The sequence below is a fragment of the Streptomyces sp. CA-135486 genome (assembly GCF_050936555.1).
Taxonomy (GTDB): domain Bacteria; phylum Actinomycetota; class Actinomycetes; order Streptomycetales; family Streptomycetaceae; genus Streptomyces.
On record NZ_JBNJMM010000002.1, the window covers coordinates 114,169 to 340,020 of the forward strand.

The 225,852-nt window shown below is 70.1% G+C and carries 206 protein-coding genes, 2 tRNA genes and 2 pseudogenes (2 of these 210 cut by a window edge); 124 read left to right on the top strand and 86 right to left on the bottom strand.

What is annotated here, in order from left to right:
• The 3 genes from ACQEVG_RS19580 to ACQEVG_RS19590 all read right to left on the bottom strand — a co-directional run.
• Positions 1–193 carry the start of a PP2C family protein-serine/threonine phosphatase gene (locus ACQEVG_RS19580; RefSeq protein WP_432985712.1) on the bottom strand. The gene continues 1,301 nt to the left of window position 1, outside the view, so the window shows 193 of its 1,494 coding nt (coding positions 1–193); its start codon is at positions 191–193; its stop codon lies beyond the left edge, outside the window.
• Between the two features lie 129 nt (positions 194–322).
• On the bottom strand, positions 323–835 hold the full coding sequence (locus ACQEVG_RS19585; RefSeq protein ID WP_432985714.1) for an FHA domain-containing protein FhaB/FipA: 513 nt from the start codon (positions 833–835) through the stop codon (positions 323–325).
• Between the two features lie 10 nt (positions 836–845).
• Positions 846–1,700, bottom strand: coding sequence for an FhaA domain-containing protein (locus ACQEVG_RS19590; RefSeq protein ID WP_405807340.1), 855 nt, complete (start codon positions 1,698–1,700; stop codon positions 846–848).
• 317 nt (positions 1,701–2,017) lie between these two features.
• On the opposite strand from ACQEVG_RS19590, the gene ACQEVG_RS19595 reads away from it, so the two are divergent.
• From ACQEVG_RS19595 to ACQEVG_RS19605, 3 genes are all read left to right on the top strand, one after another.
• Positions 2,018–2,101: transfer RNA gene (locus ACQEVG_RS19595), tRNA-Leu, on the top strand.
• A gap of 265 nt (positions 2,102–2,366) precedes the next feature.
• The gene (locus ACQEVG_RS19600) at positions 2,367–4,061 is read left to right on the top strand and encodes a sensor histidine kinase (RefSeq protein ID WP_432985716.1); all 1,695 of its coding nucleotides are present in this window, start codon (positions 2,367–2,369) and stop codon (positions 4,059–4,061) included.
• Positions 4,062–4,095: 34 nt separating this feature from the next.
• Entirely contained in the window at positions 4,096–4,767 is a 672-nt protein-coding gene (locus tag ACQEVG_RS19605; RefSeq protein ID WP_432985718.1) for a response regulator transcription factor, read from the top strand.
• 210 nt (positions 4,768–4,977) lie between these two features.
• On the opposite strand, the gene ACQEVG_RS19610 is transcribed toward ACQEVG_RS19605, so the two are convergent.
• Positions 4,978–5,589 carry an FMN-dependent NADH-azoreductase gene (locus ACQEVG_RS19610; protein ID WP_432985720.1) on the bottom strand — a complete coding sequence of 204 codons (612 nt, stop codon included), beginning with the start codon at positions 5,587–5,589 and terminating at the stop codon, positions 4,978–4,980.
• A gap of 110 nt (positions 5,590–5,699) precedes the next feature.
• On the opposite strand from ACQEVG_RS19610, the gene ACQEVG_RS19615 reads away from it, so the two are divergent.
• From ACQEVG_RS19615 to ACQEVG_RS19630, 4 genes are all read left to right on the top strand, one after another.
• Positions 5,700–6,059: a winged helix-turn-helix transcriptional regulator gene (locus ACQEVG_RS19615; RefSeq protein ID WP_432985722.1), complete on the top strand. Its 360-nt coding sequence runs from the start codon at positions 5,700–5,702 to the stop codon at positions 6,057–6,059.
• Positions 6,060–6,188: 129 nt separating this feature from the next.
• Positions 6,189–7,700: a DUF2252 domain-containing protein gene (locus tag ACQEVG_RS19620; RefSeq protein ID WP_432985724.1), complete on the top strand. Its 1,512-nt coding sequence runs from the start codon at positions 6,189–6,191 to the stop codon at positions 7,698–7,700.
• A 33-nt stretch (positions 7,701–7,733) separates the two neighbouring features.
• Complete coding sequence (locus ACQEVG_RS19625) at positions 7,734–8,567, top strand: hypothetical protein (RefSeq protein ID WP_432985726.1); 834 nt, start codon at positions 7,734–7,736, stop codon at positions 8,565–8,567.
• Between the two features lie 64 nt (positions 8,568–8,631).
• The gene (locus ACQEVG_RS19630) at positions 8,632–8,976 is read left to right on the top strand and encodes a rhodanese-like domain-containing protein (protein WP_432985728.1); all 345 of its coding nucleotides are present in this window, start codon (positions 8,632–8,634) and stop codon (positions 8,974–8,976) included.
• A 22-nt stretch (positions 8,977–8,998) separates the two neighbouring features.
• Here the strand turns inward: ACQEVG_RS19630 and ACQEVG_RS19635 are convergent, their stop codons facing one another.
• The 6 genes from ACQEVG_RS19635 to paaA all read right to left on the bottom strand — a co-directional run bounded on the left by ACQEVG_RS19635 (position 8,999) and on the right by paaA (position 13,841).
• Positions 8,999–10,153 carry an acyl-CoA dehydrogenase family protein gene (locus ACQEVG_RS19635; protein WP_432992746.1) on the bottom strand — a complete coding sequence of 385 codons (1,155 nt, stop codon included), beginning with the start codon at positions 10,151–10,153 and terminating at the stop codon, positions 8,999–9,001.
• A gap of 139 nt (positions 10,154–10,292) precedes the next feature.
• Positions 10,293–11,348 (bottom strand): 2Fe-2S iron-sulfur cluster-binding protein, encoded by a 1,056-nt coding sequence (locus ACQEVG_RS19640; protein ID WP_432985730.1) that lies wholly within the window; start codon positions 11,346–11,348, stop codon positions 10,293–10,295.
• Positions 11,349–11,861, bottom strand: coding sequence for a 1,2-phenylacetyl-CoA epoxidase subunit PaaD (gene paaD, locus ACQEVG_RS19645; RefSeq protein WP_432985732.1), 513 nt, complete (start codon positions 11,859–11,861; stop codon positions 11,349–11,351). It abuts the gene before it with no gap.
• Entirely contained in the window at positions 11,855–12,571 is a 717-nt protein-coding gene (paaC, locus tag ACQEVG_RS19650; RefSeq protein WP_432985734.1) for a 1,2-phenylacetyl-CoA epoxidase subunit PaaC, read from the bottom strand. Before paaC ends, paaD begins: the two co-directional genes overlap by 7 nt.
• A complete protein-coding gene (gene paaB / locus ACQEVG_RS19655; RefSeq protein WP_360866943.1) occupies positions 12,568–12,858 on the bottom strand; it encodes a 1,2-phenylacetyl-CoA epoxidase subunit PaaB in 291 nt (96 codons plus the stop codon). Before paaB ends, paaC begins: the two co-directional genes overlap by 4 nt.
• Positions 12,855–13,841 carry a 1,2-phenylacetyl-CoA epoxidase subunit PaaA gene (gene paaA, locus ACQEVG_RS19660; protein ID WP_432985737.1) on the bottom strand — a complete coding sequence of 329 codons (987 nt, stop codon included), beginning with the start codon at positions 13,839–13,841 and terminating at the stop codon, positions 12,855–12,857. Before paaA ends, paaB begins: the two co-directional genes overlap by 4 nt.
• 113 nt (positions 13,842–13,954) lie before the next feature.
• Between paaA and ACQEVG_RS19665 the strand changes: the two genes are divergently transcribed.
• The 4 genes and pseudogenes from ACQEVG_RS19665 to ACQEVG_RS19680 all read left to right on the top strand — a co-directional run bounded on the left by ACQEVG_RS19665 (position 13,955) and on the right by ACQEVG_RS19680 (position 17,363).
• Entirely contained in the window at positions 13,955–14,968 is a 1,014-nt protein-coding gene (locus tag ACQEVG_RS19665; protein WP_432985739.1) for a DUF5819 family protein, read from the top strand.
• Positions 14,965–16,197 (top strand): HTTM domain-containing protein, encoded by a 1,233-nt coding sequence (locus ACQEVG_RS19670; protein ID WP_432985741.1) that lies wholly within the window; start codon positions 14,965–14,967, stop codon positions 16,195–16,197. The genes ACQEVG_RS19665 and ACQEVG_RS19670 overlap by 4 nt, the downstream gene beginning before the upstream one ends.
• Positions 16,083–16,412 (top strand): annotated as a pseudogene (locus tag ACQEVG_RS19675) (hypothetical protein); the annotation flags it as partial. The gene ACQEVG_RS19670 and the pseudogene ACQEVG_RS19675, both read left to right, overlap by 115 nt.
• A 174-nt stretch (positions 16,413–16,586) precedes the next feature.
• A complete protein-coding gene (locus tag ACQEVG_RS19680) occupies positions 16,587–17,363 on the top strand; it encodes a TrmH family RNA methyltransferase (RefSeq protein ID WP_432985743.1) in 777 nt (258 codons plus the stop codon).
• Positions 17,364–17,550: 187 nt separating this feature from the next.
• On the opposite strand, the gene paaN is transcribed toward ACQEVG_RS19680, so the two are convergent.
• The gene (gene paaN, locus ACQEVG_RS19685) at positions 17,551–19,212 is read right to left on the bottom strand and encodes a phenylacetic acid degradation protein PaaN (RefSeq protein WP_432985745.1); all 1,662 of its coding nucleotides are present in this window, start codon (positions 19,210–19,212) and stop codon (positions 17,551–17,553) included.
• A 124-nt stretch (positions 19,213–19,336) separates the two neighbouring features.
• Here paaN and ACQEVG_RS19690 point away from each other — a divergent pair, with 124 nt between their 5' ends.
• Complete coding sequence (locus ACQEVG_RS19690) at positions 19,337–20,854, top strand: 3-hydroxyacyl-CoA dehydrogenase (RefSeq protein ID WP_432985747.1); 1,518 nt, start codon at positions 19,337–19,339, stop codon at positions 20,852–20,854.
• Positions 20,851–21,444, top strand: coding sequence for a TetR/AcrR family transcriptional regulator (locus tag ACQEVG_RS19695; protein ID WP_432985749.1), 594 nt, complete (start codon positions 20,851–20,853; stop codon positions 21,442–21,444). The genes ACQEVG_RS19690 and ACQEVG_RS19695 overlap by 4 nt, the downstream gene beginning before the upstream one ends.
• A gap of 32 nt (positions 21,445–21,476) precedes the next feature.
• Here the strand turns inward: ACQEVG_RS19695 and ACQEVG_RS19700 are convergent, their stop codons facing one another.
• The gene (locus ACQEVG_RS19700; protein ID WP_432992749.1) at positions 21,477–22,019 is read right to left on the bottom strand and encodes an Lrp/AsnC family transcriptional regulator; all 543 of its coding nucleotides are present in this window, start codon (positions 22,017–22,019) and stop codon (positions 21,477–21,479) included.
• A 204-nt stretch (positions 22,020–22,223) separates the two neighbouring features.
• On the opposite strand from ACQEVG_RS19700, the gene pdhA (ACQEVG_RS19705) reads away from it, so the two are divergent.
• The 7 genes from pdhA (ACQEVG_RS19705) (at position 22,224) to ACQEVG_RS19735 (ending at position 30,226) form a co-directional block, all read left to right on the top strand.
• Positions 22,224–23,363 (top strand): pyruvate dehydrogenase (acetyl-transferring) E1 component subunit alpha, encoded by a 1,140-nt coding sequence (gene pdhA / locus ACQEVG_RS19705; protein ID WP_432985751.1) that lies wholly within the window; start codon positions 22,224–22,226, stop codon positions 23,361–23,363.
• Complete coding sequence (locus tag ACQEVG_RS19710; protein WP_432985753.1) at positions 23,360–24,364, top strand: alpha-ketoacid dehydrogenase subunit beta; 1,005 nt, start codon at positions 23,360–23,362, stop codon at positions 24,362–24,364. Before pdhA (ACQEVG_RS19705) ends, ACQEVG_RS19710 begins: the two co-directional genes overlap by 4 nt.
• Positions 24,364–25,755 carry a dihydrolipoamide acetyltransferase family protein gene (locus tag ACQEVG_RS19715; RefSeq protein WP_432985755.1) on the top strand — a complete coding sequence of 464 codons (1,392 nt, stop codon included), beginning with the start codon at positions 24,364–24,366 and terminating at the stop codon, positions 25,753–25,755. The genes ACQEVG_RS19710 and ACQEVG_RS19715 overlap by 1 nt, the downstream gene beginning before the upstream one ends.
• A gap of 77 nt (positions 25,756–25,832) precedes the next feature.
• On the top strand, positions 25,833–26,765 hold the full coding sequence (locus tag ACQEVG_RS19720; protein ID WP_432985757.1) for an NTP transferase domain-containing protein: 933 nt from the start codon (positions 25,833–25,835) through the stop codon (positions 26,763–26,765).
• On the top strand, positions 26,762–28,135 hold the full coding sequence (locus tag ACQEVG_RS19725) for a molybdopterin molybdotransferase MoeA (protein WP_432985759.1): 1,374 nt from the start codon (positions 26,762–26,764) through the stop codon (positions 28,133–28,135). The genes ACQEVG_RS19720 and ACQEVG_RS19725 overlap by 4 nt, the downstream gene beginning before the upstream one ends.
• Before the next feature lie 20 nt (positions 28,136–28,155).
• Entirely contained in the window at positions 28,156–29,226 is a 1,071-nt protein-coding gene (locus ACQEVG_RS19730) for a potassium channel family protein (RefSeq protein WP_432992752.1), read from the top strand.
• A gap of 10 nt (positions 29,227–29,236) precedes the next feature.
• Positions 29,237–30,226: an NAD(P)H-quinone oxidoreductase gene (locus tag ACQEVG_RS19735; protein WP_432985761.1), complete on the top strand. Its 990-nt coding sequence runs from the start codon at positions 29,237–29,239 to the stop codon at positions 30,224–30,226.
• Positions 30,227–30,770: 544 nt separating this feature from the next.
• Here ACQEVG_RS19735 and ACQEVG_RS19740 read toward each other — a convergent pair.
• The 6 genes from ACQEVG_RS19740 to ACQEVG_RS19765 form a co-directional block, all read right to left on the bottom strand.
• Complete coding sequence (locus ACQEVG_RS19740) at positions 30,771–31,310, bottom strand: bacterial proteasome activator family protein (protein WP_360866901.1); 540 nt, start codon at positions 31,308–31,310, stop codon at positions 30,771–30,773.
• 108 nt (positions 31,311–31,418) lie between these two features.
• The gene (locus tag ACQEVG_RS19745; RefSeq protein ID WP_432985764.1) at positions 31,419–34,280 is read right to left on the bottom strand and encodes an FtsX-like permease family protein; all 2,862 of its coding nucleotides are present in this window, start codon (positions 34,278–34,280) and stop codon (positions 31,419–31,421) included.
• Positions 34,277–35,029: an ABC transporter ATP-binding protein gene (locus ACQEVG_RS19750; RefSeq protein WP_432985766.1), complete on the bottom strand. Its 753-nt coding sequence runs from the start codon at positions 35,027–35,029 to the stop codon at positions 34,277–34,279. The genes ACQEVG_RS19745 and ACQEVG_RS19750 overlap by 4 nt, the downstream gene beginning before the upstream one ends.
• A 133-nt stretch (positions 35,030–35,162) precedes the next feature.
• Entirely contained in the window at positions 35,163–35,798 is a 636-nt protein-coding gene (locus ACQEVG_RS19755) for a PadR family transcriptional regulator (protein WP_432985768.1), read from the bottom strand.
• Positions 35,799–35,882: 84 nt separating this feature from the next.
• Positions 35,883–36,476, bottom strand: coding sequence for a hypothetical protein (locus ACQEVG_RS19760; protein ID WP_432985770.1), 594 nt, complete (start codon positions 36,474–36,476; stop codon positions 35,883–35,885).
• A gap of 206 nt (positions 36,477–36,682) precedes the next feature.
• On the bottom strand, positions 36,683–38,296 hold the full coding sequence (locus ACQEVG_RS19765) for a protein kinase domain-containing protein (RefSeq protein WP_432985772.1): 1,614 nt from the start codon (positions 38,294–38,296) through the stop codon (positions 36,683–36,685).
• A gap of 358 nt (positions 38,297–38,654) precedes the next feature.
• On the opposite strand from ACQEVG_RS19765, the gene ACQEVG_RS19770 reads away from it, so the two are divergent.
• Positions 38,655–40,178 (top strand): protein kinase domain-containing protein, encoded by a 1,524-nt coding sequence (locus tag ACQEVG_RS19770; RefSeq protein WP_432985774.1) that lies wholly within the window; start codon positions 38,655–38,657, stop codon positions 40,176–40,178.
• A gap of 249 nt (positions 40,179–40,427) precedes the next feature.
• Here the strand turns inward: ACQEVG_RS19770 and ACQEVG_RS19775 are convergent, their stop codons facing one another.
• Positions 40,428–41,435 (bottom strand): phosphotransferase, encoded by a 1,008-nt coding sequence (locus ACQEVG_RS19775; protein WP_432985776.1) that lies wholly within the window; start codon positions 41,433–41,435, stop codon positions 40,428–40,430.
• Positions 41,436–41,906: 471 nt separating this feature from the next.
• Here ACQEVG_RS19775 and pdhA (ACQEVG_RS19780) point away from each other — a divergent pair, with 471 nt between their 5' ends.
• The 5 genes from pdhA (ACQEVG_RS19780) (at position 41,907) to ACQEVG_RS19800 (ending at position 47,345) form a co-directional block, all read left to right on the top strand.
• Positions 41,907–43,055, top strand: coding sequence for a pyruvate dehydrogenase (acetyl-transferring) E1 component subunit alpha (gene pdhA, locus ACQEVG_RS19780; protein WP_432985778.1), 1,149 nt, complete (start codon positions 41,907–41,909; stop codon positions 43,053–43,055).
• A 2-nt stretch (positions 43,056–43,057) separates the two neighbouring features.
• The gene (locus ACQEVG_RS19785; protein ID WP_432985780.1) at positions 43,058–44,038 is read left to right on the top strand and encodes an alpha-ketoacid dehydrogenase subunit beta; all 981 of its coding nucleotides are present in this window, start codon (positions 43,058–43,060) and stop codon (positions 44,036–44,038) included.
• A gap of 17 nt (positions 44,039–44,055) precedes the next feature.
• The gene (locus tag ACQEVG_RS19790; protein WP_432985782.1) at positions 44,056–45,453 is read left to right on the top strand and encodes a dihydrolipoamide acetyltransferase family protein; all 1,398 of its coding nucleotides are present in this window, start codon (positions 44,056–44,058) and stop codon (positions 45,451–45,453) included.
• A 216-nt stretch (positions 45,454–45,669) separates the two neighbouring features.
• Positions 45,670–46,368 carry an HAD family hydrolase gene (locus tag ACQEVG_RS19795; protein WP_432985784.1) on the top strand — a complete coding sequence of 233 codons (699 nt, stop codon included), beginning with the start codon at positions 45,670–45,672 and terminating at the stop codon, positions 46,366–46,368.
• A gap of 287 nt (positions 46,369–46,655) precedes the next feature.
• Positions 46,656–47,345, top strand: coding sequence for a response regulator transcription factor (locus ACQEVG_RS19800; RefSeq protein ID WP_432985786.1), 690 nt, complete (start codon positions 46,656–46,658; stop codon positions 47,343–47,345).
• Positions 47,346–47,381: 36 nt separating this feature from the next.
• Here ACQEVG_RS19800 and ACQEVG_RS19805 read toward each other — a convergent pair whose 3' ends face one another.
• The 3 genes from ACQEVG_RS19805 to ACQEVG_RS19815 form a co-directional block, all read right to left on the bottom strand.
• A complete protein-coding gene (locus ACQEVG_RS19805) occupies positions 47,382–48,287 on the bottom strand; it encodes a Vgb family protein (RefSeq protein ID WP_432985788.1) in 906 nt (301 codons plus the stop codon).
• A 95-nt stretch (positions 48,288–48,382) separates the two neighbouring features.
• Complete coding sequence (gene rfbH, locus ACQEVG_RS19810; RefSeq protein WP_432985790.1) at positions 48,383–49,720, bottom strand: lipopolysaccharide biosynthesis protein RfbH; 1,338 nt, start codon at positions 49,718–49,720, stop codon at positions 48,383–48,385.
• A gap of 47 nt (positions 49,721–49,767) precedes the next feature.
• Positions 49,768–50,910, bottom strand: a complete 1,143-nt coding sequence (locus ACQEVG_RS19815; RefSeq protein WP_432985792.1) for a nucleotide disphospho-sugar-binding domain-containing protein — start codon at positions 50,908–50,910, stop codon at positions 49,768–49,770.
• Between the two features lie 175 nt (positions 50,911–51,085).
• On the opposite strand from ACQEVG_RS19815, the gene rfbB reads away from it, so the two are divergent.
• Positions 51,086–52,060, top strand: a complete 975-nt coding sequence (gene rfbB / locus ACQEVG_RS19820) for a dTDP-glucose 4,6-dehydratase (protein ID WP_432985794.1) — start codon at positions 51,086–51,088, stop codon at positions 52,058–52,060.
• A 7-nt stretch (positions 52,061–52,067) separates the two neighbouring features.
• Complete coding sequence (rfbA, locus tag ACQEVG_RS19825; protein ID WP_432985796.1) at positions 52,068–52,934, top strand: glucose-1-phosphate thymidylyltransferase RfbA; 867 nt, start codon at positions 52,068–52,070, stop codon at positions 52,932–52,934.
• Positions 52,935–52,993: 59 nt separating this feature from the next.
• Here rfbA and ACQEVG_RS19830 read toward each other — a convergent pair whose 3' ends face one another.
• Complete coding sequence (locus ACQEVG_RS19830; protein WP_432985798.1) at positions 52,994–53,248, bottom strand: acyl carrier protein; 255 nt, start codon at positions 53,246–53,248, stop codon at positions 52,994–52,996.
• Positions 53,249–53,289: 41 nt separating this feature from the next.
• The gene (locus tag ACQEVG_RS19835; RefSeq protein ID WP_432985800.1) at positions 53,290–54,345 is read right to left on the bottom strand and encodes a beta-ketoacyl-ACP synthase III; all 1,056 of its coding nucleotides are present in this window, start codon (positions 54,343–54,345) and stop codon (positions 53,290–53,292) included.
• A 269-nt stretch (positions 54,346–54,614) separates the two neighbouring features.
• On the opposite strand from ACQEVG_RS19835, the gene ACQEVG_RS19840 reads away from it, so the two are divergent.
• From ACQEVG_RS19840 to ACQEVG_RS19870, 7 genes are read left to right on the top strand one after another with little or no spacing between them, the layout of a single operon-like run.
• Entirely contained in the window at positions 54,615–55,361 is a 747-nt protein-coding gene (locus ACQEVG_RS19840; RefSeq protein WP_432985802.1) for an AfsA-related hotdog domain-containing protein, read from the top strand.
• Between the two features lie 47 nt (positions 55,362–55,408).
• Positions 55,409–56,026, top strand: coding sequence for a hypothetical protein (locus tag ACQEVG_RS19845; protein WP_432985804.1), 618 nt, complete (start codon positions 55,409–55,411; stop codon positions 56,024–56,026).
• 12 nt (positions 56,027–56,038) lie between these two features.
• Complete coding sequence (locus tag ACQEVG_RS19850; RefSeq protein ID WP_432985806.1) at positions 56,039–56,851, top strand: SDR family NAD(P)-dependent oxidoreductase; 813 nt, start codon at positions 56,039–56,041, stop codon at positions 56,849–56,851.
• 15 nt (positions 56,852–56,866) lie between these two features.
• Complete coding sequence (locus ACQEVG_RS19855; RefSeq protein WP_432985808.1) at positions 56,867–58,099, top strand: MFS transporter; 1,233 nt, start codon at positions 56,867–56,869, stop codon at positions 58,097–58,099.
• A complete protein-coding gene (locus tag ACQEVG_RS19860; RefSeq protein WP_432985810.1) occupies positions 58,096–58,941 on the top strand; it encodes a hypothetical protein in 846 nt (281 codons plus the stop codon). Before ACQEVG_RS19855 ends, ACQEVG_RS19860 begins: the two co-directional genes overlap by 4 nt.
• A 16-nt stretch (positions 58,942–58,957) precedes the next feature.
• Positions 58,958–59,173 (top strand): tautomerase family protein, encoded by a 216-nt coding sequence (locus tag ACQEVG_RS19865; RefSeq protein ID WP_360866833.1) that lies wholly within the window; start codon positions 58,958–58,960, stop codon positions 59,171–59,173.
• Between the two features lie 41 nt (positions 59,174–59,214).
• On the top strand, positions 59,215–60,030 hold the full coding sequence (locus tag ACQEVG_RS19870) for a carboxymuconolactone decarboxylase family protein (RefSeq protein WP_432985813.1): 816 nt from the start codon (positions 59,215–59,217) through the stop codon (positions 60,028–60,030).
• A gap of 4 nt (positions 60,031–60,034) precedes the next feature.
• Here the strand turns inward: ACQEVG_RS19870 and ACQEVG_RS19875 are convergent, their stop codons facing one another.
• Both ACQEVG_RS19875 and ACQEVG_RS19880 read right to left on the bottom strand, forming a co-directional pair.
• The gene (locus ACQEVG_RS19875) at positions 60,035–61,096 is read right to left on the bottom strand and encodes a DUF7405 family protein (RefSeq protein ID WP_432985815.1); all 1,062 of its coding nucleotides are present in this window, start codon (positions 61,094–61,096) and stop codon (positions 60,035–60,037) included.
• A complete protein-coding gene (locus ACQEVG_RS19880; RefSeq protein ID WP_432985817.1) occupies positions 61,093–61,722 on the bottom strand; it encodes an NAD(P)-binding oxidoreductase in 630 nt (209 codons plus the stop codon). Before ACQEVG_RS19880 ends, ACQEVG_RS19875 begins: the two co-directional genes overlap by 4 nt.
• Positions 61,723–61,823: 101 nt before the next feature.
• On the opposite strand from ACQEVG_RS19880, the gene ACQEVG_RS19885 reads away from it, so the two are divergent.
• Positions 61,824–62,732: a LysR family transcriptional regulator gene (locus ACQEVG_RS19885; RefSeq protein WP_432985819.1), complete on the top strand. Its 909-nt coding sequence runs from the start codon at positions 61,824–61,826 to the stop codon at positions 62,730–62,732.
• A gap of 75 nt (positions 62,733–62,807) precedes the next feature.
• Here the strand turns inward: ACQEVG_RS19885 and ACQEVG_RS19890 are convergent, their stop codons facing one another.
• Positions 62,808–63,749 (bottom strand): D-alanyl-D-alanine carboxypeptidase family protein, encoded by a 942-nt coding sequence (locus ACQEVG_RS19890; protein WP_432985821.1) that lies wholly within the window; start codon positions 63,747–63,749, stop codon positions 62,808–62,810.
• Between the two features lie 202 nt (positions 63,750–63,951).
• Between ACQEVG_RS19890 and ACQEVG_RS19895 the strand changes: the two genes are divergently transcribed.
• Both ACQEVG_RS19895 and ACQEVG_RS19900 read left to right on the top strand, forming a co-directional pair.
• On the top strand, positions 63,952–64,593 hold the full coding sequence (locus ACQEVG_RS19895; RefSeq protein ID WP_432985823.1) for a GntR family transcriptional regulator: 642 nt from the start codon (positions 63,952–63,954) through the stop codon (positions 64,591–64,593).
• Positions 64,590–65,891 carry an MFS transporter gene (locus ACQEVG_RS19900; RefSeq protein ID WP_432985825.1) on the top strand — a complete coding sequence of 434 codons (1,302 nt, stop codon included), beginning with the start codon at positions 64,590–64,592 and terminating at the stop codon, positions 65,889–65,891. The genes ACQEVG_RS19895 and ACQEVG_RS19900 overlap by 4 nt, the downstream gene beginning before the upstream one ends.
• Positions 65,892–66,025: 134 nt before the next feature.
• On the opposite strand, the gene ACQEVG_RS19905 is transcribed toward ACQEVG_RS19900, so the two are convergent.
• The gene (locus tag ACQEVG_RS19905) at positions 66,026–66,850 is read right to left on the bottom strand and encodes a maleylpyruvate isomerase family mycothiol-dependent enzyme (protein ID WP_432985827.1); all 825 of its coding nucleotides are present in this window, start codon (positions 66,848–66,850) and stop codon (positions 66,026–66,028) included.
• A 164-nt stretch (positions 66,851–67,014) separates the two neighbouring features.
• Between ACQEVG_RS19905 and ACQEVG_RS19910 the strand changes: the two genes are divergently transcribed.
• Positions 67,015–67,812 carry a carbon-nitrogen family hydrolase gene (locus tag ACQEVG_RS19910; RefSeq protein ID WP_432985829.1) on the top strand — a complete coding sequence of 266 codons (798 nt, stop codon included), beginning with the start codon at positions 67,015–67,017 and terminating at the stop codon, positions 67,810–67,812.
• 45 nt (positions 67,813–67,857) lie between these two features.
• Here ACQEVG_RS19910 and ACQEVG_RS19915 read toward each other — a convergent pair whose 3' ends face one another.
• A complete protein-coding gene (locus tag ACQEVG_RS19915; protein ID WP_432985831.1) occupies positions 67,858–68,316 on the bottom strand; it encodes a MarR family winged helix-turn-helix transcriptional regulator in 459 nt (152 codons plus the stop codon).
• An 86-nt stretch (positions 68,317–68,402) separates the two neighbouring features.
• Here ACQEVG_RS19915 and ACQEVG_RS19920 point away from each other — a divergent pair, with 86 nt between their 5' ends.
• Both ACQEVG_RS19920 and ACQEVG_RS19925 read left to right on the top strand, forming a co-directional pair.
• On the top strand, positions 68,403–68,774 hold the full coding sequence (locus ACQEVG_RS19920) for a VOC family protein (RefSeq protein ID WP_432985833.1): 372 nt from the start codon (positions 68,403–68,405) through the stop codon (positions 68,772–68,774).
• Between the two features lie 2 nt (positions 68,775–68,776).
• Positions 68,777–69,748 carry a DNA-3-methyladenine glycosylase family protein gene (locus ACQEVG_RS19925; protein WP_432985835.1) on the top strand — a complete coding sequence of 324 codons (972 nt, stop codon included), beginning with the start codon at positions 68,777–68,779 and terminating at the stop codon, positions 69,746–69,748.
• 11 nt (positions 69,749–69,759) lie between these two features.
• On the opposite strand, the gene ACQEVG_RS19930 is transcribed toward ACQEVG_RS19925, so the two are convergent.
• The gene (locus tag ACQEVG_RS19930; RefSeq protein WP_432985837.1) at positions 69,760–70,260 is read right to left on the bottom strand and encodes an LURP-one-related/scramblase family protein; all 501 of its coding nucleotides are present in this window, start codon (positions 70,258–70,260) and stop codon (positions 69,760–69,762) included.
• A 41-nt stretch (positions 70,261–70,301) separates the two neighbouring features.
• Here ACQEVG_RS19930 and ACQEVG_RS19935 point away from each other — a divergent pair, with 41 nt between their 5' ends.
• Complete coding sequence (locus ACQEVG_RS19935) at positions 70,302–72,113, top strand: NHL domain-containing thioredoxin family protein (protein ID WP_432985839.1); 1,812 nt, start codon at positions 70,302–70,304, stop codon at positions 72,111–72,113.
• 13 nt (positions 72,114–72,126) lie between these two features.
• On the opposite strand, the gene ACQEVG_RS19940 is transcribed toward ACQEVG_RS19935, so the two are convergent.
• From ACQEVG_RS19940 to ACQEVG_RS19950, 3 genes are all read right to left on the bottom strand, one after another.
• Complete coding sequence (locus ACQEVG_RS19940; protein ID WP_432985841.1) at positions 72,127–72,498, bottom strand: hypothetical protein; 372 nt, start codon at positions 72,496–72,498, stop codon at positions 72,127–72,129.
• A 75-nt stretch (positions 72,499–72,573) separates the two neighbouring features.
• A complete protein-coding gene (locus ACQEVG_RS19945; RefSeq protein WP_432985843.1) occupies positions 72,574–73,896 on the bottom strand; it encodes a M18 family aminopeptidase in 1,323 nt (440 codons plus the stop codon).
• Positions 73,897–73,995: 99 nt separating this feature from the next.
• Positions 73,996–75,822, bottom strand: a complete 1,827-nt coding sequence (locus tag ACQEVG_RS19950; RefSeq protein WP_432985845.1) for an acyl-CoA dehydrogenase — start codon at positions 75,820–75,822, stop codon at positions 73,996–73,998.
• A gap of 175 nt (positions 75,823–75,997) precedes the next feature.
• Here ACQEVG_RS19950 and ACQEVG_RS19955 point away from each other — a divergent pair, with 175 nt between their 5' ends.
• From ACQEVG_RS19955 to ACQEVG_RS19965, 3 genes are all read left to right on the top strand, one after another.
• Positions 75,998–76,447 (top strand): SseB family protein, encoded by a 450-nt coding sequence (locus ACQEVG_RS19955; RefSeq protein ID WP_360866783.1) that lies wholly within the window; start codon positions 75,998–76,000, stop codon positions 76,445–76,447.
• Between the two features lie 138 nt (positions 76,448–76,585).
• Positions 76,586–77,545, top strand: coding sequence for a pirin family protein (locus ACQEVG_RS19960; protein WP_432985848.1), 960 nt, complete (start codon positions 76,586–76,588; stop codon positions 77,543–77,545).
• A gap of 79 nt (positions 77,546–77,624) precedes the next feature.
• A complete protein-coding gene (locus ACQEVG_RS19965) occupies positions 77,625–78,671 on the top strand; it encodes an AI-2E family transporter (protein ID WP_432985850.1) in 1,047 nt (348 codons plus the stop codon).
• Here the strand turns inward: ACQEVG_RS19965 and ACQEVG_RS19970 are convergent.
• On the bottom strand, positions 78,644–80,752 hold the full coding sequence (locus ACQEVG_RS19970) for an ATP-binding SpoIIE family protein phosphatase (protein WP_432985852.1): 2,109 nt from the start codon (positions 80,750–80,752) through the stop codon (positions 78,644–78,646). The genes ACQEVG_RS19965 and ACQEVG_RS19970 overlap by 28 nt on opposite strands.
• A gap of 137 nt (positions 80,753–80,889) precedes the next feature.
• Between ACQEVG_RS19970 and aspS the strand changes: the two genes are divergently transcribed.
• Complete coding sequence (gene aspS, locus ACQEVG_RS19975; RefSeq protein WP_432985854.1) at positions 80,890–82,662, top strand: aspartate--tRNA ligase; 1,773 nt, start codon at positions 80,890–80,892, stop codon at positions 82,660–82,662.
• A 218-nt stretch (positions 82,663–82,880) separates the two neighbouring features.
• Positions 82,881–83,660 (top strand): L,D-transpeptidase family protein, encoded by a 780-nt coding sequence (locus tag ACQEVG_RS19980; RefSeq protein WP_432985856.1) that lies wholly within the window; start codon positions 82,881–82,883, stop codon positions 83,658–83,660.
• A gap of 143 nt (positions 83,661–83,803) precedes the next feature.
• Here ACQEVG_RS19980 and metG read toward each other — a convergent pair whose 3' ends face one another.
• Entirely contained in the window at positions 83,804–85,420 is a 1,617-nt protein-coding gene (metG, locus tag ACQEVG_RS19985; protein WP_432985858.1) for a methionine--tRNA ligase, read from the bottom strand.
• Positions 85,421–85,571: 151 nt separating this feature from the next.
• On the opposite strand from metG, the gene ACQEVG_RS19990 reads away from it, so the two are divergent.
• Together ACQEVG_RS19990 and ACQEVG_RS19995 are read left to right on the top strand one after the other, a co-directional pair.
• Positions 85,572–86,225, top strand: a complete 654-nt coding sequence (locus ACQEVG_RS19990) for a response regulator transcription factor (protein WP_432985860.1) — start codon at positions 85,572–85,574, stop codon at positions 86,223–86,225.
• The gene (locus ACQEVG_RS19995) at positions 86,222–87,337 is read left to right on the top strand and encodes a sensor histidine kinase (protein ID WP_432985862.1); all 1,116 of its coding nucleotides are present in this window, start codon (positions 86,222–86,224) and stop codon (positions 87,335–87,337) included. The genes ACQEVG_RS19990 and ACQEVG_RS19995 overlap by 4 nt, the downstream gene beginning before the upstream one ends.
• On the opposite strand, the gene ACQEVG_RS20000 is transcribed toward ACQEVG_RS19995, so the two are convergent.
• Positions 87,334–89,049, bottom strand: coding sequence for a VWA domain-containing protein (locus tag ACQEVG_RS20000; RefSeq protein WP_432985864.1), 1,716 nt, complete (start codon positions 89,047–89,049; stop codon positions 87,334–87,336). The two genes, ACQEVG_RS19995 and ACQEVG_RS20000, sit on opposite strands and share 4 nt — an antisense overlap.
• Positions 89,050–89,357: 308 nt before the next feature.
• Here ACQEVG_RS20000 and ACQEVG_RS20005 point away from each other — a divergent pair, with 308 nt between their 5' ends.
• Positions 89,358–91,436, top strand: coding sequence for a PhoX family protein (locus ACQEVG_RS20005; RefSeq protein ID WP_432985866.1), 2,079 nt, complete (start codon positions 89,358–89,360; stop codon positions 91,434–91,436).
• 38 nt (positions 91,437–91,474) lie between these two features.
• Here ACQEVG_RS20005 and ACQEVG_RS20010 read toward each other — a convergent pair whose 3' ends face one another.
• Entirely contained in the window at positions 91,475–92,440 is a 966-nt protein-coding gene (locus ACQEVG_RS20010; RefSeq protein ID WP_432985868.1) for a hypothetical protein, read from the bottom strand.
• A 13-nt stretch (positions 92,441–92,453) separates the two neighbouring features.
• On the bottom strand, positions 92,454–93,929 hold the full coding sequence (locus ACQEVG_RS20015; protein WP_432985870.1) for an APC family permease: 1,476 nt from the start codon (positions 93,927–93,929) through the stop codon (positions 92,454–92,456).
• 129 nt (positions 93,930–94,058) lie between these two features.
• Between ACQEVG_RS20015 and ACQEVG_RS20020 the strand changes: the two genes are divergently transcribed.
• The gene (locus ACQEVG_RS20020) at positions 94,059–94,475 is read left to right on the top strand and encodes an RNA-binding S4 domain-containing protein (protein WP_360877465.1); all 417 of its coding nucleotides are present in this window, start codon (positions 94,059–94,061) and stop codon (positions 94,473–94,475) included.
• A 208-nt stretch (positions 94,476–94,683) separates the two neighbouring features.
• On the opposite strand, the gene ACQEVG_RS20025 is transcribed toward ACQEVG_RS20020, so the two are convergent.
• The 3 genes from ACQEVG_RS20025 to ACQEVG_RS20035 form a co-directional block, all read right to left on the bottom strand.
• Complete coding sequence (locus ACQEVG_RS20025; RefSeq protein WP_432985873.1) at positions 94,684–96,651, bottom strand: FUSC family protein; 1,968 nt, start codon at positions 96,649–96,651, stop codon at positions 94,684–94,686.
• Positions 96,652–96,692: 41 nt separating this feature from the next.
• Complete coding sequence (locus ACQEVG_RS20030; RefSeq protein WP_432985875.1) at positions 96,693–97,706, bottom strand: endonuclease/exonuclease/phosphatase family protein; 1,014 nt, start codon at positions 97,704–97,706, stop codon at positions 96,693–96,695.
• Between the two features lie 140 nt (positions 97,707–97,846).
• Positions 97,847–98,557, bottom strand: a complete 711-nt coding sequence (locus ACQEVG_RS20035; protein ID WP_432985877.1) for a TetR/AcrR family transcriptional regulator C-terminal domain-containing protein — start codon at positions 98,555–98,557, stop codon at positions 97,847–97,849.
• Positions 98,558–98,771: 214 nt separating this feature from the next.
• On the opposite strand from ACQEVG_RS20035, the gene ACQEVG_RS20040 reads away from it, so the two are divergent.
• The gene (locus tag ACQEVG_RS20040; protein WP_432985879.1) at positions 98,772–99,581 is read left to right on the top strand and encodes an MBL fold metallo-hydrolase; all 810 of its coding nucleotides are present in this window, start codon (positions 98,772–98,774) and stop codon (positions 99,579–99,581) included.
• Between the two features lie 52 nt (positions 99,582–99,633).
• On the opposite strand, the gene ACQEVG_RS20045 is transcribed toward ACQEVG_RS20040, so the two are convergent.
• The gene (locus ACQEVG_RS20045; protein WP_432985881.1) at positions 99,634–100,500 is read right to left on the bottom strand and encodes a hypothetical protein; all 867 of its coding nucleotides are present in this window, start codon (positions 100,498–100,500) and stop codon (positions 99,634–99,636) included.
• Between the two features lie 217 nt (positions 100,501–100,717).
• Between ACQEVG_RS20045 and ACQEVG_RS20050 the strand changes: the two genes are divergently transcribed.
• Together ACQEVG_RS20050 and ACQEVG_RS20055 are read left to right on the top strand one after the other, a co-directional pair.
• Complete coding sequence (locus ACQEVG_RS20050; RefSeq protein ID WP_432985883.1) at positions 100,718–101,095, top strand: hypothetical protein; 378 nt, start codon at positions 100,718–100,720, stop codon at positions 101,093–101,095.
• Between the two features lie 137 nt (positions 101,096–101,232).
• Positions 101,233–102,309 carry a MerR family transcriptional regulator gene (locus tag ACQEVG_RS20055; RefSeq protein ID WP_432985885.1) on the top strand — a complete coding sequence of 359 codons (1,077 nt, stop codon included), beginning with the start codon at positions 101,233–101,235 and terminating at the stop codon, positions 102,307–102,309.
• Positions 102,310–102,513: 204 nt separating this feature from the next.
• Here ACQEVG_RS20055 and ACQEVG_RS20060 read toward each other — a convergent pair whose 3' ends face one another.
• Positions 102,514–103,299 (bottom strand): DUF4239 domain-containing protein, encoded by a 786-nt coding sequence (locus ACQEVG_RS20060; protein ID WP_432985887.1) that lies wholly within the window; start codon positions 103,297–103,299, stop codon positions 102,514–102,516.
• Positions 103,300–103,452: 153 nt separating this feature from the next.
• Here ACQEVG_RS20060 and ACQEVG_RS20065 point away from each other — a divergent pair, with 153 nt between their 5' ends.
• The 6 genes from ACQEVG_RS20065 (at position 103,453) to ACQEVG_RS20090 (ending at position 108,617) form a co-directional block, all read left to right on the top strand.
• On the top strand, positions 103,453–103,746 hold the full coding sequence (locus tag ACQEVG_RS20065; RefSeq protein ID WP_432985889.1) for a hypothetical protein: 294 nt from the start codon (positions 103,453–103,455) through the stop codon (positions 103,744–103,746).
• A gap of 318 nt (positions 103,747–104,064) precedes the next feature.
• Positions 104,065–106,095: an FAD-dependent oxidoreductase gene (locus ACQEVG_RS20070; protein ID WP_432985891.1), complete on the top strand. Its 2,031-nt coding sequence runs from the start codon at positions 104,065–104,067 to the stop codon at positions 106,093–106,095.
• A 32-nt stretch (positions 106,096–106,127) separates the two neighbouring features.
• Entirely contained in the window at positions 106,128–106,661 is a 534-nt protein-coding gene (locus ACQEVG_RS20075; RefSeq protein WP_432985893.1) for a PadR family transcriptional regulator, read from the top strand.
• Between the two features lie 175 nt (positions 106,662–106,836).
• Positions 106,837–107,019 (top strand): hypothetical protein, encoded by a 183-nt coding sequence (locus ACQEVG_RS20080; RefSeq protein ID WP_432985895.1) that lies wholly within the window; start codon positions 106,837–106,839, stop codon positions 107,017–107,019.
• Between the two features lie 47 nt (positions 107,020–107,066).
• The gene (locus tag ACQEVG_RS20085; protein ID WP_432985897.1) at positions 107,067–107,723 is read left to right on the top strand and encodes a class I SAM-dependent methyltransferase; all 657 of its coding nucleotides are present in this window, start codon (positions 107,067–107,069) and stop codon (positions 107,721–107,723) included.
• Between the two features lie 75 nt (positions 107,724–107,798).
• The gene (locus ACQEVG_RS20090) at positions 107,799–108,617 is read left to right on the top strand and encodes an MOSC domain-containing protein (RefSeq protein ID WP_432985899.1); all 819 of its coding nucleotides are present in this window, start codon (positions 107,799–107,801) and stop codon (positions 108,615–108,617) included.
• A gap of 15 nt (positions 108,618–108,632) precedes the next feature.
• Here ACQEVG_RS20090 and ACQEVG_RS20095 read toward each other — a convergent pair whose 3' ends face one another.
• Positions 108,633–109,943 carry a phosphoribosyltransferase family protein gene (locus ACQEVG_RS20095; protein WP_432992755.1) on the bottom strand — a complete coding sequence of 437 codons (1,311 nt, stop codon included), beginning with the start codon at positions 109,941–109,943 and terminating at the stop codon, positions 108,633–108,635.
• Between the two features lies 1 nt (position 109,944).
• On the opposite strand from ACQEVG_RS20095, the gene ACQEVG_RS20100 reads away from it, so the two are divergent.
• A complete protein-coding gene (locus ACQEVG_RS20100; protein WP_432992758.1) occupies positions 109,945–110,811 on the top strand; it encodes an HAD-IIA family hydrolase in 867 nt (288 codons plus the stop codon).
• Here the strand turns inward: ACQEVG_RS20100 and ACQEVG_RS20105 are convergent.
• From ACQEVG_RS20105 to ACQEVG_RS20120, 4 genes are all read right to left on the bottom strand, one after another.
• The gene (locus tag ACQEVG_RS20105; protein ID WP_432992761.1) at positions 110,808–111,890 is read right to left on the bottom strand and encodes a magnesium and cobalt transport protein CorA; all 1,083 of its coding nucleotides are present in this window, start codon (positions 111,888–111,890) and stop codon (positions 110,808–110,810) included. The two genes, ACQEVG_RS20100 and ACQEVG_RS20105, sit on opposite strands and share 4 nt — an antisense overlap.
• Before the next feature lie 87 nt (positions 111,891–111,977).
• Positions 111,978–113,681, bottom strand: a complete 1,704-nt coding sequence (locus tag ACQEVG_RS20110) for an NPCBM/NEW2 domain-containing protein (protein WP_432985901.1) — start codon at positions 113,679–113,681, stop codon at positions 111,978–111,980.
• 132 nt (positions 113,682–113,813) lie between these two features.
• Positions 113,814–114,524, bottom strand: coding sequence for a flavodoxin family protein (locus tag ACQEVG_RS20115; protein ID WP_432985903.1), 711 nt, complete (start codon positions 114,522–114,524; stop codon positions 113,814–113,816).
• Positions 114,525–114,618: 94 nt separating this feature from the next.
• Positions 114,619–115,359 carry a PP2C family protein-serine/threonine phosphatase gene (locus ACQEVG_RS20120; protein WP_432985905.1) on the bottom strand — a complete coding sequence of 247 codons (741 nt, stop codon included), beginning with the start codon at positions 115,357–115,359 and terminating at the stop codon, positions 114,619–114,621.
• 222 nt (positions 115,360–115,581) lie between these two features.
• Here ACQEVG_RS20120 and ACQEVG_RS20125 point away from each other — a divergent pair, with 222 nt between their 5' ends.
• Entirely contained in the window at positions 115,582–117,552 is a 1,971-nt protein-coding gene (locus tag ACQEVG_RS20125) for a sensor histidine kinase (protein ID WP_432985907.1), read from the top strand.
• 326 nt (positions 117,553–117,878) lie between these two features.
• Here ACQEVG_RS20125 and ACQEVG_RS20130 read toward each other — a convergent pair whose 3' ends face one another.
• From ACQEVG_RS20130 to ACQEVG_RS20145, 4 genes are all read right to left on the bottom strand, one after another.
• Positions 117,879–118,319 carry an SRPBCC family protein gene (locus ACQEVG_RS20130; protein ID WP_432985909.1) on the bottom strand — a complete coding sequence of 147 codons (441 nt, stop codon included), beginning with the start codon at positions 118,317–118,319 and terminating at the stop codon, positions 117,879–117,881.
• Between the two features lie 161 nt (positions 118,320–118,480).
• A complete protein-coding gene (locus ACQEVG_RS20135) occupies positions 118,481–118,804 on the bottom strand; it encodes a GYD domain-containing protein (RefSeq protein ID WP_432985911.1) in 324 nt (107 codons plus the stop codon).
• Positions 118,805–118,849: 45 nt separating this feature from the next.
• Positions 118,850–119,560: a YoaK family protein gene (locus tag ACQEVG_RS20140; RefSeq protein ID WP_432985913.1), complete on the bottom strand. Its 711-nt coding sequence runs from the start codon at positions 119,558–119,560 to the stop codon at positions 118,850–118,852.
• Positions 119,561–119,668: 108 nt separating this feature from the next.
• Positions 119,669–121,024, bottom strand: coding sequence for a glutamine synthetase family protein (locus tag ACQEVG_RS20145; protein ID WP_432985915.1), 1,356 nt, complete (start codon positions 121,022–121,024; stop codon positions 119,669–119,671).
• A 263-nt stretch (positions 121,025–121,287) separates the two neighbouring features.
• On the opposite strand from ACQEVG_RS20145, the gene ACQEVG_RS20150 reads away from it, so the two are divergent.
• The gene (locus ACQEVG_RS20150) at positions 121,288–121,860 is read left to right on the top strand and encodes a MarR family winged helix-turn-helix transcriptional regulator (protein ID WP_432985917.1); all 573 of its coding nucleotides are present in this window, start codon (positions 121,288–121,290) and stop codon (positions 121,858–121,860) included.
• Positions 121,861–122,032: 172 nt separating this feature from the next.
• Positions 122,033–122,839: an acetoacetate decarboxylase family protein gene (locus ACQEVG_RS20155; protein ID WP_432985919.1), complete on the top strand. Its 807-nt coding sequence runs from the start codon at positions 122,033–122,035 to the stop codon at positions 122,837–122,839.
• Between the two features lie 84 nt (positions 122,840–122,923).
• Here ACQEVG_RS20155 and ACQEVG_RS20160 read toward each other — a convergent pair whose 3' ends face one another.
• The 3 genes from ACQEVG_RS20160 to ACQEVG_RS20170 all read right to left on the bottom strand — a co-directional run bounded on the left by ACQEVG_RS20160 (position 122,924) and on the right by ACQEVG_RS20170 (position 127,687).
• Entirely contained in the window at positions 122,924–125,380 is a 2,457-nt protein-coding gene (locus ACQEVG_RS20160) for a SpoIIE family protein phosphatase (protein ID WP_432985921.1), read from the bottom strand.
• Between the two features lie 103 nt (positions 125,381–125,483).
• Positions 125,484–126,203 (bottom strand): gamma-glutamyl-gamma-aminobutyrate hydrolase family protein, encoded by a 720-nt coding sequence (locus ACQEVG_RS20165; RefSeq protein WP_432985923.1) that lies wholly within the window; start codon positions 126,201–126,203, stop codon positions 125,484–125,486.
• Positions 126,200–127,687, bottom strand: coding sequence for an aldehyde dehydrogenase (locus ACQEVG_RS20170; RefSeq protein WP_432985925.1), 1,488 nt, complete (start codon positions 127,685–127,687; stop codon positions 126,200–126,202). The genes ACQEVG_RS20165 and ACQEVG_RS20170 overlap by 4 nt, the downstream gene beginning before the upstream one ends.
• 123 nt (positions 127,688–127,810) lie before the next feature.
• Between ACQEVG_RS20170 and ACQEVG_RS20175 the strand changes: the two genes are divergently transcribed.
• From ACQEVG_RS20175 to ACQEVG_RS20200, 6 genes are all read left to right on the top strand, one after another.
• Positions 127,811–129,295: an aldehyde dehydrogenase gene (locus ACQEVG_RS20175; RefSeq protein WP_432985927.1), complete on the top strand. Its 1,485-nt coding sequence runs from the start codon at positions 127,811–127,813 to the stop codon at positions 129,293–129,295.
• Positions 129,288–130,247 (top strand): catechol 1,2-dioxygenase, encoded by a 960-nt coding sequence (locus tag ACQEVG_RS20180; RefSeq protein WP_432985929.1) that lies wholly within the window; start codon positions 129,288–129,290, stop codon positions 130,245–130,247. Before ACQEVG_RS20175 ends, ACQEVG_RS20180 begins: the two co-directional genes overlap by 8 nt.
• Positions 130,240–131,088: a fumarylacetoacetate hydrolase family protein gene (locus ACQEVG_RS20185; protein ID WP_432985931.1), complete on the top strand. Its 849-nt coding sequence runs from the start codon at positions 130,240–130,242 to the stop codon at positions 131,086–131,088. The genes ACQEVG_RS20180 and ACQEVG_RS20185 overlap by 8 nt, the downstream gene beginning before the upstream one ends.
• A gap of 25 nt (positions 131,089–131,113) precedes the next feature.
• A complete protein-coding gene (locus tag ACQEVG_RS20190) occupies positions 131,114–132,478 on the top strand; it encodes a pyridoxal phosphate-dependent decarboxylase family protein (protein WP_432985933.1) in 1,365 nt (454 codons plus the stop codon).
• A gap of 35 nt (positions 132,479–132,513) precedes the next feature.
• Positions 132,514–133,215 (top strand): type 1 glutamine amidotransferase, encoded by a 702-nt coding sequence (locus tag ACQEVG_RS20195; RefSeq protein WP_432985935.1) that lies wholly within the window; start codon positions 132,514–132,516, stop codon positions 133,213–133,215.
• Between the two features lie 144 nt (positions 133,216–133,359).
• Positions 133,360–134,841: an APC family permease gene (locus ACQEVG_RS20200; protein ID WP_432985937.1), complete on the top strand. Its 1,482-nt coding sequence runs from the start codon at positions 133,360–133,362 to the stop codon at positions 134,839–134,841.
• An 11-nt stretch (positions 134,842–134,852) separates the two neighbouring features.
• Here the strand turns inward: ACQEVG_RS20200 and ACQEVG_RS20205 are convergent, their stop codons facing one another.
• A complete protein-coding gene (locus ACQEVG_RS20205; protein ID WP_432985939.1) occupies positions 134,853–135,638 on the bottom strand; it encodes a DUF72 domain-containing protein in 786 nt (261 codons plus the stop codon).
• Between the two features lie 382 nt (positions 135,639–136,020).
• Between ACQEVG_RS20205 and ACQEVG_RS20210 the strand changes: the two genes are divergently transcribed.
• The 3 genes from ACQEVG_RS20210 (at position 136,021) to ACQEVG_RS20220 (ending at position 138,557) form a co-directional block, all read left to right on the top strand.
• On the top strand, positions 136,021–136,305 hold the full coding sequence (locus ACQEVG_RS20210) for a hypothetical protein (RefSeq protein WP_432985941.1): 285 nt from the start codon (positions 136,021–136,023) through the stop codon (positions 136,303–136,305).
• Positions 136,298–137,068 (top strand): DUF2637 domain-containing protein, encoded by a 771-nt coding sequence (locus tag ACQEVG_RS20215; RefSeq protein ID WP_432985943.1) that lies wholly within the window; start codon positions 136,298–136,300, stop codon positions 137,066–137,068. The genes ACQEVG_RS20210 and ACQEVG_RS20215 overlap by 8 nt, the downstream gene beginning before the upstream one ends.
• A gap of 394 nt (positions 137,069–137,462) precedes the next feature.
• Complete coding sequence (locus tag ACQEVG_RS20220; protein WP_432985945.1) at positions 137,463–138,557, top strand: substrate-binding domain-containing protein; 1,095 nt, start codon at positions 137,463–137,465, stop codon at positions 138,555–138,557.
• A gap of 63 nt (positions 138,558–138,620) precedes the next feature.
• Here ACQEVG_RS20220 and ACQEVG_RS20225 read toward each other — a convergent pair whose 3' ends face one another.
• Positions 138,621–138,914, bottom strand: coding sequence for a hypothetical protein (locus ACQEVG_RS20225; RefSeq protein WP_432985947.1), 294 nt, complete (start codon positions 138,912–138,914; stop codon positions 138,621–138,623).
• 182 nt (positions 138,915–139,096) lie between these two features.
• On the opposite strand from ACQEVG_RS20225, the gene ACQEVG_RS20230 reads away from it, so the two are divergent.
• On the top strand, positions 139,097–140,227 hold the full coding sequence (locus tag ACQEVG_RS20230; RefSeq protein ID WP_432985949.1) for a site-2 protease family protein: 1,131 nt from the start codon (positions 139,097–139,099) through the stop codon (positions 140,225–140,227).
• A 250-nt stretch (positions 140,228–140,477) separates the two neighbouring features.
• Here the strand turns inward: ACQEVG_RS20230 and ACQEVG_RS20235 are convergent.
• Positions 140,478–140,835 (bottom strand): annotated as a pseudogene (locus tag ACQEVG_RS20235) (YciI family protein).
• Positions 140,836–141,072: 237 nt separating this feature from the next.
• Here ACQEVG_RS20235 and ACQEVG_RS20240 point away from each other — a divergent pair.
• Complete coding sequence (locus tag ACQEVG_RS20240; protein WP_432985951.1) at positions 141,073–143,583, top strand: SpoIIE family protein phosphatase; 2,511 nt, start codon at positions 141,073–141,075, stop codon at positions 143,581–143,583.
• Between the two features lie 10 nt (positions 143,584–143,593).
• On the opposite strand, the gene ACQEVG_RS20245 is transcribed toward ACQEVG_RS20240, so the two are convergent.
• From ACQEVG_RS20245 to ACQEVG_RS20255, 3 genes are all read right to left on the bottom strand, one after another.
• The gene (locus ACQEVG_RS20245) at positions 143,594–144,562 is read right to left on the bottom strand and encodes a magnesium transporter CorA family protein (RefSeq protein ID WP_432985953.1); all 969 of its coding nucleotides are present in this window, start codon (positions 144,560–144,562) and stop codon (positions 143,594–143,596) included.
• Positions 144,563–144,665: 103 nt separating this feature from the next.
• Positions 144,666–145,361, bottom strand: a complete 696-nt coding sequence (locus ACQEVG_RS20250; RefSeq protein ID WP_432985955.1) for a L,D-transpeptidase — start codon at positions 145,359–145,361, stop codon at positions 144,666–144,668.
• A gap of 133 nt (positions 145,362–145,494) precedes the next feature.
• Positions 145,495–145,965 (bottom strand): cupredoxin domain-containing protein, encoded by a 471-nt coding sequence (locus ACQEVG_RS20255; RefSeq protein ID WP_432985957.1) that lies wholly within the window; start codon positions 145,963–145,965, stop codon positions 145,495–145,497.
• A 151-nt stretch (positions 145,966–146,116) separates the two neighbouring features.
• Between ACQEVG_RS20255 and ACQEVG_RS20260 the strand changes: the two genes are divergently transcribed.
• Positions 146,117–147,643 (top strand): SDR family oxidoreductase, encoded by a 1,527-nt coding sequence (locus ACQEVG_RS20260; RefSeq protein ID WP_432985959.1) that lies wholly within the window; start codon positions 146,117–146,119, stop codon positions 147,641–147,643.
• Between the two features lie 98 nt (positions 147,644–147,741).
• Here the strand turns inward: ACQEVG_RS20260 and ACQEVG_RS20265 are convergent, their stop codons facing one another.
• The 3 genes from ACQEVG_RS20265 to ACQEVG_RS20275 all read right to left on the bottom strand — a co-directional run bounded on the left by ACQEVG_RS20265 (position 147,742) and on the right by ACQEVG_RS20275 (position 154,547).
• Positions 147,742–148,578 carry a helix-turn-helix transcriptional regulator gene (locus ACQEVG_RS20265; protein ID WP_432985961.1) on the bottom strand — a complete coding sequence of 279 codons (837 nt, stop codon included), beginning with the start codon at positions 148,576–148,578 and terminating at the stop codon, positions 147,742–147,744.
• An 83-nt stretch (positions 148,579–148,661) separates the two neighbouring features.
• Complete coding sequence (locus ACQEVG_RS20270) at positions 148,662–153,032, bottom strand: tetratricopeptide repeat protein (RefSeq protein WP_432985963.1); 4,371 nt, start codon at positions 153,030–153,032, stop codon at positions 148,662–148,664.
• A gap of 216 nt (positions 153,033–153,248) precedes the next feature.
• Complete coding sequence (locus ACQEVG_RS20275) at positions 153,249–154,547, bottom strand: SCO2400 family protein (protein WP_432985965.1); 1,299 nt, start codon at positions 154,545–154,547, stop codon at positions 153,249–153,251.
• Between the two features lie 213 nt (positions 154,548–154,760).
• On the opposite strand from ACQEVG_RS20275, the gene ACQEVG_RS20280 reads away from it, so the two are divergent.
• From ACQEVG_RS20280 to ACQEVG_RS20290, 3 genes are all read left to right on the top strand, one after another.
• The gene (locus ACQEVG_RS20280; RefSeq protein ID WP_432985967.1) at positions 154,761–155,363 is read left to right on the top strand and encodes a YcxB family protein; all 603 of its coding nucleotides are present in this window, start codon (positions 154,761–154,763) and stop codon (positions 155,361–155,363) included.
• Positions 155,364–155,757: 394 nt separating this feature from the next.
• A complete protein-coding gene (locus ACQEVG_RS20285) occupies positions 155,758–156,978 on the top strand; it encodes an FG-GAP-like repeat-containing protein (protein ID WP_432985969.1) in 1,221 nt (406 codons plus the stop codon).
• A gap of 255 nt (positions 156,979–157,233) precedes the next feature.
• Positions 157,234–157,590: a hypothetical protein gene (locus tag ACQEVG_RS20290; protein WP_432985971.1), complete on the top strand. Its 357-nt coding sequence runs from the start codon at positions 157,234–157,236 to the stop codon at positions 157,588–157,590.
• A gap of 8 nt (positions 157,591–157,598) precedes the next feature.
• On the opposite strand, the gene ACQEVG_RS20295 is transcribed toward ACQEVG_RS20290, so the two are convergent.
• The 3 genes from ACQEVG_RS20295 to ACQEVG_RS20305 all read right to left on the bottom strand — a co-directional run bounded on the left by ACQEVG_RS20295 (position 157,599) and on the right by ACQEVG_RS20305 (position 158,914).
• The gene (locus tag ACQEVG_RS20295; RefSeq protein WP_432984312.1) at positions 157,599–158,174 is read right to left on the bottom strand and encodes an IS630 family transposase; all 576 of its coding nucleotides are present in this window, start codon (positions 158,172–158,174) and stop codon (positions 157,599–157,601) included.
• Positions 158,171–158,722, bottom strand: coding sequence for a winged helix-turn-helix domain-containing protein (locus ACQEVG_RS20300; RefSeq protein ID WP_432984315.1), 552 nt, complete (start codon positions 158,720–158,722; stop codon positions 158,171–158,173). The genes ACQEVG_RS20295 and ACQEVG_RS20300 overlap by 4 nt, the downstream gene beginning before the upstream one ends.
• 118 nt (positions 158,723–158,840) lie before the next feature.
• Positions 158,841–158,914: transfer RNA gene (locus ACQEVG_RS20305), tRNA-Gly, on the bottom strand.
• A 517-nt stretch (positions 158,915–159,431) separates the two neighbouring features.
• Between ACQEVG_RS20305 and dcd the strand changes: the two genes are divergently transcribed.
• Both dcd and ACQEVG_RS20315 read left to right on the top strand, forming a co-directional pair.
• On the top strand, positions 159,432–160,007 hold the full coding sequence (dcd, locus tag ACQEVG_RS20310) for a dCTP deaminase (RefSeq protein WP_404725304.1): 576 nt from the start codon (positions 159,432–159,434) through the stop codon (positions 160,005–160,007).
• Between the two features lie 3 nt (positions 160,008–160,010).
• Entirely contained in the window at positions 160,011–160,520 is a 510-nt protein-coding gene (locus ACQEVG_RS20315; RefSeq protein ID WP_432985974.1) for a phosphoribosyltransferase, read from the top strand.
• Positions 160,521–160,596: 76 nt separating this feature from the next.
• On the opposite strand, the gene ACQEVG_RS20320 is transcribed toward ACQEVG_RS20315, so the two are convergent.
• From ACQEVG_RS20320 to ACQEVG_RS20335, 4 genes are all read right to left on the bottom strand, one after another.
• The gene (locus ACQEVG_RS20320; protein WP_432985976.1) at positions 160,597–161,499 is read right to left on the bottom strand and encodes a Yip1 family protein; all 903 of its coding nucleotides are present in this window, start codon (positions 161,497–161,499) and stop codon (positions 160,597–160,599) included.
• Positions 161,500–161,619: 120 nt separating this feature from the next.
• A complete protein-coding gene (locus tag ACQEVG_RS20325; protein ID WP_432985978.1) occupies positions 161,620–162,717 on the bottom strand; it encodes an FG-GAP repeat domain-containing protein in 1,098 nt (365 codons plus the stop codon).
• A gap of 284 nt (positions 162,718–163,001) precedes the next feature.
• A complete protein-coding gene (locus ACQEVG_RS20330) occupies positions 163,002–165,269 on the bottom strand; it encodes a heterodisulfide reductase-related iron-sulfur binding cluster (RefSeq protein WP_432985980.1) in 2,268 nt (755 codons plus the stop codon).
• A 129-nt stretch (positions 165,270–165,398) separates the two neighbouring features.
• Positions 165,399–165,926 carry a sugar transferase gene (locus ACQEVG_RS20335; RefSeq protein WP_432985982.1) on the bottom strand — a complete coding sequence of 176 codons (528 nt, stop codon included), beginning with the start codon at positions 165,924–165,926 and terminating at the stop codon, positions 165,399–165,401.
• Between the two features lie 273 nt (positions 165,927–166,199).
• Between ACQEVG_RS20335 and dnaK the strand changes: the two genes are divergently transcribed.
• The 4 genes from dnaK to ACQEVG_RS20355 all read left to right on the top strand — a co-directional run bounded on the left by dnaK (position 166,200) and on the right by ACQEVG_RS20355 (position 170,406).
• A complete protein-coding gene (gene dnaK, locus ACQEVG_RS20340; protein ID WP_432985984.1) occupies positions 166,200–168,050 on the top strand; it encodes a molecular chaperone DnaK in 1,851 nt (616 codons plus the stop codon).
• Entirely contained in the window at positions 168,047–168,691 is a 645-nt protein-coding gene (gene grpE, locus ACQEVG_RS20345; protein WP_432985986.1) for a nucleotide exchange factor GrpE, read from the top strand. The genes dnaK and grpE overlap by 4 nt, the downstream gene beginning before the upstream one ends.
• 76 nt (positions 168,692–168,767) lie before the next feature.
• Positions 168,768–169,952, top strand: coding sequence for a molecular chaperone DnaJ (gene dnaJ / locus ACQEVG_RS20350; RefSeq protein WP_432985988.1), 1,185 nt, complete (start codon positions 168,768–168,770; stop codon positions 169,950–169,952).
• 1 nt (position 169,953) lies between these two features.
• On the top strand, positions 169,954–170,406 hold the full coding sequence (locus ACQEVG_RS20355; protein WP_432985990.1) for a heat shock protein transcriptional repressor HspR: 453 nt from the start codon (positions 169,954–169,956) through the stop codon (positions 170,404–170,406).
• Between the two features lie 118 nt (positions 170,407–170,524).
• On the opposite strand, the gene ACQEVG_RS20360 is transcribed toward ACQEVG_RS20355, so the two are convergent.
• Both ACQEVG_RS20360 and ACQEVG_RS20365 read right to left on the bottom strand, forming a co-directional pair.
• Entirely contained in the window at positions 170,525–171,160 is a 636-nt protein-coding gene (locus tag ACQEVG_RS20360; protein WP_432985992.1) for a GAP family protein, read from the bottom strand.
• Positions 171,161–171,523: 363 nt separating this feature from the next.
• Positions 171,524–172,507, bottom strand: coding sequence for a helix-turn-helix transcriptional regulator (locus ACQEVG_RS20365; RefSeq protein WP_432985994.1), 984 nt, complete (start codon positions 172,505–172,507; stop codon positions 171,524–171,526).
• Between the two features lie 389 nt (positions 172,508–172,896).
• Between ACQEVG_RS20365 and ACQEVG_RS20370 the strand changes: the two genes are divergently transcribed.
• Positions 172,897–173,214 (top strand): (2Fe-2S)-binding protein, encoded by a 318-nt coding sequence (locus ACQEVG_RS20370; protein WP_327325022.1) that lies wholly within the window; start codon positions 172,897–172,899, stop codon positions 173,212–173,214.
• Between the two features lie 121 nt (positions 173,215–173,335).
• On the opposite strand, the gene ACQEVG_RS20375 is transcribed toward ACQEVG_RS20370, so the two are convergent.
• The gene (locus ACQEVG_RS20375) at positions 173,336–173,740 is read right to left on the bottom strand and encodes a pyridoxamine 5'-phosphate oxidase family protein (RefSeq protein ID WP_432985997.1); all 405 of its coding nucleotides are present in this window, start codon (positions 173,738–173,740) and stop codon (positions 173,336–173,338) included.
• A 119-nt stretch (positions 173,741–173,859) separates the two neighbouring features.
• Here ACQEVG_RS20375 and clpB point away from each other — a divergent pair, with 119 nt between their 5' ends.
• Complete coding sequence (gene clpB, locus ACQEVG_RS20380; protein WP_432985999.1) at positions 173,860–176,442, top strand: ATP-dependent chaperone ClpB; 2,583 nt, start codon at positions 173,860–173,862, stop codon at positions 176,440–176,442.
• A gap of 632 nt (positions 176,443–177,074) precedes the next feature.
• A complete protein-coding gene (locus ACQEVG_RS20385; protein ID WP_432986001.1) occupies positions 177,075–177,623 on the top strand; it encodes a YbjN domain-containing protein in 549 nt (182 codons plus the stop codon).
• Between the two features lie 8 nt (positions 177,624–177,631).
• On the opposite strand, the gene ACQEVG_RS20390 is transcribed toward ACQEVG_RS20385, so the two are convergent.
• Positions 177,632–178,852: a glycosyltransferase family 39 protein gene (locus ACQEVG_RS20390; protein ID WP_432986003.1), complete on the bottom strand. Its 1,221-nt coding sequence runs from the start codon at positions 178,850–178,852 to the stop codon at positions 177,632–177,634.
• A gap of 109 nt (positions 178,853–178,961) precedes the next feature.
• Entirely contained in the window at positions 178,962–180,161 is a 1,200-nt protein-coding gene (locus ACQEVG_RS20395; protein ID WP_432986005.1) for a pyridoxal phosphate-dependent aminotransferase, read from the bottom strand.
• A gap of 137 nt (positions 180,162–180,298) precedes the next feature.
• Here ACQEVG_RS20395 and ACQEVG_RS20400 point away from each other — a divergent pair, with 137 nt between their 5' ends.
• From ACQEVG_RS20400 to ACQEVG_RS20485, 18 genes are all read left to right on the top strand, one after another.
• Complete coding sequence (locus tag ACQEVG_RS20400; protein ID WP_432986007.1) at positions 180,299–180,565, top strand: hypothetical protein; 267 nt, start codon at positions 180,299–180,301, stop codon at positions 180,563–180,565.
• A gap of 329 nt (positions 180,566–180,894) precedes the next feature.
• Entirely contained in the window at positions 180,895–181,452 is a 558-nt protein-coding gene (locus tag ACQEVG_RS20405) for a DUF2617 family protein (RefSeq protein ID WP_432986009.1), read from the top strand.
• 50 nt (positions 181,453–181,502) lie between these two features.
• Entirely contained in the window at positions 181,503–183,095 is a 1,593-nt protein-coding gene (locus tag ACQEVG_RS20410; RefSeq protein WP_432986011.1) for a polyamine aminopropyltransferase, read from the top strand.
• A gap of 41 nt (positions 183,096–183,136) precedes the next feature.
• Positions 183,137–184,138, top strand: a complete 1,002-nt coding sequence (locus ACQEVG_RS20415) for an SRPBCC domain-containing protein (protein WP_432986013.1) — start codon at positions 183,137–183,139, stop codon at positions 184,136–184,138.
• A 22-nt stretch (positions 184,139–184,160) separates the two neighbouring features.
• A complete protein-coding gene (locus ACQEVG_RS20420; protein WP_432986016.1) occupies positions 184,161–184,955 on the top strand; it encodes an aldose 1-epimerase in 795 nt (264 codons plus the stop codon).
• Between the two features lie 10 nt (positions 184,956–184,965).
• Positions 184,966–185,514 carry an orotate phosphoribosyltransferase gene (gene pyrE / locus ACQEVG_RS20425; RefSeq protein WP_432986018.1) on the top strand — a complete coding sequence of 183 codons (549 nt, stop codon included), beginning with the start codon at positions 184,966–184,968 and terminating at the stop codon, positions 185,512–185,514.
• A gap of 190 nt (positions 185,515–185,704) precedes the next feature.
• Positions 185,705–186,727, top strand: a complete 1,023-nt coding sequence (gene fbaA, locus ACQEVG_RS20430) for a class II fructose-bisphosphate aldolase (protein ID WP_432986020.1) — start codon at positions 185,705–185,707, stop codon at positions 186,725–186,727.
• Positions 186,728–186,804: 77 nt separating this feature from the next.
• Entirely contained in the window at positions 186,805–187,965 is a 1,161-nt protein-coding gene (locus ACQEVG_RS20435; RefSeq protein WP_432986022.1) for a MalY/PatB family protein, read from the top strand.
• Between the two features lie 157 nt (positions 187,966–188,122).
• On the top strand, positions 188,123–189,613 hold the full coding sequence (locus ACQEVG_RS20440; protein WP_432992764.1) for an MFS transporter: 1,491 nt from the start codon (positions 188,123–188,125) through the stop codon (positions 189,611–189,613).
• A gap of 332 nt (positions 189,614–189,945) precedes the next feature.
• Positions 189,946–190,359 carry a DUF3151 domain-containing protein gene (locus ACQEVG_RS20445; protein WP_432986024.1) on the top strand — a complete coding sequence of 138 codons (414 nt, stop codon included), beginning with the start codon at positions 189,946–189,948 and terminating at the stop codon, positions 190,357–190,359.
• 194 nt (positions 190,360–190,553) lie between these two features.
• Positions 190,554–191,351 (top strand): DUF3152 domain-containing protein, encoded by a 798-nt coding sequence (locus ACQEVG_RS20450; protein WP_432986026.1) that lies wholly within the window; start codon positions 190,554–190,556, stop codon positions 191,349–191,351.
• A 100-nt stretch (positions 191,352–191,451) separates the two neighbouring features.
• Positions 191,452–192,273, top strand: a complete 822-nt coding sequence (locus ACQEVG_RS20455; RefSeq protein WP_432986028.1) for a tryptophan 2,3-dioxygenase family protein — start codon at positions 191,452–191,454, stop codon at positions 192,271–192,273.
• On the top strand, positions 192,266–193,456 hold the full coding sequence (gene kynU / locus ACQEVG_RS20460; RefSeq protein WP_432986030.1) for a kynureninase: 1,191 nt from the start codon (positions 192,266–192,268) through the stop codon (positions 193,454–193,456). The genes ACQEVG_RS20455 and kynU overlap by 8 nt, the downstream gene beginning before the upstream one ends.
• 543 nt (positions 193,457–193,999) lie before the next feature.
• A complete protein-coding gene (locus ACQEVG_RS20465; RefSeq protein ID WP_432986032.1) occupies positions 194,000–194,869 on the top strand; it encodes an alpha/beta hydrolase family protein in 870 nt (289 codons plus the stop codon).
• A 74-nt stretch (positions 194,870–194,943) separates the two neighbouring features.
• Positions 194,944–195,765 carry an NAD(P)H-binding protein gene (locus ACQEVG_RS20470; protein ID WP_432986034.1) on the top strand — a complete coding sequence of 274 codons (822 nt, stop codon included), beginning with the start codon at positions 194,944–194,946 and terminating at the stop codon, positions 195,763–195,765.
• A 54-nt stretch (positions 195,766–195,819) separates the two neighbouring features.
• The gene (locus tag ACQEVG_RS20475) at positions 195,820–197,175 is read left to right on the top strand and encodes a sensor histidine kinase (protein ID WP_432986036.1); all 1,356 of its coding nucleotides are present in this window, start codon (positions 195,820–195,822) and stop codon (positions 197,173–197,175) included.
• A complete protein-coding gene (locus ACQEVG_RS20480) occupies positions 197,172–197,831 on the top strand; it encodes a response regulator (protein WP_432986038.1) in 660 nt (219 codons plus the stop codon). The genes ACQEVG_RS20475 and ACQEVG_RS20480 overlap by 4 nt, the downstream gene beginning before the upstream one ends.
• Before the next feature lie 121 nt (positions 197,832–197,952).
• The gene (locus ACQEVG_RS20485) at positions 197,953–199,161 is read left to right on the top strand and encodes a cytochrome P450 (protein ID WP_432986040.1); all 1,209 of its coding nucleotides are present in this window, start codon (positions 197,953–197,955) and stop codon (positions 199,159–199,161) included.
• 7 nt (positions 199,162–199,168) lie between these two features.
• On the opposite strand, the gene ACQEVG_RS20490 is transcribed toward ACQEVG_RS20485, so the two are convergent.
• Positions 199,169–200,002 (bottom strand): diacylglycerol kinase, encoded by an 834-nt coding sequence (locus ACQEVG_RS20490; protein WP_432986042.1) that lies wholly within the window; start codon positions 200,000–200,002, stop codon positions 199,169–199,171.
• 153 nt (positions 200,003–200,155) lie between these two features.
• On the opposite strand from ACQEVG_RS20490, the gene ACQEVG_RS20495 reads away from it, so the two are divergent.
• From ACQEVG_RS20495 to ACQEVG_RS20515, 5 genes are all read left to right on the top strand, one after another.
• Positions 200,156–201,439, top strand: coding sequence for an adenylosuccinate synthase (locus tag ACQEVG_RS20495; RefSeq protein WP_432986044.1), 1,284 nt, complete (start codon positions 200,156–200,158; stop codon positions 201,437–201,439).
• 212 nt (positions 201,440–201,651) lie between these two features.
• Positions 201,652–201,918 carry a hypothetical protein gene (locus tag ACQEVG_RS20500; protein WP_432986046.1) on the top strand — a complete coding sequence of 89 codons (267 nt, stop codon included), beginning with the start codon at positions 201,652–201,654 and terminating at the stop codon, positions 201,916–201,918.
• Positions 201,915–202,352, top strand: coding sequence for a hypothetical protein (locus ACQEVG_RS20505; RefSeq protein ID WP_432986048.1), 438 nt, complete (start codon positions 201,915–201,917; stop codon positions 202,350–202,352). The genes ACQEVG_RS20500 and ACQEVG_RS20505 overlap by 4 nt, the downstream gene beginning before the upstream one ends.
• A gap of 190 nt (positions 202,353–202,542) precedes the next feature.
• Positions 202,543–202,950 carry a hypothetical protein gene (locus ACQEVG_RS20510; protein ID WP_432986050.1) on the top strand — a complete coding sequence of 136 codons (408 nt, stop codon included), beginning with the start codon at positions 202,543–202,545 and terminating at the stop codon, positions 202,948–202,950.
• Entirely contained in the window at positions 202,947–205,064 is a 2,118-nt protein-coding gene (locus ACQEVG_RS20515; protein WP_432986052.1) for a tetratricopeptide repeat protein, read from the top strand. The genes ACQEVG_RS20510 and ACQEVG_RS20515 overlap by 4 nt, the downstream gene beginning before the upstream one ends.
• Positions 205,065–205,113: 49 nt before the next feature.
• Here ACQEVG_RS20515 and ACQEVG_RS20520 read toward each other — a convergent pair whose 3' ends face one another.
• Genes ACQEVG_RS20520 through ACQEVG_RS20530 form a run of 3 tightly spaced genes read right to left on the bottom strand, consistent with a single transcriptional unit; the run spans position 205,114 to position 207,577 of the window.
• On the bottom strand, positions 205,114–206,487 hold the full coding sequence (locus ACQEVG_RS20520; protein WP_432986053.1) for a cytochrome P450: 1,374 nt from the start codon (positions 206,485–206,487) through the stop codon (positions 205,114–205,116).
• Between the two features lie 20 nt (positions 206,488–206,507).
• The gene (locus ACQEVG_RS20525) at positions 206,508–206,744 is read right to left on the bottom strand and encodes a DUF397 domain-containing protein (protein WP_432986055.1); all 237 of its coding nucleotides are present in this window, start codon (positions 206,742–206,744) and stop codon (positions 206,508–206,510) included.
• Positions 206,741–207,577 (bottom strand): helix-turn-helix domain-containing protein, encoded by an 837-nt coding sequence (locus ACQEVG_RS20530; protein ID WP_432986057.1) that lies wholly within the window; start codon positions 207,575–207,577, stop codon positions 206,741–206,743. Before ACQEVG_RS20530 ends, ACQEVG_RS20525 begins: the two co-directional genes overlap by 4 nt.
• A 157-nt stretch (positions 207,578–207,734) precedes the next feature.
• Here ACQEVG_RS20530 and ACQEVG_RS20535 point away from each other — a divergent pair, with 157 nt between their 5' ends.
• Both ACQEVG_RS20535 and ACQEVG_RS20540 read left to right on the top strand, forming a co-directional pair.
• Complete coding sequence (locus ACQEVG_RS20535) at positions 207,735–208,142, top strand: hypothetical protein (protein WP_432986059.1); 408 nt, start codon at positions 207,735–207,737, stop codon at positions 208,140–208,142.
• 200 nt (positions 208,143–208,342) lie between these two features.
• Positions 208,343–209,731: a S1 family peptidase gene (locus tag ACQEVG_RS20540; protein ID WP_432986061.1), complete on the top strand. Its 1,389-nt coding sequence runs from the start codon at positions 208,343–208,345 to the stop codon at positions 209,729–209,731.
• Between the two features lie 2 nt (positions 209,732–209,733).
• Here the strand turns inward: ACQEVG_RS20540 and ACQEVG_RS20545 are convergent, their stop codons facing one another.
• Positions 209,734–211,368, bottom strand: a complete 1,635-nt coding sequence (locus ACQEVG_RS20545) for a serine/threonine-protein kinase (protein WP_432986063.1) — start codon at positions 211,366–211,368, stop codon at positions 209,734–209,736.
• A 150-nt stretch (positions 211,369–211,518) separates the two neighbouring features.
• Here ACQEVG_RS20545 and ACQEVG_RS20550 point away from each other — a divergent pair, with 150 nt between their 5' ends.
• Positions 211,519–212,010 (top strand): VOC family protein, encoded by a 492-nt coding sequence (locus tag ACQEVG_RS20550; protein ID WP_432986065.1) that lies wholly within the window; start codon positions 211,519–211,521, stop codon positions 212,008–212,010.
• Here ACQEVG_RS20550 and ACQEVG_RS20555 read toward each other — a convergent pair.
• Both ACQEVG_RS20555 and ACQEVG_RS20560 read right to left on the bottom strand, forming a co-directional pair.
• A complete protein-coding gene (locus ACQEVG_RS20555) occupies positions 211,973–212,443 on the bottom strand; it encodes a MarR family winged helix-turn-helix transcriptional regulator (protein WP_432986067.1) in 471 nt (156 codons plus the stop codon). The two genes, ACQEVG_RS20550 and ACQEVG_RS20555, sit on opposite strands and share 38 nt — an antisense overlap.
• Complete coding sequence (locus tag ACQEVG_RS20560; protein WP_432986069.1) at positions 212,440–213,033, bottom strand: DJ-1/PfpI family protein; 594 nt, start codon at positions 213,031–213,033, stop codon at positions 212,440–212,442. Before ACQEVG_RS20560 ends, ACQEVG_RS20555 begins: the two co-directional genes overlap by 4 nt.
• A 237-nt stretch (positions 213,034–213,270) precedes the next feature.
• Between ACQEVG_RS20560 and ACQEVG_RS20565 the strand changes: the two genes are divergently transcribed.
• The gene (locus tag ACQEVG_RS20565; protein WP_432986071.1) at positions 213,271–214,626 is read left to right on the top strand and encodes an aspartate aminotransferase family protein; all 1,356 of its coding nucleotides are present in this window, start codon (positions 213,271–213,273) and stop codon (positions 214,624–214,626) included.
• Here the strand turns inward: ACQEVG_RS20565 and ACQEVG_RS20570 are convergent.
• Positions 214,550–215,086, bottom strand: a complete 537-nt coding sequence (locus tag ACQEVG_RS20570; protein ID WP_432986073.1) for a zinc-binding dehydrogenase — start codon at positions 215,084–215,086, stop codon at positions 214,550–214,552. The two genes, ACQEVG_RS20565 and ACQEVG_RS20570, sit on opposite strands and share 77 nt — an antisense overlap.
• Positions 214,990–215,421, bottom strand: coding sequence for a hypothetical protein (locus ACQEVG_RS20575; RefSeq protein ID WP_432986075.1), 432 nt, complete (start codon positions 215,419–215,421; stop codon positions 214,990–214,992). The genes ACQEVG_RS20570 and ACQEVG_RS20575 overlap by 97 nt, the downstream gene beginning before the upstream one ends.
• Positions 215,422–215,499: 78 nt before the next feature.
• Between ACQEVG_RS20575 and ACQEVG_RS20580 the strand changes: the two genes are divergently transcribed.
• From ACQEVG_RS20580 to ACQEVG_RS20595, 4 genes are all read left to right on the top strand, one after another.
• Positions 215,500–216,180 (top strand): GntR family transcriptional regulator, encoded by a 681-nt coding sequence (locus tag ACQEVG_RS20580; protein WP_432986077.1) that lies wholly within the window; start codon positions 215,500–215,502, stop codon positions 216,178–216,180.
• Positions 216,177–218,591, top strand: coding sequence for a dolichyl-phosphate beta-glucosyltransferase (locus tag ACQEVG_RS20585; RefSeq protein ID WP_432986079.1), 2,415 nt, complete (start codon positions 216,177–216,179; stop codon positions 218,589–218,591). The genes ACQEVG_RS20580 and ACQEVG_RS20585 overlap by 4 nt, the downstream gene beginning before the upstream one ends.
• 114 nt (positions 218,592–218,705) lie before the next feature.
• Entirely contained in the window at positions 218,706–219,356 is a 651-nt protein-coding gene (locus tag ACQEVG_RS20590; protein WP_360880455.1) for a hypothetical protein, read from the top strand.
• Between the two features lie 73 nt (positions 219,357–219,429).
• Positions 219,430–220,368, top strand: coding sequence for a class I SAM-dependent methyltransferase (locus tag ACQEVG_RS20595; protein WP_432986082.1), 939 nt, complete (start codon positions 219,430–219,432; stop codon positions 220,366–220,368).
• Between the two features lie 167 nt (positions 220,369–220,535).
• On the opposite strand, the gene ACQEVG_RS20600 is transcribed toward ACQEVG_RS20595, so the two are convergent.
• Complete coding sequence (locus ACQEVG_RS20600) at positions 220,536–221,285, bottom strand: SLATT domain-containing protein (RefSeq protein ID WP_432986084.1); 750 nt, start codon at positions 221,283–221,285, stop codon at positions 220,536–220,538.
• A gap of 307 nt (positions 221,286–221,592) precedes the next feature.
• Between ACQEVG_RS20600 and ACQEVG_RS20605 the strand changes: the two genes are divergently transcribed.
• The 5 genes from ACQEVG_RS20605 to ACQEVG_RS20625 form a co-directional block, all read left to right on the top strand.
• The gene (locus tag ACQEVG_RS20605) at positions 221,593–221,928 is read left to right on the top strand and encodes a YbaB/EbfC family nucleoid-associated protein (protein WP_432992767.1); all 336 of its coding nucleotides are present in this window, start codon (positions 221,593–221,595) and stop codon (positions 221,926–221,928) included.
• A gap of 78 nt (positions 221,929–222,006) precedes the next feature.
• Entirely contained in the window at positions 222,007–222,606 is a 600-nt protein-coding gene (gene recR / locus ACQEVG_RS20610; RefSeq protein WP_329280300.1) for a recombination mediator RecR, read from the top strand.
• A complete protein-coding gene (locus ACQEVG_RS20615) occupies positions 222,599–223,267 on the top strand; it encodes a DUF5063 domain-containing protein (protein WP_432986086.1) in 669 nt (222 codons plus the stop codon). The genes recR and ACQEVG_RS20615 overlap by 8 nt, the downstream gene beginning before the upstream one ends.
• A 219-nt stretch (positions 223,268–223,486) precedes the next feature.
• Entirely contained in the window at positions 223,487–224,758 is a 1,272-nt protein-coding gene (locus ACQEVG_RS20620) for an aspartate kinase (protein WP_432986088.1), read from the top strand.
• A protein-coding gene (locus ACQEVG_RS20625; RefSeq protein ID WP_432986090.1) for an aspartate-semialdehyde dehydrogenase crosses the window boundary here: on the top strand, positions 224,755–225,852 show its 5' portion. 30 nt of this gene lie beyond the right edge of the window; 1,098 of the gene's 1,128 nt are visible here — the first part of the coding sequence; its start codon is at positions 224,755–224,757; the stop codon falls past the right edge of the window. Before ACQEVG_RS20620 ends, ACQEVG_RS20625 begins: the two co-directional genes overlap by 4 nt.

Here is a 225,852-nt window from a genome sequence, read left to right on the forward strand (position 1 = left end):
CCGACCCGGGCACGTCGTCGTCGAGCGTGACGAGCGTGGAGATGACCTCCGAGGAGGCGACCTCGCCGGCGGCCTGGCCGCCCATGCCGTCGGCGATGGCCAGAAGGCGGGGGCCGGCGTAGCCGGAGTCCTCGTTGCCCTCCCGGATCATGCCCTTGTGTGATCCGGCGGCGAAGCGCAGAGACAGACTCATGCGCACCTCGCCCGTCGGATCGGGGTACAACCGGTCTCGAGCCACACTGCCCACCCTCCGGTCGGGAGCCCGTCCCGGTCCGCTGTAGGGACCGCTGCGGCTCGCTCGCTCCGCTCGCTCATTGTCGTACTACTTCCGCAGCTCGATGACGGTCTTGCCGATGCGGATCGGCGCGCCCAGCGGAATCGGTGTCGGGGTGGTGAGTCGGGTCCGGTCGAGATATGTGCCGTTGGTGGACCCGAGATCCTCGACGATCCACTGGCCGTCACGGTCCGGGTAGATCCTGGCATGCCTGCTGGACGCGTAGTCGTCGTCCAGCACGATCGTGGAGTCGTGCGCCCGGCCCAGGGTGATGGTCTGGCCCTGCAGCGCCACCGTGGTACCCGTGAGGGTGCCTTCGGAGACGACCAGTTTGGTGGGTGCTCCGCGGCGCTGGCGGCCGCTCGGCTGCTGCCGCTGCGGCGGCGGCGCGGCGGTCTGGCGCGCCTGCTGAGGACGCGCGTCGGCGTTGCGGCGTGAGCCGCGCTGCGTGACGCGCGTACCGAACAGGTCGCTGCGGATGACCTGGACGGCCACAATAACGAACAGCCACAGAACGGCCAGGAAACCTAGCCGCATGACCGTCAGGGTCAGCTCTGACATTGCCCCCGCTTCACCCTTCGGCTTGCCGGTAAACGATGGTGGTGCTGCCCACGACGATCCGCGAGCCGTCGCGGAGCGTAGCGCGGGTGGTGTGCTGCCCGTCTACCACGATGCCGTTGGTAGACCCGAGATCCTGGATCGTCGAGGGCGTTCCGGTCCGGATCTCACAGTGCCGGCGCGAGACGCCGGGGTCGTCGATCCGCACATCGGCGTCGGTGCTGCGACCCAGCACCAGCGTCGGGCGGGAGATCTGATGGCGGGTGCCGTTGATCTCGATCCAACGTCGTACTTGGGTGCTCGGCATCGGCCCGGGGCCGGGTGCCGGGCGGCGGTCCGCGACGGACGCGGGGCCGGGTCGGCCGGCGCCCGGAGGGGGCGCGGCCGGCATGGGAGGCGCTCCGGTGGGCGGGTAGCCGTAGCCGCCGCGTGCGCCGCCCTGGGGGGCGACGGGGCCGGGGCCGGCGGGAGCCCGCTCGGGCGACTGTGACGTACTCGACGCGAGGGTGCGGCTGCGCACCCGGTACAGGCCGGTGTCGAGGTCGTCCGCCTTCTCCAGGTGGACCTTGATGGGTCCCATGAAGGTGTAGCGCTGCTGCTTGGCGTAGTCGCGGACCAGGCCGGAGAGTTCGTCGCCCAGTTGGCCGGAGTACGGGCTCAGGCGTTCGAAGTCGGGCGCGCTGAGCTCCACGATGAAGTCGTTGGGGACGACCGTCCGCTCGCGGTTCCAGATCGTCGCGTTGTTGTCGCACTCCCGCTGGAGGGCGCCCGCGATCTCGACGGGCTGGACCTCGGACTTGAACACCTTGGCGAAGGTGCCGTTGACCAGACCTTCGAGGCGCTGCTCGAATCGCTTCATGACTCCCATGGGGCACCTCCTCCGTCGTTGCCGTCCTGGTACTGCTTACTGATCGTATCCACGCGTCGGGAAATCGGCTGGTTCCCCTTGTCTGCCCCGTCGATGAGTGTCACCTCTCACACGGATCGTAGAGGCGGCTTCCTGACAGTGTCCCGCACCCGGGAGGCTCCCAGGAGGAGTGGGGGGCGGCCGCCTTCCGTTCCCTGTTCCCCGCCGGGGTGTGCCAAACAAACTGATGTGAATCCACCCTGCCCAGCGTGCTAATCTTCTGGATGTCGCCAGGCGCTCGCACCGGACAGGTGGGGGCAGAGGCGGCAGCACCCAATGCGCGGGTGGCGGAATAGGCAGACGCGCTGGATTCAGGTTCCAGTGCCCGAAAGGGCGTGGGGGTTCAACTCCCCCCTCGCGCACAGAGAGAAACCGACGAAACGGGTTCTCACCAGAGACGAAAGTCCTGGTGGGGCCCGTTTCTCGTTGTCCGTACGGGCGTCGACCTCATCGGGGATGCCGCTGAGGGCGTTTTTACGTGAAAGTGCCCACACCGTGGCATTCGTCACGATGCGGGCCCCGGCTTTCGATGATCTTCAGTTGGTGCGGATGGAGGCGACGTTCGTCGCACCGGGGCAAGACGAAAGTGGGCCGTGGCGCGCGGGGTGTACTGCCTAGGGTGCTGGCGTGGACGCGTCATCGAAGATCCGGGCCGGCTGGGCATGGCTGGCCGCGCCAGAGCTGTGGTCACGGCGGAGGACCGCCGGTGAAGTGGTGCTCGCGCTGGTGCTCGGCCTCATGGCGGCCGGGACCGAGGAGCTGACGGGCAGCGAGGGATCGAGGCTGTTCGTCGTGGGGGCGTCGGCCGCGCTGCTGTCGCTGCTGCGGCGCAGGATGCCGACGCCGGTGCTGGCGGTCAGCGGGGTGCTCGCCCCGCTCGTGAGCGGGTTCGCGCCGCTGCTGCTGGTCGTGGGGTGGTCGGCCGGGCGCAGGATCGTGGGCGCCGGGCGGGCGCTGGCGGCGTTCACCGTGGCGTACTTCCTGTTCGTCGGCACCATGCTGCTGGACAACTGGACGCAGCAGGGGCCGATGACGCTCGTGCTGCTGGCCACCCTGTACTTCCTGGCGACGACCGTCGTACCGGGGCTGGCCAGTCGCTACCGGACGCAGCGGCGGACCCTGCTGCACGCGCTGCAGCAGCGCAACGCCCAACTGCTGTGGGAGCGCGCGATGGTGGCCGGGCAGGCGCGGCTGCGTGAGCGGCAGCGGATCGCCCAGGACATGCACGACAGCCTCGGTCACCAGTTGGCGCTGATCTCCGTGCATACGGGGGCGCTTGAGGTGGATCCCGAGCTGACGGGGCGGCAGCGGGAGGCGGTCGGAGTGCTGCGGGAGGCTTCGGTGACCGCGATGCACGAGCTGCGTGAGGTCGTCGGGATTCTCCGGGACGGGGTCGAGGGGCCGGCGCCGGTCGACGAGGCGGGGCGGGCCGCGCGCGGTACGGCAGGTATCGAAGGGCTCGTGGAGTCGGCCCGCTCGGCGGGCAATGCGGTGGAGCTGCGGTGTGCGGGCGAGGTGCGGCCGCTTGCCGCAGCGGCCGACCATGCCGCCTACCGCATCGCGCAGGAGGCGCTGACCAACGCTTTCAAGCACGCTCCCGGCGCTCCGATCGAGGTGGAGCTGCGGTACGAGCCGGACTCGTTCGTCGTCGAGATCGTCAGCGGGGCTGCGGCATCTGCGGCGCCGGGCGAGGTGGTCAGCGGCGGTCAGGGGCTGACCGGGCTGCGTGAGCGGGCACGGCTGGTCGGGGGCATCGTGCATGCGGGGCCCGCGGACGGCGGGGGGTTCCGGGTGGCGGGTGTGCTGCCGTACGGGGTCGTGGAGGCGGCGCCGTTCGTTGCGGCGGAGGACGACTTCCGCCAGCAGTCGCCGAGAGCCGCGCTCGGGAACGGCGGTCCGGTCATGGACTGGACCGTTTCGGAGCGGGAGCTGGCGATGGGCGGGAAGCGCAGGAGCAGGGGCGGGGGTGTGGCGCTGGGCTGCGGGATAGCCCTTGCGGCACTTCTGGTGCTGGGGGTGGCGGCAGTCTTCGGGATGTTCTTCCTCGTGGGGTCGGTGAGCGAGGGGATGATCGACCCGGCCGAGTACGAGAGTGTGCGGGTAGGGGCGGACGAGGGCGAGGTGCGCGACCGGCTGCCGAACGGGGACACGATCGCGACGGCCGGCTTGAGCGGCAAGGGCCCTCAGGAGCCTGCGGGCTCCGCGTGTCTGGTGCTGATGTCCTCGGAGGTGGGGGACGACATCGACACTGAGCCGGTGTTCCGGTTCTGCTTCAAGGGCGGCAAGCTGATCGAGAAGAAGTCCTACGAGGTCAGCCGGTGAGTGGCGGCGGCCGCCGGTAGCTGTGGGGGTGCATGTGACGGGGTCGCCGATCCGGGTTGTCATCGCTGATGACGAGCCGCTCATCAGGGCCGGGATCCGGATGATCCTCACCTCGGACCGGGGGATAGAGGTCGTGGCGGAGGCGGCGAACGGGCGTGAGGCGGTCGAACTGACCCGTTCGCACAGCGCCGATGTGGTGCTCCTCGACATTCAGATGCCGGTGATGGACGGGCTCACAGCGCTGGGGGAGCTGCGCAGGGCCGTACCGTCGGCGCGGGTGATCGTGCTGACGACCTTCGGCGAGCGGAAGAACGTACTGCGGGCGCTGGAGCAGGGCGGCGCGGGCTTTCTGCTGAAGGACACGGCGCCCGCGGAGCTGATCGGTGCGGTACGGGCGGCGGCCGCGGGGGATGCGTATCTCTCCCCCGGAGCGACGCGGCATGTGGTCGACCAGCTGGCCTCGGGGCGAGCGGCCGCGCGCGGCGAGGAGGCGCGGGCGCGGGTGGCCGGGCTGAGTGCGCGCGAGCGTGAGGTGCTGGCGCTGCTCGGGGAGGGGCTGTCCAATGCGGATGCGGGGCGGCGGCTGCACATGAGCGAGGCCACGGTGAAGACGTATGTGAGCCGGATCCTGTCGAAGCTGGAGTGTGAGAACCGGGTTCAGGCGGCGCTGCTGGCGCGGGACGCGGGGCTGGATGCCGGGTGGTGAGGGGTCGTTGAGGCGTTGCTCGGTGGGCGGGGCTGCGGGCTTGTTCCGCAGGGCCGGTTACGCGGGCCGGTGCTCCGCGGGCGCGGTCCCGCTGGGCCGGTTCGGTCGACGTTTCACATGGAACATCCGCGCTGCCTGTTTCACGTGAAACGCCCGCGGAGAGGGCTCCCTCCGCGGGCGTTCGCAGGTTCGGGGGTCATCAGGGAGTCGTCAAGCGGCGAGGCGGGCGGCCAGTGCCTTGCCCTTCTCGGCGGCTTCGTCCAGCGCCTTAGTACGGGACGCGTCGGCGAGCGGGATCAGCTCCGCCATCTCCGGCCTGGAACGGGCCATCGTCAGCTCGGGGACGATGAAGTCGACCTCGACGCCGAGCATGCCGGCGAACACCTTCTCCAGATAGGTCTGGACGAACTCGAAGTCCTCGCGCGGGGTACCGGGGGCGTACGAGCCACCGCGGCTGGCCACGACCGTGACAGGCGTGCCGGCCACCGGCCCGTCCGCACCCGCGTTGTGGCCGACGACAATCACCTGGTCCAGCCATGCCTTGAGGGTGGACGGGATCGTGAAGTTGTACATCGGCGCACCGATCAGAACGGCGTCCGCCGCTTCGAGCTCGGCGGCCAGCTCGGCACGCAGGGCGTCCTCGATCCCGGCGGAGACGGCGGCGAAGTCCAGGTGGGGCAGCGGCGTGGCGGCGAGATCCCGGTAGATGACGGTGCCGTCGGGGTGCTGCTCCTGCCAGGCATTGACGAACGCGGCTGTGATGTCGCGAGAGGCCGAGCCCTGAGGGAGGACGGCGGAGTCGAGATGCAGCAGCGTGGCCATGAGGTTCTCCATGGGGGCGGGAGGAGGAACTAAAATTCCGTATGCACCTATGGATAGCATAGTCACTTATTTTTTATAAGTCCCTAGTGGGGGCGCAGTACCCTGGAGCCATGGCGGAACACCCGGAACACAGCGAAGACGCGTGCAAGAAGGTCGACGGGGGCATCGCGCGTGTCTTCGAGCTGTTCGGCAAGCGCTGGACCGGGCCGATCGTCTCCGTACTGCTCCAGCGGGCGGTGCACTTCGCGGAGCTGCGGCGAGCCATCCCAGGCATCAGCGAGCGCATGCTCTCGGACCGGCTGACCGAGCTTGCGGCGGCGGGGCTGGTCGTGCGGGAGGTCGACGAGGGGCCGCCGCTGCGGGTCGCGTACCGGTTGACCGAGGCGGGCGCGGCGATGGAGCCCGCGCTCAAGGAGCTGGGGCTGTGGGCCGACAGGTACCTGGCCAAGGGTGGGTCGGGCGCCTGCTAGCGCGGGGATCTCCGCAGGCCGCCGAGTTGCGCAAGGTTATCCACAGGGGGAGACGGCTGTCGGGCGTCGGCGGTACCGTCGTTGGCAGTTGATGTTGAGGTGGTACGACGACGGGGGAGGCAGCGCGTCATGGGCGAGGCTCAGACGGTGGCGCCGGTTCAGCAGGCGGAGTTCGACGGCCCGGGGGCGGGCTGGGACGAGGGCTGCGGTTCCGAGGGCGGCGGGCGCATTCCAGTGGTGCCCGGCTTCGCGCGGCGCAAGGGCCAGGGGGCGGACGGCGCTCCGGGTGGCGCGCGATCGCCGAAGCAGGAGGGGAAGGCGCTGCGGGACCGGGTGCCGCGGTCCTCTCACGACTCGCTGGTGCAGGCAGTGGCGCGGCCCGACGCGGTCGAGGCAGTCGAGGAGTCCAGCCGCGGCCGGGTGCCCGAGCTGACGCCGATACGGGTGGGCAGGATGGCCGCCTCGCCCTTCGCCTTTCTGCGCGGCTCGGCCGCTCTGATGGCTCACGACCTGGTGGGCACTCCGGTTACCGGCGTGAGCGCGCAGATCTGCGGTGACGCGCACGCGGCGAACTTCGGTCTCTACGGCGATGCGCGCGGCCGCCTCGTCATCGACCTCAACGACTTCGACGAGACAGTTGTCGGCCCGTGGGAGTGGGATCTCAAGCGGCTCGCGGTCTCGCTGGCACTGGCGGGGCGCGTGGCGGGTGCGGACGAAAGCGTTTGCAGGGCGGCCGCGTTCGACGCCGTGGGCGCGTACCGGCGCACCATGCGTCTGCTGGCAAAGCTGCCTGCGCTGGACGCATGGAACGCCATCGCCGACGAGGAACTCGTGTCCCACGCGGACGCGCGTGATCTGCTCGGCACGCTGGAGCGGGTCTCGGAGAAGGCCCGTAACAACACGAGTGCGCGATTCGCCGCCAAGGCGACGGAGGCGCTGTCCGACAGTGTCGAAGAGGGACGGCGCTTCGTGGATGCGCCGCCGGTGCTGCGGCGGGTACCTGATGCGGAGGCGGCGGCCGTTGCCGCGTCGCTCGGGGAGTATCTGCGCACGGTGTCGGAGGACCGGCTGCCCCTGCTCGCGCGGTACGCCATCCACGATGTGGCGTTCCGGGTGGTCGGCACCGGGAGCGTCGGCACCCGGTCGTATGTGGTGCTGCTGCTCGACCACCGCGGAGATCCGCTGGTGCTGCAGGTGAAGGAGGCGCGTCCCTCGGCGTTGCTGCCCTATCTGCCGGCAGCCGGGTTTCCGACAGCGGAGGTGGCGCACGAGGGCCGCCGGGTGGTGCTCGGGCAGAAGCGGATGCAGGTGGTCAGCGACATCCTGCTCGGCTGGACGACGGTCGACGGACGGCCGTTCCAGGTGCGGCAGTTCAGGAACCGCAAGGGGAGCGTGGACCCGGCGGCGCTTACACCCGATGAGCTTGACGACTACGGACGGATGACCGGCGCGCTGCTCGCCCGGGCGCATGCGCACAGCGCCGACCCGAGGCTGATCGCCGGGTACTGCGGCAAGAACGAGGAGCTGGACGAGGCGGTGGCCGGCTTCGCCACGATCTACGCGGACCGCACGGAAGCGGATCATACGGAGCTGCTGACCGCGATCAAGAACGGACGGATAGCCGCTGAGCTGGGGGTGTGACGGGGTGCGTCGCCGCGCCCGTAGGCTGGACGGGTGACCCAGGATGCACCCGGGGGGCCGACGACCCGGAACCAGGAAGAGCAGGACGCGCAGACGCGGCCCGAGGCCCGGCTGGAAAAGGCGGTGCGCGCGGCAGAGCAGGCGCTGATCGAATTCGAGATCGCGCTGGAGACCTTCCGGGTGGAGGTGGAGAACTTCTCCCGGCTGCACCACCAGAAGCTTGGCCCGATGTATGCGCGCCTCGACGAGCTGGACGCGCAGATCGCGGAGGCCCGGGCTGCGCGTACCGGCGACCCGGAGGATGTGCGGAAGGCCCAGGAGGCGCGGGCAATGGTGATGCCGATGCCCGGTGTCGAGGAGCTGTTCCACGACTGGATGGACTCCGACGGCCTCTCCCCCGAGGCCACCGCGATGCTCAACGACCAGCCCGTGCGGGCGCCGAAGCGGGTGCGGCCGAGCGAGGAGGCACGCAAGCTCTACCGCGAGCTGGCGCGCAAGGCGCATCCGGACCTGGCGCAGGACGAGAAGGAGCGGGAACGGCGCGGCGAGTTCATCGCGCGGGTGAACGCCGCGTACGGGCTCGGCGACACGGACCTGCTCCGGGAGCTTGCCGAGGAGTGGGAGGCCGGGCCGGTCCCCGAGGAGCAGCGGCTCAGCGAGAGCGAAGAGCTCTACGCCCGGCTGGAGTGGCTCTCGCAGCGCAAGGAGCTGCTCACGGCCGTGGCCAAGGAGCTGGAGGAGAGCGCGATCGGTGCGATGCTGCGGATGGCGCCCGAGGACCCGGACCGGCTGCTGGAGGAGATCGCCGAGCAGCTGCTTGCGCAGGTCGCCGAGCGTGAGAATGAACTGGCCGGACTGGTGCAGTAGTTTTCCTGAGGCTTCCCGGGAAGCCGCAGAACCCTGCGGTGTCAGTACGAGAAAGGCATGACCCATGAATTTCGCCCCGCTGCCCTCGGTGGACGCCGCGGCGGTACCGTCCGACGGTCTGGTGCTGGACGTCCGGGAGGACGACGAGTGGGCGGCCGGGCATGTCGAGGGCGCTCTGCACGTCCCGATGAGTGACTTCGTGGCCCGTTTCGGTGAGGTGACCGAGGCGCTGGCCGACGGAGGCCGGGCGTATGTGATGTGCCGGGTCGGCGGGCGGTCCGCGCAGGTCACCCAGTATCTGGTGCAGCAGGGCATCGACGCGGTGAACATCGACGGCGGCATGCTCGCCTGGGACGGCGCCGGGCGCCCCATGGTCACCGACAACGGCACCTCGGCGTTCGTCCTCTGAGGCTCTGCCGCCGCACTCCGAATCAGCCGAGGGGGTGGGCGGCCAGCAGGTCGCCCAGTGCCTCCTCGTGAGCCGCGGCCGGGCCGAGCGAGAGCTCCAGCTGTTTGGCCCAGGCGTGGTAGCGGTGCAGCGGGTAGTCGGTGTCCGCGCCGAAGCCGCCGTGCAGATGCTGCGCGGTCTGGACTACGCGGCGTACGCCCTCCGAGGCCCAGATCTTGGCCACCGCGACATCGCCGGAGACCGGCAGCGGGCCGCCGGCCCCCGCACTACCCCGAGCCTGGCCCAGCCGCCAGGCCGCCTGCCAGAGGGTCGCTTCCATGGCACGCAGATCGATATAGCGGTCGGCGGCCTGCACTGCGACCGCCTGGAAGGTCGCGACCGGGAAGCCGAACTGCTCTCGTTTTCCGGTGTATTCACTGGTCATCGCGAGCACGCCCTCGCCGAGCCCGAGCGCGAGCGCGCAGGTTCCGGTGGCCAGGAGCTGGCGGAGCCACTCCCAGGCACCCTCGGCGTCGATCAGGTCCTGGCTGTCTATCCGTACGGAATCCAGGCCGACCTCGGCGAAACGCTCGCCGCTGGTGGAGACCTGATCGGCGAGCGTGAGGCCGGCCTGGTCCCGTGGGACCAGCGCGAGGACCCCGCGGCCGTCATCGGTGTGCGATGGCACGGCGATGCGGTCCGCGCACTGGGCCCAGGGCACGCCCGTCTGCACCCCGTCGAGCACCCAGCCGTTGCCTTCGGTGTCCCGGCGCGCGGCGACGGCGAGTTCGGCGGGATCGTGGCCGGTGCGGCCGTTGGCCCCGACGGTGAGCACCAGTTCCCCGCGCCCTACCCGGGGGAGGAGCTCTTGGCGCAACCGGGCACTGCCGTAACGCTCCACGGCCATGGCGACCGCGCTGGTCTCCAGCAGCGGCACCCGCGCCAGCACCTTCGCCGACTCGCGCAGCACCAGACAGAGCGCGATGGGGTCAAGGCCCGCCCCGCCGTGCTGCGGGGACAGGACCAGACTCAGCAGATCGGCTTCCGCCAGCCTGGCCCACAGCGGCCGGTCGAACTCATCGGCCACCGCGCCCGGAGTGAGAGCGGGGCTCGGCACTCCATCGGGCGCGACGCCCGAGAAGACCGCCCTTGCCGCTTCGACGGCCGCCTGCTGCTCCTCGGTGAAGGTGAAGTCCACTGCCTGTCCTCCCACGCACCGGCGCATCCTGAAGCGCTGCTCGAATCCGTATCCGACCCGTATCTGACGGACCGTCAAGATAGAGCACGTTCTTGAAAAAGAACACAGTGCGGGAGGGAACCGAGCCCGTTCGGCGAACTCAGCGGTCGAAGTCCAACTCCACTTCGGGGGTGGCCGGATGGGACTGGCAGGCAAGCACATAGCCCGCCTCGGTCTCTTCCTGCTCCAGTGCGAAGTTGCGGTCCATACGCACCTCGCCCGAGACCAGGAATGCCCTGCATGTGCCGCAGACCCCGCCCTTGCAGGCGTACGGCGCGTCCCCGCGGCTTCGCAGCACGGTCTCCAGCAGCGACTCACCCTCCCGCACCGGCCACTTGCCGGACCGGCCGTCGAGGGTCGCGGTCAGCTCGGCGTGAGCCGGCGCGCTCGCCGGAGCCGAGCTGGGCCCGGAGCCGTCGTCGACGTGGAAGATCTCCTCGTGGATACGGGTCCGGTCCACACCGAGCCCGCGCAGCGTGCGCTCGGCGCCCTGGACCAGACCGAAGGGTCCGCACAGGAACCAGCCGTCCACGTCCGACACCGGAAGCAGAGCCGGCAGCAGGCCGGTCAGCCGCTCCTGATCCAGCCGCCCGGACGGCAGTCCCGACTGCTGCTCCTCCCGCGAGAGCACGGTGACCAGCTGAAAACGATCGGGGTAGCGGTCCTTGAGGTCGGCAACCTCGTCCAGGAACATCGTGGAGGCCGCGGTGCGGTCGCTGCGTATCAGACAGAACCGGGCCTCCGGCTCCCGGGCCAGCAGCGTCGCAGCCATCGACAGCACCGGGGTGATTCCGCTGCCGCCGACGATCGCCGCGAAGTAGCCGGGGCGCGGGGCGAGCAGGAAGCGGCCCATCGGAGGCATCACCTCGACGGTGTCGCCGGCGGTCAGTTCCTTGAGCGCGTACGTCGAGAACTCGCCACCGTCGACCAGCCGGATGCCCACGCGCAGCACGGGATCAGCGTTCGGCGGGGCGGCCGGGGCGCAGATCGAGTACGTACGGCGGATTTCCTCGCCGTCCACCAGCCGGCGCAGTGCCAGGTGCTGACCGGGGGTGTGGCGGAAGGTCTCGCGCAGCTCGGGCGGCACCTGGAGGGTGACGGCCACCGAGTCGTCCGTGAGCTGTTCGACCTCGCTCACCCGGAGCGGATGGAACATCTACAACTCCTTGAAGAGGTCGAAGGGTTCACGGCAGCTGACGCAGCGGCGCAGCGCCTTGCAGGCGGTGGAGGAGAACCGGCTCAGCAACTCGGTGTCGGTGGAGCCGCAGTGCGGGCAGCGCACCGAGAGGGAGAGCGGCACCGGCCCCTCCGCCGCGTGCGGGCGCGGCGGGGCTATCCCGAACTCGGAGAGCTTGCGCCGCCCCTCAGCGCTGATGTCGTCCGTCGACCAGGCCGGGGAGAGAACCTTGACGACAGAAACGTCCGGTATCCCGTGATCGTGCAGCACTTGCTCGATGTCCGAGGTCATGGCCTCGATCGCCGGGCAGCCGGTGTACGTCGGGGTCAGCTCCACCTCGACCCTGCCAGGCCCGAGTATCTGCACCCCGCGCAGCACGCCGAGCTCTTCCAGCGTCAGCACCGGCAGCTCGGGGTCGGGCACCGAGCCGGCAAGCCTGCGCAGCTCCGCCTCGAGCCGTGTCTCGGTCCCATCAGTCAGGTCGGTCACCATGACGCCCCCGGGTGGCTGCGGTGCAGATGCTGCATCTCGGCCAGCATCCGCCCGAAGGACTCGGTGTGCAGACCCTGGCGTCCCGCTCCGGCGGCCCAGCCGTCGGCGCGCGGTCCGGCGGGCACGGTCAGCGTCGAGCGCTTCAGGACGGCGGTGACTGACTCGAGCCAGTCGGACTGCAGCGCCTGCCAGTCGACGTCCAGCCCCTCGACCGGCTCGAACATCTCGCCGGTGAATCGCCACAGCGCGTCGCACGCCCGCCGCATCCGCTCATGGCTCTCGGCCGTGCCGTCGCCGAGCCGCTCGGTCCAGTGCTCGGCGTGGTCCTGGTGGTACGCGACCTCCTTGACCGCCTTCGCTGCGAGCCCGGCGAACTCACCGCCGCCGGCCGCCAACTGCCCGTACAACAGCCGCTGGTAGACCGAGAAATAGAGCTGGCGGGCGATGGTGTGCGCGAAGTCGCCGTTCGGCTGCTCGACCAGCTGGAGATTGCGGAAGGCCCGCTCCTCACGAAGGTACGCCAGCTCGTCCTCGTCCCCGACGAGGGAGAGCAGCACTCGCGCCTGGCCCAGCAGATCCAGGGCGATATTCGCGAGGGCGACGTCCTCCTCCAGGACGGGCGCATGGCCTGCCCACTCCCCCAGCCGGTGCGACAGCACCAGCGCGTCGTCGCCGAGGGCGAGTGCTGCGGCGTTCGCCGTGGTGGTCACAGGTGCTTCACCCCTTCCGGGATCTCGTAGAAGGTCGGGTGCCGGTAGGGCTTGTCGGCAGCCGGTTCGAAGAACGGGTCCTTCTCGTCGGGCGACGACGCGGTGATCTCCGTTGAGGGCACCACCCAGATCGACACGCCCTCGTTCCGCCGGGTGTACAGATCGCGGGCGTTGCGCAGGGCCATCTCCGCGTCGGGGGCGTGCAGGCTCCCCGCGTGGGTGTGGGACAGCCCGCGGCGTGAGCGCACGAAGACCTCCCACAGCGGCCAGTCGGTCGAGCTGCTCATGCCGTCGCCTCCCCGGGCTTCGCGTGCTGCTGCGTTTGATGCGTCGCGTGTGTTTGATGCTTTGCGGCGTATGCCGCAGCCGCATCCCGGACCCAGGCGCCCTCTTCGTGGGCCTGGCGGCGCTGCGTGAGCCGTTGTTCGTTGCAGGGGCCGTTGCCCTTGAGGACCTCGTGGAACTCGGCCCAGTCGATCGCACCGAAGTCGTGGTGGCCCCGCTCCTCGTTCCACCGGATATCGGGGTCCGGGAGGCTGAGGCCAAGGGCCTCGGCCTGCGGGACGCAGATGTCCACGAAGCGCTGGCGCAGTTCGTCGTTGGAGTGCCGCTTGATCTTCCAGGCCATGGACTGCGCCGAATGGGACGACTCGTCGTCCGGCGGGCCGAACATCATCAGCGACGGCCACCACCAGCGGTTCACCGCGTCCTGCGCCATCTCGTGCTGTGCGGCGGTCCCGCGGGAGAGGGTGAGCAGCAGCTCGTAACCCTGGCGCTGGTGGAAGGACTCCTCCTTGCAGATCCGGACCATCGCGCGGGCATACGGGCCGTACGAGCAGCGACAGAGCGGCACCTGGTTGGTGATCGCCGCGCCGTCCACCAGCCAGCCGATCGCGCCGACGTCGGCCCAGGTCAGCGTGGGGTAGTTGAAGATCGAGGAGTAGCGCTGGCGGCCGGCGTGGAGCTTGTCGAGCAGTTCCTCACGGCTGGTGCCCAGGGTCTCGGCGGCGCTGTACAGATACAGCCCGTGGCCCGCCTCGTCCTGGACCTTGGCCATCAGGATCGCCTTGCGCCGCAGCGAGGGCGCCCGGGTGATCCAGTTCGCCTCGGGCTGCATGCCGATGATTTCGGAGTGGGCGTGCTGCGCCATCTGGCGGACGAGCGTCGCCCTGTACGCGTCAGGCATCCAGTCGCGCGGCTCGATGCGCTCGTCGGCGGCCACAGCGGCGTCGAAAACCGCCTCGTACGTATCCGCAGTCACTGCCGTCATCCGGGCCCCCTACCGACCGATCGTTCGGTTCATTGGCTTCAATGGTGAGTCGACGGCCCGTAGGGTGTCAACCCTGTGGATAACTGAGGTGGACCGATGGGGATCGGGGCGGGATGGACTCCTACGAGGACGAGGACGTCAAAGGCGCCAGGAGCCTGAGCTCCGAGCCGCCGCCCGACGGCGCCCCCGAGCCGCCTCCCGCAGCCCAGGGCGAGGTCCAGCCCCCGGCCCGGACGGAGCACGTCCCTGCCTCCCGGGCCGAGGATCAGCCGGGTGCGGTACCGGCCTCGAAGAGCCCGAGTGTTCTGTCGGCCCAGGGATCGGCCCTGAGGTCGGCTCCCGGCGCGCAGACAGGCCCGCAGGCCCCGAGCGCCCCGCCGATGCCGGGCACGGAGGCGTCGAGCGGCCCGTTCGCGGCGGGCACGCACACCCCGCCCGCCCCGCACCCTGGCGTCCCGGTCCCCCTACGGGGCATTGCCGCGCTCTCCCTCCCCTACCAGGTGGCCGCCGCGCTCTCCCTCGCTCTCATCGGCGTATTCGCCTGTGTCCACCTGGCCATGGTGTTTCTGCACGTGGCGCCGTCCAACACGGTGACCAAGGAGCACGGCGGGGCGGTCGACGGCTGGGTCTATCCCGAGTTCGAGCAGAACTGGAAGCTCTTCGCCCCGAACCCGCTGCAGCAGAACGTCGCGGTGGAGGTGAAGGCCGAGTACACGGCCGACGACGGCAGCCACAAGAACACCGACTGGATCGATCTCACCGCCGAGGACGGCGAGGCGATCCGCGGCAATCTTCTGCCGAGCCATGTGCAGCAGAACGAGCTCCGGCGGGCCTGGGACTTCTACGTGAACTCGCACGACAACGAAAACCGCGGGAACGGCCTGCGCGGCCAGCTTTCCGAGAGCTATGTGCGCCGCATCGTGATGCAGCGGCTCGACGCTCATGATCTTGGCGGCCCCGTCGAGCGCATCCGGCTCAGGTCCTCGACCCGCTCGGTCAAGGCCCCTGAGTGGAGCGACGAGAAGATCGACACCCGCGCCGCGTACCGGGTCCTGCCCTGGTGGACGGTCACCGCGGCCGATCTGCCCGGGGGAGTCCGCAACGACCGGACGGAGGCCGGGCAGTGAACGCCACTCCCGACCACAGGGTCGCCCGGGCCGTCCAGCGCGTCACGGCCACCGCCCTCGGCCCCTACCAGAGCGCCGTCGTCCGGATCGGCTTCGCCGCCACCTGGCTGCTCTTCCTGCTCCGAGAGCTGCCCAACCGCCATGAAATGTATGGGCCCCACGGCCCATGGAGCTGGGACATGGCGCGCCAGCTTATTTCGGGCAATGACGCCTTCACCGCGCTCATGTGGGCGGACAACACCCTCTGGTTCGAGATCGTCTACGCCGTCGCCATGCTGTCCAGCGCGTTGCTGATGCTCGGCTGGCGGACCCGCACCATGTCGGTGCTCTTCATGATCGGTGTGCTGTCTCTGCAGAATCGCTCGATATTCATGGGCGACGGCGGCGACAACGTCATCCATCTGATGGCGATCTATCTGGTCCTGACGCGCTGCGGGCAGGTCTGGTCGCTGGACGCAAGACGGCTCGCACGGGCGGTGCCGGGCGTCCCGTCGGCTCCGGACGGGCCGGTGGTGCCCGGGAGGCCGGGTGGTCAGCCTCCCGACCGGGTCGGCCCCGCCCTCTGGGTCGTGCTGGGATGCGCCCTGGTCGTTGGAACATTCCTGAACCAGACCGGCTGGTTCGTGCTGCTCCTGCTCTGGGTGCTCTGGGTGGCACAGGCGCTGTGGTGGATGGTGAACCGGTACGCCCCCCACAGCGAGCCCCGCGCCCTGCTGGACGTACTCGCCAACCTGGCGCACAACGCGGCGCTCCTCGTGATCATGGCCGAGGTCTGTCTGATCTATGCCACCGCCGGCTGGTACAAGATCCAGGGCTCGCGCTGGCAGGACGGTACAGCGCTCTACTACCCGCTCAAGCTCGACTACTTCACGCCCTGGCCGGCACTCTCCGACATCCTCGCATCCGGCGGCGTGATGGTGATGGTCCTGACGTACGGCACGGTGATCGTGCAGGTCGCCTTCCCCTTCACGCTCTTCAATCGGCGCGTCAAGAACGTCCTGCTGGGCGCCATGATGCTGGAGCACGCGGCCATCGCGGTGCTGCTCGGGCTGCCCTTCTTCTCGCTCGCGATGATCGCCGCGGACGCGGTGTTCCTGCCGACCGCCTTTCTGGTCTGGCTCGGCGTTCGGGTGGCCCGGGGGCGGGACCGGCTGTTCTCGCGCGCGGACGCTGCCGGGGCGGAGCAGCGGCGGGGGACCCAGGACGAGCCCCGTACGCTCGTCGGGTAAGCGCCACCGTAGAACCGATTCAGTACGACGATGTCTTCAGCCCCGAGGCCGGCGTCGGGCCGCATCCGCTGCCGTGGCCCCAGGACGAGCGGTACGACCCCCGGCTGCTGGCCGATGGCGACCCGCGCAATGTTGTCGACCCCTACCGGTACTGGACGCGCGAGGCGATCGTCGCCGACCTCGATACACGACGGCACGGGTTTCATGTGGCCGTGGGAGAAGCAACCGCCACGGTCACGGGTGATCGCCATCCACCACCAGCGGCCGACTGACCAGTCGAGCAGACCTCAGCTGACGCGATGCAGGCCGGACATGGGCCACGAAAGGCGGGCCCTACAGGGTGGAATGCGATGCGTGAGAGCGGCTGTTCGACACCGTAGCCTGTGGCGATGAGCGACGACGATGCCACGAGGGCCGTACGGCAATGGAGCGAGGCCGCGCCTGATGCTGTGCTGCTTGACGGCTTCCACGCGCTGAAGCATGCGCTCCGTTTCGGAGCGGACGTACGAGTCGCAGTCACCAGCAACAAGGAGACTGCCCTGGCGCTGGCTGCTTCACTTGCCGACGACGTGACGGACCGCATCAGGGATCTTGTTGTCGAGGTACCAGGACAGACCCTGCGGGAACTGGTGCCGAGGATTCACCCCACGCAGGTGGCCGCTCTGGCCACCAGGCGCAGCCGTCAGACGAACTTGGCGGGATTGGGCCGGCTGCCACGGACGTCACCGATCGTCGTGCTGGACAACCCGCGCAATCTCGGGAATGTCGGAGCCGTGGTTCGCCTTGCTGCCGGTTTTGGGGCCACAGGCGTGGTCACTACCGGCGACGTGGACCCGTGGCACCCCAACGCGGTGAGGGCGGGCGCGGGTCTCCATTTCGCCACCGCCGTGGAACGGCTCCCCTTCAGTGATCTTCCGCCAGGCCCGCTGTACGTCCTTGACCCGGAAGGGGAGGACATCAGGTCTGTCAGCATCCCTGGTGACGCGCTGCTTGTATTCGGCTCTGAGCGGCATGGGGTCTCGCCCGAGCTCCGGAGCCAGGCAACCAAGCTGCTGGCCCTCCCGATGCGGCCCCAGGTGTCGAGCTACAACCTTGCGACCAGCGTGGCCATGGCTCTGTTCCACTGGGGCGGTCCGCTACAGGGACCAGACGCCCAGGACCGCTGAGAGCTCTCCAGACCTGTTTCAACATCGGGTCGGTGGTGCGTACCGATCAACACGGGCGCCGCGGCGGCGATCGCGAGGCATGCGTGGGTTCAGCGGTACGCGGAGATCCAGTCCTCGTAGGGGGTTCGCGTCGTGCCGCGGGCCGTGACCCCGGAGGACATCCTCCCGGGTCACGGCCTGTCGGGACTCAGGCCTGGCGGCGGACCTCCACCACGCGGAAGCGGTTCGAGACGAACGCCCCGTCGCACAGGGCCGCGTTCGCCGCCGGGTTGCCGCCCGAGCCGTGGAAGTCGGAGAACGCCGCCGTCTGGTTGACGTACACCCCGCCCGTCAGATTCAGGGAGAGCTGCGCCGACTCGTCCAGGCAGACGTCCTCGATCGCGCGCTCCGTCTCCTCGGACGTGGTGTACGCGCCCACCGTCATCGCGCCCTTGTCGCGGACCGTGCGCCGCAGCAGCTCCACCGCGTCTGCCGTCGAGTCGACCGCGACCGCGAAGGAGACCGGGCCGAAGCACTCCGACATGTAGACCGCTTCGGCGTCGGGCTTGGCGCCGTCGAGCTTGACGATCACTGGCGTACGGACGACGGCGTCCGGGAATTCCGGGTTGGCGATCTTCCGAGAGGGCAGGGCCACCTCGCCCAGTTCGGCCGCTGCGTCCAGGCGGGACTTGACGTCAGGGTTGACCAGCGCGCCGAGTAGGGCGTTCGCCCGCGCGTCGTCGCCGAGCAGGCCGCCCACCGAGGCCGCGAGGTCGGTGACCACGTCGTCGTACGACTTGGGTCCGGCGTCCGTCGAGATGCCGTCCCTCGGGATCAGGAGGTTCTGCGGGGTGGTGCACATCTGGCCGCTGTACAGGGACAGCGAGAAGGCCAGGTTGGACAGCATCCCCTTGTAGTTGGCGGTGGAGTCGATGACGACGGTGTTGACGCCGGCCTTCTCGGTGTAGACCTGCGCCTGGCGGGCGTTGGCCTCGAGCCAGTCACCGAAGGCGGTGGACCCCGTGTAGTCGATGATCTTGATCTCGGGCCGCACCGCGAGGGTCTTGGCGATTCCCTCGCCCGGCTGCTCGACGGCCAGAGCGACCAGGTTCGGATCGAAGCCCGCCTCGGACAGCACCTCGCGGGCCACGCGCACCGTGAGCGCGAGCGGCAGGACCGCGCGGGGGTGCGGCTTGACCAGCACCGGGTTGCCCGTGGCCAGGGAGGCGAACAGCCCCGGGTAGCCGTTCCACGTGGGGAAGGTGTTGCATCCGATCAGCAGGGAGATGCCGCGGGCCGCGGTGGTGAAGGTCTTCCGCAGCTCCAGCGGGTCGCGCTTGCCCTGCGGCTTTGACCAGTCGGCGGCGTCGGGGGTGCGGGTCTGCTCCTGGTAGGCGTACGCGACGGCCTCGAGGCCGCGGTCCTGGGCGTGCGGGCCGCCCGCCTGGAACGCCATCATGAAGGCCTGCCCGCTGGTGTGCATCACCGCGTGCGCGAACTCATGGGTGCGTGCGCTGATCCGCGAGAGGATCTCCAGACAGACCAGGGCACGGGTCTCGGGCCCCGCCTCGCGCCAGGCGGCCACGCCCGCGCGCATGGCGGGCAGCAGGACGTCGATGTCCGGGTGGGGGTACTCGATGCCCAACTCCGGGCCGTACGGCGAGACTTCGCCACCCGTCCAGCCGTCCGTACCTGGCTGGTCCAGCTCGAAGCGGGTATTGCGCAGGGCCTCGAACGCCGCGAGTCCGTCGGCCGGCGCGCTCTCGCCGTATGCCTTGGGGTGCTCGGGGTGCGGGGACCAGTAGGCGCGGGTGCGGATGGCTTCGAGGGCCTGGTCGAGCGTGGGCCGGTGGGTCTCGGTCAGCTGCATGGAAGGACCAACTCCTCGTCGAGCTGGGCAGGGAAGGATTGACAGAGTTAGAGTAACCGAACGATCGGTCGGTACAAGGGGGCCTGTCAAACCTGTGGACAACTCATCGGGGAGGATCGCTTCCATGACCGCCATCGATCAGAGCCGTACCGTCGCCGTGGTCGGCACCGGCACCATGGGTCAGGGCATTGCCCAGGTCGCCCTTGCCGCAGGCCATCCCGTACGTCTCTACGACGCCGTACCCGGACGGGCGGCCGAGGCCGCGAAGACCATCGGCGCCCGCCTCGACCGGCTGGTCGAGAAGGGGCGCATGGACTCCGCCGAACGGGACGCCGCACGCGCGCGCCTGCACCCGGCCGCGGACCTCGCCGAGCTGGCCGACGCCGCACTCGTCGTCGAGGCGGTCCTCGAGCAGCTGAAGATCAAGCAGGAGCTGTTCACGGCGCTGGAGGAGCTCGTTGCCGACGACTGCCTGCTCGCCACCAACACCTCCTCCCTCTCCGTCACGGCCATCGCGGGCGCACTCAAGCACCCGGGACGCTGCGTCGGACTGCACTTCTTCAATCCGGCGCCCCTGCTCCCGCTCGTCGAGGTCGTCAGCGGCTTCGCCACGGACGAGGCGGCGGCCACGCGCGCGTGGGCGACGGCAGCGGCCTGGGGCAAGACCCCGGTGCGCTGCGCCGACCAGCCCGGTTTCATCGTCAACCGCATAGCCAGGCCCTTCTATGCGGAGGCCTTCGCCGTGTACGAGGAGCGGGGCGCCGACCCCGCCACGATCGACGCGGTGCTGCGTGAGTCGGGCGGCTTCAGGATGGGCCCCTTCGAGCTCACCGACCTGATCGGCCAGGACGTCAACGAGGCCGTCACCCGGTCCGTGTGGGAGTCCTTCTTCCAGAACGTGAAGTTCACCCCTTCCCTGCCGCAGCGGCGGCTCGTCGAGGCGGGCCTGCTGGGCCGTAAGTCGGGCCGTGGCTGGTACGACTACGCGGAAGGTGCTGTCCGCCCGGAGCCGCACACCGCGGAGCCCGCCGGCGCCCCGGAGTACGTCATCGCCGAGGGCGGCCTGGGCGCCGCCGCCGAGCTGCTCGACCTGATCCGCGAGTGCGGTATCACGGTGCGCAAGGGGGGCGGCGAGGACACCGGTACCCGGCTGGTGCTGCCCAGCGGCGGCCAGCTGGGGCTCGCGGACGGCCAGATGTCCGGCGAGTTCCGAGACGTCGTCTTCTTCGACCTGGCGCCGGACTACCGGGCTGCCACCCGGATCGCCCTCTCCGCCTCCCCGGACACCCCGGAACGCACCGTTTTGGAGGCGACCGGCCTGTTCCAGGCGCTGGGCAAGAAGGTCAGCGTCATCGGAGACGTACCCGGGATGATCGTCGCCCGTACCGTCGCGATGCTGATGGATGCCGCGGCCGACGCCGTCGCCAAGGGAGTCGCCACCGAGGACGACATCGACACGGCGATGAGGCTCGGCGTCAACTACCCTCTGGGGCCCGTCGAATGGAGCCGTAGGCTTCCCCAGGGCTGGGCCTACGAGCTGCTGCAAGAGCTGGATCTGCGCTATCCGGGTGGGCGCTACGCACCCTCGGTCGCCCTCTTCCAGCACTCGCTCGCCGGTGACCCGGAAGGAGCGGACGAATGACCACCGCCAAGCGCGACACGTACACCCCGGAGACACTGCTGACCGTCGCAGTCCGGATCTTCAACGAGCGCGGCTACGACGGCACGTCCATGGAGCATCTCTCCCAGGCGGCCGGCATCTCCAAGTCCTCGATCTACCACCATGTGGCGGGCAAGGAGGAACTGCTCCGCCGGGCCGTCAGCCGGGCGCTGGACGCGCTCTTCGCGATCCTCGACGAGCCGGGAGCCCTCAGCGGGCGCGCCATCGAGCGGGTGGAGTACGTCACCCGGCGCACCGTCGAGGTACTGATGGCCGAGCTGCCCTATGTGACGCTGCTGCTGCGCGTACGGGGCAACACCAAGACCGAGCGCTGGGCCATGGAGCGGCGGCGTGAGTTCGACCAGCGGGTGGCCGATCTGCTGAAGGCGGCCGCGGCGGACGGCGATCTCCGCACCGATGTCGACATCCGCCTGGCGACCAGGCTGCTCTTCGGCATGGTGAACTCGCTCGTCGAGTGGTACCGGCCGCATCCGGGCAGCGGCTACGACGGCGACCAGGTCGCCGAGGCGGTCGTCGGACTCGCCTTCGACGGGCTGCGTACGGACTCGTAGGCGCCCGGCCGGCGCCCGCTCGTGGAGGCCGGCTAGAGCGGCTCGGCGTCCGGAGCGGATGCCGGGCCGAGAACCGTACCCGGAGCCGGGCCCGGCCCGGGGTCGAGGTCCGTCTCCTCGAAGACCAGCAGCGTACGGGTGGACAGCACCTCCGGGATCGACTGCAGCCTGGTCAGGACGAGCTCGCGCAGCGTGCGGTTGTCAGAGGTGTGCACCAGCAGCAGGACATCGAAGTCTCCGCTGACCAGGGCGATGTGGGCGGCACCCGGCAGCGCCTGGAGCTGTTCGCGCACGGTGCGCCAGGAGTTCTGCACGATCTTCAGCGTGATGTAGGCGGAAGCGCCCTGGCCCGCTCGCTCGTGGTTCACGCGGGCGCTGAAACCGCGGATCACTCCGTCGTCGATGAGCCGGTTGATCCGGGCGTACGCATTGGCGCGGGAGACATGGACGCGCTCGGCCACGGATCGTATCGAGGCGCGACCGTCCGTCTGGAGGATCCGCAGGATGTCCCGGTCGATGGAGTCGATCGGGCGCGGCGGAGGCATCTGCTCCGCCCGGTCCCCGTCCTCGGCCATTTGTTCAGCTGCCATATCCCCCCGCTTCCCTAGCATGGACGACCTGTCTCTATATCAGGCTGTGGAGAACCGTTTGTCCACAGGCTGAAGGTGCCTGTAGCCAAAATGCGTCCACGACCGAACAATCGGTAGGTGAGGCGGGCCACACTCGTGCCGCTTCGTCGTCGCCCCCACGAGGAGGTGCTCGCGTTGAGAAAGAGCAGCATGACGGTTCAAGAGCTGCCCGGTGCCACGGCTGCCTACCGGCCCACCCCGCCCCCGGCGTGGAAGCCCCGCACCGACCCCGCACCGCTGCTCCCGGACCCGGAGCCGTACCGCGTGCTCGGCACGGACGCCGCAGCCGGGGCCGACCCCGAGCTGCTGCTGCGGCTGTACGCGGAGCTGGTGCGCGGCCGCAGGTACAACGCCCAGGCGACCGCGCTGACCAAGCAGGGCCGGCTCGCCGTCTACCCGTCGAGCACCGGGCAGGAGGCGTGCGAGGTGGCGGCTGCGCTGGCGCTGGAGGAGCGGGACTGGCTCTTCCCCAGCTACCGCGACACCCTCGCGGCCGTGGCCCGCGGCCTCGACCCGGTGCAGGCGCTGACCCTGCTGCGCGGCGACTGGCACACCGGCTACGACCCCCGAGAGCACCGCATAGCGCCGCTGTGCACCCCGCTCGCCACCCAGCTGCCGCATGCCGTCGGGCTGGCCCACGCCGCCAGGCTCAAGGGCGACGACGTCGTCGCGCTCGCCATGGTCGGCGACGGCGGCACCAGCGAGGGCGACTTCCACGAGGCGCTGAACTTCGCGGCGGTCTGGCAGGCCCCGGTCGTCTTCCTCGTGCAGAACAACGGTTTCGCGATCTCCGTGCCGCTGGCCAAGCAGACGGCGGCACCCTCGCTCGCCCACAAGGCCGTGGGGTACGGAATGCCCGGCCGGCTCGTCGACGGGAACGACGCGGCCGCGGTCCACGAGGTGCTCCGCGATGCGCTGGCGCGGGCCAGGCGCGGCGGTGGTCCCACGCTGATCGAGGCCGTGACGTACCGCATCGACGCCCATACGAACGCCGACGACGCGACCCGCTACCGGGGCGAGAGCGAGGTCGAGGCCTGGCGGGCGCACGATCCGATCCGGCTGCTGGAGCGGGAGTTGACGGAGCGAGGGCTGCTCGACGAGGACGGCATACGGGCCGCGGCCGACGCCTCCGAGACGATGGCCGCGGATCTGCGCGAGCGGATGAACGCCGACCCGGTGCTGGACCCGATGGACCTGTTCGCGCACGTCTACGCCGAGCAGACCAGCCAGCTGCGGGAGCAGGCGGCGCAGCTGCGGGCCGAGCTCGACGCCGAGGGAGAGGCGCGATGACCACGGCCGCGGTGAAGCCCGCCTCGATGGCGCAGGCCCTGCAGCGCGCGATGCACGATGCGATGGCCGAGGACCCGGCCGTACATGTGCTGGGGGAGGACGTCGGCGCGCTCGGCGGGGTCTTCCGGGTGACGGACGGGCTCGCCAAGGAATTCGGCGAGGACCGCTGTACGGACACGCCGCTCGCCGAGGCGGGCATCCTCGGCACGGCCGTCGGCATGGCGATGTACGGGCTGCGGCCGGTCGTCGAGATGCAGTTCGACGCCTTCGCGTATCCGGCGTTCGAGCAGCTGATCAGCCATGTGGCACGGATGCGGAACCGCACCAGGGGCGGTATGGCACTGCCGATCACCGTCCGCGTGCCGTACGGCGGCGGGATCGGCGGGGTCGAGCACCACAGCGACTCGTCCGAGGCGTACTACATGGCGACTCCGGGGCTCCATGTCGTCACGCCCGCGACGGTCGCAGACGCCTACGGGCTGCTGCGGGCCGCGATCGCCTCCGACGACCCGGTCGTCTTCCTGGAGCCGAAGCGTCTGTACTGGTCGAAGGCGCCGTGGTCGCCGGACGCGCCGTCCGAGGTCGAGCCGATGGGCCGGGCTGTGGTGCGGCGGCAGGGGCGGAGCGCCACGCTGATCACCTACGGGCCTTCCGTGCCGGTCTGCATGGAGGCTGCGGAGGCCGCCGCGGCCGAGGGATGGGATCTGGAAGTCGTCGATCTGCGTTCGCTGGTGCCCTTCGACGACGAGACGGTCTGTGCGTCCGTTCGGCGTACGGGACGGGCGGTCGTCGTCCATGAGTCCACCGGTTTCGGTGGCCCTGGCGGGGAGATCGCCGCGCGGGTGACGGAGCGCTGCTTCCACCACCTGGAGGCACCGGTGCTGCGCGTGGCCGGTTTTGACATTCCCTATCCGCCGCCGATGCTGGAGCGGCACCACCTGCCAGGAGTGGACCGGGTGCTGGACGCGGTCGCACGGCTGCAGTGGGAGGCGGCGAGCTGATGGCTCAGGTACTCGAATTCAAGCTCCCGGACCTCGGGGAGGGGCTGACCGAGGCGGAGATCGTGCGCTGGCTGGTGGCAGTGGGCGATGTCGTCGCGATCGACCAGCCGGTCGTCGAGGTCGAGACGGCCAAGGCGATGGTGGAGGTGCCGTGCCCCTACGGGGGGGTGGTGACCGCGCGCTTCGGCGACGAGGGCACGGAACTGCCCGTCGGCGCACCGCTGTTGACGGTTGCTGTCGGCGCGTTGGAAGCCTTCGGATCCGCTCCTGCCGCCGAATCCTCCGCTGCCTCCGAAGCCTCGGACGGGTCGAGCGAGTCGTCCGGCAATGTGCTGGTCGGCTACGGCACGGGGGCGCCGGCGGCTCGTCGCCGCCGGATCCGGCCCGCCACTCCCGCTGCGGCTGCTCCTGTCGTGTCGCCTGGCCCCACCCCGGTTGCGGAGCCGGAGCGGCGGGTGGTGCCCACGGTGGCGGTCGAGGAGGTGGCGCTGAGCGGCCCCGTACCCGTCATATCGCCGCTCGTCCGCCGGCTCGCCCGTGAGAACGGCCTCGATCTGCGTCAGTTGACCGGATCCGGACCCGACGGCCTGATCCTGCGGGCCGACGTCGAGCACGCGATGCGGGCAGCCGAGACGCCGACCGCTGCCGAGCCCGTGCTCGCCGCGGCGCCTGTCTCCACAGCGCTTGCCTCCGCGGCGGCGCGCGGTGAACGGATACCGCTGCGCGGCGTCCGCGGAGCCGTGGCCGACAAGCTCTCCCGCAGCCGGCGTGAGATACCGGACGCCACCTGCTGGGTCGACGCGGACGCGACTGAGCTGATGGCCGCGCGGGCCTCGATGAACGCCGCGGGCGGGCCGAAGATCTCGCTCCTGGCACTGATGGCCCGGATCTGTACGGCCGCGCTCGCCCGCCACCCGGAGCTCAACTCCACGGTGGACATGGACGCCAGGGAGATCGTGCGCCTGCCCGAAGTGCATCTCGGCTTCGCTGCGCAGACCGAACGAGGACTGGTCGTCCCCGTTGTACGGGATGCGCATCTGCGCTCGGCCGAGTCGCTGAGTGCGGAGATCGGGCGGCTGACCGAGGCGGCCAGGCAGGGGACGCTGACTCCGGCGGATCTGACGGGCGGGACGTTCACCCTGAACAACTACGGGGTGTTCGGTGTCGACGGCTCCACGCCGATCGTCAACCACCCCGAGGCGGCGATGCTCGGGGTCGGCCGGATCGTGCCGAAGCCGTGGGTGTACGAGGGCGAACTGGCCGTGCGCAAGGTCGTCCAGCTCTCGCTCACCTTCGACCACCGGGTCTGTGACGGCGGCACGGCGGGCGGTTTCCTGCGCTATGTCGCCGACTGTGTGGAGCACCCGTCGGTGCTGCTGCGCAGCCTGTAGGTCCGTACAGCGAGACGGACCCAGCAGAGATCCAATCGGGGTTCTCCGCCCACGCGATCGCGGCCCATACTTCAGGCATGACCGCGTATGACGCCATCGTGCTCGCCGGAGGTGCCGCGAAGCGGCTGGGCGGGGCCGACAAGCCGGCGGTGAGCGTGGGCGGGCGCCCCCTGCTCGACCGCGTGCTCGGGGCGTGCCGCGACGCGGGACGCACCGTTGTGGTCGGCGGGCGCAGGGCCACCGCGCGCCCCGTGGTCTGGGCGCGTGAGGAGCCCCCGGGCGGCGGGCCGCTCGCCGCGCTGGACGCCGGCGTGCGGCAGGTCGAGGCACAGGCAGTCCTTGTGCTCTCGGCCGATCTGCCGTTCCTGGGGGAGCGCACGGTGCGCCGGCTGATCGGCACCCTTGGGACGAGCGGGCGCGAGGCGGCGCTGCTCACCGATCCCGACGGCCGCGACCAGCCTCTGGTCGCCGCGTACTGTACCGAGCCGCTCCGTCGTGAGCTCGCTCTTCTCGCCACCGAGTACGGGAGTCTGGCGGGGCTGCCGTTGCGTCTGCTGACGCAGGAACTGGATCTCGCCCGGATCGATGCGGAGCCGCTCGCCTCCTTCGACTGCGACACCTGGGAGGACATCTCCGCAGCCCGGGCCCGTATCAGGGAGCATGGGAACGTGCTGGACGAATGGATCACCGCAGTCAAGGACGAACTCGGCATCGAACTCGACGTCGACACCGGCGCCCTGCTCGACCTCGCCCGGGACGCGGCGCACGGCGTCGCCCGTCCCGCGGCGCCGCTCACCACCTTCCTGGTGGGGTACGCGGCGGCCCAGGCGGGCAGCGGCGGCCCGGCGGCGGTCGCGGAGGCCGCCCGCAAGGCGGCCGCGCTCGCCAGGCGCTGGGCGGAGGAAGCCGAGCAGGCCGCCTCCCAGGCCGGGCCCGCCAAAGGTGCTGAGCCTCCCGGGCCGGTCAAGGCCGCCGAGCCCGGCGAACCGGACCGGGGCGACGCCGTATGAACGGTCAGGAGCAGGACGCCGAGTCGGACGGCGTCGAGGATGCCCTCGCACTGGTCGGCCGGCAGACGCGGCAGGAGGCCGCCCCCGGCTCGGCTCCCGGGACTGGCTCCGGGCCGGCCGGCGGGCCCGCGACGGTCCGGCACCGCGCGACCCCCTGGCCCGACGCCAGGGCACTCGCCGCGCGCATCGGGCGCTCCGCCCCGCCCCGTACCGCGCGCATCCCCCTCGATCAGGCTCGTGGCCAGGTGCTCGCCGAGCCGCTCACCGCACTCTGCGACCTGCCCTCCTTCGACGCCTCCGCCATGGACGGCTGGGCCGTCGCGGGCCCCGGGCCCTGGACCGTTCAGGGCGGCGGTTCGATCCTTGCCGGGCACGGCGAGGTTCCGCCGCTCCCCGATGGCGTGGCGGTACGGATCGCCACCGGGGCACGTATCCCGCCCGAGACCACCGCGGTGATCCGCAGTGAGCACGCCCGTACCGCGGACCGCGGCCAGCTGTACGCCGAGCGCGAGGTGGTCACCGGTCAGGAGATCCGGCCGAGGGGCCAGGAGTGCCGCTCCGGCGACCAACTCCTGCCCGCCGGCTCGCTGGTGACCCCGGCCGTGCTGGGACTCGCCGCGGCCGCCGGTTACGACGAGCTGCTCACAGTCCCCCGGCCGCGCGTCGAAGTCCTTGTCCTCGGCGATGAGTTGCTCACCGCCGGACTCCCCCACGACGGCCTGATCCGCGACGCGCTCGGGCCGATGATCGGCCCCTGGCTCAGTGCCCTCGGCGTCGATGTCATCGCCACCCGCCGCCTCGGCGACGACGCCGAAGCCCTCCACGAGGCCGTCACCACCTCCGACGCCGATCTCATCCTCACCACCGGCGGTACGGCCGCGGGCCCCGTCGACCATGTCCACCCGGTCCTGCGGAAGGCGGGGGCCGAGCTGCTGGTCGACGGTGTCGCCGTGCGCCCCGGGCATCCGATGCTCCTTGCCCGGCTGGCCCAGGAGGGTGACCGGCCTGCCCGGCATCTGGTGGGCCTGCCCGGAAATCCCCTGGCCGCCGTCTCCGGGCTCCACACGCTCGCCGAGCCGCTGCTGCGGGGGCTTGCGGGCCACCCGGCGCCCGTTCCCTATCGCGCTCCCGTACGTGACGAGGTGCACGGGCATCCGTACGACACCCGCCTCGTGCCCTTCGTCCACCGCGCCGAAATGCTGGTACCGCTGCACTACAACGGGCCGGCCATGTTGCGTGGCATTGCCGCTGCCGACGGGCTGGCCGTCGTACCGCCAGGCGGTGCGCGGTCCGGCGACGAGCTGGAAGTGCTTGATCTGCCGTGGACACCGGGCACCTCCTCCGTCGCCGGAGGGGGACGTTTCACGTGAAACTTCCCGGCCATGACGCCATGGCCCGGAATGCCGACGAACAGCTGGTCACCAGCCGGGTGAAACTCCCCCGCCGTATCGTCGAGCACCCGCTGCGGCAGGTCGGCAAACGGCTGCTGATGGCCCTGGGGGTGCTGGCCCTGACCGTACTGCTCGTCTGGGCCGACCGGTCGGGGTACCACGACAACGCCGACGACTCCGTCGACTTCCTCGACTCCGTCTACTACGCCACGGTCACCCTCTCCACGACCGGATACGGCGACATCGTTCCGCACAGCGACGGGGCCCGGCTCGCCAATGTGCTGCTGGTGACGCCGCTGCGCGTGCTCTTTCTGATCATCCTGGTCGGCACCACTCTCGAGGTCCTCACGGAACGGACCCGGGAGGAGTGGCGCTTGAACCGCTGGAGGCTTCAATTGCGTGAGCACACCGTCGTTGTGGGCTTCGGTACCAAGGGCCGGTCCGCGATTCAGACGCTGACTGCCACGGGTCTGAAGAAGGGACAGATCATCGTTGTCGACCCCAGCAGCAAGGTGATCGAGACGGCCAACACAGAGGGCTTTGTGGGGGTGATCGGAGATGCGACCCGCAGCGATGTGCTTCTACGGGCCGAGGTGCAGAAGGCCCGCCAGATCGTCATTGCGACGCAGCGCGACGACACGGCGGTGCTTGTCACGCTGACCGCGCGGCAGCTCAATCGCGGGGCGAAGATCGTCGCGGCGGTGCGGGAGGAGGAGAACGCGCCGCTGCTGCGCCAGTCCGGTGCCGATGCGGTGATCACCAGCGCCAGTGCGGCGGGCCGGCTGCTGGGCCTGTCCGTGCTCAGCCCGAGCGCTGGCATCGTGATGGAGGACCTGATCCAGCAGGGCAGCGGGCTCGACCTCATCGAACGGCCGGTGATAAAGGCCGAGGTGGGACGCGGTGTGCGGGAGACGGACGACCTGGTGGTGAGCGTGCTGCGCGGGCATCGGCTGATCGGTTACGACGATCCGGCGGCAAGTCCGTTGCAGCTGACGGACCGGCTGATCACGATCGTGCGCGCGGATGGTGGCTCACCCCTCAACAGCCTTGGCAGGCCGCTTCCGGAGTAGCCTCGCGCCCATGCATGCGATCACGATTCCCGAACCCGGTGGTCCCGAAGCGCTTGTCTGGGCCGAGGTGCCCGATCCCGTGCCCGGCGAGGGAGAGGTCCTCGTCGACGTCGTGGCGAGCGCCGTCAACCGCGCCGATCTGCTGCAGCGGCAGGGCTTCTACGATCCGCCGCCCGGCGCGTCCCCGTATCCCGGGCTCGAATGCTCGGGGCGCATCTCGGCCCTGGGGCCCGGTGTCTCGGGATGGGCCGTGGGCGACGAGGTGTGCGCGCTGCTCGCGGGCGGTGGTTACGCAGAGAAGGTCGTCGTGCCGGCCGGGCAACTGCTGCCGGTGCCGGAAGGGGTGGACCTGATCACGGCGGCGGCGCTGCCGGAGGTGACCGCGACGGTGTGGTCGAACGTGTTCATGATCGCTCACCTGCGGCCGGGCGAGACGCTGCTGGTCCACGGTGGCGCGAGCGGGATCGGCACGATGGCGATTCAGCTGGCCAAGGCGGTGGGAGCGCGGGTGGCCGTCACGGCGGGTGGGCCGGAGAAGCTGGCGCGGTGCGCGGAGCTGGGCGCGGACATTCTGATCGACTACCGCGAGCAGGACTTCGTGGAGGAGCTGCGCAAGGCGACGGACGGGGCGGGGGCGGACGTCATCCTCGACATCATCGGCGCGAAGTATCTGGACCGGAATGTGCGGGCGCTGGCGGTCAACGGCCGGCTGGCCGTGATCGGCCTGCAGGGCGGCGTCAAGGGTGAGTTGAACCTGGCGATGCTGCTGGGGAAGCGGGCGGCCGTGACGGCGACGTCGCTGCGGGGGCGGCCGCTGGGCGAGAAGGCGTCGATCGTGGCGGCGGTGCGGGAGCATGTGTGGACGCTGATCGAGGGGGGTCGGGTGCAGGCGGTGGTGGACCGGAGGGTTGCGATGCGGGATGCGGGGGAGGGCCATCGGGTGCTGGAGTCCGGCGCGAATATCGGCAAGGTCCTGCTGGTCTCGCCGGCGGCGGGCTGACCCCACCCGCCCGCCCTGTACGCGGGGGGTTACTGCGTACCCCCGCACCCCCGGCGCCCTGGCGGCTTCGCCGCAGGGCTCGGCTCAGGCCGGGGCTGGGGTTTTGCGCACCCGCGGGCCGCGCTCTCGGCGGCTGCGCCGCGCGGCCCGCGCCGCTTCCGGGGTGCCGTACCGGCTTCGCCGGACGGCATGAGAGGCGAGGTCCGGTGCGGGGCTACTGCGTACCCCCGCTCCGGTGCCGTGGCGGCTTCGCCGCACGAGAATGTCCGGGGGCTGGCCGGTCGTGGCGGCTGCGCCGCACGGCTCAGCCCAGCAGCCGGGGTCTGCGTACCCGGGCCGCGCTCTCGGCGGCTGCGCCGCGGCCCGCGTCGTTCGCTTCCGGGTGCCGTACCGGCTTCGCCGGACGGCATGAAGGCCTGGTCGGGTGCGGGGGCACTGCGTACCCCCGCACCCCCGGGCGCCGGCTCTGGCGCGGGATCGACTGCCTGCCGCGTGGCCGGGGGCACAGTGCCCCCCAACCCTCCGTGGCGGTGGCTTCCCAGAACTACAGGTACGGGCCCGAGCGGATTGCTCCGTGTTGGCCGTCATCGTCGTCGTGCGGGGCGCCCGGTGGCAGGGCTCGGCGCATTTGTTCCAGTTGGGCGCGGGCTGCCATTTGCTGGGCGAACAGGGCCGTTTGGATTCCGTGGAAGAGGCCCTCCAGCCAGCCCACCAACTGGGCCTGGGCGATGCGGAGTTCCGCTTCGGAGGGGATTGCCTCGTCGGTGAAGGGGAGCGAGAGACGCTCGAGTTCCTCGACGAGTTCGGGGGCGAGGCCGTCCTCAAGTTCCTTGACCGAGCTGGCGTGGATCTCCTTGAGCCGGACCCGGCTCGCCTCGTCCAGAGGGGCTGCCCTGACTTCCTCCAGCAGCTGCTTGATCATGCTGCCGATGCGCATGACCTTCGCCGGCTGTTCGACCATCTCCGTCACCGGGACCTCGCGCGACTCGTCGTCACCGTCACCGCCGCCGAGTGCCATTCCGTCCTGCCCCACGACAAGGACGTGGGGGCTCTCCTGCGACCGTTCATTCCTCGGCATCTCCATGCCGCCATTCTCTCTCACATGGGCGTCACCACACGGTGTGCCCCCGTACGAGAGTGATCCACCCTCGTACGGGGGCACAAAACCGCAGGCAGTGCGATCAATGGCCGATTATGTTGCCTCTCGGCGGGCCAACGCCCCGCGCGAGCGGGTCACCAGCGCCGCCAGCAGCGCCGCGCCCAAGGGGACCGCGACGAGCAGCGCGGCCAGGGTTTCCCACGGCACGATGATCGGTACGTACGGCACCGAACCGCCCGAGTCGTAGCCCTGGTCCAGTGCCTGCTGGTACCACTTGATCTGCTCGCGCTCCTCGGTGAGCCGCAGCCCGATCGCGGGCAGTACCCCGGCCGCCGAGCCGAGCACCACACCCATGGCCGCCACCACCCCGCACTGGAAGCCGCTGAGCGTCCTGCGCACCCGCGGCGGGGCGCCGACCGCGGCGAGCGTCTTCAGATCTGCCTCGGCATCGGCCTGGGCGAGGCCCGTGGCGATACCGGCCGCGCCAATGGTGATCAGCCCGGCGAAGACGGTCAGCGACAGCAGGATGATGCTGTTCTTGCTGGTGTAGCCCTCCTCGATGTGGAGGGCTACATCGGAGCCGGTCTTGTCGAGCTCGCCGTCGAGACGCTGGCGCTGCTCGCTGCTCGGCATCTTGTCCGTCGAGTAGTACGCGCCGAGCGGCACCGTGTTCATGCCCGCCGACTTGGCCGCGGCAGGCGGCACAATCATCGAGACGCCGTACGACACGGGCTCACCGGCGACCTGGTGCGCGGTGAAGGTCCTGATCACGCCCGGCGCATCCTGGCCCTTCTGCGCTGCCTCGTCGGCCTCCTTGGTATCGGTGATCAGACGGATGCTGATCTTGCCCTTGGTGTCGACGTTGCGCTTGTCGAACGCCACGACCTGTCCGGCCGCCAGCGCCTTTTCGGCGCCGGGGTCGTCGATCGCGAGTACCTTCAGCAGCTTCGCGTCGCCGACCAGCACACCGCCTTCGACATTCGCGTAGCCGCCGGACTCCTTGCAGCGCCAGTCGGCGGCGAGCTTGCGGCGCTCGGCCTTGCTGAACTTCGCCGTGGGGTCCTCGTCCGGCTTGGTCGGGTCGGTGATCCACAGCGGGCACTGGTTGGCCTTGGGCACGACGATCTCGTAGCGGCCGCAACCCTCCCCGTCGCTGTACGGCGAGCAGCTGGGCTTGCCGACCGAGATCCGGTCCACATCGGCCCGTACGTCGATGGGCAGCATCTTCTGCACGGTGGCGCGCACCGCGGGGACATCCCGCCCGCCTCCCTCGTCGAGGACCACGGAGACCGCGCCGTGCGGAAGACGCGCCTCGTACTCCGCCTCGCTCTGGGCATCGCGGCTTGCGGCGTATGTCACCACGGCCACCGTGCCCGCGACCGCGGCCAGCACCGCGGCCACGGCGGGAGCCGTGCGGCCCCGGTTGCGCACCGCGTCACGCAGCGCGAGGCGCGGAGAGAGCGGCAGGATGCGTCCGGTCCGGCCGAACAGGCCGACCAGGGCGGGGGTCAGCGCGACCACGCCCAGCTCGGCGACGGCGCTGCCGCCGGCGACGATGATGGACTGGTCGGTCACCACCGATCCGTAGAGCGCGATCACCACGCCCAGTGCCACCGCGATCAGGCCGACGACGGTCAGCGCGCGGCTGCTCTTGCGGACGCCGCGTCGACCGGTGAGCGAGGCCAGTACGGACTGCCGGGAGGACGTGATCGCCGGGACGATCGCTGCCATCAGGCCCGTGAGTACGGCGAGCAGCCCGATACCGAGCAGCTCCAGCGGCCGCACGTCGAAGCTGCCGAAGCGCTGGCCCATGTAGTTCTCGAGCACCGGCTGCAGCACGAAGGTGAGCAGCAGACCGAGGGCGGTGCCGACCACGGCCGCGGCGACGCCGATCACCAGACCACCGGCGAGGACGATGGCGCGGATATGGCGGCGGTCGCCGCCGTTGGCGCCGACCAGACCCAGCTGGCGGCGCGAGCGCCGGGCGCCGACGGCGAAGGCGGGCCCCGCCAGCAGGCAGATCTCCAGCATGGCGAGGCCGACGACGGTGCCGACGGCAGCGAGCGCGGCGGCCTTGGCGGCCGTGCTGTCCTCGAAGGTGCCCCAGCCCTCTTCCTGGTAGATCGGAACGTCGGCCTTGGCGGGCGGGTTGAGAGCGACCGCGCGCGAATTGACCGTCACACCCTTGGCGTTGATCTCCTTGACCATGTTCCACGTGAAACCACCGGGAACGGTCACGAGATATGTGGTGTTCGCCTCGGTGACGGGCAGCCCGGCCTTTTCGAGGGCCTTGTCGAGCGGGGCGAGAAACGCGCCGGGCAGCGCGTTGACCTGGTCGGTGTCCAGTTCGTCGGGGAGTTCGTACGAGCCGACGATCTTGTATTCACGGTCGAGTCCGCGGGCCGTGAGTTTGCCGCCCACCTTCAGACCGCTGGACTCCAGGAAGTGCGTGGTCGCCGCGACCTCGTCGGACTTCTGCGGCAGCCGGCCCTCGTCGACGACCATGATGCCCTTGGCCATCGGGTCGGAGGACTTGAGCTCCCGGATCTCGGTGTTCAGCAGACCGTGCGTGGTGCGCAGCTTGCCCGAACCCTTGGAGTCCGACAGGGACTTGGTGTCGGCGGGCAGCGCCTTCGTCACATCCGTCTTGCCCTCGGGCCACGGCTTGCCGTCGAAGTCCTCCACCGGCGTATAGCTGTTGGCATCGGGGGTCTGCTTGATGGGCGTACCGCCCATGCCGGGGTCGGACACCCGCGCGTCCGCTGCGCCGAGCGTGCGCTCAAGGCTCTGCTCGGTGGACAGTTCGGCGCTGCGCAGGGTCAGATCCGCGGCGCTCACGCCGAGGATGGGGAGCGCGATCATCGCCAGGACGAGGAAACTGCGTCCCTTGGAGCGCCAGGCGTCGCGGCGGGCGATCCGGATCGCGGCCCGCCAGGAGTGGTACCAGGTCCTCACAGCTCGGCCGCCTGGCCGGAGAGCAGCGAGTCGGCCTGGCTGCGGATGGTCTGGTCGACGACCGCGCCGTCGCGCAGGAAGACCACACGGTCCGCCCAGGCCGCGAAGCGCGGTTCGTGGGTCACGAGAATGCCGGCCGCGCCGGCGTCACAGCGCGAGCGCAGCAGGGCAAGTACGGATTCACCGGTCTCCGAGTCCAGGGCGCCGGTGGGCTCGTCGGCGAGGACGAGACGGCGTTCGCCGACCAGGGCGCGGGCGATGGCCACACGCTGCTGCTGACCGCCAGACATCTCGTCGGGGAAGCGGTCGGCGAGATGCCCGAGCTCCATCTCCTCCAGTGCGGCGACGGCCTCGGTACGGGCCTTGCGTGCGGAGATGCCGTCCAGCTCGCGCGGCAGGGAGACGTTCTCGGCGGCGGTGAGGGCCGGGATGAGGTTGTAGTCCTGGAAGACATAGCCGATGCTGCGGCGGCGCAGGGCGGCGAGCGTCTTGCGGTCGGCTGTGGTGATGTCGGTGTTCTCGACGATCACGCGGCCCGAGGTGGGGGTGTCGAGTCCGCCCGCGATGGTGAGCAGCGTGGACTTGCCGGAACCGGACGGGCCCATGACGGCGACGAGTTCGCCGGGGAAGACATCGAGGTTGATGCCGCGCAGCGCATGCACCTCGGTGGCGCCGCTGCCATGGACACGGGTCAGTTCCTGGAGTTGCAGCACAGGTTGCTGTGATGTCTGTGACTGGTGTTGAGACATGGGAAGGGTCCCCCCTTGGACGGACGGAGTACGTACGAGCGGATGTACGGAGCTTCAGAGATGCGAAGCGGTCAGTGACGACGGTGAGGTCAGTGAGGGCGGAGAGGTTGCCGAGCGGGAAGCCCGGCCCGGGCTAGGTCGGCGGCGCGGGCCGTGCCTCGGCCGATGCAGCGGGCTGCCCGAGCAGAGAAGCGGCCGTCGTGCCCTCGGCTCCCCGGTGGGCCGCCGCGGAGAGCCGGATGAGCCGCACCTCGCAGTGATCGAGCCAGCGCGCCTCGGCCTCGGTCTGGAAGATCAGCTGCTCCAGCACGAGCAGCCAGGCCACGTCGTCGCGCTCGGCCGAGCCGCCGCCCTCGATCGCGGTGAGGGCCTGCGCCTTGAGCCGGGTGTAGTCCTGCATCGCCCGCACGGTGTGGTGGCGCTGGGACTGGATGACGTTGCGGATGTCCACGCCGGGCGCGCCGACGGCCATCGCGAGCTTGATGGCCAGCTCGTCGCGGGGCGGGCTGCTGCGGTCCACGGGAGTCTCGAACCAGCTCTTCAGCTCGGTCCGCCCGGCATCGGTGATGACGTAGAGCGCATGACCGGCGTCGTCCTCGCCGCCCTGGGCGACCATGCCGTCGCGCTCCAGGCGGCTGAGGGTCGTATAGACCTGGCCGACGTTGAGCGGCCAGGTGGCACCGGTGCGCGACTCGAACTCCGTACGGAGCTGGGAGCCGTAGCGAGGGCCGTGCTCAAGGAGGGCGAGGAGCCCGTGTCGGATGGACATACTCAGTATGTATACCGGGTATGCGGGGGCCAGCAACCACCAATAGGCGGAGCCTGTGCCTCCATCTTGAGGATGACGCGAGGGTCAACGACGCCTCAGCCGTACGCCCAGAAAGCCGATGCCGAGCCCCATGAGGGCCATACCGATCCCCAGGGACAGCGGGGAGATCTGGTGCGCGATGGGCTCGGGGAGGGCCTGAGGTCCCTGGTGACGTGCGGCGGCGGGAGCGGTACGGGTCGGGGTGGGCGTCGGCGCGGCCCAGGCGCCGTCCGGCTCCTCCGGCTCCTCCTTCTCCAGTGCCTCGTCCTCCGCAGGAGGGGGGTCCGGCTTGGCCGGATGGGCATGGGACGGGGCCGCGGAAGTGGCAGCGGAACGGGAGGCGGAAACAGACGCCGAAGGCGACACGGACGCTCCGGTGGACGGCGTACGGGCCGGGTCGCCCCTGTCGTACGCCTCGCCGTCACTCTCGTCATCGCTCGGGCTCACCGTTCTGGGGGGCCGTCCGGGCCGGGGCCGTCCCTCCCCCGCCTGCCGCCCGGCGAGAGAGGCGGAGGCGACGGGAGTGGCCGTTGGGGAGGGGTCGGAGGCCTCGGACTCCTCGGCGTACGCAACGGGCGTGGCCAGCAGCAGGAACGAGGCGACGATGATCGCGCACTGTGTGCGGAGCCTTGGAGTCACCGGGTGACCCCCTCCCGTGCCGAGTCGCCGAGTCGCCGAGATATCGGACTCAGGGTCACATGTCATGACTCTTCCGGCATCTCGGGCGGCTGCACGAGGGACCGGGAACGGGAACGGACAAGGGACCGGGAAAGGGAACGGGAACGAGAACGGCCCGGCACGCGCGCTGCGTGCCGGGCCGTTCCGGGAAAACGGTGCGGGCCGGGTCAGCCCGACTTGCCCGTGGAGATCGTGAGCTCGAACTCCTGGCTCTTCGGCACGATGGCCTCGCCCGAACTCGGGTACTGCAGGATGACGGCGTCCTTGGGGTACTGAGGGTTGTCCTCCTCGGTCACCTTCCAGGTCCAGCCGGCTTCCCGCAGGCAGTCCTTCACCGAGAGGATGTCCTTGTAGAGGAGCTGCGGGGCCTGAACCTTCGACGGGTCGGTGCCGTCCTCCGTGGCGTCCGTGCACTTCGACTTGTCGATCGTCCGGGTACGGTCCGGCGCATTGACGCCCGCGTCCACCGACTCGCTCGAGCTCGGGTCGTCGCCCGCGTTGTCCCCGCTCCCCGAGTCCTTGTTCAGCGCGATCATCGTGATCAGACCGCCGACCGCCAGCAGCGCCACCACGATCGCGCCCACGATGACCGGCATGTTCCGCTTGCCGCCGCCGTTGCCGCCCGGCACCGCCGTCTGCGGTGAGAGGGAGTACGGGGGCGGAGTCGAGGCCACCGGAGCATGCTGCTGGTACGGGGAGACCGGAGCGGGCGTCTGCGGGTACCCGTACTGCTGCGCCGGAACGGGCGCCGGAGTCGGCTGCCCGTACGGACCCGGCTGGTACGGCGTCTGCACGCTCTGCGGTGCCGGAGTCGCCTGGCCCAGCGGCGGGAAGACCGCGGAACCGACCCCCGCGCCACTCGTCGTCGGCGCGCCGCCGATGATCACCGGCGCCCCCGTCTGCCCGGCGCTCGCCACCCGCGCGCACTCGTCGCGCATCGCCGCGGCGCTCGGGAAACGTTCGTTGGGGTTCTTCTTCAGCGCCCGCGTGACCAGTGCGTCCATCGCGGGCGTGACGGAGCGGTTGATCGTGGACGGAGCGACCGGCTCCTCCTGCACATGCGCGTACGCGATCGCCAGCGGCGAGTCCGCGTCGAACGGCAGCCGCCCGGTCAGCAGTTGGAACAGCATGATGCCGACGGAGTACAGGTCGGACCGCGCGTCCACGCCGCGCCCCAGCGCCTGCTCGGGCGACAGATACTGCGGGGTGCCCACGACCATGCCGGTCTGCGTCATCGAGGTGACGCCGGACTGCATGGCGCGCGCGATGCCGAAGTCCATGACCTTCACGACATTGCGCTTGGTCATCATCACGTTGCCGGGCTTGATGTCGCGGTGGACCAGGCCCATCTCATGGCTGGTCTCCAGGGCGGCCAGCACATCGGCCGTCACCTTCAGCGCCTTGTCGGCCGGCATCGCGCCGTACTGCGCGATGTCCGCCTGCAGTACGGATCCGAGCGGCTGGCCCTCGACGTACTCCATGACGATGTACGGCATCAACGAGCCATCGAGCTCGTCCTCGCCGGTGTCGAAGACGGACACGATGTTGGTGTGCGACAGCTTGGCGACCGCCTGCGCCTCGCGCCGGAACCGCTCGCGGAAGGACTGCTCGCGCCCCAGTTCCGTATGCAGCGTCTTGATGGCGACCTGGCGGTCCAGCGCCGAGTCGTACGCGAGATACACGGAGGCCATGCCGCCTTCGCCGAGCAGGTCGCGCAGCTGATACCGGCCGCCGGCGACCGAACCTCCCGCATAGCGGCCCTGTGCGCCGTCCTGGCTCATCCTGTGCTTCCCCCTCGGCGCGAAGGCCCGTGTTCCGTAAGGCCGCGACCCGTATTGCCGTGATCAGTATTGAGATGATTCGTTGGCGTGATCCGTACTACAGGCCAAGTCTGCCCGAGGGCAGAGACACGTCAAGCCAGGTGCCCGTTCCGTGACCGTACGCACAACAAGCGTCTCGGAAGCGTTACAGGAAAAACATGGGATTTGCGTGGCCGGACCGGCAGAGGCTTTGATGGTCGGTCCACTCGAAACCGCCGCATCGCCCGAAGGCTGTAGCGTGACGTGGCAGAGAACTGAGGACGACAGCGAATCCCGCACGCAACACTACGCAGGCGGACAGATACGACGGCGAGGACTGATGGCACCCGAATCCGAGGCCGGCAACGGCGGAGTGCCGGATGCGGCCGACTCCTGGGGCATCGGCGGAGTGGTCGGCGACGGCCGCTATCGCCTGACGCACCGTCTTGGACGCGGTGGCATGGCCGAGGTGTTCGCCGCGGAGGACGTACGGCTCGGCCGTACCGTCGCCGTCAAGTTGCTCCGGCCCGACCTTGCCGAGGATCCGGTCTCCAAGGCCCGTTTCACGCGTGAGGCGCAGTCGGTGGCCGGCCTCAACCACCATGCGGTGGTGGCGGTCTACGACTCCGGCGAGGACGTGGTGGGCGGGCAGACCGTCCCCTACATCGTGATGGAGCTCGTCGAGGGCCGCACCATCCGCGATCTGCTCGTCAACGCTGAAGCCCCGCCGCCCGAGCAGGCGTTGATCATCGTCTCCGGTGTACTGGAGGCGCTCGCCTACTCGCACCAGCACGGCATCGTGCACCGGGACATCAAGCCCGCGAACGTCATCATCACCAACTCCGGTGCGGTGAAGGTGATGGACTTCGGCATCGCGCGCGCCCTGCACGGCGCGCAGTCGACGATGACCCAGACCGGCATGGTCATGGGCACGCCCCAGTACCTCTCCCCCGAGCAGGCGCTGGGCAAGGCCGTCGACCACCGTTCCGATCTGTACGCCACGGGCTGTCTGCTCTACGAACTCCTCGCCCTGCGGCCCCCGTTCACCGGCGAGACCCCGCTCTCGGTGGTCTACCAGCATGTCCAGGACATCCCGGTGCCGCCGTCCGAGGTCTCGGACGTGGTGCCGCCGGAGCTCGACGGTCTGGTGATGCGCTCGCTCGCGAAGGACCCGGACGACCGGTTCCAGAGTGCGGAGGAGATGCGCGGCCTCGTCCAGTACGGGTTGCAGATGCTGCAGCAGCAGGGCAGCCACTCCGGCACCTGGAACACGGGTCCGGTCGAGATGCACGACGCCGCGTTCACCCCTGCGATGGGGACGACCGGGCCGACGGCGATGCATCACCCGGTGCACGGCGAGACCTCGCAGGGGCCGTTGTTGCCGCCGGTGAACCCCAACGACGGCGGATACGACGGCGGTCACCGGGACGGCCGGGGTGGCAAGGGCGGCCGCGGAAAGATGTGGCTGTTCGCCGTGCTCGCGGTGATCGCGATCGCGGCGGGTGTCGCGTTCGCGGTGGACAGGGCGAAGGAAGCCGGCACAGGACCGCAGGACAACACGAAGACCTCGCAGACTCCGACGACGCCGGGCGCCTCGCCGACGCCGTCCGAGGAGGAGACCGGGCAGAGCGAGGATCCGGACCCCACGGGTGACGATCAGCAGCCCTCCTGGACGCCGTCCTGGACGCCGTCGTACACGCCGAGCGATCCGCAGACGCCGACGGACGACCCGACGACGGCCGATCCGACGGAGCCGACGGGTGATCCGACGGTCGACCCGACGACGGCGGATCCGACGGAGCCGACGGGTGATCCGACCGGTGATCCGACGGGCGGGCCGGGGGATCCGGGCGGGAGTCCCTGACGGGGGCGGTTGCGGTGGGCGTCGGGACTGCGCCGCGAACGCCGGCGGGGCTTGATTCGGGCTACGCCTCGGGCCTCGGGCCCCCCGGGCCTCAATCGCCGGACGGGCTGAAATGTGGGGCTCCGCCCCACACCCCGCGCCGCGAACGCCGGTGAGGCTGATCTTGCGCCGCCATCGCCGGAGGGCCGAGGTGTGCGGCTCTGTCCCGGACCCTTCGCCCGGCGAGGCTGATGCCGCGCCTCGGTCTGCTCAGCCCGCGAAGGCCTCGCACACCGCCTCGTACTCGCTCGTCCACCACACCGCCAGGGCCGACGCCGCAGGGAACTGCGGGTCGGCCCTTCGGTCGTGCAGTTGGTAGCGCCAGCGCAGTATCCAGAAGTCGTTCAGCCGCTCCCACCACACCCGGTGCACCGCCGCCGTCAGCTCCGCCGCGTCCGCGCCGGCCGCCCGCCGGTAGGCCCGCGCATACGCCCGTACCTTCGTCAGCTCCAGCTCCCCGGCCGGCTGGACGAAGAAGATGGCCGCAGCCCGCACTGCCTCCTCCGCGCGCGGCTGCACCCCCAGCCGGTCCCAGTCGACGATCGCGGCCGGCTCCCCGTCCCGGTAGAGCAGATTCAGCGGGTGGAAGTCGCCGTGCACCCAGCCGCCCGCGGACGCCGGCGGCGGCCTGCGGTCGGCATGGCGCTCCAGCAGTTCGCGCCGCTCCAGGAGGCGGTGTTCGGCCAGGGCGTCGAAGGCGTCCAGGGGACGGGCCCGGCGGGCCAGCACCAGCAGTTCGTCGATGAGCGCGAACGTCTCCTCGGGGTCGGCGCTCTCGTACTGCCTGCCCTCGGTGTCGTCCACGTCCATGACCTGCTCCAGACAGGTGTGTACGAGCCCGAGGAGGGAGCCGAGCCGCTGGGACTGGAGGGTGGTCAGATGCGCCCCGTCGCGGTGCCGTCCGTCGATCCAGGGGTGCAGCGCGTAGCACCGCCCGCCGATCACCGCGACGGTGTCGCCGTGCGCGTCCTCGAGGGGTGGGGCGACCGGCACGCCGAGCATCTGGAGCCGCTGGGTCGCACGGTGCTGGCGGGTGATGGCCTCGCGGTCGCCGTCAAGGTGGTGCTTGAGGAAGTACGCGCCACGGGTGGTGGCGAGCCGGTAGCCGCGGTTGAGGAGGCCCTGCGTGACGGGCTCGCAGGAGAGTGGTTCGCCCGGGTCCTTGTAGCGGTTCAGCAGTGGACCGAGGGGAGGGGCAGTTGCAGATGAGCGCGGCACTCGCCAAATGTTAGATCACGCAGCGTGGTCAATGGGCGGCTCTTGGAGATAATCCGGGAGTGCACCACGACGGGGCCGCGCCACGACGCGCCGGATCACTTCGTGGGAATCCTTCAGAAATGCGGCGATTTTTCCGGCTTCGCGCGCGAAAGCGGTCTCACACATTTACTCTTCCCGTGTCCGGGGTGACCGGGATAACGTGCCGGTGTTCCGGCGGCCTGCAAGGCTGTGACCAGTGGTTGTTCCCGCATTTCTCGATTTACTTGGAAATCCAAGCAAAATCGCAGGTCAAGTAGGGTTTCGCAGTAATGCGACACACTGGGTAACGTGCCTTGGCAGGGCGCTCGCCGGGGCACCTGTCACGCCTGATCCCGGCCGAGTCGCACCCACCCCGTGCACAGGTACGGAACAGGCGAGCCGCACTGGTTTCCCGGCGGACCCCGGGGGCCGGACCGACGGAGGAGCACGCACGTGACCGTGGAGAGCACTGCCGCGCGCAAACCGCGCCGCGCCAGCAAGCGCGCGAGCGCAGCGAAGAAGCCGCAGAGTGCCGAGCCTCAGCTCGTCCAGCTGCTGACCCCCGAGGGGGTGCGCGTCGAGCACCCCGAGTACCAGATCGACCTGAGCCCGGACGAGCTGCGCGGGCTGTACCGGGACATGGTCCTGACCCGCCGATTCGATGCCGAGGCCACCGCTCTTCAGCGGCAGGGCGAGCTCGGGCTGTGGGCGTCGCTGCTGGGCCAGGAGGCCGCACAGATCGGCTCCGGCCGTGCGCTGCGCGACGACGACTATGTCTTCCCGACCTACCGCGAGCACGGCGTCGCCTGGTGCCGCGGGGTCGACCCGACCAATCTGCTGGGCATGTTCCGCGGTGTGAACCACGGCGGCTGGGACCCCACCACCAACAACTTCCACCTGTACACGATCGTCATCGGCTCGCAGACGCTGCACGCCACCGGCTACGCGATGGGCGTGTCCAAGGACGGCGCGGACTCGGCCGTGATCGCGTACTTCGGCGACGGCGCGTCCAGCCAGGGCGACGTCGCCGAATCGTTCACCTTCTCCGCCGTCTACAACGCCCCGGTCGTGTTCTTCTGCCAGAACAACCAGTGGGCGATCTCCGAGCCGACCGAGAAGCAGACCCGGGTGCCGCTCTACCAGCGCGCACAGGGCTTCGGCTTCCCCGGTGTCCGGGTCGACGGCAATGACGTACTCGCCTGCCTCGCCGTGACGAAGTGGGCGCTGGAGCGGGCCCGCCGCGGCGAGGGGCCGACGCTGGTCGAGGCGTTCACCTACCGGATGGGCGCGCACACCACGTCGGACGACCCGACCAAGTACCGGGCCGACGAGGAGCGTCAGGCATGGGAGGCCAAGGACCCGATCCTGCGGCTCCGTACGTATCTGGAGAAGGCCGGCCTCGCCGACGAGGCGTTCTTCACGTCCCTGGACGAGGAGAGCGAGACGCTCGGCAAGCGAGTGCGTGAGGCCGTACGGGCCATGCCCGACCCCGACCATCTGGCGATCTTCGAGAATGTCTACGCCGACGGGCACGCGCTCGTCGACGAGGAGCGCGCCCAGTTCATCGCGTACCAGGCGTCCTTCGCCGAGGAGGGCAACTAACCATGGCTGTACAGAAGCTCCCCATCGCGAAGGCACTCAACGAGTCGCTGCGCACGGCGCTCGAGACCGACCCCAAGGTCCTGATCATGGGTGAGGACGTCGGCAAACTCGGCGGCGTCTTCCGGGTCACCGACGGACTGCAGAAGGACTTCGGTGAGGACCGGGTCATCGACACCCCGCTCGCCGAGTCCGGCATCGTCGGCACGGCCATCGGTCTCGCGCTGCGCGGCTACCGGCCCGTCGTGGAGATCCAGTTCGACGGTTTCGTCTTCCCCGCGTACGACCAGATCGTCACGCAGCTCGCGAAGATGCACGCCCGTGCGCTCGGCAAGATCAAGATGCCGGTCGTCGTCCGCATTCCGTACGGCGGCGGCATCGGCGCGGTCGAGCACCACAGTGAGTCCCCCGAGGCGCTCTTCGCGCATGTCGCGGGCCTCAAGGTGGTCTCGCCGTCCAACTCGTCCGACGCGTACTGGATGCTGCAGCAGGCGATCCAGAGCGACGACCCGGTCATCTTCTTCGAGCCGAAGCGGCGCTACTGGGACAAGGGCGAGGTCGACACCGAGGCGATCCCCGGCCCGCTGCACAAGGCCCGGACCGTCCAGACCGGCACCGACATGACGCTCGCCGCGTACGGGCCGATGGTGAAGGTCTGCGTCGAGGCGGCGGCCGCGGCCGCCGAGGAGGGCAAGTCGGTGGAGGTCCTGGACCTGCGCTCGATGTCCCCGATCGACTTCGACACCATCCAGACGTCGGTGGAGAAGACGCGCCGCCTGGTCGTGGTGCACGAGGCCCCGGTCTTCTACGGCTCGGGCGCGGAGATCGCCGCCCGGATCACCGAGCGGTGCTTCTACCATCTGGAAGCCCCGGTGCTGAGAGTCGGCGGCTTCCACGCCCCGTACCCGCCGGCGAGGCTGGAAGAGGAGTACTTGCCGGGCCTGGACCGGGTACTCGACGCCGTCGACCGCTCGCTCGCGTACTGAGAAGGGCCCCCTAGATCATGTCTCGCTACCGCGAATTCAAGATGCCCGATGTGGGCGAGGGCCTGACCGAGGCCGAGATCCTCAAGTGGTACGTCCAGCCCGGTGACACTGTCACCGACGGCCAGGTCGTCTGTGAGGTGGAGACCGCGAAGGCGGCCGTCGAGCTGCCGATTCCGTACGACGGAGTGGTGCACGAGCTCCGCTTCGAGGAGGGCACGACGGTCGACGTCGGCACGTCGATCATCACCGTGGACGTGGCCCCGGGTTCGGAGCCCGAGGAGCCGGCTGCCCCGGTGGCCGCTGCCGCTCCGGTCGATGCCCCGGCCGAGGAGAAGAAGCCGGAAGGACGGCAGCCGGTCCTCGTCGGCTACGGCGTCGCCGAGTCCTCCACCAAGCGTCGCCCGCGCAAGGGGACCTCGGTCCCGGAGCAGCCCCAGGCCGCGCCCGCGGGCACGTACTCCGCGCCGCCCACCGCCGCGGCGGTCCAGGGCGAGCTCAACGGCCACGCGGGTACGGTCACGCTGGACCGTCCGCTCGCCAAGCCGCCGGTCCGCAAGCTCGCCAAGGATCTCGGCGTCGATCTGACGACGGTCACCCCGACCGGTCCCGACGGGATCATCACCCGCGAGGACGTCCACGCGGCGGTGGCCCCGGCGCCTGCCGCTGTCCTGCCGGAGCCGGCGGCCGAGGCGCCCGCGCCGGTGGCGGCGGGTGAGCGGGAGACACGCATCCCCGTCAAGGGCGTACGGAAGGCCATCGCGGCGGCGATGGTCGGCAGCGCCTTCACCGCGCCGCATGTCACGGAGTTCATCACGCTCGATGTGACGCGGACGATGAAGCTCGTCGAGGAGCTCAAGGCCGACAAGGAATTGGCGGGGCTGCGGGTCAATCCGCTGCTGCTGGTCGCCAAGGCCCTGCTGGTCGCGATCAAGCGGAACCCCGAGGTCAACGCCGCCTGGGACGAGGCCAACCAGGAGATCGTGCTCAAGCACTATGTGAACCTGGGTATCGCGGCGGCCACCCCGCGCGGTCTGATCGTGCCGAACATCAAGGACGCGCACGACAAGACGCTGCCCGAACTGGCGGCGGCGCTGGGCGAGCTGGTCTCCACGGCCCGCGAGGGCAGGACGACTCCTGCGGCCATGCAGGGCGGCACGGTGACCATCACCAACGTCGGCGTCTTCGGCGTCGACACGGGAACGCCGATCCTGAACCCGGGTGAGTCCGCGATTCTCGCGGTCGGGGCGATCAAGCTCCAGCCGTGGGTCCACAAGGGCAAGGTCAAGCCGCGCCAGGTCACCACGCTCGCGCTCTCCTTCGACCACCGGCTGGTCGACGGCGAGCTGGGCTCCAAGGTGCTGGCGGACGTCGCGGCGATCCTGGAGAACCCGAAGCGGCTGATCACCTGGGCCTGATCCGCAGACCTGATCCGCAGGCCTGATCCGCAGGCCTGATCCCCAGGTCCGATCCGCAGGTCACAAGGCAAGGCCCGGGCGAGTGACGCCCGGGCCTCCGCCATGCCCGTCCGGTGTGCCCGAAGGAGCAGCCCGAACTGTCCTTGTCCGTCCTCCGTCCGAGCGGAAATGATCGTCCGGGACGGCGGCAGACGATGACTGGCGATGGGGAACACCATGACTTCAGCGCGCCGTTCGGCGTTTTTCGATGCCGACGAGACGGTGATCACGGCCAAGAGCATGTTCGCGTTTCTGCGCCACTGGATGGCCCTGAACGGGGACTCCGGGCCCGGATACGACAGGGTCATGGCGGACATCAGAGCCCTGGCCGCGAACAACGTCGACCGCAGCGAGATCAATCGCACCTACTACCGGCTCTTCAAAGGCGTACCGCAGCGGGAGCTGACGGCAGCGGGCCGCGAGTGGTACGCCGGCTACCGCGCCGGGCCCACCGCGTTCGTCGGAGCCACGCTCGACGCCCTGGACGCGCACCGTGCGGCCGGCGATCTGATCTGCCTTGTCTCCGGCTCGTTCCGCGCCGTTCTCCAGCCGCTTGCCGAGGAGATCGCCGCGGACGTCATTCTGTGCACCGAGCCCGTCGTCACAGCGGACGGACTGCTCAGCGGCGAGGTGCACCGGCCGATGATCGGCGCGGCGAAGAGTGCCGCGGTGGCCGACACCATCGCCGCACACGGCCTCTCACCTGCGAATTGCTATGGATACGGCGACCATCTGTCCGATCTGGGACTGCTGGAGCAGGTCGGGAACCCCCATGTCGTCGACGTCGATCCGGCGCTGGTCGCCCTCGCGAAGGAGCGGGGCTGGCCGGTGCTGTCGTCCGCTCCCGCGCCTGCGCGCCGCGCGGCCGACCGCTGAAACGCAGGGCGGTAATTCCGCTTCAATTAACCCCCGGCATTTATGCTCGGGGGTTTCTTTTCGCTTTCTTTCCGGCCGTGTTGCGGATCCATTAACGAAATGGTCCCGGTGGGCCATTCGGGTATGCGCATGCGGTGCGGTAGTTATTTCCTGAACTTCTTTTGTATCTTGTTCAATTTACTGGTGGTGAGCTATATCACATAGGATGGCTGAATCCCGTCGGTATCCTTGACTTGTGCCCGGAGTCGGATGACCGCCGGCGCGCTTCAAAGCAACAGGGGGTAGTCTTGCTGGGCGTCTCGGAAATTAAGGAAAGAGAGATCACTGTACGGCGCGTCGTCGTGGCAATCGGGAATGGACTGCTGCGTTACGGCGTCGAGCGAATGCTTCAAGTGCCACCGAAAGTCGAGATCCGCTCCCTGCCGGGGCTCGCCGGAGCGCTTTCTGACGGTCTCGACGACGGAGACCTGCTCATCGCGCTGCTGAGCGAGGTCGACGGCGAGGTTGCCGCGGAATTACGCCAGAACGAGGATCGCGGAGTCCGCATCATGCTGCTCATCGAGGACGACGATCTCGACGAACTGCCCAATATGGCCGGTATCAGGGCCGGCTTTGTGAAGATCGACGGGATCAACGAGGACACTCTGAACAAGGCGCTGGCCTCCGTCGCCGGGGGTAACGTGCCCATCCCTCCCGAGCTGGCCCAGGATCTGCTCCTGCTCGCGACCCGGCGCAACGACGCGCCGAGGGGTCAGCTGAGGCTGACCCCGCGGGAGCAGGAAGCACTTGTACTCATGGTCGAGGGGCTGAGCAACAGGCAAATTGCCCGCAGGCTCCAGATATCCGAGCACGGAGCGAAGCGCCTGGTGGCCAATATCTTGGCCAAGATGGACTGCAACAATCGCACGCTCGCTGTTTCCAGGGCTCTGCGTGAAGGTCTCTACGAGCGTTATGTGAAAGCCCGGGAAATGAACTGACAAGACCCTCTGTGAGGGTCTTGTGCAAAGGGGCTGCTATGAGGGGAGCTCATAGTAAGCGGAATCCCCCCAGGTTGCAGTTGCCAGGTGGCCCTCGGCATCGATGCCGAGGGCCACAGGCGAACTCAGACCGGTCAGAACGGACGTGATTGAGCCATCGCGGGCCACCCGCTTGATCTCGCCCGCCGTACGGTCGGTGACAAAAACGGAACCCGCCTGGTCGGCGACGATTCCCACACCGAGGCCGTCGAAGTCCTTGGAGTGGGTTTCCACGGTCCCGTCCCGCGTGACGCGGGACAGCAGGCCACCCTCGTAATTCGACACATAGATCGTGCCGTCGGCGGCCTCGACCACACCCACCGGGGTGCGCAGCCCATCGGCCACCCTGCTGCTCCTCCCGTCCGGGGAGACGCTCATGAGCTCGTTGGTCGCCCGGTTGGTGACCAGGAGGTTCTGCCGGGAGTCGAAGCTGATGCCGGTCGGGGTGTGGAAGCCGGAGGCGAACTTCTCCAGCTTCCCCGCGGCCGGGGCGCGGTAGACGACATCGGCGTTGTAGTCGGCGATGTAGAGGGCGCCCCGCTTGTCCACGGCCAGACCGGCGGGGGCCTCAAGCCCCTTGACGTGGACGGAGCGCTTGCCGTCGCGGGTGATCCGCTCGACCGTGCCGGCCGACCAGTTGGACACATACACCGAGCCGTCCCGGCCGAAAACCAGGCCGGTCGGCGACGAGAAGCCGGTGTACTTCGGCTTCCCGGCTTCTCGGGCCTTCGCGGCGGGCTCGCCGCCCGTTCCGCCTCCCCCGGTGGGGGGACCGGAGGAGGCGGAGGATCCCGGCGACCGCGATGCGCCGGAGCGCCCCGCGTCGTCGTCGCCTCCGCAGGCTGCCACTGAGGACATCAGCAGGCCGCCCACGAGCAGCTTCGGCAGGAGTAAGGAACGCATGACCACCTCTTGGGGGAGTGCATGAGTGCGCCGACGGACAACGTACGAGTTGGAGCGCACTCCACCGCAAGGGCCGACCGGAGTGCGGAACGGGCTCAACGCCCCTTGCTGCGTACAAAGTCGGTGACGGACTGGGCCATGTAGTCGGTCATCTCGTCGGTGAGCCCGGGGTGCACACCGATCCAGAAGCTGTGCTCCGTGATGATGTCGCTGTTGGTCAGATCGCCGGCCACGCGGTAGTTCGTGCCCTGATAGGCCGGGTGCCGGGTCAGATTGCCCGCGAAGACCTGACGCGTCCCGATGCTCCTCGCCTCCAGGAAGGCCACCAGCTCACGGCGGGTGAAGGGGGCGTCCGGCAGCACGGTGAGCACAAAGCCGAACCAGCTCGGCTCGCTGTTCGGGGTGGCGCTCGGCAGCAGCAGACCCGGCACGTCGGCCAGCGCGTCGTGCAGCCGCTGCCAGTTGCGCCGGCGCGCCTCGATGAAGACGGGCAGCTTGGCCAGCTGGGTCAGTCCCAGGGCGGCCTGGCTGTCGGTCGCCTTGAGGTTGTAACCCACATGGGAATAGATGTACTTGTGGTCGTAACCCTCGGGCAGGGTGCCCAGCTGCCACCGGAACCGCTTGGCGCACTTGTTGTCCTCGCCGGGAGCGCACCAGCAGTCCCTTCCCCAGTCGCGCAGCGACTCGACGATGCGCGCCAGATGCAGATCGCTCGTGGAGACCACCCCGCCCTCGCCCATGGTGATGTGGTGCGCGGGATAGCAGCTGAGCGTCGACAGATCGCCGAACGTACCGGTCAGCCGACCGTCGTAACGGGCGCCCAGGGCATCGCAGTTGTCCTCGACGAGCCACAGGTCGTGCTGCTCGGCCAGCTCCGCGATCTCGCGGGCCGCGTACGGATTGCCCAGTGTGTGGGCGAGGGCGATCGCCCTGGTCCTCGGGCCGATCGCCGCCGCGATCCGGTCCACACTCGCGTTGTACGTACCGAGCTCGGTGTCCACGAACACCGGCACCAGGCCGTTCTGCAGCACCGGGTTGACGGTGGTCGGGAAGCCCGCGGCGACCGTGATGACCTCGTCGCCCGCAACCAGCCGCCGGTCGGCCAGCTGCGGGGACGTCAGCGCGCTGATCGCCAGCAGATTGGCGGACGAGCCCGAGTTCACCAGGTGGGACTTGCGTACACCGATGGTCTTGGAGAAGCGGCTCTCGAATTCCTGCGCCGTCTTCTTCGCCACGATCCGCATCTCCAGTGCGGCCTCGACGAGCGCGACGCGGTCCTCGTCGTCGAAGACCGGTCCCGAGGAGTACAGCGGGGTGACACCGGGCACGAACGGCCGGTCGGACTCGGTGGAGCGATGGAACTTGCGTACGGCGTCGAGGAGCTGGGCCTTGGCCTCTTCACGGCTGTCTGTCTGCACGGGTGCGCTGGTCACACTGGACTCCTTCGCTTCGTCTGGTGGGAAATCGGGACCGACCGCGGTCAGCGGCACTCGGCTTCGAAGGCCGTCTCCAGCAGGCGGACCGTCTCGTCGAGACCGGTGCGCGCGGCGTTCTCGTTCTGCAGCCGCCACGCGACCTCCTGCAGGCCGGGCTCCTCCAGCACGAGGCGTACGGATTCCCTGATGGCCTTCACGGAGGCCTCCTGCGGGTGCAGTACGCGAGCGGCGCCGACCGCCGCGATCCGGTCCGCGTGCTGGTACTGGACGCACATCTGCGGCAGCCCGAGCTGGGGAAGGCCGGCGGCGGTCGCGGCCATCGCACTGCCCGCACCGCCGTGGTGGATGACCGCCGTGCAGGTCGGCAGCACCTGCGAGAGCGGCAGCGTGTGGATGAGCCGGGTGCGGGCCGGGCGCTCGCCCAGCTGGTCCAGCTTGATGTGGTCGCCGACCGCGATGACCACATCGATGTCGAAGGCGGTCAGCGCCTGGACCGTGCGCTGGAGGACATTGGCGTGGTCACCGCCGATCGGCGCGTTGCCGAGGGTTACCAGGACCCGTGGTGCGTCAGGCTGCTCGAACAGCCACTCCGGCATCACACCCGCCCCGTTGAAGGGGACGTACCGGCTGGGCACGGCGTTGGCCGGCGGGGTCCGCCACTGCAGTTCCGGCGGGCAGTTGTCGATGATCTTCCAGTGGCTGTGCGCCTCCTCGCCGAGGCCCCACTTGCGGCGGACCGGCCGCAGCGCCTCGGCGATCGGCCCGTCGACCGCGGGGTCGGCGAGCAGCCCCCAGCCGTGCAGGACCGTCGGCACACCGATCAGACCGGCCGCTATCGGGGCCGCGTACTCCCAGTCGGTGCACAGGATCAGGTCGGGCCGCCAGGTCTCGGCCACGGCCACGGTCCGGTCCACGGTCCGCTCGGTGGCGGGCACGTAGTAGTCGATGATGTGGTCGGTCAACTCGGCGATCGACGAGCCCTGCTGGGCCCTCTTGGTGCCGAGGTCGCCGAGCCGGAAGTCCTCGGCCACCGCCACGGACGAGATTCCCGCCTCGGCGGTGAGCCGCGCGAACCTGTCGGGCAGCGCGGCCAGTACCTCGTGGCCGGCGTTCCGCAATGCCCACAGCGTCGAAATCATTGGATAGAGATGCCCCTGGTTGGGGGCACTGGTCGCCAGAATTCGCATTGCTCGAACATAAGGAATCCATTTTCCCTCGGTCAACGCCCGCCAATTATCAGTCCTTTGGGTGTAGCCGTCTGGTGCATGGCCTCACGGGCAGCCCAGAATCGCCTTGTCGGGCGGTCGGCCGCGCTGGCAGGGTCGTCGGCATTCGTCCTCGAATGCTGGACAGGTGAATTAGATGCGCATTCTGGTTACCGGCGGCGCCGGCTTCATCGGTTCGCACTATGTGCGCAGCCTCCTCGGCAGCGATCTTCCCGCGCGCGCGGTGGAACGGCTCACCGTGCTCGACAAGCTGACCTACGCCGGAAGAAAGAGCAATATCGCGGCACATCTTGCTGATCCGCGGCTGACGTTCGTGCACGGAGACATCGGCGATCCGAAGCTGGTCGACGAGGTCATGGCCGGCCAGGACGTCGTGGTGCACTTCGCCGCCGAGTCGCACGTCGACCGCTCCATCGCCGAAGCCTCGGTCTTCGTCCGTACGAACGTGCTCGGCACAGAAGTGCTGCTCAGCGCGGCTCGACGGCATGGCGTCAGCACGTTCGTACATGTCTCGACCGACGAGGTCTACGGATCCCTGGAACGGGGCTCATGGCCGGAAACCGATCCGATGAACCCCAACTCCCCCTACGCGGCGAGCAAGGCGTCCTCGGATCTGCTGGCCCTCGCGTACCACCGTACGTACGGAATGGACGTACGCATCACCCGCTGCTCCAACAACTACGGCCCGTACCAATTCCCCGAGAAGGTCATCCCGTTGTTCGTGACCAATCTCCTCGAAGGAAAGAAGGTGCCGCTCTACGGCGACGGAATGAACGTACGTGATTGGCTGCATGTCGACGATCACTGTCAGGGCATCCGGCTGGTGGTGGAGAAGGGGCAGCCGGGCGAGATCTACAACATCGGCGGCGGGCAGGAACTGGCCAATATAGAACTGGCCCATCTGCTCCTCGACGCACTCGGCCACGACCGGGAAATGATCGAGCATGTCGAGGACCGCAAAGGCCACGACCGTCGCTACTCCGTGGACTGGTCGAAGGCGCGCGCGGAAATCGGCTATGAGCCGCGACACGACTTCTCCTCCGGGCTCGCCGACACCATCGACTGGTACCGGGAAAACCATGACTGGTGGACGGCGCTGAAGAAAAGGTGAATCGCTGATGCGTGGAATCATCCTGGCGGGCGGCGCCGGCACCCGGCTGCGGCCGCTGACCTCGGTGACATCGAAACAGCTGCTCCCGGTCTACGACAAACCCATGATCTACTACCCGCTCTCCGTCCAGCTGCTGGCCGGGATCCGCGAGATCCTGATCATCACCACCCCCGAGAGCCGCGAGGACTTCCACCGGCTGCTCGGGAACGGCGAGCGGCTGGGCGTGCGGATCGAGTACGCCCAGCAGGACGAGCCGCGGGGCCTCGCCGACGCCTTTCTGCTCGGCCGCCGCTTCATCGGTGACGACCAGGTCTGCCTGGTGCTCGGCGACAACATCTTCCACGGGCAGGACCTGCCGACCATCGTGCGCAAGGAGGTCGCACAGCTCGACGGGGCGACTCTCTTCGGCTACCAGGTGGACGATCCCCAGCGGTACGGCGTCGCGATACTCGACGACGAGGGCCGGCTGGTCGACATCGAGGAGAAGCCCGCCGAACCCACATCGGACCTGGCGGTCACGGGGCTCTACCTGTACGACAACGACGTGGTCTCGTACGCGGCGGAGCTGTCGCCCTCCGCGCGCGGTGAACTGGAGATCACCGACATCAACCGGCGCTATGTGGAACAGGGCAGGGCACGGCTGGTGAATTTCGGCTCCGGTACGGCATGGCTGGACACCGGGACCCACGACAGCCTCTTCGAGGCGGCCGGCTATGTCCATGCCGTGCAGTCGCGGCAGGGGGTGCAGATCGCCTGCATCGAGGAGGTCGCCTTCCGGATGGGGTTCATCGGGGCCGACGACGTGGCCAACAGCATCGACGCGTACGGGCGTTCGTCGGACTACGGACGTCATCTGGCGCGGCTGGTGGGCTGAGCGCACGACAAGGATGGCCGTCCCGGGGGGTGGGGACGGCCATCCGGCATGTCGGTGCTTCAGGATGTGGTGGCGGCCGCCGTGGAGAGCTTCTGCGCCAGCAGATTCAGCACATCGTCGAGGGTGTGCTCAAGGGTGATCTCCTCCTCGTCGACCGGGGTGCCGAACTCGTTCTCCAGGGCGGTGGCGAGCTCCACCAGGGTCAGCGAGTCGAACTCCAGGGACTCCAGCGTCGGGTTGTCCGCCAGCGCGGCGGCCTCCAGCTCGAAGGTGGAGAGAAGGATTGCCGTCACCCGGCTCAACAGGTCGCTCATGGATCGTTTCTCCTCATCGGTGTGGCGTTCAGTGGTCGGTGTCACGAGGTGACTGCGGTGACATCCGGCCAGCGCAGTACGGTCGAGGCCCAGGTCAGCCCGCCGCCGAAGGCCGTCAGCAGCACGCGCTGCCCCGGCCGCAGAGTGCCGGAGGCGGCCGCGTCGGCGAGCGCGAGCGGTATCGAGGCGGCGGAGGTGTTGCCCACCCGCTCGATCTGCGAGACGACCCGCTCGCCCGGGACGTCCAGCTCGGCGGCGACGGCGTCGAGGATGCGCTGGTTCGCCTGGTGGGCGACGACATGGTCGAGGGTGTCGGTGCTCCAGCCCACGCTCGCCAGCACCCGCCGCGCGGACTGTGACATATGGGCCACGGCATTGCGGTAGACCCGCTTGCCCTGCATCTGGAAGTAGTGGTCGGCCCGTTCGACGCTCTGCCCGGGGGCCGAGCGCTGGCGGGAACCGCCCGCGGGGATCGTGATGAGATCGGCGAGTGACCCGTCGCTGCCCAGGTCGTACGGCCCGAGCGCGCCCTCCTCGTCCGCCGTGCCCGCACGCAGCACCACGGCGCCCGCCCCGTCCCCGAACACCGCACGGGTGGTGCGGTCCTGCGGGTCGAGGATGGTGGAGTACGCGTCCGCGCCGATCACCAGCACCCGCTCGGCGATGCCGGCGGCGATGAAGCCCGAGGCGACGGCGAGGCTGTAGACGAACCCGCTGCACACGGCCGCCACATCGAAGGCGGGTACCGGGCCGAGGCCGAGGCGTCCCGCCACATCGGGTGCGGTGGCCGGACACGGCCGGTCCGGTGTTGTGGTGGCCACCAGTACCGCGTCGACGTCCGAGGCTCCGGCCGACTTCAGGGCACGAGAACCCGCTTCGACGGCGAGGTCCGAGGTGGCCATCCCCTCGTCGATCACATGCCGCTGGGCGATGCCCGTACGGCTGCGGATCCATGCGTCGCTGGTGTCCAGTTCGGCGGAGAGGTCATGGTTGGTGACCACTCTGGCCGGCAGCCAGGAGCCGATACCGGCGATGACGGCGGCCCTGTGGTGGCCCTGCAGTTGATTGCCCGGTTGACTCTCCGGTTCTGAAACCATGTCAATTCATCCCCTTGTCGAAGGCCGCGTCGAAAGTCTTCCAAGTGGTGTCGGAAATAGGGAATTTCATGGAAGCCGGTTTCGAAAGTATTCATCGAAGTGAGCCGGCGTCAACGGATATCTAGGCGATGCTTGCAGGTCACATCGGGCGGCGTAGCCGATCGGCCACCCCGGCCTGGCAGTTGTGCCGCGGGAATTCGGGAAACTAATGTCCATGACGTACTTCCTGGGCGGTTGTTACGCCGAAATTACCGGGAGAGGAACGGAAGATGAGCATCCACGTCATGGTGGTCGCGGACCGCTTCACCGGCTTTGTGCACTCGGACGAAGTCCGCACGATCTCCGGACTCACCGCGGAGATCAACAAGGGCGTGTTCGACGACGGCGACGGCGAGGTCCTGCTGCACGAGGGGCAGGGCGTCGGCAGCTTCGAGCGCACCTATGTCCAGCAGGCCATCGACCGTCGCAAGCTGACCGACCGGATCCGCTTCACCGGCCCGGAGGTGGCGCCGGAAGGCCGCGATGTCGTGCACAAACACAGCGAGAACAACGTCCTGCTGGCGGATCTGAGACAGCTGGGGGAGGCACGTTACACCGCTGACATCCGGGTGCACGGCGACAATGAACTCCTCCTCGACCACCAGACCGGAGAACACGTCCAGGGCATGGTCATCGTCGAGGCGGTGCGCCAGCTGTTCCTCGGTGTCTTCGAGCGCGGGTACCGCAATCGCTGGCCTCTCAGTGATTTCTACATCGTCTGGAACTCGGTGAATCTGACGTTCGGGAACTTCCTCTTTCCACTCCCCGCGGAAATTCGCTGCACCGTGCGTGAGCTGTCGGTCGACAAGCCGGATCGGCAGCTCGACTTCGAACTCGACTTCGAGCTGTATCAGAGCGGAAAACTGGCGGCTTCGGGACAGGTCGGTTTCTCCGGATTCCCTCGCCAGAAAATCGCCGTGCTCGAGCGCCGCAAGGCTCAGAAGGCGCTCAAGGGTCTCCTTGAGACCAGCGCCTGACCTCTTCACTTCTTCACTCCGCTTCACTTCTCCAGGAGGAAATCCTCGTGTCCGCACGCCTGTTGCTCGTGACCGAAGTGCCGGTGCAGAGCGAAGAGATCGACAAGACCAGCGCGGCCTGGGCCGCCCACAACGCGGCCTCCGGGCACCACGGCTCCGTGCTCTACCGCTCGCTCGACGACGCCGGCCTGCTGGTGGAGCTGACGCCCATCACCGGCCTCGCGGAGATCGCCGGGCGCGAGGCGGCCCACCGGGAGCTCTCGGCCACGATCGCGCCCGCCCTGGCCGGTGACTTCCGCCGCCAGGTCGTCGAGTTCGTCGAGGCGCCGAAGGACACGGACGAGCCGCTGCCGGCCACTCCCTACCTCCAGCTGAGGCATGTCGAGGTGAAGCCGCCGGTGTACGACGCCTACCGGGAGTGGCGGGACCGCACGATCTTCGACGTCGTCCGCACACACGACGAGGTCGAGGTCTTCCTGGCCTACCACTCGCTGCTGAGCACCGAGCCCGGCGTGCTGTTCGTCTCCGGATTCTCCGTCGAACCCGACGTCTACCAGGCGGTGTTCACCTCCCCCCGATACCAGGACATCGTCAAGCAGGCCGGGGACACGTACATCACCGACCGGGGGCTCTACACCCGGATCTACGCCCGCGTCGAGAACTGAGGGGCGGGGACGATGACTGAGCCGAAAAGGACGGACCGCGATGTGGCCGTCGTCAGCGGCGCCACCGGCGGAATCGGCGGGGCGGTCGTGGAACGGCTGGCCGCGGACGGGGCGCACGTGGTGCTGCTCGGCCGTGACGCGGCCCGGCTGGAAGCGGCCCGCAAGCGCATCGCCGGGCGGCTCGGCGAGATCGGCGACGGTACGCACGAGCTCACTGCCGTGGTCCTCGACATCAACGAGACCGCGTCGGTCGAAGAGGGCATCGCCTGGGTGGTGGGGCGCTTCGGCCGGATCGACGTCCTGGTGAACGCGGCGGGCGACGGACCGGTGGCACCCCTGCTGGAATCCACCGACGAGCAGTGGGACACGACGGTCAACAGCAAGCTCTTCGGTGCGATACGGCTCACCAGGGCCGTCGCCAGGGCCATGGTGGAACGGGGGGCCGGCCGGATCGTCTTCATCAACGGCTCGTTCCGCCGCGAGCCCGACCCGCTCTTTGTGATCAACGGAGTCGCCAACGCCGGGCTCGGCGGCTTCGCCAAGGCGATCTCCCGCGACCTCGGCAGAAGCGGACTGCGGGTCAACACCGTGGACCCGGGAGCCACCGACACCGATCTGTGGACGCAGACCCTCGCGGACCTCGCGCAGCGCTTCGGCATCAGCCCCGACCAGGTCGGCGAGGACTTCCTCGGCAAGACGCCGTACGGATCGCTGCCGACACCCGCCGATGTCGCGGAGGCCGTGGCCTATCTCGTGTCGCCCGGCGCCGCCCAGGTCAACGGAGCCTCGATCACCGTCGACGGCGGCGCCTCGGTGGCGCTGTAGATGGAGGGAGCCGACATGGTCAGCACGGCACAGACAGCCTCCCCCCCAGCCGCGCGTTCCACGGCGGCGTCCTGGCGTGCGGCCGTCATCGCCGCGGCCGCAACCTGCTGCGCGGTGTCCACGATCTATATGACGCAGCCGGTCTTCCCCGAGATCGCCGCGTCCCTCGATGTCGGCCCGGAGGACGCGCGTTTCGTCTTCACCGTCGCGAGCTTCGCCTACGCTCTGTCGTTCTTCCTCTTCGGGCCGCTCTCCGACCGGTTCCGCAGCAAGGTGCTGGGCGCGGCCGGGGCGGTGACGGTCGCCGCGCTGATCGCCATCGCCGCGGTGGTGCCCGGCTTCACCGCGTTCGCGCTGCTGCTCGCCGTGGCCGGGATCGCGGCCGCGGCGGTACCGGCCGCGATGATCGCGCTGATGCCGAGGATCGCCCCCGACGGTCTGGTGGGCGTCTTCTTCGGGCTGATCATCGGGGCCACGGTCGCGGGCATCACCCTCGGGCGCTCCTTCACCGGGGTTGTCGCCGGCTGGGCGGACTGGCACAAGGCGGTGCTGCTGCTCGCGGCGCTCAATGTGCTGACCGCGGTGCTGATGCGGCTGCTGCCGACGCCGGGGACGGGGGATCTCCGAGCCCGCAGGCCGGTGGGGCAGGCGTATCTGGCAGCGCTGCGGATGTTCGGACAGGGGCCTGTGGTCCGGCTGTTCGGGGTCGGGGCGCTGCTGTTCTTCGGGTATCTCGGACTCGTCACCTTCCTCACCTACCGGCTGCAGGGCGCTCCCTTCCACTACAGCGCCGGCGCGATCGGCACGGTCAGCCTGATCGGTCTGACCGGAGTGCTGGGCGCACCGCTGGCCGGCCGGCTCAGCAGCCGGATCGCGCCGCGCCAGGTCGTCCTGCTGGGCCTCGGCCTGGTGCTGGCCGGTGTCGCGGCGCTCGGGGCGGCCACCGGCACCGCGCTGCTGGTGGCCGGAATGCTGCTGCTCTTCCTCGGCGTCTTCTCGTGCCAGCCGGCCGTGCTGGTGCTGCTCGCGCGGGCCGTGCCCGAGGAGCGGCGGGGCGCCGCCTCGTCCATGTACATGCTCGTCTGCCTGCTCGCGGGCAGCGCCGCCAGCGCCGCGCTCGGCCCCGTGTGGACCGGCGGCGGCTGGGGTGCCGTGGTGGCCACCGGCGCGGGTTCCGTGGCACTCGCGGCCGCACTCGCCGCACTCGGCTTCCGGGACAACACAGCAGAAGGGAGCGGTTCGCGATGAGCCGTTCGGGGACCTACCGGCTCAGCCCCACCACTCAGGGGCCGTCCTATCCGCCCAGTGAGATCGTCGACGCCGACGGCGACTTCGTGGTGATCGGAATGATCAACCGGGAGAACCCTTCCGGGGGTGTCGAACGGTCCTGGGGATCGGCCGTCGTCAGCCCCAAGAGCGAGCTGCCGCCGTTCGGCGAGCAGGTCCCGTACACCATCGTGCGTGAGCTCGGCGACGAACTCGACCCGGCGGACCGGGACATGGTGCTGTATACGCTGCCGCTCCCGCTGCCCTGCAACAACTACCCGATGGTCTTCGCGCCCGAGCAGCGCCCCGACGCGAACGAGATCGTACGGCCGAGCCATCCGCTGCATCAGGCGCCGATCCCCGATCTGCGTCCCGAGGACGGGCCCAAGGTGACCGAGCCCATCACGCTCGGCCGATGGGTCCAGGCGGAGGGCGAGCTGGAGGTGGAGCTCACCGAGGACGGCCGTGCCGCCGTGTTCAAGATGGAGTTCGGAGGGCTCGTCCCCAGCAGCCTCTACACCGTGATGTCCCTGCGCGAGCGCGACCTGGATCCGGCCGGTCCCACCAGGCCGGGGCCGCTGGGTGTGCCCAATGTCTTCGTCACCGACGAGGAGGGCAGGGCCACTTACCGCGCGACCATGCCGCATCCCTTCCCGGCGCCCGGCACACCGGGAGCGAACCGGATCATCAATGTCGTGGTGCTGTGGATGAGTTATCAGCAGAACTACGGCGGTGCCATCGGATGGTTCGGTCTGGGCGGGGATATTCACGCCCAGTTGAAACTCCAGAAGCCCGCATTTCACGAATTTGTAACGACGGAATGAATCGAGGTCGGCGGCTGTGCCGTTCATCACTGTGACCACGTGGCCGAATCAGACGGACGAGAAGTGCCAGGAACTGATAGAGGAGATCACGAAGGCCACGCACAAGGTCACCGGAGCGCCACTCGACAAAATAGCGGTGGTCATTCAGGAGATTCCCCAGAATCGCTGGGGCGAGGGTGGGATCATGGCTACGAACCCGGAATTCCCGGAGCTGAGCCGGCGTCGGTCCTGATCCGGCGCAGGTCCTGACATGGAACAAGGAGTCGTCCAGGCATGGCAGTTGAGTCCCACCACGAGAAGGACCGCTACACCAGGGGGTTGGCCATCCTTCAGCAACTGGCCGCTGAAGAACGTCCTTCGGTGCTGGACAGCTTCTCCGACATCGCACCGGATCTCGGCCGGTTCACGGTGGAGTTTCCCTACGGCGACATCTATGCGCGGTCCTCACTCACCCTGCGTCAGAGGCAACTGGCGACAGTGGGGGCCCTGACGGCTCTTGGACATGCCGCACCGCAGTTGAAGTTCCATATCAACGGAGCGCTCAATATCGGGGTGACCCGGCGCGAGATCGTCGAAGCGATCCTTCATGTCGTGGTGTACGCGGGATTCCCCGCGGCCATCAATGGTCTGAATGTTGCCAAGGCGGTGTTCGCGGAGCGTACGGACGACGGTGACGAGGCCCCGCACGCGGTGAGCGAGAACGACGAGACGCCGCGTTACGACCGCGGCTGGGACGCCCTCGCCGAGATCGACGGCCACGCGGGCGAGGCGGTGATCGAGAGCCTCAAGGACATCGCTCCCGATCTCGCCCGCTACATCGTGGAGTTCTCCTTCGGCGACATCTACACGCGCGGCGGCCTGGACCTGCATGCCCGCGAGGTGGTGACGATCGCCGCGTGCACCGCGCTGGGGACGGCCCGTCCCCAGCTCAAGGTGCACGTGAACGGGCTGCTCAACGTCGGCGGCACACAGGACGAAGTCGTCGAGACCATCCTGCAGATGGCCGTGTACGCGGGTTTCCCCGCCGCGATCAACGGAATCACGGCCGCCCGCGAGGTCTTCGCCGAGCGGGCGGCAGCCGGTCACTAGCGGGCTACGGCGTCAGGTTCGGGTAGGCACGGCCGGTCCGCGGCGGTACGGCAAAGGTCGCCCGGCTCCGTACCTCCATCACCGAGTTGATGCCATTGTTGCGGCGGACCCCGATGTCGCCGTGATGCCCGCGCGCGTCCGCCGCGTTCATCACCGCGCGGGTGGCGTTGAAGTCCTCCATGGTGCGCTGCAGGGACACGAAATGGGTCCCGGGCGCACCATGGTCGAGCGTCGCGAAATCCCGCCGGTTGATCCGGGGGCGCCCGTGGAGCCGGGCGCGGCCGGTGGCCTGCGCATGGCCGACCGATCCGTGCGCGCCGGCCAGCGCGGGCAGCCGGTCCGCGTCGCTGCGTGCGTCGTCCACCAGCCTTTCGGCCTCGTCGGCGCTGATGCCGGGCGCGTACATCCGGGCGCTGCGGGTGTCGCGGTCCTGCTCGTACCAGCTGTCGAGGTCGAGCTCGATATAGCTCACATGCATGGTGGTGCCGCCGGCCAGCGGGCCCTCGGCGACGGTGATGCTCTCCTCGGTCGCCTGGTTGCCGCGCAGCCCCGAGTGGAAGCCGAGCAGCAGCGGCGCCTTCGCGGAGAGCCCGCGCTCGGGCAGCCGTTCGGAGGGCAGCCCGCTTCCGACAAAGCCGGTGCGTACCTCCCGTATCCGCAGCCGTGCGCGCTGGTCCAGCGGGCCGGCCCCGAAGAGCGCGTCGGTGACCTCCACGAGCAGGTCCTCGTCGTCGGACGCCAGATGCAGACAGGCGTCGATGTCCTCCAGCGCCGGGTTCTCCCAGCGCGCCATGGGGATGGCGCGGGGTACGGGGGAGCGAATGGCGGTGTGCCGCGCGTAATAGCCGAATCCCCAGCCCAGGCAGGTGAGCAGCCCGTCGGGTCCGTACGGGAAACGCTCCTCCAGAGCGGCGAGCGCACCTTCGAGACGCTCGGCGTCCGCGGCGGTGGGGTGGTCCAGGACATCGAGCATGAGCAGCCGGTGGAAACGCGGGGCGAGCGGACGGCCCTCCTCGTCGGCACGAAAGGTCGGTTCCCATGCGTGCTGGGCCTCGGGCAGCTTCATACGAGTTCCTTGTGGGGTGCGGCGTCGGGCTGGAGGCGGGCGTATGCGGCGGCCCAGTCGGCAGGCGGTGTGCCCGGCTCGCTGAACAGCCCGAAAGTCGTACGGACGGCGCTCCCGCTCTCGATGGCCGCGATCAGTGCCACCGCGATGTCCGCACGGGAGACCATGCCGTCGGCGTGCGGATCCTGGGTGAGGGTGATGGCGTGCGCACCGGGTGGATCGTCGGTGAGCCAGGTGGGGCGGACGATCGTGTACGGCAGCCCGCTGGCGCGCAGATCCTCTTCGGAGGCGATCCTCGCGGGCAGTTGGGTGGCGTCCACCCGGCTCAGCGGGTGGGCCCTGCCATGGCCGACGACGAACGAGCTGACCAGCAGGATGCGCGGGGGCGCGGGCAGTTCGGCGGCAGCGGCGAGCAGGGTACGCATGGCCTGCTGGGCGTGCAGCCGGGCGTCGCCGCGCTTGGGGACGAGGACGGCGGCGTCGGCGCCGCTGAGCGCCCGGCGGGCGGGCCCGACCTCGTCGTAGGTGCCGAGCCGGAGTACGTCGTGCCCCCCGGCCTGGGCGAGTTCCGCGAAGTGCACCGCGGTGGTGCCGGGCGACATGGTCCCGGCGCTGACGAATCTCATGTCAGCACGGTAGGAGCGGGAAACGGCGGAGGGGAAAGACCGCCCGGGTCTCAACTCATAGGCAGCGGTTATGAATCCGCGGCGCTCCGTATCCTGGCTCCATGATTCCGGAGGCGAGGCTGCTGCGCTATTTCCTGGCCGTGGCCGAGGAACGGAACTTCACCCGCGCCGCCGAGCGCCTGCACATTGCGCAGCCGGCGCTGAGCGCCCAGATCCGCCGTCTGGAGTCCCAGCTGGGTGTACGGCTCCTGGAGCGGACCACCCGTGTGGTGCGGCTGACCGAAGCGGGCCGCGCGGTCCAGGAGCGGGGCCCGGCCGCCCTGGCGGCGCTCGCCGAGGTCTGGGACGCCGCGCGCCGCGCGGGCCGGGGCGAGCTGGGCCGGATCCGCATCGTCTACAGCGCGAGCACCGGCTACGGCACCGTCCCCCACCTGGTGGAGTCCCTGCGTCGGCACCACCCCGACATCGACGTGAGCGCCGAGATGCTCCGTACGCCCGACATCACGCGGGCCGTGCTGGAAGGGCGCGCCGATGTCGGCATCGCGCGTACCCCGGAGCCGGCCGAGGGTGTGCGGGTGCGACCGCTGCGCCTGGAGCGCAGGGGGATTCTGGTCGCCGCGGGGCATCCGCTCGCGGGCGCGACACAGGTCGTCGACGCGGCGGGGATCGCACCGTTCCCGGTGCTGGCGCATCCGCGCGAGGCCAACCCGGTCCACTACGACGAGCTGGTCGAGCTGTTCCGGCGCGCGGGAGTGCGGCCCCGGCTGGTCGAGCGGCCGGTGGCCTTCGACCCCACGCAGCGCGTACTGCGCGACGCGGAGACCGTCGCGCTGGTCGGCGAGGCCTCCGCGGACGGACTGGCCCCGTGGCTGCGGTGGGTGCCGCTGGCCGAGCCGCATTCCCGGCTGCTGATCGCCCTCGTGCTGCCGGACCCCGCGCCGCCGACGGCCGAGCGCTTCGAGCGGGTGGCGGTCGAGGCGGCGGCGGAGGCGGGCTGGCTGCCCGGCTGATGCGGTATGCCGGCCGCCGGCACAACGAGACGCCGACGCGGATCGCGTCGGCGTCTCGGGTGCAGCGGGGCAGGATCAGTCGCGTTCAGCGCCGGCCGGCAGCGAGCGCAGCTCCATCGTGCGCGCGGTGCTGGAGCCGAAGCCGAAGTCGAGCAGCTTCGCCGCGTCCTTGTAGCGTTCGGCGACGGTCGGGGCGTTCAGGAGAACGCCCACGAAGGTCTTGCCGTCGCGGGTGGCGGCGAACACCAGGCAGGGTCCCGCGGCGGTGCCGGTGCCCGTCTTGATGCCGATGGCGCCCTTGTACGAGCCGAGCAGCTGGTTGGTGTTGTACCAGGTGTAGGTGCGCTTGGCGCCCGTGCTGCTCGTCGCCGTGGTGACGTACTTCGGCGTGGCGACCACGGCACGGAAGTTGGAGTTGGTCATGGCGTACTTGGCGATCTTCGCCAGGTCGCGCGGCGTCGTGTAGTTGCTCCCGGCCGACGAGATGCCGTCGAAGGAGTCGAAATGCGTGTTCTTCAGACCGAGTTCGGCGGCCTTCTTGTTCATCTTCCCGATGAACGACTTGGTGCGCGCGGCGGTGGTGGTGCCGGTGCCGAGGAGGTCGGCGAGGGCGTACGCGGCGTCGCAGCCGGAGGGCAGCATGGTTCCGTAGAGCAGCTGACGGACGGTCACCTTGTCGCCGGTCTTCAGGTCCGCCGTGCTGGCGCCCTGCTTGACGACGTAGTCGCGATAAGCCTGCTTGACCGTCACGACGTGGTTGAGATTGATGCCCTTGGTGGTGACCACCACGGCGGCCGTCATGATCTTCGTCGTGCTGGCCATCTGGCGGCGGGTGTCCGGGGTCTTGGTGTAGACCGCGGTGCCGGTCGTGCCGTTGATCAGGATCGCGCCCTTGCTGGCGATCGGCGGTACGGGGACCGCGTGAGCGGGGGCGGCCAGGGGCGAGATGGTCAGCAGGGAGCCGGTGGCGAGAACCACCACGGCGGCCTTGCGCACGCCCGGGAGGCTGATGGTCAAGAGAACGCTCCGAGTTCGCGAATGCGGTGAAAAGGGCGGTAAGGGACCACGGCAGAAAGAGGGTCCCAGTACGAGACCACTGAGAGCCCCGAAGGGATGTACGCCCACGGCGCATCAGTTGGCCCAAGTTCCGTCCTCCATCTCCGTCCTGCATCGTGGACGCGACTTTCTGATGCACCTGTGTTGTATCTAAGCTGTGCGCATGCCCGCCGCCGCACCCGCCGCCGAACGCGTCTACACCCACATCAAGCAGGCCGTCCTTGACCGCCGTTACCAGGGCGGCACCCTCCTCACCGAGGGTGAACTGGCCGACGCGGTCGGCGTATCGCGCACCCCCGTCCGCGAGGCCCTCCTCAAGCTCGAGGTCGAGGGACTGATCAAGCTCTACCCCAAGAAGGGCGCCCTGGTCCTCGCCGTCTCCGCACAGGAGATCGCCGATGTCGTGGAGACCCGGCTGCTGGTCGAGGAGCATGCCGCGCGCAAGGCCGTACCGGCATCGCCACAACTCCTCTCCCGGCTCGAAGAACTCCTCGAGCAGCAGAAGCGGCAGGGCGAGGAGGGGGACCTCGCGGCCGTCGCGGTCACCGACCGCTGCTTCCACGCCGAGATCGTGCGCAGCGGCGGCAATGAAATCCTCTCCCGCCTCTACGACCAGCTCCGCGACCGGCAGCTGCGGATGGGCGTCGCCGTGATGCACTCCCACCCCGACCGGATCACCAAGAACGTCGCCGAGCACAGCGAGATCCTTGAAGCGCTGCGCGCCGGCGACCCGGACGCGGCGGCCGCCCTCGTACAACGGCATGTCGGCTGGTTCAGCAACCTGGCGCGGGGCGAAGTCCGATGAGCGCATCCGCCGTCGCCCTGCCGGGCGATCCCCCCGGCGGCCGCCGCGCCGCCGCGGTCTGGGGCATAGGCGTCGCCGTCTACTTCGTCGCCGTGACCTTCCGTACGTCCCTGGGCGTCGCGGGCCTCGACGCCGCCGACCGCTTCGACGTCAACGCCTCCGCCCTGTCCACCTTCTCCATCCTCCAGCTGCTGGTGTACGCGGGGATGCAGATACCCGTCGGCCTGATGGTCGACCGGCTGGGCACCAAGAAGGTCCTCACGATCGGCGTGGTGCTGTTCACGGCCGGGCAGCTGGGCTTCGCCCTCTCCCCCTCGTACGGCATGGCACTCGCCTCCCGCGCGCTGCTCGGCTGCGGCGACGCGATGACCTTCATCAGCGTGCTGCGGCTCGGCACGCGCTGGTTCCCGGCCCGCCGCGGCCCGCTGATCGGGCAGGTCGCCGCGCTCTTCGGGATGGCGGGCAATCTCGTGTCGACCATCGTCATCGCGCGCATGCTGCACGGCGTGGGCTGGACCGCGACCTTCGCGGGCAGCGCGGTGGCCGGAGTGGTCGTGCTCGTGCTGCTCACGTTGTTCCTGAAGGACCACCCCGAGGGGCACGAGCCCCCGCCCGCGCAGCACGCGGGATCCGCTTTCGTACGGAAGCAGATCGCGCTCTCCTGGCAGGAGCCCGGCACCCGGCTCGGCCTGTGGGTGCACTTCACGACGCAGTTCCCCGCCATGGTGTTTCTGCTGCTGTGGGGGATGCCTTTCCTGGTCGAGGCACAGGGCCTGTCCCGGGAGACCGCGGGCACGCTGCTGACCCTGGTGGTGGTCACCAACATGGTGGTGGGTCTGGTGTACGGGCAGATCATCGCCCGACACCATGCGGCCCGGGTCCCGCTCGCGCTCGGCACGGTCGGGACGACGGCACTGCTATGGGCCACGACCATTGCGTACCCCGGTGACCGGGCGCCGATGTGGCTGCTGATCACACTGTGCGCGGTGCTCGGGGCATGCGGCCCCGCTTCGATGATCGGCTTCGACTTCGCCCGCCCGGCCAATCCGCCGGAGCGTCAGGGCACGGCCTCGGGGATCGTCAACATGGGTGGTTTTGTGGCCTCGATGACGACGTTGCTGGCGGTCGGAGTGCTGCTGGACGCCACCGGGGACAACTACCGGATCGCGTTCTCGTCGGTCTTCGTGCTGGAGGCGCTGGGGATCGCGCAGATCCTGCGGCTGCGGGCGCGCACGGTGCGGCGGGAAAGGGAGCGGCTGGTGGCGAGCCGAGTGGAGGCCGTGCACGTACCGGCGTGAGGTGGGCCGGCAGCGGAGGGCAACCGCCCGCGCCGAGCCGCCCGCCGCGGGGATCGCCTGCGCCGCCGGCCGGGCATCCGCAGATGCGCCCGGCGCGGGCGGTCTCGGCGACGGACCGGGCCACCGCGCTGCCGTCAGGGGGTGACGGCGAAGTCGCGCAGGATCGCCGCGGCCAGGTCGGGATCGCCGTCCACCTTGATCCGGTCCGGCACCGCGGTCGCCCGCACCCGGCCGCAGGCCAGGCGTACGAATGTCTCCCAGTCCAGGGCGAGGGTGACGATCGGCCCGAGCGAGGGCGCCCCGTCGATCGTGCCGTGGCCGTCCGCGTCCACCCGGACCGTCCGCAGGAACTCGACCGGGCCGTGTACATCGAAAACGACCGCCGAGTTCGCCGGTGCGCCGGCGTCCTTCGCGACCACCTTCGGCAGGGCTTCGAGCAGGCAGTCCCGGGTGATGTACGCGCCGGGGGAGTCGAGGTTGCCCGGCTTGTTCAGCGCGACACGCAGATCCTGCTCGTGCGCCCAGGTGTCGAAAGCGCGCATCCGCATGGCGAGTTCAAGAGTCTGCTCGGCACCGAGCGGGGCGCGGACCATGGTGTCGGGAGCGCGGTTCTCGTTGCGCAGCTGACGGGCCCGGCGGATCATCGTGTACTCGAGCTCGGAGGTCATCTCCGGCGCCGTGTGGTGGCGGCGCACATCGACCTGCATCTCCATATAGCGGGTGAACTCGCTCTGCACATGATAGAGATCGCGCGGCAGCGTATGGATGGGCCGGGGATCGCCGAGCATCTCGCACTCCATGCCGATGACATGCGAGACGAGGTCACGCACCGACCAGCCGGGGCAGGGCGTTGGCCGGTTCCACTCGCCCTCGACGAGTGGCTGCACCAGCTCGGCTATTGATTCGATGGAGTGGGTCCAGGCGTCGGCGTAGGTCTGGAGGCTGGGATGGACGGTCACGGGACCCCTCGGCGGTTCTGCGGTACGCGGGCTGGGCTGCTGACTGCTGGGCTGCGTGGGAGGCTCGGCAGTTAAGTTACGCTGCCGGGCGGCACCCCGGCAGTGCTTTCGTGTGACGATCGTAGGCCCGTGATTGAGGGCTCGAATGCCAGGACGGTGGTAGTGTGCGCGCCTCACTCATCCAGATCGCAGTAGACCCGGACGAATCGGTTGATTCTCGCCGTCGGCGGGCCGCGTCTCTCGTCCGGGAGCAGCACGGCGCCGATCTGGTGGTCCTGCCGGAGCTGTGGCCCGTCGGGGCGTTCGCGTACCAGTCCTTCGAGGACGAGGCGGAGTCGCCCGCCGGGCCGACCTACGAGGCGATGGCGAAGGCGGCGAGCGACGCGGGGGTCTGGCTGCACGCGGGCTCCGTCGTCGAGAAGGGTTCCGACGGCACCCTCTACAACACCTCCCTCGTCCTCTCCCCCAGCGGCGAGCTCGCCGCCACCTATCGGAAGATCCACCGCTTCGGCTTCGACAAGGGCGAGGCGGTGATGATGGGCGCGGGCGAATCGCTGGTCACCGTCGCGCTGCCCGAGCTCACGCTCGGCCTCGCCACCTGCTACGACCTGCGCTTCCCCGAGCTGTTCCGCGGTCTGGTGGACGCGGGTGCGCAGGCCTTCGTCGTGCCGGCCGGCTGGCCCGCCCGCCGCCGCGAGCACTGGACCCTGCTGGCCCGCGCCCGCGCCGTGGAGAACCAGGCGTACGTCCTGGCCTGCGGCACGGCGGGCACCCACGCCGGGGTCGAACAGGCCGGGCACAGCATCGTGGTCGACCCCTGGGGTGAGGTACTGGCCGAGGCGGGTCCGGGCGAGGAGGTCCTGAGCGTCGAGCTCGACGTGACGAAGGTGCTGACGACGCGGGAGCAGTTCCCGGTCCTGAAGGACAGGGTGCTGGGCGTGACGGCGCCGCGCCGCGACTAGGCCATTTCGTTTGTTCCCCGCCGACGCCGTGGCGGGCGGCCGTTCTCAGCCGTCGAGTGCCGCCGCCATGTGGTCGAGGTCGGTGAGGAGTTCGGCGAGGCGTTGCTCCGGGACGGCGGCGGTCATGCGCTGGTCGATGGCGTAGACGGCGGAGCGTGCTGCCGCGAGGCGGCGGTGGCCCTCCTCGCTGAGGTGGGCGGGCAGAGCGCGACCGTGGTCGGTGGTGGCCGGGCGGGTGATGAGGCCGGTGTCCTGCAGTCCGCGGAGGACGACGTTCATGGACTGCCGCGTGACGAAGGTGCCACGGGCCAGCTCGGCGTTGGACAGGCCGGGCTGCTGGTCGAGGAGTTCGAGGCAGGCGTACTGCGGCACCGTCAGGCCGTGCTCACGCAGTGCTCTGTCCATCGCGCTGCGCAGCGCCGCGGCGGCGCGCTTGAGGCGGTATCCCAGGCGCTCGGTCACGTCGGCGGCCGGGGTCTGGCTGGAGGGAGTCCCATCATGCATGTCAGGAGTTTGACATGTGGGCGCGGTGCCGTCTATCTTCCGTGTATGTCAAAGTCCTGACATGCAGCCACGATCGAGGAGTATCCATGACTGCCACCGCCGACGGACCGGACTTCATCGCCCTGCAGGTGCGCGATGTCGAAGCGGCTGCCGCCTTCTATGAGCAGCACCTCGGGCTCCGCCGCGCGCCCGCCTCGCCGCCCGGCGCCGTGGTGTTCGCCACCGAACCGGTCCCCTTCGCCGTCCGCGAGCCCCTGCCGGGAGTGGAACTCGACGCCGTCGAGCGGCCCGGCCTCGGGGTCGCCCTGTGGTTCCGGACCACCGACGCACAGGCCCTGCACGACCGCCTCCACGCCGCCGGGATCCCCATCATCAAGGCACCCGAAGACGGTCCGTTCGGCAGGATGTTCACCTTCGCCGGCCCCGAGGGCTACGCCATCACCACGCACGAAGGCTGACCATGACCGCCATCGTCATCACCCCGCGCGGGCCGTTCTCACTTGCGGCGAGCATGCGGTTCCTGGAGGGCTTTACACCTGCCGGGTACCGCGACGCCTCAGCCGGCCGGGTGCTGCGCCTGGCCTTTCCTGCCGACGACGGCCACTCGACGGTGAGCGCGGCGGTGAGGCAGGCGGAGGACTCGGAGGGCACCGTACAGGCGGATGTCACGGTGCACGCCGGGAATCCGGGCAAGGACGCGGTGGGCACGGCGTCCGCGGAATCGGACGCCATGAGCGCGGTGCGCGCGCAACTGGCCCGCATCCTCTCGCTCGACGTCGACGGCGGTGGGTTCCCACGGCTCGCCGAGGCGGATCCCGTCGTGGCCGAACTCATCTCGGCCTACCCGGGATTGCGGCCGGTGTGTTTCTACTCGCCGTACGAGGCCGCGGCCTGGGCGGTCATCGGTCACCGCATCCGGATGGTCCAGGCCGCCGCGATCAAGGCCCGCATCGCCGAGCACCATGGACAGCGCGTCACCGTCGCCGGAGAACCGCTGCACGCCTTCCCCACCCCGCTGGTCCTGCGCGGACTCAGCCGCGTTCCTGGCCTGCCCGAGACAAAGGCCGAACGGCTGCGTGCCCTCGCCGACGCGGCCCTCGCCGGTGATCTCGACGCCGCCCGGCTGCGCGCGATGCCAGTGGAGGACGCCCTCGCTCATCTGCGGACCCTGCCCGGCATCGGCCCCTTCTCCGCGGAGCTCATCCTCATCCGCGGCGCCGGACACCCCGACGTCTTCCCCCGCCATGAACGCCGGCTCCACGCTTCGATGGCCGATGCCTACGGCCTCGGCGATCCCGACGCCTCCGATGCGCGCCGGCTCGCCGGGATCAGCGACCACTGGGCGCCCTACCGCAGTTGGGTCGCACTCCTGCTGCGCACCCGCCGCGAGGAGAAGGCCGGGTCGGCAGCGGACGCTCGCTCGGTGCGGTAGTGCCCGCACCCCTAGTCGTCCTCGCCCTCGCGTTCCTTCTCCGCCATGCGGATCACGCACACCGCGACCGCGATCATCAGCGCCGCGTCCGCGTCCTCCCGTACGACATTCACCGCGTACGTCTCCCGCACCCGGAACCACTGCCGGGAGACGTGGGCCAGCAGCTCCCCCTCGTACTCGACCGTGAACTCACGGTCCAGGATCCGGCCGCTGACATCCAGCTCCGAGCCCTCGACGAGCGTGACGCGGTAGTGATTGCGCAGCAGTGAGAGCCGCTTCCTGCGGATCGTGGCGAGCGGCTGGTCGTCCCGCTCGATGGTCATCGCGTCCCGCAGGCTGAGCAACTTCTTGCGCAGCGTGACGAGTACAAGCCCGGTCGGATCCTTCAGCTCCAGCGTTTCGCGCAGCCGCAGCGCCTTGCCGTCGACGAGGAAGGCGTGGCGGCCCGCCTCGTCGTCGATCCAGTAGTCGTCACCGATCGCGAAGATCTTGTCGCGTACGAGGTATTTCATGGCTGGAATGCATACCCCGCCGCGTGCTGTTGGATGGGGGTATGGCTACACGTGCACGCGTTCGGGCCCCCGAGCTGATCGGCAAGGGCGGCTGGCTGAACACCGGAGGCAAAGACCTCACCCTCGCCGACCTGCGAGGTAAGTGCGTTGTTGTGGATTTCTGGACATTTTGCTGCGTCAACTGTCTGCACGTCCTGGACGAGCTGCGTGAGCTCGAGGAGAAGCACCGCGACACCGTGGTGATCATCGGGGTTCACTCGCCGAAGTTCGTGCACGAGGCCGACCACCAGGCCGTCGTCGACGCCGTCGAGCGCTACCAGGTGCACCACCCCGTGCTCGACGATCCCGAGCTCGCCACCTGGAAGCAGTACGCCGTACGGGCCTGGCCCACGCTCGTCGTCATCGACCCCGAGGGGTATGTCGTCGCCCAGCATGCGGGCGAGGGGCATGCGCACGCCATCGAGAAGCTCGTGGAGGAGCTGGAGGCAGCGCACGAGGCGAAGGGCACCTTGCGGCGCGGCGACGGGCCCTATGTCGCGCCCGAGCCCGTTGCCACGCACCTGCGCTTCCCCGGGAAGGTGCTCGCGCTGCCCGGTGGTGGCTTCCTCGTCTCCGACACCACCCGTCACCAGCTGGTCCGGCTGGCCGAGGACGGCGAGAGCGTCGTCCAGCGGTACGGCGACGGTGAGCGCGGCCTCGTCGACGGCGGTCCGGACCGGGTGCGGTTCAGTGAGCCGCAGGGTCTCGCTCTGCTGCCCGGGGGCCGCGTCGTCGTCGCCGACACCGTCAACCACGCCCTGCGTGTGCTCGATCCGCAGACCGGCGGGACGACGACCGTCGCGGGCACCGGCCGCCAGTGGTGGCAGGGTTCGGCCACGTCCGGGCCCGCGCTCGATGTGGATCTCTCCTCGCCGTGGGACGTGGCCTGGTGGCAGGGCAGGGTGTGGATCGCCATGGCGGGCGTCCACCAGCTGTGGGCGTACGACCCGGAGACCGGGACCGTCGAGGTCGCGGCCGGGACCACGAACGAAGGCCTCGTCGACGGGCCGGCCGCCGAGGCCTGGTTCGCCCAGCCGTCCGGGCTCGCCGCGACCGAGGACCGGCTGTGGATCGCCGACTCCGAGACCAGCGCGGTCAGATGGATCGACACCGACGGTGCCGTGCACACCGCCGTCGGCACCGGGCTCTTCGACTTCGGCCACCGGGACGGGGCCGCGAGTCAGGCCCTGCTCCAGCACCCCTTGGGCGTCACCGCGCTGCCCGACGGCTCCGTGGCCATCAGCGACACGTACAACCATGCGCTGCGCCGCTTCGACCCGGCGACGGGCGAAGTGACCACGCTCGCCACCGATCTGCGGGAGCCGAGCGGCGCCGTGCTCGTCGGGGACGAGATCGTGGTGGTGGAGTCGGCCCGGCACCGGCTGACCCGGCTGCGGCTGCCGGAGGAGGCGGTACGCGTCGAGGCCGTCGCCCACCGCACCCAGCGTGCCGCCACCGAGGTCGCCCCGGGCAAGCTCCGGCTGGACGTCGTTTTCCAGGCCCCGGCGGGTCAGAAGCTGGACACCCGGTACGGTCCTTCGACCCGGCTGCTCGTTTCCTCGACCCCGCCGGAGCTGCTGCTCGGCGGCGACGGCGCGGGCACCGACCTCTCGCGGGTGCTGGAGATCGACCCGGCGGTCGCCGAGGGCGTACTGCATGTCTCGGCGATGGCGGCGTCCTGCGACGACGACCCCGAGAACGAGTACCCGGCCTGTCATGTGCACCAGCAGGACTGGGGAGTTCCGGTCCGGGTGACCGCGGAGGGGACCTCGCGGCTGCCGCTCGTACTGGCCGGGATGGATCAGGAGCGGTAGCGCCGGGCAGGGCCTAGTGGAACAAGCCCTGCTTGATCAGCTGCCGACCCGCCGCGCCGGCCAGGCAGCCGTCCACCCACAGCCCGGGGTCGTACGTCGCCTTCCGCCCGCCCCACCCGGCGGACTGAATCTGCGCGCATCCACCGGCCAGGAGCTTCTTGGTCTCCTGGCCGGTGGGGTCGGCCTTCCGGATGCGGCTGCCCTGGATGTAGCCCGCCTCGTACGAGATGTCCTGCGCCCACGGCGGCCGTTCGTTGTACCGCTGGATGACGAACCAGGACCCCGCGAGCAGGACCGCGACCGCCGAGGTGAGCGCGAGGGACAGGGTGCGGCGCGACGGGCCCGCGCGGTGCGCGCCGAACGTCTGGTGACCGTGCAGAACCATGGTCGTCAGCCTGGCGTGCGGATGCTTTCGCAGATGTTTCGCGCGGTCTCAACCGGCCGGGCGGATCAGGCGACTTCAGCCCTCCAGGAAGGCCGTCAGCGCGTTCGCGAGCAGATAGGGGTCCTTGGCGCCGCACAGCTCACGCGCGCTGTGCATCGACAGGATCGCGACGCCGATGTCGACGGTCTTGATGCCGTGCCGGGCGGCGGTGATCGGGCCGATGGTCGTGCCGCACGGCATCGCGTTGTTCGACACGAACGTCTGCCACGGCACGCCCGCCTTCTCGCAGGCTGCGGCGAACACGGCCCGGCCGCTGCCGTCCGTGGCGTACCGCTGGTTCACATTGACCTTGAGGATCGGGCCGTTGTTGACGCGCGGGTGGTGCGTCGGGTCGTGGCGCTCCGCGTAGTTGGGGTGGACGGCGTGGCCCGTGTCGGAGGACAGGCACACCGTGCCCGCGAAGGCGCGCGCCTTGTCCTCGTACGTACCGCCGCGCGCGAACACCGAACGCTCCAGCACATTGCCGAGCAGCGGGCCGTCGGCGCCACTGTCGGCCTGCGAGCCGTTCTCCTCGTGGTCGAAGGCGGCGAGCACCGGGATGTACCCGAGCGCCGGCGACGCGGAGACCGCGGCGAGCGCTGCCGTACCGGCGTGCACGGACAGCAGGTTGTCCATCCGCGGCCCGGCGACCAGCTCGCGGTCGCGGCCCAGGTAGGCGGGCGCCTCCAGCGCGTGCGTCATCAGGTCCCAGCCGAGGACCTCCCCGGCGGCGAACCCGAGCTCCGCCTCCAGGAACGAGATCAGACCGCCCTCGTCGGTGACGTCGCCGCCCAGGCCCCAGATGGGCTGCATGTGCCGCTGCTTGTCGAGCTGCAGACCCTTCTCGTGGATCGAGCGGTCCATGTGGATGGCCAGCTGCGGCACGCGCAGCAGGGGCCGGTCGATGTTGACCAGCCGTGTCGTGCCGTCGCGCAGGGAGAGCCGGCCGGCCAGGCCCAGATCGCGGTCGAGCCAGGAGTTGAGCAGCGGGCCGCCGTAGATCTCGACGGCGATCTGACGCCAGCCGTGCGCGCCCATGTCGGGCTGCGGCTTGACGCGCAGATTCGGTGAGTCGGTGTGGGCGCCGACGATCCGGAACGGGGTGTGCGGCGGGGCGCCCTCCGGCACGTACCAGGCGATGATCGCCCCGCCGCGCAGTACGTACTTGCCGCCGGTCCCCGCGGCGTCGGCCGCTGGTGTCCCGGCATCCCAGGCGTCCGTCTCCAGGACCTGCCGGAAGCCGGCCTTCTCCAGCCGCTCTGCGGCGGCGGCCACCGCGTGGTACGGAGACGGCGCGGCGGCCAGGAAGGACATGAGGTCGTCGGTGTGTCCGCGGTCGAAGCGAGGTGCGCTGCTCATGGGGTCACCTTAACGAGGGGGCGTACGCCCGGGCGCAGAGTTGGAAGCGGCCCGCCCCCCAGGCAGGGGGCGGGCCGCGTCATCCACGGGCCGGAGCGACTAGAACGCGGCCTCGTCGAGGTCCATCAGAGAGGTGTCGACCGTCTCGGCGAGCGCGCGCTCGACGGAGACGCCCGGCAGCACGTTCGCGGCGAAGAACTTCGCGGCCGCGATCTTGCCCTGGTAGAACGGCACGTCCTTCGCGGACGCCGTCTCGAGCTTCTCCGCCGCGACGGCCGCGCCGCGCAGCAGCAGGTAGCCGACGACCACATCGCCCGAAGCCATCAGCAGACGGGTGGCGTTGAGGCCCACCTTGTAGATGTTCTTGACGTCCTCGCCGGTGGCGATGAGGTCGTTCGTCATCGTGCCGACGATCGCCTCCAGGTCCACCGCCGCCTTGGCGAGCGCGTCGCGGGCCGGGGCCAGCTCCTCGCCGCCGGTGCCGACCGCCAGGAACTTCTTGATCTCCTCGGAGAGGGTGTTCAGCGCCTGGCCCTGGTCGCGGACGATCTTCCGGAAGAAGTAGTCCTGGCCCTGGATGGCGGTGGTGCCCTCGTAGAGGGTGTCGATCTTGGCGTCCCGGATGTACTGCTCGACCGGGTACTCCTGCAGATAGCCGGAGCCGCCGAAGGTCTGCAGCGACTGGGCGAGCTGCTCGTACGACCTCTCCGAGCCGTAGCCCTTCACGATCGGCAGCAGCAGGTCGTTCAGCGCGACGAGGGACTTGGTGTCCTCGCCGGCGGCCTCCTTGACGGCGATCTCGTCCTGGACGGAGGCGGTGTAGAGCACCAGGGCGCGCATGCCCTCGGCGTACGCCTTCTGCGTCATCAGCGAACGGCGCACGTCGGGGTGGTGCGTGATGGTGACCTTGGGCGCGGTCTTGTCCGCGAAGTTCACCAGGTCCTGGCCCTGGACGCGCTCCTTGGCGTACTCCAGCGCGTTCAGGTATCCGGTGGAGAGGGTCGCGATCGCCTTCGTGCCGACCATCATCCGCGCGAACTCGATGATCATGAACATCTGGCGGATGCCGTCGTGCTTGTCGCCGATCAGCCAGCCCTTGGCGGGGTGCTGGTCGCCGAACGTCATCTCGCAGGTGTTGGAGGCCTTGAGGCCCATCTTGTGCTCGACGTTCGTGGCGTACACGCCGTTGCGCTCGCCCAGCTCGCCGGTCTCCCAGTCGAAGTGGAACTTCGGCACGAGGAAGAGGGACAGTCCCTTGGTGCCCGGGCCGTGGCCCTCGGGGCGGGCCAGCACGTAGTGAAGGATGTTCTCCTCCATGTCGTGCTCACCGGAGGTGATGAAGCGCTTCACGCCCTCGATGTGCCAGGAGCCGTCGTCCTGCTGGACGGCCTTGGTGCGGCCGGCGCCGACGTCCGAGCCGGCGTCCGGCTCGGTGAGCACCATGGTGGAGCCCCACCGCTTCTCGACGGCTATCTCGGCGATCTTCTTCTGCGCCTCGTTGCCCTCTTCGAAGAGGACGCCGGCGAAGGCCGGGCCGGAGGAGTACATCCAGACGGCCGGGTTCGAGCCGAGGAGCAGCTCCGCGTACGACCAGATCAGGGAGCGGGGAGAGGTGGTGCCGCCGATCTCCTCGGGGAGACCGAGCCGCCAGTACTCGGAGTCCATGAAGGCCTGGTAGCTCTTCTTGAAGGACGCCGGGACGGGCGCGGTGTTGGTGGCCGGGTCGAAGACCGGGGGGTTGCGGTCGGCATCGGCGAAGGATTCGGCCAGCTCGTTCTCGGCGAGACGGGCGACCTCCTCAAGGATGCTCTTGGCGGTGTCGACGTCCATCTCCGCGAACGGGCCGGTGCCGTACAGCTTGTCGCGCCCGAGGACCTCGAAGAGGTTGAACTCGATGTCGCGGAGATTCGACTTGTAGTGCCCCATGGCGACGGCTCCGTAAGGTCGGTATCAGCGGCGCGAAGCGCCTCATTGCGGTGGTGCTCGGGCGACGGCAAGCGGATTTCCGTTCCACCTACCAGTCAGTAGCTTCGATGATGCTACCCGTCGGTAATAAGATGCAACCCCTATGGGGCAACTGTGACTCGCTACTCTTGCGGACATGTACGGCTACGACCAGAACCCGGGCGCTCAGCAGCAGTACGTACCGCAGCAGCCCTCCTACGGGGAGCAGCCGCTCTACCCCGAGCCGTCGCCGCCCTCGCTCGCCGACGCGGTGCGGGCCTTCACCACCGGATCGCTGTCCGCCGAGGACTTCCAGCAGATCTTCGCGACCTCGAAGGTCTACTGCCCGCGCGGGGACAACCCTGGCTTCCTCGCGCTGCACAACACCCAGCAGCCGGTCATTCCCATGTTCAGCACGCTCAAGGAGCTGCGCAGATACGCGGGCAAGGAGTCGAAGTACTTCGTGATCACCGGGGCCGAGGTGATCGATCTGCTGCCGACCGGGTACGGCTTCGTCCTCGACATGGAGGGCGATCACCGGATGGTCTTCGACGCGAAGGCCGTCGAGCAGATGGTGGACTTCGCGATGCGGCGGATGTACGGCTAGGCACTGTCCGGTGCGGCCGGGCACTGTCCGGCCGATCTTGTTCTTTGGCGCCCGGGGGGAATTCCTCCCGGGCGTCGTGTGTTCCCCGTGGCAGGAAGTTCATTCTTCAACTAAAATGAACGCACAAGGAGGCCCCCCATGCCTGCAGTGGCTGTCGAGAATCCGCTGACCCTGCCGCGCGTCTCAGCCCCCGCCGGGGCGCTGCCGCGGCCCGTGCTCGCCGTGTCCACGGCGCCGACGGGCTTCGAGGGCGAGGGCTTCCCGGTGCGGCGTGCGTTCGCCGGGATCAACTACCAGTACCTCGACCCGTTCATCATGATGGATCAGATGGGCGAGGTGGACTATGCGCCGGGCGAGCCCAAGGGGACACCCTGGCATCCGCACCGCGGGTTCGAGACCGTCACCTATCTGATCGACGGAACCTTCGTCCACCAGGACAGCAACGGCGGCGGCGGGACCATCCAGAACGGCGACACCCAGTGGATGACCGCCGGCTCGGGGCTGCTCCACATCGAGGCGCCGCCGGAGTCGCTGGTCGTGTCCGGCGGGCTCTTCCACGGGCTCCAGCTGTGGGTGAACCTGCCCGCGAAGGACAAGATGATGGACCCCCGCTACCAGGACATCCGCGGCGGCCATGTCCAACTGCTCACCTCGCCCGACGGCGGTGCGCTGCTGCGGGTCATCGCCGGTGAGCTGGACGGTCATCAGGGCCCCGGCATCACGCACACGCCGATCACGATGATCCACGCGACGCTCCGGCCGGGTGCGCAGATCACCCTGCCGTGGCGGGAGGACTTCAACGGCCTGGCGTACGTCCTGGCCGGGCGCGGCGCGGTCGGCACCGAGCGGCGGCCCGTCCACATGGGACAGACGGCGGTGTTCGGCGAGGGTGGCGCGCTGACCGTGTGGGCGGACGACGCCCAGAACGGCTCGCTCACCGGCGACCTCGAGGTCGTGCTGCTGGGCGGGCAGCCCATCCGTGAGCCGATGGCGCACTACGGGCCGTTCGTGATGAACACCCGCGAGGAGCTGCAGCAGGCCCTCGAGGACTTCCAGAAGGGCCGCCTGGGCACGATCCCCGCTGTGCACGGCATGTGAGCCGAGCCGACCAGGGTGCCTCACCCGCCCGGCCCCGCCCGCGGGACGGGGTGGCACCCGCTGTGGTCGGCTGGGCTGTGTGCAGAGTCTTCTTCCCGAGCCCGTGCGGCGGCTCGCCGCCTGGTGTGTCGTCGCGCTGCTGGTCGCCGGTGTGGCCGCCATCGGGATCTGGCTCGTCGTCACCTTGAAGACCGCCGTCACACCGGTGCTGCTCGCGCTGCTCGGGACCGCTCTTCTCGGGCCCCTGCACCGGCGGCTCATCAGGATGAAGGTGCATCGGTCGCTCGCGGCCGGACTCACCTGTGTCGCGGTGGTCGCCGTCTTCGGCGGGGTCATCTACATCGTCGTCAGTGCGCTCATCGAGACCGGCGACCAGATCATCACCTCGCTGCGGCAGGCCGCCAAGGATCTCACCAAGCACTTCGGGGCCGCCGGGTCCTCGCTCGACGATCTCGCCAAGAACTCCAAGGAACTGCTCGGGAAGTTCGGCGGGACCGCCGCGTCCGGGGTGATCAGCGGGCTGAGCGTGGTGGGGGAGGTGATCGCCACCGCCGTGCTCGCGCTGTTTCTCAGCTTTTTCTTTCTGCGGGACTCGCACAAGGCGGCGGGAGCCCTGAGGTCGCTGGCGCCGGGTACGACCGGGGACCTCGTCGAGGCCATGGGGCGGCGCGCCTTCGAGGCCGTCGAGGGCTTTATGCGCGGTACGACCTTCATCGCGCTCATCGACGCCCTCTGCATCACCGTCGGCCTGCTGATCCTCCGCGTCCCCGGCGCCGTCGGACTCGGCGCGCTCGTCTTCCTGGGCGCGTACATCCCCTACCTCGGCGCCTTCATCTCCGGCGCCGTCGCCGTGCTCGTCGCGCTCGCCGACCGGGGGTTTGTGATCGCCCTGTGGGTGCTGGGCGTGGTCCTCGCGGTGCAGGTGCTGGAGGGTCATGTGCTCCAGCCGGTGATCCAGAGCCGTACGGTGCAGATGCACCCGGCCGTCGTGATGCTGGCGATCACAGCGGGCGCCTCCGTCGCGGGCATCCTGGGGATGCTTCTCTCCGTGCCGGTCACCGCCGCCGCCTTCGGTGTGATCGGTGAGCTGCGCGGGCGCTACGAAAGCGGCGCCGCCGGCTCGTAGCGCGCCGGTGGCTCGTAGAGCTCGAACCAGATCGACTTGCCCTCGCCCCGCGGCTCCACGCCCCACGCGTCCGCGAGCACCTCCGTCAGCAGCAGGCCACGGCCCGACGACGCCAGCTCGCCGGGCCGCCGTTTGTGCGGCAGTTCGTCGCTCGTGTCCGTGACCTCCACGCGCAGCCGCCGTGCGGCGTCGTGCGTCACCTCCGCCACCAGCAGCGCGTGCCCGTCCGTGTGGACCAGCACATTGGTGACCATCTCGGAGACCATCAGCACGGCGGAGTCGACCTGTTCCTGGTCCGCCCAGTCGTGCAGCAACTCCCGCAACTGCTGCCTGGCGGCCGCGATCCGCTCCGGTTCGGCCTGGGCCACGCTCATCGCCGTGCGCCGCGGTGCCTGCCGGGCCGGCGTTCCGTCCCGGGCGAGCAGCAGGACCGCGATGTCGTCCTCGCGCCGGTCCGCCAGCGGCCCGGTCGAGTGGTGCGAGCCGGGGCCGTGCACCGCGTGCACGAGGGCGTCGGCGAGTTCCTCCAGCGACTGGTCCGCGTGCTCCTCCAGGAGCGTACGCAGCCGCGTCCACCCCGTGTCCAGATCGTGCCCGCCCGTCTCGAGGAGACCGTCCGTGCAGATCAGCATCGTCTCGCCGGGCTCCAGGACCAGCCGCGTCGTCGGATAGTCCGTGTCCGGGTCGATGCCGAGCGGCAGTCCGCCCGCGGTGGGGCGCACCAGCACCGTGCCGTCACCGGTGCGGACGACCGGCTCCGGGTGGCCGGCCCGGGCGATCTCGACGCTGCCGGTGGCCGGTTCGACCTCCAAATAGAGGCAGGTCGCGAAGCGGGAGCTGGAGTGCTCGCCCTCTTCGTGCGTATCGGCCCCGAAAAAATCATGCAGTCCGTGCAGAAAGCGGGAGGCGCGGGAGAGCACCGCGTCGGGCCGGTGCCCCTCGGAGGCGTAGGCGCGCAGGGCGATCCGCAGCTGGCCCATGAGTCCGGCGGCGCGCACATCGTGGCCCTGGACGTCCCCGATGACCACGGCGAACCGCCCCGAGGGCAGCGGGATCATGTCGTACCAGTCGCCGCCGACCTGGAGTCCGCCGCCCGTCGGGACGTACCGCGCGGCGATCGACATCCCCGGCACCTCGGGCCCGAGCACCGGCATCATCGAGCGCTGCAGGCCCAGCGACAGTTCGCGCTCGGACTCGGCGACTCCGGCCCGGGCGAGGGCCTGCGCCAGCATCCGGGCGACGGTGGTCAGCACGGACCGCTCGTCGGGCGTGAAGGCGACGGGGTGTTTGAAGGCGGCCATCCAGGCGCCGATGGTGCGCCCCGCGACGATCAGCGGCAAGTACGCCCAGGACTCCCGCCCGAAGGGCTCGGCGAGCGGCCAGGTGGTGGGGTAGCGGCGGCGGTACTCCTGCGGGGTCGGCAGATACACGGCGCGCCCCGTGCGTACCACGTCCGCCGCCGGATAGTCCGTGTCCAGCGGCATGTCGATGAACGGGTCTTCGCCGCCCGGCAGATACCCGTGGTGCCCGATGACCGTCAGCCGCTCGCCCGCCATCCCGAAGACGGCGAGCCCGTCCGGTGAGAAGCCCGGCATGGACAGCGAGGCGGCGACCCGCAGCACCTCGGCGGTGGAGCGTGCCTCGGCCAGCGCCCGGCCGGCGTCCAGCAGGAACGCCTCGCGCGAGCGCCGCCAGTCACCGGTGATGGGGGTCTGCGCGGCGGCTCCCGGCTGCGGCTCGGCCACCTCCTGGATCATGCCGACCAGGCGGATGTCGCCGTCGACCGCGATCGGCTTGGAGCGGCTGCGTACGGTGCGCAGCACCCGGCCCGCCCCGTCCACGATCCGCAGCCGCGCCTCGGCGAGGGTCTCCTCGGCGATCGCGAGGCTGACGACGCCGTTGATCTCGTTCCAGTCGACGGGGTGGAAACGGGAGCGTACGACGGACTCCGGGAAGTCGCCCGGTACGGCGGGCATACCGAGCAGCCGGGCGGCCTCGGCGTCGAGGGTGACCGTCCCGGATGCGTTGTCCCACCGCCACAGGCCGGTGGCGATCGTGGCCAGGACGTCCTCGGTGCGCATTGCCTTACTTTATTCCGACCTTCATGGCGGCGGCCTGCCGGCCTCCTGGCATGTGTATGTCAATGGGGTGAAGGGAGACCGGCCGGTACCCTTGACGGGCCCACCCCTCTCAAAACGCTAAGACTGGATGAACGACGATGCATCGGTACAGGTCCCACACCTGCGGCGAGCTCCGCGCCTCTGACGTCGGAGCCGACGTCCGGCTGAGCGGCTGGCTGCACAATCGCCGAGACCTGGGCGGCATCCTCTTCATCGATCTGCGCGACCACTACGGCATCACGCAGCTCGTCGCCCGCCCCGGCACCCCCGCGTACGAGGCCCTCGACAAGGTCAACAAGGAGTCGGTCGTCCGCGTCGACGGCAAGGCCGTCTCGCGCGGTGCCGAGAACATCAACCCCGAGCTGCCGACCGGTGAGATCGAGGTCGAGGTCTCCGCCGTCGAGCTGCTGGGCGCGGCGCAGCAGCTGCCGTTCCAGATCAACACCGACGACGGGGTGGGCGAGGAGCGGCGTCTCGAGTACCGCTTCCTCGACCTGCGCCGCGAGCGCATGCACCGCAACATCATGCTGCGTACGGCGGTCATCTCCGCCATCCGGCACAAGATGACCGCGCTCGGCTTCAACGAGATGGCGACCCCGATCCTGACCGCGACCTCCCCCGAGGGCGCGCGCGACTTCGTGGTGCCGTCCCGGCTGAACCCCGGCAAGTTCTACGCGCTGCCGCAGGCTCCGCAGCAGTTCAAGCAGCTGCTGATGATCTCGGGCTTCGACCGCTACTTCCAGATCGCGCCGTGCTTCCGCGACGAGGACGCCCGCGCCGACCGTTCGCCGGGTGAGTTCTACCAGCTCGACGTCGAGATGTCCTTCGTCGAGCAGGAGGATGTGTTCCAGCCCGTCGAGAAGCTGATGACGGAACTCTTCGAGGAGTTCGGTGGCGGCCGCCATGTCACCTCCCCCTTCCCGCGGATCCCGTTCCGCGAGGCCATGCTGAAGTACGGTTCCGACAAGCCGGACCTGCGTGCCCAGCTGGAGCTCGTCGACATCTCGGACGTCTTCGAGGGCTCGGAGTTCAAGGCCTTCGCCGGAAAGCACGTACGCGCGCTGCCGGTGCCGGACACCGCGGGGCAGACACGGAAGTTCTTCGACGGCCTCGGCGACTTCGCCGTCGAGCACGGCGCGAAGGGCCTGGCCTGGGTGCGGGTCGGCGAGGACGGCGCGCTGAGCGGCCCGATCGCCAAGTTCCTCACCGAGCAGAACGTCAAGGTCCTCACCGAGCGTCTCGGGCTGGCGCCCGGCCACGCGGTCTTCTTCGGCGCGGGTGACTTCGACGAGGTCTCGAAGATCATGGGCGTGGTCCGCGTCGAGGCCGCCAAGCGGGCCGGCCGCTTCGAGGAGGGCGTCTTCCGGTTCTGCTGGATCGTCGACTTCCCGATGTACGAGAAGGACGAGGAGACCGGAAAGATCGACTTCTCGCACAACCCCTTCTCGATGCCGCAGGGCGGCCTCGAGGCCCTTCAGACCCAGGACCCGCTGGACATTCTGGGCTGGCAGTACGACATCGTCTGCAACGGCGTGGAGCTGTCCTCCGGCGCGATCCGGAACCACGAGCCCGAGATCATGTTCAAGGCGTTCGAGATCGCGGGCTACTCGAGGGAGACCGTCGAGCACGAGTTCTCCGGCATGCTGCGCGCCTTCCAGTACGGCGCCCCGCCGCACGGCGGCATCGCCCCGGGCGTCGACCGCATCGTGATGCTGCTGGCCGACGAGCCGAACATCCGCGAGACGATCGCCTTCCCGCTCAACGGCAACGCCCAGGACCTGATGATGGGCGCGCCGACGGAACTGGACGAGGCGCGGCTGCGCGAGCTGAACATCGCGCTGCGCAAGCCGGTCGCCAAATCCGGCGAGTAGCCGCACGTCGTAAGGCACCCGGAAGGGGCCCCGAACCGAAAGGTTCCGGGCCCCTTCTCGGCTGTCGCGGGCAACACACGGGTCTCCGGCGACGCCTCACACGCTCTGACCGAAACACAACGGATGATCTTAAACGTCCGATTTGACGTCGCCGGGGCCGAGGCCGCCCCGCCCCCGCAGCAGCAGCACGACAAGTCCCCGAACTGAAAGGCCCGCACATGTCCCTCCGCACAGGCACGTTCCCGGCGGTCGCCCTGGCTGTTGCCGGTCTGCTGCTCACCGGCTGCGCGGGCGATACCGGCAAGGCGGCGCCGGCGGCCGCGAATGTGTCCGCGAGCGCGAGCGCCGTCGGCAGGTCGGGCCCCAGCAGGCACTCCGGCCCCGAGGCTCAGGGCGGCGTCCGGGCGCGGGAGATCCCCTCTCTCGGACCGGGGACCCGCGAGAGGATCACCGCGGCGAACCGGCAGGCGGTGGTGGTGGTCGGCCAGGGCCCCAATTCCAACCGGTCACTCGCCGCGCTCTATGAACGCGATCCCGTCCTGGGCTGGCGGCCCGTGACCGGTGCGTGGCCGGCGCACAACGGGCTGCTCGGCTGGACCGACGACCACGAGGCGGGCGACCGCCGCTCCCCGATCGGGGTCTTCGGCCTCACGGACGCGGGCGGCAGACTGCCCAACCCGGGCACGAAGCTCCCGTACGACGAGGGGCCCGACTTCGACGCGCCCGGCACCGGCTTCGAGGGGGAGTCCCTGGAGGGGTCCTTCGACCATGTCGTGGCCATCAACTACAACCGCGAGCCCGGGACCACGCCGCTGGACTGGACCCGGCCGCTCGGCGCCGACAAGGGCGGCGGCATCTGGATCCACGTCGACCACGGCGGGCCCACACAGGGCTGCATCTCGCTGCCGCTCGACCGGATGGAGCTACTGCTGCGATGGCTGGATCCGGCGAAGCGGCCGGTGGTGGTGATGGGTGACGCTGCGGCGCTGAGCGAATGAGGTGACGCGCCGCATGCCCGTGGGGCGGGGCCGGTCGGCACACCGCTCAACTTTGATGGGCTGCCGGAAAAGCCGAAGGGGCCCGCGTGCTGCGGGCCCCTTCGGGACTGGCGTGTGCGACGAGGTACGCGTACGGACGGGGCCTAGGCCTTCGTCGGGTCCTCCAGGCGCGGGAACAGCACCGCGCCCTTCGTCACCGTCGCGCCCGGCGAGAGCTTGCCCCACTCGCCCGCGTGCTGGACCTGCTGGTCCGCCAGCGCACCCAGCGAGGCCTCGGCTCCCACCGAGTCCCACAGCGCCTGCGAGGTCTGAGGCATCACCGGGTTCAGCAGGACCGCGACCGCCCGCAGGGACTCGGCCGCCGTGTACAGGATCGTCGCAAGACGGGCCTTGCCCTCGGGCGAGTCGTCCTTGGCGACCTTCCACGGCTCCTGCTCCGTGATGTAGCCGTTGACCTGCTTCACGAAGTCGAAGACCGCCAGGATGCCGCCCTGGAAGTCCAGCTCCTCGCCGATCTTCCGGTCGGCCTCGGCGACCGCCTTCGCGAGCCCCTCCTGGATGGCCTTCTCCGCCTCGCCGGAGGCGTCGGCGGAAGGCAGCGTGCCGCCGAAGTACTTGCCGACCATCGCCGCGACGCGGGAGGCGAGGTTGCCGTAGTCGTTGGCGAGCTCGCTCGTGTAGCGGGCGGTGAAGTCCTCCCAGGAGAAGGAGCCGTCCTGGCCGAACGCGATCGCGCGCAGGAAGTACCAGCGGTACGCGTCCACGCCGAAGTGCGAGGTCAGATCCTGCGGCTTGATGCCCGTCAGGTTCGACTTGGACATCTTCTCGCCGCCGACCATCAGCCAGCCGTTCGCGGCGACGCGACCCGGCACCGGCAGGCCGTTCGCCATCAGCATCGCGGGCCAGATGATCGCGTGGAAGCGCAGGATGTCCTTGCCAACCAGGTGCACATCGGCCGGGAAGGTCTCGGCGAACTTCGCCGGGTTCTCGTTGTAGCCGACGGCCGTCGCGTAGTTGAGCAGCGCGTCGATCCACACATAGATGACGTGCTTCTCGTCCCACGGCACCGGGACGCCCCAGTCGAAGGTCGAGCGCGAGATGGAGAGGTCCTGCAGGCCCTGCTTGACGAAGTTCACGACCTCGTTGCGGGCGGACTCGGGCTGGATGAAGCCGGGGTTGGCCTCGTAGAACTCCAGCAGCTTCGGTCCGTACTCGCTGAGCTTGAAGAAGTAGTTCTCCTCCTTGAGGAGCTCCACCGGCTTCTTGTGGATCGGGCAGAGCTTCTGCCCGGCGAATTCACCCTCGCCGTCCAGCAGGTCGGCGGGGAGCTTGTACTCCTCGCAGCCCACGCAGTACGGGCCTTCGTACCCGCCCTTGTAGATCTCGTCCTTGTCGTACAGGTCCTGCACGAACTCCTGCACACGGTCCGTGTGCCGCTTCTCCGTCGTACGGATGAAGTCGTCGTTCGCGATGTTCAGATGCTCCCAGAGGGGCTTCCAGGCCTCCTCCACGAGCTTGTCGCACCACTCCTGGGGCGTGACGTTGTTCGCCTCGGCAGTGCGCATGATCTTCTGACCGTGCTCGTCCGTGCCGGTGAGGTACCACACCTTCTCGCCACGCTGACGGTGCCAGCGTGTGAGCACGTCGCCTGCGACGGTCGTGTAGGCGTGGCCCAGGTGAGGAGCGTCGTTGACGTAGTAAATGGGGGTCGAGACGTAGTACGCCTTCGCCCCCTGCTTCTCGGATCCAGTGGCCGCCATGGTCGAAATCCTAACGGCCCGCGGAAGGTCGACTCACCCCGATAACTCGAGGCGGGCCGGAGCGGGGGACTCGTCGTGGAGAGGTCCCCGAAACATCGGGTCCGGTAGAAGGTCCGGTAGACAGGTCCTAGGGGAGCGGGGGGACGACGATATGCGGGTACTGGTCGCCGAGGACGAGGAAGTCCTGGCCGAGCTGGTCGCCACGGGGCTGCGGCGGGCCGGGTTCGCCGTCGACACCGTCTACAGCGGGGACGCCGCGCTCGCGTATCTCGGACTCCACGACTACGACGTCGTGGTACTCGACCGCGATCTGCCGCGGGTGCACGGCGACCAGGTGGCGCGGGAGCTGGTCGCCTCCGCGTCCCGCACCCGCATCCTGATGCTGACCGCCTCCTCGTCGACGGAGGACCGGGTGGAGGGCCTGGACCTGGGAGCGGACGACTATCTGGGCAAGCCCTTCGAGTTCCCCGAGCTGGTCTCCCGGGTGCGGGCGCTGCGGCGGCGCAGCGCCCGGCCGGTGCCGCCGCTGCTGGAGCGGCACGGGGTACGGATGGACACGGTGCGGCGCACCGCGGAGCGGGACGGGCGGGATCTGGACCTCTCCCCCAAGGAGTTCTCGGTGCTGCAGATCCTGCTCGAGGCGGACGGCGCGACGGTCTCGGCGGAGGAGCTGCTGGAGCGGGCGTGGGACGCGCACGCGGATCCGTTCACGGGGGCGGTGCGGGTGTGCATGAGCAAGCTGCGCGGGAAGCTCGGGGAGCCGGCGCTGATCCGTACCGTGCAGGGTGTGGGGTACGTGCTGTGATCGGACCCGGGTCCACGATCCGTACGCGGATCGCGCTCGTCTACGGGGGTGTCTTTCTGGTCCTCGGGGCGTGTCTGCTCGGGATCGTCAATCTGCTCTCCCGGGCCGGTACGGAGGACGAGGTCGCGGCGATCAGGGCGCGTGCGGTGCCCGCGCTGCCGGTGGCGGACGTGCGCGGAGTCACGATCGTTCAGCTGACGGACAGCGTCCGGGACGCGGCGGGGCAGCAGATGCTGATCTGGTCGGCGTTCGCGCTGCTGGGGACGGCACTGTGCGCGGTCGTGGTCGGGTGGTGGACGGCGGGGCGGGTGCTGCGGCCGGTCCATGAGATGACGGCGAAGGCACGGCGTCTTTCGGAGCGGACGCTGCTGGGGGCCCCCCCGGACGGAGTCTGGGGGAGGATCGGGGCGGGTGGTCCCGACGACGAGCTGAAGGAGCTCGGGGACACGCTGGACGCGCTGCTGGCGCGGCTGCAGAAGGCGTTCGACAGCCAGCGGCGGTTCATCGCGAATGCGTCGCACGAGCTGCGGACGCCGCTGGCGACGCAGCGAACGGCGATCCAGGTCGGCCTGGACTCGGGCTGCTCGCCGGACGAACTGGCGGCCACGAAGCGCGTGTTGCTGGACAACAACCGGCGCAGTGAGCGGTTGATCGAGGGCCTGCTGGTGCTGGCGCGCAGCGAGCGGGGGCTGGCGGAGCGGGAGGACGTGCACCTGGGGGAGGTCGTGGCGGAGGAGGCGGCACGCCACGAGGTGAAGGCGGCGTCCCGGTCCGCCGGCGTGGTGCGGGGGAACCGGCTGCTGCTGGCGCAGCTGGTGGGCAATCTCGTCGCCAACGCGGTGACGTACAACGTGCCGGACGGCTCGGTGGACGTCCGCGTCGAGTCCGGGGTGCTGACGGTGCGCAACACCGGGCCGGTGGTCGCGGCGGAGGATGTGCCGGCGCTGTTCGAGCCGTTCCGGAGGGGGGAGGGGCGGGACCGGATGGGGCCCGGGGCGGGTCTCGGTCTGTCGATCGTCCGCTCGATAGCGCAGGCGCACGGCGGGACGGTGACGGCCGAGCCGGGCCCTGCGGGGGGCTTGGCCGTCACCGTGGTGCTGCCCGTGTCCTAGGAGCGGGGCCGCCAGGTGGCAAGGACGCCCTCGAACAGCTCGGCCTCCGGGAGCTCGCGGGGCGAGGGGCCGGCGTGGAAGAACGCGGCGTTGTCGGCCTGGAGCTTGCGCAGATAGTCGAACGCCTTGGCGTCGTGCTCGCCGAACGCCACGAACTGCCAGAACACGGGCTTGTCGGCGGCCGCGGCGAGCGCGGCGGTGGCCGCGGTCCTGGACTCGGGCGCGCCGTCCGTCTGGAAGATCACGAACGCGGGGGTGTCCGTGTCCGCCTTGGCGTGCAGCGCGAGAACCTCCTCGACGGCGAGGTGGTAGTTCGTACGCCCCATGCGGCCGAGACCGGCGTGGAGCTCGTCGATGCGGCCCTCGTACGTGTCGAGGGTGAGCTCGCCGGTGCCGTCGATCTCGGTCGAGAAGAAGACGACGTCGACGGCGGCGTTCTCGCCGAGGTGCGCGGCGAGCGCGAGTGCCTGCTCACCGAGCCGCTGGGCGCTGCCGTCCTTGAAGTACGGCCGCATGGAACCGGACCGGTCCAGGACGAGATACACACGGGCCCGGGCCCCGCTGAGCCCGTGCTTCTTGAGTACGGAGCCGGCGGCGGTGTAGGTCTCGACGAGCTGGGGCGCGCGGGAGGTGACCCGGGCACGGGAGACGGCCGGCCTGCCGCCGGAGACGGCGGCCTTGGGCTCCGGGTCGGCGGCGGCCGCGACGGGCTCGGCCTCGGTGTCGGCCTGCGGCTCGGCGACCGGCTCCTCCGCAGCAGCTTCCGGCTCGGCCGCCGCGGCGGCGGGCTCGGCCTCGGTGTCCGCCTCCGGCTCGACGACCGGCTCGACGACCGGCTCGGCGCCCGCCTCCGGCTCGACGGGGGCCGGGGCGGCGGCCTCGGCGTCCGCGGGAGCGGCCTCCGGCTCAACCTCCTCGGCAGCGGGCTCGACCACGGCTTCCGGCTCGGCGACGGCTTCGGTTGTCGTGGCCGGCTCCTCCGGAGCCTCCGGTTCGGCGGCGGCCTCCGCGGCCGCGGGCTCGGCTTCGGTGACGGCCTCTTCGGCCACAGGCTCGGGCTCCGGCTCGGTCGCCGCCACGGCCGCGGGCTCGGCCTCGGCGGTCTCGGGCTCCTCGACCGCAGGCTCCGGCTCGGGCGTGACCTCAGCCTCGGGGGAAGCCACCGGCTCCTCGGCGGTCTCGGGCTCCTCGACCGCAGGCTCCGGCTCGGGCGTGACCTGAGCCTCGGGCGAAGCCACCGGCTCCTCGGCGGTCTCGGGCTCCTCGACCGCAGGCTCCGGCTCGGGCGTGACCTGAGCCTCGGGGGAAACCACCGGCTCCTCGGCGGTCTCGGGCCCCTCGACCGCAGGTTCGGCTTCGGTGACTGCCTCGGCCTCCGGCTCGGGCGAAGCCACTGCCTCGGCCGTCTCCTCCGGCTCCGCAGCCGGGGTCTCCGCAGTCGTCCGCACCGGCTCCGCGGCGGCCTCCGGCTCGGGCCCGGCCTGTCGGCTCGGGGTCGGGTCCGACGAGGACTGGGCCGGGACCCTTGGGGCCGGGTTGTCGAACGCCGCCGAGACCAGGTCCGCCGCCCTCTCCGCCGGGGACGGAGCCGGCACCGTCGCCTTCGTCGGGTCCGTGCGCTCGGTCTGGGGCGGTACGGAGGCTGTCGCCGACTCGTTGCGCTCCGAACGGTCGCGACCAAACACCTTGCGCAGCAAGCTCCGAATGCCCATGTGCGAGGCCTTTCGCATGAGTTGAGTGCGGTGATTGTCCGTCCTTGGGCCGGGCGTCCAGAGGGTGTCCTGGCCAGGGCAGACACGTAAGGTTAGCGGCCGCCCGCGGCGAACCCCGGCAGGGGCGCCCGCCCGGCCGCCGCACCTGTGCCCCCGCCCCGGGGCGCGCACCCCAACCCCGCCCCGGCCGCGCCGGATTCATCCCGCGTTCACCTCGCGTCCGCCGCATTGCGCTCGTACGCCCCTAACGTCTCAGCCGGACATATTCCGACACCATGTCGGCGCAGGCTGCGCCGTAGGAGGACGAAGTGCGCAAACTGCTGCCGCTGTTGAACACGAACCCCCACCCCGGCGGACGTTCCGCCCTCACCTGCCGGTACCGCTGCGGCGACGCCTGCTTCCACGAGGTTCCGAACACCAGCGACAACGAATATGTCGGTGATGTCATAGCAAGCGCCATGTCGAGACGATCGATGATGCGCGCCGCCGCCGTCGTGACCGTCGCCGCCGCGGCCGGCACCGCGACCGTCATCGGCCAGGGCGGTGGCAGCCAGGCCGCAGCCGCGACCGTCGGCGGCGCCGCGGAGCGCCACGGGAACACCGGGCGAGCCGCCCGCGGACTCCGCTTCAGCCCTGTCGCCCCCAACAAGGACGACCAGGTCACCGTCCCCGACGGCTACTCCCAGAACGTCGTCATCCGCTGGGGCGAGCCGATCCTCCACGGCGCGCCCGCCTTCGACGCCGACAAGCAGAGCGCCAGGGCACAGGCCGGCCAGTTCGGCTACAACAACGACTTCCTCTCCCTGCTCCCCCTCCACGGCGAGCGCGGCCGCCAGGTGCTCGTGGCCAACCACGAGTACACGGACGAAGTCCTGATGTTCAAGGGCTACGACCCGGCCAACCCCACCCGCGAGCAGGTCGAGATCGCCTGGGCCGCGCACGGCCTGGGTGTCGTCGTGGTCGAGGAGGAGCGCCGGACCGGCAAGCTCAACGCCGTGAGGCGCCACCACCTCAACCGCCGTCTGACGGCGACGAGCGAGTTCAGGCTCACCGGTCCCGTCGCGGGCGGCGCCCTGGTCAAGACCTCCGCCGACCCGACCGGCACCAAGGTCCTCGGCACGCTCAACAACTGCTCCGGCGGCACCACCCCGTGGGGCACCACCCTCCACGGCGAGGAGAACTTCAACCAGTACTTCGCCAACGCGTCGAGTGCCACGGACAAGCGGTACGGCATCGGGACAGGTGCCACCGAGCGCAAGTGGGAGCGTTTCGACAAGCGCTTCGACGTGGCGCAGGAGCCCAACGAGTCGCACCGATTCGGCTGGGTCGTCGAGCTCGACCCGTACAACCCGGACTCCACGCCCCGCAAGCGCACCGCGCTCGGCCGCTTCAAGCACGAGGGCGCGCAGCCGCGGCTGACCGACGACGGCCGTCCCGTCGTCTACATGGGCGACGACGAGCGCTTCGACTACTTCTACAAGTTCGTGTCGTCCAAGCGGATGAAGAGGGGTTCGAGCCGGGCCGCCCGCGAGCACAACCTCACCCTCCTCGACGAGGGCACCCTGTACGTCGCCAAGCTGACCGGCGACTCCCCGGCGGCCGAGATCGACGGCATGGGCGAGCTGCCGAGCGACGGCGAGTTCGACGGCTCCGGGCAGTGGATTCCGCTGGCCACGGCGGGCCCCGAGGGCAGCGTCTCGCACGTCCCGGGCATGAGTGCCGAGGAGGTGTACGTCTTCACGCGCCTCGCCGGCGACAAGGTGGGCGCCACCAAGATGGACCGCCCCGAGGACATCGAGCCGAGCCCGCGCACCGGCCGCGTCTACGTCGTACTGACGAACAACACCGACCGCGGCAAGACCGGCAAGGCCCCGGCCGACGAGGCCAACCCGCGCAACCTCAACAAGCACGGCCAGATCCTGGAGCTCGCCGAGCACTGGGACGACCCGGCCGGCGACGGCTTCTCCTGGCGGCTCTTCCTGGTCGCGGGCGATCCGGGCGACCCCGCCACCTACTTCGCGGGCTTCCCGAAGGAGAAGGTCAGCCCCATCTCCTGCCCGGACAACGTGACCTTCGACCCGCACGGCAACCTGTGGATCTCCACGGACGGCAACCAGCTGGGCTCACACGACGGACTGTTCGGTGTCGCGACCCGCGGCGAGCGGCGCGGTGAGCTCAAGCAGTTCCTGACCGTTCCGGCGGGCGCCGAGACCTGTGGCCCGATCGTGCAGGACCGCCGGGTGCTCGTCGCGGTCCAGCACCCGGGCGAGATCGACGGTGCGTCCGTCGAGAAGCCCGCGAGCGTCTGGCCGGACGGACCGGGCAGGATCGTCCGGCCTGCGGTCGTCGCCGTCTGGCGCACGGACGGCCGCGACATCGGCCTCTAGGTCAATACATCTAGGACGTCACCGGCGTCGAGGACTTCTCATGAGGTGGCGCGTACATGTGCGCGCCACCTCATGAACTCCTCCGCCGCGTCCCCCGTGTACGACCACGGCACCCGTGCCGCCCGGGTCCCGAGGAGTCCGAACAGCCGGCGGGCCTCGTCGTTAAGACCCGCATAACAGGCCGCGTGCGCCAGATAGTTGAGCTCCCCGATCTCCGCGGGTCCGGCGGGGCCCGGCGGGCGGCCGCCGATCCAGCGGTCCCAGGTGCGCCGTACGTCCGTCACCGCCAGCTCGTGGTGCCAGTGCCGGCCGAAGTCCCGCACCGCGGCCCGGCCCCCCTCTGTGGCGTACCGGTACTCCTCCACCCGCGCGATCTGCACCAGAACCGGCAGCGGCGACCCGAGCGGCGCCGCGCCCGCCACGTCGCGGGCGAAGTCGTACATTTTGCCGTGTGTGCCGTGCCAGCGCGCCGAGTGGTAGCGCAGCAGCTGTACATGGCCCTCGATGTTGTACGGGTCGCGTCGGCGCAATTCGTCCCACCAGCGCCGCAGTTCGCGCCGTGACACCCCCGTCTCGTACAGCCGGGCCAGCGTCAGCAGCGACACCCACGGCATCGGATCGGCCGGGTGCACCTCTGCCGCGCCCAGAGCGACCAGCACGGTCGCGTCGAGCCGTGCCTCGTCGAGCCCGGACCCGCGGCCCGCCGCGATGGCCTGGTGGAAGACCCGTACGACCTCCGTCGCCGCCCGCAGCACCGCCGCGTCCGGGTCACGGGGCTCCGCCGCACGCCAGGCCTCCACCGCCGACGAGCCCGCCGCCGCATGGGCGAGCAGCCGCAGCCGGTGGGTGCGCAGCGGCCAGTCGTCGCCGGTGGCGCGCAGCAGATCCCGTACGCCCTGCCAGCGGCCGATGACGATGTCGTGCACGGCGTCGGCGAGCGGCCGGTCCCCGAAGGCGGGGTCGAAGTCCGGGACGAAACCGCCACGGCGGCGGTGCGTGGCCATCTCCGGCACGTCCTCAGAAGTCCGTCGCCAGCGCGTTGTCGGCGTAATCCGTATGCTGGGAAGCGGAATTGGCGTACCGCTCCTCGGCGGCCTTGGCCCGGGTCGCGTCCAGCAGTGCGGGACGGTAGTACGAACTCCCCCGCCGCCAGTAGCGGATCATCGGCACCAGACCGGCGGCGAGACCGCCGATGCCGATCGCGATCGAGGCCGCGCTCAGCTCGCTCAGCGCCTCGACGAGGATCCAGAGCATGAACAGCGCGCCGAGCAGCGGCCATACGCCGCCCAGGACGAAGTCCCGTACGGATGCCAGCAGCGTCCTGCGGTACGCGACGACGGCGGCGATGCCCGCGAGCCCGTAGTAGAACGCGATCTGCAGGCCTATCGCGGCGACCGCCGCGGAGAGCACATCGCCGACCGAACCGAGCGCGGTGGAGGCGACGAACATCGCGAGTGCCACCGCGCTGACGACGGCGATCGCGACCCAGGGGGTGTTCCACCGGCGGTGCACGGCGCCGAGCGCTGCCGGCATCGTACGGTCCCGGCCCATCGCGAACAGCGAGCGCGTGACCTGGATCAGGGTGGTCTCCAAGGTGGCGACGGTGGACAGGAGCACCGCCACGGCCAGCAGTTTCCCGCCGACGCCGGGCAAGATCGCCTCACCGAGCGCGCCCAGCACATTGGCGCCGGCGGCGCGGATCTGCTCGCGGTCAAGGATCATGTTCACGGCGATCGTGAACGTCTCGAAGAGCAGGAAGACGACGCCCACGCCGACGAGCGCGGCGAACCCCGCGGTACGGCGGCTGTCGCGGGTCTCCTCGCTGAGGTTGCTGGTGACGTCCCAGCCCCAGTAGTAGAAGGCGGCGACCAGCGCGCCGGAGGCGAAGCCGGCCGCTCCGTCGAAGTGCGAGAAGCCGAGCCAGGACCAGTCGAAGGCGGCCGCCGCGCCGCCCCGCAGGAGTACGGCGACGACGAAGAACAGCAGTATCGCCAGCTCCACGCCGGACATCAGCAGCTGCGCGCGTACGGTCAGCCGCGCGCCGCCCAGGACGACGAGCAGCATCGCCAGGAACCAGGCCGCGCCGACGGCTGTCGCGAGAACGGTGTTGTCGGCGAGAGCGGGGTCGAAGAGCGCGAGCGTCATCGCACCGGCCGGGAGCGAGCCCGCCACCATGAAGATGGTCGCGGAGACGACAAGCGCCCAGCCGGACAGAAAGCCCAGGAAGGGATGGAGGGTTCGGGCCACCCAGGAGTAGCTGGCCCCCGCGTTGACGTCGATCCTGCCGAGTCTTCGGAAGGCGAGGACGATGCCGAGCATGGGGATGGCGCAGTAGAGCAGCGCGGCGGGTCCGGCGAGGCCGACGGATGCGACGAGTACGGCGGTTGTGGCCGCGATGGAGTAGGCGGGGGCGCTGCCCGCGATGGCCATCACGATGGTGTCGAATGTGCCGAGGACATTGGGCTGAAGCCCTCTGCCGGAGCTGTTGCGCATAGGACTCTCCGAATGCCCTGGTGCCGCCTCCGTAAAGGGAGAACGTGCGCATCGTAGTCGGATGCATGCTCCGTGTTGAGGGGGCGGTGCTCGCCGGTGCGGGCGGCACGGACGGAATAGAGTCGGTGCATGGCTGCAGAGGTTTCGGACGAGCAGGCCGTACGGGTCGACGCCTGGATCTGGTCCGTACGGCTCACAAAGACCCGCTCCCAGGCCGCGTCGGCATGCCGGGCCGGCCATGTCCGTGTGAACGGCGAACGGGTCAAGCCGGCGCACCCGGTGCGCGCGGGTGACCAGGTGCGGCTGTTCCACGCGGGCCGGGAACGGCTGGTGGTCGTCTCGAAGATCGTCCGCAAGAGGGTGGGCCCACCGGTGGCGGCCCAGTGCTACGTGGACAACAGTCCGCCGCCCCCACCGCGGGAGTTCGTGGCCCCGGCGGCGGTACGGGACCGGGGTGCGGGCCGCCCGACCAAGCGGGACCGCCGCGAACTGGAACGCCTCCAGCGCGCTGCGTCGGACGGGTTCTCATCCTCCTCGGGCGGGTGACCTGCCGCGCGTGACGGACCGCGGCAGGTGACGCTGCACCTGGAGGTGAGCCATGGAGCTCCGGGAAGCGGACGTGAGCCCGGGGTGTGCGCTCGGGCGAGCGGGCGGCGGACGAGGTGCCGGCAGTGCTCTGATCGGCAGTGTCCTGCACTACGGCCGACGGGTTTCGGCCCCCGGTGATCCCGACTCGGTCACCCTGACCGACCCGTCACCCCGGCCGCTCCGGTGACGCAATCGCTCTCGCCGCCTGGACCTCCCGCCGCAGTGGGCCCAGCACCCCCTCCTCGTCCCCCGTCAGCTCCGCCCTGACCTCCACCAGCACCTCGCTGCTCCGCAACCCCGCCGCCAGCTGCCGCAACTGCTCCTCGATCTCCGCGACCTCCGACCGCGTCGGCGGCTCCGCGCCATGGTTGACCCGGACGCGCGCCGCCGTCGTCGCGTCCACCACGCGTTCGACGGCGACGACCAGCGGCCACCACGCCGCCGCCCGCGCCCCCACCGGCGGCGGTTCGGTCAGCGCGCGCTGGAACTCCGAGCGCACCGATGACAGATCGCGGTAGATCCGCCGCCGTCTGCGCACCCGCTCCCCGCGGTCCTCCCCCGACGGGGCTCCGAACGCGTACGCCACATACCTCGCCGCGTCGTCCACCGCCGTCGCCAGCCGGTCGCCGACGCGCGTGTGCCAGCTCTCCGGCCAGAGCAGATACCCCGCGACCAGCGCGATCGCGCAGCCCATGAGGCTGTCCACCAGCCGGGGCAGAACCAGGTGGAAACCCTGGTGGTTGAGGACGTCGGAGAGCAGCAGGATCACCGGGGTGATGGCCGCGGTCTGGAAGGCGTACCCCTTCGCGGAGAACGCGGGGATGAGCGCCGCGAGGACCATCATCACCGGCACGTCCCACCATCCGCGCGGCACCTCGGAGAGCACCGCCGCCGCGACGAGCAGCCCCGCCGCCGTGCCGAGCGCGCGCAGTACCGCCCGGGAGAAGACCGAGCCGAAGTCGGGCTTCAGGACGAAGGTGACGGTGAGGGCGACCCAGTACGAGCGGGGCACCGGCACCAGCGAGACCAGCGACTGGGCGAGGCCGATGCAGAGCGCGAGCCGCAGCCCGTAGCGCCAGGAGGGCTCGGAGAGCAGCACGTTCCGGACCCCGCGCCGGGCGCGGATGCGCAGCGCCGCGGGCCGCCCGAGCCGGTCGTCGACGTTGTACGGATCGGGGTCGGGCTTGTGCACGACCACCGCGGCGTGCCGCAGTGCGGCCTCCACGGCGCGGTCCGCCGGTCCCTCGGGCCGGGGCAGCTCCAGCTCGGGGGCCTCGCTGCGGCCCTTGTCGACCGCGTCCGCCAAGTCCCGTACCGCCCGGGCGATTTCGGGCCGCCGGGAGGCCCGCCCGTGCAGATGCGCTGCCGCGGCCGCCTCGACCAGCGGGATGAGCACGTTCAACTGCGCGAGCAGCCGTACGAGCGGGCTGCGCCGCCCGTGTTCGCCGGCCCGCCGGGCGAGGATCAGGTCGTAGGAGCTGTTGAGGGAGCCGGTGACGGCCTGGCGTTTGTCGTCGTACGCCGAAGTGCCGGCGGCCGCCAGCAGATCGGCGACGCTGCGGTACGCACCGGCGACCGCGGCCCGCTCCGGCTCCCGGCCGCGCAACGGCCAGGCCAGCAGGGTCAGTACGAGTACGAACATGCCGCCGAGCGCGAGCAGCAGCGGGGCCTTCCACCACGGCCCCGGCATCGGCAGCCCCGCGCCCACCACCGCGTTGAGCAGGAGCAGCAGCCCGGACACGGACGCCACCGCGCCGATGGAGGAGATCATCCCGGAGACGAGCGCGACCAGCGTCAGCGCGGCGACCGCGAGCCAGCCCTCCCCGTACACGAGCGTGCCGAGCGTGACGCCGACGGCGCCGAAGAGCTGCGGGACCGCGATGGTGAAGATCCGCATCCGGTACGAGTCGGCGGTGTCGCTGATGACCCCCGAGAGCGCACCCATCGACACCAGCGCGCCGTACTGCGGCTGCCCGGCCGCGAGCCCGACCGCGAGCGGCGCCGCCAGCGCGACGGCGGCGCGTGCCACGGCGGCCCAGGGGATGGGTGCCGACTGCGGCAGCAGGCCCTTGAGCAGCCAATCGGGTGGGGACAGCCGTCCCGCTCGGGTCTCCATGGTCAAGACATGCCTCATGGAGGCGTATGGGAGCAAGTCCTGCGGGGACGGAACCGGAATCAGGACGCGCTGTGCAGCTCGATCTCGACGAGCAGCGAGCGGTGGTCGGTGCCCGGCAGGTCCAGGAAGCGGGCCTTGCGTACCGCGAAGTCCTTGCTGACCAGCACATGGTCGATCTGCGTGCCGAGTGGGCGGCCGACGGTGGCCGGCCAGGACGGGGTGTGGGCCGCGCCCACGAGGGTGGCGCTGTCGCGCAGGCCGCCCGCGTCCAGGATCCGGCGGAAGGCGGCGTGGTCCGAAGTGGCGTTGAAGTCACCGGCGACGAGGGCCGGCCCGCCCTTGACCTCGCGGGCGTACGTACGCACCAGGCCGAGTTCCCTGCGCCAGTCGGCCACGCCGCCCGGGAAGGGCGGCAGCGGGTGTACGAGCTGAAGGTTCACGGGGTGACCGGCGACGACGGCCACCGAGCCGGGCATCGCCAGCGTGCTCTCGATCCCCGGGGCCGTGCTCAGCGGGTACTTGCTGAGGATCGCCGAGCCCGAGGCCGCGTTGCCCTCGACGACATTGCGGTACGGGTAGTCGGTGCGGGAGGCCTTTGCCGCGAGCGCGTCCGAGCAGACGCGGGCGCACTCCTGGACGAAGACGATGTCCGGCTGCTCGCGGCGGACGGCCGTGAGCAGGGCCTCGGTGGCGTTGCCGAACTCGAGGTTCGATGTGAGCACTTCGAGGCGGGCGACGACCCGGCCGGGCGGTTCGTCGGTGAGCCCGGTGTCGTACGGCCTGACGTACCAGCCGGTGACCGCCAGCACGGCGACCGCCCAGAACATGCCGGTGCGCCAGCGCGCGAGCAGGGCGAGCAGCAGCGCGGCCCCGGCCGGCACCAGCAGCCAGGGCAGGAAGGCCAGCAGCTGGGTCACGGGGGTGATGCCGTCGGTGTCCGCGGCGCGGCAGCCGACGACCGCGCTGAGGGCGAGCAGCAGCAGCCCCGCCAGCCAGGCGGCGGCGCGCCGGCCGCCCGAGGGGCGGACCTCCGGCTCGGCGGCCGGGGCCGGCGTCGAGATGGCGCTGTCCAAACCGGCCTCCGAGCCGAGGGTGTACGTGGTCGAGGGTGTGCGTGGCCGTGGGCGTGCCGTGTGGCCGAAGGTGGGCGTGTATGTCCGTCGACGTCAGTTTCGGCGACTTTGGTTGCGGCTGTCGCGGTAATCGCCGCAACTCACTCGGGGGCGTACCGGCGCAGCGCGCTGATCAGCAGTTCGACCCCGAAGGTGAACTCCGCCTCGTGGTCGATCACCGCCAGCATCGGGGCGAGTCTGGCCACGGCGGGCAACCCCGACTTCTCCAGATGCGCTCTGCGCTCCTGTACCGCCGACTCCGCCTCCCCCTTGACCGCGGGCGAATGGAACTCCCGCAGCATCGAGCCGACCTGAAAGGCGATGAGCAACCGCAGAGCATGCACGGCGGCCGCCTCGTCGAAGCCGTGGTCGAGCAGAACGGACAGGGAGCAGTTGATGGTCGGCAGTGCCCCGGGGGAGGCGAGCTGGCGGGTGAGGACCAGCTCGCAGGCGCGCGGGTGACGCAACGAGGTGCGCCGGAAGCCGTACGCGACCGAGCGGATGCCGTCCTCCCAGCCGGCGCCGGGCCGCCGGGACAGCTGCATGTCTGTGGTGAGGTGCTCCGTGACCCCGTCGAGGACGTCCGCCTTGCCGTCCACATGGTTGTAGAGCGACATCGCCTGCACACCGAGGGCGGCGGCCAGTCGCCGCATGGAAAGGGCGTCCACGCCCTCGTCGTCGATGACGTCCAGCGCGGCCCGGATGATCCGCTCGCGGGACAGCGGTTCACGGCAGGACGGACCCGGGGCCGCCGCCCGCCGGGCCGATGAGCTGCGCTCCGTGGGGTGTTGACGGGTTCTTCCGTCAGACATCGCGGTGCTCCTGAGGGGGTTTCGCGGAGTCGGGTCGTACTCCTTGACGACTTACAGCGTAAGTGCTTCCCTCGGTCCCGTACTTACGGCGTAAGTACGAAACGAATTGGCCTGGGGGGCCCGGAAGATGACGCAGGAGGCGCGCGAGGCTCCCGTCGACCCCGGCTCGGCCTCGCGCCGTCCCTCCTCCTCCCCGCGTAGCCGGAGTCACCGCATGTCCTGGCCCACCGTCCACCACCTCGACTGTGCCCCGATGCATCCCGTCGGCGGCACCCCGCTGGTCGCCCACTGCCTGCTGGTCGTCACCGGCAGCGGCCTTGTCCTCGTCGACACCGGCCTGGGCTCCGCGGACGTCTGTGACCCCCGGCGGCTCGGGATGTTCTTCCGCAGGACCATGCGGCCGACACTGGACCCGTCGCATACGGCCTTTCACCAGATCCAGGCGCTGGGATACGACCCGTACGACGTACGGGACATCGTCCTGACCCATCTCGACCTCGACCACGCGGGCGGTCTCGGCGACTTTCCCGACGCGCGGGTCCATGTGATGGCGGACGAGTACCGGGCAGCCATGCGGCGCGACACCCGCCTGGACGCCGGGCGCTATGTCACCGCCCAGTGGGGCCACGGCCCGCAGTGGGTCGTCCACGACACGGCGGACTCCACCTGGCACGGCTTCGCGGCGGCACGGGTACTGCGCTCCCCCGACATCCTGCTGGTGCCGCTGCCGGGGCACACCCGGGGCCACTGCGCGGTGGCGGTCCAGCAGCCGGAACGGTGGCTGCTGCACGCGGGCGACGCGTACTTCTTCCACGGCGAACTGGACCTGCGCCGCCCGCGCTGCCCACGGCCGGTCGCCCTCCACCAGCGCCTGGTCGCGGAGAATCACGGCCAGCGGCTGATGCAGCTCGAGCGTCTGCGCGACCTGCGCCGCGCGGACCCGAGACTGATCCGGATCTTCTCGTCCCACGACGCGTACGAGTTCGCCCAACTCGGCGCGGAAAGTGTGCGTCCCGTGCGCTGACGAGCCGCGGATCCTTCGCACTTGCGCGGGCAACGGGCGGTCGAAGCCGCCGCTACAGGGGTGCGGGGGCGTCGGCCCGGGAACACACCACGGTCGTCCGCCGACCCCAGAGCCACGCCAACGCCCCCACCGCCAACCCCACCCACATCACCCACCACCCCGTCCTCACCAAAGTCGACGTCAGCGCGTCGTACACCGCCCCCGCCGCCGCCCGGTCCACATCCGGCGGCAGGTCGTCGAGTGCCAGGGCCCGACCCACCGTGAGCGCGATCCGCAGAAGCACCGCGCCCGCGGAGAGTGCGAGGCCGAGCGTGGTCAGGGTGCGTGCTCGGCGGGACGCGAGGAGTGGCGCGGACGACGCGAGCAGCAGGGTCGTGACCGGGAGCCAGACCCCGGCGAGCCGCAGGCCGTCGAAGACCTCCCGCGCCACCCCCAGCTCGTCGGACTCCAGGATCGTGATCCGCGTATGCCCGACCGGGATCTGTTCCGCGAACGGCACCCCGTCGTCGTCGAGCTGCCGCTTCACCTGCTCGATGACCGGCGCCAGATCCATGCCGACCGCGTCCTCGCTGTCACTGCTGAGCCCCTCCTCGACCGCCTGGTGAGCAGCCCGGTTCACCGTGTTCCATACGGCCCGGAAGGACTCCGTGCCGGAGAAGGAGACCACAGCCTCGTGCAGCAGATTCCGTACGCCCTCCCGGTACGGACGCCCGTCGAACTTCTTCATCACCTCGTCGGTGATCCGCGCGGCAACCGCGTTCTGCACCGCGGGGTCCGAGGCGAGCGGCTCCATCGCCGCGACGTACCCGTCGGTGTCACCGATCTCCCGGTCCGCCCAGACGGCGAGCGCGCTCAGCGGAGTCAGCAGCGCCACGAGGACGATCAGCACCGCCGACACCGATGAGAGGAAGCTCCGCACACCTCCAGGGAACGTGGGGGCCGCGGCGGGCGCGCGCGTTGCTCCGCCGACCGGGCGCGGACCGGGCGGGGCGGATCGAGCGGGCACCGGCCGGGGCCTGTCGGCCGATCGGGGCCCGGGAAGCGTTAAGGGTTCGTACGTCCGCTGACTTGCCACTCGGCCCGCCCGGGTGTGCTCTGAAAGAAGGACGCGGGGGACGAGAGGGAAGGAGCCCGCCATGGCCACACAGCAAGCACTGCCCGCACGGCACCACGGCTCTATGGCCTGGGCGATGCCCGTCACCCTGGGCGTGTCCTTCGGCTTCATGGCGGGCTTCCTCCGCCGCGAGGGAGCGCCCGTCGACTGGTGGGACGTCCTCTACGGTGTGGTCGCCGGACTGGTCTTCACGGCGGTGGCGTTCGGGCTCGGCCGCATCCAGCACGCACTGACGCCCGAGCTGCACGCCGGTGCGTACGGGGCGCTGTGCGGCATCGCCCTCGGGTTCCTGCACAGCCTGACCGGGGCGAGCGTGCTGACGGCCGTGGTGACGGGGCTCGTCTTCGGCGGGATGATGCTCGTCGGGAGCTTCTACGTCTTCCACAGCAGAGCGGACTGACCTGCGGATTTCTGGTCCTCGCGCGGCCGCCGGATCCGATCCGGCGGCCGCGCGTCACTGTCTGTCTTGACCTTGTCCCCAGGGGAAGCCCCAGCATCGGTGGGGCCGGGCGAAGCGCCCGGTACGAGGAGGAAAGCATGGGTCTGCTGACCATCGGTGCGTTCGCCCGCGCCTCCCGGCTGTCCGCCAAGGCACTGCGTCGCTATGACGAGCTGGGGCTGCTGCCGCCGGCCCGCGTCGACTCCTTCACCGGCTACCGGTACTACGACGAGACGCAGCTGGAACGGGCCCGGCTGGTGGCGTGGCTGCGGCGGATCGGGATGCCGCTGGCCCGCATCCGGGACGTCTGCGACCTGTGCGCGACGGACGCGGCCGCGGCAGCCCGGGACGTCCGGGTGTACTGGGCCCAGGTGGAGGCCGAGACCTCCGCGCGCCGCGATCTGGCCTCCTTCCTCGTCGACCAGCTGTCAGGGAAGGACACCGACACGATGTCTCAGCTCAGTCCACCTCTGGGAATCCGTTACGCCGCACGGTCGGACCGCGGTCTCGTACGGGAGACCAACCAGGACGCCGCCTACGCCACATCCCGGCTGCTCGCCGTCGCCGACGGGTTCGGGGACGAGGGCGCGCCCGCCAGTACGGCGGCGATCGATGCGCTCAAACCTCTGGAGGCCGAGGCAGCCGGGTCCGCCCGGACAGGGGATCTGCTCAACGCCCTTGAGGACGCGCTCCACCGGGCGAACGCAGCGGTGAACGGCCTCGCCGAATCCGGTACGACACTGACCGCGATGGTGTGGAGCGGCTCCCGGCTGGCGCTCGTGCATATCGGGGACACGCGCGCCTATCTGCTGCGCGGCGGGGAGTTCTTCCGGATCACCCATGACCACACCGTCGTGCAGTCGATGGTCGACGAGGGCAGTCTCAGCCCCGAGGAGGCGGCGTCCCACCCTCGGCGGGCGATGCTGCTGCGGGCGCTCGACGGGAGCGAGGGGCTCGCCCGCCCCGATCTGCGGCTGCACGAGGCGCGGGACGGGGACCGCTATCTCCTGTGCTCCGACGGCCTGTTCACGGTGGTGCCGGAGGAGGATGTACGGCGGTCCGTCGCGGCGGTCGCCGATCCTGACGAGGCCGTACGGGAACTGATCGCGCACGCCCATCGCGCGGGCGGCCCCGACAACATCGCGTGCGTCGTCGCCGATGTGGTGGCCGTCTGACCGCGGCCGCCCGCCCGGCTCTGAGCCGCCCCGCTCAGAGCCGTCAGGCGACCCTCGTCGACCCGCGCCGCGGAACCGGTCAGCCTCGCCGGTTTTGTGTATCTGCTCTTCCACGTCGGCGAGCACGCGCACAAGTGAGCCGCGGGCCGGGCGGCCGCGCCGGGCAGACGCGACCGTGGGCCGAACCGCCCGGACGGCCGTCGGTCAGCCCTTCCCCGCGGCGCTCGCGAACAGCACGCGGAAGGCGTCCGCCGACTCCGAGCCCGACCGCCCGAAGGGCGCGTCGAAGTCCCAGACCAGGAAGAGCAGAAAGGCGATCAGGGCGCTGAAGAGGCCCGCGAGCAGCAGCTCCCGGGCGGTGCCGCCGATCTGCAGCGTGAAGATCAGGCCGACCGTCACCAGCGCCCCGGTGATCAGGCCGAACCACACGACGCCCGGCAGCGTCGCCCCCGCGTTCTGTGCCCGCGCGTTGCGCGCGTCGTCGGCGATGGCGACCTGGTCGAGCAGCGGCTGATAGGCCTGTGCCTCCAGTTCGTCGGCCGGGGCCCGCTCCGCGATGTCCGCCCGTACCGCGCCGAGCAACTCCGCACCCCGGTCGGGCAGTTCCCTGCTGTCGACCATCCTCGGCCACTCCTGGTGGACGACATGGGAGACGTACCGGTCGATGTCCGTACGGATGCGCTGCTGTACGCGGACGGGGTAGACCTGCGCGCGCTGGGTGACCTCGTGCAGCGCCTGTGCCTCGCGGCGTACGTCGTCCTGCGCGGCGCTGCGCGCCTCCCAGACGCCCGCGATGGCAAGACCGAGCACGATCGCGTACACGACGCCGACCATCATCGTCATGTACTCGAGGACGTCAGGGGTCTCGGCGCCGTCCTCCTTGCCGGGTGTCCCGGCCCGGTGCAGTCGGTGCTGCCTGAGCAGTGTGATGACAAGGACGACGGCGCAGGCGGCGGCCATCGCGGCAGCCAGGACCAGCCATTCAGACATGAGGGATCTCCGAAGGGTGTGGTGTGTGTTCAGGCGCGGCCGCGCCGGGGCCGCAGCATCGCCGCGGCGAGTACGGCGGGGACGGTGGTCACCAGCATCAGGACGACGAGGGAGGTCCCGGCGTGTTCCGGCTTCCCGGACAGGGGTCGGTAGTTGCGTACGGCGCTGACGCGCGGTGCCGCGGGGGCCGCCGTTCTGGGGGGCGTCTTGGGACTCGTCGCGGGGGCCGCGGGCTGCGAAGCCGTCGGCTCGGGAGGGGGCTGGGGGCCCCTGGTGGGCCGTTCGGTCGGCGTCGTCGGCGTCGGTGCCGGTGCCGGAGTGCTGGGCGGCACCGGAGCCGGAGCCGGAGCCGGAGGCACCGGCTGTGCCGGCGTCGGCGTGGGCACCGGAGTCGGCGAGGGCAGGGGCGGCGGTGCTGGTGGAGGCGACGGCGGGCACTCGCAGTAGATCGATACCGACAGCGATACGGACACCGCTGCCGGTACCGACACCGATACACCGGCCCCACCGCACGCAGAGACGCCGATGCCGATCCCGGCCCCCTGCGAGCCGAGAATCGCCGCGATCCCCAGTGCGCTCAACTGCTGCCATCCCGCCACAAGCGGCACGTTATGGGCGTACGACGGGGCCGGGCGAGGGTCGGCGACCTCTATCACCCGTACGGATGATCAGCACACTTGTCGGACCGTGATTTTGCACCTTGTTGCAAAACGGCGGAACGGGCGCTAGAACTGATGCGACAACCCCGCCCGAGGAGGCGCCCCGATGAGCACGACGAGCCCCTACCCGCACCTGCTGAGCCCGCTCGATCTCGGGTTCACCACCCTCCCCAACCGCGTGCTCATGGGCTCGATGCACGTCGGTCTCGAAGAGGCGGAGAACGGCTTCGAGCGGATGGCCGCCTTCTACGCAGAGCGCGCCCGCGGCGGCGTCGGCCTCATCGTGACCGGCGGAATCGCCCCCAACGACCGGGGCCGTCCGTACGAAGGCGGCGCCAGGCTCACCACCGAGGCCGAGGCGGCGAAGCACCGGACCGTCACCGACGCCGTGCACGCCGAGGGCGGCCGGATCGCCATGCAGATCCTGCACTTCGGCCGGTACGCGTACCACGCCGATCTCGTCGCGCCGAGCGCCATCCAGGCCCCCATCAGCCCCTTCGTCCCGCACGCCCTGACCGACGCGGAGGTCGAGGAGACGATCGAGGACTACGTACGGGCGGCAGGGCTCGCGCAGTCCGCGGGGTACGACGGCGTCGAGATCATGGGCTCCGAGGGCTACTTCATCAACGAGTTCATCGCGAGCGCCACCAACCACCGCACCGACCGCTGGGGCGGCTCGTACGAGAACCGGATCAGGCTCCCGCTGGAGATCGTCCGCCGTACGCGCGAGCGCGTCGGCCCGGACTTCATCCTGATCTACCGCCTCTCCATGCTCGACCTGGTACCCGGCGGCTCCTCGCTCGAAGAGGTGATCACGCTCGCCAAGGAGATCGAGGCGGCCGGAGCGACGATCATCAATACCGGGATCGGCTGGCACGAGGCCCGTATCCCCACCATCGCGACCTCGGTCCCGCGCGGCGCGTACACCTGGGTGACCAAGAAGCTGATGGGCTCCGTCTCGGTCCCGCTGGTGACCAGCAACCGCATCAACACCCCCGAGATCGCCGAGCAGTTGCTGGCCGACGGGCGCGCGGACATGGTGTCGCTGGCCCGGCCGTTCCTCGCCGACCCCGACTTCGTCGCAAAGGCGAAGGCGGACCGCGCGGACACCATCAACACCTGCATCGGCTGCAACCAGGCCTGCCTGGACCACACCTTCAGCGGGAAGCTCACCTCCTGCCTGGTCAACCCGCGCGCCTGCCACGAGACCGAGCTGGTCCTGTCCCCGACCCGGCGGCGCAAGCGCGTCGCCGTGATCGGCGCGGGTCCCGCCGGGCTCGCCTGCGCGGTCGCGGCAGCCGAGCGCGGGCACGGGGTCACGCTCTTCGACGCCGCGGACGAGATCGGCGGCCAGCTGAACGTCGCCAAGCGGATCCCGGGCAAGGAAGAGTTCAACGAGACGCTCCGCTACTTCCGTATTCAGCTCGAACTGCGCGGCGTGGAGATCCGGTTGGGGACGCGCGTCGCCGCCGAGGACCTCACGGCCGACGCGTACGACGAGATCGTGGTGGCCACCGGAGTCACGCCCAGGACCCCCGAGATCGAGGGCGTCGACCACCCGAGCGTCGTCAGCTACCTCGACGTCCTGCGCGAGGGCGCGCCGGTCGGCGAGCGCGTCGCGGTCATCGGCGCGGGCGGCATCGGCTTCGACGTCGCGGAGTTCCTGACCGACGGGGGTCAGGGCGCGAGCCTGGACGCCGGGACGTACTTCCGGCAGTGGGGTGTCGACACCGACTACAGCGCGCCCGGCGGGCTGATCGCGCCCGAGCGCCCGAAGCCGCCGCGCTCCGTCCATCTGCTGCAGCGCAAGACCAGCAAGGTCGGTGCGGGTCTCGGCAAGACGACGGGCTGGATCCACCGTACGGAGCTGAAGCACCGCGGGGTGACGATGACGGCCGGAGCGACGTACGAGCGGATCGACGACGAGGGTCTGCATGTCACGGTGGACGGCACCACGAGCGTGCTCCCCGTCGACACGGTGGTGCTGTGCACCGGCCAGGAGCCGCAGCGCGGTCTGTACGAGGAGCTGAGCGCCGCGGGCCGTTCGGTGCATCTGATCGGCGGCGCGGACGTGGCGGCCGAGCTGGACGCGAAGCGCGCGATCGACCAGGGCACCCGGCTCGCGGCGACGCTGTGAGGCGCCGTCCCCGCCGTCCTTAGGATGCGGCCATGTCCCTCCCGCACGCGATCCTCACGGCTCTGCTCGAAAAGCCCTCTTCGGGCCTTGAGCTGACCCGCCGCTTCGACAAGTCGATCGGCTACTTCTGGTCGGCCACGCATCAGCAGATCTACCGCGAGCTGGGGAAGCTGGAGCAGGCGGGCCACATCCGCGCGCTGCCGTCGGCGCAGCCGAGCCGCGGGCAGAAGAAGGAGTACGAGGTCCTGCCCGCGGGCCGCGAGGAGCTGACCGCGTGGGTCGCACGGCCGGAGGACCCCAGGCCGGCGCGCGACCCGCTGCTGCTGCGGCTGCGGGCGGCGGGCGTGGTGGGCAGCGCGGGTCTTGAGGCGGAGCTGGAACGTCATCTGGTGCTGCACCGACGGCAGTTGGAGCAGTATCTGGCGATCGAGGTGCGCGATTTTCCGCCGGAGCGGCTGGTCACGGAGCAGGACAGGCTGCGGCATGTGGTGCTGAGGGGCGGGATCGAGCTGGAGACGTTCTGGACGAAGTGGCTGACGGAGGCGCTGGCGGGGTTGCGGCCCTGACGGGGCGGCGGTGCCGCCGAGACCTGCGCCGGCCGCCCGGGCCCGGTCTGCGGGACCTGCGGGGCCGCCGGCTCACCCGTGCGAACGCGCCGATGCGCGGCCGGGCGGCTGAGCTCCGTCTCCGTACGGAGTACGCCGCCGAGCATTATCTGACGGACCGTGAGATTGTCGCCGGATGACAGATTCCTTGATCGCCGCCTTCTCCGTGGCCGCGCTCGTCCTCGTCCTGACCTCTGCTCTCCGCCTCTCCCGCGTCGGCGGCACCGACCCGTCCGACGAGGCGCGCTCCGTGTCGCTCGCGCTGTACGGAGGTGTCCTGGCCGTCGTGACCCTGGGGTTGTTCATCGCCCTGGCGTGAGGCGGACGCCCGCGGGATTGTCAGTGAGGGCTGAGACTCTGGGTGTCATGACCGACCCCATTGCCGCGATCACCGACTACTGGGACGCCGCCGCGCCGGCCTTCGACAACGAGCCGGACCACGGCCTGCGCGCGGAGCCCACGCGCGCCGCGTGGGCCCGGCTCCTGCACTCGTGGCTGCCGTCCGCGCCGGCGAAGGTCCTCGACGTCGGCTGCGGCACGGGCTCCCTCTCCCTGCTGCTCGCCGAGGCCGGGCACGACGTCACCGGCGTGGACCTGTCCCCTCGCATGGTCGAAGCGGCGAGCGCAAAGCTCGCGGCGGCCGGTCTTGAGGCCGACTTCCTGGTCGGGGACGCATCGATACCCCCGACGGGCGACCGGCGCTTCGACGTCCTGCTCTGCCGCCACCTGGTGTGGACGCTGCCCTCCCCCCAGGCCGCGCTGCGCGAGTGGATCGGCCGTCTGCGCCCGGCCGGCCGGCTGCTGCTGGTCGAGGGCCGCTGGCGCGAGTCGGGCGAGAAGGGCGTGCTGTACGTGGCCGGGGCCGAAGCGCTGCCGTGGCACGGCGGCATCGAGGCGGAGGCACTGGCCGCCGCGGTGCGTCCGCTGGTCACCGACCTGCGTATCGAACCGCTCAGCGGCGACCCGGACTTGTGGGGCGGCCCGGTGACCGACGAGCGTTACGCCCTCAAGGCCCGGGTCTGAGACGTGCCAAAGGCCCTCAATTTCAACGACTGTCCGGCGAACTCCTCGGCCGCCGCTTCGGATTACGCTGATGCGATGTCCCGAGTGGTAGAGCTGACGACCTATCCCATCAAGGGATGCGCAGGCGTTCCGCTGACCGAGGCGTTGCTGACGGAGGCGGGTCTCGCCCACGACCGCAGCTTCATGGTGGTCGACGAGCGGGGGGTCTTCCGCAGCCAGCGGCGGGATCCGCGTCTTGCGGTCGTGCGGCCACACGTCACGGCCGGCGGGGAGCGGATCACGCTGGGCGCGCCGGATGTCGAGGATCTTCGGATCGACGTCGACAGCACTTCCGCGAGAGTCGATGTGGAGCTGTTCGGCACGCCGTATCAGGGGATCGACCAAGGGGACACGGCGTGTGAGTGGCTGTCCGAGGTGCTCGGCAAGCCGAGCAGGCTGGTGCGCGTGCCGCCCGAACACGGACGTGTGACGGACGGGTTGACGCCCGGCACGTCCGGCTATGCCGACAGCAGCGCGGTCCACATCCTTTCGGTCTCCTCGCTGGAGACGCTGAACCGGCGGATCGCGGAGTCGGGCGGCAGCCCGCTCGGCATGACCCGTTTTCGGCCCAACATCGTTGTGGGCGGCTGGGACGACCCGCATCTCGAGGACCGGGCCCGCCGGATCAGTGTCGGGAACGCCGAGCTGGGATACGCGAAGCTCGCCATCCGCTGCGCGGTCACGCTGGTCGACCAGAGCAGCGGTGCCAAAGCGGGGCCCGAGCCGTTGCGGACGCTTGCCGGCTATCGGCGGGCGGCGGCGGGCGGGGTCTCGTTCGGGTCGAAGTTCTCCGTACTGCGTACGGGCAAGCTCGCCGTGGGCGACGACGTGATCGTCACGGAGTGGGGCGGCTGAGAGGGGTCGGCGCGCTCAGCCGTGCGGCTGTCCGACCGGCGCCACCAGGTGCATGGTGAACCAGTCGCGGGCGAGCTCGGCAACCCGGTCCAGGGCCCCCGGCTCCTCGAAGAGATGCGTGGCACGCGGCACGACCACCAGGCGGCACTCGCAGCGCAGCTCCGTCAGGGCCTGTCGATTGAGGTCGAGGACCCTGGTGTCGCGGCCGCCGACGATGAGGAGTGTGGGCGCGCGTACGTCGGCGAGGCGCGGCCCGGCGAGGTCGGGCCGGCCGCCGCGGGAGACGACGGCCCCGATGTCCGCCTCGCCCGTCCTGTCGCCGTTCGTCGCCGCGAAGGTGCCCGCGGCCAGCAGGGCCGCCGCGGCCCCGGTGCTCGCGCCGAAGTAGCCGATGCGCACGGGCTCGCGTTCCCGCAGCCAGCGGGTCGCGGCCGCGAGACGCCTGGCCAGGGTCCCGATGTCGAAGACGTTCGCCCGGTCGGCCTCCTCCTCCACGGTGAGCAGGTCGAAGAGCAGGGTGCCCAGGCCCGCACGGTTCAGGGCCGCCGCCACGAGACGGTTGCGCGGGCTGTGGCGGCTGCTGCCGGAGCCGTGGGCGAACATCACGACCGCCCCGGCGCCCTCCGGCAGGTTCAGATCCCCGAGGAGCCGCACCCCGGCAGCGTCCACCTCGACCTCGGTCTCTACGGCTTCCCCGGCCGCCTCGGCGAGCAGGGCCGTGACCTCCTCGTCGGAGGTCTGGGAGAAGTCCTCGTACCACTCGCCGACCGCGCGGAACGCGCGCGGCGTGGCCAGGCACACCACTTCGTCCGCCTCGGCACGCAGCGAGTCGAGCGAGTCCGGCGGCGCCACCGGTACGGCAAGGACCACACGGGCCGCGCCCTGGGCCCGTACCACCTGGCATGCCGCCGCCGCCGTGGCGCCGGTCGCGATTCCGTCGTCCACGATGATCACGGTCCGGCCGCGCAGTGGCATGCGCGGCCGATGGGCGCGGAACCGTCTCGCCTGCCGCGCCAGCTCCGCCTCCTCGGCCCGCTCGACCGTGGCGAGCTCCTCCCGCCTGGCCCGGCTCCGGCGGACGATGTCCTCGCTGATGACCCGCACCCCGCCCTCGCCGATGGCCCCGAAGCCGAGCTCCCGGTGGTAGGGCACGCCGAGCTTGCGGACCACGATCACATCGAGTGGTGCGCCGAGCACCCGTGCGACCTGGAAGGCCACGGGCACTCCGCCCCGTGGCAGGCCCAGTACGACGGGTTTCTCCCCCTGCAGGTGCCGTAGCGCCTCGGCGAGTCGTCGTCCTGCATCCGTGCGGTCGGTGAAGAACACCATGGGTCACTCCCGCTTTCGTAATAACCCCATTTGTGGCTATTTAGCAAGCGGGCGTCACGCCGACGGTACGGTCGTGCGCATGGAGCGAATCGGAGCGGTCCTGATCGACATCGACGGCGTGCTCACCGTGTCCTGGAAGCCGCTGCCCGGCGCCGTGGAGGCCATGGAACGGCTGCGCGCCGCGGGTCTCCCGCTGGCGCTCGTCACCAACAACACGTCCCGGACGCGCGCCGTGATCGCCGAGCGGCTGACCGGGGCGGGCTTTCCGGTCGAGGCCGACGACATCCTCACGGCACCGGCCGTCACCGCCGCGTATCTGCGCGAGCACTACCCCGACGCCCGCTGCCTGCTGCTGAACAGCGGCGACGTGAGCGACGATCTCGGCGGCGTGGCACTCCTCGACGAGGGGGACGGCGGGGAACCTGACGTGGTCGTCCTCGGCGGCGCGGGGGACGAATTCACCTACGCGGCTCTCAACCGCGCCTTCCGTGAGCTGCAGCGCGGCGCCCGGCTGGTCGCCATGCACCGGAACCTGTACTGGCGTACGTCCCAGGGCCTCGACCTCGACACCGGCGCCTTCCTCCTGGGCCTGGAACGAGCGGCCCGCGTCGAGGCGCAGATCACGGGCAAGCCCGCGGAGGCGTTCTTCGCCACTGCCCTGGCGCGCCTGGACGTCACGGCGTCCGAAGCCCTGATGGTGGGCGACGACATCGAATCGGATGTGCTGGCGGCCCAGCGCAGCGGAATCACGGGTGTGCTGGTGAAGACGGGCAAGTATCTGCCTCAGACGCACGAAGCGGCCGACGGGACGCCGGACCACGTGCTCGACTCCTTCGCCGACCTGCCGGCGCTGCTGGAAATCTAGAGCCAGCCGTTGCGCCGGAAGCTGCGGTGGAGGACGAGGCAGGCGGTGGCCATGACGGCGAGGACGAGGGGGTAGCCGTAGGTCCAGCGCAGCTCCGGCATGTGCTCGAAGTTCATGCCGTACACGCCGCAGACCATCGTCGGTACGGCGATGATCGCCGCCCATGCGGTGATCTTGCGCATGTCTTCGTTCTGCGCGACGGTCACCTGCGCGAGGTGGGCCTGGAGGACCGAGTCGAGCAGGGCGTCGAACGACGTGATCTGCTCGGTCACGCGCGCCAGGTGGTCGGCGACGTCACGGAAGTACGGCTGTATCTCCGGGCCGACCGCCGGCAGCGGCTGGGTGGCCAGGGCCTGCAGCGGCCGGTCCAGCGGCGCCACCGCGCGCTTGAGCTCCAGCAGTTCGCGCTTGAGCTGGTAGATCCGGCCCGCGTCGCCGCGCCCCGCGTGCTCGGTGAAGACGGCCGTCTCGACGGCGTCGATGTCGTTCTGCACGGCGTCGGCGACGCTGAGGTACTCGTCGACGACATGGTCGGCTATGGCGTGCAGCACGGCGGCGGGACCCTTCGCCAGCTGCTCGGGAGCGTCCTCCAGGGCCTCCCGGAGCGGACCGAGCGAACCGTGCCCGCCGTGCCGGACCGTGATCACGAAGTCGGGACCTGTGAAGATCATCAGCTCCCCGGTGTCCACCACCTCGCTGGTGGCGGTGAGCTCCTCGTGATCGACGTAGCGGCAGGTCTTGAAGACGGCGAAGAGCGTTTCTCCGTACCGCTCCACCTTGGGCCGCTGATGTGCGTGCACCGCGTCCTCGACGGCCAGCGGATGCAGCCCGAACAGCTCGGCGACCCCGGCGAACTCCGCCTCCGACGGCTCGTGCAGCCCGATCCAGACGAAGCCGCGGCCGGTCTTGCGGACCTGCCGCGCGGCTTCGTCCACGGGACCGGCCTCGGGCTGCCGTACGCCGTCCTCGTAGACCACGCAGTTCACGACCGTGCTGCCGAGCGGTGAGCGGGCCGGATGGCTCAGGTCCACGGTTTTGCGGTAGGCACGGCGCACGGCGCGGCGGAGGTTGCTGATCATCGGCACGGCGGAGCTCCTTCGGACAACTGGCCGACCAGTGTGCCACCGCCGGTTGCGCTGCCCTGCCGTGCCCGTCTTCGACCTGCCTCAGGCGCAGGTGAGCCTGGGGACCGCCCAGTCGGCGTGGTCGTAGTTGATGCCGTCCCCGCTGTCGGTCACGACCAGCCTGAGCTCGCGGCCGCCGCTGAGATCCGCGGTCAGCGCCCTGGGGGCGTCGGCTCCGGTGACCCTGCCGCTGTCGGCCACCTTGGTCCCGTCCCGATAGATCTGGAACACCACCGACCCGTTCGTGCCGCCCGACTCGTCATCGACGCCGACGCTCGCGGTGAGGGTGGAGCAGCCGGCGCCGAGGTAGTACGTGATGTCGCCGGCCGCGTGTGTGCCGAGCCCCTTGGCGTATGTCGTGCCGCCGATGGTCAGGGTTCTGCCGTCGGCGGCGCCCTGCTCGCCGTTGCTGCGGTCGCGTTCGACCGGCCCCCAGCCGTTGATCGCCGACGTCCACGGCAGATCGCTGAGCCGGCTGACCCCGGCGGGCGGCGGCACCGGAGTGCCCGGCGTCACGCGGTACATCACCGTGCCGTGCGCGGGCACCGAGGCGCTGATGGCACCCGTGGTGGTGCTGTTCTGCTTCGACCAGAGGTCCTTGAGGGCGTACGAGGAAGCGCCCCCGATCCCGAGCGCCTCCACGCTCGTCGTGATCGTCCTCGTCGTGGTGGTCTCATTCGTCAGCGTCACCGAACGGCCGCCGTCGGCAAGGGGTTTCGACATCACCACAAGACCGCCGGAGCCGGCCACCACCGTTCCCTGCTTGCCCAGGCTGTCCTGGTCGACCGCGATGACGTCCGTGTTCTTGAGGATCGCGAGCGTCGATGCCGAGGCGCTGCGCAGATCACTGCCGATCAGCAGCGGCGCGGCCATCTGCGCCCAGAGGCTGAAGTGGGTGCGGTACTCGGTGTCGGTCATCCCGCCGTTGCCGACCTCGAGCATGTCGGGGTCGTTCCAGGCGCCGGGCCTGGCGTACGGCGCGAGCGACTGGTTCCGGTGCGCGATGCCGATCATGCTGGACCAGGAGTCGCTGATGTCCCCGGTGGTGCGCCAGGAATTGCCGTACTCCGCCGCCCAGTTCCACGGCTGGTTCTCCCCCCACTCGCAGATGCTGTAGAGAATCGGCCGCCCGGTGGCCCTGAGCGCGTCCGCCATCGCCCTGTAGCGCTGCTTGGCGTCGGCGCCGGTGTTGTTGCAGTTGTCGTACTTCAGGTAGTCCACGCCCCAGGACGCCCAGAGGTTGGCATCCTGCTGCTCATGCCCGAGCCCGCCGGGGAAGCCCTGTACGTCACAGGTCTTGGTGCCGGCGCTGGAGTAGAGGCCGAACTTGAGCCCCTTGGAGTGCACATAGTCCGCGACGGCCTTGATCCCATGAGGAAAGCGCACGGGGTCGGGCACGAGATTGCCGGAGGTGTCGCGGTTCGGCAGGGCCCAGCAGTCGTCGATGTTGACGTAGGTGTACCCGGCGTCCTTGAGTCCTTGGGAGACGAAGGTGTCGGCGACGCCCTTGACCATGGCCTCGTTGAACTCGGCCCGGCAGTGGGTGGAGTTCCAGTTGTTGAACCCCATCTGGGGTGTACGGGCAAGTCCGTTGTCGGCGGCCGGTGTTGGCGCCGGTGTTGGGGCCGGGGCTGTGGGCGAGGCCGCCGATGCGGGCGCACCGGCCAGGAGCGAGCCCCCGGCGAGAAGGGCGAAGGCGGCGGCAGCGGCAGGGCGCCGTCTGCAGGTGGGTCGTTCGGCAGGCATGTGCGGCTCCGCGTGGGGGTGAATGGCGCACAATCAAACGAGGACGAACGAAAGCCACCACATCTCAGCGCCGAGTCAGGGTCATGTCAATAGATCGGGCGCGACCCGGACCACGCCCGACGCCGGACGGGCTCAGCGGTGCTCGGGGTTGGGGAAGTCGAAACGGCAGCCCGCGTCCCATTCCGAGCGCTGGTTCCCATGGGCCGGGATGCCGCCGGATTGCTTGAGCAGGGCGGCCAGGTGCATCAGGTTCCAGCTCATGAAGGTGGTGTTGCGGTTCGTGAAGTCGTTCTCGGGCCCGCCCGAACCCGGGTCGAGATACGACGGTCCCGGCCCGGCCTCACCGATCCAGCCCGAATCCGCCTGCGGGGGGATGGTGTAGCCGAGGTGCTGGAGGCTGTAGAGGACGTTCATCGCGCAGTGCTTGACGCCGTCCTCGTTGCCGGTGATCAGACAGCCGCCGACCCGCCCGTAATACGCGTACTGTCCCCGCTCGTCGAGGAGCGACGAACAGGCGTAGAGCCGCTCGACGATCTGCTTCATCACCGAGCTGTTGTCACCCAGCCAGATGGGTCCGGCCAGCACCAGGATGTCGGCGGCCATCACCCTTTCGTACAGCGCGGGCCACTCGTCCGTACTCCACCCGTGCTCGGTCATGTCCGGCCAGACACCGGTCGCGATGTCGTGATCGACGGCCCGGACGACCTCGGTGGCGACGCCGTTGGACTCCATCACCGCCCGGCTCTTCTCGAGCAGGCCCTCGGTATTGCTGACCTCCGGAGAGCGCTTGAGCGTGCAGTTGATGAACATCGCGCGCAGGTTGTCATAACGCGGAGTAGTCATGGAGGCTCCCGGAGTGCGGCTCTCGCCGGGGAGCGTACTGCCGGAGGGCCGGAGGGCGGGGGACCCGGCAGCGGTGTCCTATCCGCGAAAGGCCTTATTCGCCGATTCGCACCAACGCGAGCGTGATGTTGTCGGGCCCGCCGGCCTCGATGGCGGCCTTCCACAGCTCGAAGCCCGCCCTGCCGTCGTCGTGGACCCGCAGCAGCATGTCGAGCTCATCGTCCGGCACCGGGTCGGTCAGCCCGTCGGTGCACACCAAGTAGCGGTCGCCCGGGGACACCGGAAAGGCCGTCACATGCGCCGTGACGGCGCTGAACACGGAGGAGCCGCCGAGCGTCTGCGTGACGGCCGAGGTGGTGCGGTGCCCCGGCGCCGGCGGCGGGCTGTCGTCCACGCTCACCTGACGCAGTCCGACCCGGCCCGCGTCGAACACCTTGCTGTCGCCGACGTTGAACGCCAGCAGCGAATCCCCCAGCACGACGGCCCCCGCGACCGTGGTTCCCATGGTGACCAGCTCCGGATGCCCGTCGGCGGCCGCATACACCGAGTGATTGCATACGTCCAGAGCGTCCCGGACGGCTCCCTCGCTGTCGATGGAGGGACCGAGCGAGGCGAGTTGGCGGACGACCAGCGCGCTGGCCACCTCACCGGCCGGCTGCCCGCCGAGCCCGTCGGCGACCGCGACGACGAGCGGTGAGCCCAGGGGGAACACCAGCGTCTGGGGGTTCTCCGTCACGGTGCCGCACAGTGTCCACGGTCCGACCACCACGCTGTCCTCGTTGTGGTCGCGAATCAGCCCGACATGACTCAACGCGGTCACAGCTATGTACGGCACCGCAATCTCCGCCTCTCCGCAGCGGCAGGCGTGTCCCTCACCACCATTGTGACGCCGGGGAGGGTGCCGGGTCCTGCGGAAGGGGTGCCAGAGCCTGTGGGGCGTTACGGGACAGTGGCGTACGGTGCCCGTCGCGGCCCGGCCCCCTGTGAACCGTGCGCAACCAGTCCCTTACCGTCGGGAAACCACGCCAGGCATATTCGGTTCGTACCGTCGTTGGACGTGAAGCGCACTCAACGACGCGTTCTGCCGCACCTGCCCCCTCTGCCCGGCTGGGGCACGATCCGGGGCCGTGTGGCCATCGTGCTCGCCGTCCCCACCTGTCTGCTCCTGGTCGTGACCGGTCTCGGCGTCGCCGACCGGGCGGCCGACTGGTCCGCGGCGCGTGAGACCGCCGGCCGGGTCGAACTCCTCATCGAGGCCCAGGGCCTCGTACGCCAGCTACAACGCGAACGGGGCCTCACCAATGGTCTGCTGGGCGGCGCCGCGGAGTACCGCGACGACGTCGAGGCCCAGCGCACCCGCACCGACACCGCCCGCAGCGGATTCGACGCCCTGCTCGGGGCGGACGGCGCGGGAGCGGACACAGCCAATGACTTACGGGAGGCGCTCGCCCCGGTCGCGGCGCTGGACGCCGTGCGCGAGCAGGTGGACGGCGGTACCGCCCGGCGCGCCCCGACCCTGGCCGCGTACACCAAGGCGATCGACGGGCTGATCGGCGCCGCGGCGGCGGAACCGGCCCGTGGTGACCGCGCCCTCGCCGAGGCCATGGGCGCCCTGCAGGCCCTCGCCCGGGCCACCGAGGCGGTCGCCCTGGAGCGCGGCCTGCTCAACGGGGTCTTCGCGGCCGGGCGTTTCAAGGGGAGCGAGTTCCTCGATTTCACCGAGGTACGGGCGGAACGGGTGGCCTTCCTGGGCCAGTACGCCGGACTCGCCACCTCCGCCCAGCAGGCCGCGCTGGACGCCGCCTTCGCCACACGGGACGCCCGGCGCGCCACCGGCTACGAGAAACGGGCCGAGGGCGGAGCCGATGGCAGCCGGCTCGCCGTGAATCCCGGCAGCTGGTGGTCGTCGATGACCGCGCTCGTCGACCAACTGCATGGTGTCCAGGGGAAGATCGGCGCCGAGGTACGGCTTCGCGCGGACCGGCTCGGGGACGACGCCACCGGCCAGCTCGGCGGCTTCATCGGCCTCGGCGTGCTGATCCTCGCGGTCGCCGCCGCGCTCGCCGTGCTGTCCGCCCGCTCGATCACCCGGCCGCTCGTCGCACTCGCCGATGAGGCCGACTCGGTCGCCCGGACCGGGCTGCCGACCGCTGTTGCCCGGATCCAGGAGGCCGATGCGGACGACGAACTCGTCGTGGAACGGTCCCGCCGGGTGCCTGACAGTGCCCGCGAGATCACCCGGCTCGCCGCCGCCCTGCACAATGTCGAGCACACCGCGATCGGTCTGGCGACGGAGCAGGCTGTGCTGCGCCGCAACAGCTCCGAGTCGCTCGCCTCACTCGGTCGCCGCAACCAGTCGCTGCTCTCCCGCCAGCTCGGCCTGATCACCACCCTGGAGAGGCAGGAGATCGACCCGGACGCGCTCGGCGAGCTCTTCGAACTGGACCACCTCGCCACCCGTATGCGCCGCAACGCCGAATCGCTGCTCGTGCTCGCAGGGGAGGAGCTGCCACCGCGCACCTGGTCGGGCCTGGTGACGGCAGCCGAAGTGGTGCAGTCGGCGATCGCCGAGGTGGAGCAGTACCAGCGGGTCGCCGTGGTCGACGTACAGGCCGCCCGGATCCGCGGCCGGGCCGTCGCCGAGCTCTCCCATCTGCTCGCCGAACTCATCGAGAACGCCCTGCTCTTCTCACTGCCGTCGTGTCCGGTCGAAATCTACGGATGGCGCGACGGCGGCGAGTACTGCCTGGCGGTCGTCGATCGCGGCTCCGGCATGACCCCCGAGGAACTGGCCCGCTCCAACGCCCGGCTTGCCGGCCGGGAGTCCTTCCTGGTGGCACCCACCCGCTACCTCGGCCACTTCGTCGTCGGGACTCTCGCCGCCCGGCTCGGTGCCCAGGTCGAACTGCGTCCCACTCTGGGGCAGGACGGTGTCTGCGGCGTCACGGCGTACATTGCCCTGCCGACCAGCCTCGTCGATGTGCCGGAGACGCAGCCGGGCGGCGACGGCCGGCTGACCAGGGCTTAGTGATCGCATGCGTCGTCGAGGCCGTACGCCTCCCAGGACGGGAACGGGTCGTCCCACGCCGCCGAGGCGCGGGCGCCCCGCCCGTCCTCCGTGAGGAGGCCCCGGGGGTCCGCGTGCCTACGGGGCGCCGCAGAGGAGGAGATGTGCCGTTGGTGATGATCCGGGCTCGCCGGGCCGCTCACGAGATCGTGGCCGTGACAGCGGGGGCGCCGGACTGACGGCCGGCGCGGAGCGGGACCGGGGCCTGCCGCGCGTCGGGTGCGGCGATGAGCCGTTCATGGGATGCGCAGGAGGTCCGCCGGCCGCTCCACGCCGAGCGGGAGGCGTCACAGGGCTCGCCGTTCCCCTTCCACCAGCTCCTTGAAGTGCTCGAGGTCGCTGCGTACGAGCCGTTCGATCGCGGTCGCCTGGGCGAAGCCTTTCGGTCCGCCGAACGCCTCTTTGACAGCGCCCGGGTCGTACTCGATCCGGGCCTGGACTTGGGTGTGATCCCGGTCGATGGGCAGCAGCGAGAAGGTTCCGGCCAGGTCCGGACCCCTCGTGGTCTGCCACTCCATCGTGTTCGCCTTGCCACGATCGGTGATCTGGGCCTCGAACTCCTGCGCCCGGCCGCCCGCGGTGACGTCGAGGTGCGCCAGATGCCCGCCCCCCGGACGAGCCTCGCTCACTCCTTCGAGGAATCGCGGATAGGTCTCCACGTGGTGGAGGCAGTCCCAGGCCACATTCAACGGAACACCGACGTCGATCTGTTCTTCGAGAGTGCTCATCGGCCACCTCAAAACTCGGTTCACGGTCTACGGGGCCATGAGTCCAGTGTGCTCCCGGAGGCGCGATGGCGGCTGGTGCCGACGCAGGGCCGGCGGGTACGGGGCGCCGGGCTTGCGCCGACCGTACGAAGGCATTTGTCGTATGCACGAAGGGATGGGCGTTATTTGCCGCCGGGCGCGTGGTACTGCACCTTCTGCTGGACTGCCTTGTCGATCTCCTCGGGCGTCAGCAGCGCGACCGTGCTCGTACGAACGCCGCCGGCCGCGGACACGACCAGACTCATGGTCGCGGCGGACGTGTTGCTCGGCAGCTCCACGATGGCGTACAGGTCCTCGTCGCCGAAGGCCCAGTAGAAGGATTCGAGCCGGCCCTCGAGGCCCTCGACCATGCGCTTGACGACCTCACGGCGCGCGGTGGCGCCTTCCTTGAACACGCCGTTCAGTCCGTCCACGGTCATCTTGACCCTGAAGAGGTATTTCGGCATCGGAGTCCGCCTTTCACGTGCGGCTGAGTGATGTGCCCCCTTCCCTCAGCCGGGCTCCGGTGCGCGACGGCGCGGTACGAAGCCGGTGCCCAGCGCGATGGCCATGACACATGCGGCCGTCACCAGCAGTACCACCGGCGGCCGCACGGCCTCGTGCAGCATCCAGGCACCGAGCAGCCCACCCGCGAACATCGCACCGACCGAAGCGGCGCGCCGGAGCTCGGCGCCCGCGCCGGAGGGGATCTTGGTGTCGAATCCCAGGGTCGAGGCGCCGAAGAGGGCCGTCATGGCCCGGGTGACCCGCGTGGTCGGCAGGTCCGCCACACTGGCCCGAAGCGTCGTCACACTCCGCATGCCCATCGCCAGCGCCACCAGCGCCGCCACCCCGTAGTGCCGACTGGAGAGAGGCTCGTCGAGCCGCTCGATCTGCCAGGCCACCAGTCCCGCGATGCCCAGCAGTACGGATTCCGCGACGAGGCCCACCACGAACCACCGGCGCCCGCGGACATTCATGCCCGACTCCAGCCGGGCGCCCAGGAGCGCACCCGCGGCGAACCCGACGAGCGAGGCCGTCGACGCCATCGCGGAAAATCCACCGGCGCCGACGACCGCGAAGCCGAGGAAGAGCGTGTTGCCGGTCTGGACGGCCGTGAAGACCGGGCCGAGCGCGAGGAAGCTGACCGCCTCGACCATCCCCGTCGTAATGGTGAGGGCCACCATGGCTGTCGTCAGAGCGGCTTCGTGCTTCGCCGTCACGGGCGCACTCCTCACCGTCCTGACTGCATCGGCTTCCCGAGTCTCGGCGGGGCCGACGACCCGAACCGCCCATTGCGCCGTCTGTGGGCCGTGCAGCGGAGCCGGCGGTCAGAGCAGCTGGGCGTACTCGCGGAACTCCCAGTCCGTGACGTGCCGTCGGAAGCGGGCCAGCTCGTCGCGCTTGAAGGTGAGGAAGGCGTCGACGAAGGGTTTGCCCAGTACCTCGGTGAGTTCGTGGTCGGCTTCCAGGGCGTCGAGCGCGTCGCCGAGGTGGGTCGGCAGCTTGGGGGCGCTGGTGGGGTCGTATCCGTAGCCGCTCATCGGGGCGGCCGGCTCGGCCGCGGCACGGATGCCCAGATGGACGGCGGCGACCAGGCCGGCGATGGCGAGATAGGGGTTGGCGGTGGCGTCACCGAGGCGCATTTCCAGGCGGGATCCGCTGCCGCGCTCGGGCGGGATCCGCACCATGGCACCGCGGTTGTCCAGACCCCAGTCGATGAGCCAGGGCGCGGCGGTGTCGGGGCCGAAGCGCTTGTAGGAGTTGATCGTCGGGTTGAACAGGGCGGCGAGTGCGGGCGCGTGGGCGAGCAGACCGGCGATGGCGTGGTGGGCGGTGTCGGACAGTCCATGCGCCTGGCCGGGTGCGTCGAAGACGTTGCGGCCTTCCGCGTCGATGACGGAGATGTGCAGGTGGAAGCCGGAACCGCCGCCGTCGTTGAGGGGTTTGGCCATAAAGGTCGCCAAGCGGCCCTCGGCGCGGGCGAGTTCCTTGACCGCGGCCTTGAAGCGGAAGGCCCGGTCGGCGGCGTCCAGGGCCTCGGAGTGGTCGAGATTGATCTCGAACTGGCCGCCGTCGAACTCCCGGTTGCCGCCGCTGGCGCCGATGCCGATGTCGTGCAGAAGGCGCAGCGTGCGCAGCAGGTGTCCGTCCGGGTCGCCCTTGCGCCCGACGGTGTAGACATTGCCCGGTGTGGCGGCGTAGCGGCGCCAGCCGACGGGCGATGCGGGGTCGGGGTCGAGCAGGACGTACTCCAGCTCGGGGCCGACCACGGCCGTCAGCCCCCTCTCGGCCAGTTGTCCGGTGACCCGGCGCAGCAGGTCGCGGGGTGATTCGGGCGCGGGCAGCCCTGTCTCGGGGTCATGGGCGTCGCCTATGCACCAGGCCACCCCCGGTTCCCAGGGGAGCGGGACCAGGGTGCTCAGGTCGGGCCGTACGGCGATGTCGGGCATGCCGGCGTCGAGGCCGCCGGGGATGTCGGAATGGTCGCCCAGCGCGCCGGTGTGGTAGATCGCGCGGCAGAAGGCCAGGCCGTGGCCGGTCGCGCTCGGCAGGTGGTGGAGCAGGACGTCCCGGCCGCGGTCGGAGCCGATGAGGTCGGGGTAGGAGATGCGTACGACATCGATGCCCTGGGCGGCGAGTGCCTCGATCTTCTGCTGGATCTGTCCGGACTGGTCGGTGCTCACCGTCTGTCTCCTCAGGTACGGGCAGGATGCGGCGGTACGTGGAAATCTCGCCCGTATCCCCATGGTGCACATGAGATCTGTGCCCTGAGCGGGCTGCGGTGACGCCACAGCTATTCGTTTGAAGCCAAACGGTATGCTCGGGAAGGCTCCCCTGCAAGAGGTGGTCCGCAATCTGGATCCAGCCGCGGGGTGGCGGGTTAGATTTGGGAGCAAACGAGCCAAGTGGGGCGGCGGGAGTGCCGCTCGCGACCGAGGGGGAACCAGTGTCCGGCCACCGATCCATCGTCGAGACCGAGAAGGCTGTCCAGGAGAAGCTCGGCGACTTCCAGCTGCAGAGAGAGCAGATGGCGGCCGTCGCCAACATCCATCGCGCGGCGGCCGCCGTCCGGCAGCATCTGGAGAATTCGGTGCTGCGGCCGTCCGAGCTGACCTGGACCGGGTTCGTGGTCCTCTGGGTGCTGTGGATCTGGGGCGAGACGGAGACGCGTCATGTGGCCGAGGAGGCGGGCATCACCAAGGGCACGCTCACCGGTGTCGCCCGGACCCTGGAGTCGCGGGGGCTGGTGTCGCGTTCCGTCCACCCCGAGGACGGCCGGCGGGTGCTGCTCGCGCTGACCCCGCAGGGCGAGGAGGCCATGGAGAAGCTCTTCCCGGCTTTCAACACCGAAGAGGCGTTCGTGGCCTCGCGGCTCAGCTCCGAGGAGTGTCTGCGGCTCGCGGACGGCCTGCGTGCCATCGTCGCCCAGCTCGAAGAGCACGGCGAGGAGCGGCGGCTGGAGCTGCTGGGCGGGGCGGAGCCCAAGCCGCGCCGGTCGGGCCGGCGGCCGCGGGCCTGATTGCCCGGCGCTTCTGCTCGTCGGCACGAACGGTGCTCGGGTGGCCGCGGTCGCCGGTGGCCACCCAGGCCCGGCGGTGGTTGTCCGCTCGCGGGGCTTGCGGGAGTGCCACCCCCCGGAGTTATCGTATGGATCCAAACGATTATTCGCTCCACCCGGCAAAGGAGGCGCCATGGCCGGCGTCCGCGGATTCTTCCACCCCAAGAGCGCTACCGGCGGCTCGTCCCTGGTCCCCGCGCCCCCGTGGTACTACTCCGGCGACCTGATCACCATCGAGTACCGGACCGAGCCCGCGCGGGTCGCGGAACTGCTTCCGGAACCACTGGAGTTGGCCGACGAGGACCCGGGCGCGGTCGCCCTGATCTGGGCCGACTGGCAGTCCTGCAGCGGTTCGAAGGAGGAGCTGCTCGACCCGGTGCGCTCGCAGTACAAGGAGTGCTTCGCGGTGGTGCGCTGCACCTACCGGGGGAAGACGTACTCCCGCTGCGTGTACATCTGGGTGGACAAGGACTTCGCGATCGCGCGCGGCTTCCACCAGGGCTACCCGAAAAAGCTCGGCTCGATCCATATGACGCGTCCCCATCCCTTCGGGCCCGCGCCGCGGATCGAGGCCGGGGCGGCCTTCGGGGCGACCCTCGCCGCGGCCGACCGGCGGCTGGCCGAGGCGGTGGTGACGCTGCGGGAGCCGGCTGCCGGCAACGGCTTTGTGAACAGCCATCCGATGGCCCACCACCGCTGGCTGCCGTCGATCGAGAAGGGCAAGGGGCTGGCGCTCGACGAGTTGATCGAGACGGGTGCCGCATCCTTCGAGGCCGGTCGGCCCTGGGTGGCCGACGCGGACCTGGCGCTCTTCGAAGCCCCGACCGAAGAACTGGCCCGATTGGAGGTCAAGGAGCTCATCGGCGCCTACTACCGGCAGGTGGGCGTGTGCTGGGACGGTGGCAGTCTGCTGGAGTCGGGCACCTCGGGCGCCGAGTAGCGCCGGGCCTCGGCTTCGTACAGCGAGCGGGTGAAAGGGTGTTGCCCGCAACGGGCGGGCACTGCCCGGACCTGGGTGCCGGACCTAGGCAGCGGCGCCGGGGCCCTCGTGGAGAGGCTGCTCGGCCCAGATGGTCTTGCCACGAGAGTCGTAGCGTGTGCCCCAGAACTCGGCCAACTGCGCGACCATGAACAGCCCCCGGCCTCCCTCGTCGGTCTCCAGCGCATGCCGCACATGGGGAGTAGTACTGCTGCCGTCGGAGACCTCGCAGATCAGGCCGCGGTCGCGGATCATGCGCAGCCGGATCGGTGGAGAGCCGTAGTGGATGGCGTTGGTGACCAGTTCGCTGACTATCAATTCCGTGGTGAACTCCAGCTCTTCCAGGCCCCATTCGGCCAGCTTCCGGAGGGCGAGCGCACGTGCCGTGCCCACCACCTCGGGCTCGGACGCCAGCTCCCATGTGATGTGCAGGTCCGGATCCAGCCCCCGCATCCGCGCGACCAGCAGTGCCACATCGCCCTGCGGGCGGGTCGGCACCAGCCGGCGGATCACCGCGTCGCAGATGGTGTCGAGTGCGGGGGACGAGGAGAGAGCGGGCTCGGACAGGGCCGCGCGGAGCCGTTCGGCACCTGTGCCGGCGCTCTGCTCCCGCGACTCCACCAGACCGGCGGAGTACAGCACGAGCAGTTCCCCGTCGGCCAGAGTCACCTCGGCGTTCTCGAACGGGGACCCGCCCCGGCCGAGCGGAGGCCCGCCGGGCAGATCGAGGAGCTGGACCCTCCCGTCCGCCGAGGCGCGCGCGGGTGGCGGATGACCCGCGGCGGCCAGAACGCAGCGCCGTGAGATCGGATCGAAGACCGCGTACAAGCACGTTGTTCCGGCCGCCCCGGCGGTGAGCCCTTCGCCGTGCTCGTCGTGGAACCGGTTGACCTGGTCGTCGAGATGGGTCAGCAGCTCCTCGGGTGACAGATCGAGGTCGGCGAGCGTCCGCACGGCGGTGCGCAGCCGCCCCATGGTCACTGCCGCGTGCAGGCCGTGCCCCGCCACATCTCCCACCACCAGCGCCACTCGCGCGCTCGACAGCGGGATCACGTCGAACCAGGAACCGCCCAGCCCGGCATGCGCGCTCGCCGGCAGGTATCGCGACGCGGCGTCCAGTGCCCCCAGCGCCGGCAACCGCTGCGGAAGCAGACTGCGTTGCAGGGCCAGTGCCGTCGCCCGCTCCCGGCTGTAGCGACTCGCGTTGTCGATGCACACGGCGGCACGTGCCACGAACTCTTCGGCCAGCAGTACGTCATCCGCCTCGAACGGATGCGCCCGCTTGGAGCGTACGAAGACCGCCGTACCCAGTGCGGCGCCCCGCGCGAACATCGGGACCAGGAGCCATGAATGGACGCCGTACTCGCTCACCGTCGTGGCCCGGCCGGGGTCTGCCTCCGCGAACTCGGCGATCAGTTCCTCGCCCGACATCAGCCTGGGCTCGCCGCTCGCCAGGGCAAGCGTGAACAGTGATCCCGGCCCCGACGCGAAAGGGTCGATGTCTCCCATGGGAACCATGGCCTCGCTCCGCGCACCGGGTGCGACCGAGCTCGCCGCCCGGCGCATGGGCATGGCTCCGGGCACGGGACCGGCCACCGGCTCCGCGCCGCCGAAGACCGGGTCCAGCAGGTTGACATAGGCGTGGTCCGCGAACCGCGGGACCGCCACCTCGACGAGTTCCTGCGCGGTCTTCAGTACGTCCAGCGTGCTGCCGATCCGGGTGCTCGCATCGTTCACCAGCGCCAACCGCTCCTGCGCTCGGGCTCGTTCTGTTGCGTCGACCACGGCGTGCGCCAGCGCGATCACCTCCCCCGTCCGGCTCCGGAGCGGAAGGATGGACTCGGACCAGACGTGCTCACGGTCCGGGTCGTCGGGTCTGCGGCCACGCACCTCCGTCTCGAGCTGGGCCTCACCGGTCTGAAGGACTCGCCGCTGCCGCGCCTCGAAGGCCGCCATGTCCAGCAGGCCGGGAGGCGCCACGTCGGCCATGGTGCGCCCCCTGAACTCCCTGCCCGCGAACGTCCCGGCGCGGGCCTGCGCGTCGTTCTGGGCCAGGAAGCGCAGCTTCGTGTCGAAGACATCGATGACCACGGGTGATTCGGTGAACAGTCCTCTCAGGAGCGCATCCCCGAGTTCTTGCCGCCGTGCGGCGTCGGCATCCTGCACCTGGATCAGCCACTGCTGGTCACCGCCGGTGGACACCAGGGCACGTGCCTGCAAGGTGACCTCGATGCCGCGTCCGCTCCGGTGCCGCAGAACCGTCTGCCCCAGCTGGACCACCGAGTCCATGCCGCACCGCCCCACCAGGTCGGCGGCGTCCGAGCTGTGGTGCAGCAGATCGGTCCCGCGCCGGCCCCGGACCTCCTCCGCCGTGTAGCCGAGCAGGTGTTCCGCCTCCGGGCTCAGTCCGATCAGCACACCGTGCACATCCAGGACGGCGTAGGCCTCATCGCCCGGCTCCGAAAGGACGCCGGAAGCGTCGTGGAATACGGGGTCGTGCATCGCTCCGCCCACTTCTTGATCCGATGCGCTCAGTTCTCGGGGGCCTGGGCCAATTGTCTCTTCGATCTATTTCTTGTGCAGCCCGCGTGGCGGGCCGCCGGAGCTACGAGCGCGCTGCTTCCACCAGTGCCTCGAACAGGGCCCGACTCCTCGCGTCGGTGGCGGCGGTGTCCTCGGGATGCCACTGGACGGCGACGAGCCAGCCGGGTGAGCCGGGCCGTTCCAGCGCCTCGACGGTGCCGTCGGCTGCTCGGGCGGTGACCGTGAGGCCGCGGCCCGGCCGGTCCACGCACTGGTGGTGGTAGCAGGAGACGTCGGCCTTGTCGTCCGTGAGGGCGCCGGCAAGCAGGGAACCGGGCTCGACGACGACCGGGTGGGTGAGATGGCGGTGTTCGCCGTCCGGGCCGCCCATGTCCTGGCGGAGGGTGCCGTTCAATGCGGTGTTGACGATCTGCAGGCCGCGGCAGACCGCCAGGGTGGGAAGTCCGGTGTCCAGTGCGTGGTGGGCGAGGGCGAGGTCGAAGGCGTCCTGCTCGTCGTCGATGTCGTAGAGGTCGGGATGGGCGTGCTCGTCTCCGTACCGGTGCGGGGAGATGTCGCCGCCGCCGGGGAGCAGAAGTGCGTCGCAGCGCGCCAGGCGTTCGGCGACCTCAGTGGGGTCGGCCCGGCCGCCGGGGGCGTGGGGGTGCAGTGTGAACGGCTCGCCGCCCGCCCGGTAGACGGCCTCGACCAGGGCGCGGGCGTTGACCTCGGCGCGGTGGCGCAGTGCGGAGGCGGAGGCGGAGAAGCGGGCCGGGACGGCGATCAGCGGGCGGTACGTCACAGCTGGATCCAGGTGGTCTTGAGTTCGGTGAACTTCTCCAGGGCGTGCGCGGACTTGTCCCGGCCGTTGCCCGATTGTTTGTAGCCGCCGAAGGGGACGCCCAGGCCGCCCTCCTCGTAGCAGTTGATCCAGACGGTTCCGGCGCGAAGCCGCCGGGCCACCCGGTGGGCCGTGGAGAGGTCGGCGGTCCACAGCCCGGCGGCCAGCCCGTACTCGCTGTCGTTGGCGAGGGCGACGGCCTGCTCGACGGTGTCGAAGGTCAAGACGGACAGCACGGGGCCGAACACTTCCTCGCGGGCGAGCCGCATGTGGGGGGTGACCTGGTCGAACACGGTGGGCTGGACATGGAGGCCGCCATGGTCGGGGAGTGCGGAGCCGCCGGTGCGCAGCCGCGCGCCGTCCTGGTGGGCCCCGGCGATATGGCCGAGGACGCTGTCGAGCTGGCGGGCGGTGGCGATCGGGCCCATCTCGGTGGCCGGGTCGAGGGGATCGCCGACGTGCAGGGTGCGGGCACGCTCGACGACGGCGTCCACCACCTGCTCGGCGACAGAGGAATGCACCAGCAGCCGGGAGGGCGCGGTGCACATCTCGCCCGCGTTGAAGAAGATGCCCCAGGCGGCGGTCGCGGCGGCGGTGTCCAGGTCGGGTGCGTCGGGCAGCACGATGTTGGGTGATTTGCCGCCGAGCTCCAGCCAGACCCGCTTGAGGTTGGAGTCCGCGGCGTAGCGCAGATAGTGGCGGCCGACGGCGGTGGAGCCGGTGAAGGCGAGTACGTCGACATCGGGGTGGAGACCGAGGGCGCGGCCTGTCGCGGGGCCCTGGCCGGAGACCACGTTGAGTACGCCGTCGGGGAGCCCGGCCTCGGCGCCGAGGCGGCCGAGCCGCAGAGCGGACAGCGGGGTCTGCTCGGAGGGCTTGAGGACAACGGTGCATCCGGTGGCGAGCGCCGGTGCGATCTTCCATGCGGCGAGGGTGAGGGGGAAGTTCCACGGGACGACGGCGGCGACCACACCGATCGGTTCGCGGGTGACCAGGGCGAGAGCGTCCTCGCCTGCCTGCGGGGCCTCGTCGAGGTGTTTGTCGGCGAGTTCGGCGTAGTAGCGCAGGGTGTTGATGACGGCGCGCAGCTCGATGTCGTACGCCTCGGTGACCGGCTTGCCCATCTCCAGGCTGATGAGCAGGGCGAGCTCGGTGCGGTGCTCCTCGACCAGGTCCGCGAAGCGCTGCAGCACCCGGCCCCGCTCGGTGGCCGGCAGGCGGGGCCAGGGGCCGTGGTCGAAGGCGCGGCGGGCGGCGGCGACGGCGCGGTCGACCTCGTCGGGACCGCCGTCGGCGACCTCGGCCAGGACGCCGCCGTCACGGGGGGAGACCAACGGGAACACGCCGCCCTTGCCGGGTTCGTCGCTGCCGTCGATGAGGTGGTGCACGGGTGGCGCGAGGCTCGCGGCCAGGGACAGCCACTCCGCGTGGGTGGTAGGTGGCATGGAACCTCCCAGATTATGTTTGGGTTCAAACGATAGCCCCTGGCGTCCTTGCGGTGGAAGGTCTTGACCGGCCACCGGGTGCTGGCTAGTTTATTTGGAGCCAAACGATTCGGAGGCTCGCAGATGTCTGAACGGCACGACAGGGCGGTGGTGACGGTCGCCGGGGTGGCGGTCGACACCCGTCATTGGATCGACGGGCGACGGGTCGCCTCGTCGGCCACGTTCCCCGACGCCTCGCCCATGGACGGCGCCCCGCTCGCCGAGATCGCCCGGGGCGGCGCGGCCGAGGCGTCGGCCGCCGTGACCGCGGCCCGGGCCGCCTTTCCCGGCTGGGCGGCGACCGGCCGCGAGGAGCGGGCCCGCATCCTGCACGCCATCGCCGACGGTGTCGACAAGCGCACCGAGGAGCTGGCGGCCGTCGAGACCGCCGACAACGGCGCCCTGCTCCGCTCCCACCGCCGGGGCGTCATGCCGCGCGTCGCGCACAACTTCCGTTTCTTCGCCGACTGGCTGCTGACGCTGGGCCACGAGGACTTCGAGACGCGGGGTCACAGCAACCACGTCTCCTGGGACCCGGCAGGCGTCTGCGCGCTGATCACGCCCTGGAACGCCCCGCTGATGCTGGCCACATGGAAGGTCGCCCCCGCACTGGCCGCCGGAAACACGGTCGTCCTCAAGCCCGCCGAATGGTCTCCGCTCACCGCGTCCCTGCTCGCCGACATCGCCGCCGAGGCCGGACTCCCCGCCGGGGTGCTCAACGTCCTCCAGGGCTACGGCGAGGAGGCCGGCGCCGCCCTCGTCTCCGACCCGCGCGTGGCCCGGATCAGCTTCACCGGCTCCGTACCCACCGCCCGCCACATCGCGGGCGCCGCGGCAGCCAACCTGGTCCCCGTCAGCCTCGAACTCGGCGGCAAGTCCCCGCTGCTGGTCTTCGCCGACGCCGACCTCGACCTCGCCGTCGAGCTGGCCGTCGAGCAGTACGACAACGCCGGCCAGGTCTGTCTCGCCGGCACCCGGCTGCTCGTCGAGTCCTCCGTCGCCGAGGAGTTCACCCGGAGGTTCGTTGAGAAGGCCGCCACGCTGCGCCAGGGCGACCCGCGCGACGAGGCCACCGGCATCGGCCCCAACATCCACCCCGACCATGTCGCACGCATCGACGGTTTCGTACAGCGCGCACTGGCCTGTGGCGCCCGCGCCGTCATCGGCGGCGGCCCCAACACCGAGCTGGGTGGGTTCTACTACCTCCCGACCCTCCTCACGGACGTCGCCCCCGATGCCGAAATCGTCACGGAGGAAGTCTTCGGCCCCGTACTGACCCTGCAGACCTTCGACACCGAGGAGGAGGCCCTCACGCTGGCCAACGGCACCCGCTTCGGACTCGCCGCCACGCTCCTCACCGGTGACCAGGAGCGCGCGGACCGGGTCACGCGGCAGCTGGTCGCCGGCACGGTCTGGGTCAACTGCTTCTTCGTACGGGACCTTCAGGCCCCGTTCGGCGGCTCGCGCCAGTCCGGCATCGGCCGCGAGGGCGGTACCTGGAGCTTCGACTTCTACTGCGACGTCAAGAACACCGTCACCGCGCCGAAGGGCTTTGCGCACCATGGGTGAGATCGTCGGGGCCGGGATCGTCGCCCATGTGCCCACCATCATGCTGCCCGAGGCCACCCGGCGGGAGCTCAACCACGGCGAGGACACCACCCTGGTCGCCGGTCTCGAGCGGCTGCGCCGCGAGGTCTTCGAGACGGCCGACTACGACACCGTGGTGCTGCTGGACTCGCACTGGGCCACCACCGTGGAGTTCGTCGTCACCGCGCACGACCGGCGCGCCGGGCTGTTCACCTCCGAGGAACTGCCGCGCGGAATGTGCCGGATCCCGTACGACTTTCCCGGTGACCCCGAACTCGCCCACGCCATAGCCGCGCACGACGAGAAGCACGGCACCTGGATCACCCCGATCGACGACCAGTACCTGCCGATCTTCTACGCGACAGTCAACCCGTGGAAGTACCTCGGCGTCGAGGGCAAGCGATGGATCTCCATCGGCGTGTGCCAGACCGCGGACACCGAGGACTATCTCCGGCTCGGCCGGGCGATCGCGGACGGCATCGCCGCCACCGACCGCAAGGTCCTGTTCATCGCCTCGGGCGCCCTGTCGCACACCTTCTGGCCGCTGCGCCGGATCCGCGACCACGAGGCGAGCGGCCTCGAGCACATCTTCACCCCTGAAGCGCGCGCGGCCGACGAGGAGCGCATCGACTGGTTCCGGGAGGGGCGCCACGACCGGGTCCTGCAGACCATGCCCGAGTTCCTCGCGTACAAGCCCGAAGCCCGCTTCGGCCACTACCTGACGATGGCCGGCGCACTTGGCGAGGAGCGCCTGAGCGCTCCCGGCCGGCTGTTCAGCGCGTACGAGAACTCGGTCGGCACCGGCCAGGTGCACATCTGGTTCGACCGGCCGGCGGCCGGCTGGACCGCCCCGCGTGCCAACCGGGGCGGCCTGCGCCACGACCCCCATCACCATGTCGACCCTCATCACCACGAGGAGCCCCTCCATGCCTGAGTACCGCCGCATTCTGCTCGACGGCGCCGTGGCCGAGGTCGTCCGCGAGGGTGATCAGCTCGTCGCCGCCGACGGCCGCCGGGTGAAGACCGGCGAGGCGCACCATCTGCCGCCCGTCGTTCCGTCCAAGGTCGTCGCGGTGCACCTCAACCACCGCAGCCGGGTGGCGGAGTTCCAGACCTCGCTGCCGCCCGCGCCCACCTATTTCCACAAGCCCACCTCGTCGCTCAACGCGCACGGCGGCGCGATCGTCCGCCCCGAGGGCTGTCAGTACCTCAACTACGAGGGCGAGGTGGCCATCGTCATCGGCAGGACGTGCCGCAATGTCTCCCCGGCCGAGGCGGGGGAGTACATCGCCGGTTACACCGTCGCCAATGACTACGGCCTGCACGACTTCCGCGACACCGACGCCGGCTCCATGCTCCGCGTCAAGGGTTCCGACACCCTGTGCCCGCTCGGCCCCGGCCTGGTCACCGACTGGGACTTCCACGGCAAGCGGCTGCGTACGTACGTCAACGGCGAGGTGGTCCAGGACGGCTCCACGGACGAGATGGAGTGGGACATGCACTATCTCGTCGCGGACATCGCCCGCACCATCACCCTCTTCCCGGGCGACGTGCTGCTCTCCGGCACCCCGGCCAACTCCCGCCCGGTCCAGCCCGGCGATGTGGTCGACGTCGAGGTCGAAGGTCTCGGGAAGCTCACCAACCACATCGTCACCGGCCCGGTCCCGGTGCGCGACGACTGCGGAGCCCAGCCCACCGCGTCCGAAGAGGTGCTGTCCACCACCTTCGGCGGCGACTGGGAGTTCCGCGGCATCCGCCGGCCCCAGCGGCCCTGAACCAGTACGAACAGGAGAGAACCCCATGGATCTGCGCTACTGGCTCGAAGCGGCCGTGACATCCAACGAGGAATGGGCGAGCGGCTTCGGCCCCTTGGCCGGGCATCCGTCACTTCAGGTCGACGACGCGCGGTTCGCCGCCGCGTTCGGAACCTTCACCGAACGGCTGAAGGACAACTACCCGTTCTTCCACCCCCGTTATGCCGGGCAGATGCTCAAGCCGCCGCACCCGGCCGCCGTCGTCGGCTACCTCGCCGCCATGCTGGTCAACCCCAACAACCACGCCCTGGACGGCGGTCCGGCCACCGCGCAGATGGAGCGCGAGGCCGTCCAGCAGCTCGCCACGATGTTCGGCTACGACACCCACCTCGGCCACCTCACGACCAGCGGAACCATCGCCAACCTCGAAGCGCTCTTCGTGGCCCGGGAGCTCCACCCCGGCAAGGGCATCGCCTACAGCACCGAGGCCCACTACACACACGGCCGGATGTGCGGGGTCCTCGGCGTGGAGGGATATCCGGTCGCGGTGGACGACAGCGGCCGGATGGACCTCGACGCGCTGGAGGAGCTGCTGCGGACGGGGCGTGTCGGCACGGTGGTGCTCACCACCGGTACCACCGGGCTCGGCGCCGTCGAACCGGTCCACGAGGCGCTGGCGCTGCGCGAGCGATACGGCGTGCGCATCCATGTCGACGCCGCCTACGGAGGGTTCTTCACCCTGCTGGCCGGCGCCGACGGTCCCGAGGGGCTGCCCGAGGCGCCGTGGCGTGCCATCGCCGAGTGCGAGTCGATCGTGATCGATCCGCACAAACACGGACTCCAGCCGTACGGGTGCGGCGCGGTGCTGTTCCGCGACCCGTCCGTCGGCCGCTTCTATCTGCACGACTCGCCGTACACGTACTTCACCTCCGAGGAACTGCACCTCGGCGAGATCAGCCTGGAGTGCTCCCGCGCGGGCGCGGCCGCGGCTGCCCTGTGGCTCACGTTCCAGCTGCTGCCGCCCACCCGTGACGGGCTCGGCCAGGTGCTGGCCGCCGGCCGCCGTGCCGCGCTGCGCTGGTCCGAACTCATCGAGGAATCGGAGTACCTGGAGCTCTACCAGGCCCCGGAACTCGACATCGTCAGCTACTTCCCGGTGACCGAGCCCCTCACTCTGTCGCGGATCGACGAGGCGTCGGGGCGGATCCTGCAGGCCGGTATGACCGATGCCGACGACCCGCTGTTCCTGAGCACCCTGCGTATCGGGGCCGACCGGCTCACCGCCCGGCACCCGAAACTCGACCCCGACGCCGACGGCGCCCGCATTCTGCGCAGCGTCCTGATGAAGCCCGAATCCGAGGACTACGTGGACCATCTCCACCAGCGCCTGGAACAGCTCGCCCGCGCCTGACGGCACCCGACCGCAGACCGAGGGAGCGCCGACAGGTGCGGGCACTGATCATCGAGCACGAGCACGTGTCCACCCCGGGATACGTGGGCGAGCGGCTGGCGCAGCGGGGCTACGACCTCACCGAACTGGTCGTCGTCCCGGCGGAACGGTTCACCGACCCCGGGGTGGCACGGGTCTTCCCCGCAGCCGAGGCGTACGACCTCGTCGTTGCCCTGGGTGCGCCGTGGTCGGTGGACCACACCGAGCTCATCGGGCCATGGATAACGCCCGAGCTGGACCTGCTGCGCGCCGCGCACGCCGCCGGGGTGCCCGTGCTCGGCATCTGCTTCGGCGGTCAGGCACTGGCGACCGCGCTCGGCGGCCGGGTCGAGCGCTCCCCGCGCTTCGAGCTCGGCTGGACCACGGTCCACTCCGACGATGCCCAACTCGTGCCGGGGGGGCCGTGGTTCCAGTACCACGGTGACCGGTGGCGCCTGCCGCCCGGCGCGCGGGAGATCGCACGCAACAGCGTCTGCTCCCAGGCGTTCGTGCACGGCCGCAGTATGGCTGTGCAGTTCCATCCGGAGCTCACTTCGGCCACGCTCGAGAACTGGCTCGTCCACGGCGGCGACGCCAAGGCGGACGAGCTCGGCCTGGACACCGCCGCTCTGCTGGCCCGTACGCGTACCGAGGCCCCGCACGCCCGGGTGCGCGCCCACCTCCTCGTCGATTCTTTTCTGTCTCTGCCCGCTCGGTAGCGGGGGCGCGCAGACCCTTGCAGGAAATCGTTTGGGTCCTTACGATCCCCTCAATGGGCCGTAGTGGCCCAAATGAGAAAATTATCGGGCCATCGGTCACCTCGGTTGCCACGGCCTCGTCCCCGACCCACGGGAGTGCCAGTCATGGCCGTCGAACAGCTCTCCACCCCCTCCACGGACAGCCCCCCGAGACGTGGCATCGGTGTCTCGCACATCGTCTTCTTCGTCGTCGCGGCATCCGCGCCGCTGACCGTCGCCGCGGGGGGAAGCCCGCAGGCCTTCGCCGTCACCGGCTCGGTGGGCTACCCGCTCGCCTTCCTCGTCCTGACGGTCGTCCTCGTCGTCTTCAGCGCCGGCTACGCGGCGATGAGCCGCCACATCACCAACGCCGGCGCCTTCTACTCCTACGTGGCGCAGGGCCTGGGCCGGTCGCTCGGTGTGGGCACGTCCTTCGTCGCGCTCGTGTCCTACAACGCCATGCAGATCGGGATCTACGGCCTGTTCGGCTACACCGCCGCCGACCTCGCCGAGACCCGGCTCGGCCTCGATCTGCCGTGGTGGGTGTACGTCCTGGCGTGCATAGCCGCCGTCGGCGTACTCGGCTACCGGCGCATCGACCTCAACGCCAAGGTGCTCGCGGTCCTGCTCGTGATCGAGACGGTGACCGTCGCCGTCTTCGACGCGGGACAGTTCCTCGACCCCGGCCCGCAGGGCATCTCGGCCACCCCGCTGTCCTACGACGCGCTCGCCACCGGAGCGGTCGGCGCTGCCTTCTGTTTCGCGATGGCGGGCTTCATGGGATTCGAATCCGGCGCCATCTACGGCGAGGAGTGCCGGGATCCGCGGCGCACCATCCCCCGCGCCACCTACTTGGCGGTCGTCCTCATGGGCGTCTTCTACGCCCTGTCGGCCTGGGCGCTCGCGATCGGCGCCGGACCCGGCCTCGTCGTCGGCGCCGCACAGGAGCAGGGGCCCGGCCTCTTCTTCGCCCTCGGAGAGCAGCGGTTGGGCAGCGCCTTCGGCGACATCGCGAACGTCTTCTTCCTGACCAGCCTCCTCGCGGCCATCCTGTCCTTCCACAACGCCGTCGCGCGCTACTCCTTCGCCCTCGGACGGGAGCACGTGCTCCCCGGCGCGCTGGGCGCCGTCCACCCCCGGCACCGCTCACCCCACGTCAGCTCGCTCGCCCAGACCGGGCTCGCGGCCCTGACGGTCATCGTGTTCGCGGCCGCCGGCCTGGACCCGCTGGCAACCCTGTTCACCTGGCTCACCAACCTCGGGGCCCTGGGAGTCATCTTCCTGCTGACGGTCGTCTCCGCCGCGGTCATCGGGTTCTTCGCCCGCGACGGGCGCGGCGAGCGGCTGTGGAGCCGCGCCGTCGCCCCGGTCCTCGGCGGGACCGCCCTGGCCGCCGTCTTCATCACCGCTCTGATCAACTTCGATGTGCTGCTGGGCGCGGCGAAGGACTCGTCCCTGACGTGGATCCTTCCCGGTGTACTGCTCGCGGCAGGCATCGCCGGTGTCGCCTTCGGCCTCTTTCTCAAGTTCCGCCGCCCGCTCGTCCACAAAGGCATCGGCCACGGCGCCGACGAGGGCACGCAGCTGTCCGACAGTCATCGCGGATGAGGCCGCGTCGCTCAGGAGCTGGACCACTGTGCCCGGGCCGGCGGTGTACGGCTCACCGTCCGGCCCGACGCGGCCGCTGCCCGGGCGAACTTCACGGCGTCCACCACGGCAGCACCACCCGTGTCGTTGTTGAAGTAGACGTACACATCGTCCTGGTCCGGCCAGGCGTCGGCGATGCGTCCGGCCCAGGACTTCAGCGCCTGGCGGCCGTAGCGCGGCGATGGCTCGGCGAGGCCGCCGTGAAACCGCACGTACCCCCACGAGGCGGTACGCCACAGTGGCGTCACGGGGCGGGACCCCCGGTCCGCCCAGCACAGTGCGCTGCTGTGCCGTTCCAGCACGGCCCGCAGCTCCCGCTCCGACTCCCACCACGAGGTGTGGCGGAGTTCGACGGCCACCCGGACCGTGCGGGGGAAGCAGCTCAGGCAGGCGTCCAGAGCCCCGATGTCCTGCCGGAAGTTGGGCGGCAGTTGCAGCAGTACGGGCCCCAGTCTCCCGCCCAGGCCCTCGGTCCGGTCCATCAGTCGGCGCACCGGCTCCTCGGGGTCGCGCAGCCGCTTGATGTGGGTGAGGTAGCGGCTGGCCTTGACCGCCATGACGAAGCCTTCCGGCGTCCGCTCCCGCCAGGACGCGAAGGTGTCGGTAGCGGGAAGCCGGTAGAAGGCGTTGTTGTTCTCCACAGTGGCGAAGTGGCGGGCGTACTCCTCCAGCCACAGCCGCTGCGGCTGCCCGGGCGGATAGAGAACACCGCGCCAGTCCTTGTACTGCCACCCTGAGGTTCCGACGAGCAGAGGCATGGTCAGATCTCTGCCCGTTCTTCCCCTTTTGTCGCGTCCTCAAGGGCGCCGGTTACGGTCGCGCCGCCGGGGGCTGTCCGGCCGGCGCCCGGAGCGGGACGCGTACGGCGCGGACTGAGCCCGGGCCGGCCCGCAGGCCCGGGCCACCCGACCGGAGTCTCGACGGCCGGACAAGAGTCGGGGGGAGCCGGAGTGTAAGTATGGCTACGGGTCAACCCGGTGGCGGATGAGCCATCCTCCGGTGGCGACAGGTCACCCGGACGCCGGTCATCCGAGTGCGTGCCCCGTTCGTTTGATGTGCGTGACATCACCGAAGCTGTATCGCTCATTGCGCGGAAGACGACCCAGCGACACCAGCCGCGGAGGGTGCCCGCCCGACCCGGTGGCGGGGCACGCAGGACATATCACCGGTCAGGCCGCGGACAGTGCCGACCGGGTGGTCCCGCACTACTTTGTCGACGTGCTGGACGAGTTGCTGCAGGAACTGGAGTGCATCCAGAGCGACTTCCACCGCCGCCTTCATGCCGTACTGCCCGCCCCGCCCCAGTACGCCCCGACGCAGCGGGGTACTGACGCCGGCACCATGACGAGGCCCCGGCCTCCCGCACACTCGCCCGGCGCCTCGTACAAGGCCGGTGAGAGGCTGGGGCAGACGCGGCATGTATGACGGTCCCGAGTTGTTCGATGGCTACCAGATGCCACCCCACGGCACGCTGGAGTCCGACGCGCAGTGGTCGGCCGACCATGCGTTGCGCGCGCAAAATGGTTTCCTCCCGCCCGATATGGACCAGACACTTCCGGGCGAAGGGCTGTCCTGGGAAGGCGAGGCGCTGTCCTGGAAGGGCGAAGCGCTGGACTGGGAAGCAGAGCTGGCTCAGCTGCTGGGCACCTCCGCACCGCAAAGCGCCCCGGCCCCCGCGGCCTTTCCCCGGCCCCGCTCCCACACCCGCCGCAAACCCAAGGCCACCCAGCGCTTCCAGGGCTGGACGTGGCTGCGTGTGGTCAGCTTCAGTCTCGCGACGCTCACCGCGTTCGTCATGACCGTCGTCAGCGTCTACAGCGTGATGGTCTCCTACGACCCGCTGTTGTACGTGGCCGCCCCCGGGGTGCCGGCAGACCTGGCACAGGGCTGGCCGCTCCTGGTCTTCGGGCCCTGGCTGGTTGCTTCGCTGTCGATCCTGCGCATCACACTGCACCGGCGCCGGGCCCCGCACGCCTGGGCTGTCGTGGTGTTCTTCGCCGCCATCGCGGTGGCTCTGTGCGTCAGCAACGCACCGAGGACACTGCCCGGCATCGCGGTGGCCGCCCTGCCCCCGGTAGCCGCTCTGTCCTGTTTCCACCAATTCATTCGTCAACTCGTCCTGACCCACCCCACCCATCCCCGCCACACCCTGTCCCGCCACCGGGCCGCCCATCGCGCCACCCCCTGACGCCCACGCCGCAGCCCGCTCGGCGATGGCCAGGAGGCCCGGTCGTCCGCGATGTGGCGGACGGCCGGCTGTTGTTGCCGCGGTCGGCCCGGTGGCCGAGGGTGGTGGAGGGCGTCGAAAATCCGCCACTGCCACGCGGCAGCCGGTGGTTCCGCATGCTCTTGGTGGACGGCGCCGAGGTGCCTGGCACTCATGCCCTTGTGGTCCGGAAACAGGTGATTCAAAGCCTTTTCAGAGCGCTTTTCGACCTGCGTTTGTCTTCATTTAGCTAACGATCAGTACCCGTTGTCATCTCGTTAATAATATACTTCTTGACGCTTTTGTCGGGGCGGGGTTGACTTCCAGCCACCTTGGCCGCAGGGGCGCGGCCTCCCAGGGAGGTTGACTTCTGTCCATGAACGCACATCTGCGTCACGCTGCCGTTGCTGTCGCTGCTTCCGCGATGGCCGTCTCGCTCACTTCCTGTGTGAGCGCCCAGGACTCCGGAGTGAAGACGAGCGACGACATTTCCGTCGGTCTGCTCCTTCCGGAGAACGAGGCTGCTCGTTACGAGAAGTTCGACAAGCCGGTCATCGAGAAGAAGATCAGCGAACTGACCAACGGCAAGGGCAAAGTCCTCTACGCCAACGCCAAGCAGAACGCCTCCCTGCAGACGCAGCAGATCGACACGATGATCGACAACAAGGTGGACGCGCTCATCGTGGACGCGGTCGACTCCAAGGCCATCGCCGGCGGCATCAAGAAGGCCAAGGAGGCCGGTATCCCGGTCGTCGCCTTCGACCGCCTCGCCGAGGGCCCGATCGACGCGTACACCTCCTTCGACAACGAAGAGGTCGGCCATGTGCAGGGCATAGCGCTGCTGCAGGCGCTGAGCTCCGACACCACGTCGGGTCAGATCGTGATGATGAACGGTGCGCTCACCGACCCGAACGCCGCGCAGTTCAAGAAGGGCGCGCACGCCAAGCTCGACGGCAAGGTGAACGTGGGCAGGGAGTACGACACCAAGGAGTGGAAGCCGGAGAACGCCGCCGCCAACATGGAGGAGGCGATTTCGGCGATCGGCAAGAACAAGATCATCGGCGTCTACTCCGCCAACGACGGCATGGCGGGCGGCATCATCAAGGCCCTGAAGGCCGCCGGTGTCTCCCCGCTCCCGCCGGTCACCGGCCAGGACGCCGAGCTCGCCGCCGTGCAGCGCATCGTCGCGGGTCAGCAGTACATGAGCGTCTACAAGCCGTACGCCCCGGAGGCCAGCGCAGCGGCGGAGATGGCCATCCTGCTGGCCAGGGGCATGTCGCTGGACTCCATGGCGCAGGCGGACGTCAACAGTCCGACCACCAAGAAGATCCCCTCGGTGCTGGTCCCGGTCATCTCGCTGACCAAGGACAACATCAAGGACACCGTGATCGAGGACGGCGTCTACACCGTCGCCGACATCTGCACCCCCGAGTACAAGGCGGCCTGCGCCACGCTCGGCCTGAAGAAGTAGGCCCGCCAGGCCCCTCTTGCCGGCCGCGAGCGGCTGCGCGCCGGCGGTCAGACCCTCCGGAACTCACATCATGAGCGCCCTTTCCGGCATGGGCTGCTCCACGCCGTCCAGCTCCAGCGTGCATCTGGGCGGCCTGGAGGGGACGAGGTGCGGCTCGCGTATCCGGACCCGGATCGGGCGGGCGGGCTCTTCGGGCAGTTCGGCGGCCAGCAGGCTCGTCCCACGGCCGTGCTCCTTCTGGCACGCGACCACTTTGCCGTCGACCAGGAGCTCGATCTCTCCGTTCCTTCCGGGTCCGACGTTCACGGTGATCGAGTGGTCACCCTGATCCAGATGGAAGTGGTGGCTGTGCCCCATGTCGCACCTCCGCACTGCTGTCGGTAGGTCCAGCGTAGATCCGGTGCCCTCGTTGTACGTAGTTGAGCGTCCCCCGGGCTTGTACGTGCCCTGGGCCTCGGGCCGACGGCGGGAGGCTTTGCGAGAGACAATCGTCAGTGGGTGCCGTGCTGATCGGTTCACGGAGCCCGCAGGAGACGACGATGAACGGCTCGGTCCGCGTCGGACAAGTTGTCGGGGTCCCGCTGCGCATGCACTTCAGCGTGCCGCTGCTGGTGGTCCTGTTCGCGTACGGTCTCGGCCGCCAGACCCTCCCCGCCTGGACTCCGGGGCGCTCGGACACGGTGTACACCTTTGCCAGTGCCGTGGGCGCCGTGCTGCTCATGGGCAGCCTGCTGCTCCACGAGACGGCACACGCGGCCACTGCCCGCAGGAAGAAGATCGCGGTAGAGGACGTGACGCTGTGGGCGCTGGGCGGGATGACCCGGATGGGGCGACCGCAGTCCGCCGCGGTCGCTTTCGCGGTGGCCGTCAGCGGCCCGCTGACCAGTCTGGCTGTCGGAGGTGCCGCGCTCGGCGCGGGAATCGGGCTGCACCTGATGACCGGCTGGGCGGTGCCCGCCGCCGTTCTGATGTGGCTCGGCTGGGCGAACCTGTTCCTCGGCGCGTTCAACCTGCTGCCCGCTTCGCCGCTCGACGGCGGAAGGGTGGTTCAGGCGCTGGTGTGGTGGCGCACCGGAGACCGGGAGCGCGCGGACCGGGCGGCTTCCCGAAGCGGTCAGGTCATGGGCGTGCTGCTGATGGTCGTCGGGTGGATCGCCCTCCTGCGCGGGGTGCCGGGCGGGCTGTGGCTCGTCTTCGTCGGCCTCTTCATCACGGTCGTCGCCGGCGCGGAACGGCAGCGCGCCGTAATCCACACGGCACTGCGGGGCGTGCGGGTGGCCGACGCCATGTCGAGCCCGGTGACCACCGGTGCCGACTGGCTGACCGTCCAGCGGTTCATCGACGAGGTGGCCATGAAGACCCACCATTCCGCCGTGCCCCTGCTCGATTTCGAAGGGCGCCCCAGCGGGATCGTTCAGGCACGCAGGCTGGCCGGGATACCGGGAGCGCGCCGGGAGGCTCTTCGTGTGCGCGATGTGGCGATCCCGCTGTCGCAGTGTGCGGTGGCCACCCCGAGTGATCTGCTGAGTGAGGCTCTCGACAGGCTCCGCCCGGCCACCGGCATGCGCATTCTCGTCGTGGACGGGGGACAACTGGTGGGGATCATCAACGCGAAGGACATCTCACGGCTGATACGGCGGCAGACTCTGCGGGCACAGGGGCCCAACTGAGCCGGTCCCGAAGCGTCGTCGAGTGGGAGGGCGGTTCAGCCGGGGGCCGAGCCCGAGCCGGTGGGCGGCTGCTCGCGCGCCATCCGGGACTGCGGCTGATCTTCCGCAGAGCCGGCCGTCCACCCGGCGCGATCTTGGGTGTACGGGGCAGTGGCCAGGCGCCCGGCTTGTCCGGGACACCTGGCTCCGGTGAATGCTCCGGCGCGGCGACCGGAGCGTCAGCCCGCGCGGCGGGGGCGGCGCGGACGGGTCAGCCCTCGGCGATCTCGCGGACCTCGGAGGTGACGGTCCAGTGCTCCGGGTGGATCTGCAGGAAGCGCTTGGTCCACTCCAGGGCCTCGGCCTTGTCCTTCGCCTGCAGGATGGCATAACCGCCGATGACTTCCTTGCTCTCGGTGAAGGGCCCGTCGGTGAACCGGAACGCACTGCCGGACCAGGTGACCCGGGTGCCCTCGGAGGTCGGAGTGAGCCCGGCCGTGTCCAGCATGACCCCCGGCCTTGGTGATCTCCTCGAACAGCTCGCCCATGCGCTGCTCGAACTCGGGGCCGGGGTCGTCGGTGGGGGCATTCTGCTCGTCGATGCGGATCAGCGAGAGACAGCGCGGCATGGTGACTCCTCGGTCGGGAGGACGGGGGCTTTCCCTGCCTCTCATCCTTGCGTCGAACGGGAGAGGGCCGGATCGACGGCCACGGAATTCTTCTGAGAATTTTCCGGGGCGGCCACCGCAGTGGCCCGGTCCCGGCAGGCTCCCGCCCGCTCGTAGCGGGTCCTGGAACGCTCCCGCCCGGTCTCGCTGAGCTGCCATATCGGGCCAGGTGGGCCCGAACCTGCGCACACTGGGAATATGCGCGGGATGATCGCTGGTGAGACGGCGGAGCGCGAGGATCTGCTTGCCGCGGCCGTCGTCAAAGCCGTCAGAGGAACCGGCGCGTACGCCGGGAGCGTTTTTCTCCGCTCTCGCGACCGCCGCTCGATCGTGCTCGCCGCGACGTGCGGGGTGCCACCCTCCCTGCTGGGCGGCTGGCGCCTCATTCCGGTGAGCAGCCCCATCCCGGTCGCCGCGGCCTACGGCTCGGGGCGCACGGTCCACCTGGCCGACGCCGACGAGACGATGCGCCGGTTTCCCCAGCTCGCCGTGGCGCTGCCGCACGCCTTCGGCTCCTGCTCCGTGCCGGTGGGCGTGGGTGGCGAGACCTTCGGGGCGCTCGCGATCGTCTGGGCGGCGGGACCGGGCGGCGAAGGGCTGTCCAAGGCCCAGCGCCGCCACGTGCGCACCATCGCCAACCGGCTCGGCGCCTCCCTCGCCGCCCTCCGCGCCCGTACCGGCGATCCCGTCGAGTGCGATCCGCAGACGGTTCCCGTCGAGACACCGGCTCCCTCGGGAACGGCCGTACAGGTCGGCCAGTTCGACTGGGACCTCGTCACCGGCACCTTCACCGTGGACGACGAGCTCTGCGCGATCTTCGGTCTGGACCCCCGTGCTTTCGACGGTCGAGCCGAAACGCTCGCTGCCTGTCTGCACCCCGGCGACCTCGCTGCCTTCCGGGCCGCGGCCCGCGCGGCCACCGCCGAGGGCCGGATCATCGCGCGGCGCCTGCGCGTACGAGATCGCGCGGGCGGCGGCGAGGGGTACCGCACCGTCGAGTTGTGGGGCCGCGTACCGGAGGTCGACGACGCGCGGGTGCGTACCCATCTGGTCGGCGCGGTCGTCGACGCGCGGGCCGGCAGCGCGGCCGTCGCCGCGGCCGAGCGGCTGCGGGACGGACTGTTCTCCCTCGCCCCCGACGGGCGGGTCACCTACGCCAACCCCAGCCTTGAGCAGCTGCTGGACGTACGCGGCGACGATCTGCTGGGCCACTGTCTCTGGGACATCCTGCCGTGGCTGTCCGACCCCGATTTCGAGTACCGGCACCGGTCGGCGATGATCTCGCAGGAGCCGCTCTCCTTCCTTGCCCGCCGCCCGCCCGACCAGTGGCTGGCGTTCTCCCTCCACCCGCAGGCGGACGGGGTGACCGGCCGGGTGGTCCCCGCCGGTCATCCCCCCTTGGCCGCGACGGCACCCGCCGCGACAGCACCCGCCGGACCGGTCACGACGGCATCCGCCGCCCGGGAGGCAACGGCACCCGCCGCCACACCGGCGCGCCTGGGCGTGATGTACCACGTCCTGCAGCTGGGCAGCGCGCTGACCGAGGCGGTCACCGCCCGCGAAGTCTGCGGCGTCGTCGCCGACCAGCTTCTCCCGGCGTTCGGCGGCCAGCAGCTGGCGATCTACGTGGTCCGCGAGGGAACGCTGCACCTGCTCTTCCACACCGGCCACCGTGAGGACTTCCTCGACTGGCTGGAGGGCGTGCCGCTGCACGCCCGCCTGCCCGGTACGGAGACCCTGACCTCCGGGGCCCCACTCTTCATCGAGTCGCAGCAGGACCTCTCCCAGGGATATCCGGGAATCCCCGCGGGCGGGTTGAGCTCCTGGGCGTATCTGCCGCTGATCGCCTCCAGCCGCCCCGTCGGCACCTGTGTTCTCGGCTTCGACGACGCCCATCCGTTCACGGCGAAGGACCGCGGTGTCCTCACCGCGCTCGCCGGGCTGATCGCCCAGGCCCTGGAACGAGCGCGCCTCTACGACTCGGAGTTCGCCCTCGCGCGCGGCCTGCAGCAGGCGCTGCTGCCGCACCGGCTGCCGGTGGTCCCCGGCGTCCACGCCGCCGTCCGCTACCTGCCCGGCACCAGCGGAATGGACATCGGTGGCGACTGGTACGACGTCATCCCCACCGGTGGCGGAGTGTCCCTCGTCATCGGCGACGTCGAGGGACACAGCATCGCCGCGGCGGCCACCATGGCTCAGCTGCGCAGCGCCGTACGGGCCTTCGCGGCAGTGGGCCATGCGCCCGACGACGTGATGGCGGGCGCCAACCGGACCCTCATCGACCTCGACGCCGGGCTGCTCGCCAGCTGCTGCTACATCCGCCTCGAACCCTCCGGCCACCGTGCGTACGCGGTCAGCGCCGGTCACCTCCCGCCACTGCTCCGCCGTCCCGACGGGACGACCGACGTCCTCGCCCTGGAGGCCGGCCCACTCCTCGGTGTGGATCGCGCGAGCACCTATGAGGGAACCTGGATCGACCTCCCGCCGGGCTCTGTCCTCGCCCTCTACACGGACGGCCTGGTCGAGGAGCGCGGCACCGATATCGACGTGGGCATCGACCGGCTACGGGCATCCCTGGCCCACGCCCGTGCCGACTCGGTCGACGAACTCGCCGACCGGCTCCTGCACGACGCGCGCCGCTCCACATACCGTGCCGACGACATCGCCCTGCTGCTCACCGAGTACGGTCCCGGCACTGCGCGCGGCTGAGACCTGCCGCTCAGAGCCAGTCCTTGCGCTTGAAGACGAGGTAGAGCAGCGCGGAGACGACCACGATGGCGGTGGTGGAGGTGATGAATCCCGTCTGGTGGGCGAAGCCCGGGTAAGGAAGGTTCTGACCGTAGAAGCCGGTGATGGCAGTGGGCACGGCGATGATCGCGGCCCAGCTGGTCACCTTCTTCATGATCAGATTCATGCGATTGGACTGGACCGACAGATTCGTCTCCATCGCCGAGGCCACCATGTCCCGCACGGACTCGGTCCATTCGATGGCACGCAGCGCGTGGTCGTAGACGTCCTGGTAGTAGGGCGCAAGAGGTTCGCTGACCAGGCCGGGGCGCATGAGCGAGTTGACGACCTCGCGCATCGGCAGCACCACGCGGCGCAACCGGACAAGCGATTTTCGCAGTGCGTACAGGCGACGGTGCACGGTCCGGATCTGGTGACGCCCCTCCGCGAAGAGCAGGTCCTCCAACTCCTCGACCCGGTCGTCGAGTTGCTGTGCCGCGGCGAAGTGCCCGTCGACCACGTGGTCCAGCAGGCCGTGCAGCAGGAATCCGACCCCGTGCCCGGCGAGGTCCGGGCTCTGGTCCCAGCGGGCGACGACGTCGTCGATGGGAAAGCCGTCGTCCTTGCGGATGGTGATCAGCGCCTGGCTCGTGAGGAACGCGGAGATCTCGCTGGTGGACAGGTCGGCGCTGTCCGGGGCGATGGAGACCGCATGGGCGCTGAGGAATTCGTGGGTGCGGTAGCGGTCGAGTTTCGGCCGCTGCCCCTGGTGCGCGGCGTCTTCCATGGCCAGTTCATGGATCCCGAACTCCTCGCCGACCATGGCGAATTCGTCCGGCCCGGGCCGGTACAGGTCCAGCCACAGCACCGACGACGGATCGGTGAGGTGCTCGGAGATCTCGTCGGCGGGAAAGTTCTCCAGGACCAGGGTGCCGTTGCGGTACAGCCGGGTGCGCGCCATGCGGCGAGCGTAGCCAGCCGACCCCGGAATTCCCGGAAGCCACCGGGACCGTCGGTCCGGGCCGCTTCCGGGCGCTCGCAGGCTCCTGCGGGCCTTGGGTGTCTCAGGTTCCGGGCTTGCGGCCGTAGACGAAGACGTCGTCGCCGTTGCGGAGCAGGCTCCAGTACTTGGCGGCGTCGGTCTTGGTCATGTTCACGCACCCGTGCGAGCCGGGCGGCGCCCAGACACTGATGCCGACCGAGTGGAAGGCCTGGCCGCCGTCGAAGAACTGGCTGTACGGCATCGGCACGTTGTACAGGCTGGACACATGGTCGATGTCGCGCCAGTAGACCGTCTTCAGGCCGGTGCGGGTCTCGTGCCCGTCACGGCCGGTACGCACCGCGACCGGTCCGTACACCAGCTTGCTGCCGTCCTGGATCCAGCTGAGCTGGAGCGTCAGGTCGACGCAGGCGATGCGGCCCTTGTTCGTCGGGCACTTGCCGGCCTTGTTCGGGTTCTTCCCGACGGCCTTCTGCTTGGTCATGAGATCCATGACGCCCCAGGTGATGGGGCCCGCCAGCCCGGCGTTCGGGCTGATCGAGTGCTTCGTCTGGAAGGCCTGGATCGCCTTGCAGTCGGCGGCGGACTGCCTGCCGTCCACCGGGCGGCCGAGAAACCGCTCGACCTGCTTCTGGTACGCCCCGGTCTGCGTCGTGCAGGAGGCCGCGTGAGCGGTCGTGCTCCCCATGGCCAGAGTGAGCGGGACCACCAGCGCGGTGATCCCGAGTGCGACGACTCCTCGTCGGCGTATGTCCCCCACGGCTGTCGACTCCTTATGCGCGCATGATGCGAGTTCCTCCTGCTAGACAGCAGAGGGGGCACCGTAGTTGCACGCAGAAAGAAGACAGTTCCGTAACAGCCGCCCCCGCAGATGCGGGGTGGCGCGCGCCCGCTCAGTAGCCACTGTTCTGCGAGGGGGTCTTGTTCACGGGCGGGCTGCCGCCCACGGTGATCTCCGTCTTCATGCCCAGGTCCTTGTGCCCGCCGACGGGGCAGTAGATCTCGTAGGTGCCGGACTTCAGGGTCACCTTGAGCGTCGCGGATGCTCCGGGAGCGAGGGTCTTGCTGCGGTGCTCTCCGGCGGGGCCTTCGATCTCCAGGGCGTGGTCGTGCTGGCCGCTGTTCTTGGCGACGAAGGCGTAGGCGCCGGGCTTGAACGTCTTCTGTGACAGTGCGATGTGGAAGTCGGTCAGCTCCGCTGTCACCTGCGTCACTCCTGTTTCGGCGCTCTTCGCCGGGGGTGTGGAGGTCGTCGAGCCACTTCCGCTTCCACCGTTGCCACCCCCACAGCCCGCGAGCACGCCCGCCAGTGCTCCGGCTGCCAGCCCCAGCACCGCGCGGTTGCGAGTGAGTGTCCTTGTCATGGCTCAGCCCTCCGGGAAGTTCCGTCCAGCAGTGGATACGAATGAACCGTGCCGAGGGATTGGCGGCACCGCATCCCGGGCCGGCCCCAAGAGCGGAATCCGTCGCCAGGCGCGAGAGTGGCATGGGGGCACCCCGCGGATCGGAGGTTCCATGAGCGGCCGGGACACGCGGAGCCCGCACTGTCTGGTGACAGGCGCGACGGGATACATCGGAGGCCGGCTGGTACCCGAATTGCTGGACGCCGGGTACCGCGTACGGTGCATGGCCCGGTCTCCGGACAAGCTGCGCGACCACCCCTGGGCGGGACGCGCCGAGGTGGTCACCGGGGATGTGACCGACCCGGATTCGGTCGGCGACGCCCTGCGCGGTATCGATGTCGCCTACTACCTTGTGCACGCCCTGCGGGCCGGACACGACTTCGAGGAAACCGACCGGAAGGCTGCCCGGCTGTTCGCCGAGCGGGCCCGCGCCGCGGGCGTCCGGCGCATCGTCTACCTGGGCGGACTGACCCCGGCCGATGTGCCGGAACGCGAACTGTCACCCCATCTGCGGTCCCGCGCCGAGGTCGGCGAGATCTTCCTCCGCTCGGCCGTGCCGGCGACCGTCCTGCGCGCCGCGGTCATCATCGGCTCCGGTTCGGCGTCCTTCGAAATGCTGCGCTACCTCACCGAGCGGCTGCCGGTGATGGTCACCCCGAGCTGGGTCAGCACGCGCATCCAGCCGATCGCCGTCCGGGACGTGCTGCGGTATCTGGTGGGCAGTGCACGGATGCCCGACGAGGTGAACCGCGCGTTCGACGTCGGCGGGCCCGACGTCGTGACATACGAGCAGATGATGCGGCGGTACGCGGAAGTGACCCGCCTGCCCCGCCGCTTCATCCTGCGCGTACCGATGCTGACGCCCCGTCTCTCCGGCCTGTGGATCGGCCTGATCACTCCCGTACCCGCCTCCCTCGCCCGGCCGCTGGCCGAGTCGCTGCGCCACGAGGTCGTCTGCCGAGAGCACGACATCGCCCAGTACGTACCCGATCCGCCTGGTGCGCCGATCGGCTTCGACCAGGCACTCACCCTGGCCCTGCAGCGCGTACGCGACGCGCAGGTCACCACCCGCTGGTCCTCCGCCGCGCTGCCCGGCGCTCCGAGCGACCCCCTGCCCTCGGACCCGGACTGGGCCGGGGGCAGCCTCTACATCGACCGGCGCGCGCTCTCCGTCGACGCCTCACCGAAGGCACTGTGGCAGGTCATCGAGGGGATCGGCGGTGACAACGGCTGGTACTCCTTCCCCCTCGCCTGGGCGGTACGAGGCCGGCTCGACCGGCTGGCCGGAGGCGTCGGCCTCCGCCGTGGCCGCCGGGACCCCGCACGGCTGCGGGTGGGGGACTCGCTGGACTTCTGGCGCGTCGAGGAGATCGAACCGGGCCGACTGCTGCGGTTGCGTGCCGAGATGCGGCTGCCGGGGCTCGCCTGGCTGGAGATGTACTCCGACCGGGACGAGCAGGGCCGGGCCCGCTACCGGCAGCGGGCGGTGTTCCACCCGCACGGTCTGCTCGGGCACGTCTACTGGTGGAGCGTGTGGCCGTTCCACGCGTTCGTGTTCGGCGGCATGGCCCGCAACATCGCCCAGGCCGCACTCCGGGCGGACGCCGCGCATGAGGGCCACGGGGCGCATCCGGGCTGACGCCGACTCCGTGCCCCTGCGGGTAGTTGTCATCTGCCACGCAGCGACAGGGCAGGTCTTGTGAAAGCACCGGACAGTGGGCGTTTCCGGTATGAGCGTCAGCCGAAGGTCTGCGGCCCGACGGCGCAGAGGAGTGCCAGGGCCTGGTGGTCGGGCGTGCCCGGCGCGGCGGTGTAGACGACCAGGCGGAGCGCCGAGCCCGTGGCCTCCAGTACGTCGCAGTTGAGCATCAGCCGCCCCACCTCGGGGTGCTCGACCCTCTTGAGCTGCGACGTGCTCGCGGCGACATCGGTCCGCGCCCAGAGTTCCGTGAAGCGCGGGCTGACCGACTGCAGTTCGCCGACGAGCCCGAGCAGGTACGGATCGGCGGGGAACCGCCCGAGACTCGCGCGCAGGTCGGCGACGGCGTACGCCTCGAAGTCCGCGGCTTCGGCGGGGGTACGGACCACCCGCGAGGGCCGCCCGGTGAAGTGCCGGCGCAGGACGTTGCGCTCACCGTCCTCGCCCGTCGCGTCGTCGCCGAGGAGGGTGATCGCCAGCGGGTTGGCCAGGACGACGTTCCAGGCGCGGTCGACCGCCAGCACCGCGGCATCGTTCAGCCGGTCGATGATCCGCTGCAGCCCTGGCGTGACGTGCGCGGACGCGACCCCGGGCGCGGGCGAGGAGTGCCCGGCCAGCCGGTAGAGGTGGTCGCGCTCCTCCTCGGTCAGCCGCAGGGCACGAGCCAGGGGCCGCAGGACCGAGGCTGAGGGCCGTCCTGCGCGGCCCTGTTCGATCCGGGCCAGGTACTCGACCGAGAGCCCGGCCAGGGTGGCGAGCTCCTGGCGGCGCAGCCCGGGCGCGCGCCGCCGCGGGCCGGCCGGCAGGCCGACTTCGGCGGGTGCCAGACGGTCGCGCCAGGCACGCAGGCAGCTGCCCAGTTCGGCGTCGCTCATGCCGTCATTGTGGCGGGTCCGGCCCGGGCCCGGGTTCGCGGAGGGTCGCCCTGCGAGTACCAGGATCATTTCGTGAGCAGGTTCTATGCCTGATCTGCGCCCGTGGAGTCGCCATGGTTGGGTGATCGCTCGTCTTCTGCGGGCTCGGCCGGAGGTTGCGTGGCTTCCATGACTGCTACCACTGCATCGTCCGGCAGTAGATCGCTGAGAACGGCATGGAAGGCATCATCGCCGAGGAGAGCCCTCTGTCGGTCGAGCCAGTAGAGAGCCGTGGTGGTCGGAATTCCGATCTCCAGTTGAAGCTCCAGCGTCTGCAGCATGTAAGACACGCCTTCTGTAAGGCGCTGCTGTGCAGTACGGAGTACGCCCAGCTGACCGAGGCTGGTGGCGATGCCGGAGCGGTCGCCCAGCTCCTTCAGGATGGCGAGGGATGCCCGGTAGTGCTCCTCGGCCTGCGCGTACTCCCCCCGGTGCTCCGCGACCCTGCCCAGCTGGTGGTAGCTGCTGGAGATGCCGGAGCGTTCGCCCAGCTCCTCCCTGATGGCGAGGGAGGCCTGGTAGTGCTCCTCGGCCTGCGCGTACTCCCCCCGGAGCTGCGCGATCATGCCCAGTTGGTGGTAGCTGGTGGCGATGCTGGCGCGGTCGCCCAGCTCCTCCAGGATGGCGAGGGATGCCCGGTAGCGCTCCTCGGCCTGCGCGTACTCCCCCCGGTGCTGCGCGATCATGCCCAGTTGGTGGTAGCTGGTGGCGATGCCGGAGCGGTTGCCCAGCTCCTCCTCGATGTCGAGGGATGCCCGGTAGTGCTCCTCGGCCTGCGCGTCCTCCCCCCGGTACTGCGCGATCATGCCCAGCTGGTGGTAGCTGCTGGCGATGCCGGAGCGGTTGCCCAGCTCCTCCAGGATGGCGAGGGAGGCCCGGTAGTGCTCTTCGGCCTGCGCATACTCCCCCCGTTCCTGCGCGATCATGCCCAGTTGGTGGTAGCTGCTGGCGATGCCGGAGCGGTTGCCCAGCTCCTCCTCGATGGCGAGGGAGGCCCGGTAGTACTCCTCGGCCTCCGCGTACTTCCCCCGGCGCTGCACGATCGTGCCCAGCTCATGGATGTAGGCGGCGGCAGGGTGGGAGCGGGCGGGGTACCAGGTGAGCGCCTCCTCGCACAGGCGTTGTTCCCAGTCCCAGGCTCCCCAGGTGCGCAGCTGCGTGCAGACGCGCCGGGTGACAGTGTCGGCTTCATCGAGGTCGCCGGCCTGGTGACGGTGGTGGCGGACTTCGATGAGCTGGGTGATGTCGTCGGCGGGGGTCTGGGGCCAAACGTTGACGCGCCACTGCCAGTAGGAGGCGGCCCGACGGTGAGCGGCGTTGAGAGTGTCGGGCCGGGCGCGTCGTTGGAGGGCGTCGGCGGTCCAGCGATGCACCATCAAGCCGCTCGGCTGACTACCCGGTTCGTCTTGTGGCGCGGGGGCCGGCGAGACCAGCCCGAGCTCCATGAGCAGGTTCAGGGCCTTGCCGCCATGGTCGTCCAGTTCGACCGGAGGCCGTCGGATCTCCTGCCAGTCTCGCGCGGCCTGGGTTATCGTCGCGGGCGCAAGGCCATAACCGTCCTCCGGCCGAGCCCCCGCCGCGACGGCCTCGGCGATCTGCGTATTCACCGTTTGGAGGCGCTGCATGAGTACGGGGTCGGGGTCGGGCGCTGCGGTGAGATGTGACATCTGCCAGGCAGCCCCCGTGCGGTCTACCGGGGTGCGGTAGACGGCCAGGCCGTCCAGGAGCAGCCGCGCCCCGGACACCTCATCGAGCTGATCGAGGAGAGTGTCGAGAAGGACGTCGTCCACAGCGAGGGTGACGGTCTCGGCCAGCGCCATGTCCAAATCACCCTCCACGCCTGCCAGCCAGCGCTCTGGATCACGAATGCCGCGGTGCTCCAGTGCGGTTTCCATGCGGTCGGCGATGTCGGGGAAGCGGGCCGGGCCGCCGCGTAGCAGGGCGTCGAGGTATTCCAGGGCGCGTGGGTGGCCCCCGACGTCGGTGTAGGCACGGTGCTGGTCGGCCGGCCTCAGAGCGCCCAAACCGGGCAGTCGCCAGATCAGTTTGCGGCTCTCCGCGAGTGACAGCGGGCCCAGGTGATGGGTGGTCAGCCGCTTGTGGGCGCGCTGGGGGAGGCTGAAGGGGTAGCGGCTGGTGATGAGCAGTCGCGTTCTCGGGCTTGCCGCCGTCCACGCGGCCAGGAGATCCGCCAGCGCCGGGTCGTACAGCTGCCGGCCGTCACCGGAACGCGTCAGGAGGTCTTCGGCGTTGTCCAGGATCAGCAGGACCGTGAGCCTTGGCAGCACGAGCTGGCGGATCAGTTCCCAGCGGTCCCGCCAGGGCGAGCTGGCGTCCGTCAGCGCCACCGCGACGCGTCGGAGCTGGTCATTCTCCGACAGATCCTCGGCCAGGCAGTATGCGGTCAGGCGTTGCCGCAGTGTCTCCAGGAGGGCGTCGACGGTGCGGGTCGTGGTGGCCGAGACCGGTACCACGAGCCGGTCCTGGGAGCCGTAGTGGTGCAGAAGCTCAGCGGCGAGAGTGGACTTGCCGACGCCGCCGATACCGTGTACCAGCACTCCGGCCCGGCCGGGATCGCGCAGGGCGGCCAGTAGCCGACGCAGCTCGGCGCGGCGACCGACGAATTCGCCGACCTTGCGCACCACCATGCCCTCATCCAGCACCGCCTCACGTACAGCCCGCACCTGACCGGCACCATGGGCGCGGTCGAACAGCGGCAGCGGCGGCCCTGCCAGGAACAGCGCCGGGGTCGCCCACTCCGGCCACACGGCGCGTGGGTCACGCTCGGGCAGTTGCCGACGTCGGGTTTCCAGAGTGCGGCGGGCTTGGGACAGAGCGGTCAGCGGGTCCGGGTGCTCGGCCCGCGCCAGCTCCTCGTACGCTGCCGCGGTCAGCTCGGTGGCGTAGTGGTCCGTGACGGCTTCGGTCATCGCCAGTACCGCCGGCACCCCGCGAGCCAGCAACTCCCGGGCCAGACCGGCCCGCGCCCGCCCCTCCGCGCTGACGTCAGCCTCACCGGAGCCCTCGGTGCTGTTCTCGTCCGGGTCCCCGTTCTCGTCCGGATCCCCGTTCTCTTCCACGTCACGGAACGCAGGCGTGAGGGCGGTGGAGCAGCCGGCCAGCACCACCAAAGGAACGCCCCGCCCGGTCGGCATTCCTTCTGCCATGAACCGCTGCGCGTCCACCCGGTCTGCCCGGCCCCGCTCGTCCTCGAGCAACAACGTGCCCGGCCCGGCGTGACAGGACAGGTGCAGCACATGGAAACGCTCCTGCTCCAGGGCAGCGCGAATCTCGCTCAGACTGCCCCAGTTCAGCACCCGCACATACGCGCCGTGCCCGGACCGCGCCGGGTCGACCGCATCCAGGATCCGGCCCAGTTCCCGCTCATAGTCGAGCAGTTCACCCCCGCCGGACTCCGGGCTCGCCACCACCGCCAGAATCCGTAACGGGCCCGGCACCTGCACCGCCACCGGCGGACTCTCCCGCCGCACCGTGCGGTACAACTGCACCTGCTCCGACAGCACTAACGGCTGCCCTGCGCCAGGGACAACCAGCGTCTCCCACGGCAGATCCACCCACCGCGGGTCGTCCACCATCAATCCCATCCGGAACGGTGCATGACGTGCTTCGGCGGCCGCGACTTCCCTCGTCAGGGCCGTGGCCAACGCACCGCCCACAAACCTCTCACCCAACGCATCGCCGACGGCGGTCAGCGCCCCCGCCACACCACCGGGAGCGACCACTTCACCCATCGGGAGCGGCTGCCGAGTGGCCAACCCGCCGTCAGCCCGCGCACGAGCTCGCCGCAGCATCCACAAATGCTGCTCCAGACCGCGATCCACACCGTGCGGCGTGCGGGACACCTCCGAGCCGGCGGTGGAGAACACAACCGATCCCGTGCTGACCTGTAACTCCGCGTACACCGGCCCGTCCGGCCGGTAGGCGATCCCGTCGGGGATGACCAGCGCCCCGCCCCGCGCAGGACGCTCACCCGTCGGCAACCCCCGTACCGCCCGCTCCAGTTGCCGCACCAGTTTCTCGTACTGCGCGGGAGAAGCCACGTGGCGGAAGTCGAAATACAGCCGCGAAGCTATGAACGGCGGCAGCTCCGTCTCGCCGAGCAGCACCGGGATCACCTGTTGCCGTCCCGCCACCGTGGCCGTCACGGCCGCCGCGAACTCCTCACCACACCACCCGGACGCCTTCCAATGCGGACTGACAACAGCGACCAGTGCATCAGCGCGCGCCAGTCCGTCCTCGAGCCGCGTCGCCACCCGCCGGCCACCGACCAGCTCCCACTGATCCAGAAACACCTCAAGGCCCAGCCGATGCAGGTTCCCCGCCAACGCCGTGGCCCACGGCCCATCCTCATGCGCATACGACACAAACGCATCGAATCGCCCGACTTCAGCCACGCTGCACCCCCGAACAACTCAATCCCGGCACCCAACGCCCCGACAGCCGGCACCAAGGAGTACCAAACGCTAGAGCACCCGGCGGACCGCTATGGCCGTAACGGCGCAATCGCCCCATACGCGTTGCAGGAGGCCGCTCGACGCGCTGAGCGGCCCAGGCGCGGATGGGTCTCCGTCAGTGCCTGTAGACGGCGGCGTGCGACGGGAACGAGGCGATCAGCCGATGCACACACCGATCAGGCACACCTGCGTCGGTGCTGTCGGAGCGCCCGCCGACGTTGTCGGCAGAAGGTTCAGGGCCGATGTGCCGGCGCCGGGGCCTTGGGTGGCAGCGGGCGCGGTCGTCTCCGGGGTTGAGGCTGGGGCTGGGGCGTCGGCGTTGCCAACGTGCGTCCCCTGGGCCGGCTCGGCTGTGGTGTGCGGCGCTGACCTCGGGGCTGCGGGGGCTGGGGCCGAGGCGGCGGATGTCGGCTGCCGGTTCGTCGTCGCAGCGGGAGGCGTGGCGGCGGTGGTGCTCTGCTGCCGGTCGGTTGTCGTGGGTGGGCGAGTGCGGGGATGCCGCGAAACCGGGGTGTCCGGTTGCTCCGACGCCGAGTCGGTGGTCACTGCGCCGGGAGTGGCCGCGGTCACCGGCTCCGGCGGTGCGGCTGCCTGTGTGTGACTGTTGGAAGGCCTGGTGGTCGGCAGGGCAGCTACGGTCAGGCCGCCACCGACAAGGGCAACGGCCGTTGCGGCCACGGCCCGACGCTTGTTCTTCTTCCAACGTGCCAGCTGCCGACGCCGAGCCGCCCGGCCCTGCCCGGTGGAGGCGGTTCCTTCGTGGCCGCTGGACGAACCAGTACCCGATGCATCCGCCATCGCGTCCACGGATGCGCCGCTACCGATCGGTGCGGTGTCGGTGTGATGAGTGCCGGGGTAGGACCCCGGAGCGGGGACCTCCTCCGCGCGCCATGCCTGCCTTGTCGTTGCGGTGGAGGCGAACTCGCCGTGGAGGCGAGGGGCCGGCGGGGCAATGTCGGGAGCGTATGCGCCGCACCCTGGACACACGAGCGCCCCATTGAGATTACGGCGGCACGCGGAGCAGTAGTCCATCTGCGATCTTTCTGTGCTGACTGCGCCGCCAGGGACGCCGGCGACCTGTTTCAAGTTCGCACGCGGGATCGAGCGGCCAGTAACGCTACTGGCGCCTGCCGAAGGTGATGCGCAGCCCTTGTGATGCTGCTGCAAAGATCTACTGGCGGTCGTGCCTCGTACTCCCGGACATGTCGTCACGAATGCCGGGATGCGAGGCAGGGCTCCGCGGCGCGCCGCCGCTACGTAACCGTGTGGCCACTTTTGGCGCCGCCACGGTGGGTGTGCTGCCTGAGCTGCAGCATTGCGTGCTCCTGCTGGAATGTTCGGCCGGACGTCGGCCCCGTCGTTGACCGTGGTTTGCCGACCGATCTGGCACGGGTCTGGCACGACCGTTTGCGTCCGCGGAAATTGTGAGGCGGTTGTGAGGTCACCCCTGGACATTGGGCACCATGGATGAGGCGACCGACCCGCGCAACCCGGCTGGCATCCGCGTGGGAGACGTGTACGAGGACCTGGAGGTAGGGCTTCCCGGCGGCCCCCGAAGCGCCTGGGGCCGCAGGTCTCGCCGAGATTTGAAATCTGGCTGCGGTGGGATGAGTAGCCGTTGATCGCCTACCAGTACGATCCCTTGTCCATCAGCCCTGGGGAGGACGTATGACCGCCGACGTATCCGTGCAGTTCACGTACACGGTGACACTGCGGGAGATATCCGACGGGTTGAAACTTCAGATGCGGCACAGTCCGGTTGGCCGGTGGGGTTATCGCGTCCTGTGGGTCGTGGGCATCTTCCTCGGCCTGGTGATCGCGATCAACGTTGCGGCCAAGGGCATCGACTCCCCTGCCCTGGGGGTATTGCGGTTCACTGTGACCGTCATCGTCATCATGATCGCGTGCCGCTGGCTGATGGCTCTGGGCTTGCTCGGATACGCCAGACACCTGGGCGAACATCACGTCACGGTCGACCGATCAGGGATCGGCACTGTGACCGAGCGCCATACGAACCACACAGGTTGGGGGTTCTACGGGCGCTGGGTCGAGGGTCGCCGGGTCTTCGTGCTACTCACCCCAGATGTATGGGGCGCCGGAGTGCTGATACTGCCCAAGCGCGGCTTGAGCACGCCGCAGGACACGGAACGCATGCGGGAGTTGCTCGCCGCCGCGCTGATCGACCAGCACTCAGTCCGGGCCGCGCGGAAGAAGGGCTCTGACCAGCCGGAAGAGGGTCCAAGCGGCGCGGAAGTGGTGCGCGGTGCCTAAATCGGTCTAGACAATACAAAGGCATGCATTGGGGGTCATGTCCCTGGCCCGGGCCTTAGTCGTTGGAGCGGGTGACGGGAATCGAACCCGCGCTCTGAGCTTGGGAATCACGGCGGTTCCGGCCGCTTCGGTGTTCTGACCAGGTGGGACGGCCTTATGGCAGGCTGCGCCTCACCTGAGATCGATCCGCTGTGGACCGTGGTTCACCGCTCCGTCTGGTGCCCTTCTGGTGCGCCAGGCGTGCGACAACTGCGGTGCGGTGAGCTCAACGCTGCTCTGCGATCGCCTGGCCTGCGTCGACCAGCAACTATAGAGCCGCAGCAACGTCCCGGGAGCCCCGACGTGTTGACGGGATAAGGTGCCGTCGCACATCAATGGGAGGGGACCCAAACACATGCAGAACCGTTTCATGCGGGGGGTGGCGACGCTGGCCGGCCTCGTGCTCGCCGGCACCGGCCTGGCTACCGTGAACGCCGCTCCGGCTGCCGCGAGCGCGTACGACTGCCCGGCGGGCTACTGGTGCGGCTGGTCGGGCGAGAGCGCGACCGGACAGATGTACAAGACGAACAAGAGCGTCGCGGACCTGGGCAGCTGGGACAACAAGATCCGCTCGAACGTCAACCGGACAACGTCGATCGCCTGCGTCTACGAGGACAAGAACTACGTGCCGTGGGGCGGCTACTTCCCCGAAGATCCGGCCGGCCCCGGCGAATACAGTTCGTCCCCGACCGCGACGACCAGCTCGGTCAAGTTCGTCCGCACCGCGCGCGAGTGCAGCCAGCCCGCCTACCCGAGCTGGTACTCCGAGACGTCGCCCAAGGCCTTGGGCTTCGGTGACATGAACGGCGACCGCAAGGCCGACGTGATCACCCGCGACAAGGCCGGACGGCTGTGGTTCACTCCGGGCGACGGCACTGGCCGGCTCATCGGCACGGGCGGCTGGAACGTCATGAACGCCCTCACCCGGCACGGCGACTTCAGCCGTGACGGCCGCGAGGACGTCATTGCCCGCGAGGCATCGACCGGCAAGCTGTGGCTCTACCCCGGCACCTCCACCGGCACGCTCGGTGGGCGCAAGCTGATCGGCACGGGCGGCTGGAACGGCATGCGCAACATCACAGCCTTCGGCGACCTGACCGGTGACGCCCGCTCCGACCTGATCGCGGTCGAGCAGGCCACGGGCAGGCTGTACCTGTACCCCGGCACCTCCACCGGCACGCTCGGTGGGCGCAAGCTCATCGGCGCCAGTGGCTGGAACGTCATGAACGCGCTCGTCGGCGTGGGCGACATGAACGGTGACGGCCGCTCCGACCTCTACGCTCGCGAGGCGGCCACCGGCAAGCTGTGGCTCTACCCCGGCCGCTCCGCCGCGCTCGGCGGGCGCGTCCTGGTCGGCTCGGGCGGCTGGAACGCCATGGCCAACCTCATTGCGCCCGGCGACTTCTCCGGCGACGGGCGTCCCGATCTCGCCGCCGTGTCCAACGACAAGTACGTCATCGACGGCTACCCGGGCCACCTCGGCTGGCTGGTCACCTACCGGGGGCTGGGCAACGGCCTCCTGGCGGGCGGCGAGCGGACCGACGGCGAGTGGTGGGGCCTCAACGGCTTCTGCTAGGCCCGGTGCTCAGCTGAGCCAGTTTGCATGAGACCGGGCCAGCGATCTTGAAATCCGTCGTGGCAGCGATGTCACCGTGGGCTCAAATCCCACATCACCGCATGTGAACGGCCCTTGACCAGCCATCTCGGTCAGGGGCCGTCAGCATGTCCTGGTTGAGTCCCCTATAGGGCATTATCGCCGCCTACTACGCGGCTGCAGCCCCCTCCCTCGCAAGCGCCCGGCTGGCAACCGCCGAGTGCTGAAATAGGAACCATGAAGCTCAGCTCCGAGACGAGGGCCCGCCTGCTGGATCGCCTGGCCCTGCACCAGGATCGCCATCGGGACCAACCGCAGGTTCAGCAGCTGCAGTCATCCGACTCCGGCCGTGGAGAATCGGACGAAACGGTTCTGGAGATCACCGTCGAGGTATCGCCGACGGATGCCGCGCACCAGACGTGGCTGATCACCTTGGATTTCAGTGAGGACGCACCGAACCTGCTCATCGGCGATCCGACCGATGAATGCGTGCAGACAGCAGCACTCGTCATCCGCGCCAACATCGACGAATGGTGGGCGACCAAAGACCGCGAGCCTGTCACGGCGGCCATGGGACGCAGGCTGCACTACTGATCTTTTCGTTAGTTCTGTGGGGTTGGTGGGTGGATGGTGAGGCCGGTGTGGGTGAGGAAGGACCAGGGCAGTTGCGGGTTGTGGTTGATGCGGTGGATGCCTTGCTCGGTGGCGTCGGCGACATCGGCGAGGTGGTCGCCGGCGAGGTTGGCGAGCTCGCGCTTCTTGAGGGATGACCACAGCAGCTCCACCGGATTGAGCTCGGGCGCGTAGGCGGGTAATCGCTCCAGGGTCAGCCAGTCCTGTTCGGCGACCCAGGCACGCATGGCACGGCTCCAGTGGGCGGACAGCCCGTCCCAGACCAGCACCACCCGTTCCCCGGCGTAGAACACTTTGACCTGTTCCAGCACCTCGATCAGGGCGGTGGTGTCGTAACTGCCCGGCTTGAGATGGAAGCACAACCGCGGACCACGGTCGGGGTCGGGGGCGTGGTAACCGAGGGCTGCGGCCATCGAGGCGCGTTTCCAGTTCAGCCGGTGCCGCAGTGTCGGGGTGCGGCCGCGGGGCGCGTAGGTGCGGCGGACCTGGGGCAGCAGGGACACCCCCGATTCGTCGAGGAACACGATCCAGGCACGTGTGTTCACCGCCCCCTTTTGATGCGCGGCCACTCGTGCGCGATCCAGCGGGCGATCTCGGACTCGTTCCGCTCGAGGGCCCGACGCTCCGGGCGCTGCAGACTCCACCCCATCCGACCGGTCAGCAGCCGCCACACCGACGCCCGCGACAACGACACCCCTGTCAGCCGCTCGACGACCAGGCCCACCCGCTCCAACGTCCACAGATCGGCCTCGAAGCCATGTGCCTGGGCGCCTCGCTCCAGCGCGGCCCGCACCTCATCGACCTGGGCGTCGTCCAGCTTGGGCGGACGACCCGTGGCCGGACGCCGGCGCAAGGCATCAGCGCCGCCCTCCTCCCATACCCGCTTCCACCGCCGCACGCTCTCGCCGCTGACCTCCAGCATCCGTGCGATCTCAGTACTCGTGCGTCCCTGCCCGAACAACTCGGCCGCCCGCACACGCCGAGCCTCGGCCAACTGCGGCCGCGTCAAAGGAGGAACGACAGACTCGGAGGCAACAAACGAAGGCTTGAAAGACACCACAACAGGGTCCCACCAACACCCCGTCACACGCACAGAACTTACGAAAAGATCAGTAGTAGGTGGTGCGGAAGTGGTGCGCGACGCCTGAATCGGTCTGGACAGCGCAAAGGCCCGGGTTGGGGATCATGTCCCTGACCTGGGCCTTGTCTTTTGGAGCGGGTGACGGGAATCGAACCCGCGCTCTGAGCTTGGGAAGCTCATGTTCTACCATTAAACTACACCCGCGAGGCGTACCGGTGATCGGCCCGCACCGTCGCACACTGTACCCCATTGCTGGCCCCCAGTGTATTTCGCCGCGGCGCCTTCGTGCCGTCCAGGCCGCCGGTCCGGGCACCGGTCCCGCCGCTCCTTCGGGGCTCCGATGTGGCTGCGGGGCGCGGGAGTTGAGGCGTACCTTTGACTCGCCGAGTGAGCCACGGAGTGCCGCGTGCAGCCCCGTCCCATAGATCCCCTAATGTGGTCCTTCGTCCGGATTTCTCTGGGGAAGGGACCCGATGGACTTGATGGAGCGCACCGTCGTCCGCTGTGCCGAGGGGCACGTCTTCACTACCGCTTCGTTCCCGATGCAGCAGCTCGGCGCCGATCGGATCGGGCCAGGGCGGCTCATCCGATGTCCGCGTTGTGCGCGGCTGCGGAATGTGCTGCCCGTGGAGTCCGCCAAGCGGTGACCGAGCGGCACGGGAGGGGGCGCGTGGGGCTGTCCGATTGGGGCGGGCCCGCGCGCTCTGCGTATCCTCGGGGCGTGCTTCTCTCAGACAAGGACATCCGGGCCGAGATCGACGCCGGGCGAGTGCGTATCGACCCGTACGACGAATCCATGGTGCAGCCCTCGAGCATCGATGTGCGGCTGGACCGCTACTTCCGGGTGTTCGAGAACCACCGCTATCCGCACATCGACCCCGCCGTCGAGCAGTCGGATCTGACGCGGCTCGTCGAGCCCGACGGCGATGAGCCCTTCATCCTGCACCCCGGGGAGTTCGTGCTCGCCTCGACGTACGAGGTCATCACGCTGCCCGACGATCTGGCGTCGAGGCTGGAGGGGAAGAGTTCCCTCGGGCGGCTCGGGCTCGTCACGCACTCGACCGCCGGGTTCATCGACCCCGGGTTCTCGGGGCACGTCACCCTCGAGCTGTCGAATCTCGCGACGCTGCCCATCAAGCTCTGGCCGGGCATGAAGATCGGTCAGCTGTGCATGTTCCGGCTGAGCTCCCCGGCCGAATTCCCGTACGGGAGCGAGCGCTACGGCTCCCGCTACCAGGGACAGCGCGGACCCACCGCCTCGCGCTCGTTCCAGAACTTCCATCGGACGCAGGTGTGAGCCGTGTCTGAGGTGCGGGAGAACCTGACGTACGAGACGTTCGGCGGCGCGATCCGCGAGCTCGCGCAGGTCATCGCCGACGACGGCTACGAGCCGGACATCGTTCTCTCCATCGCGCGGGGAGGCGTGTTCGTTGCCGGCGGTCTTGCGTACGCGCTCGACTGCAAGAACATCCACCTCGTGAACATCGAGTTCTACACGGGGGTCGGTACGACGCTCGACATGCCCGTCATGCTCGCGCCCGTGCCGAACGCGATTGATTTCTCGGACAAGAAAGTCCTCATCGCCGACGACGTCGCCGACACCGGCAAGACACTCAAGCTCGTGCACGACTTCTGCGTCGACCATGTCGCCGAGGTGCGCAGCGCCGTCATCTACGAGAAGTCGCACAGCCTCGTGAAGTGCGAGTACGTGTGGAAGCGCACCGACGAGTGGATCAACTTCCCGTGGAGCGTGTTGCCTCCGGTACGTAAGTCTGGCGAGCCGGTCACGCCCTCCAAGGAGGCGCTGTAGTCCCGGACGCCTGCGCGTCCCTCCGGTGAAAGAGGGCCCCACCGGCTGGTGGGGCCTCTTCCGCGTTCGTACCGCGCTAGATCGTGCCCAGCTTGATGATCGACAGCAGCGCGATCAGCTGGATCGACGACGCCGCCAGCGCCTTGGGCCACGGCAGGTCGTGCGACTTGCTCACCATCGAGGTGAACAGCGCCCCCGCCGCCAGCCACGTCGCCCAGCCCAGGAGCTGGACCAGGGAGTTCTCGCCGCCCAGGAACAGGGCGAAGACCAGGCGCGGGGCGTCGGTTATCGACATGATCAGCATCGACAGGCCGACCGTCGGCTGCCAGGCGCCGTCGCCGCCCAGTTGGCGGGCCAGGGTGTGGGTCACGGCGCCCAGGATCAGGCCGCCGACGACGAACGCGACCGCCGTGGTCAGGACGTACGGGATGGCCGCGGAGATCGTCGCGTTGATCGTCTCCTCGCGGGCCTTGTCGAAGCCGAAGAGCGCGAGCAGGCCGTAGAGGAACGTGACGATCAGCGCCGGACCCCACACGGGGTAGTCGCGCATCTGCCAGAACGTCGGGCCCGGGCGCAGCACGATGCCGCTCAGCAGCTGCTTCCAGTGCAGGCGGGGGCCCGCGGGTGCGGCCGGGGCCGTGCCCGCGCGGTAGGTTGCGCCGTCGCCGTACGGGTCCTCGTTGATGCTGAACGCCTGGGTGTGGCCAGGGTTGTTGGCGTACGGGTCGATGTGCGGGGCGGGTCCGCCCTGGTGCTGCTGGTACGGGTCGCCGAAGTACTCCGGTTCGCCGTACGGGCCCTGGGGGCGCTGCTGGTGGTGCTGAGGGCCGCCGGCCTGGGGCCACTGCGGCGGCGGCTGCTGTTGCCCGTACGGCGGCGCCGCATGGCCGCCCCCGCCTCTGTAGGGCGGCGGTGCCTGCTGCGGTTGCTGCTGCTGCGTGCGGTTGTCCCGGCCGCGTCCGATCCTGAATCCAGCCACGTAATTGAACGTACCTGGTCCCGGAGAGTGAGGGTGCCGGAGCGGGGGAACCCGGCAGCCTTTGCTGCCGACCTGTGACATCCCCTAGGGGGCCCGCCCCAGGGACCCTCAGGGGTGGCGTCAGCGCAGGAAGACCGAGCTGCTGAAGGTGAGCAGCGGGCGGCTCCTCGTGGTGGCCGGGTACAGCGCCAGCACATCCGCGCGCTCGCCCCTGTGCGTACGAGTCACCAGGTCGGGGCGTTTGTCGCCGTCGAAGTCCGCGTACTGGAGTACGTCCGTGGTGGGCGTCGTCTCGCCCGACGGGAGCGCGGGCGCCGGCGGCGTCTGTACGGCGTCGAAGACGTAGCGGCCGCCCGCGCGACCGGGGCCGTCCGGGCCGCCCAGCAGCAGGGTTCCCTTGGCCGATGCGCCCGGCTTCGGGGTGCGGGCGGAGACCACCAGGTCGTCGTAACCGTCGCCGTTCGCGTCGGGCTTCGGGGACGGGGCCGACAGGGCCGGGCCGCCGCCCGGGACGGGGGCCGTGGCGGCGCGCGGGGCGCCGGTGCGGGTGAAGGGGCCGCGCAGGAAGCTGACCCGGCCCGCGGAGGCGGTGACGGCGAGGTCTGTCGAGCCGTCGCCGTCGAAGTCGCCGCAGACGGGGTGGTCGGGCCAGTCGTTGCCGTAGCGGGCCTTCTCGGGGATGCGCAGGACGACCGCCTTGCCGCCCAGGCCGGACGGGGAGCCGAAGAGCAGCTGGAGCGGTACGGGGGGCCGGCCGATGCCGTTGTAGGGCGGGTCGGTGGCCACGATCAGATCGGAGAAGCCGTCCTTGTCGAGGTCGCAGGCGGCCGCCGCGTCGAAGGCGGCAGGGAGGGTGCCGTCGACCGGGGCGGCGTTGGCCCGCGGGGTGAGGAGGCGGCGTACGGCCGGGTCGAGGGCGCGGGGGCTCCCGGTGCCGTAGACGACGCCGATGCCCGCGTCGTCGCCGTGGGTGTCCCGGGGTGCCTTGACCAGGTCGTTCACCACGAGGTCGCGGTGGCCGTCGCCGTTGAAGTCGGCAGGCACGCGGCTGCCCTTGCCGCGGGGGACGGGCAGGGCGGTGGCCCGGCCGGACAGCGGGGCGATGTCGCCGTTCTTGGCGGCGGGCCGGTCGTCGGGTGCGGGGTGGCTCGTGCAGCCCGCGAGCAGCACCACGCAGGCGCCGGCCACGCCGATGGCCACCGCTGCCGTCGCCCTCATCCGTATCCGCCCTGTCCGCCGTGTCCGCACTACCCGTCCCGTCCGTCTCGCCCGTGCTCCGTCTGCTCAGTCGCCCCTCGATGCTCGTCCGGCAGTCCCGGCAGGGCAATGGATCCGGCGCAATCGCTGGCCAATGGTTATTCGGGGGATCGCCTTCCGTGCCCCGCCCCGCCGAGCAGTGCACCCGTAGAGAGCACTGCGTGCGCGCCCTTCGCACCGGCGGCAGACGAAGACGGCCGGACCTGCCCCCGAGGCAGATCCGGCCGCTTCCGCGTACGTACGGACTACTTCACCGGCTCCGGTTCCGGCGCGTCCGCGGGCTCCTCGTCGTCCGCCGGGTCGGCCGGCGTCTTCACCGAGTCGAGCAGCAGCTGCGCGACGTCGACGACCTGGAGCGACTCCTTGGCCTTGCCGTCGTTCTTCTTGCCGTTCACGGAGTCCGTGAGCATGACGAGGCAGAACGGGCAGGCCGTCGAGACGATGTCGGGGTTGAGCGACAGGGCTTCGTCGACCCGCTCGGTGTTGATGCGCTTGCCGATCCGCTCCTCCATCCACATGCGCGCGCCGCCGGCGCCGCAGCAGAAGCCCCGCTCCTTGTGGCGGTGCATCTCCTGCTGACGCAGACCGGGGACGGCCGACATGATCTCGCGCGGCGGCGTGTAGACCTTGTTGTGGCGGCCCAGGTAGCAGGGGTCGTGATACGTGATCAGACCCTCGACCGGCGTGACCGGGATCAGCTTGCCCTCGTCGATGAGGTGTTGCAGCAGCTGCGTGTGGTGGATGACCTCGAACTCGCCGCCCAACTGCGGGTATTCGTTCGCGATCGTGTTGAAGCAGTGCGGGCAGGTCGCGACGATCTTCTTCGCCGACTTCGGCTTCTTCGTGGACTCGTCCTCGTCGTCCTCGCCGAAGGCCATGTTCAGCATGGCCACGTTCTCCTGGCCGAGCTGCTGGAACAGCGGCTCGTTGCCCAGGCGCCGCGGCGAGTCACCGGTGCACTTCTCCTCGCCGCCCATGATCGCGAACTTCACGCCCGCGATGTGCAGCAGCTCCGCGAAGGCCTTGGTGGTCTTCTTGGCCCGGTCCTCCAGCGCGCCCGCGCAGCCGACCCAGTACAGGTAGTCGACCTCGGACAGGTCCTCGACGTCCTTGCCGACGATCGGGACCTCGAAGTCGACCTCCTTGGTCCACTCCACGCGCTGCTTCTTGGCCAGACCCCAGGGGTTGCCCTTCTTCTCCAGGTTCTTGAGCATCGTGCCCGCCTCGGACGGGAACGCGGACTCGATCATCACCTGGTAGCGGCGCATGTCGACGATGTGGTCGATGTGCTCGATGTCGACCGGGCACTGCTCGACGCACGCACCACAAGTGGTGCAGGACCACAGCACGTCCGGGTCGATGACGCCGTTCTCCTCGAGCGTCCCGATCAGCGGGCGCTCGGCCTCCGCGAGGGCCGCCGCCGGGACACCGGCCAGCTGCTCCTCGGACGCCTTCTCCTCGCCCTCCATCGTCTTGCCGCCGCCGGCCAGCAGATACGGGGCCTTGGCGTGCGCGTGGTCACGCAGCGACATGATCAGAAGCTTGGGGGAGAGGGGCTTTCCGGTGTTCCAGGCCGGGCACTGCGACTGGCAGCGACCGCACTCGGTGCACGTGGAGAAGTCGAGGATGCCCTTCCAGGAGAACTGCTCGACCTGGGAGACACCGAAGACGTCGTCCTCGCCCGGGTCCTCGAAGTCGATCTCCTTGCCGCCCGAGGTCATCGGCTGCAGCGCGCCGAGGGCGGTCGACCCGTCCGCGTTGCGCTTGAACCAGATGTTCGGGAAGCCGAGGAAGCGGTGCCAGGCGACACCCATGTTGGTGTTGAGCGCGACCGTGATCGCCCAGATGAACGACGTGCTGATCTTGATCATCGCGACGAAGTAGATCAGCGACTGCAGGGTGGGCACGCTCAGGCCCTTGAAGGCCAGGACCAGGGGATACGAGACGAAGTACGCCGCCTCGTAGTGGTCCACGTGGTGGATCGCGCCCTCGAGACCGCGCAGGGCGAGGATCGCCAGGCCGATCGTGAGGATGATGTACTCGACGAAGTACGCCTGCCAGGCCTTGGAGCCGGCGAAACGCGACTTGCGGCCGGCCCGTGAGGGCAGGTTCAGCAGGCGGATCGCCATCAGGACGACGATGCCGACGACGGTCATCAGGCCGATGAACTCGATGTACAGCTCGAACGGCAGGAAGCCGCCGAGGACTGGCAGCACCCAGTCGGCCTGGAAGAGCTGGCCGAACGCCTGCACAAGCGTCGGTGGCAGAGTGAGGAAGCCGATCGCGACGAACCAGTGGGCAAAGCCCACGATCCCCCACCGGTTCATGCGGGTGTGGCCAAGGAATTCCTTGACCAGGGTGATCGTGCGTGCCTTCGGGTTGTCGGTGCGGCTGCCCGCGGGCACCGGCTGACCGAGCTTCACGAACCGGTAGATCTGCGCGACGGCTCGGGCGATGAGCGCAACGCCGACCACGGTCAGCACCAGCGACACGATGATCGCGGCGAGTTGCATTTCGGGCTCCTCGGGCCTGCGAGGGTGGGCAATCTGTCCAGACTACTAAGCGGTAACTTAGGTAGTCCGTGCTGAGAGTACCCACTTATTCCGCCGCACTGTAGCCGCGCGGCCGGTGATCTGTGTCGCTCAGGCAAGCCTGACCGGACAGGGCGCCCGGCGTCCGGCCGCGGCCGTAGGGAGGGTGCGGGCCAGGATAAGTAGGTCCAGTCCCAGCCAGTGTTGCTCGACATAGTGCAGATCGAGTACCGCCATCTCCTCCCAGGGCAGCTCCGAACGGCCGCTGATCTGCCACAGGCCGGTCATCCCGGGGCGTACGCCGAGCCGGGCGCGGCCCGCGCAGCCGGCTTCCTCGGGGTCCTCGGGTGGCAGTGGGCGAGGGCCCACGAGCGACATCTCGCCACGCACCACATTGATCAGCTGCGGCAGCTGGTCCAGGAAGTGGCGGCGCAGCAGCCGCCCGACGGGTGAGACCGGTGTCGTACGGAAGGTCAGTATCGCAAACCTGGATCCGCCGAGGCCCGTCCGCTCCCGGTGGGTCAGGACCGAGCCCCGGGTGGTGGCCGCGACGGCGGCCGTGAGGGCGAGCAGCAGGGGGGACAGGAGCAGCAGCAGGACCAGACTGCCCGTCAGGTCGACGGCTCGCTTTGCAGGCATGGACGCACGCCCTTCGTCGCGACCTTCGTCACGGCTGTCATTCATTGACCGTTTTTTGCGGCTATGACTCTCTCAGACGGACGCCGCTGCCGACCGTTGCGCCACGCGTGCGTAGCAGGTTCGGCCCAGGTCCGGGGTGGTGTCCGGAGGGCAGGGTGCAGGTAAGTGCTGGATAAAAGTTGAGCGGGGTAGACTCAGCTCCGTTGACGCCCTGGACTCGGTCGTGCATCCTTGAGCCAGATCCACTCAAGTCAGTCTGCTGGAGGAATTGAAATGGCACGTGCGGTCGGCATCGACCTGGGCACGACTAACTCCGTCGTCAGCGTTCTGGAGGGCGGCGAGCCCACCGTCATCACCAACGCCGAGGGTGCCAGGACCACGCCGTCCGTCGTCGCCTTCGCGAAGAACGGTGAGGTGCTGGTCGGCGAGGTGGCGAAGCGTCAGGCGGTCACCAACGTCGACAGGACCATCCGGTCGGTCAAGCGCCACATGGGCACCGACTGGAAGATCGAGCTCGACGGGAAGACCTTCAACCCGCAGCAGATGAGCGCCTTCATCCTGCAGAAGCTGAAGCGCGACGCGGAGTCCTACCTCGGCGAGAAGGTCACCGACGCGGTGATCACCGTCCCGGCGTACTTCAACGACTCCGAGCGCCAGGCCACCAAGGAGGCCGGTGAGATCGCCGGTCTGAACGTCCTGCGCATTGTCAACGAGCCGACTGCGGCCGCCCTGGCCTACGGCCTCGACAAGGACGACCAGACGATTCTCGTCTTCGACCTCGGTGGCGGCACCTTCGACGTCTCGCTGCTGGAGATCGGCGACGGCGTCGTCGAGGTGAAGGCCACCAACGGCGACAACCACCTCGGTGGTGACGACTGGGACCAGCGTGTCGTCGACTACCTGGTGAAGCAGTTCGCCAACGGACACGGCGTGGACCTGTCCAAGGACAAGATGGCTCTCCAGCGTCTCCGCGAGGCCGCGGAGAAGGCGAAGATCGAGCTGTCGTCCTCGACCGAGACCACGATCAACCTGCCGTACATCACGGCCTCCGCCGAGGGCCCGCTGCACCTGGACGAGAAGCTCACGCGCGCCCAGTTCCAGCAGCTCACCGCGGACCTCCTGGAGCGCTGCAAGACCCCGTTCCACAACGTCATCAAGGACGCCGGCATCCAGCTGTCCGAGATCGACCACGTGGTTCTGGTCGGCGGCTCCACCCGCATGCCCGCCGTCGCCGAGCTCGTCAAGGAGCTGACCGGCGGCAAGGACGCCAACAAGGGTGTGAACCCGGACGAGGTCGTCGCCATCGGCGCGGCCCTCCAGGCCGGTGTCCTCAAGGGTGAGGTCAAGGACGTCCTGCTCCTCGACGTGACCCCGCTGTCCCTCGGTATCGAGACCAAGGGCGGCATCATGACCAAGCTCATCGAGCGCAACACCACGATCCCGACCAAGCGGTCCGAGATCTTCACCACGGCCGAGGACAACCAGCCGTCCGTGCAGATCCAGGTCTACCAGGGCGAGCGCGAGATCGCGGCGTACAACAAGAAGCTCGGGATGTTCGAGCTGACCGGTCTGCCGCTCGGCCCCCGCGGGGTCCCGCAGATCGAGGTCGCCTTCGACATCGACGCCAACGGCATCATGCACGTGACCGCGAAGGACCTCGGCACGGGCAAGGAGCAGAAGATGACCGTCACCGGCGGCTCCTCGCTGCCGAAGGACGAGGTCGACCGGATGCGCCAGGAGGCCGAGCAGTACGCGGACGAGGACCACCGCCGCCGTGAGGCCGCGGAGTCCCGCAACCAGGGCGAGCAGCTCGTCTACCAGACCGAGAAGTTCCTCAAGGACAACGAGGACAAGGTTCCCGGCGAGGTGAAGACCGAGGTCGAGACCGCGGTCGGCGAGCTGAAGGAGAAGCTCAAGGGCGAGGACACCGCCGAGATCCGCACGGCCACCGAGAAGCTCGCGGCGGTCAGCCAGAAGCTCGGCCAGGCGATGTACGCCAACGCCACGCCCGACGGCGCCGAGGCCCCGGCCGGCGAGCAGGCCCAGTCCGCGGACAACGCGGAGGACGTCGTGGACGCCGAGATCGTGGACGACGAGAAGGACGCCAAGGGTGGTGCAGCGTGACCGAGGAGACCCCGGGCTTCGAGGAGAAGCCCGACGTCCCCTCCGGCGCCACCTCTGACGACGCCGCCGAGTCCGCCGAGTCCTCCACGAAGGAGGGCCCGGCGGCCCCGGCAGGGGACGCAGCCAAGCTCGCCGGTCTGACGGCTCAGCTGGACCAGATCCGTACGGCGCTCAACGAGCGCACGGCGGACCTCCAGCGGCTCCAGGCCGAGTACCAGAACTACCGACGTCGGGTGGAGCGCGACCGGATCACGGTCAAGGAGATCGCCACGGCGAATCTGCTGACCGAGCTCCTGCCCGTGCTCGACGACATCGGTCGCGCCCGTGACCACGGGGAGCTGGTGGGCGGGTTCAAGTCGGTGGCCGAGTCCCTGGAGACCGCGGCCGCCAAGATGGGCCTGCAGCAGTTCGGCAAGGAGGGCGAGCCCTTCGACCCGACGATCCACGAAGCCCTGATGCACTCGTACGCACCGGATGTCACCGAGACCACGTGCGTCGCGGTCCTTCAGCCGGGGTATCGCATCGGCGAGCGGACCATCCGCCCCGCGCGGGTCGCGGTGGCCGAGCCCCAGCCGGGCGCGGCCCCGAAGGAAGAGACGGCGAACGACGAGGAGAGCGGTGGCCCGGAGGAGGGTGCGTGACCTGGTTCCGCGCGCGCGGAGCCGGGGCAGGCACCCTACGGGCTGACGCAAGGATTGTCCGAGAGGAGGGATGTCGATGAGCACGAAGGACTTCGTCGAGAAGGACTACTACAAGGTTCTCGGCGTCCCCAAGGACGCCACCGAGGCCGAGATCAAGAAGGCGTACCGGAAGCTCGCCCGCGAGTTCCACCCGGACGCCAACAAGGGCGACGCCAAGGCCGAAGAGCGGTTCAAGGAGATCTCCGAGGCGAACGACATCCTCGGTGACCCCAAGCGGCGCAAGGAGTACGACGAGGCCCGCGCCCTCTTCGGCAACGGCGGCTTCCGTGCCGGTCCCGGCGGCCCCGGCGGCTCCTTCAACTTCGACCTGGGCGACCTCTTCGGGGGCGGCCAGGCCGGCGGTACGCAGGGTGGCGCGGGTGGTTTCGGCGGCGGTCTCGGCGATGTGTTCGGCGGACTGTTCAACCGTGGCGCCGGCCCGGGTACGCGTACCCAGCCGCGGCGCGGCCAGGACATCGAGTCCGAGGTGACGCTCAGCTTCACCGAGGCGATCGAAGGGGCCACGGTCCCGCTGCGAATGTCCAGCTCCGCTGCGTGCAAGGCCTGTTCGGGCACCGGCGACAGAAACGGTACGCCTCGGGTGTGCCCGACCTGTCTCGGCACCGGCCAGGTCTCGCGCGGCGGCAGCGGCTCCTTCTCGCTCACCGACCCGTGCGTGGACTGCAAGGGCCGCGGTCTGATCGCGCAGGACCCCTGCGAGGTCTGCAAGGGCAGCGGGCGCGCCCGCTCGTCCAGGACCATGCAGGTCCGCATCCCCGCGGGTGTCTCCGACAGCCAGCGGATCCGGCTGCGCGGCAAGGGTGCCCCGGGCGAACGGGGCGGCCCGGCGGGCGACTTGTATGTCGTCGTGCATGTCGACGCCCACCCCGTCTTCGGCCGCAAGGGCGACAATCTCACCGTCACCGTGCCCGTCACCTACGCGGAGGCGGCGCTCGGCGGCGAGGTGAAGGTGCCGACCCTGGGCGGTCCGCCGGTCACGCTGAAGCTGCCGGCCGGTACGCCCAACGGCCGTACGATGCGTGCCCGCGGCAAGGGCGCGGTCCGCAAGGACGGCACCCGCGGGGACCTGCTGGTCACCGTCGAGGTCGCCGTACCCACGGAGCTCACTGAGAAGGCGAAGGAAGCGCTGGAGGCCTACCGCGAAGCCACCGCGGCCGAGGACCCGCGGGCCGAGCTGTTCCAGGCCGCGAAGGGAGCATGAGATGGATGGCCGAACCGGACGCAGCCGCAATCCCTACGAACTGACCGAAGAGTCGCCGGTGTACGTCATCTCGGTGGCGGCTCAGCTCTCCGGCCTGCATCCGCAGACGCTTCGGCAGTACGACAGGCTGGGTCTGGTATCCCCCGACCGCACCGCGGGACGGGGCCGGCGCTACTCCGCGCGCGACATCGAACTGCTGCGCACCGTCCAGCAGTTGTCGCAGGACGAGGGCATCAACCTGGCCGGAATCAAGCGCATCATCGAACTGGAGAACCAGGTCGCGGCGCTTCAGCAGCGGGTGGCGGAGCTGTCGTCGGCGGTCGAGGGAGCGGCGGCGGCGATGCAGCAGCGCGAGGCCCAGGTGCACGCGTCCTACCGGCGCGATCTGGTGCCGTACCAGGATGTGCAGCAGGCGAGCGCGCTGGTGGTCTGGCGGCCCAAGCGGTCTGAATAGGACAGGACTGCGGGGCTGACGGGGCCGGAGATGTTCTGTTCCGGCCCCTGATGTCCGCCCCTCGTCTGTCCCTTCGGCCTCTGCGGGGATCGGTTTGTCTGTCCCTTGTGGGGATCGGTCAGCCTTCGGAGAGGATGAGGGCGATGAAGATCCCGCAGGCGATGATGCTGATGAGCCAGCTGTGGGTGTTCATCCACTCGCGCACCCTCGGCATGACGCGCGCTGCCTTCTTGCCGAACAGCAGGAGCGCCAGTAGGGGCAATGCCGCGATGAGGACCGTCAGCCCGATGAAGCCCAGCGCCTCGCCCAGGTTGGCGTGGTGCTGCTGCAGATGAATCCCGACGGTCAGCAGGACCATGAGGTCGGAGGGCATCAGCAGAATCAGCAGCACGCCGACGGTGAACGCCTTCCTCGGCCCGGCCGTCATCAAGGAGTTCAGCCACTTCGGCGGCTCGGCCGTCTTGCGCCCCAGCCAGTTCTTCGCCGCTGCGAACACCAGCAGGCCGATGAGTACGTACTGAATGATGTGCCCGGCCGAGCCCTTGTCGGACGGATGGCCCGTGTCGACGGCCTTGCCCAGGAGCGCGGCGACACCCCGCATGACGGCCACCCCGGTGGTGGTCGCGAGGGCGATACCCGCAAGGAACGCCAGTGACGACCGGACCGCTCTCGGCGCGGTGACGAAGATGATCGCCGACATGATCTGCGGCCCCACCATCATGGTGAAGGCGAGCGGAAGGATCCTCAGGTCCATGCTCGACCGCCGGTGCCGGGCCGTACGCCGCCGCACCCGGTGCGGGATCCTCTCCTCGGCTTGTCAGCCCTCCGGGCGCAGCGCCTCACGGGTGGTCCCGGACGCCGAGAGCGTCGCCGGTTCGCCCACGCTGCTCCCGCGCCATCGCACTCCTCCTGCCCTTCGGTCGTCCCGTGCCTGCACACCGGACGCTGCGTAGTCCTTCAAGGCTGCCCAGAGGGTGAGAGATGTGCCATTTGAGCAGGGAGTGAATGAATCTCCCGGCGACGCGTCCTTCCGGGTGACACGGACCCGAGGCGGCAGCCGCTGCCCCGGCGTGTCGGCGGACGCCGGGGCGGTGGAATCAGGTCGTCTGCGCGGAGCTCAGGACTCGTGCTCCAGCACCCCCGACTGGGCGATCAGATAGCCCAGTTGGGTCCGGCTGCCACTGCCCAGCGAAGAGCCGAGCTTGGCGATATGGGCGCGGCAGGTGCGCACATTCATCCCCAGCCGGCGGGCGATGGCCTCGTCCACATGGCCCTCGACCAGGAGCTTGGCGATGGAGCGCTGGACGCCTGTGATGCCGTCCAGGTCCGGGCCGTACGAGATCGGCTCCTCCCACGGGATGCCGTGCAGCCAGAACTGCTCGAAGACGCCGACGAGATACTCGACGATGCCCTTGTGCCGCAACTCCAGGGCGGACAAACGGTCGCTGCTCGCCGGAATGAACGCCACTTTCCGGTCGATGATGATCAGCCGGTCGATGATCTCCTCCAGCGTGCGCACCTCCACGCCGGACGGGCCGACCTTCTCCATGTAGGCCAGCGTTGCCGGGTGGTGGCGGGCCGTGTGCTGGTAGAGCGTGCGCATGCGGACGCCGCGGTCGATCAGCGGCTCCACGCGGCGCAGCGCCTTCTCCAGGATGTGCGGCTGCCGCCCGCTCCCGGGCTGCACCGTGAGAAGCTCCTCGGTGCAATCTGCGGTGACCTGGTCAAGGGTTGTGTTGATGCGGTTGAGGCCCTCGAGGACGGTAATCCCCTGTGGGACGGTGGAGTTCTGAGCGGTGAACGCCATGAATGGCTCAAGTGCATCGGTCAGAGCGACAGTTCGTCGTCGACGCTCTTGGATCTCCCGCTCAATGGGGTGTATCAGCTGTGTCAGCGCAGTGGTTGGCGGGACAGGCCGGAGCCACTGAGCGTCGTCGGGATCCGGAAGCAGCAGGGCGAGATCGAAGAGGCAGGGTGTGGGTTCTGCCTCTGACCGGGCTATTCGCCCGGTGCGCAGTGCGGTGATGTAAAGAATTTTCCCCGCCTCGCACAGCTCACCGTCTGCGTGAGGGTGTCCCGTTTCGCCCTCATTAGATGGCATATGCACCCCCTCAGGCTCCTGCATTACAGGAACATGATGCCTGCCGTCGCTGGTGCAAGCGTTCGGAGTGAGACATCGTCTTATGCGCGGGGGAGGAGGAATGATCAAAAGAGGTGGAGATCACCCATGTCTAGGACGCTACGTGCTCTTTGTGCTCTTGCCATAGCGGCGGCCGCGCTAGGTGCGGTGGCCTCCGGTGAGCCCTCCTGGGGGAGCTCTCCCGCCAACTCGGTGACGGCGACCCCTGGTGAGCCTTCCTGGGGCAGCCTCGTTTCCGCGGATGGTGTGGCGGAATCGCCCGGTGAGCCTTCATGGGGTGTCGCTCCGGCTGACGCCGCGAGCACGCCTGGTGAGCCCTCCTGGGGTGCCGCTCCGGCCCGCACGAGCGCATGACCGTTCCACCGGACGACCGGGTCTTCCGGCGTGAGATGGCTACGGCTTATCGATCGGGGTGGCATTTCATCGACCTCGTCACGGCAATCCCCCACCGTGGCGACTCGTTGATGGTCACCCTCTTCGGAGAGCCGATCGTCGTGGCGCGCGAGGAGGACGAAGACGTCCGCGCGTATCGGTGCCTTCGCCGGCCCCGAGGAGCACCGCAGCCCGTCCGCTGTGCCATCCGGTACGGCATGATTTTTGTCAATCTTGACCAGCGGGACCACCAGTTGGTCGAGCCAGACACCACCGCCACCCCCCGCAGTGCCTGAGCGGTTCCCCCGTCGTTGTAAATCGCTCAGGTGCTTCCCCCACACAGCGGCGCCATCGTGGACCTGAAACACGATGGCGCCGCTGTGCTTTCCGGGTACGGGAGCCGCGTACGGCCCCTTTCTACGCCCGGCCCATCGCGCGGGTCAGCGTGATCTCGATGAGTACCCGGTCCGGGTTGGGTGCCGGGGTGCGCCCGTAGCGCTCCGCGTAGCGCCCCACCGCGTCCGCGATGAGCTCCGGCTCCGTACGCACCCTCGCCCGCCCCTCCAGGGTCGCCCAGCGGCCCTTGTCCACCTGGCAGACCGCGACCGGCGCCCCGTCCGGGCCCGCGGCCAGGATGTTGGCGACCTTGTGGCTGTGCTTGTTGGTGATGACGCGAGCGAAACCGCCCTCCGGGTCGTATGTGACGCCGACCGCCACGACGTGTGGTGTGCCGTCCACACGAGGAGTCGTGAGGGTGCACATGTGGTACTCGCGCCAGAAGCCGAGGTAGGACGCGTCGGGGTGCCGCGGGTCGATGGCCATGCTGTGGAACCTACCGGCGGCGGCTGTCCGTCACGAGCTTGAGTGAAATAGACTCAACTTTGTGTACGTTGGATGAGTCATAGCAGTGTAGGTACTGCGGACGAGGAGGAGAGCCGCACGTGGACGCAGAGCTGACCAACAAGAGCAGTGACGCCATCAACGCCGCCAGCACCCGGGCGGTGTCCGCAGGACATCCCGATCTGACCCCTGCGCATCTGCTGCTCGCGCTGCTCGAGGGCGCGGACAACGAGAACATCACCGATCTGCTGGCCGCCGTCGAGGCCGACCAGGCTGCCGTGCGGTCCGGGGCCGAGCGGGTGCTGGCCGGGCAGCCCAGCGTGACCGGATCCACGGTCGCGCCGCCACAGCCCAACCGGGAGCTGCTCACCGTCATCGCGGACGCCACCCAGCGGGCCAAGGAGCTGGGCGACGACTACATCTCCACCGAGCACCTCCTCATCGGCATCGCCGCCAAGGGCGGACAGGCCGGCGAGGTGCTGGCCCAGCAGGGGGCCACGGCGAAGAAGCTGCTGGACGCTTTCGAGACGGTAAGGGGAGGACGCCGGGTGACCACTCCCGACCCCGAGGGGCAGTACAAGGCACTGGAGAAGTTCGGTACGGACTTCACCGCCGCGGCCCGTGAGGGCAGGCTCGACCCGGTCATCGGCCGGGACCAGGAGATCCGCCGGGTCGTCCAGGTGCTCTCCCGTCGTACGAAGAACAACCCCGTGCTCATCGGCGAGCCCGGCGTCGGCAAGACCGCCGTCGTCGAGGGCCTGGCCCAGCGCATCGTCAAGGGCGATGTGCCCGAGTCGCTGAAGAACAAGCGGCTCGTCGCGCTCGACCTGGGCGCGATGGTCGCAGGTGCGAAGTACCGCGGTGAATTCGAGGAGCGGCTGAAGACCGTCCTCTCCGAGATCAAGGCGAGCGACGGCCAGATCATCACCTTCATCGACGAGCTGCACACCGTCGTGGGCGCGGGCGCCGGCGGCGACTCCGCGATGGACGCGGGCAACATGCTCAAGCCGATGCTGGCGCGCGGCGAGCTGCGCATGGTCGGTGCGACGACGCTCGACGAGTACCGCGAGCGGATCGAGAAGGACGCGGCGCTGGAGCGCCGTTTCCAGCAGGTGCTGGTCTCCGAGCCGAGCGTCGAGGACACGATCGCGATCCTGCGCGGCCTCAAGGGGCGGTACGAGGCCCACCACAAGGTCCAGATCGCCGACAACGCGCTGGTCGCCGCGGCGAGCCTGTCCGACCGGTACATCACCTCGCGCTTCCTGCCCGACAAGGCGATCGACCTCGTGGACGAGGCCGCGTCCCGGCTGCGCATGGAGATCGACTCCTCGCCGGTCGAGATCGACGAACTGCAGCGCGCTGTCGACCGGTTGAAGATGGAGGAGCTCGCGCTCAAGAACGAGTCCGACCCCGGCTCCAAGCAGCGGCTGGAGAAGCTGCGCCGCGACCTCGCCGACAAGGAGGAGGAGCTGCGGGGCCTGACCGCGCGCTGGGAGAAGGAGAAGGAAGGTCTCAACCGCGTCGGTGAGCTGAAGGAGAAGCTCGACGAGCTGCGCGGCCAGGCGGAGCGCGCACAGCGGGACGGTGACTTCGACACCGCGTCCAAGCTGCTGTACGGCGAGATCCCCACGCTGGAGCGGGAGTTGGAGGAGGCCTCCGAGGCCGAGCAGGAAGCGGCCAGGGACACGATGGTCAAGGAGGAGGTCGGCCCCGACGACATCGCGGACGTGGTGGCCTCCTGGACGGGCATTCCGGCCGGCCGGCTGCTCGAGGGCGAGACGCAGAAGCTGCTGCGGATGGAGTCCGAACTCGGCAAGCGGCTGATCGGCCAGAGCGAGGCGGTCGGGGCGGTGTCCGACGCGGTGCGCCGCACGCGGGCGGGCATCGCGGACCCGGACCGTCCGACGGGCTCGTTCCTCTTCCTCGGCCCGACGGGTGTCGGCAAGACCGAACTGGCCAAGGCGCTCGCGGACTTCCTCTTCGACGACGAGCGGGCGATGGTCCGCATCGACATGTCCGAGTACGGCGAGAAGCACTCCGTGGCCCGGCTGGTGGGTGCGCCTCCCGGGTACGTCGGCTACGAGGAGGGCGGCCAGCTGACAGAGGCGGTGCGCCGGCGTCCGTACTCCGTGGTCCTCCTGGACGAGGTCGAGAAGGCCCACCCCGAGGTCTTCGACGTCTTGCTGCAGGTGCTGGACGACGGGCGCCTGACGGACGGCCAGGGCCGGACGGTGGACTTCCGCAACACCATCCTGGTGCTGACGTCGAACCTGGGCAGCCAGTATCTGGTCGAGCCGCTGACCAGCGAGGAGGTGAAGAAGCAGCAGGTCCTCGAAGTGGTGCGGGCCTCCTTCAAGCCGGAGTTCCTCAACCGCCTGGACGATCTGGTGGTCTTCTCCGCCCTGTCCAAGGACGAGCTGGCGCATATCGCGAAGCTCCAGATCGGCCGCCTGGCGAAGCGGCTGGCGGAGCGCCGCCTCACGCTGGACGTCACCCCGGCGGCGCTGGAATGGCTGGCGGAAGAGGGCAACGACCCGGCGTACGGAGCACGCCCCCTGCGCCGCCTCGTGCAGACAGCGATCGGCGACCGCCTGGCGAAGGAAATCCTGGCGGGCGAGGTCACGGACGGCGACACGGTACGGGTGGACCGCTTCGGCGACGACTTGATCGTGGGCCGGGCGTAAGTCCCGGACCGGGGCGCGGGCGGTCGCGGTGGGCCGGGTCTGCGGGGTGGGCCGGTTCAGCGGGGCGCGGGCGGTCGCGGTGGGCCGGTTCAGCGGGGCGCGGGTTCCGTGGGTTCGCCCGCGAAACCCGGCACCGGCAGCAACCACCAACGCCCCCGGGTCCACGCCCACCACGACCGCGGTACTGGCCCCGTCGGGCTCGTCCCCTCCCCGGGTGGACGCGCTCGGCTGCGGCCCCTGCCGCGATCGGGCCTGGCCTCCGCGCCGCGAGGCCGGTGGATGTGGGCAAGGGTCCGCGCGCCACGAAGCCGGCGCTCCCGGAGTACGGCGGGCGGGTCTCCCCGCCGCGAGCCGGCGCTCCGGCGGTACGGAGCCTGGTCCCTGCGCCGCGAAGCCGGCGCTCCCAGGGGGTGGGGGCGTCAGCCCCTACGTACCTCCACCTCCCAGGGGGCCTGGGGGCTCGCCCCCAGTTCCGGGAAGGGGCGGGGTGGGGGAACAGGCCCGCCCGCACCCCCCGCGTCCCCCCAACGGCCGGATCATGTCAGCCCGCAGCGGATCGCCGCCGTCAGGGCTTGCCAGCCCCCGCCCGCCATGGGAGAGGATGGCAAGAACCGTACGAAGGGAAATCCACGGTGACCATCGATCCGTCCTCGATTCCGAATTTCGGGGGCCAGCCCCAGCCTCAGGCCGCAGGACCGGCGGGCCCCGTCGTTCCCGACCAGGACCTGGTCAAGCAGCTCCTCGACCAGATGGAGCTGAAGTACGTCGTCGACGACGAGGGCGACCTCGCGGCGCCGTGGGAGGAATTCCGCACGTACTTCATGTTCCGCGGCGAGGAGGACCAGCAGGTCTTCTCGGTGCGCACGTTCTACGACCGGCCGCACGCCGTCGAGGACCGGCCCAAGCTCCTCGACGCGATCGACGACTGGAACCGCCGCACCCTGTGGCCGAAGGTCTACACGCACCTCCACGACGAGGAGGAGGACGGTCCCGTCACCATCCGCCTCATCGGTGAGGCGCAGATGCTGATCGGCACGGGCGTCAGCCTGGAGCACTTCGTGTCGTCGACCGTCAGCTGGGTCCGCGCCGCGATCGAGTTCGACAAGTGGCTCGCCGAGCAGCTCGGTCTGGAGACCGCCGACGAGACGCCCGCGGACGAGAAGCCCGCCGACGACGCCTGAGCACATGCCTAGAGCGCGATCGGGGACAGCGTCAGCAGGTATGCCCCGTACGCGAACGAAAGCCCGGCCAGCGCGGCGGTCACCACGACCGCCGCCCTCGGCCGGGCTTTCGCCAAAGCGCGGGCCAGCGGGAGCAGCAGCGGGAAGGCCGGCAGCAGAAAGCGCGGCTTGGACTCGAAGAAGCCGGAGCCGCCGAGCGTGATCAGCACCAGCACCGCCGTGTAGACGAGCAGTGCCGCGGGCGGCCGCTCCAGCGTGAACAGGGCGAACAGCAGCACCGCCGCCACGACGACCAGCAGCGCGACCATCAGCGCGATCAGCGAGGGCCGCAGCACCATCGCCCGTACCACTTTCAGCGCCCCGATCCCGAAGTCGAACCGCGAGGTCCAGCCACGCTGCACGGCGAAATAGCCGCCCAGCGGATCGCCCGTACGGAAGCCGACCTCGAGCACATAACCGCACCAGCCGAGCGGGGCCAGCGCCGCGCCGGTCCAGATCCGCCGGTTCGCGCGGGCGCTCTCGCCCCGCCGGTATGCCGTGAACAGTTCGTACGCCGCCACCACCAGCACCGCGGCGGCCACCGCGATCCCATTGGGCCGCGACAGACCGGCGAGCAGGGCCAGCGCACCCGCCGACACCCAGTGCCGGGTCAGCAGCGCGTACAGCGACCAGGCGGCGAAGGCGGTGAGCACGGGCTCGGTGTACGCCATGGACAGCACGATCGAGTGCGGCAGCAGGCCCCACAGCAGAACCAGCACGGTCGCCGTGCGCCGCCCGTGCAGCCGTTCCACGACGGCGTAGATGCCCCAGGCGGCCGCGCCCGCCGCGGTCCACGAGATGACAAGCCCGGCCGTTCCGCTCGTCACCGGCAGCACCGTCGTGCCGGCGCGCACCAGCGCCGGGTAGAGCGGGAAGAACGCCAGATCGCTCTGGACCGTGCCGTCGGGCCAGTGGAGCGTGCGGCCGTAGCCGTGCTCGGCGATCAGCATGTACCAGTCCGAGTCCCAGGCGCGGGCGATGATCGCCCGCGGTGAGCGCCCGATGTGCCACGACCAGCCCGCCATCACCAGCAGCCCGGTCAGCCGTGCCACCGCGAACAGCCCCAGCGCGGGGGCGGCCCGCAGCAGCGCGGCGCGCCAGCGGGGGACGGGCCGGGCACTGGCCGCAGCGGCACGGTCGACGGTCTCGGCGGACAGAGGACACCTCCGGGCGGCACACGAGTCGGTCAACCCGACCATGAGCGGCGAGAGCCCCGCATGCGAGCGCCGACCAGCCGACAGGGCCGGGTTCCTACCCGGTCGGCTGAAAGGCCGCGTGTCACCCGTGACAGCCGGGGCGTCAGCCGCTAGCGAGCCCCTTGAGGCGCGTCACCGCCTCCTCCAGCACCGTTTCGCGCTTGCAGAAGGCGAACCGAACGAACGGCGCGCCCTGTTCGCGGTGGTCGTAGAAGACCGCGTTCGGGATTGCCACCACCTGGCACCGCTGCGGCAGCGCGCGGCAGAAGGCGAAGCCGTCGTCCTCGCCCACGGACCTGATGTCGGTGGTGACGAAGTACGTACCGGCCGGGAGGTAGACCTCGAAACCGGCGTCCGCGAGACCCGCGCTCAGCAGATCGCGCTTGGCGCGCAGATCGTCTCGCAGACCGTCGAAGTACGTCTGCGGCAGCCGCAGCGCTTCCGCGACCGCGTACTGGAAGGGCCCCGCCGACACATAGGTCAGGAACTGCTTCGCCGAGCGGACCGCCGTCACCAGCTCGGGGGACGCCGTCACCCAGCCGACCTTCCAGCCGGTGAACGAGAAGGTCTTGCCCGCCGACGAGATGCTGACCGTGCGCTCCCGCATCCCGGGGAAGGCCGCGATCGGCACATGCTCGCCGTCGAAGACCAGATGCTCGTAGACCTCGTCGGTGACGACCAGCAGATCACGTTCGACGGCGAGCTCGGCGATCGCGGCGAGCTCGTCGCGGGTGAGCACCGTGCCGGTCGGGTTGTGCGGCGTGTTCAGCAGGATCAGTCGCGTCCGGTCGGTGACCGCGTCCCGCAGCTCGTCGAGGTCGAGGTGGTACGCACCCTCGCGCGGACGCAGGGTCACCGGGACGCGGCTGCCGCCCGCCATCGCGATGCAGGCGGCGTACGAGTCGTAGTACGGCTCCAGTGCGATGACCTCGTCGCCCGGCTCCACCAGCGCCAGCAGCGTGGCCGCGATCGCCTCGGTCGCGCCCGCCGTGACCAGCACCTCGGTGTCGGGGTCGTACGGCAGCGAGTAGCGCTGCCTCTGGTGGTCGGCGATCGCGGTGCGCAGCTCGGGGACGCCGGGCCCAGGCGGGTACTGATTGCCGCGGCCGTCGCGCAGCGCCCGTACCGCAGCCTCCCTGACCTCTTCGGGGCCGTCGGTGTCGGGGAAGCCCTGGCCGAGGTTGATCGACCCGGTCGCTGCGGCCAGCGCCGACATCTCCGCGAAGATCGTCGTGCCGAATTCCGCCAGCCGGCGGTTGAGCAGCGGTCGTGGTCCCGGTTCGCGTGCAGTCATGGTCGCCATCCTGGGCCGAAGCTCTGGAGTTGCTCAAGTCTGCTTTGGGTCCGTGGGGCCGGGGGCATCCCCCTCTCACGCAAGAAGCGGTCACGCAAAGACGCGGGGGGCTCGCTTCGGGGGAACGAGAGAGGACGGTGAGCGCAGTGGCAGCTTTCATCGGGATTGTGATCGTGCTGTTCGTGGTGGTCGTGGTCGTCGCGATGGCGTCCGCCTCCGGCCGCGACAAGCGCGTCAAGGGGAGCCGCCGGGGCACGGCCGGCAGCAGTAGCGCGGGCAGCTGGTGGGCCGGCGGCGGTGACTCGGGCGGCTCCTCGGGCGGGAGTGGCCACCATTCCTGCGGTGGTGGTTCTTCCTGCGGGGGCGGCTCGTCCTGTGGCGGCGGGGGAGGATGCGGTGGCGGAGGCAGCTGACACGGGGCAGCTGGTCCGCGACCACTGAAGGCACCTGGCGGGTGAACTCCCGCCGGGTGCCTCCTTGTTGATGTCCATCGCGGTACTTTTTGGTTGAACAGTTGAACCCTGAGGCCCCCGACGGGATGAAACGACTGCAAGTTGGGTAAAAAGGCTGTGGGCGTCGCGCAGTTCATGATTCCCTCGCTGTTGGAACCTGTAGGAACCATCCAGCCCTCGGACCTGATGTGGACCCGAGCAGGGCGTTCCCCGGATTTTCTTCAACTCCCCTCAGGGGCGCCCCCGGTCCACGTGTCCTCCCGCCGAAGCGTGTTTTGCGGAGCCGACCCATGCTCACGACCCTCCATACCGCGTATACCGACACCCGCGCCGACGATCTCGCCTGGGCGCTGGGTCGGGAGCCGCTCCCCGCCCTGGCCGTCCTCGACCTCGAACTGTCCGGAGCGAAGCTGCAGTTGCGACTGCTGGGCGCCTCCCATCAGGTGCTCCTTGAGGAGAAGCAGGGCAACTGCTCAGAGACCGTCGCCTGCATGTCCGGCTCCAGCACGCCGCTGCCGCTCGGCGTCGCCAAGCGGCTCGGCGACTGGGAGTACGAGTTCGCGGCGCGCGTCGAGACGCTCTCGAACCGCTCGTTCGCGGGCCGGGCACAGGAGTTGCTCGCGCTGGTCGCCGACCATCCGCTGGGTCTCGCCGGAACGTTTCCGGGCTCCCCGCACGCTTTCACGGCGATGCTGGCTCAGCGTCTGGACGGACAGGTGCGCTGGCGTACCTGGCATGCGTATCCGCAGGAGGGCCGTCTTGTCGTCACCCGTACGCGGGTCGGTAGCGTCCTCCCCTCCGGCTCGCGGCAGGCTGAGGCGCCCTCAGGCGTCCGCGTCGTAGTTTGAACCCTTGTGGGTGACAGGAAGCATGTAATCCCTGACGTAGCGTAACGAATATGATCGATCGGCAGCAGACTTCACCGCCTCCGTACGTGGTGCGGCTGCCCGTGCGCCCCGACGCCGGCCGGTATCTGGTGCTGACGGCGGTCTTCGTCTGCGCCGCCTGCGGATTGGTGTACGAGCTCGAACTGGTCGCCCTCGCCTCGTACTTGATCGGCGACTCCGTCACGCAGGCGTCCGTCGTGCTGTCCGTGATGGTCTTCGCGATGGGCATCGGCTCGCTCCTCGCGAAGCGGCTGCGCTGCCGGCCCGCGGTCGGATTCGGCCTGCTGGAGACGGCACTTGCCCTGGTCGGCGGCTGCTCGGCGCTGGTGCTGTACGCCGCGTTCGCCTGGATCGGCGAATCCCGGTTCGTGCTGGTGGGCTTCTCCCTCGCGATCGGGGTGCTGATCGGCGCGGAGATCCCGCTGCTGATGTCGCTGATCCAGCGCATCTCGCGGCGCGACGCGGAGGGCACGGTCGCGGATCTGTTCGCCGCGGACTATGTGGGCGCGCTGGTGGGCGGCCTCGCCTTTCCGTTCCTGCTGCTGCCGTGGCTGGGGCAGTTGACCGGCGCGCTGCTGACGGGCGCCGTCAATGCGGCGGCGGGCGGCTCGCTCGTGCTGTGGCTGTTCCGGCGGGATCTGACAGGGCGTTGGCGCGCGGGGCTGCTGGTCGCCAATGTGACGGTGCTCGCGGTGCTGGCGACCGCGACCGTGCTGGTCGACGACTTCGAGCGGGCCGCGCGCACGGCGGTGTACGGGGACCAGGTGCGGGTCGCCGTACATACCGGTGTCCAGGAAGTCGTGCTCACCGGTGGGCGGTCGGGGCCGCTGGACCTGTTCCTGGACGGGCGGCTGCGGGTCAGCGGGCGCGACGAGCACCGCTACCACGAGGCGCTGGTCCACCCGGCGATGCGGGGGCGGCATGCGCGGGTGCTGATCCTGGGCGGGGGTGACGGGCTGGCGGCGCGGGAGGTGCTGCGCTATCCGGACGTCGAGTCGGTGACCGTCGTCGAGCTGGACCCGGGGGTCGTGCGGCTGGCACAGACGGATCCGGCGCTTGCCGTGCTGAACCGGTATGCGTATCGCGACCGGCGGGTGCGGGTGGTCACGGCGGACGCCTTCACCTGGCTGCGGGAGCCCAGGGGGACGTACGACGTGGTGATCTCGGATCTGCCGGATCCGGGCATCACAGCGAGCACAAAGCTGTACTCGCAGGAGTTCTACGGACTCGCGGCGCGGGTCCTCGCGGACGGCGGCCGGCTGGCGGTGCACGCGGGGCCGCTGGCCTCTCGGCCGCGGACGTACTGGACGGTCGACGCGACGCTGCGGGCGGCGGGGTTCGGCACCCGTCCGTACCGCGCCACCGGCCGCCTGGCCGGGCCTGCGGGCCCGGACCGTTCCACCGGCACGGCGTCCGCGCCGGACGACTGGGGTTTCCTGCTCGCCGCGCCGGGTCGGCTGCCGGACCTCGCGCTCGCGCCCGGCGCACCTCCGCTGCCGACGCTGGACGCGGCGGTGCTGGCGGAGGCGTCGTGGGGCGCGGAGCGTACCCGGCGGGTGGGTCTGCCGGCGTCGACTCTGGTGCACCCGCGCTACAGCGACTGAAACGCAGACGTGGGCGTCCGGCCTGAGTAGGCTCGGCTCCCATGGAGCATGAGGTGTTCGTTCCGGTTGCGGCAGAGACCGTCCGACAGGCCCTGAGGGACCCCGCGCGGGTCGCGCGCTGCGTGCCGGGCCTCCAACAGGACGCGGACGCGTCGGCGGGGCCGCTCTCGGGCCGCCTGAAGCTCCGGATCGGCGGTCACACGATCACCTACCGCGGCACCTTGCGCATCGTGGAACAGGGCGAGGTCTTCGCGGTGGAGGGCGAGGGCGTGGAGGCACGCGGCTCGGGCTCGGCGAAGGTGGCGCTGACCGTCGGCCTGAAGCCGGCGGAAGGCGGCACGACGCTGACGTTCACGGGAACGGCACGGTCGGAGGGCCGGCTGTCGGAGCTGGAGCCGGCAACGACGGAAGCCGCGGCCCGCAGACTCCTGGACCGCGCGGCGGAGCGCCTGTCCCAGGCCGCGGCGGCGTCTGACGACGCGGGTGCGGGTCAGCCCGGGGCCGGGGACGCCGTTGCGGCCGGCGACGCGAAGGGCGTGGACGACGCCGTTGCGTCCGGCGACGCCGAGGCGGCAGATACGAACCGGTCCGACGGGGTGGACTCCGACGACGCGCGCGGGGGCCTGCCCGCTGCCGCTGACGTCGGCGCAGACGCGGCGGATACGCCCCCGTCCGCGGACCCGGGCGCCGCCGAGCGCCCCGACGCGGCGCAGCCCATCGCCGACGACGCCGAGGACGCGGATGGCAGCGAGTCGGCCGCGTCCGTGTTTGACGCGCCCGTGCCCGCGCCCTCGTTGGATCCGCTGGCCGACGCCGATTTCGGCGCGGACGAGCCGCCCGCCGAAGCCGCCCACGCGCGGCGGACCATGATCGGGCGCAGTGCCGAGGAGGTCGATCACGCGCCGCCGCGGGGGCGTTACGCGCCCGTGCCCGCGCCCGACGCCGGGTCCGCCAGCGCCACCCTGCGCTGGATCGCACCCGCCGCCGCTCTCGCGCTCGCCTCCGCCGTGGTTGTCGGACGCGTGCTTCGCCGCCGTAAGTAGCCGCCGCCAGTACTGTCGTTGTGTGAGTAGCAGCGAAGAGAGCGTCCGGCTGGCTGCCGGAGACGTCGAGTTGACCGTCCACCCCCACAACGGCTGCCGCGTCGCAAGCCTGGCCATCGGCGGCACCGAGGTGCTGCGCCAGGGCGAGCGGTACGGCGCATTCCCCATGGTCCCCTGGTGCGGCCGCGTCGCAGGCGGCCTGTTCCACAACGGCGACGTGCCCCACCAACTGCCGCTCAACTCCCCGCCCCATGCCATCCACGGCACCGGACGGGACACCGCCTGGCGCACCGCCCGCACCACCAAGAGCGACGCAGCCTTCACCTATGACCTCGCCGAGCCCTGGCCGTACACCGGACGGGTCACCCAGACCTTCGATCTCGCCGAGGACTCGCTCACCCTCACCATGGGCATCGAGACGTACGACACGTCCTTCCCGGCGCAGGCCGGCTGGCACCCCTGGTTCCGCCGCAACCTCGGCGGCGAAGACGCGCGCGTCGATTTCACGGCCGAGTGGCAGGAGGAGCGGGGAGCCGACCACCTGCCCACCGGGCAGCGCATCACGCCCCGCCCCGGACCCTGGGACGACTGTTTCGGGATGCCCGAGGGCGTCAAGGTCACGCTCACCTGGCCGCAGCAGCTGGAGCTCACCGTCACCAGCCGCGCCGAATGGGTCGTGATCTACGACGAGCAGGCCGAGGCTGTCTGCGTGGAACCGCAGTCCGGCCCGCCGAACGGGCTCAACACCCACCCCCAGTTCGTCACCCCGATCGAGCCCCTGGAGATCGCGACAACCTGGAGCTGGCGCCGCCTTTAAGCTGGCGAGCATGACTGACGTACGTGCTGAGCTGCTCCAGCAGATCAAGGACAAGGCCGTGGTGCACGGCAAGGTGACCCTCTCCTCGGGTCTTGAGGCCGACTACTACGTGGACCTGCGCCGGATCACGCTGGACGGCGCGGCCGCCCCGCTGGTCGGTCAGGTGATGTCGGACCTGACCGCGGAGCTGGACTTCGACTGCGTCGGCGGGCTGACCCTCGGCGCCGACCCGGTGGCGACCGCGATCCTGCATGCCTCCGCCGCCCGCGGAAAGCGCGTCGACGCCTTCGTCGTACGCAAGGCCGCCAAGGCGCACGGCATGCAGCGCCGCGTCGAGGGCCCGGACATCAAGGGCCGCCGCTGCCTCGTCGTCGAGGACACCTCCACCACCGGCGGCTCCCCGCTGACCGCCGTCGAGGCCGTCCGCGAGGCCGGCGGCGAGGTGGTCGCGGTCGCCACGATCGTCGACCGGGCGACCGGCGCGGGCGAGAAGATCAGCGGCACGGCAGGCGTCCCGTACCTCTACGCGTACTCCCTGGATGAGCTCGAGCTCGCCTGATCAATCTCTGACCTGCGGTGATAGTGAGGCCCCGGCTGTTTCACGTGAAACAGCCGGGGCCTCGCGCACGTCCGGGCAGCACGCCTGGTGGAGCCGAGCCAAGAGTCTGGAAAGATAGGCGCCGACGATGACGTCGCCCCCAGGTCAGGGCCGAAGCACCACATACCCGCACATCACAAGGAGCGGACACATGCCCATCGCGACTCCCGAGGTCTACAACGAGATGCTCGACCGGGCGAAGGCAGGCAAGTTCGCCTACCCGGCCATCAATGTGACCTCGTCCCAGACCCTGCACGCTGCGCTGCGCGGCTTCGCGGAGGCCGAGAGCGACGGCATCATCCAGATTTCGACCGGCGGTGCCGAGTTCCTGGGTGGCCAGCACAGCAAGGACATGGTCACCGGCGCCGTCGCCCTCGCCGAGTTCGCGCACATCGTCGCCGCCAAGTACGACATCACCGTCGCGCTGCACACGGACCACTGCCCCAAGGACAAGCTGGACGGCTATGTCCGCCCGCTGCTCGCCATCTCCGCCGAGCGCGTCGCAGGCGGCCAGAACCCGCTGTTCCAGTCCCACATGTGGGACGGCTCGGCCGAGACCCTCGCCGACAACCTGGACATCGCCCAGGAGCTGCTGGCGCAGGCCGCCGCCGCCAAGATCATCCTTGAGGTCGAGATCACCCCGACCGGCGGCGAGGAGGACGGCGTCACCCACGAGATCAACGACGAGCTGTACACCAGCGTCGACGACGCGCTGCGCACCGCCGAGGCGCTCGGCCTGGGCGACAAGGGCCGCTACCTGCTGGCCGCCTCCTTCGGCAACGTCCACGGCGTCTACAAGCCGGGCAATGTCGTACTCCGCCCCGAGCTGCTGAAGGACCTGCAGCAGGGCGTCGGCGAGAAGTACGGCAAGTCGAACCCCTTCGACTTCGTCTTCCACGGCGGCTCCGGCTCCACGGCCGAGGAGATCGCCACCGCCCTGGAGAACGGCGTCGTGAAGATGAACCTCGACACCGACACCCAGTACGCCTTCACGCGCCCGGTCGCGGACCACATGTTCAAGAACTACGACGGCGTCCTGAAGGTCGACGGCGAGGTCGGCTCCAAGAAGACCTACGACCCGCGCACCTGGGGCAAGGCGGCCGAGGCCGGTATGGCCAAGCGCGTCGCCGAGGCCTGCGCCGCGCTGCGCTCCACGGGCACCAAGCTCAAGTAAGCGCCGTTTCGTCCGACGGGCCCGGCACCCCTTCGCGGGGTGCCGGGCCCGCGGCATGCCCCGGGAAGGACTTCATCGTGAGCTATGACTTTGACACTCCCGTCGACCGGCGCGGCACGTGGTGCATCCAGTGGGACGGGGTCGCGGACCGTTTCGGGGCCGACGGGCTGCTGCCCTTCACCATCTCCGACATGGACTTCACCTCCCCGCCGGAGGTGCTGGACGCGCTTCAGCGGCGTATCGCGCACGGAGTCTTCGGCTACACCGACTGGCGGCACGACGACTTCCTGTCCGCGGTGGGTGACTGGTTCTCGAGCCGGCACGGCACCGAGATCGACACCGGGCGCATCGTGTACGGGCCCTCCGTCCTCAACCAGCTCTCCCAGCTGCTGCGGATGTGGACCGAGCCGGGCGACGGCGTGGTCGTCCACACCCCGACGTACGACGGCTTCCGCAAGGCGATATCCGGCCTCGGGCGGGAGCTGCGCGGGGTGCCGGTCGGCGATATGACGGCCCTGGAGCGGCAGCTCGCCCGCCCCGGCAGCAAGGTGCTGGTCCTCTGCTCGCCCCACAATCCGACCGGTCGGGTGTGGACCGGGGCCGAGCTGGCTCAGACGGCCCGGCTGGCGGCCGCGCACGGCGTCGCGGTCGTCAGCGACGAGATACACGCCGACTTCGTACACCCCGATTTCGTGTCGGACGGGCAGCGCCATCTGCCGTGGACGCGGTTCGGGACCGGCCGCTGGGCGCTGATCACCTCCGCCACCAAGGCCTTCAACTTCCCGGCACTGAGCGGTTCGTACGGGATCATCGGCGACCCGGACGACCATGCGGAGTTTCTGCGCCGGATGCAAACGGGTGAGGGGCTCGCCTCGCCCGCCGTGCTGTCGCTGACCGCGCACATAGCGGCGTACCGCCGGGGCGGGCCCTGGCTGGACGCGCTCGGCGCGTATGTGGCGGGGAATCTGCGGATGGTCGCCGAGCGGCTCGGCTCCGCGTTCCCGGAGCTCGGCTGGCGGCCGCCCCAGGCCGGCTATCTCGCCTGGATCGACCTGCGGCCCCTCGGCGTCGACGACGCGGACCTGCAACGGGAGCTGATCGAGCGGGAGAAGGTCGCGATCATGCCGGGCACGACATACGACTGCGACGGCTTCGTACGGTTCAACATCGGCTGTCCCCGGCCCAAGGCGGAGCAGGGTGTGGACGCCCTGATCCGTGCCCTCCGCCGGCTGGCCTGAGGCGCCCGGCCCGAGGATGATCCGGGATATGGACAACAGGCCGGGGGAGACAGGTCCGGGGGAGCGGAGCCCGGAGCAGCAGAGCCCGGCGGAGCAGAGCCCGGCGGAGCAGCAGAGGTCGGAACAGCAGAGGTCGGAACAGCAGAGCCCGGCAGGGATGAGCCCCGGGGAGAAGATTCCGGGCAGCATCCGGCTCTCCACCGCCACCGGCCGCTGGGTGATTCTGACGACCGTGCTCGGGTCCAGCATGGCGCTGCTGGACTCGACCGTCGTCAATGTCGCGCTGCCCCGTATCGGGCGCGACCTCAACAGCGACATGGCGGTACTGCAGTGGACCGTCAACGCCTACATGCTCACCCTGGCCTCGCTGATCCTGCTGGGCGGGGCGCTCGGCGACCGCTATGGGCGGCGGAAGATCTTCGTGTTCGGCGTGGTGTGGTTCGCGGTGGGCTCGCTGCTGTGCGGTCTGGCCCCCAATGATGTGGTCCTGGTGGGCGCGCGTGCCCTGCAGGGCATCGGCGGTGCGCTGCTCACCCCGGGGTCGCTGGCCCTGATCCAGGCGAGCTTCCACCCCGACGACCGGGCCCGCGCGGTCGGGCTGTGGTCGGGGCTCGGCGGCGTCGGAGCGGCGATCGGCCCGTTCGTCGGCGGCTGGCTCGTCGACGGTCCCGGCTGGCGCTGGGTGTTTCTGCTCAACGTGCCGCTGGCCGCGCTGTGTGTGCCGGTCGCTCTCCGGCATGTCCCGGAGTCACGCGACCCGGAGCACCACGGCCGGTTCGATGTGCTGGGGGCGGCGCTCGGCGCGGCGGCGCTGGCGCTGGTGACGTACGCGCTCATCGCGCCGCAGGTGTGGGCGGGCGTGGCTGGCGTCCTCGTCGGGGCGGCCTTCGTGCTCGTCGAGCGGCGGCGGGCGGATCCGATGCTGCCGCCGTCGATCTTCCGCTCACGGCAGTTCACCGCCGTCAATCTGGTGACGCTGTGCGTGTACGCGGCCTTCGCCGGGTTCTTCTTCCTGGCCGCCCTGCAACTCCAGGTGGTGGTGGGCTACTCGGCACTCGGCGCCGGTACCGCGCTGCTGCCCACCACCGTGCTGATGCTGCTTCTGTCGGCGAGATCGGGTGAGTTGGCACAGCGGATCGGCCCGCGCATCCCGCTCACCGTGGGCCCGCTGCTGTGCGCGGGCGGGATGCTGCTGATGCTGCGCGTGGACGAGAACGCCTCGTATCTGTCCGATGTTCTGCCCGCGCTGCTGGTCATGGGCCTGGGCATGGTGACGCTGGTGGCGCCGCTGACCGCGACGGTGCTGGCCTCCGTGGAGACGGCGCGGGCGGGGCTTGCGAGCGGCATCAACAACGCGGCCGCCCGCGCGGCCGGTCTGCTCGCGGTGGCCGCGCTGCCGCTGCTGGCGGGGATGGGCCCGGAGGCTTACCGGTCGGCGACGGAGTTCGGCGAGACGTTCCGGCGGGCGATGCCGATATGCGCGGGTCTGCTGGTGCTGGGCTCGCTGATCGCGTGGACGACGGTACGGAGGCCGGCACCGGCGGACGTCCTGGCGCGGGCTCGGCCGCAGTGCCGGGTGAACTGCGGGGTCTCGGCGCCACCGCTCGAACAGGCGGAGGAACGGGTGACCGGGTCGGCGGGCCCTTGACCGGGGGCTGCGCCCCGGACCCCACGCCTCAATCGGTGCGGGGGTGGCCGCTGCGCGGGGCCCGCCCGCGCCTCTGGCGTCCCGGTGGGGAGGGGCGGTGCAGGGTCGTCCCCGCAGGCGATTGGCGGCCAACACCGGGTGACCGTTACGAACCCCTCATCGCCGCCGACGCCGAGGAGTCGAGCCCGGAGGCGACCCGGAACCCGCACCACACGGCGCCGGGCACCCCGGACCCCCAAGCCCCGCACCCGGACCCCCAAGCCCCGCACCCGGACCGCACCCCACCGCGCCCGCTGCCACGGACTTCCCATGGACCTGTGACACTGGAACCCATGTCGATCCATGAAAATCTGCTGGGGGGACCGCCCCCGACCCATCTGCCCGACGAACCCGAGCCGCGCGAGCTGCTCGCCGCCGGGACGGCCCCCGCCGAGGTCGCGGCCAAGTACCCGACCTCCTCGCTGGCCTGGGCCCGGCTCGCCGACGACGCATTCGAGGCAGGCCGCGTCGTGGAGTCGTACGCCTACGCCCGCACCGGCTACCACCGGGGCCTCGACTCGCTGCGCCGCAGCGGCTGGAAGGGCCATGGCCCGGTGCCGTGGGAGCACGAGCCGAACCGCGGCTTCCTGCGGGCGCTGCACGCGCTGGCCCGCGCCGCGCAGGCGATCGGTGAGCAGGCGGAGTACGAGCGCTGCACGACGTTCCTGCGTGACTCCTCGCAGACCGCGGCCGACACGCTGAGCTGACACGCTGAGCTGACGCCCCGCGCCGAAAACTGAACCGAAGGCCCGTATCCCCCGTCTGTACAGGGGGTGCGGGCCTTTCGGCGCTCCGGCCCGCACACTGCCGATATACACAGGGGGCGTTTCCGTTGGACAGTCGCAGCCGTCGAAAACGGGCGCCCCGTCGCCCTCCGCTGACCCGGACACTCCTGCCCGGCGTGGCCCTCGCCGCCTTAGCCCTCGGCGGCGGCGCGGCCCTCGCGCACTATCAGGGCGGCGGCACGAAGCCCGCCCCGGAGGCGGCCGACGGCCGCGTCCGGCCGCCCGTAGCGCCGACCGTGAGCCCCGAGCCGCGCGACACCGCATCGGCGCCCTCCCGCAGCCGTGCGGATGCGTCCGCCGGGCCGTCCCAAAAGACCCCGCCGAAGCGCAAGCCGGCCACCAGGGTTCCCGCCTCCGGCAACGGCACCTTCGCCACGGCCGAGGCCGCCGGCCGAGCGTCCGGCTCGGGCCCCCTGCGCCGCTACCGCGTACAGGTCGAGAAGGGCATCGACATCTCCGCGAAGGACGCCGCCGCCGAGATCCAGCAGATCCTCGCCCACCCGCGCGGCTGGGCCGCGCACGGCCGGGGCTCCTTCCAGCTGGTCTCCGCGGAAACCGACGCCGACTTCGTGATCAGGATCGCCACCCCGGCCACCGCGGACCGGCTCTGTCGCGATCAGGGACTGGACACCCACGGCGAGCTGAACTGCGAGACCACCGACGGTGTCGTCGTGAATCTGCGCCGCTGGATGCTGGGCTCGCCGACGTTCGCCGGCCCGGCCGCCGAGTACCGGCATCTGATCATCAACCACGAGGTCGGGCACGTGATCGGCCTCCGCCGCCACCTGGGCTGCGGAGGCGTCGGCAAGCCCGCGCCGGTGATGATGCAGCAGATCAAGGGGCTCGACGGCTGCCGTTCCAATGCCTGGCCGTACGCCGAGGACGGGACGTACATCACAGGCCCGACGCTCTGACCGGCGAAAGAACCGGCGGCTTATGATGCCGGTGGGGACCGGGGCTCCCGAGCCAACAGGAAGGGGCGGACCGCTACCCGGACACGTCGAGGAGACAGCGATGTCACATGACGCGACCCCGAATCTTGATTTCGCGGGCACCACTCCTTACGAGGACTACGTCCAGGCGGACGTCCTCACCCACCTCCAGCACCCTCTCTCGGACGACCCGGGCGAGATGGTCTTCCTGGTCACCACCCAGGTGATGGAGCTGTGGTTCACTGTCATCGTCCACGAGTGGGAGACGGCCGCCGGCGCACTGCGCGAGGACAATCTGCCCGTCGCCCTGGCCGCCCTGAAGCGCAGCACGTACGAACTGGAGTCGCTCAACGCCTCCTGGAAGCCGCTCGCGCACCTCACCCCCGCACAGTTCAACTCGTACCGCAGTGCCCTGGGCGAGGGATCCGGCTTCCAGTCCGCGATGTACCGGCGGATGGAGTTCCTGCTCGGCGAGAAGTCGGCGTCGATGCTGGTGCCGCACCGGGGGGCGCCGCGCGTCCATGCGGAGCTGGAGAAGGCGCTGCAGGCGCCGAGCCTGTACGACGAGGTGCTGCGGCTGCTCGCGCGGCGCGGGCTGTCCGTGCCGGCCTCGGTCCTCGACCGCGACCTGTCCCAGAAGTACGAGCCGTCGGCGGAGATCGAGGAGGTCTGGGCCGCGGTGTACGGCGGCGCGGACCAGGACACCGAACTGGTGCGTCTCGGCGAGGCGTTGACGGATGTCGGCGAGCTGGTGTGGCGCTGGCGCAACGACCACCTGGTCGCGACGCGGCGGGCGATGGGCTCGAAGGCGGGGACGGGCGGCTCGGCGGGGGTGGCCTGGCTGGAGAAGCGGGCCCGCAAGAATGTCTTCCCGGAGCTGTGGACGGCGCGCAGCCATGTCTGAGTCGCTCGCCCAGAGGGCCGCGGCGCTGGACGCCGCCGATGAACTGGCCGGGGCGCGCAAGCTGTTCGCGCTCGACGAGGCCGTGTATCTGGACGGGAACTCGCTGGGCGCGCTGCCCGCGCATGTGCCCGCGCGGGTCGCGGATGTGGTGACCCGGCAGTGGGGCGAGCTGCGGATCCGCTCGTGGGACGAGAGCGGATGGTGGACGGCGCCGCAGCGGATCGGGGACCGGATTGCGCCGCTGGTCGGTGCGGCGCCGGGCCGGATAGTGGTCGGGGACTCCACAAGCGTCAATGTTTTCAAGGCGGTTGTGGGTGCGGTGCGGCTCGGCGGGGACGACTCCCGTACGGACATCGTCGTCGATGCGACGACGTTCCCGACGGACGGCTATATCGCCGAGTCGGCGGCCCGGATGACGGGCAAGCGCCTGGTCCCGGTCGCGCCCGCGGACCTCCCGGCGGCGCTCGGCCCGCGCACGGCGGTCGCGCTGGTCAACCATGTCGACTACCGCACGGGCCGTCTCCACGATCTGCCGTCGCTCACGGCGGCGATCCACGAGGCGGGCGCGCTGGCGGTCTGGGACCTGTGCCACAGCGCGGGCGCGCTGCCGGTCGGCCTGGACGCGCACGGCGTGGACCTGGCCGTCGGCTGCACCTACAAGTACCTGAACGGCGGCCCGGGTTCACCGGCGTATCTGTACGTCGCCGAGCGCCATCAGGCGGCCTTCGACTCCCCGCTGCCGGGCTGGAACTCGCATGCGGACCCGTTCGCGATGTCCGCCGGGTTCGAGGCGGCGGCGGGCGCGGTCCGGGGGCGGGTGGGGACGCCCGACATCCTGTCCATGCTGGCACTGGAGGCGGCGCTGGATGTGTGGGACGGGGTCTCGATCGACGCCGTACGGGCGAAGAGCCTGGCGCTGACGGACTTCTTCCTGGAGTGCGTCGAGGCGTATGTGCCGGGGGGCGCGGTCACCTCGCTGACCCCGGCGGACCACGGCTCGCGCGGCAGCCAGGTCGCACTGCGGTGCGCGGACGCGCCCGCGGTGATGGAGAAGCTGATCGCGCGGGGAGTGGTGGGGGACCTGCGGCGGCCGGATGTGCTGCGGTTCGGGTTCACGCCGTTGTATGTGGGCTTCGGGGACACGGAGCGGGCGGCGGCGACGCTGGCCGAGGTGCTGGCCTGAGCCCTGGGGGACTTTTCCCCTACCCGCCCCTTCCCGCAACCGGGACTCCGCCCCGGACCCCGCGGCGTGGCAGCCGCGGGGCCCGGTCCCGAGGGGAGGGGGCGCAGGGCTGAGGCACCCATTCCCGGGGCTTCGCCCCGGACCCTCCGGAGCCGGCGGCGCCGGATTCCCGACACGGCGGGTGCCCACCCCCGCGCATCTCTGGACCTCGGAGCAACGGGTTCGCGGGGGCTGAGCCCGCGCGCCGTGCGGTAACCCTGGTCCCGCGGCAGCCTCGCGGCGCGCGGCGCCGGGGGCGCCGGCTTCGCGCCGCAGGCGCACTCGCCCCGCCGCCCGCCGCAGTCTCGCGCCGCGAGGGCACCCCGCACCCACCCGAGGGGCTGGGGGCGCCGCCCCCCGTTACGGGAAGGGCGGGTAGGGGAATACGCCCGGGCCCGAGCCACCCCGCCCGCCCGCCTCTCGCCCCATGATCGCGGCGCAGGACTGGTACCGTCCCCGCTGGTCAGGTCAATTCCGCCACTACGTCGGAAGGTTGGAGCCGCAATGCCGGACCCCGTCGCCCGTGACGCCGCCGAGGCCGAGTCGGCCTTCTCGCATCCCGCCGTCGCGCCGGACGTTTCCGTCCCGTACGGGGACCATCCCGACCAGGTCGTCGACTTCTACGCGCCCCGCGAGGGGCAGGCCAGTGTGCCGCTCGTCGTGCTCCTGCACGGCGGGGCCTGGCGGGCGGCGTACGACCGGCAGCATGTCACCCCCTTCGCGGACTTCCTGGCCCGCCGCGGGCTCGCCGTCGCCAATGTCGAGTACCGGCGAGGGAGCGAGATTCCGCAGCAGCGCGGGAGCGGGCCCGTCGCCGGGCGGTGGCCGGAGACGTTCGACGACGTCGCCGCCGCGATGGACGCGCTGCCCGGTCTCGCCCGGGAGGCGCTGCCGCAGGCGGACGTCCGGCGGATCGTCGTGACCGGGCACTCCGCCGGCGGCCAGCTCGCGCTCTGGGCCGCCGCGCGGCATGTGCTGCCCACTGGTTCGCCCTGGCGGCTCCCGGCGCCGCCCGCCCTGCGCGGGGTCGTCGCGCTCGCCCCGATCGCCGACTTCGCGCACGCCGTCGAGCTCGACGTCTGCAACGGAGCGGTCGTCCAACTCCTCGGCGGAGAGGGCGAGTTCAAGGCGCGCAGCCCGTACGTCGACCCGGTCGCGCTGCTGCCGACCGGCATCGCCACCGTCGTCGTCCAGGGCCGTGCCGACATCACCGTGCCGTACGCCGTCGCCGAGTCGTACGTCGACGCCGCGGCCAGCGCGGGCGAGACCGTCGGGCTGACTCTCCTGGAGGACGTCGGGCACTTCCCGCTCATCGACCCGGCGGCGGACGCGTGCGCCGTCGTCGCCGAGGAGATCGCCCAACTGGCCTGGTAGGGCGGGACGTTGCGGGCGGAATGCCGACGGAATGCGGACAGAACCTGACCGCAAGCCCTCCTAGCGTTCTTCCCATGACGAATCTCGTAACCGGAGCAACCGGAACCGTCGGCCGCCAGGTAGTCGCCGAGCTCCTCAGCCGTGGACACTCCGCCCGTGCCCTGACCCGCGACCCCGCCAGGGCGGACCTCCCCGCCGGGGTCGAGGTCGTGCAGGGCGATCTCACCGACCCCGAATCGCTCGCCGCCGCCCTGGATGGCGTCACGGGCCTGCATCTGATCACCTTCGGCGGACCGTACTTCGCGCCGCTGGAGACCGGCCCGCGGATCATCGACCTCGCTCGCCAGGCCGGGGTCCGCCGGGTCACCGTGCTGCACGGCGGTGGCCCCAGCCTGCTGGAGGACGCCGTGCGCGCGAGTGACCTCGCGTGGACCGTGCTGATGCCGGTGGAGTTCATGGCGAACGCCCTGGAGTGGGCTGACGGCATCCGCGGCGCCGACGAGGTCCGCGAGCCGTTCACCGGCAGGCTCAGCGCGATGGTTCACGAGGGCGACATCGGCGCGGTCACGGCGGTGGCGCTCACCGAGGACGGGCATGGCGGCCAGGAGTACGTGATCACCGGCCCCCAGGTGCTGACCCTGCAGGACAAGACGGACGCGCTCGCCGCGGCCCGCGGCCGGGAGATACGGCTCGTCGAGCTGACCGAGGAGCAGGCGGTCGAGCAGTGGCGGGCCGCGGGACAGCCGGAGGAAGTGATCGGCTTCCTGGTGGAGGCGTACGGGAACACCCCGCTCGTCGGCCGTACCGTCGTCGACACCGTGGAGAAGGTCACCGGGAGTCCGGCGCGGAACTTCGCGGAGTGGGCGAGCGAGCACGCGGACGCGTTCCGTTCCTAGTCAGAGCGGGCCTACCAGGTAGTACTCAGGACGGACGCGGCAGAATCCGCAGCGATGCTGACGACCGCGTCCGTCCTTCCGCATACCTTTCTGTACGTGACCGAGAAGACCCGCAGCCCCGAGTACCGCCTGGCCATGGGCGCGCTGAGCGGCCTCCGCCAGGACCTGTTCCAGGACGCCTTCGCCTACCGGCCGCTGCCGCCCATGGGGACGGACGGCCCGCTCACCCGTCGGCTGCCGGGCCGAATACGCGACTACGCGCAGTGGACTCCGCACGCCGTGGTGGCGGGCGTGGCACTGTTCGTGCTCCTCCTGGCGGGTGTCTCCGGGAACAGCGAGGGCGCCGGGCTCGGCTTCGTCCTGACCGGGTTCATCCCCGCCGCCGCCGTGCTGATGACCCTGAGCAGGCCGGTCGGCGCCTGGTGGCTGTCGTTGGGCAGCACACCCGTCGTCGGCGTCATGGCCAGCTACTGGGACGGCTGGCCATGGACGCCCAGCGCCTTCGTCTCGCATCTGACGGTGATGACCGTGGTCGCGATGCGGACCCGGCCGCGGACCGCCGCCTGGATGTGGGCCCTCACCGCCGGGTACGGCGTGTTCGTTGAGTTCGCCTTCTCTCATGGCTTCGGCAGCGACGTCCCGCAGATGCTCTTCGTCTCCGCGCTCGTGCTGCTGGTGGTGACCGTGCGGCACGTCCGCCGCGAGGCGAAGCAGGAGGTGGCGGCGCAGCAGACCGTCACGGCCGTCGAGCGCGACCGCCGCACCCTCCTTGAGGAGCGCACCACCATCGCCCGTGAGCTGCACGACGTGGTGGCCCACCACATGTCGGTGGTTGCGATCCAGGCGGAGGCCGCGCCGTACCGGGTGGAGAATCCGCCGCCCGAGCTGGAGAAGGCCTTCGCCACCATCCGTGAGAACGCGGTGGCGGCGCTGACCGAGCTGCGCCGAATCCTCGGCGTCGTAAGGGCCGAGGACTACCAGGCGCCCGACGCCCCGCAACCGGTGCTCGGCGACCTCGACAATCTGCTCGGCAATGTCCGGGAGGCAGGCCTCGACGCGGAGAAGACGATCACCGGCGCGGTACGACCGCTGCCGCAGGGCGTCGAGCTCTCCGCGTACCGGATCATCCAGGAGGCGCTCAGCAACGCGCTGCGCCATGCGCCGGGATCGTCGGCGAGGGTCGAGATCTCGTACGTCCTCGGGGGCCTCGGCCTGCGGATCGTGAACACCGCGCCGCAGGGTCTGGTCAAGCCCTCGCCGGGCGCAGGGCACGGCATCACCGGCATGCGTGAACGTGTGACGATGCTCAACGGCGTGATGACCGCGGAGCTCACGGACGACGGGGGCTACGAGGTGACCGCCTTCATTCCCGTCGCCGCGACCGAGACCGCCTCCGAGGAGACCTCATGACGATCCGCGTGCTCATCGTCGATGACCAGATGATGGTCCGCGAGGGCTTCTCGGTCCTGCTGAACGCGATGCCCGACATCGAGGTCATCGGCGAGGCGGTGAACGGCCGCGAGGCGGTCGCCAAGGTCGCCGAGCTCGCGCCCGACGTGGTCCTGATGGACATCCGTATGCCGGAACTGAACGGCATCGAGGCGACCCGCGAGATCGTCGCCGCGCACAGCGACTCCAAGGTGCTGGTGCTGACCACCTTCGACCTCGACGAGTACGTCTACCAGGCGCTGCGCGCGGGGGCGTCCGGCTTCCTGCTGAAGGACGCGTCGGCACGCCAGCTCGCGGACGGCGTACGGGTGGTGGCGGCGGGCGAGGCGCTGCTCGCGCCGACCGTGACCCGTCGGCTGATCACGGAGTTCTCCAAGCTCTCGCACACCCCGCGCCCACCGGCGATGGCCCAGATCGGGGACCTGACGGAGCGCGAGACGGAGGTCCTGGTGCTGATCGCGCAGGGTCTGTCGAACGCGGAGATCGCCTCGCATCTGGTGGTCGCGGAGTCGACGATCAAGACGCATGTGAGCCGTGTGCTGGTGAAGCTGGGGCTGCGGGACCGGACGCAGGCGGCGGTGTTCGCGTACGAGGCGCGCCTGGTGACACCGGGCTAGCCCTCGCGCCTCACTGTCCCCCGGCGATTGAGGAGCGGGCGCGAGGGGTCTGGGGCTTGCCCCCAGTTTCGGCAAGGGGCGGGGGCTGGGGAAACAACCCCCCGCCCGGTAGCGTCAGCCCATGGCCGCCGATCTCTTCGACCCCTGGTCCCCCGACTTCGTCGCCGACCCCTACCCCGCCTACGCCCAGCTCCGCGCCCGCGGACGCGTCCACTACTACGAGCCGACGCGGCAGTGGCTCGTGCCCCGGCACGCCGATGTCTCCGCACTGCTGCGGGACCGGCGCCTCGGCCGTACGTATCTGCACCGCTTCACGCACGAGGAGTTCGGGCGTACGCCGCCCCCCGCCGCGCACGAGCCGTTCCACACGCTCAACGACAACGGGATGCTGGATCTGGAGCCGCCGGACCACACCCGCATCCGGCGCCTGGTCTCGAAGGCGTTCACGCCGCGCACGGTCGAGCGGCTGCGCCCGTACGTCCACGGTCTGGCGTCCGAACTGGTGGGCGCGCTGGTCGCGGACGGCGGCGGCGATCTGCTGACCGCGGTCGCCGAGCCGCTGCCGGTCGCCGTGATCGCGGAGATGCTGGGCATCCCGGAGAGCGACCGGGGGCAGCTGCGGCCGTGGTCGGCGGACATCTGCGGGATGTACGAGCTGAGCCCGTCGGAGGAGACGGCGGACAAGGCGGTCCGCGCGTCGCTCGAATTCTCGGCGTATCTGCGGGAGTTGATCGCGGTGCGCCGCAAGGACCCGGGTGACGATCTGATCTCGGGCCTGATCGCCGCGTACGACGAAGGCGACCGGCTCGACGAACAGGAGATGATCTCCACCTGCGTACTGCTCCTGAACGCGGGCCACGAGGCGACGGTGAACGCCACCGTCAACGGCTGGTGGACGCTCTTCCGCCATCCCGAGCAGCTGGCGGCCCTGCGTAAAGACCGCTCGCTGTTGTCCACAGCTGTGGAGGAGCTGATGCGGTACGACACCCCGCTCCAGCTCTTCGAGCGCTGGGTTCTCGACGACATGGAGATCGACGGCACGAAGATCCCGCGTGGCTCCGAGGTGGCGCTGCTCTTCGGCTCGGCCAACCGCGACGGGGACGTGTTCAGCGATCCGGACACCCTGGACCTGTCCCGTCAGGACAACCCGCACATCTCGTTCAGCGCGGGCATCCACTACTGCATCGGCGCCCCGCTGGCCCGCCTCGAACTGTCGGCGTCCCTCGGCGCATTGCTGGACCAGGCTCCGGACCTCCGCCTGGCCGCGGTGCCGGAGCGCAGGCCGAACTTTGTGATCCGGGGGTTGGAGGGGCTCCGGGTCGAGGTGTGATCCTCAATCACCGGGTGGCCCCGACCGCCGTACTGCCCTGGCTCTGAACCGGCAACGTCAACCCCCACGCCCCCGGCCGCACCGTCCACGTCCGGGTCCTTACCGGCCCCGTCACCGTCGTATCCGCCCGATAGCGGAAATCCGGCCCCGACACCGTCACCGTCAGCGCCTCCGCCGTGACCGGATCCCCCGAAGCCGTCGGTCGCACCGTGACCTCCGCCCGCCCGCAGCGTCCCGCCCGTACCGTCACACCCGCCACCTCGCGGTCCAGGTCGGACAGCATCACCCCGTCCGCCTCCACCCGCAGCCGGTGCGTCCGCACCGGTGGCGACGGCGGTGCCGGCCGGACCAGGGTGCGGACCAGGGAGCGGCAGGTGTGCCACACCGAAACCCCGTTCGCGACGGGCACCCCCGCCACCGCCGGGATCGCCAGATCGCCCAGCACCACCCCGTCGCTCTCGTCCACCAGCAGATCGAGCCGCCGCACCGCTCCGTCCAGCACCGCCCGCGCCGCCGCCACCGCCCCGCGGGGCACGCCCAGCGAGTGCGCGAGTTCTACGGAAGGTCCCACCGGCACCACCGCCAGCGCCCCGTCGCCCAGCCAGCGGTCCCGGTGCAGCAGTGCCACCGCCCGCAGCAGCGCCCGGTCGTCACCCACCACAACCGGCCGCCGTGACCCCCTGCGGGCCAGTGCCCGCGCGAATTCCTCCGGCCCCTCGGGGAGACAGATTTTCGCCTCCGACCCGCCGCACAGCACATCCTTCGCAATTCGCACGGACTCGCCGTCATTTCGGCGGGCGACCGGGTCGATGACCACCAGCAGCTGGTCGTGAGCCGACACCTCGGTCCTTCCTCGGGTAGCATCTTTGTGCAAGAGCCCCTTGCGCTATTGCGCCAGGGGCTTCGTCTATTCCGGGGCAACCGGACCGAAGGCTCAGGCATGGCTGTGGCCCCCTGACCTTGGTCTTGCCCCGCCCGGAAGGGGTGTACGCCTGTGCCCGCACTTGTGCTGCTCGGTGCTCAGTGGGGTGACGAAGGCAAGGGAAAGGCCACCGACCTGCTCGGTGGATCCGTGGACTATGTAGTGCGCTACCAGGGCGGCAACAATGCCGGCCACACGGTCGTCGTGGGCGATCAGAAGTATGCGCTGCATCTCCTCCCTTCCGGAATCCTCTCGCCGGGATGTACTCCGGTCATCGGCAACGGCGTCGTCGTCGACCCGGCCGTCCTGCTCTCCGAGCTGAGCGGGCTGAACGACCGCGGTATCGACACGTCCAAGCTGCTGATCAGCGGTAACGCGCATCTGATCACTCCGTACAACGTCACCCTCGACAAGGTGACGGAACGGTTCCTCGGCAAGCGGAAGATCGGCACCACCGGCCGCGGTATCGGCCCGACGTACGCCGACAAGATCAACCGCGTCGGCATCCGCGTCCAGGACCTGTACGACGAGTCGATCCTGGAGCAGAAGGTCGAGGCGGCGCTGGAGTCCAAGAACCAGCTCCTCGCCAAGGTCTACAACCGCCGCGCGATCGAGGCCCCCAAGATCGTCGAGGAAATGCTCCAGTACGCGGAGCAGCTCAAGCCGTACGTCGCGGACACCACGCTGATCCTGAACGACGCGATCGACGAGGGCAAGGTCGTCCTCTTCGAGGGCGGTCAGGGCACGCTCCTCGACGTCGACCACGGCACGTATCCCTTCGTCACCTCGTCGAACCCGACCGCGGGCGGCGCCTGCACGGGCACGGGTGTGGGACCGACGAAGATCAGCCGGGTCATCGGCATCCTGAAGGCGTACACGACGCGCGTCGGCGCGGGCCCGTTCCCGACGGAGCTCTTCGACGAGGACGGCGAGGCGCTGCGCCGCATCGGCGGCGAGCGGGGCGTGACCACCGGCCGCGACCGCCGCTGCGGCTGGTTCGACGCGGTGATCGCGCGCTACGCGACCCGGGTCAACGGCCTGACCGACTTCTTCCTCACCAAGCTGGACGTGCTGACCGGCTGGGAGCAGATCCCGGTGTGTGTCGCGTACGAGATCGACGGCAAGCGGGTCGAGGAGCTGCCGTACTCGCAGACGGACTTCCACCACGCGAAGCCGGTGTACGAGATGCTGCCGGGCTGGTCCGAGGACATCACCAAGGCGAAGACCTTCGCGGACCTGCCGAAGAACGCGCAGGACTATGTGAAGGCGCTGGAGGAGATGTCCGGCGCGCCGATCTCGGCGATCGGTGTCGGCCCCGGCCGTACCGAGACGATCGAGATCAACTCGTTCCTGTAGGGGTTCCTGTGGCTCGCCCCGGTCGGCCGAAGGGCCGGCCGGGGCGAGTTGCGTTCCTGAGGTCACCCTGAGGGGTGAATGGCCTCGATGGGCCACCCGGGCGAACTCTGTGACTGGCATAGTCCGTTGGCACTTGCCCCTATACACGGAGTGTCCCTGTGACCATCGCATTAGAGCGCCCTGAAACGGTATACCGCCGGTATACTGTGATCATGGCTGACACCACCATCAAGGTCGACCCCGCCGTCCGAGACCGTCTGCTGGAGCTCGCTCGCGAGCGCGGGATGACCATGCGCGACCTGGTCGCGCAGCTCGCGGGTGCCACGCCCACCCAGGAAGAGCTCCAGAAGCAGTACGAGGAGACCAAGGCGTACGTCGAGAAGCACTTCCTCGGCAGGCCGTACACCGAGGAGGACGAGCGGGCCGGCGAGCAGCTCTGGGCCGACCTCGAGGCCGGACGGATCGGGGAGGTCCAGTGACGGCCCGCAAGGAGTACCCGCTGCCGCGTGCTGTCGTCTTCGACGACACCGCCGCCCTGGCGCTCGGCGCCGGCAACAGCATGGCCTCGCGGCTCGTCGCCGAGGCCGAGAAGAACCCGGCGCAGCGCGTCTACATCCCGGCCCTGTGCCTGACTGCCGCAGAGGCGGAACGCGCGGGCGTCGCCGAGCACATCGGCGCGCTGCCGTCCGTGGACATCACGGCGCTCGACTTCGCGGGAGTCATGGCGGTCGGCAAGCAACTGCGCTCCGACGTGGACGACGACCGGGAGAAGGCGGAGAACGACTGGAGCGGTGCGCACGCGCTGCATCTGGCCCGGCCGTCCGTCGAGTGGCCGCGCGGCCGCCCGGTGCTGACCCGCGCGCCGTCGCGGTACCGCGGTACGGGCATCCGGACGATCCGGATCGTCGAGTAGTACCAGGCGCGGGGCCCGGATCGCGCCCGGGCCCCGCGCCTCCTGTCGGCCCATCGGGCCACCATGCGGACTGGGGCACGCTCGTGTAACAAGCAGGATTGGATTGGCAGTTGTGCCCCACCGAGCCACATGGGTCGTTCTACCGTGAAGTCGGCAGATATCACGGCGGGGACAGGCATGGGGGTGCGCGATGGATCCGGTTTCGGTCGCATTGCTGGGGGCACTGGCGGGCGGGTTCGGCGGAGAGGCCGGGAAACGGGCCTGGAATTCGCTGACCACGCTCGTACGCCGGCCCTTCGCCAACCGGTCCGTCAGTTCCGGTGAGCCCGAGCTGACCGCTCTCGCGCAGGCGCCCGGCGAGGTCGAGCGGGCCCATGCGCTCAGCACGGTACTCGCCGTACGCAGCGCTCTCGACCCCGACTTCGGTTCCGCTCTGAGCAGTTGGGCCGAGCAGGCGCGCCTCGTGCAGACGGGCGAGGGCGACGTGCACAACGAGATCAGCGGCGGTACGCAGCACGCCCCGGTCCTCCAGGGCCGGGACTTCTCCGGCCTGAACTTCACGACCAGCCCTCCACCGCCTCCAAAGGCGGGCGAGTGACCCACAACGAGATCAGCGACGGCGTCTTCTTCAACGTCGTCGTGCAGGGCCAGACCGTCACCCTCCAGCTTCCGAGGGAGATAACCCCGGCCCTGGCCGGGCTGCCGCCCGCCTCGGGGACGTTCACCGGACGCGACGACCAGCTGAAAGAGCTGCTCGGCGGGCTCGATCCGGAGCACCCCCAGACGCGGGCGGTGCTGGTCTGGGCCGTCGCCGGGCTCGGCGGAGTGGGAAAGACCGAGCTGGTCCTCCAGGCGGCTCACCACGCCCTCGCCCAGCAGGGCTGGTTCCCCGGTGGGGTGCTCTTCGTCGACCTCTTCGGTTACGACTCCGAGCGCCGGCTCACCCCCGAGGCCGCCCTGGGCTCGCTCTTACGCGCCCTCGGCATGCCCGACGAACACGTCCCCGCCGACCTCCAGGAGCGCGCCCGCCTCTACCGCTCGGTGCTCTCTGCGTACGCAGACCAGGGCCGTCGCCTCCTGGTCGTCGTCGACAACGCTTCCGCCGGCGAGCAGGCCGCGCCCCTGCTGCCGTCGGACCCGAGGATCCCGGCCCTGGTCACCTCCCGGCACCGGCTCGCCGACCTCGACGCCCGCCTGTACAACCTCGACGTCCTCGATCCCGAACCCGCCGTCGACCTCCTGCGCCAGGCCCTCCTGGCGGCCTGCGGCCCCGGGGACACCCGCGTCAACGACGCCCCCGAGCAGTCCGAGCTCGTCGCCGAACGTTGCGGCTACCTGCCGCTTGCCCTGCGCATTGTGGCCGCGCTGCTGGCGGAGCTGCCCGATCGGCCGATGCGCTCGATGGCCGAGGCGCTGGTGGACGCCCACCGGCGACTGGACCGGCTCAGGCGCGGGGACCGCGCGGTCCGGGCCGCGTTCAGCCTCTCGTACGAGCACCTGCCCGAGGATCAGGCTCGCCTGTTCCGTCTCCTGTCGGCCAACCCCGGCCAGGACATCTCGACGGAGTCCGCGGCGCATCTCGTGGGCGCGGAGGTCTACGCCGCTGAGGAACTGCTGGTGGCTCTGGCTCGGGGCCACTTGATCGAGCCCGGTGTCACGTACGGGCGTTGGCGGTTGCACGACTTGATGCGGCTGTACGCGGAGGGGCTGGGTCGGGATCATGCCGAGGGCGACGACCGCGACGAGGCGGTGGCCCGGCTGCTGGGCCATCTGAGCAGCATGGCCACGGCAGCCGGCACCTATTTGCATTTCGAACAGGAACACTCGCCGCGGTTTGCCACCCGAGCGGAGGCGATGAGCTGGTTCGACGTCGAAAGCCCCAATCTCATGGCCGTGGCAACCGCAGCCCCAGCCCTCGGACATCCCGACACCACCATCGACCTGCTCTACTCGCTGGGACATTACTTCGTCCAGCGGCGCTCCTTCGACGAGTGCCTCAACTTGGGCCACATCGTCCTGGAACTCGCGCGCGCATCCGGTAAACGGAACCACGAGGCAGCGGCTCTGCAAACTCTCGGCATCGCTCTGGACGAGCTGCGGCGTTTTGAGGAGGCGGTAGATGCCCACAGCAAGGCCGTTGCCATCGTGGCCGAGACCGCCAACCGCTATGAGAAAGGTCGGGCGCTGGGGAACCTCGGTAATGCCCTGTGGGAAGCAGGGCGTATCGAGGAGGCTGTCGATGCCCAGAGCGAGGCGATTGCCATCTTCCGGGAGGTCGGCGCCAGCCATGCGGAGGGCCGGTCTCTGACCAACCTCGGTACTGCCTTGTGGCGAGCGCGGCGTTTCGAGGAGGCCATCGATGCCCACGCCAAGGCCATTGCCATCCATCGGAAGAGCGGTGACCGCCTGAGGGAGGGGAGGGCGATGGGCAGTCTCGGCAACGCCCTCTGGGGAATCGGGCGTTTCGAGGAGGCCATTGCCGCGTTCATCACGACAGTTGCCCTGTTCCGTGAGTCGGGCGACCGTTACGACGAGGGCGTGGTGTTGGGCAACCTCGCCTATTCCCTGCGGCAGGTTCAGCGGTTGGAGGAGGCGATCGATGCCTATATCAAGGCGATTGCCATTTTCGGGGAGTTCGGCGACCGCTCCGCGGAAGACAACGCGAGGCGGAACCTGGCGATCGCTTCCAACGAGCGTTGGAGCAGGAATTGACCCGTACGCGGCGGGGGGGCCCGGAACGCGTCCGGGCCTCCGCGCCAGGTCAGCGCGCCCCGTCCACGCGGCGCAGCGCGCACCGTGCCGGGCCCGCCGCGCGCAGGGTGATCCCGGTGTCGACCGGGACATCGACGTCGACCGCGTCCAGTTCGTACTCCCGCAGGATCATCGCCAGCGCCAGCACCGACTCCAGCATCGAGAAGTGCTGACCGATGCACGCCCGCGGTCCGCCGCCGAACGGGAACCATGCGTACCGCGGCCGCTCCTTCTCCCGCTCCGGCGTGAACCGTTCCGGGTCGAAGCGCTCCGGATCGTCCCAGTACTGGGGATGGCGGTGCGTCACCCACGGCGCGACGAGCACATCCGCGCCGGCCGGGATCGTGTACCCCCCGATCTCCGCCGCCGCGACCGCCCGGCGGCCGATGACCGGACCCGCCGGATAGAGACGCATCGCCTCCTTCAGCACCTGTGTCAGATACGGCAGTGCGTCGAGATCCGCGGCCCCCGGGGTCCGTCCGTCCAGTACGCGTACGACCTCCTCCCGCGCCCGTGCCTGCTGCTCGGGGTGGCGGGCCAGCAGATGCAGCGCGAACGCGAGCGACGTGGCGGTCGTCTCGTGCCCCGCGAGCAGGAACACCAGCACCTGGTCGCGGATCTCGGACGCTTCGAGGGACCCGTCTTCCGCGCTCTCGGCCTGGGAGAGCAGCGTCAGCAGATCCTCGCCCGTCGCCGCGTCCCCCTCCGCGCGCCGCTTCTCGGTGATCCCGTCGCACACCGCGTACAGGTCTTCCATCGCGGTGGCGGCCCGCCGGTTGGCGGGAGTGGGCCAGCTGCGCGGGAAGTTGGCGGGGGAGTAGCCGCGGGTGAGCGTGTACTCCCCGATGATCGGGAAGCATCGCTCCACGACGTCGACCGCCGCTTCGACATCCGTGCCGAAGAGGATGCGGGCGACGGCCCGCAGAGTGAGCCGGGTCGTCTCGGCGACGACGTCCACCGTGGCATCCGGGGCGGTGCGCCAGGCGGAGAGCAGAGCAGAGGTTTCGGCGGTGACGGCGTCGGCGTAGCCGTCGACCCGGCGGCGGGTGAACAGCGGCTGCGCGAGCCGCCGCTGCCGGAGGTAGTCGTCGTCCTGGCTGGTCAGCAGGCCGTTGCCGAACGACTCCCGGACCTCCTGATAAAAGGCGTTGTCCTTGCGGAAGTTGGCCGATTCCGTCGCCAGCACCTGCTGGGCGGCCTCCGCGGAGAACACCGCGTACAGCTCGGCCCGCAGCCCGGGCGGGCCCGCGGTGATTCTGACGACGTCTCCGTGCTCGCGCTGTGCGTTGAGTAGGGTGCCGAGCGAGTCCCGCTTGAGCTCGAACATCGAGCCCAGTAGCGGCAGACCCGCCGGACCCGGTACCGCTGTGCCCGTCATCGTCATGGCTTCTCCTCCGTACGGGTTCAGCTCGCCCAGTCGAGGAAGTTCGTCCAGGTGGTGGGGGCGACGGCGAAGGTGGGGCCGTCGGTGACCTTGGAGTCGCGGATGTGGATGGTGTGGGGGCAGGCGGCGACCTCGACGCAGTCGCCACCGCTAGAGCTGCTGTAGCTCGACTTGCGCCAGTCGAAGGCCACTTCGATGCAGCTGCCGCCACTACTGTCGCTGTAGCTGGACTTGAACCACCGCAGGGTGTCGCTCATCTCTGCTCTCCTGCCAACCGCTCGATGAGGCCCAGCGATTCACGGGGATCCAGGGCCTGTGCTCGGATCCTCGCATACCGCTGGGCGCACGTACTCACCTTTGCTGGGTCCTTGATCAGCAGGCTCTCACCTTGGGACTCCAGATAGACCAGGTGGTCGTGTTCCGGGGTCTCGACCAGCTCCATTCCGCCCTGGTCGCCCGCGTACTCACCGCTGAGGCCGCAGTCCAGCGGCAATACCTGAAGCGTCACGTTACGCCGCCTCGCACACTCCGCAAGATGCCGCATCTGGCCGCGCATGACCTCCTCGCTGCCGATCGTCCGCCGTAACACCGACTCCTCCAGCACCAGCTCGATCAGTGCCACCGGCTCCCGCTCGAACAGCGCCCTGCGCGCCATCCGCACCTCGACCAGCTCCTCCACCCGACCCTCGGACAGCGGCGGGTATCCGCCCCCGATCAGCGCCCGTGCGTACTCCTCCGTCTGGAACAGCCCATGCACGACGAGCGTCGCGTACAGGGAAAGCCCCAGTGCCTTCTGCTCCAGCAGTGCGTAGTCCTTGAACTGCGCCGGGTACTTGTCCAGCCGTACGTACTCCCGCGCCTGCTCGAAGATCCCCATCCCGTCCCCGAGCACCCGCTCCAGCGCCACCAGCATCTCGTCGCTCGCGGGCTGCGCGCACGTCTCCATCGCGCTCACCGCCGCCCCCGAGAATCCGAGTTCGCTTCCCGCCTGCTCCTGCGTCCACCCTTTCTTGACGCGCATATTGCGGGCGATACCCGCCACCAGACGCGTCGCGGGGCCCGCCGTTTCCTTGTTTTCGGCTCGTGCCATTTGCGATCACCGTTTCGACTCAACCGGACTCAACCGGTCTCAACCAGTCCCCGCCGAATTCAACCCGCACCAAAGGGAGTTCGCGCAGGTCAACCCCTACCCGACGCCCTCCGCGAGGCCATGGAAAACGCTAGCCAAGGTCACTCAGACTGTCCTTGTGGATACGCAAAGTCGCCAACTAAACCTCGATTGGATTCCGGCTTCCGGATTCCAGCTCCGAAAGGCAGGCGTCCAATTCGACGCCCTCCGCGTCGACGACGAGGACGGCCGCCGTCTCGCCGACCTCCTGGAGCGGCTGACCGGCGGTGACCCCGGGCCCGTCGTCATCGAGGCGTCCGGGCGGCGGTCGGTCTACTTCCTCGTCCCGGCAGGGACTACGTCCCACCGGCCCTGGCCGCGTGGGGTCACCCGGCTCAACTCGGGTCCTGCACATGTGAGTTACGTCCCTGTTCCCGCTCTTGGCGGCCGCACCTGGCCGCTGTCCTGGCGCTTCCCGCCGACCACGGCGGACCGGTTCGTACACCCGCTGCTCCTGCGTAACGCCGCTTCAGCGCTGCTGGGCTGACCCCGACGGCCGCCCGGCGCAGCTGGTCGCTGAAGGAGCACGGGAACAACCGCTACGTCTACGCGATCCGACTCTGACGCGAGGAGAACGGGACGGGGGGTGAACACGACGGGGGAACGGCACGTACTGAGGTGGGGGCCCCTGGTTTCCGGGGGCCCACGGGCTTGTGACGTCATGTCGGTACGACCTTGGGGCCGCGGATGAGGCACGCACGACGGAACCTCCAGCGTCTCGCGCGGCTGGCGGCCGTGGGAGGGCTGGTCTGCGGCGGATTAATGGTCTCGAACGCCATGGCGAGTGAACCCTCCGGTCCGCACGCCCTGGCGGGCGAACCGTCCGGCCCCTCGTCCGCCGATCCAATGGCTGACCTGGTCTCTCGGCTCGGCACCTCCCGTACTGCGGGCAGTTGGACGGGGGCCGACGGGCGCCAGGTCGTCGCCGTGACCGACGAGGAGGCGGCGGCCGAGGTGCGGCAGGCGGGGGCACGCGCCGAAGTCGTGCGCTACAGCATGCGCCGGCTCCGCTCGGCCGCCGAGGAGCTGGGTGAGGCGCCTCGGGTGCCCGGCACGGCATGGGCGGTGGACTACGCGTCCAACAAGGTCGTGGTGCACGCTGACAGCACCGTGTCGGCCGCCGACTGGTCGCGCATGTCCGACGTCGCCGGGCGGATCGGCGGCTCCGTCCACATGGAGCGGACCGCAGGCGCCTTCACCACCAAGGTGAACGGCGCCGTCCCGATCTTCTCCCGCGACGGCCGCTGTTCCGCGGGCTTCAATGTGACCGATGGCAGGGACACGTTCATCCTGACGGCCGGCCACTGCGGCCCGGTCGGCACCACCTGGTTCGGCGACCGCCGGGCCGAGCAGCGGATCGGCACGACCATCGGCAGCACCTTCCCGGGCAGTGACTTCTCGCTCGTGCGGTACGAGAACGGTGAAACCCTCTCTCCCGGCGGAAGCAACATCGTGGACATCGGCGGTGGGCGGGGGGTGCAGATCAACGGCGCCGCCGATCCTGTCGTCGGTCAGCGGGTCTTCCGCAGCGGCAGCACGTCGGGGTTCCGCGACGGGAAGGTGACCGCGCTGAACGCGACGGTGAACTACCCGGAGGGCACGGTCACCGGACTGATCGAGACCACCGTCTGTGCCGAGCCCGGAGACAGCGGGGGCCCGCTGATCTCGGAGGGTCTGGCGATCGGTGTGACCTCGGGCGGCAACGGGGACTGTGCCACGGGAGGCGTCACGTTCTTCCAGCCGGCCACGAAGGCGCTGGAGGCGCTGGGGGTAAAGCTGGTGGCGGCCGGCGCTCCGCCTGCCGGGGGCACCGAGGGCACAGGCGGCCAGACGGCTGCCCCCGCCGACCCGTCGTCAGCCGCCGGAGCCGTCCCGCCGGGGTCGGCCGGGCCGCCCGGGTCCTCGGGGGCGAACGGATCGAGGGCGACCCCCGGGATACCCGTCAACTTCCAGACTCTCGGCCCGGGGCTGGGCGTCATCGTGGTGAGTCTGCTCGGACTGCTGGCCAGCCACTGGATCAGATCGGCCAAGGACCGCCAGAACTACTGGAGCTACTACTCCCAGAGCTGGGGCTGAGTTCAGCTCTGCTTCGTGTACGTGAGTGGCGCGCCGCCCGAGCCCACCAGTTCGCGGACGATCGTGGTGTCGTCCGGCATGTCCAGACGGCTCCACTGGCCCGGTGAGCACTGCCTCGGGTCGCCGAACGTGACCTGGGTCGGGCCGAGTTCGAGGGGTGGGCCCGAGGCGCGGAGGGTGGCCGACCAGCGGCAGTCGTAGTTCGGGCCGGTGCCCGACAGGGTCATGACCTGGGTGCCGGTTGAGCCCTGCGTGATCGTCATAACGCGGGAGTTGGTGCCGTCGGCCGTGTCGAAGGACGCCCGCCAGGTGCCGACGTACTCCGCCGGAACGCCGCCCTCCTGGGTGCCGGGGCTGGTCGGGGGCGTGGTGGTGGGGGTCGTGTTCCCCGAGCCGTACGGGGTCGCCGAGGACGTCGAGGCCGCCGGCCTGGAGTCGTCGGCCGTGCTCTTCTTGCCGTCGCCGCCCATCAGTACGTAGACCGAGCCGCCGGCCGCGACCGCGACGAGGACGGCGACCGCGAGGAGGGCGACGGTGCCGCGGCTGTTGGTCGGCGCCGGCTGCGGGGGTGTGTACGGGACGGGTGTGGGGGCGTACGGCGCCGGGGCCGGGGTGTTGTACGGGAAGCCGTATCCGTACGCGGGAGTCGGGGCCGGGGCCGGTGGGGGTGTGGGTTGCGGAGCGGGGGGTCGCACGGGTGCGGTCATCGTCGGAGGCTGCTCGGGCGCCGGTGACGCGGGCTGCTCGACCTCCAGCAACTGCACTGCATGACGGCCGAGTTGGGCGATCAGCGCACCCGGCAGCCAGGGTTCGGTCGTCGCGTCGGAGGTCGTACGCTCCAGGATCTGCGCGAGTGTCGGCCGCGCCTCGGGATCCTTGTGCAGACAGTCCCGTACGAGCTCGAGCAGCCCCTCCGGCATGTCCGCCAGGTCCGGCTCCTCCTGCGCTATGCGGAACATCAGCGCGTGCCCCCCGCTGTCGGCAGAACCGAAGGGGAGGCGGCCCGTTGCCGCGTACGCGAGGACCGAGCCGAGGCAGAAGATGTCGCAGGCGGGGGTGACGCGGTCGCCGCGGACCTGCTCGGGGGCCATGAAGCCGGGCGATCCCACGAGCGCGCCCGTGCGGGTCAGACCGCCGTCGGTGACCGTCTCCAGGGCGCGCGCGATGCCGAAGTCGATGACGCGCGGGCCGTCGATGGTGATCAGGATGTTGGACGGCTTGAGGTCGCGGTGGATGAGGTCGGCCGCGTGGATGTTCTGCAGGGCGTGCGCGAGGCCGGCGGCGAGGATGCGGACCGAGCGTTCGGGCAGCGGGCCGTGCTCGCCGGAGACGACGGTGTGCAGGGCGGGTCCGGCGATGTAGCCGGTGGCCACCCAGGGGACGCGGGCCTCGGTGTCGGCGTCGAGAACGGGAGCGGTCCACTGGCCGCCGACCCGCAGGGCGGCGCGTACCTCCTGGCGGAATCGGGCCCGGAACTCCTCCTGTTCGGCGAGCTCCTGGCGTACCAGCTTGACGGCGACGGTGCGGCCGCGGTCGTTGCGCGCGAGGTAGACCTGGCCCATGCCGCCCGCGCCGAGCCGGGCCAGCAGGCGGTACTCGCCGATGTGCTGCGGATCTCCTGGTGCCAGCTGCTCCATCGCCGCGCGCCTTCCCCCGTGCTGTTGTGACGGACCGAGGATAGTGCTGCCCGCGCACGGCCATATAGGTCGGGACCTGTCCTAATGGCCGCCTACGGTCGGTCTTGCGCGAGCGATCCCAGCACCATCCACGTATGCGAGGAGACCGTTATGGCCGTCAATCCGGTTCCCGAGGGCTACACCACCGTCACTCCGTGGATCATTTCGCAGGACACCGCCGGTGTCATCGACTACCTGAAGGCCGCGTTCGGAGCGGTCGAGCTGAGCCGGATGACCGGTGAGGACGGCCGGATCGGGCATGCGGAGGTGCGGATCGGCGACGCGGTGGTGATGCTCTTCGACGCGCCGAGCAAGGACTGGCCGGCGACGCCCGCGTTCCTGCGGCTGTACGTCGAGGACGCCGACACCGTGCACCGGAGGGCGGTCGAGTGCGGCGGCACGTCGGTGACCGAGGTGACGCACCTCTTCTTCGGCGACCGGGTCGGCCGGGTGCGGGATCCGTTCGGGAACCTCTACTGGATCCAGACCCACCTCGAGGACGTGAGCGAGGAGGAGATGGAGCGCCGGCTCGGGGACCCGGTGTTCACGGAGGCGATGGACTACGTCACGAGCGCGGACTTCTTTCCGGGCTCCGGTCGCTGATGCTGTCGAGGGCCTTGGAGAGCTGCTCCAGCACCCTGGCCGTCTCGGCGAACTGCTCGGGGCCGAGGGCTTCGGCGAGGTGGGCCGCCAGCTTGGCGTGACCGGGACCGATCTTCGCGACGGCGGCGCGGCCCTCGTCGGTGGGGCGCACCAGCTTGGCGCGGCGGTGCGCGGGGTTGGGTTCGTACGCGGCAAGGCCCCGCTCGACCAGCAGGTCGGCGATCCGCTGCACGCTCTGGCGGGTGATGCCCATGTCGCGGGCGATCCCCGCGACGGGCAGCGGCTGGTGCAGTACGGCTCCGAGTACCTGCCACCAGGCGGCGGTCAGCCCGGCCGGTTTGGCCAACTCCTCGGAGACGGCGAGGAATTGGCCGTTCAGCCGGAAGGCGCCGAGGGCGGTCCGGCTGAGGAGGTCCTGCTGTTCGCGGCTCATGAGTTGAGCACCGCGAAGGCGGCCGCGTCCGAGTCGTGGAACAGGCGGTACCAGGCGTCCAGCTTCTCGCCCTCGTAGACCCCCAGCCGGGCGAAGACCTCGCGGGCGAGGGCGACGGGCTCGGTGGGGCCCGCGGTGATCAGGTCCCCGTCGGTGACGGCGTCGGTGTCGCGGTAGTGCGCGCCGCCCTGGTAGCCGGTGGCGTCGAGGTAGAAGGGCGCGGCGCTCGTGTGCGCGCGGTCGTCGAGCAGCCCTTCGCGGGCGATTCCGGCGGTGGCACCGCAGATGGCGGCGACGGGGACGCCGGCGTCGAGGAACTCACGGGCCTTGGCGGCGAAGGGGGCGAGTTCGTCACCGGTGTCCCACAGGTGCGCGCCGGTGAGGATGAGCAGGGCGCTGTCCTGGGGGTCGAGCTCGCTGAGCGCGCTATCGGGCTGGATGCGGATGCCGCCCATGGTGACGACGGGGTCTGTGGTGGGGCCGACGGTGCGGACGGTGAAGCCGTTCTGGGTGAGGTGGGCGGTGGTGTGCCCGGTCTCCCAGTCGGCGAAGGTGTCGTACACGGCGAGATGAACGGTGCGGGTGGTCATGGCGTCCTCCTTGGCGTGATGACAGCAGCCTGTCACTTCGACAGCATGCTGTCAATGCGGCCGACAGACGTCCGGCCCCCCGGCGGGGCTCCGCCCCGAACCCTGGGTCCGGGGGGCCAGCCCTGGTTCGGGAAGGGGCGGGCAGGGGAAAGGCCCGACACACTGCCCAGGAACGTGGCCATGGCCATACACCGTGGCCATGTCCCGCCCCACCAGCACGTCTCTACGCTGGCCCGCATGACCCCTCATCCCGACCCCCAGGCCGGCGCTGCCGTCAAGGCCGCAGACCGTGCGCATGTGTTCCACTCGTGGTCCGCCCAGGGCCTGATCGACCCGCTCGCCGTCGCCGGTGCCGAGGGCTCGTACTTCTGGGACTACGACGGGAACCGCTACCTCGACTTCACCAGCGGCCTCGTCTACACCAACATCGGCTACCAGCACCCCAAGGTCGTCGCCGCGATCCAGGAGCAGGCCGGCAAGCTCGCCACCTTCGCGCCCGCGTTCGCCGTCGAGGCGCGTTCCGAGGCCGCACGCCTGATCGCCGAGCGGACCCCCGGCGACCTCGACAAGATCTTCTTCACCAACGGTGGCGCCGAGGCCGTCGAGAACGCCATCCGGATGGCCCGGCTGCACACCGGCCGTCCGAAGGTCCTGAGCGCCTACCGCTCGTACCACGGCGGCACCGCCACCGCGATCAACGTCACCGGCGACCCCCGCCGCTGGGCCAACGACAACGGCACCGCCGGCGTCGTGCACTTCTGGGGGCCCTTCCTCTATCGGTCGCCGTTCTACTCCGAGACCGAGGAGCAGGAGTGCGCCCGCGCCCTCCAGCACCTGGAAGACACCATCGCCTTCGAGGGCCCGGCGACCATCGCCGCGATCATCCTGGAGACGATCCCGGGGACCGCCGGCATCATGACCCCGCCGCCCGGCTATCTCGCCGGTGTCCGCGAGATCTGTGACCGGTACGGGATCGTCTTCGTCCTCGACGAGGTCATGGCCGGCTTCGGGCGCACTGGGAAGTGGTTCGCCGCCGACCACTTCGACGTCGTTCCCGACCTGCTGACCTTCGCCAAGGGCGTCAACTCCGGTTACGTACCACTCGGCGGCGTCGCGATCTCCGGCGCGATCGCCGAGACCTTCGCGACCCGCCCGTACCCCGGCGGCCTCACCTACTCCGGCCACCCGCTGGCCTGCGCCGCCGCCGTCGCCACCATCAACGTGATGGCGGAGGAGAAGGTCGTCGACCAGGCGGCCCACACCGGCGAGACGGTCCTCGGCCCCGGCCTGCGCGAGCTCGCCGAGCGGCATCCGAGCGTCGGTGAGGTGCGCGGCACGGGTGTCTTCTGGGCGCTCGATCTCGTACGGGACCTTCAGACGCGCGAGCCGCTGGTGCCGTACAACGCGACGGGCGCCGCGAACGCCCCGATGGCCGCGTTCGCCGCCGCCTGCAAGAAGAACGGCCTGTGGCCCTTCGTCAACATGAACCGCACGCACGCGGTCCCGCCGTGCAACATCACCGAGGCGGAGGCGAAGGAGGGCCTGGCGGCGCTGGACGCGGCGCTGTCGGTGGCGGACGAGCACGTGGCGTAGAGCCGGGGGGCGGCCCCCGGACCCCTTTGTCCTGGAACGGCGCGGGGTCCGGGGACCGAGTCGTCGGTGAGGCCACCGAGAGGACAATCCTGCCGCGCGTCCGCCCGCGCTCCCGCAACTCGTGTGCCTTCGCCGCTTCCTTCAGCGGCAGCACCGTGTCGATCCCCACCCGCAGCTTCCCCGCCCCGACCAGCGTGGCGGTCTCCTTCAGGCTGCCGTTGTCGGGTTCCACGATCGTGAACCCGGCGCGCAGGCCCTGCTTTTCGGCCTCCGCAGCGAGGTACGTCTCCTCGGGGGAGGCAATCGAGACGACGATGCCGCCCGGCGCAGGGGCCTCAGCGAGCGCGGCCGGGGGCCAGCGGCTCAGCCCCGGCCCGGCTCCACCTCCAAGAAGCGGCGCCCACGTGGCCCCCGGTACAGCAGCGCCTCCCACCCCACCGCCCCCAGCGCCGACGCGCACTGCCTCAACCGCGTCTCCTCCTCCTGCGCCGCACCACTGCCCGCCGGCCCCAGCCAGTCCACGCACACCATGCGCGGGGTGTCCGACGCGCGTACCCGGTAGCCCGTCGCCGTCCGGGCGCCGGACGCGTCCACGGCGGAGGGCGGGAGGCCCGCGGCCTCCAGTGCCAGTGCGACCGCGCGCACCATCTGGTTGAGCTCCCACGCCGCGGGAGCGGTGTTCGTCACACGGCGGATCTGGAGCAGGCCGTCGAACGCCGCCCGTACCTCGGCCGCGCGTGCGGAGGAGCCGGTCACCGGCCCGTCACCCGTCGCCGCCTCGAAGGCGTCAGTCATGTCAGAATCCCCTGTCCGCACCCGGTTCGTGACGTCTGGCCTATCGTGTCCGGGACCTCGGCGAAGGAGAAGGCCACGATGCCCGGCACCGGCAGCAGTACCGCTGTGACCCGCAACACCCTGCGGCAGCAGATCGCGGACGCGCTGCGTGACGAGGTGCTGGCGGGACGACTCCAGCCCGGACAGGAGTTCACCGTCAAGCAGATCGCCGAGCAGTACGGCGTGTCCGCGACGCCCGTCCGGGAAGCCCTCGTCGATCTGTCGGCGCAGGGACTGCTCGACTCCGACCAGCACCGGGGCTTCAAGGTCCACCAGTTCTCGGTCGACGACTACCGCGGCATGACCGAGGCCCGCTCCCTGATCGTGGACGGCGTCTTCCGCCAACTCGAGAAGCGCCGTTGCGCCGGCGTGCCCAGCAAGGTGCTGGTGTCCGTACGCCGCCGCGCCGAGGAGGCCGCCCGCGCGGCCCGGGGCGGGGACCTGGCCATACTCATCGGCTACGACCTGCGCTTCTGGCGCGAGCTCGGCGCGCTCGTCGGCAACACCTACATCTCCGAGTTCCTGCACCGGCTGCGCGTCCAGGCCTGGGTGTTCGCCGTCCCGTATCTGCGCGAGGACCCGGAGCTGCGGGACTGGCTGTGGAGCGGACACGAGGACCTGGTGGACGCCTTGGCACTCGGCGACGCCGAGAAGGTGCGCGAGGTCATCGGCGCCTACAACGACCATGCGCTCGCCTGGGCGGATCGGCTGGAGCAGTGAGCGTGGAACTGAGCGTCGTCGTCCCGGCGTACAACGAGGAAGGCCGGCTGCGCCCCACGCTCGACGCGATCTGCGCCCATCTGCGGGAAGAGCCGGGCCGCTGGGGCAACTGGGAGCTGATCGTCGTCGACGACGGCTCGACCGACGCCACCGCCAAGATCGCCCGGGAGGCCGCGGCCGAGGAGCCGCGCATCCAGCTCGTCTCCAGCGACGCCAACCACGGCAAGGGCAACGCCCTGCGCCAGGGTGTGCTCGCCTCGTACGGCCGCCGCGTCCTGATCACCGACGCCGATCTCGCCACGCCGATCGAGGAGTTGGACCGGCTCGACAAGCAGCTCGCCGCGGAGGACAGCGCGGCGGCGATCGGCTCGCGCGCGCACCCCGACTCCCGTATCGAGGTGCACCAGCGGCGGATACGCGAATGGCTCGGCCGGATGGGCAACCGCCTCATACGCGCCGTCGCCGTGCCCGGCATCCACGACACCCAGTGCGGCTTCAAGCTCTTCGACGGCGACAAGGCACGTGCCGCCTTCGCCGACTCGCGCCTGGACGGGTGGGGGATCGACGTCGAGATACTCCGTTACTTCCGGCGCGCGGGCTGGACGGTGACAGAGGTCCCGGTGCGCTGGTCGCACCAGGAGGGCTCCAAGGTCCGGCCGCTGGACTACGGCAGGGTGCTGCTGGAGCTCGTCAGGCTGCGGGCCCGTGCCGTACGGCGGGTGGACCTCGCCGTCACCGGCCTCTTCCTGCTCGCTTCGGTACTCCTCTACAAGGGGCTGTGGACGGACCTCGACCGCGGCTATCTCGCCGACTCGGGGCAGGACCAGAACCAGTGGGAGTGGTTCTTCGCGGTCACCGCCGACAATGTCACGCATCTGCGAAATCCCCTGTTCACGACCCTGCAGGGCTATCCCGACGGCGTGAACCTGATGGCGAACACCGTGATGCTCGGGCTCTCCGTCCCGCTCACCCCGGTGACGCTGCTGCTCGGGCCGACCGTCACCTGGACGCTGGTGCTCACGCTGGGGCTCACGGCGACCGCGACCGCCTGGTACTGGCTGATCGCCCGCCGGCTGACCGACCACCGGTGGGCCGCCGCGCTCGGCGGCGCCTTCGCGGCCTTCGCGCCGCCGATGATCTCGCACGGCAACGCGCACCCCAACTTCCTTGTGCTGTTCATGATTCCGGTGATCATCGACCGGGCGCTGCGGCTGTGCGAGGGGCGCAATGTCGTACGCGACGGGGTGCTGCTCGGTCTGTTCGCGACGTATCAGATCCTCCTCGGCGAGGAACCGCTGCTGCTCGCGTCGATGGGCATGCTGCTCTTCGCCCTCTCGTACGCGCTCGTGCGCTGCGATGTGGCGCGGGCGGCCTGGCGGCCGCTGCTGCGCGGGCTCGCGATCGCGGCCGCCGTCTGTCTGCCGCTGGCCGCCGTGCCGTTGGGCTGGCAGTTCCTCGGTCCGCAGAGCTATACGAGCGTGCTGCACGGCGACAAGGCGGGCAACAGCCCGCTCGCCTTCCTGGAGTTCGCGGGCCGTTCGCTCATGGGCACGGACGAGGTCGCGGACCCGCTCGCGATGAACCGCACCGAGCAGAACGCCTTCTTCGGCTGGCCGCTGATCGCGCTCGCGGCGGCGATCGTGGTGCGGCTGTGGCGGCACGCGCTGGTCAAGGCGCTTGCCTTTACGGGGCTCGCGGCGGCGTTTCTCTCCCTCGGGCCGAAGTTCCGCATCCCGTACACGGACCTCGTGTTGACAGGTCCCTGGCGGGCGCTTGCCCATCAGCCGCTCTTCGAGTCGGTCATCGAGTCACGGGTGGCGATGATCTGCGCGCCGGTGCTCGGTGTCCTGATCGCGCTGGCGGCGGACCGGCTGCTGGCGACCAGTGATCGGGTGAATCAGGTGGTGGGGCTCGCGGCGGTGGCGGTGGCGCTGCTGCCCGTGCTGCCGACGCCGTACCCGGTGCGGGAGCGTTCCGAGGTCCCGGAATTCATCACGCAGGGCATGTACCGCTCGTACCTCTCCAAGGGGGAGTCGGTGGTCACGGTGCCGCTGCCGAATCCCGGCAGCGCGGAGGCCCTGCACTGGCAGTCGGCGACGGGGTTCGGCTTCCCGGTCGCGGGCGGCTACTTCAACGGGCCGTGGGGGCCGGACCGGATCGGCATCTACGGCGCGACGCCTCGGCACACCTCCAACCTCTTCAACGATGTGCGGGGCAGCGGGCGGGTGCCGGAGATAGGGCCGAACTGGCAGGCTCAGGCGCGGTTCGACCTGGCGGCGTGGCGGGCGGGGGTCGTGGTGCTGGAGCCGCAGTACAACGACAAGGCGCTGTATGCGACGGTGGAGAAACTGCTCGGGAAGCCGGGCAAGCCGGTGGGCGGCGTGTGGGTATGGGATGTGGGTACGGGTTGAAAACGAAGCGGACCGGGCGGTTGACCGGCACCCTTCGCCGAACGTATCCATGGCATTACGCTGTCCCGACCATCGCACGTGCGTGCCCGATCCCCTTGGAGAGCGAGCCTTCCCTTGGCCTGTGACCTGTGGCTGGTCCCCCTCGTCGATGTGCTGTGCCACAGCCCCGACAACCCCTTCGCCGAAGAGATCGCGTCCTACGACAAGGCCCTGACCGACGCCGGACTGCCGACCGTGCCCGTCTTCGCCTATATGCCGGGCCTGTCGGGGGATGTGGCCCCGGTCGCCGGCTTCGACTACGACGCGCTGCACTTTCTGCGGCGGGCGTATCTGCTGCAGCTGTGCGGGCTCGCGGTGACGCCGGTGGACGAACTGGGCGGCGACTACGAGCAGTTGCTGGAGATGTTCGAGACGACGGCGCAGCAGTCGCATCTGGTCTGGCACTACGACCACGCGGGTGCGTACGTCCCGGTGGACTTCGCGACCCCGCTGTTCAACGACGAACTGCTGGCGGGCGGCGGACCCCTGGGCTCCACGCAGGGGCTGCTGCGGGAGCTCGAATACGTCGCGCCGTCGATCGGCATCGACCCGGCGAACCCGCCGGAGGCTCCGGAGCCGCCGGACCGGCCGACGTCGCTGGAGGAGCCGGCCGGGCCGATTCCGTACGACGAGAGCCCGTTCGCGCGGGAGCGGCATGTGTGGCTGGGGCTGCACGCGGCGGCGACGCGGAGCCTTGGCCAGGGCTCAATGATCATTTTCAGCTGACGCACAGGTGACGCACATGCGCTGAACGCACAGCCTTAAGCTGCGGGACATCTCGGTCCGGTAGGACCGGTGCATGTCACAGACGACTACCCCGACGGCGGGGGAGATGGCTGAAGAGGCGCTCCCCCGGCCGACGCGATTCGCGGACGTCAAGGGCTGGTTCTGGCCCGTGGACCAACTGCTCTTCGACTGGTTTCTGTCCCATCAGCGGGACACGGACCCGGACGGTCGAGGGGATCTGCTCGAGCTCGGCGCGTATCTGGGCAAGAGCGCGATCTTCACCGGCCGGTATCTGCGGGAGGGGGAGGAGTTCACGGTCTGCGACCTGTGGGACTCACCGGCGCCGGACGATTCCAACAGCGCGGAGATGGACCGCTCGTACGCGACGCTGACGCGGCGCGCCTTCGAGGCGAACTATCTGTCCTTCCACGACGAACTGCCGACGATGGTGCAGGCCCCCACCTCGGTGATCACCGCCCGGGTGCGGGCGGGGAGCTGCCGCTTCGTGCATGTCGACGCCTCGCATCTGTACGAGCACGTGCACGGCGACATCGCGGCGGCGAAGGCGCTGCTGCAGCCTGGGGGCATCGTGTCCTTCGACGACTTCCGCGCGGAGCACTGTCCGGGCGTCTCGGCGGCGGTGTGGGGCGCGGTGGCGACATCGGGCCTGAAGCCGATCGTGATCACGGGCACGAAGCTGTACGGCACGTGGGGCGACCCGTCGGCGGTGCGAGAAGAGCTGCTGGCGTGGCTGGAGACGCGTGCGGACCTGTGGCACGGCGTGGAGGAGGTCGCGGGCGCGCCGCTGATCCGCATCAAGTCCGCCAAGTCGACGATGCCTCCGCACCCCCCTGCCTCCCGTCACGAGCCAATCCCGGAGCCCCCCGGGCCAACGCCGCCCCCGGCGACTCCTCCGGCCCCCCGCCCGCGCCCTTCCCGCACCCGCCGCCTGGCGAGGGACCTGCTGCCCCCGATCCTGACGCGAGCACTCAGGTCCCGCCGCACGCACTGACGCGGTCCGCGCCCCGGCGCCGGGAAGCCGCCGCGCCGGGGTCGCGCCCTGGCGGGCGCGGCTGCCCGCGCTCGGGTGTCCCGCTTCCGCGCGGCGCGAAGCCGGCGCGCGGCGGTCCGGCGGTCCGGGGGTTCGGCGGCGGTCCGGGGCCCCGCCCCCGGACCCCCTCAGCGCGGCGACTCCGGCGGCCGCTGTCTCGGCATGTTCGGCCGCGTCCCCGGCGGCAACGGCATCCGCCCCGTACCCCCGCTCCCCTCCCGCGCCCCGCTCCCACCGCCCCCAGGCGGCACCGCAGTCATGCCCATCGACCGCACCTGACCGCCCCCGCGGAACTCCACCACCCAGTCCGCCGTCTCCGACCGCACCAGCTCCGAGACATCCTCCGAGAACCGCCGCAGCACCCCCAGGCACCGCTCGACCGCCTCGCTCGCCGTGCCCTCCGCCGGGCCCAGCACCTCCCGTACGCACTCCGACGCCCAGTCGAACTGCAGCGCCAGCAGACGCCGCTGCACCGCCTGCGCCGTCGCGACGTTCCTTATCCAGCCCGACGTCAGGCCGAAGTACCGGTCGCATACCAGACAGGCCGCTGCCAGCAGCAGCGAGAGATACCCCCACTCCGCCGCCCCGGGCGCCGCACCCGTCAGCCCGAGCAGCGGCAGCGCCGCCCCGGCGATCGCCCCGAGGGCCGTACCGAGCCGCAGCACCCGCGCCGCGAGCCGCTTGTGCGCCCGGTTCGCCAGATACCACTGAGCCGTCCGCAGCGCGTCCGCCTCGACCCACCGGTACAGCTCGTCGAGGCGTTGCGCCGGCTCGCCCCAGTCGCCGAGCGGAAATGGCCTCCCGGTCAGGTCACGGCGCGGCCCCTCGCCGCGCTCGCCCCGGGCCGGCCCCCCGGGCTGCATCTCCGGCTGGCTCACCGGGGCACTCCTCTACGACGTGGCGACGGACGTGACACTGCGTGACGTACGGTGCGTGCGGGCAACGACTGCATGGTGTGCATCGCGGGCATTCTGATGTGCATGCCACTCCGCACTTCCTACCGCCGAATGGTGGGCTGTGCGCCGGAAATCCCAGTATTTCCGCCCACACGAGGGTCTTGATCAGGTGGAGGCTCCTGACCGACTCACTCGAAAGAGTTGGTCACCGCAGGGTGGGGCGCGGCGCCCGGTGACCACGTAGGCTCGGCTTACCGAACAATCCTCGTCGAATATGCCAGGAGTGACCGTGATTCCCGGTGGTGGCCAGCCCAATATGCAGCAGCTCCTCCAGCAGGCTCAGAAGATGCAGCAGGATCTCGCGCAGGCCCAGGAAGAGCTGGCGCAGACCGAGGTCGAGGGCCAGGCGGGCGGCGGCCTGGTGAAGGCCACCGTCACCGGCTCCGGTGAGCTGCGCTCCCTCGTCATCGATCCGAAGGCCGTCGACCCCGAGGACACGGAGACTCTCGCGGACCTCGTCGTCGCCGCCGTCCAGGCCGCGAACGAGAACGCACAGCAGCTGCAGCAGGAGAAGCTCGGCCCGCTCGCGCAGGGTCTGGGCGGTATGCCCGGCCTGCCTTTCTGATCATGCGGGGTGGGCCCTTCTAAGGCGTACGACCACCAACTACCGTAAGCACCAAGCACTTCCAGGAGAGGCGTTCCGTTGTACGAAGGCGTGGTTCAGGACCTCATCGACGAACTGGGCAGGCTGCCCGGCGTCGGTCCCAAGAGCGCGCAGCGGATCGCCTTCCACATCCTCCAGGCCGAACCCACCGACGTCCGCCGCCTCGCCCACGCACTCCTCGAGGTGAAGGACAAGGTCCGCTTCTGCGCGGTGTGCGGCAATGTCGCACAGCAGGAGCAGTGCAACATCTGCCGTGATCCGCGCCGTGACCTGACGGTCATCTGTGTGGTGGAGGAGCCGAAGGACGTCGTCGCGATCGAGCGGACCCGGGAGTTCCGGGGCCGCTACCACGTGCTCGGCGGGGCCATCAGCCCCATCGAGGGCGTCGGCCCCGACGACCTGCGGATTCGTGAGCTGCTGGCCCGCCTCGCGGACGGCACGGTCACCGAGCTGATCCTGGCCACGGATCCCAACCTGGAGGGCGAGGCCACCGCCACGTACCTGGCCCGCATGATCAAGCCGATGGGTCTGAAGGTCACGCGGCTGGCCAGCGGTCTGCCCGTGGGGGGAGACTTGGAATACGCCGACGAGGTCACGCTGGGACGTGCCTTCGAGGGGAGACGACTTCTCGATGTCTGACGCCATGCTGCACGCCACGAGCCAGAACCCGGACGATTTCGCGGTTCAGATCGCGGACTCGATCGAATCCTTCATCGTCGCGACCACGGAAGTCGCGAAGGGCGACGAGCCCGACAGCGCGGTGCCCTTCCTGCTGCTCGAGCTCTCCCAGCTGTTGCTGACGGGCGGCCGTCTGGGCGCGCACGAGGACATCGTCCCGGACGAGCGGTACGAACCGGACGCGGGCCCCGACGCGGACGTCGACGACCTGCGCGAGCGCTTCGCCGTGCTGCTCGACCCGGTCGACATCTTCAACGAGGTCTTCGACCCGTACGAGCCCCGCAGGGCCCCGGTCGCCTGCCGGGTCTCCGACAACCTCGCGGACATCGTCACGGATCTGCGCCACGGCCTGGCCCACTACCGGGCGGGCCGCACCACCGAGGCCCTGTGGTGGTGGCAGTTCTCGTACTTCTCCAACTGGGGCCCGACCGCGTCCGCGACGCTGCGCGCCCTCCAGTCGCTGGTCGCCCATGTCCGTCTCGACCAGCCGCTTCAGGAGCTGGACGGTCTGGACACGGACGAGGACCTGGCCGAGGAGGCGCTGGCGGAGGAGGCCGGCAAGGTCATGGTGGAGGAGATCGCGGGCCCGCTGGGCCTGCGCGCGGTCACCCGGGGCGCGTGAGGCAAGCGCGCACGCCGGGTGCGGTGTGAGCCGCCCCACACCTCGCGTAGCTCGGCCGACGGTGGGCAGAAGCCGATCCGAGCGGCCGTGGTCCTCCCTCATGATCACTGAGTGAGCGGGACATCTCACGATGTGACATCACAAGGGCGGAGTGCGGCCGCTCGTTAGACTGAGCCGACCGCAGTAATGACTGCAGTAAGAACCGAGCGAGGAGCGCACGTGGGCCTTGTCGTGCAGAAGTACGGAGGCTCCTCCGTTGCCGATGCCGAAGGCATCAAGCGCGTCGCCAAGCGGATCGTCGATGCCAAGAAGAACGGCCACCAGGTGGTCGTCGTGGTATCCGCGATGGGCGACACGACGGACGAGCTGATCGATCTCGCCGAGCAGGTATCCCCGATCCCTGCCGGGCGCGAATTCGACATGCTGCTGACCGCGGGAGAGCGGATCTCCATGGCCCTGCTGGCGATGGCGATCAAAAACCTGGGTCACGAGGCCCAGTCGTTCACCGGCAGCCAGGCAGGCGTCATCACCGACTCGGTCCACAACAAAGCGCGCATCATCGATGTGACGCCGGGCCGGATCCGTACCGCGCTCGACGAGGGCAATATCGCCATCGTCGCCGGCTTCCAGGGTGTGTCCCAGGACAAGAAGGACATCACCACCCTCGGTCGTGGCGGGTCCGACACCACCGCGGTCGCCCTCGCCGCCGCGCTGGACGCCGAGGTCTGCGAGATCTACACCGACGTCGACGGCGTCTTCACCGCCGACCCCCGGGTCGTGAAGAAGGCACAGAAGATCGACTGGATCGCCTTCGAGGACATGCTGGAGCTCGCCGCCTCCGGCTCCAAGGTGCTGCTGCACCGCTGCGTCGAGTACGCACGCCGATACAACATCCCGATCCATGTCCGCTCGTCCTTCTCCGGGCTGCGCGGCACCTGGGTCAGCAACGAGCCGCAAGGGGACCAGCAGGTGGAGCACGCCATCATCTCCGGAGTCGCCCACGACGTCTCCGAGGCCAAGGTCACGGTCGTCGGAGTGCCGGACAAGCCGGGCGAGGCCGCGGCCATCTTCCGTACGATCGCCAATGCCGAGATCAACATCGACATGGTCGTGCAGAACGTCTCGGCGGCCACCACCGCCCTGACCGACATCTCCTTCACCCTCCCCAAGACCGACGGCCGCAAGGCCATCGACGCCCTGGAGAAGGCGAAGGCTGCGATCGGCTTCGAGTCGCTGCGTTACGACGACCAGATCGGCAAGATCTCCCTCGTCGGTGCCGGCATGAAGACCAACCCCGGCGTCACCGCCTCGTTCTTCGAGGCGCTCTCCGACGCGGGCGTGAACATCGAGCTGATCTCCACCTCGGAGATCCGCATCTCGGTGGTCACCCGCGCCGACGACGTCAACGAGGCTGTGCGCGCCGTGCACACCGCCTTCGGCCTGGACAGTGACTCCGACGAGGCGGTCGTCTACGGAGGCACCGGACGATGAACCGTAAGCCGGCGCTCGCGGTCGTCGGAGCGACCGGAGCCGTCGGCGCGGTGATGCTCCAGATCCTGTCGCAGCACGCGGACGTCTGGGGCGAGATACGGCTCCTCGCCTCGCCGCGCTCGGCCGGCCGCAAGCTGGCCGTGCGCGGCGAGGAGTGTGAGGTCGTCGCGCTGAGCGAAGAGACCCTGACGGGGGTCGACGTCGCGCTCTTCCTCGTGCCGGACGAGGTCTCGGCGCAGTGGGCGCCGATCGCGGCGGCCAAGGGCGCCGTGGTGGTGGACAATTCGGGCGCCTTCCGGATGGACCCGGATGTGCCGCTGGTCGTCCCTGAGGTCAATCCGCATGCCGTACGGGTCCGCCCGCGCGGCATCGTCGCGAGTCCGCACGACACGACGCTGGCGATGATTCCGGCGGTGGGCGCTCTGCACGCCGAGTTCGGGCTGCGCGAACTGGTCGTCTCCTCCTATCAGGCCGTCAGCGGCGCGGGCCGGGACGCGGTCGCCGCGCTGCGTGCGCAGCTGTCGCTGGTCGCCGGTACGGAACTGGGCGAGAAGCCCGGAGACGTACGCCGTGCCGTGGGCGACGATCTCGGGCCCTTCCACGCCCCGCTGGCGCTCAATGTGGTGCCGTGGTCCGGGACGTTGCAGGACGGCGGCTGGTCGTCCGAGGAGCTGGGGCTGCGGGCCGAGACACGCAAGATCCTGGATCTGCCGGGGCTGCGGGTGGCGGCGACGTTCGTACGCGTACCGGTGATCACCACGCACTCGCTGGCGGTGCATGCGCGGTTCGAGGGCGAGGTCACGGTGGAGCGGGCGCACGAGATCCTGGCGACCTCGCCCGGTGTGGTGCTGTACGACAATCCGGCGGTGGGCGACTTTCCCACGCCCGCGGACGTGGTGGGGACGGATCCGACGTGGGTGGGGCGGCTCCGGCGGGCGCCGGACGACCCCTGTGCGCTCGATCTGTTCGTCTGCGGCGACAATCTCCGCAAGGGGGCCGCGCTGAACTCCGCTCAGATCGCGGAGGCGGTGGCCGCCGAAATCGGTCCGGCGACCCGGTCCGTGACCCGTCCCGCGAGCAATCCTGCAATCAAT

What these genes read in the sequence shown, in the direction of transcription:
- ACQEVG_RS20020 (WP_360877465.1), top strand. Translation starts at nt 94,059, where the DNA reads ATGGCTGCAGAGGTTTCGGACGAGCAGGCCGTACGGGTCGACGCCTGG.
- ACQEVG_RS19870 (WP_432985813.1), top strand. Translation starts at nt 59,215, where the DNA reads ATGGCAGTTGAGTCCCACCACGAGAAGGACCGCTACACCAGGGGGTTG.
- ACQEVG_RS19700 (WP_432992749.1), bottom strand. Translation starts at nt 22,019, where the DNA reads ATGGCCGAGGACGGGGACCGGGCGGAGCAGATGCCTCCGCCGCGCCCG.
- ACQEVG_RS19805 (WP_432985788.1), bottom strand. Translation starts at nt 48,287, where the DNA reads ATGCGTTCCTTACTCCTGCCGAAGCTGCTCGTGGGCGGCCTGCTGATG.
- ACQEVG_RS20485 (WP_432986040.1), top strand. Translation starts at nt 197,953, where the DNA reads ATGGCCGCCGATCTCTTCGACCCCTGGTCCCCCGACTTCGTCGCCGAC.
- ACQEVG_RS19955 (WP_360866783.1), top strand. Translation starts at nt 75,998, where the DNA reads ATGTACGGCTACGACCAGAACCCGGGCGCTCAGCAGCAGTACGTACCG.
- ACQEVG_RS19915 (WP_432985831.1), bottom strand. Translation starts at nt 68,316, where the DNA reads ATGCATGATGGGACTCCCTCCAGCCAGACCCCGGCCGCCGACGTGACC.
- ACQEVG_RS19850 (WP_432985806.1), top strand. Translation starts at nt 56,039, where the DNA reads ATGACTGAGCCGAAAAGGACGGACCGCGATGTGGCCGTCGTCAGCGGC.
- ACQEVG_RS20115 (WP_432985903.1), bottom strand. Translation starts at nt 114,524, where the DNA reads ATGACTACTCCGCGTTATGACAACCTGCGCGCGATGTTCATCAACTGC.
- ACQEVG_RS20260 (WP_432985959.1), top strand. Translation starts at nt 146,117, where the DNA reads ATGAGCGGCCGGGACACGCGGAGCCCGCACTGTCTGGTGACAGGCGCG.
- ACQEVG_RS20160 (WP_432985921.1), bottom strand. Translation starts at nt 125,380, where the DNA reads ATGCACGACCCCGTATTCCACGACGCTTCCGGCGTCCTTTCGGAGCCG.
- ACQEVG_RS19855 (WP_432985808.1), top strand. Translation starts at nt 56,867, where the DNA reads ATGGTCAGCACGGCACAGACAGCCTCCCCCCCAGCCGCGCGTTCCACG.
- ACQEVG_RS19875 (WP_432985815.1), bottom strand. Translation starts at nt 61,096, where the DNA reads ATGAAGCTGCCCGAGGCCCAGCACGCATGGGAACCGACCTTTCGTGCC.
- ACQEVG_RS19585 (WP_432985714.1), bottom strand. Translation starts at nt 835, where the DNA reads ATGTCAGAGCTGACCCTGACGGTCATGCGGCTAGGTTTCCTGGCCGTT.
- ACQEVG_RS20230 (WP_432985949.1), top strand. Translation starts at nt 139,097, where the DNA reads ATGAACGGCTCGGTCCGCGTCGGACAAGTTGTCGGGGTCCCGCTGCGC.
- ACQEVG_RS20180 (WP_432985929.1), top strand. Translation starts at nt 129,288, where the DNA reads ATGGGTGAGATCGTCGGGGCCGGGATCGTCGCCCATGTGCCCACCATC.
- ACQEVG_RS20545 (WP_432986063.1), bottom strand. Translation starts at nt 211,368, where the DNA reads ATGGAGCAGCTGGCACCAGGAGATCCGCAGCACATCGGCGAGTACCGC.
- ACQEVG_RS19755 (WP_432985768.1), bottom strand. Translation starts at nt 35,798, where the DNA reads ATGTCCATCCGACACGGGCTCCTCGCCCTCCTTGAGCACGGCCCTCGC.
- ACQEVG_RS20070 (WP_432985891.1), top strand. Translation starts at nt 104,065, where the DNA reads ATGAGCACGACGAGCCCCTACCCGCACCTGCTGAGCCCGCTCGATCTC.
- ACQEVG_RS20565 (WP_432986071.1), top strand. Translation starts at nt 213,271, where the DNA reads ATGACCCCTCATCCCGACCCCCAGGCCGGCGCTGCCGTCAAGGCCGCA.
- ACQEVG_RS19860 (WP_432985810.1), top strand. Translation starts at nt 58,096, where the DNA reads ATGAGCCGTTCGGGGACCTACCGGCTCAGCCCCACCACTCAGGGGCCG.
- ACQEVG_RS20255 (WP_432985957.1), bottom strand. Translation starts at nt 145,965, where the DNA reads ATGACAAGGACACTCACTCGCAACCGCGCGGTGCTGGGGCTGGCAGCC.
- ACQEVG_RS20335 (WP_432985982.1), bottom strand. Translation starts at nt 165,926, where the DNA reads ATGCCTGCAAAGCGAGCCGTCGACCTGACGGGCAGTCTGGTCCTGCTG.
- ACQEVG_RS19945 (WP_432985843.1), bottom strand. Translation starts at nt 73,896, where the DNA reads ATGAGCAGCGCACCTCGCTTCGACCGCGGACACACCGACGACCTCATG.
- ACQEVG_RS19710 (WP_432985753.1), top strand. Translation starts at nt 23,360, where the DNA reads ATGACCACGGCCGCGGTGAAGCCCGCCTCGATGGCGCAGGCCCTGCAG.
- ACQEVG_RS20510 (WP_432986050.1), top strand. Translation starts at nt 202,543, where the DNA reads ATGGATCCGGTTTCGGTCGCATTGCTGGGGGCACTGGCGGGCGGGTTC.
- ACQEVG_RS20225 (WP_432985947.1), bottom strand. Translation starts at nt 138,914, where the DNA reads ATGGGGCACAGCCACCACTTCCATCTGGATCAGGGTGACCACTCGATC.
- ACQEVG_RS20330 (WP_432985980.1), bottom strand. Translation starts at nt 165,269, where the DNA reads ATGCAACTCGCCGCGATCATCGTGTCGCTGGTGCTGACCGTGGTCGGC.
- ACQEVG_RS20275 (WP_432985965.1), bottom strand. Translation starts at nt 154,547, where the DNA reads ATGTCCAGGGGTGACCTCACAACCGCCTCACAATTTCCGCGGACGCAA.
- ACQEVG_RS20205 (WP_432985939.1), bottom strand. Translation starts at nt 135,638, where the DNA reads ATGCCTCTGCTCGTCGGAACCTCAGGGTGGCAGTACAAGGACTGGCGC.
- ACQEVG_RS20060 (WP_432985887.1), bottom strand. Translation starts at nt 103,299, where the DNA reads ATGTCTGAATGGCTGGTCCTGGCTGCCGCGATGGCCGCCGCCTGCGCC.
- ACQEVG_RS20000 (WP_432985864.1), bottom strand. Translation starts at nt 89,049, where the DNA reads ATGGGCATTCGGAGCTTGCTGCGCAAGGTGTTTGGTCGCGACCGTTCG.
- ACQEVG_RS19725 (WP_432985759.1), top strand. Translation starts at nt 26,762, where the DNA reads ATGAACGGTCAGGAGCAGGACGCCGAGTCGGACGGCGTCGAGGATGCC.
- ACQEVG_RS19830 (WP_432985798.1), bottom strand. Translation starts at nt 53,248, where the DNA reads ATGAGCGACCTGTTGAGCCGGGTGACGGCAATCCTTCTCTCCACCTTC.
- ACQEVG_RS20240 (WP_432985951.1), top strand. Translation starts at nt 141,073, where the DNA reads ATGCGCGGGATGATCGCTGGTGAGACGGCGGAGCGCGAGGATCTGCTT.
- ACQEVG_RS19970 (WP_432985852.1), bottom strand. Translation starts at nt 80,752, where the DNA reads ATGCGCACCGAGGACGTCCTGGCCACGATCGCCACCGGCCTGTGGCGG.
- ACQEVG_RS19695 (WP_432985749.1), top strand. Translation starts at nt 20,851, where the DNA reads ATGACCACCGCCAAGCGCGACACGTACACCCCGGAGACACTGCTGACC.
- kynU (WP_432986030.1), top strand. Translation starts at nt 192,266, where the DNA reads ATGTCTGAGTCGCTCGCCCAGAGGGCCGCGGCGCTGGACGCCGCCGAT.
- ACQEVG_RS19950 (WP_432985845.1), bottom strand. Translation starts at nt 75,822, where the DNA reads ATGGGGCACTACAAGTCGAATCTCCGCGACATCGAGTTCAACCTCTTC.
- ACQEVG_RS20540 (WP_432986061.1), top strand. Translation starts at nt 208,343, where the DNA reads ATGAGGCACGCACGACGGAACCTCCAGCGTCTCGCGCGGCTGGCGGCC.
- ACQEVG_RS19920 (WP_432985833.1), top strand. Translation starts at nt 68,403, where the DNA reads ATGACTGCCACCGCCGACGGACCGGACTTCATCGCCCTGCAGGTGCGC.
- ACQEVG_RS20215 (WP_432985943.1), top strand. Translation starts at nt 136,298, where the DNA reads ATGTATGACGGTCCCGAGTTGTTCGATGGCTACCAGATGCCACCCCAC.
- ACQEVG_RS20395 (WP_432986005.1), bottom strand. Translation starts at nt 180,161, where the DNA reads ATGGCGACCATGACTGCACGCGAACCGGGACCACGACCGCTGCTCAAC.
- ACQEVG_RS20575 (WP_432986075.1), bottom strand. Translation starts at nt 215,421, where the DNA reads ATGACTGACGCCTTCGAGGCGGCGACGGGTGACGGGCCGGTGACCGGC.
- metG (WP_432985858.1), bottom strand. Translation starts at nt 85,420, where the DNA reads ATGGCGGCCACTGGATCCGAGAAGCAGGGGGCGAAGGCGTACTACGTC.
- ACQEVG_RS20010 (WP_432985868.1), bottom strand. Translation starts at nt 92,440, where the DNA reads ATGGCCACGCACCGCCGCCGTGGCGGTTTCGTCCCGGACTTCGACCCC.
- ACQEVG_RS20105 (WP_432992761.1), bottom strand. Translation starts at nt 111,890, where the DNA reads ATGATCAGCAACCTCCGCCGCGCCGTGCGCCGTGCCTACCGCAAAACC.
- ACQEVG_RS19790 (WP_432985782.1), top strand. Translation starts at nt 44,056, where the DNA reads ATGTCTCGCTACCGCGAATTCAAGATGCCCGATGTGGGCGAGGGCCTG.
- ACQEVG_RS20090 (WP_432985899.1), top strand. Translation starts at nt 107,799, where the DNA reads ATGTCCCGAGTGGTAGAGCTGACGACCTATCCCATCAAGGGATGCGCA.
- ACQEVG_RS19990 (WP_432985860.1), top strand. Translation starts at nt 85,572, where the DNA reads ATGCGGGTACTGGTCGCCGAGGACGAGGAAGTCCTGGCCGAGCTGGTC.
- ACQEVG_RS20280 (WP_432985967.1), top strand. Translation starts at nt 154,761, where the DNA reads ATGACCGCCGACGTATCCGTGCAGTTCACGTACACGGTGACACTGCGG.
- ACQEVG_RS20525 (WP_432986055.1), bottom strand. Translation starts at nt 206,744, where the DNA reads ATGAGCGACACCCTGCGGTGGTTCAAGTCCAGCTACAGCGACAGTAGT.
- ACQEVG_RS20265 (WP_432985961.1), bottom strand. Translation starts at nt 148,578, where the DNA reads ATGAGCGACGCCGAACTGGGCAGCTGCCTGCGTGCCTGGCGCGACCGT.
- ACQEVG_RS20200 (WP_432985937.1), top strand. Translation starts at nt 133,360, where the DNA reads ATGGCCGTCGAACAGCTCTCCACCCCCTCCACGGACAGCCCCCCGAGA.
- ACQEVG_RS20175 (WP_432985927.1), top strand. Translation starts at nt 127,811, where the DNA reads ATGTCTGAACGGCACGACAGGGCGGTGGTGACGGTCGCCGGGGTGGCG.
- ACQEVG_RS20035 (WP_432985877.1), bottom strand. Translation starts at nt 98,557, where the DNA reads ATGTCTGACGGAAGAACCCGTCAACACCCCACGGAGCGCAGCTCATCG.
- ACQEVG_RS19880 (WP_432985817.1), bottom strand. Translation starts at nt 61,722, where the DNA reads ATGAGATTCGTCAGCGCCGGGACCATGTCGCCCGGCACCACCGCGGTG.
- ACQEVG_RS19690 (WP_432985747.1), top strand. Translation starts at nt 19,337, where the DNA reads ATGACCGCCATCGATCAGAGCCGTACCGTCGCCGTGGTCGGCACCGGC.
- ACQEVG_RS19715 (WP_432985755.1), top strand. Translation starts at nt 24,364, where the DNA reads ATGGCTCAGGTACTCGAATTCAAGCTCCCGGACCTCGGGGAGGGGCTG.
- ACQEVG_RS20325 (WP_432985978.1), bottom strand. Translation starts at nt 162,717, where the DNA reads ATGAGGGCGACGGCAGCGGTGGCCATCGGCGTGGCCGGCGCCTGCGTG.
- ACQEVG_RS19900 (WP_432985825.1), top strand. Translation starts at nt 64,590, where the DNA reads ATGAGCGCATCCGCCGTCGCCCTGCCGGGCGATCCCCCCGGCGGCCGC.
- ACQEVG_RS19815 (WP_432985792.1), bottom strand. Translation starts at nt 50,910, where the DNA reads ATGCGAATTCTGGCGACCAGTGCCCCCAACCAGGGGCATCTCTATCCA.
- paaN (WP_432985745.1), bottom strand. Translation starts at nt 19,212, where the DNA reads ATGCAGCTGACCGAGACCCACCGGCCCACGCTCGACCAGGCCCTCGAA.
- ACQEVG_RS19610 (WP_432985720.1), bottom strand. Translation starts at nt 5,589, where the DNA reads ATGGCCACGCTGCTGCATCTCGACTCCGCCGTCCTCCCTCAGGGCTCG.
- ACQEVG_RS20455 (WP_432986028.1), top strand. Translation starts at nt 191,452, where the DNA reads ATGTCACATGACGCGACCCCGAATCTTGATTTCGCGGGCACCACTCCT.
- ACQEVG_RS20530 (WP_432986057.1), bottom strand. Translation starts at nt 207,577, where the DNA reads ATGGCACGAGCCGAAAACAAGGAAACGGCGGGCCCCGCGACGCGTCTG.
- ACQEVG_RS19720 (WP_432985757.1), top strand. Translation starts at nt 25,833, where the DNA reads ATGACCGCGTATGACGCCATCGTGCTCGCCGGAGGTGCCGCGAAGCGG.
- ACQEVG_RS20440 (WP_432992764.1), top strand. Translation starts at nt 188,123, where the DNA reads ATGAGCCCCGGGGAGAAGATTCCGGGCAGCATCCGGCTCTCCACCGCC.
- ACQEVG_RS19925 (WP_432985835.1), top strand. Translation starts at nt 68,777, where the DNA reads ATGACCGCCATCGTCATCACCCCGCGCGGGCCGTTCTCACTTGCGGCG.
- ACQEVG_RS19765 (WP_432985772.1), bottom strand. Translation starts at nt 38,296, where the DNA reads ATGAGCCAGGACGGCGCACAGGGCCGCTATGCGGGAGGTTCGGTCGCC.
- ACQEVG_RS20155 (WP_432985919.1), top strand. Translation starts at nt 122,033, where the DNA reads ATGGCCGGCGTCCGCGGATTCTTCCACCCCAAGAGCGCTACCGGCGGC.
- dnaJ (WP_432985988.1), top strand. Translation starts at nt 168,768, where the DNA reads ATGAGCACGAAGGACTTCGTCGAGAAGGACTACTACAAGGTTCTCGGC.
- ACQEVG_RS20190 (WP_432985933.1), top strand. Translation starts at nt 131,114, where the DNA reads ATGGATCTGCGCTACTGGCTCGAAGCGGCCGTGACATCCAACGAGGAA.
- rfbB (WP_432985794.1), top strand. Translation starts at nt 51,086, where the DNA reads ATGCGCATTCTGGTTACCGGCGGCGCCGGCTTCATCGGTTCGCACTAT.
- ACQEVG_RS19885 (WP_432985819.1), top strand. Translation starts at nt 61,824, where the DNA reads ATGATTCCGGAGGCGAGGCTGCTGCGCTATTTCCTGGCCGTGGCCGAG.
- ACQEVG_RS19940 (WP_432985841.1), bottom strand. Translation starts at nt 72,498, where the DNA reads ATGGTTCTGCACGGTCACCAGACGTTCGGCGCGCACCGCGCGGGCCCG.
- paaB (WP_360866943.1), bottom strand. Translation starts at nt 12,858, where the DNA reads ATGAGCAGCTCGACCGACTGGCCGCTGTGGGAGGTCTTCGTGCGCTCA.
- ACQEVG_RS20550 (WP_432986065.1), top strand. Translation starts at nt 211,519, where the DNA reads ATGGCCGTCAATCCGGTTCCCGAGGGCTACACCACCGTCACTCCGTGG.
- ACQEVG_RS20015 (WP_432985870.1), bottom strand. Translation starts at nt 93,929, where the DNA reads ATGCGCAACAGCTCCGGCAGAGGGCTTCAGCCCAATGTCCTCGGCACA.
- ACQEVG_RS20285 (WP_432985969.1), top strand. Translation starts at nt 155,758, where the DNA reads ATGCAGAACCGTTTCATGCGGGGGGTGGCGACGCTGGCCGGCCTCGTG.
- ACQEVG_RS20615 (WP_432986086.1), top strand. Translation starts at nt 222,599, where the DNA reads ATGTCTGACGCCATGCTGCACGCCACGAGCCAGAACCCGGACGATTTC.
- ACQEVG_RS20075 (WP_432985893.1), top strand. Translation starts at nt 106,128, where the DNA reads ATGTCCCTCCCGCACGCGATCCTCACGGCTCTGCTCGAAAAGCCCTCT.
- ACQEVG_RS19840 (WP_432985802.1), top strand. Translation starts at nt 54,615, where the DNA reads ATGAGCATCCACGTCATGGTGGTCGCGGACCGCTTCACCGGCTTTGTG.
- ACQEVG_RS19770 (WP_432985774.1), top strand. Translation starts at nt 38,655, where the DNA reads ATGGCACCCGAATCCGAGGCCGGCAACGGCGGAGTGCCGGATGCGGCC.
- ACQEVG_RS19740 (WP_360866901.1), bottom strand. Translation starts at nt 31,310, where the DNA reads ATGGAGATGCCGAGGAATGAACGGTCGCAGGAGAGCCCCCACGTCCTT.
- ACQEVG_RS20050 (WP_432985883.1), top strand. Translation starts at nt 100,718, where the DNA reads ATGGCCACACAGCAAGCACTGCCCGCACGGCACCACGGCTCTATGGCC.
- ACQEVG_RS20465 (WP_432986032.1), top strand. Translation starts at nt 194,000, where the DNA reads ATGCCGGACCCCGTCGCCCGTGACGCCGCCGAGGCCGAGTCGGCCTTC.
- ACQEVG_RS19960 (WP_432985848.1), top strand. Translation starts at nt 76,586, where the DNA reads ATGCCTGCAGTGGCTGTCGAGAATCCGCTGACCCTGCCGCGCGTCTCA.
- ACQEVG_RS20220 (WP_432985945.1), top strand. Translation starts at nt 137,463, where the DNA reads ATGAACGCACATCTGCGTCACGCTGCCGTTGCTGTCGCTGCTTCCGCG.
- ACQEVG_RS20410 (WP_432986011.1), top strand. Translation starts at nt 181,503, where the DNA reads ATGATCGATCGGCAGCAGACTTCACCGCCTCCGTACGTGGTGCGGCTG.
- ACQEVG_RS20040 (WP_432985879.1), top strand. Translation starts at nt 98,772, where the DNA reads ATGTCCTGGCCCACCGTCCACCACCTCGACTGTGCCCCGATGCATCCC.
- ACQEVG_RS19665 (WP_432985739.1), top strand. Translation starts at nt 13,955, where the DNA reads ATGGACTCCTACGAGGACGAGGACGTCAAAGGCGCCAGGAGCCTGAGC.
- ACQEVG_RS19980 (WP_432985856.1), top strand. Translation starts at nt 82,881, where the DNA reads ATGTCCCTCCGCACAGGCACGTTCCCGGCGGTCGCCCTGGCTGTTGCC.
- ACQEVG_RS20110 (WP_432985901.1), bottom strand. Translation starts at nt 113,681, where the DNA reads ATGCCTGCCGAACGACCCACCTGCAGACGGCGCCCTGCCGCTGCCGCC.
- ACQEVG_RS20560 (WP_432986069.1), bottom strand. Translation starts at nt 213,033, where the DNA reads ATGACCACCCGCACCGTTCATCTCGCCGTGTACGACACCTTCGCCGAC.
- ACQEVG_RS19730 (WP_432992752.1), top strand. Translation starts at nt 28,156, where the DNA reads ATGGCCCGGAATGCCGACGAACAGCTGGTCACCAGCCGGGTGAAACTC.
- pdhA (WP_432985751.1), top strand. Translation starts at nt 22,224, where the DNA reads ATGACGGTTCAAGAGCTGCCCGGTGCCACGGCTGCCTACCGGCCCACC.
- ACQEVG_RS19620 (WP_432985724.1), top strand. Translation starts at nt 6,189, where the DNA reads ATGGGCGAGGCTCAGACGGTGGCGCCGGTTCAGCAGGCGGAGTTCGAC.
- fbaA (WP_432986020.1), top strand. Translation starts at nt 185,705, where the DNA reads ATGCCCATCGCGACTCCCGAGGTCTACAACGAGATGCTCGACCGGGCG.
- ACQEVG_RS19935 (WP_432985839.1), top strand. Translation starts at nt 70,302, where the DNA reads ATGGCTACACGTGCACGCGTTCGGGCCCCCGAGCTGATCGGCAAGGGC.
- ACQEVG_RS20415 (WP_432986013.1), top strand. Translation starts at nt 183,137, where the DNA reads ATGGAGCATGAGGTGTTCGTTCCGGTTGCGGCAGAGACCGTCCGACAG.
- aspS (WP_432985854.1), top strand. Translation starts at nt 80,890, where the DNA reads ATGCATCGGTACAGGTCCCACACCTGCGGCGAGCTCCGCGCCTCTGAC.
- rfbA (WP_432985796.1), top strand. Translation starts at nt 52,068, where the DNA reads ATGCGTGGAATCATCCTGGCGGGCGGCGCCGGCACCCGGCTGCGGCCG.
- ACQEVG_RS20360 (WP_432985992.1), bottom strand. Translation starts at nt 171,160, where the DNA reads ATGGACCTGAGGATCCTTCCGCTCGCCTTCACCATGATGGTGGGGCCG.
- ACQEVG_RS20135 (WP_432985911.1), bottom strand. Translation starts at nt 118,804, where the DNA reads ATGCCGAAATACCTCTTCAGGGTCAAGATGACCGTGGACGGACTGAAC.
- ACQEVG_RS19785 (WP_432985780.1), top strand. Translation starts at nt 43,058, where the DNA reads ATGGCTGTACAGAAGCTCCCCATCGCGAAGGCACTCAACGAGTCGCTG.
- ACQEVG_RS19615 (WP_432985722.1), top strand. Translation starts at nt 5,700, where the DNA reads ATGGCGGAACACCCGGAACACAGCGAAGACGCGTGCAAGAAGGTCGAC.
- ACQEVG_RS20130 (WP_432985909.1), bottom strand. Translation starts at nt 118,319, where the DNA reads ATGAGCACTCTCGAAGAACAGATCGACGTCGGTGTTCCGTTGAATGTG.
- ACQEVG_RS20445 (WP_432986024.1), top strand. Translation starts at nt 189,946, where the DNA reads ATGTCGATCCATGAAAATCTGCTGGGGGGACCGCCCCCGACCCATCTG.
- ACQEVG_RS19590 (WP_405807340.1), bottom strand. Translation starts at nt 1,700, where the DNA reads ATGGGAGTCATGAAGCGATTCGAGCAGCGCCTCGAAGGTCTGGTCAAC.
- ACQEVG_RS20185 (WP_432985931.1), top strand. Translation starts at nt 130,240, where the DNA reads ATGCCTGAGTACCGCCGCATTCTGCTCGACGGCGCCGTGGCCGAGGTC.
- ACQEVG_RS20580 (WP_432986077.1), top strand. Translation starts at nt 215,500, where the DNA reads ATGCCCGGCACCGGCAGCAGTACCGCTGTGACCCGCAACACCCTGCGG.
- ACQEVG_RS20170 (WP_432985925.1), bottom strand. Translation starts at nt 127,687, where the DNA reads ATGCCACCTACCACCCACGCGGAGTGGCTGTCCCTGGCCGCGAGCCTC.
- ACQEVG_RS20475 (WP_432986036.1), top strand. Translation starts at nt 195,820, where the DNA reads ATGCTGACGACCGCGTCCGTCCTTCCGCATACCTTTCTGTACGTGACC.
- ACQEVG_RS19735 (WP_432985761.1), top strand. Translation starts at nt 29,237, where the DNA reads ATGCATGCGATCACGATTCCCGAACCCGGTGGTCCCGAAGCGCTTGTC.
- ACQEVG_RS20370 (WP_327325022.1), top strand. Translation starts at nt 172,897, where the DNA reads ATGACCGTTCCACCGGACGACCGGGTCTTCCGGCGTGAGATGGCTACG.
- ACQEVG_RS20365 (WP_432985994.1), bottom strand. Translation starts at nt 172,507, where the DNA reads ATGCCATCTAATGAGGGCGAAACGGGACACCCTCACGCAGACGGTGAG.
- ACQEVG_RS20085 (WP_432985897.1), top strand. Translation starts at nt 107,067, where the DNA reads ATGACCGACCCCATTGCCGCGATCACCGACTACTGGGACGCCGCCGCG.
- ACQEVG_RS19680 (WP_432985743.1), top strand. Translation starts at nt 16,587, where the DNA reads ATGAGCGACGACGATGCCACGAGGGCCGTACGGCAATGGAGCGAGGCC.
- ACQEVG_RS20290 (WP_432985971.1), top strand. Translation starts at nt 157,234, where the DNA reads ATGAAGCTCAGCTCCGAGACGAGGGCCCGCCTGCTGGATCGCCTGGCC.
- ACQEVG_RS20100 (WP_432992758.1), top strand. Translation starts at nt 109,945, where the DNA reads ATGGGTCACTCCCGCTTTCGTAATAACCCCATTTGTGGCTATTTAGCA.
- ACQEVG_RS19895 (WP_432985823.1), top strand. Translation starts at nt 63,952, where the DNA reads ATGCCCGCCGCCGCACCCGCCGCCGAACGCGTCTACACCCACATCAAG.
- ACQEVG_RS20405 (WP_432986009.1), top strand. Translation starts at nt 180,895, where the DNA reads ATGCTCACGACCCTCCATACCGCGTATACCGACACCCGCGCCGACGAT.
- ACQEVG_RS19795 (WP_432985784.1), top strand. Translation starts at nt 45,670, where the DNA reads ATGACTTCAGCGCGCCGTTCGGCGTTTTTCGATGCCGACGAGACGGTG.
- ACQEVG_RS20055 (WP_432985885.1), top strand. Translation starts at nt 101,233, where the DNA reads ATGGGTCTGCTGACCATCGGTGCGTTCGCCCGCGCCTCCCGGCTGTCC.
- ACQEVG_RS19930 (WP_432985837.1), bottom strand. Translation starts at nt 70,260, where the DNA reads ATGAAATACCTCGTACGCGACAAGATCTTCGCGATCGGTGACGACTAC.
- ACQEVG_RS20555 (WP_432986067.1), bottom strand. Translation starts at nt 212,443, where the DNA reads ATGAGCCGCGAACAGCAGGACCTCCTCAGCCGGACCGCCCTCGGCGCC.
- pyrE (WP_432986018.1), top strand. Translation starts at nt 184,966, where the DNA reads ATGACTGACGTACGTGCTGAGCTGCTCCAGCAGATCAAGGACAAGGCC.
- ACQEVG_RS20595 (WP_432986082.1), top strand. Translation starts at nt 219,430, where the DNA reads ATGTCACAGACGACTACCCCGACGGCGGGGGAGATGGCTGAAGAGGCG.
- ACQEVG_RS20480 (WP_432986038.1), top strand. Translation starts at nt 197,172, where the DNA reads ATGACGATCCGCGTGCTCATCGTCGATGACCAGATGATGGTCCGCGAG.
- paaD (WP_432985732.1), bottom strand. Translation starts at nt 11,861, where the DNA reads ATGGTGACCGACCTGACTGATGGGACCGAGACACGGCTCGAGGCGGAG.
- ACQEVG_RS20375 (WP_432985997.1), bottom strand. Translation starts at nt 173,740, where the DNA reads ATGGCCATCGACCCGCGGCACCCCGACGCGTCCTACCTCGGCTTCTGG.
- ACQEVG_RS20080 (WP_432985895.1), top strand. Translation starts at nt 106,837, where the DNA reads ATGACAGATTCCTTGATCGCCGCCTTCTCCGTGGCCGCGCTCGTCCTC.
- ACQEVG_RS20500 (WP_432986046.1), top strand. Translation starts at nt 201,652, where the DNA reads ATGGCTGACACCACCATCAAGGTCGACCCCGCCGTCCGAGACCGTCTG.
- ACQEVG_RS20025 (WP_432985873.1), bottom strand. Translation starts at nt 96,651, where the DNA reads ATGAGGCATGTCTTGACCATGGAGACCCGAGCGGGACGGCTGTCCCCA.
- dnaK (WP_432985984.1), top strand. Translation starts at nt 166,200, where the DNA reads ATGGCACGTGCGGTCGGCATCGACCTGGGCACGACTAACTCCGTCGTC.
- ACQEVG_RS19835 (WP_432985800.1), bottom strand. Translation starts at nt 54,345, where the DNA reads ATGGTTTCAGAACCGGAGAGTCAACCGGGCAATCAACTGCAGGGCCAC.
- ACQEVG_RS19630 (WP_432985728.1), top strand. Translation starts at nt 8,632, where the DNA reads ATGAATTTCGCCCCGCTGCCCTCGGTGGACGCCGCGGCGGTACCGTCC.
- paaA (WP_432985737.1), bottom strand. Translation starts at nt 13,841, where the DNA reads ATGACGGCAGTGACTGCGGATACGTACGAGGCGGTTTTCGACGCCGCT.
- ACQEVG_RS20470 (WP_432986034.1), top strand. Translation starts at nt 194,944, where the DNA reads ATGACGAATCTCGTAACCGGAGCAACCGGAACCGTCGGCCGCCAGGTA.
- ACQEVG_RS19640 (WP_432985730.1), bottom strand. Translation starts at nt 11,348, where the DNA reads ATGTTCCATCCGCTCCGGGTGAGCGAGGTCGAACAGCTCACGGACGAC.
- ACQEVG_RS19750 (WP_432985766.1), bottom strand. Translation starts at nt 35,029, where the DNA reads ATGTCTCAACACCAGTCACAGACATCACAGCAACCTGTGCTGCAACTC.
- ACQEVG_RS20355 (WP_432985990.1), top strand. Translation starts at nt 169,954, where the DNA reads ATGGATGGCCGAACCGGACGCAGCCGCAATCCCTACGAACTGACCGAA.
- ACQEVG_RS20245 (WP_432985953.1), bottom strand. Translation starts at nt 144,562, where the DNA reads ATGGCGCGCACCCGGCTGTACCGCAACGGCACCCTGGTCCTGGAGAAC.
- ACQEVG_RS20520 (WP_432986053.1), bottom strand. Translation starts at nt 206,487, where the DNA reads ATGACGATGACGGGCACAGCGGTACCGGGTCCGGCGGGTCTGCCGCTA.